The following is a 226,774-nucleotide window of genomic DNA, read 5'->3' as shown; positions in this document are numbered from 1 at the left end:
CCCCGGCAGCGTGCTGCGCCCGGTCAGCACCAGGGTGTTGCCGGGACGCGCCAGTTCGCGCAGGACTTCGGCGGTGATGCCGCGGGCGCCGCCGGTGGCAAGCACCACCAGTTCCGACAACGCGGCCTCGCGCGCGGGATCCGCGACGACGTCCTCGGCAACGGTATGGAACACGGTGCGCTGGCCGTCGGGATAGCCGACTTCGATGCGACCGCCATCGAGCTCGATCTCGTCCAGCAGTTCGCTGGCCAGCTGCGCCGCAGTGCGCCCTGGCTCCAGGTCCACCGCCTTGACCCGCAGGCTGCTGCGCTCGGCGCGCAGCGATTTCACCGCGCCGACCGCGCCGGCGACCAGGCGCAGCTCGTCGCCAGCGGAGCCGTCGCGCCCGAACAGGCCGCCCAGGTCGCTGGCGGCGACCACGTGCGCGTCCTCGGCCAGGCGTGGCCACAGCTCCCGCAACAGCAGGAACAGCGACTTCTCGTGGTCCTGGAGCGCCTGCCGCCATTGCGCGGGGCCGGCCTCCTGCGACAGCGGCGGGGTCCCCAGCGCGGCCAGGTGGACGATGCCGGCGATCGCCTGGGCGTCGAACCCGGCACACCACTGCAGCAGGGTTGCTTCGTCGGCGAGCAGCGCCGGTTCGATGAGGGTGACCTCGATGCCACGCGCGCGCAGCGTGGTCGCAAGCGCCGCGGCAACGCCGAGACGGTCGCCGGTGAGCACGAAGTGCCCGGGCGTCAGCCGCCGGGCCGCCTGCGGCGGCAGGGGTTCGCGCCGGGGGCGCATCACCGCGCGCGGCGGCGCGACCTCGACGGCGCTCGCCACGGCCGCTGCCGGTGCTTCCGCGGCCGCCGTGTCGGCTGCCGTCCGCGCCACGGCGGCGGTCGCGGCCTGCTCGACCACCGCGAGCATGCCCTGCAGGCTTGCCTGCGTGTTCAGCCGGCTGCGATCTCCCGCCAGGGCTTCACGGTGGTGCGACGGCAGCCGCTGCAGCAGGCTGCCGACGATCTCGATGCGCTTGATCGAGTCGATGCCCAGGTCGGCTTCCAGGTTCTGCTCCAGCCCGACCATGTCGCGCGGATAACCGGTCTTCTCCTCGACCAGGCCGAGCAGCAGGTCGACGAGCGCGGCCCGCGACGGTCCCTCCGCATGGCCTGCAACCGCGGCAGCGGCCTCGGCCGGAGCCGCGGCGGCGACCGGTGCCGCGACCGCGGGCGTCGTGATCGGCACCGATGCCGCGACCGGCACGGGCACGGGCACGAGCGCCTGGGGCGCCGCGGGCGCGAGTGCGGCGGCCTGGAACGCAGCCGCCAGCGAAACCATCGGAGCCTCCGTTTCCACGGCGGCCGGTGCCTGGCCGAGGAACGCGGACATGACCCGCGACTGCGTCGCCAGGAACTGGCGCATGGTCGCGAAATACGCCGAAAGGATCTCCGGATCGGTCTTGCCGCTCATGCCTGTCCGCCCTGGCCCTGCGTGCCCGTCACGGGATCCATGACCAGACCTGCACCTTCACGAAGCGGATGATCGCCTGCGAGAACGCCTTCCACACCGGCATGGTCTCTCCGCGGATCTTCGCCACGCCCGTCATCCCGGTATTCAACCTGCCATCGTGGTTGTCGATCGTGGCGATGACCTTGACCGTGCTGCCGAACGACTCGGTGGTGACGTTGCGGTCGAGCGTCGCCACGGTGCCTTCGAACTGGCGATTGAAGAAGGCCACCGGCCGCACGCGCACGGTCGCGCCGGGCTCGACGTACTGCACGTCCGATTCCGGCACCGCGATCTCGGCGGTGACCGTGCCGGTGGATTCGATCGTCGCCAGCGGCTGTCCCTTGTCGAGGTAGCTGTTGGTGCGGTCCTTGAGGTGCAGGGTCAGGATGTTGCCGTCGAACGGCATGCGGATCACTGTCCGCTCGAGCTTGTCGACGTAGACGTTGCGCTCCTGCTGCAGGCTCGCCAGCTTGGCCTGCTCGGCCGCGATCTGCTCGTCGGTGGGGCCGGTCTTGACCAGGTTCAGGTCCGCCAGCCGCTCGCCCACCTCCATCGCATCGGTGTCGCGCTGCTTGCGCGCGGCATCGAGCTCCTCGAACGACATCGCGCCGGCGGCATAGAGCTTCTCGATCCGCGGCACCTTCTCGCGGCTGAAGCGCGCGCTGGTCCTGGCGGCGCCAAGCGCCTGTTGCGCGACCTGCACTTCCTCGAGCTTGGGCCGGGCCTGCAGGTCGGCGACCACCGCCGCCTGCTGCTGGATGCGCGCGTCCAGCACCTTGATCTGACCCGAGTACTCGTCGCCGGCCAGCCGCGCGATCACGGTGCCCTTCTTGACGCTTTCGCCGCCGTCGAAATAAACCGTCTCGACCAGGCCGGGCGTGTCGGTCGACAACACCTGCCTGCGCACCGGATAGATGGAGAACGAACCACTGACGTCATACGGATAGGGAACGAACAGCAGCAGCAGCGGGCACACCAGCAGCGCGCGCCGCCAGTAGCCCGGCCGCGGCTTGGCGACCTCGCCCTCCGACAGGTCCTCGGCGACCAGGGTGCGCTTGCGCCAACGGTCGAACTGCTGCATGCGCTCGTAGGTGTCGCCGAACTTCTTCAGGCCGACGTAGTTGCGCCACAGGAGGTAGCCGACGAAACCGCCGGCAATCAGCAACGCCGAGCCACCCAGGTCGAGGTGGCCGTTGAGCCATTCCAGCAGGCCGATGCCCAGGAACAGGATCAGGCCGACGAGGTAGGTGATCGTCGCCAGCGAGTACAGCGCCAGCGCGTTGCTGTCCGCGGACTGGTAGACGCCGCCGCGCAGCTTGTTCATCAGCGCCTTGTACGACTTGCCGCGCAGGTGCCGTTCGTTGAGGTAGGCCGAGAGCAGGAAATAGGCGCTGCCCTTTGCCAGCGGGTTGCCTGCTTCCAGCACCAGGCTGGCGCCCACCGTCAGCACGAACATCAGCCCGAGCTCGGGCAGCGTGCCCTGGTGGTCGCGGGTGTTGTACCAGAGCAGCACCCCGAAGCTGAAGAGGAACAGGCGCAGCACCAGGTTGGAGCCGTGCAGCCACATCGTCTCGCGCCGGTTGAGCTGCGCGACCCCGGTCATGTGGGTGGTGAAGCGCGGGATGAACCCGAGCAGCAGGGTCAGGCCGATGCGATCGACGGTGACGCGGAACGCATGCGCCACGAACGCCAGGTTGATCGTGGCCAGCACGTTGACCGTGAACAGCACGAACACGATGCGGCCGAACAGGCTCAGCCGCGAATGCAGCTCGCCGAGGTCGCTGGTCAGCAGGTGCCAGTTCCTGGCGACGAGGATGACCGCCACCAGCAGCACCACCGGCAACGCGTAGGCCGCGTAGCGCAGCGGCCGGACCAGCGGCGACAACAGCCGCAGCAGGGGCCGCGGGTCGAACAGGTCGAGCATCCGGGTCGCGGCGCGCGAATCCAGGCCGACCGCTTCCTCGACGCCCGGCGGCAGCCGCGCATCGACGTCGGCGGACGACGCTTCATCGTGGCTGGGCGCCTCTGGCGCGGCCGCGGGTGCACCGCCGCCCTGGCCGACCATCGCGCTGAAGGACTTGTGCACGGCCTTGCCTTCGACGACCTCGAAGGTGCGCCTGGCGTAAGGCTCCAGCAGCGGATGCTGCAGGGCCGCTTCGTCGAACAGCTTCTGGTCGGCGATCGACGCGAACAGCCCCTCGAGCTCCTGCGCGGTGATGTTGCGGTCGAAGCGGTCGCGGAACACCGCCTGCAGCTTCTCCAGCGATTCGCAGCCCGGCAGCACTTCGAGGATGAAGAACTGCCATGGATCGAAGTCGTAGGTCTTGCCGTACAGCTTGTCGCGCACGACGTAGCTGTGTTCGCTGCCCTTGCTGATGCGGAAGGCTTCCAGGCGCCGGATCAGGTAGGCGGGAAGGACGATCTTCTTGCTCGGCTCGTTCATTGGCTGGAATCCGGTCGTGTCTCTGTCGTTGCCTGCGCGCCGGCCGCCGGGGCCAGCGCTACTGCGGTTTCTGCGGTGCCGGCGGCGCGGATGCGGTCCTGTTCCACCATCCAGCCGCCGCCCATGGCCTTGTAGATCGAGACCAGCGCCAGGTAGGTGTCGCGCTGGCGACCGACCTGCTTGTCCTGCGCCTCGTACAGGTCCTGCTGCGCGTCCAGCACGTCCAGGTAGCTCGACTGGCCGCCTTCATGGCGCGCGCTCGACAGCTGCAGCGCATCGCGCAGCGCATCGACCTGCTGCTCGCCCGCGGTCGCGATCTCCCCGGCCTTGGCACGGAACACCAGCGCATCCTCGACTTCGCGCAGCGCGACCTGGATAGCCTGCTGGTACTTCACCAGCATCTGCTTCTGGACCGCCTCGGTCCGGCGGATGTCGCCCTTGATGCGGCCGCCGCTGAAGATCGTGCCCAGCAGGCCGGCGCCGATCGCGCCGGTGGTGGCCGAATGCTGCAACAGGTTGCCGAGTTCGTTGCTGCCCAGGCCGAGCAGGCCGGTCAAAGAGATCGTCGGGAAATACTGTGCCTTGGCCACGCCGATGCGGGCGTTGGCCGAGACCAGGTTCTGCTCGGCCTCCATCACGTCCGGGCGGCGCGCCAGCACGTCCGACGGGATGCCCTGCGGTACCGGTGGCAGGACCAGCCCCTCCAGCTTGCCGCGCGCGATCGCGCCGGGGTTGCGCCCCAGCAGCAAGGAGATCGCGTTTTCCAGCGCCGCGACCTGGCGCTCGAGGTCCGGGATCGCCACCGACACGTCGTACATCGCGGCCCTGGCCTTGGCGACGTCCAGGCGCGTCGCCGCACCGCCTTCGTATTTCTTCTGCACCAGCGCCAGCGCGTCGCCGCGGTTGCTGCGGGTCTGTCGCGCCAGTTCCAGTTCGTGGTCCAGCGCGAGCAACTGGATGTAGCTCGTGGCCACGCTGGTGACCACGGTGAGCATCACCGCGCGCCGGGCATCCTCGGTGGCCATCAGGTCGGCGCGCGCGGCTTCGTTGGCGCGGCGGACGCGGCCCCACAGGTCGAGCTCCCAGCTCAGGTTGGTACCCACCTCGAATGCGTCCTGGATCGGATCGATCCGCGGCGGCAGCAGCACCGGCCGCTGCTCGCTGTAGCGCTGGTGCTGCGCCGACGCCGAGTAGCCGGCCTGCGGCCGGCCATCGGCGCGGCTGATCTGCAGCTTCGCGTCGAACTCCTCGACCCGCAGCGTCGCCAGCATCAGGTCCTTGTTGGCGTCGATCGCGGACGCGACCAGGTGGTCCAGCGAGGGATCGCCGAACGCCTGCCACCAGGCCGTGTCGACGACATCGCGGGTTTGCGCCTGCGGGCTGCGCCAGGCTTGCGGCAGCGGCACGTCCGGGCGCTGGTAGTCCGGGCCGAGCGTGGTGCAGCCGGCGAGCGCCAGCACCACCGCGCACGCCAGGGCCAGGCTGCCGCGCCGCCGCAACGCGGCAGGCAGGGCGCGGGCGTTGCCGGCGCGGGTTGTCGATCCTTGGGGCATGCGGTCCTCAGTCATCTTGGTGGCCGGCGCGCGACAGCATTTCCAGGGCGTAGTCCTCGACTTCCCTGATCTTGATCAGCCGGTGGCGCAGTTCGCTGAGGACACCCTCGACCCACATCAGGTGGTATTCGACCATCCGTCGCTCGTCGATGATGTCCTCCAGCGGCACGTTGGCCGGCGGGCGGCCGTGCTCGTCGAACAGGAACTTGATGCCTTCGGCCAGCTCGCGGTTGGTGCTGATGTGGTGGACCTGCTTCTGCAGGAACGAGCGCGCCTTCTTGGCGTTGAACGTATCCACGACCGCCTGCCGCAGCGCGGCCTGGTGCGGCTTGAGCAACGACGGATCCGAGCGCCCGGTCAGGGGGTCGAGCGGCGCCGGCGACAGGCGCTCGCGCTTGGACTTGGCGCCCGCGGCGATGTTGCCGGGATGCACGTTGGCGGTCGTTTTCGCGTTTTCAGACATATCCGAACTCGTTTGCCATTTCCACCACTTGCGGATACAGGCGCCGGCCGTCCTTGCGCCACGGCAGCTCCGCGTCCAGCGGCAGGATCTTGGGCTTGTGCGGGCGGAAGGTCGGTCCGCCGAGGAAGTTGGGGTCGTTCCCGAACAACGCCGTCACCGGGCCGAAGCACGCGAACGGCGAGCGCTCCGGATGCATCATTTCCTCGATCGCCTCGTCGTCGTCGCGCAGCCCCGCCCAGCGCGCGATCGCGCCAAGGTGGGTGCGCGGATCGGCCATGATGTCTTCGCCGCGCATGCGCATCTGCTGCGCCGGCGGCACTTCGTCGAGGAAGTCGAGGATGTTCTGGTTGACGTCGTGCCATGCGATCTGTGGCTCGAGGACGGCGAAATCCTCGCCGATCTCGAACGCGTTCATCCGCATCGTGAACGCGCCTTCATTGATCGCCATCACCGACTTGCCCTGCGCGATCGGATGCCGGATCAGGTGCAGGAAGCGGGCATCGGGGAACGCCTTCAGCAACCCGCGCATGCGTGGCACGGCGACCGCGTAGGACGGGCTCTTCTCGACCGCCACCAGCGGATGGATGCGGGCGACGATCTCCTGGAACACGCGCCCGGTATCCCAGTCCTCGCGCACCGAAGCCCATGCCCGCGCCATGTTCACGGTCGCGGCGGTCTGTTCGCCGCCGTAGATCTCGGCCACCGCGCGCATCAGGCCGTGTCGCGCCATCGCCCCGCGCTCGGCGTTCTCGCCCTCCACCCCCACCCACAGCTCGACCAGCCGCTCGACGTTGAACAGGCACAGCTCCGGCAGGCCGAAGGCCTGCGGGTGCTGGCCCAGCATTGCGTTGACCAGCGAGGTGTAGGACCTGGGCGGGGCCAGGAGGAAAAGAGGGGCTGTCATTGGCGGTCGGGTACGGCACTCAAGTGCGTCTTCTCGGCGTGGACATCCGCCCGCCTCAGGCGCGGCGGCGTTCGTCGGCGTGCAATGCGCGCACGCTGGTGGCGGGGGCCGGATTGGCGCCCGGCGCGGCTTCCACCAGGATGTCGAGCATCCCGTCGAGCGTCGCCTGGGTGTTGAGCTTGCTGCGGCTGGCAGTGAGCGCTTCGCGCATCTGCTCGGGCAACGCCTGCAGCATCGCACCGACCACTTCGATGCGCTTGATCGAATCGATGCCCAGGTCCGCTTCCAGGCCTTGATCCAGGCCGACCATGTCGCGCGGGTATCCGGTCTTCTCCTCGATGATCCCGAGCAGCAGGTCGGCCAGCGTTTCGCGGCCGAGCTCTGCGCCCGCCACAGCCGCTGCGGCGGCAGGCAGCGGCTTGTCGACGCCATTGACGTGCGGCACCGCCACCTCGATCAACGGCGCTGGCGCGGCGGCCGGCATGGCAGCGACCGCGACTTCGATCGGAGCCGCAGGTGCCGGTGCCGCGACCGGCGCGGGTGCCAGGGTCCGCAGCGGCGGCTGCGCCGGCATGGTCGTGGCGGTCGGCGCGGCGATGCGCGCCGGACGCGCCGCGGCCACATGCGCGGCCGCGGCCTCGCCCATGTACGCGGCCATCACCTGTCCCTGGGTTTCCAGGAACTGGCGCATCGTGTCGAAGTAATTCGCCATGACGGCGGCATCGGCCGTCATTGCTGGTTTGCGCTCGTACATGTGGCGTTCCTCTATTGCGCGGCCTTGCCTGTTGCTGGAAAGCCCAGCGGCGGCTGGGCGGGTCATGGATTGCGGCGCAACCGCACGCGGGGCGGCGACCGCGACTGGTTGCTGCGGCGCCGGCTCCGGCCTGGCCGCGCTGGACGCAGCGGCGGGGACCGGTGCCGGCACCGCGGCAGGCTGGCTCGCCTGTTCCAGGGTCACGCCAATCTGCGGCATCGGCTCGCTTGCGCGCCGCGCCTTGCTGCCGTTGAGCAGCCATGCGGTCCTGGGCAGGGTGGTGTCGGGCTTGAGCGATTGCAGTTGCGATGCGTCGCCGACGCGGCAGTCGCGACCGGCGAACAGGCGCCGCGGATCCAGCGCGATGCCGGCGGCGAGCAATTGCCCAAAGGCGGTCAACAGTCCCGGCAGGCCGGTGCCGTTGTCCAGCGCGATCGCCACGTGTGGCTTGCCGGCGAGGATCTTCGCGGCCAGGCCGCTCAGCACCGATTTCGGCCCGACTTCCAGGAACACCCGCGCGCCGTCGGCGTGCATCGCCTCGATCTCGGCGACGAATTCGACCGGCTGCACCAGGTGCTCGGCCATGGCGCGCCGGGTGGCGGCGACATCGGACGAATGCGGCCTTGCGCTCGCGTTCGAGTACACCGGCATCGCGGTCTCGCGCCAGGGCGTGGCCTCGATCCTGGCCGCCAGCGCGTTGCGCGCCGGCTTCACCAGGCTGGAATGGAATGCCGCCGCGACCGGCAGCATCGTCGCCTCGATCCCGGCCTTGGCCAGCGCCTGCAGCGCCGCTTCCATGCCCGCGTGGGAGCCGGACACGACGGTCTGCGCCGGCGCGTTGTGGTTGGCGACGACCACGCCGTCGATCCCGGCGATCGCCTGTTCGACTTGTTCGCGGCTGCCGCGGACCGCGGCCATGGTGCCGAGCTCGCTGCCCTGGGCGCGCGCGGCGTCGACGATATAGCGACCGCGCGCGGCGGACAGCGCCATCAGCGCGTCGAAGTCGATCGCGCCGGCGGCGTGCAGCGCCACGAACTCGCCGTAGCTGTGGCCGGCGGCCATGTCGCCGTCGACGCCGAACTCGCGCAGCAGTCGCAGCATCGCCACTTCGACCGCGCCGAGCGCGGGCTGGGCCACGTCGGTGCTGGTCAGCGCCTGGCGCGCTTGCGCCTTGCGTTCGTCGTCGTAGGCGCCGCGCGGCAGGATGAAGCGGCTGAGCGTGGCGTCGTCGCCGAAGCGCTGCGCGAATTCGCCTGCGAGCACGCGGTCGGCGTCGGACAGCGCCTGCGCGCAGACCGGGAAATGCAGCGCGAGTTCGCGCAGCATCCCGGTGTACTGCGACCCCTGGCCGGGGAACAGCAGCGCCAGCTTGCCGGGCGCCTGCCCGGCGGGTGCATGGCGCACCGTCGGCGGCAGCGCCTGGGACTCGCCGCGCAGGTACTTCGCCGCGCTGTCCAGTTGCGCACCGAGGTCGCGGAGGTCCTTCGCGACGATGGCCAGGGTTTCGCGGCCCGGCTGCCAGCGCTCGGCCAGGCTCGCGCCGAGATCACGCAGGGCGACGTCTTGGGCATCGGCAAGCTGCGCCTGCAGCGTGGTGACGCGCGCCAGCAGCGACTCGCGGTCCGGCGCGCTCCACAGCAGCAGCTCCGCCGGCCATTGCCGGCTGGCGCCGGCCGGACGCAGCCACTGCCGGTACTCGCCGGCGTATTCCTGCAGCGCGATGTGGAAGTTGGTGCCGCCGAAACCGAACGCGCTGACCGCGGCGCGGCGCGGCGCGCCATCGGGCGCGGCCAGCCACGGTTGCGGCTCGTCGAGCAGGTACAGCGGGCTGTCGTCCCGGCGCAGTATCGCGTTCGGGTTGGCCGTGTTGCCGTGCGGCGGCAGCACGCGGTGGTGCAGGGCCATGGTGGCCTTGAGCAGCCCGCTGACGCCCGCCGCGGCCTTGGTGTGGCCGATCAGGGTCTTGACCGAGCCGATCGCGGCCTGGCGCGGCTTGCCGCCGGCCTCGGCGATCAGGCAAGTCGTGCTTTCCAGCTCCGCGGTATCGCCGGCGACGGTACCGGTGCCATGCGCCTCGAACAGCTGCACGTCCGCCGGGCCGAAACCGGCCTGCGCGTAGGCGCGCCGCATCGCCCGCAACTGCCCGGCGGGCAGCGGCGCGGTCAGGCCCTTGGCGTAGCCGTCGCTGCTGCCGCCGACCCCCTTGATCACCGCGTAGATGCGGTCGCCATCGCGCTCGGCATCGGCCAGGCGCTTCATCGCGATCATCGCGATGCCTTCGGAAATCACGATGCCGTCGCCATCGGCGGAGAAGGTCGAGCAGCGGCCGCGGGGGGACAGCGCCTGGGTCTTGCTGAAGCACAGGTAGCCGAATGGCCCCTGCACGGTATCCACGCCGCCGGCGAGCACGAAATCGCTGCGCCCGGCGACCAGTTCGCTCACGCCCTGGTACACCGCCGCCAGCGACGAGGCGCAGGCCGCGTCGGTGGTGAAGTTCACGCCGCCGAAATTGAGTCGGCTGGCGATGCGCCCGGGCACCACGTTCAACAGCAAGCCGGCGAAGGTGTCTTCGGTCCACTCGGGCAGGCGCTTGGCGACTTCTTCCGGCAACGTGCCGTTGAAGCGCGGCCATTCCGAACGGATGCCGTACTGCGTGCCGACGTCGCCGGCGCCGCCGCTGGCCCCGATGATCACCGAGGCGCGCTCGCGGTCGAACGCCTTCTCGTGGTAGCCGGCATCGACCAGCGTGCGCTGCGCGACTTCCAGCGACATCAGCTGCATCGGGTCGACCGACTCCAGCGACTTCGGCGGCATGCCGTACTTCGTCGGGTCGAACACGAGGTCGTCGAGGAAGCCGCCCCACTTCGAGTAGATCTTGTCGCGGGCGTTGCGGTCGGCGTCGAAGTACAGGCGCCAGTCCCATCGATGCGAGGGAATCTCGGTGATCGCATCGACCTTGGACAGGATGTTTTCCCAGTACTGGCGGCTGTCGGCGGCCTTGGGCAACACGCTGGCGATGCCCACGATGGCGATGTCCGCCGGGTTGCCGGCCACGTCCTGCGCAGCCGCGGCCTCGTCCGCGCGCTGCCGCAAGCGTTCCGACAACAGCGCGGCGGCATCGTCGGTGACCTCGCGATGCAAGGCCTCGATGTCGGTCACGTCCGCGCGCAGCGTCGCGACCTGGCCGAGCATGTACATGCCTTCGCTGCGCTGTTCGTCGACCGACAGCTGCTGCAGCGCCCCTTCGGCGTCGCGCACGCGCCCCTTGGAGGCGATGCGCAGGCGGCCGAGGATCAGCTGGTCCAGCACCTGGCGCGCCTCGTCGCCCGGCACCTTCCGTTCGCGCAGCTCCATGCGCTTTTTCATGTATTCGCCTGCGAACGGCGTGTACGCGCAGCGGCTGGCATGGCCGGGGCCGGACTCGAGATTGACCGTGCGCTCGCAGTCGAGCACTTCGCGCTGGAACTGCGGGACGATGGAACCGCTGGCGACGATCTCGCGGGTGAACAGGTAGGCGCTGCCCATCAGCACGCCGACCTTGACCCCGCGCGCGGCCAGCGGCGCCGCCAGCACCTGCACCATCGCCGAGGAGACCGCGTCGTGCACGCCGCCGGCGAACAGCACCTGGACCTCGCCGGCATCGATCTTGCCGGGAGCCAGTTCCGCCAGCAGCTGGTCGACCATCGAGCTCCACAGCACGAAGCTGCTGAGCGGGCCGATGTGGCCCCCGCATTCGCGGCCCTCGAAGATGAAGCGGCGGGCGCCTTCGCGCAGGAACATCGGCACCAGCTTGGCCGCCGGCACGTGCAGGAACGTCGGCACGCCGGCCTGCTCCAGGTGCACGGCCTGGTCGGGACGGCCACCGGCGATGATCGCGTAGTCGGGCTTGTACCGGATCGCGATGGCGAGTTGCTCGTCCAGCAAGGACTGCGGCGCGAAGCCGAGCAGGCCGATGCCCCAGGGGCGGTCGCCGAGCAGTTGCTTCGTCCGCGCCAGCAGCTTGTCGAGCGGCTCGCCCTTGAGCAGCGCGAACGCGACCATCGGCAGGGCGCCGCCCTGGGCGACGGACTTCGCGAACTCGGCGGTATCCGACACCCGCGTCATCGGCCCCTGCACCAGCGGATAACGCAGCCCGAGGGCCTTGGCCAGCGGCGCGTCCTCGGCCACGGGAGCATGTTCGACCGCCATGCGCAGGTGGCTGTCGATCGCCGCCGAAATGGCCTTGAGGATCGCGCCCAGGTGCCGGTATTGCGTCCGCCACGGCGCGGCGAAGGCGACGTCCTGGCCGATCGGCAGCAACGCCTGTTGCGGCAGGCTCCAGTCGGCCCGCCCGGCCGCCAGCTCGCGCAGGGCCGCAAACCCCAGGCCCTCGCCCGCGGCCACGAATCCACGGGCTGCGTCGTACCCCGGGCGCAGCAGCAGGCGGAAGTATTCGCCCTGTTCGCCGTCGCCGACCGCAACCGTCTCGCTGCCGGAGAGATTGCCCAGCACCGCCTGCAGCGACGCCGGCACGCGCGCTTCGTCGAGCATCAGCAGCTGCGAATCGAGCACCCCGCCGGCGACGCCGACCGCACTGCAGGCCGCCGCCGCGTGCGGAGTCAGCCCGCCGCGGATGTAGAGCGGCAATGGCGTGCGGCCACGCCATTTTTGCAGCAGGATGAAGCTGGCGTCCTCGCCGACGAAACCGCCGGCCTCGTTGCCCTTGAGCAGCAGGCCATCGACCAGCGCTTCCAGCGGCGTGCCCGGCCAGTGCGGCGTCACCACTTCCGCCAGCACCCTGACCCCCGCCTGGCGCAATTCCTGCAGCAAGGCCTGCTCGCCGGGCACCATCCCGGCATCGACGACCAGCCAGCGCAGCCCGCGCCGGACATGGTCGCGCAACGCCGCCGCCATCTCCGCATCGATGCGGTCGAGCCTGGCACCGTAGTCGCTGCCGACGGCTGCGGCCAGCGCGTCCAGCGCGCGCCGGACCGGCTCGCTGTCGACCTGCAGTTCGCCGTTGACGATGCCCACGCCCCCGGCGCGGCAGGCGGCGATGGCGAGGTCCGCGTGGCAAAGGCCCGCGGGCGTGAAGACGAGGCTGGTGAATTCAGGCATTGCTGCAGCGACTCCTGTCGCGGTTGCCGTGGCGGGGGCGCCCACGTGCGGTTGAACGTCGGCCGGCGGCCAGTCCGGCAACTGTCACGCCTGCACGCGACGCATTCATGGCAGCGGCACGTTGAAAAGCAGCAGCCGCTGGACGTCGCTGTCGACGTACTGCTGCAGCAGCAGCATCGGTCCGTTCGTGGTAGCCGTCGTCTCGATTCGCGGATACTGGTAGCTGACCTCGGGGGAAGGCGGGTCCGGATGCACGAGGGCGTGCGACACCTCGAAACTGCCACCGCCATCCACACTGCGGAACACGAGCACGTCGCTGTTGTAGTTGGCCGCCACGACGACACTGCCATCGATTACCGTCGTCTGGATGTAGCCGGCATTGATGTCGTTGCTGAGCCACTTGACGCTCCAGACGCGGCTGGGCGCATCGAAGCGGAAGTATCCGACGCGCCCGCCATCGGAGATCGCCATATGGATGTTGCGGGCCGCATCGGCGGCAACGCTGAAGTGGCTTGCGTACGGATCGTTGTCCGATGCGGTGCTGGAGAACAGTTGCTGCCGCTTCCAGGCAGTGCTGGGCTTCCAGGAGTTCTCCCGCGAAGCCCAGTAGATCTTCTCGTGCACGGTGTAGACCATGCCGATTCCGGTGGCCGTCGCCACCGGGCGCGCGCTGCGCTCGATGGACGCGTTGTCGACCGCGCCGAATACGAAGCCGGTATCCGCCCAGACGCGCGGAACAGTCGTACTGCGCAGCATCTTGATGTAATTGTTGCCGGTGGCGGTGTCGGTGGCGACGAAGGCGATCCAGATCGTGCCCAGGGCGTCCACAGCCATGGCTGGATTGATGGCCACGGCGCGATCGCCGCCGAAGTACGCCAACTCCGAGGAGAGCTGTGACCATGTCCCCGAGCCGGGCACGTACTGGAGACGCGTGAACCGTATCGCGCCTGCGGGCGTGGCATGCGTCAGGTAGAGGATGTCGCCGGCCAGATAACCATCTGAAGTCGAGTACCGGTCACTGTATGACAGGCGTGGTCCGGCAACCCAGGTCAACCCATGGTCGAAGGTGGAATACAGCTGCAAGCTGTCGCCGGCCGTGAGTTCGCCGCGATTGACGATCACGTGGGTCGCCCCGTCGGACGTTTCCCACATGTGTTCCTGGTGGCGCAACGAAATCATCCGCTCCGTGTTGCTTTGCATCGTCGTGGGCGTGCCATCGAGCATGGTCACCGCGGCAAACGCGCTACCCGCGCAGCCACAAGCGATACAGGCGACCAGCGCCATTCGCTGGACGGCATGGGTCCATTTGCCCGGTTTCCGTTTCATGAGCCCCTCCGCCAATCGCAAACCCACAACATGTGCGACCGCCACCCGGCCGGCCACTGTCGCCGCAACCGCCTTGCCCTTCACCTGCGGGACCCCGAGGCGCACCGCGTGCACGGCCAAGGGCGCCCCGCAACGGAAATTCCCGGCGAAAGCCCCATCACGGTTCACGGTCGCACTGGAGACCGGGCCCGGCGACGCGTTCCACACCACCCCCCGGGCACGCTGTCCAGGACCACGAAGGCAACGAGTTTTCTTTCCATGGTGGAACCCCCGTCCAGCGCCGGGCGCGCTTGCGTCCCGGCTTGATGTCAATGTCCTTAGCGAGAAACGTGCCGGGCGGTTCGTCCACCCGGGCTGGAAGTCCCCACCCAGGGAAATAGACGCGTTTTCGAGGCGCTACCGGCCATTGCGCCCAGCAGCGTCACTTCCTGCCCCAAGGCAGCCCAATGGTGCGCCGGGCGCTGAGCGGTCGCCGTTCGGCGGCAAGGACTACTGGTCGCATCGTTTCGTGACGCCGTATCCGCCACGTCCCGGACGGCGAAGGGGCGGGCATGCAAAACGGGCCCGGATCGCCCGGGCCCTTTCCGCTGGTACCGCAGTCGGTGGCGAGCCTCAGCCGCAGGCGCCGGTGGTGCAGACCTGCCCGGTTGCACTGCCGCGGTCCTCGCCCCGACGCCGGCCATGGCCCAGGGCCGGAAACGCCTGCTGCGAGGCGGCCCGGTTGCCATACCCGATGGCGTATTCGGTGCCGGCGATCTTGCCGTCGGCGCCTTCGAGCGATTCGAACGGAAGCCGATAGCCGTGCAGCGACAGCAGGCCCTTGAAGATCTCGTTCATGGTGTGCTCCGGTGGCAGGCCGCGCCTGCCTTCTTGAACGAGGCACAAGTTAGAGGCATCGTGACCGGCGGAAAAGCGACATTTCTGCAAGCCAGACTTGAACTGAACTCAAGGCAGATCCGCGATGCAACGCCTGCCCCTGCATGCCCTCCTCGGCTTCGCGACCGCCGCGCGCAGCGGCAACCTGACCCGCGCGGCTGAGTCGCTGCACCTCACCGTCAGCGCCCTGAGCCACCAGATCCGCGCGCTCGAGGAACGCCTGGGACAACGCCTGTTCGTGCGCGGCCCGCGCGGCGTGCGCCTGACTGCCGACGGCGAGCGCCTGCTGGCGCGAACCGGCCCGCACCTGGATGCGCTGGCGCAGGAATTGCGCCCCTTCGCAGCGCGCCGCGACGACGTGCTGACCGTCAGCGTGATGCCGTCGATGGCTTCGGCCTGGCTGGTGCCCCGGCTGGGGGGATTCCTCGCCGCGCACCCGCAACTGGAGCTCAACTTGCTGTCCTCGGAGCGGCTGGTCGATTTCGAGCGCGACTCCGGGATCGACGCGGCATTGCGCATGGGCGCGGGGCGCTGGCCGGGCGTCACCGCCGAACACCTGCTCGACGAAACCCTGGTGCCGGTGGCGAGCCCGGCGCTGATCCGCACGCATGGCATGCCGACCGACGCCACCCTGCACCGCTGGCCGCTGCTCGGCGAAGGCGCGCAGCCGCACTGGGCGCGGTGGTTCGCGCAACATGGCGGGCAGCCGCCGGAGCGTTATGTCGCCCACTTCGACGACCTGGACTCGCTGCACCGCGCCGCGGTCGAAGGCATGGGCGTGGCGCTGGCGCGGATGGTGCGCTCGCGGCTGCTGGTCGAAAGCGGGCAACTGGTGGTGCTGAGCGAACACAGCCTGCCCAGCGACTACGCACACTATCTGGTGTATCCGCCGCGTTCCGCCGGCCATGCCGGGCTGCAGGCGTTCCGCGCCTGGCTGCACGCGCAGGCGCGCACGGTGGTCGCCGGGGCGGCGGGCACCGCGCCGCTTGCCACCGGCCAGCGCCCGCGCCCGCCTCGCCGCGGATCGTGACTTTGCCATCGTCCGCCGGCGCGACCGCGAGAAGGCAGCGCGGCCTGGTTCCCGCGCATCCCTGCGCCGGTGGCCCGCGCCCGCGCGCGCCGGGCTACGCTGGTGTCCCGTTGCCCGCCGAACGCTCCGCCTGGTGCTGATCGCCTTCAACAAGCCCTTCAAGGTGCTGTGCCAGTTCACCGACGGGCCGGGGCAAGGCCCTGCGCGCCGGACGCTGGCGGACTTCGGCCTGCCCGCGGGCGTGTATCCGGCTGGCCGGCTCGATTTCGATTCCGAGGGCCTGCTGCTGCTCACCGACGATGGCGCGCTGGCACACCGGCTCACCGACCCCCGGCACAAGCAGCGCAAGACCTATTGGGTGCAGGTCGAAGGCGCGCCGCAGGCGGGGCAGTTGGCGGCGCTGCGCAAAGGCGTGGTGCTGGCCGACGGGCCGACGCGCCCCGCGGCCGCGCGCCTGATCCCGGAACCGGTGTTGTGGCCGCGGCACCCGCCCGTGCGCTTCCGCAAGGCCGTGCCCGACGCCTGGCTGGAGATCACGCTGCGCGAAGGCCGCAACCGGCAGGTCCGGCGCATGACCGCCGCGGTCGGGTTGCCGACCCTGCGGCTGGTGCGGGTGGCGATCGGTGCATGGCATCTGGCGGGCTTGCAGCCGGGCCAATGGCGAGCCGCGTGATCGACGTCGCGGGTGAACCTGAATGGTTCACGCGAAACCCTTCCACATGAACAGCCTGCGGGGCGATTCTGCTAACGTTCCCGGCGCCGCTGCGTCCGCCATGGACGGCGCACCGCTCTCCAGGGGACAACGAGAACCGCATGCCCACTCCGGCAATGACACCCGGCAGGATCCTGGTCGTCGACGACCAGCCGGCCAACCTGCGCGCGGTCAGCGCGTTGCTCACGCGCCACGGCTATGAGGTCGTCACCGCGGGCAACGGCGACGAGGCGTTGGCCCTGGCCGCCGCGCAGGTCCCGGACCTGCTGCTGCTGGACATGATGATGCCGGGCATGGACGGCTTCGAACTGCTGGCGCAGATCAAGCAGCACCCGGAACTGCGCAAGCTGCCGGCGATCTTCCTCACCGCCGCGCAGGACCGCGACATGCTGCTGCGCGCGTTCGACGCCGGCGCGGTCGACTACGTCACCAAGCCCTTCATCCCCGAGGAACTGCTGGCGCGGGTGACCGCGCACATCGGCCTAAAACTCACCCGCGACCGGCTGGAGCGGGTCGCGCGCCAGCGCCAGGAGCTGGTGAACCTGGTGGCGCACGACCTCAAGAACCCGCTCAGCAGCGTGTTGTTCGCCAGCGACGTGCTGCGCAACAACGGCTGCAAGCCCGAACGCGTGCCGCGCTACATCCAGATGATCCACGAGAGCGCCGGCGACGCCCTGGGCTACATCCGTCGTTACCTGGAGACACAGGCCCAGAGCGCGGCGCCCCGGCGCGCCGATGCCGCCTGCACCTGCCTGCACGAAGTCCTCGACTGGCTGGTGCAGCGCTATGAACTGCAACTGGAAAGCCGCGGCCTGCGCATGCAGCTGAGCACGCCGGCGGCCAGGAGCCGGGTCGCGATCGACGGCCTGGTGTTGCGCCAGGTCGCCGAGAACCTGGTCAGCAACGCGATGAAGTACGCACCCGGCAGCCCGATCGAGCTGTCGATCCGCAGCAGCGCCCCGGGTTTCTGGCAGCTGCTGGTCGAGGACCGCGGCCCCGGGGTGCCGCCGTCGCGCCAGCACCAGCTGTTCAAGCCCTTCATGCGCCTGACCGAGGCCGACCCCGCAGATGGCCTGTCCAGCGGCCTGGGGCTGTCGCTGGCCAAGCACATCCTCGCCGAGTACGAGGGCAACCTGTGGTACGAGGACCGCGAGGGCGGCGGCGCGCGCTTCGTGATCGAGTTGCCGGCAATGGCGGACGACGACGCCGGCTGAGCCGGCCCGGCATGCACGCCGGCCGCGCTGCGCGCGGGGTCAGGCGTTGTCGGCGGCCTTGCTGCGGCGTGGCGCGCGCGGGGTTCGCGTGGTCTTGCGCGCACTGCCATTGGCGCGCCTGGCCTCGACCCGGGTCGCCTTGCCTTCGATCGCGCCGTTGCCCGCCTGCTCGGCCTGCCTTGCGCGGCGACGGGCCGCATACCAGAGCAGGCCGGCACCGGCCGCGGCCGCCACCGCGATCGCCGGGTTGCGACGCACGAGCTTGGTCGCCACGCGGCTGCCCGTCTTCAGCGCCCCGAGCGCCGCGCCGGTTTCCACCCACTTGATCGCCTTGTCGGGTACCGCATCCTTGATGCCGGAGCCGACCTGGGCGGCCAGTTGCAGGGCGCGCTCGGGCAGCGTCGAAAGCGTGTTGTTCATCGTCATGTTCCTGGCGTTGCGGACAGGCGGGCAGTGTCGGCAGCGCGGCGTTCACTGCGCGTGAGTGCAGCGCGCGCAACACGACCGGGGCTGAATGCATCAAGCGCCGCGTGGCTTGGCGCGATGGGTGGCAGTGGCGTTCCAGGGATCCTCCGGCCAAGGGTGCTTGGGATACCGCCCCTTCATTTCCCGACGCACCTCCGGCCAGGTCCGGTCCCAGAAGCCGCGCAGGTCCTGGGTGACCTGCAACGGCCGTCCGGCCGGCGACAGCAGGTGCAGGGTCAGCGGCACGCGACCGTCGGCGATACGCGGGGTTTCCGCCAGCCCGAACAGTTCCTGCAACTTCACCGCCAGCACCGGCGGTGACGCCCCGCCCTCGTCGCCCAGCGCATAGGCGATGCGTCGCTCCATGCCCGAAGGCACCGCGATCCGGGTCGGCGCGAGTTGTTCGACGCGCTGGCGCAGGTTCCAGTCGACGCGCGACTTCAGGGCCTCGGCCAGTTCCGGTTCTGCCAGCGCGTCCAGCCGGGTCTTGCCGGCGAAGGCGGGCTTCAGCCAGCGATCCAGGGATGCGAGCAACGCCTCGTCGCCCAGGTCCGGCAGCCCGAGTTCAGGCATCCATGCGCGCAGGCACTGCACCCGCAGCCGCCACTGCGACAGCGATTCGCTCCAGGGCAAGGCAGCCAGCCCGAGCTCGGCGACCGCGGCGACCAGGGCCTGCGCCGCCAGCGCCGAATCGACGCGACCGGCGGGCCTGGACGACAACACGATGCCGTCGAAACGTTCGACGCGTTGGCTGGCGAGCGCGCGCCGCGCCGGGTCCCAGTGCACTTCGTCACCCTCGCGGAAGTGCGCGGCGAAGGCGGCGCGCAGGTGGGCTTCGTCGACCGGCGCGGCGCGCTGCAGCAACGCGTCCTTCGCCTCGTGGCGCAGTTCGCTGGCCACCAGCCACGGCTCGCCGTACAGCGAACTGTCGTCGAACAGCCGCGCCATGCGCCCATTGGCCAGCTGGTAGCGCTTCGGGTCCTGCGGATGCTGCCTGGCGATGCGGTCCGGGAATGCATGCGCGAGCAGGTCGCCGAGGTCATGCGCGTGCGCGCTGGCGGGCGGCGCCGCGTCGCAGCGCAGGCGCCGCCGCCATTGCTTCGCGGCGGCGTCGATCGCGGCCAGCGCCGAACGGTTGGTTGCGGCAGGCGCACGCCCGGCACGGAATGCGGCCAGCGCCTGCCAACGTTCGGCGACGGCATCGCTGCGCGGATACAGCGGATCGCGCGCTTCGAGCAGGGCGGCGAGATCGCAGGCCAGGGCGATCCTGCCGCGGTCGTCGGGCGCCAGCAGCATCGCGGCCAGGCGCGGGTGCGTGCCCAGCGCCAGCATCCGCCGGCCGCGCGCGGTGATCGCGTGGTCCGCATCGAGCGCGTCGAGCCGCCGCAGCAGGTCGCGGGCGGCGGCCAGCGCGCCGGCGGGCGGGGGATCGAGGAAACGCAGCGCATCGCTGCCCCACCCCGCCAGTTCCAGCGCCAGCCCGGACAGGTCGACCTGCGCGATCTCCGGCCGCCGCTGCGGCTCCAGCCGTTGCGACTGCGGCCACAGCCGGTATGCCCAGCCCGCGGCGACGCGCCCGGCGCGGCCGGCGCGCTGGTCGGCCGACGCCTGCGCGATCGCGACCACGTCCAGGCGCGAAAACCCGGAGTTGGGATCCAGTCGCGGCTCGCGCGCCTGACCGCTGTCGATCACCACGCGCACGCCCGGCAAGGTCACCGAGGATTCGGCGACGTTGGTCGCCAGCACCACGCGCCGGCGGCCGTCGGCCGCGGGTTGCAGGACCCGCGACTGCTGCTCGACCGTGAGATCGCCGTGCAGCACCAGCAGCTCGTGGTCGCCAGGCGGCGGGTGCGCGGCCAGCAGTGCCTGCGTGCGCGCGATCTCGCGTTGCCCCGGCAGGAACACCAGCAGGTCGCCGGGATGGGCGGCCAGCGCATGTTCGATCGCGCGCCGCGCCTGCGGTTCGGGCGCCTCGTCGCGGCGCGCGGGAAAATGCGCGACCTCGACCGGAAACGCGCGGCCGGCGCTGGACAACCTCGGCGCGTCGAGGAAGCCGGCGAGCCGCTCCCCGTCAAGCGTCGCCGACATCGCCACGATGCGCAGGTCCGGGCGCAGCGATGCCTGCACGTCCAGCGCCAGCGCCAGGCCGAGATCGGCGGCGAGGTGGCGTTCGTGGAATTCGTCGAACAGCAGCGCGCCGATACCCGTCAACTCGGGGTCGTCCTGCAGCATCCGCGTGAGGATGCCTTCGGTGACGACCTCGATCCGGGTCGCCGCGGAGACCTTGCTGTCGAAGCGGATGCGATAGCCGACGCTGGCGCCGACCGGCTCGCCGCGCTGCCGCGCCATGTACCCCGCGGCCGCGCGCGCCGCCACCCGTCGCGGTTCCAGCATGACGATCCGGCGGCCGCCGAGCCATGGCGCATCGAGCAGCGCCGGCGGCACCTGCGTGGTCTTGCCCGCGCCCGGCGGCGCCTCCAGCACCAGCCGCGGATGCGCGGCCAGGCTGTCGCGGATCCGCGGCAGCAACGGGGCGATGGGGAAGGCGGGTGCGTGCACGCGCGCAAGGATACGCGGCGATCCCCGTCGCCATCGCGGGAGCGGCATCGGCCGCAAGCGCTGCTGCATCGCAAGCGGCGGCGAGATGGTTGGCGGCTGGATCCGCTGCCGCGGGAGATCGCGGCAATCGCGTTGCTAGACTGTCCGCATGCACCTGGTCGACATCGGCGCCAACCTCACCCACGACAGCTTCGACCACGACCGCGACGACGTGCTGCGACGCGCGCGCGACGCCGGCGTGGCGCGCATGATCGTCACCGGCGCCAGCCGCGAACACTCGCCCAAGGCGCTGGAACTCGCGCGTGCGCACCCGGGCGTGCTGTACGCCACTGCCGGCGTGCATCCGCACCACGCGGTCGAATACACCGACGAATGCGACGCCGAGCTGCGCGCCCTGCACGCGCATCCCGAGGTCGTGGCCGTCGGCGAGTGCGGGCTCGACTACTTCCGCGACTTCTCGCCGCGGCCGGCGCAGCGCAAGGCGTTCGAACGCCAGTTGCAGCTGGCGGCGGAGACCGGCAAGCCGCTGTTCCTCCACCAGCGCGACGCCCATGGCGACTTCATCGCGATGATGAAGGACTTCGACGGCAGGCTTGGGCCGGCGGTGGTGCACTGCTTCACCGGCACCCGCGACGAACTGTTCGACTACCTGGATCGCGACTGGCATGTCGGCATCACCGGCTGGTTGTGCGACGAACGCCGCGGCCTGCACCTGCGCGAACTGGTCAGGTCGATCCCGGACAACCGCCTGATGATCGAGACCGACGCGCCTTACCTGCTGCCGCGCACGGTGCGCCCGCAACCCTCGCATCGCCGCAACGAGCCGATGTACCTGGCCCACATCGTGGAAGAACTGGCGCGCGATCGCGACGAAGACGTCGCGACCACCGCGGCGCGGACCACGGCGACGGCGCGCGCATTCTTCGGTCTTCCGGATTGACCCACGGGTCAGGGCAGCGCGAGCTCGCCGCAGCCGCGCAATGGCACCATGCCATCGACCGCCACCATCACCGCGTACCGGAACACGCGTCCGGCGTCGCGGCAGTCGCCGCGGCGCAGGTCGATGCGCAGGCCGCGGTCCCCGCCCACGCCATAGAGCGTGCCTTCGAGCCGGTGCGTGCCGGGCGCCGACGCGCGATAGCGCACGGTGCCGCCGGCCACGTGCGCGCCGCCGCCCCAGCGCAGCCGGACGTCGTGGCGCAGGCCGGTGGTGGCGTGGATCGCGATGTCCCAGTCCGCGCCGCCGCCTTCGAACGCGGCAACCGGGCTGAGCTTGCCGACCTGGTCCGCGGCGATCTTGCCGCGCGCGCCGGGCGGCGGCGGCGTTCGCGGCGCCTGCGCCGCAGCGTGCACCGGCGCTGCGGCGCCGCGGCCATCGTTGCCCGGGGCGCAGCCCGCACCAGCAACCAGCATGATCAGCAGTGCGAGGCTGGGGCAGAGCATCGGCGCGCTCCTGCGAAGACATGGGCGACTGCCCGGTTATACGCCCCGGCGGCGGCGCACCCGTGACCGGCCGCACCACGCGATGCGCCCCTTGTCAGCTGCGCAGCCCGACGCCGCGTTGCAGCAGCCACAGCGCCAGCGCGGCGAGTACGGCCACGAACCCGATCATCAGCGCGTAGGCCACCCACAACGGCACGTCGCTGATCCCCAGAAGGCCATAGCGGAACGCGTTGACCATGTAGAAGATCGGGTTGGCGTGGGTCAGCGCCTCGGCCCAGCCCGGCAGCAGCTTGACCGAATAGAACACGCCGCCCAGGTAGGTCAGCGGGGTGAGGATGAACACCGGCACGATCGCGACGTCGTCGAACTTCTTGGCGTACACCGCGTTGACGAATCCGGCCAGCGAGAAGATCGTGGCGCCCAGCAGCACCGTCGACAGCGTCACCAGCGGATGCGGGATGCGCACCTTGGTGAACAGCATCGCGATGCCCAGCACGATCACCCCGACCATCAACCCGCGCAGCACCGCGCCGGCGACATAACCGCCCAGGATGACCCAGTTCGGCATCGGGCTGACCAGCAGCTCCTCGACGTGGCGCCCGAACTTGGCGCCGAAGAAGCTCGAGGAGATGTTGCCGTAGCTGTTCTGGATCACGCTCATCATCACCAGCCCGGGGACGATGAAGTCCATGTAGGTGATGCCGTCCATCTTGCCCACGCGCGAGCCGATCAGGCCGCCGAAGATCAGGAAGTACAGGGTCATCGTGATCGCCGGAGGCACCAGGGTCTGGCCCCAGATGCGCAGGATGCGCGCGACCTCGCGGCGCATGATCGTGAGCAGCGCGATCCAGTTGCGGCGGGCCACGGTGGGTTCGCGGCCGTGCATCGAAGTTGCGTTCATGCCGCCTGCTCCCGTTTCGCCGCGGCTTCCTCGCCGGTCAGGCGCACGAACAGCTCCTCCAGCCGGTTGGACTTGGTGCGCATCGAACGCACGCGGATGCCGGCGGCGTCGAGGCTTGCGAACACGCGGTTGAGGTCCATGGCACGCGGCATCTCGACATCCAGCGTGTGGTCGTCGCTGGCGACCAGCGAGGTGCCTTCGATCTGCGGCAATGCCGGCGGCAGGCGGCCGTCGATGTCGAGCAGGAAGCCCTCGACGTCCAGCGTCGCCAGCAGGCTGCGCATCGGCCCCTGCTGCACGATCGTGCCGCGGTCGATGATCGCCAGGTTGCGGCACAGGCTCTCGGCTTCCTCCAGGTAGTGCGTGGTGAGGATGATGGTGGTGCCGGCGGCGTTGATCTCGCGAAGCGACTTCCACATGCCGCGGCGGATCTCGATGTCGACGCCCGCGGTCGGCTCGTCCAGGATCAGCAGGCGCGGCCGGGTCATCATCGCCCGCGCGATCATCAGCCTGCGCTTCATCCCGCCCGACAGCGTGCGCGCCATGCTGTCGGCCTTGTCCCACAGTTGCGCGCGCCTGAGTTCCTGCTCCGCGCGCAGCAGCGCCTCGGCCCGCGCAATGCCGTAGAAGCCCGCGTAGTTGACCAGGATGTCGCGCGGCTTCTCGAACATGTTGAAGTTCAGTTCCTGCGGCACCAGCCCGAGCAGGCGCATCGCCGCGTCGCGATCCGCATGCAGGTCGACGCCGAACACGCGGACTTCGCCCGAGGTCTTGTTGACCAGCGAGCTGACGATCCCGATCAGGGTCGACTTGCCGGCGCCGTTGGGGCCCAGCAACGCGTAGAAGTCGCCGGGCGCAACCTCCAGCGACACGCCCTTGAGCGCCTGCACGCCGGTGTCGTAGGTCTTGCGCAGGTCGCGGATCGACAGCGCCGGCGGCGATGCCGCGGGCGCCGGCACGCCGCTGGAAGCGTGGTCGGAAGCCATGTCGGGGATGCTCGGGGCCGCGGCGGGCGCGGCGAAGCCGGTAGTATAGGCGGCCGCGTGGCCGCGCTCCGGCCGTCGTCCGTGCTGCGATTCCTTGGCCATCGTCCATTTCCCCCTCAAGCTCGTCGCGCGCCGGATGCTGGCACCGACCATCGCCCACCTGTCGTTCGTTCGTGACGACGGACAACCGCTGGCGTTCATCCCCGGCCAGTTCCTGCAGGTGCATTTCCACTACGCCGACGGCACCGCGACCAAGCGCTCGTATTCGCTGGCCACCCTCCACGACCATGCGCGGGGGCCCGGCGACGCGGTCGAGATCGCGGTCAGCTACGTCGCCGGCGGCGCCGCGACCGCGCTGTTCGAAGGGCTCGAGCCCGGCGGGCGGATCGACGCCAGTGGCCCCTACGGTCGCTTCTGCCTGGCCCCGGCCGACGCCAACCGCCGATACCTCCTGATCGCCACCGGCACCGGCGTCACCCCGTACCGGGCGATGCTGCCGCAGCTGGAGGCGTTGTTCGCGCAACGCGACGTCTCGGTGGTGCTGCTGTTCGGCGCGCGCTCGCCCGACGAGCTGCTGTACGGCGACGAGTTCCGCGCCTTCGCCGACCGCCATCCGGACCGCTTCCGCTTCGTGCCGTGCTTCTCGCGGATCGTGCCGGACGCGCCGCACCCGGACGTGCGCCACGGGTATGTGCAGCAGTTCCTGGCGGAGTTCGCGCCGGACCCGGAAACCGACATCGCCTACCTGTGCGGCAACCCGAACATGGTCGATGCCTGTTTCGAGGCGCTGAAGGAAGCAGGCCTGGCCGTGCCGCAGATCCGCCGCGAGAAGTACGTCAGCAGCAAGTAGGCGCGGGCGGCGGATCCCCGGCCACGCGCTCGCGCGCGCGGCGTTCCGGCTCGCGCGACAGCCCCCGGGACGGTCGCAAAGCGCGAGTCCCCCACCCAGCGGAGAAGTCCCTCAGCAGCAAGTGGCCCGGCCGTGTTGTCAAGCTCGCTTGACAGACAAGGGACGGAGGCTCCAGACTACTGTCAAGCTTCCTTGACAGGCCATGCGCCATGCTGCTGAAACCCGTCGCCCTGCTCACCGCCGCCGTGCTGCTGCTGGTGGGCGCCGTGCTGCTGCCACACCTGGTGGCGGTGCCGCCCATGGCCCGGGGCATCCTGCTGGGCCTGGGCGGCGGGCTGCTGTTCGCCGCCTTCCTGCGCTGGCGCCTGCCCGACGGCTGCGATTCGTCGACCCTGGCGGTGCGGCGCCGCTACCTGCGGGACTTCGTGCCGGCGATGGGCGGCTACATCGTGCTGCTGTTCGCATCGATGTGGCTGCTCAAGCGGGTCGACGAGCCGGCATTGCGGGCGCTGGTCGCCTTGCTGCCGGTGCCGCCGATCGCGCTGATGCTGCGCGCCATCGTCCGCTTCATCCGCGATGCCGACGAGCTGCAACGGCAGATCGAGCTGGAAGCGGTGAGCCTGGCCACCGCGCTGGTGTCGCTGCTGTACATGGCCGGCGGCTTCCTGCAGCTGGCACGTGTGATCGACGTGCCGGCCGGAGTGGCGATGATCTGGATGTTCCCGCTGGTCTGCCTGGTCTACGGGCTGGCCAAGATCGCGGTCGTGCGCCGGTTCCGGTAAGCCCCATGGACAGCCGCATCCGCGAGTTGCGCGAGCGCTTCGGCTGGTCGCAGGGCGAGCTGGCCGAACGCCTGGACGTCTCGCGCCAGACCGTCAACGCGCTGGAAACCGGCAAGTACGACCCGAGCCTGCCGCTGGCCTTCCGCGTCGCGCGGCTGTTCGGTGAAACGATCGAAGCGATTTTCCTGCCCGACGGCAACCCGCCGCACGCCGGCGACTGAAACCTGGATTTCAAAGGGGAGTACCACCACGATGCCACGCAAGATCAGGATCCTGTTGGCGCTGTTGCTCGTCGCCGGCATGTTCGGCTACCGCTACTGGCGCGACCAACGCGCCGGGCCGGCGGACCGGCCGGCCGCCAGCGTCGCGGCCGAGGCCACCAAGGCGCCAGCCATCGCAACGCCACCTCCGCCCCGCATGTTCGGCCGCATCGCGTTCAGGCCCTGCACGCTGGCCGCGCAGTTCGGGCCGGCCAGCGTCGAGGCCCAGTGCGGAACGTTTTCGGTGCCGGAGGACCCGGCGCGACCGGACGGGCGCAAGCTCGCCCTCAACCTCGCCTGGGTCCCGGCCGCGGCCGACGCCGAGGTCGCGGCGGACGCGGTGTTCATGCTCGCCGGCGGTCCCGGCCAGTCCGCGGTCGACACCTACCCGCAGGTCGCGCCCGCGTTCCGCGACGTGCTCAAGCACCGCAACGTGTTCCTGCTCGACCAGCGTGGCACCGGCAAGTCCAATCCGCTGAAGTGCAAGCCCGAAGACGATGCGTTCGACGGCAGCGACCTGGCCGCCGTGCGCGCGGCCACCGAACGTTGCCGCGACACGCTGTCCAGGCATGCCGACCTGCGCTTCTACACCACCACCGACGCCGTGCGCGACCTTGAAGCGGTGCGGATCGCGTTGGGCGTGCCGCAGCTCGACCTGGTCGGCATCTCCTACGGCACCCGGGTGGCGCAGCAGTACGCGATGCGCCATCCCGCCAGCACCCGCGCGATCGTGCTCGACTCGGTGGCGCCGAACAGCCTGATCCTCGGCAACGATTTCGCCGGGAACCTGGAACGCGCGCTCGACCTGCAGTTCGCCAGGTGCGAGGAATCGGTCGCCTGCACGTCCGCCGTCGGCCACCCGCGCGCGCAACTCGACGCGCTGATGGCGACACTGCGCGCCGACCCGCCGCTGGTGCGCTATCGCGACGCCGCCACCGGTGCGTCGAGGGAAGAGCGCCTGCAACCCGACGCTGTGGCCGGCCTGATGCGCATGTATGCCTACATGCCGCTGGTGTCGTCGCTGCTGCCGCTGCAGCTGGGCGAGGCCGCGCACGGCCGCTACGACGGCTTGATGGCGCTGTCCAGGATGCTGGGCAGCAGCCTCGGCGACCAGATGGCGATGGGCATGCAGCTTTCGGTGATCTGCAGCGAGGACGCTTCCGGATTCCAGGCCGATCCCGACGCCGAGGGCACGCTGCTGGGCAACCAGTTCTCCGAATTCCTGGGTGCGCAGTGCGCGCTGTGGCCCAAGGGCGCGATGCCGGCCGATTTCCACCAGCCGCTGGCGTCCACGGTGCCGGCGCTGGTGCTGGAAGGCGAATTCGACCCGGTCACGCCACCGCGCTACGGCGAGGACGTGGTGAAGACCCTGCCCAACGCCCGCCTGCTCGTGCTGCGCGGCCAGGGCCACAACGTGATCGGCGCCGGCTGCATGCCCAAGCTGTTCGCGCAGTTCCTGCAGACCGCCGATGCGAAGGCACTCGACGGCAAGTGCCTGGACACGCTCGGCTACGTGCCGCCCTTCGTTTCGTTCAACGGCTGGGAGCCGTGAGCGCCGCCGGCGCCCATCACAGAGGACACCACCCATGATCGTCGCAGAACACCTGCGCAAGACCTTTCCCGGCAAGGGCAAGGACAAGACCCGCGTGGTCGCCGTCGACGACGTCGGCTTCGAGGCCCGCGACGGCGAGATCACCGGCCTGCTCGGCCCCAACGGCGCCGGCAAGACCACCACGTTGCGGATGCTGTACACGCTGATGCAGCCCGAAAGCGGGCGGGTGCTGGTCGACGGCCGCGACGTCGCCGCCGATGCGGAAGCCGCGCGCCGCGCGCTCGGCGTGCTGCCCGATGCCCGCGGCGTGTACAAGCGCCTGACCGCGCGCGAGAACATCCGCTACTTCGGCGAACTGCACGGCATGGCGCCGGCGCTGATCGACGAACGCACCCGGCAACTGGCCACCGCGCTGCAGATGGAGGACTTCCTCGATCGCCAGACCGAGGGGTTCAGCCAGGGCCAGCGCACCAAGACCGCGATCGCGCGCGCGCTGGTGCACGACCCGCGCAACGTGATCCTCGACGAACCGACCAACGGCCTGGACGTGATGACCACCCGCGGCCTGCGCGACTTCCTGCGACGGCTGCGCGGCGAAGGCCGCTGCGTGATCTTCTCCAGCCACATCATGCAGGAGGTCGCGGCCCTCTGCGACCGCATCGTGGTGGTGGCGCACGGCCGCGTGGTCGCGCAGGGCAGCGCCGACGCGCTGCGCGCGCAGACCGGCGAAGACAACCTTGAGGACGCATTCGTCCAGCTGATCGGATCTGAAGAAGGATTGCACGCATGAAGGCGCTGTGGATCGTCTGGAAGAAGGAGTTGCGGGAACTGGTTCGCGACCGCCGCACGCTGCTGCTGACGCTGCTGCTGGGGCCGTTGCTGGGGCCGCTGCTGTTCCTGGGCATGGCCACCATCGGCGAGAGCAAGGCCAAGGAGCAGATGGAAAAGCCGCTGGCGATCGCGATCGTCGGCGCCGAGCACGCGCCCAACCTGGTGGCCTGGCTCGGCGGCCAGGGCATCGCGCGCAAGCAGGTGGCCGACCCGGACGCGGCGATCCGCGCGCAGGACGAGGACGTCTACCTGCGGATCGGCGACGACTACGCCAGCCACTGGCGCGAAGGCACGCCGGCGCTGGTGGAGATCGTGCACGACTCCACCCGCCAGGACGCGGACATCCCGGTCAAGCGGCTGGAGACGGTGCTCGGCCTGTACAGCCAGCAGGTGGGGGCGCTGCGCCTGCTCGCGCGCGGGATCAATCCCGGCGTCGCCGCACCGTTGACGGTTTCGCACAAGGACCTGTCCACGCCCGAGGCCCGCGGCGCGACGCTCGCGGCGATGCTGCTGCCGTACCTGCTGATCCTCGGCGCCTTCATCGGCAGCCTGCAACTGGTGCTCGACACCACCGCCGGCGAACGCGAACGGCAATCGCTGGAACCGCTGCTGGCCACGCCGGCGCGGCGCGGCGCCATCGTCAGCGGCAAGATCGCCGCTGCGTGCAGCGTCGGCGTGGTCGCGCTGGTGCTGACGCTGCTGGCATTCCGCGTCGGCGCGGCGTTCGCGCCGGGGATCGCCAAGCAGCTGGCGATGGGCGGCCGGGAAATGGCGGTGATGCTGCTGGTGCTGCTGCCGATGGTGTTCCTGGGCGGAAGCCTGCTGACTTTCATCGCCGCCGGCGCCAAGTCGGTGAAGGAGGCGCAGAGCTACACCGGCCTGCTGATCCTGCTGCCGATCATCCCGACCGTGGTGCTGATGGTCAGCCCGGTGAAAAACCAGCTGTGGATGTTCGCGGTGCCGTTCCTGGCGCAGAACCAGATGCTGTTGAAAGTGATCCGCAGCGAGCCGATCGCCGCGCAACAGTGGCTGGTCTACCTGGCCGCCGGCCTCGGCCTGGCCGCGCTGCTGTGGTACGCCGCCATCCGCCGCTACCACCAGGAAAGCCTGGCGGTCTCCGCCTGATCGGGGCTGCGGCACGCAAGACGAAGCCCGGCACAAGGCCGGGCTTCGTGGGTATCGGGCCGCATCGGCCCGGCCTGGCGGGACTCAGTCGGCCGGCTTGAACTGGATCGTGCGGCGCGTGGTCACCGGCGAACCGACCGGCTGGAAGCGCCAGCGGTTGACCGCCGACAGCGCTTCGCGGTCGAACACCCGCGGCGGCGATGCCTGCACCACCCGCGCCGAGGTCACGCTGCCGTCGGTGCCGACGGTGAACTCGACTTCGACCGAGCCGGAACGGCGACGGCGCTCGGCTTCGCGCGGATAGCTCGGGGCCGGCAGGCTGATCGGGCGCAGTTCGTTCGATACCCTCGGCGCGGCCGGTGTCGGGGCCGGCGGCGGGGTCGCGGCCGGCTGCTCCTGCGCCGGTGCCGGCGCCTGCTGCGCCGGGCGCTGCGGCTGCGTCACCGGCGCCGCGGCGGTGGCGGCCGCGCGTTGCGCCTCGGCCTGCTGCGCGGCGATCTTCTGCGCCGCGTCTTCCTGCGCCTTCTTCTGGTCGGCCGCGCGCTGCTTCTCCAGTTCCGCCTGGCGCTTGGCTTCTTCCTCGGTCTGCAGCGCCGCCTGCGCCGTGCGCTGCGCCAGCGAGGCCTGGCCATCGGCGATGGCCTGCTTCAGGCGCGGCAGCGCCGGCGCCTTGGCGTCGGCCTTCTCCATCAGTGCGTACAGGCGCTGGCCTTCGCTGAAGTCGTCGCGGCCGATGCTCTGCTCGGTGGCGATCAGCGCGTACGGCATCAGGTCGGTCAGTGCGCTGGACACGGCCGGGTCGTTGGGCTGCTTGTCGCGCAGCGCCAGGTAGTACTCCATCGCGTTGTCGCCGGCCGGCGCGTACAGGCGCTGCTCGCGCAGCGCGGTGCTCGCCGCGTCGCGCAGCTGGTCGGCGCTCATCGCGTTGACCTTGTCCGACACCGCCGGCGGCGGCGGGGCCTGGGTGGTGGGCGCGGTGCCGGCATCCGGCGCGGCGGCGGTCTGGTCCTTCTTGCACCCGGCGAAGGCGCAGATCACCACGAATACGGCGGCCAGCCGGAACCACGCCGGCCGCGCCTGCAAGGCATTTGCAACGAACATCGGAAACGCTCCCCTGTACTGTGCGTGGGCGCACGTATGCGTAGGACGCGACAGCGCGGGCCATTTGTCAACTCCCGGCGCCGCTGAACGGGCGTGCTGGCGCTACTTGCCGATGCAGAAGGTCGAGAAAATGTGACCCAGTAGCGCATCCGGCACGATCCGCCCGGTGATCTCGCCGAGGGCGTCATGACCCCGGCGCAGGGCTTCGGCGGCGAGGTCGAGCGCCTCGTCGTCGAGGGCAAGCGCGGCGGAGGCCAGCTCGACTGCGGCACGGCGCAGTGCCTCGACCTGGCGCGCGCGGGCACTGAAGCTGCCCTCGCCGGCATCCGCGCCGACGCCCAGCGCCAGGCTCCTGAGGCGCGCATGCAAGTCCTCCAGGCCCGCGCCGGTGCGCGCCGAAACCCGCAGTTCTTCGCTGCCGTGCGGGATGGCGGCGGATGCCGGCAGCAGGTCGGCCTTGTTGTGCAGCCACAGGCGTTGCGGGACCGCGGCGACCGCCGCGGCGACGGCATCGCGGCCGGACCGCGGATCGCGTGCGTCGAGCACCACCACCGCAAGGTCGGCGCGCGCGAGTTCGGCGCGTGCGCGGCGCATGCCTTCGCGCTCGATCGCATCGCCACCCTCGCGCAAACCGGCCGTGTCGACCAGGGTCAGCTCGACGCCGTCGCTGCGGATGGTTTCCTGCAGCAGGTCGCGGGTGGTGCCGGCGATCTCGGTGACGATCGCGCGGTCGGCGCCGGCCAGGGCGTTGAGCAACGAGCTCTTGCCGGCATTGGGCGGGCCGACGATCACCGCGTGCAGCCCGTCGCGCAACCTGCGCCCGCGTTCGGCGGCGGCGACCAGCTCGGCCAGCGCACGTTCGCCCGCCGCGAGCCGCGCGCGCATCGCCGCGCCGCCGAGCGTATCCAGCGGCTCGTCGGCGAAGTCGATCGCCGCCTCGACCTGCACCCGCAATGCCAGCAGGTCCGCGGCCAGGGCCTCGACCCGGCGCGAGAATTCGCCGTCCAGCGAACGCCGGGCCGCGCGCGCGGCGCGTTCGTCGCCGGCGGCGATCAGGTCGGCGACGGCTTCGGCCTGCGCCAGGTCGAGCTTGCCGTTGCGGAACGCGCGTTCGCTGAATTCGCCGGCGCGCGCGATCCGCGCGCCCAGCGCGCAGCAGCGCGCCAGCAGTTGCTGCAGGAGCACCGGGCTGCCATGCGCCTGCAGTTCGACCACGTCCTCGCCGGTATAGCTGGCGGGGGCGGCGAAATACAGGGCGATGCCGTCGTCGATGGTGGCGCCGTCGGCGGCGCTGAAAACCACGTGGTGCGCGTGACGTGGGGCCAATGCGCGGCCGCACACCGCCTGCGCGATCCCGCGGCTGCGCGCGCCCGAAATCCGCACGATCCCGACCCCGGCGCTGCCGGCGGCGGTGGCGATCGCGGCGATGGTGTCGTGGTCGGGCATGCGGGCAACCGTATTCCTGCCGGCAGTGTGCCGCATCGGCACGGGATATCGCGCGCACGATGCGCAAACGCGAAGCCCGCCGAGCGGCGGGCTTCGAAGGCTCCGGCGCGGGGATCAGGCCTTGGCCGGCGCCGGCTGGCCGTGGACCTTGGTCATCCACCACTGCTGCAGCAGGCCGAGGCTGCCGTTGGTGACCCAGTACAGCACCAGGCCCGCGGGGAAGAACGCGAACATCACGCCCATTGCCACCGGCATGTACTGCATCATCCTGCGTTGCATCGGATCGGCGATCGGGGTCGGCGTCAGCTTCTGCGTGGCCCACATCACCGCGATGTTGATCGCCGGCAGGATGAAGTAGGGATCGGGTGCGGTCAGGTTGTGGATCCAGCCGATCCACGGCGCCTGCCGCAGCTCCACCGACTCCAGCAACGTCCAGTACAGCGCGAGGAATACCGGCATCTGCACCAGCACCGGCAGGCAGCCGCCGGCCGGGTTGATCTTCTCCTTCTTGTACAGCTCCATCATCGCCATCTGGAACTTCTGCTTGTCGTCGCCGTAGCGCTCCTTGAGCTGCTCGATGCGCGGCTGGAAGCGGCGCATCTTCGCCGCCGACTTGTACTGCGCGGCGGACAACGGATACATCAGCGCCTTGATGATCACCACCAGGCCGATGATCGCCCAGCCCCAGTTGCCGAACACGCCGTGCAGGAACGCCAGCACCGAGAACAACAGGCCGGCGATCCAGGCCATGATCGCGTAGCTGCTGAAATCGACCGCGCGCTCCAGCCCGACCACGTGCTGGGCCTCGATCTGCTTGACCAGCTTGGGCCCGACCCACAACCGCGCACTGGTACTGGCGCTGGCGCCTGGCGCGACCGCCACGCCGGGCCCGAGCTCGCGCACCAGCGCCTGCTGCTGTCCGCCGGGGCCGCTGGGCGACGCCAGCGAGAAGGTGCTCGCGTCCTTGTCGCCCGGGATCCACGCGGCGAAGAAGTGGTGCTGCAGCATCGCGATCCAGCCGCCGGTGACGCGCTTGTCCAGCGCGCCGCCGTCGTCGTACTTGGCGAACTTGCGCTTCTCGAACTTGTCCTGCGCGCTGAACCAGGCCGCGCCGTGGAAGCTGTAGGACTCCGGATGGGTGAAGCCGCTCTTGACCGCCGGCGGGACCCGCAGCAATTGCCGGTAGACGTAGCCCTGCCAGGGGGACGCGCCGGCATTGGCGACTTCGTCGCGCACCTGTACCGCGTAGTCGCCGCGGGTGAACACGTAGGTCCGGCGGATGCTGACGCCGTCCGGCCCGGTCCACAGGAACGGAACCGCGACCTGGTCGGCGCCAGCGGCAAGCGTGTAGTCGCGCCTGGGTTCGACCGGCACGAAGCCGGCTTCGTGGCTCGGCGCCGCCCCGGTGCTGCTGACCCAACCGCTCTGCGCCTGGAAGAAATGCGCGGCGTCGGATGCGAACAGGCGCATCGGCGGGCTGCCTGGCGCGGTGGTCTGCGGGTAGCGCAGCAGGTCCGCCTGACGGATGGCGCCGCCGTCGAGTTGCACCCGCAACACGTCGGTGGTGACGCTGATCACCGGCGCCTGCGGGGCCGCGGCCGTGGCTTCGTCCTCTGCGGGCGGCGCGGACATCTGCGCGCTCGGCGTTTTCGGCACGTTGGCGCCGGTCACCACCGGGATCGTGCTGTCGCCAGCGCCGGTGGCGATCGCGGGGGCCGCCGCTGCAGGGGCCGCGGACGACGCTGGTCCCTGCTCGCGGCTCCAGGCCATGAACAACAAGGTGGCCACCGCCAGCCAGGCGAAGATCAGGAAAGTACGGGTCTGGTTCATGGCGACAGGTTCATGGCGACGCGCTCGGGCAGGATCAACCGGCGCGGGCGCGCGGCAGCGGAAGGGGGGAAGGCCGATCGCAATCGGAAGCGGGCATTGTGCCGGGCGCATCCGGTGGCGGCAACGCGCCCGCGCGTTGCAGCAACGCCAGCAGCGCCGCGCGCAACGCGGGATTGCCGGCCTGCGCCGCGGCGGGGCGCGCGACCAGCACGTAGGCACCATCCTGCAGCGTGCCGCGGATCCTGCGGAACTGGTCGCGCAGGCAGCGCTTGATGCGGTTGCGGCCGACGGCATCCGGGTCGACCTTGCGCGACACCGCCAGGCCCAGGCGCGGCGGTTGTCCGTCGCGCAGCCAGTGCAGGGTCAGTTGCGGGGCGGCGATGCGGCGCCCGGCTTCGAACACGCGCGTGTAATCGGCGCGCGCGCGTACCCGGGCAGTGCGCGGGAAGCGGGCGTCCGGGGCTCCGGGCGAAGGTGTCGGGCTCATGGGCGGCGGCCATCACGGCCGGCCGCGGCAACCATGGCCGTCAGGCGCAGAGGCGCTTGCGGCCCTTGGCGCGGCGACGCGCGAGGATCTTGCGGCCGTCGGCGGTCGCCATGCGGGCACGGAAGCCGTGGTCGCGCTTGCGCTTGAGGTTGCTGGGCTGGTAGGTGCGCTTGGTGGCCATGACGGGCTCGTGCGGTTAAGCGACGGAAAAGACTCGAAATGATAGCTGGCGCCCAGAGGCGGGTCAACCACGGGCGCATCGGCATGGCATGCGCGCGCCTGCGCTTTCGGCCGTGCCGGCCGCGTCCGGCGCCGGGTGCGCCCCCCGGGGTGCGGTGGTAGGCTGCTGCATCCCGTTGTTTCCGCATCGCGACGCCACGCGCGTCGCGCGGCCAGCCTTTCGGTAGCAGTCGACCCCATGGATGCCTGGCCCCGTTGCCTCGAACGCCTCGAAGCCGAATTCCCGGCCGAGGACGTCCACACCTGGCTCAAACCACTGCAGGCCAGCCTGCGCGACGACGCCTACGTGCTGTACGCGCCCAATGCCTTCGTCATGGAAGAGGTGCGCGCGCGATACCTGGCGCGGATCCGCGAGCTGCTCGCGCACTTCGCCGGCAAGCCCGATGTCAGCCTGGAGATCGGTTCGTTCCGGCGCGTGCTCGACACCGGGGGCAAGGCCGCGACACCGGCCCCGGCGCGCGCGGCGACGCCGGAACCCTTCCAGGGCCACCTCGACAACCACTACACCTTCGACAATTTCGTCGAAGGCCGCAGCAACCAGCTGGGCCGCGCCGCCGCGTGGCAGGCCGCGCAGCAACCCGGCGACCGCGCCCACAACCCGCTGCTGCTGTACGGCGGCACCGGCCTGGGCAAGACCCACCTGATGTTCGCCGCCGGCAACGCGATGCGCGCCAACCGCCCGGGCATGAAGGTGATGTACCTGCGCTCGGAACAGTTCATGAGCGCCTTCACCAAGGCGCTGTACGACAAGACCAGCGGCGGCATGGAGGCGTTCAAGCGCCAGTTCCAGGGCATCGACGCGTTGCTGATCGACGACATCCAGTTCTTCGCCGGAAAGGACCGCACCCAGGAGGAGTTCTTCCACACCTTCAACGCGCTGTTCGACGGCAAGCAGCAGATCATCCTCACCTGCGACCGCTATCCGCGCGAGGTCGACGGCCTGGAGCCGCGGCTGAAGTCGCGGCTGGGCTGGGGGCTGTCTGTGGCGATCGACCCGCCGGATTTCGAGACCCGTGCCCAGATCGTGCTGTCCAAGGCACGCGAGCGCGGCGTCATGATCCCCGAGGACGTCGCCTTCCTGATCGCCAAGAAGATGCGTTCGAACGTGCGCGACCTGGAAGGCGCGCTCAACACGCTGGCGGCGCGCGCCAACTTCACCGGCCGCGCGATCACCGCGGAGTTCGCCCAGGAGACCCTGCGCGACCTGTTGCGCGCGCAGCAGCAGGCGATCAGCATCGCCAACATCCAGAAGGTCGTGGCAGACTACTACGGCCTGCAGATCAAGGATTTGTTGTCGAAACGGCGGACGCGTTCGCTGGCCCGGCCGCGGCAGATGGCGATGGCGCTGGCCAAGGAACTGACCGAACACAGCCTGCCGGAAATCGGCGACGCCTTCGCCGGCCGCGACCACACCACCGTGCTGCACGCCTGCCGCCAGATCAAGCACCTGCTGGAGACCGACGGCAAACTGCGCGAGGACTGGGACAAGCTGATCCGCAAGCTCAGCGAATAGGCCGGGGCAACGGTGCCAGGCGTGGCGCGGGACGGCAAAACGGGAGCGGGTGGATGGGCCGGGGACAAGCTGTGTATAACAAGCAGGCGCGGCCGGCGCGGCCAACTTGTCCACAGCTTGTCCGGTAACGCCGGAGCCGTTTGCACACAGGCTGGCCTTTCATGTTTTCTGTTTTAAATCAATGTCTTGCAGTTGTTATCACCGGCTTTACAGCACACCAGCACCACCACTGTTCTTGATTTATCCATCCTTTCAAAGCCTGGATGCCCGGGCCGAGAAACCACGACAGGGCAAGGGGTCCGCATGCGCTTCAGCCTGCAACGCGAAGTCTTCCTGAAACCGCTGGCGCAGGTCGTCAACGTCGTCGAGCGGCGCCAGACCCTGCCGGTGCTGGCCAACCTGCTGGTGCAGGTCAAGGACGGCCAGTTGTCCCTGACCGGCACCGACCTGGAAGTGGAGATGGTCGCCCGGCAGGCGGTGGACGATGCCCAGGACGGCGAAACGACGATCCCGGCGCGCAAGCTGTTCGAAATCGTGCGGGCGCTGCCCGACGGCAGCAAGATCACCGTCTCCCAGGCCGGCGACAAGGTCACGGTCCAGGCGGGGCGCAGCCGCTTCACCCTGGCCAGCTTGCCGGCCAACGACTTCCCGTCGGTGGACGAGGTCGAAGCCACCGAGCGCGTGCAGGTGCCGGAAGCGGCGTTGAAGGAACTGATCGAGCGCACCGCCTTCGCGATGGCGCAGCAGGACGTGCGCTATTACCTCAACGGGCTGCTGTTCGACCTGCGCGACCAGGTGCTGCGGTGCGTGGCCACCGACGGCCATCGCCTGGCGCTATGCGAGGCACCGCTGGACGCCGGCGCCAATGCCAAGCGCCAGATCATCGTGCCGCGCAAGGGCGTGACCGAACTGCAGCGGCTGCTCGAAGGCGGCGATCGCGCGCTGGAGCTGGAAGTCGGTCGCAGCCACATCCGGGTCAAGCGCGACGATGTCACCTTCACCAGCAAGCTGATCGACGGCCGTTTCCCCGATTACGAGGCGGTCATCCCGATCGGCGCCGACCGCGAGGTCCGGATCGACCGGGAAGTGCTGCGCGCGGCCCTGCAACGTGCGGCGATCCTGTCCAACGAGAAGTATCGTGGCGTCCGCGTCGAGGTTTCCCCGGGGCAGCTGAAGATCAGCGCGCACAACCCGGAGCAGGAGGAGGCGCAGGAGGAAGTCGAGGCCGAGACCAAGGTCGACGCCCTGGCGATCGGCTTCAACGTCAATTACCTGCTCGACGCCCTCTCGGCGCTGCGCGACGAGCATGTCGTGCTGCAGTTGCGGGATGCCAACTCCTCGGCACTGGTGCGTGAGGCGGGCAGCGAGAAATGCCGGCACGTGGTGATGCCGCTGCGTCTCTGACGATGCCCGGTCTGTTCCACGTGGAACGCAAACGCCCGGCGCCCACCGGGCGTTTTGCTTGGGGCCGTCCGCAGCGCCGCGGGTCCCGACCATGCGGGTGACGCGACTGCAGGTGGGCGGGTTGCGTTGTTTCGACCAGGTCGGGTTTGCCCCGGGCCCAGGCCTGAACCTGATCCTCGGCGGCAACGGCGACGGCAAGTCCAGCCTGTTGGAGGCGCTGCACCTGATGGCCTACGGCCGCAGTTTCCGCGGCCGCGTGCGCGACGGCCTGGTCCGCACGGGCGCACCGTCCCTGGCGGTGTTCGTCGAGTGGTCGGAGCAGGTTTCCGGTCGCAGCCGCCGCGCCGGCCTGCGCCACAACGGACAGACCTGGGAGGGGCGCCTGGATGGCGCGCCACTCGCGCAACTCGGCGACCTGTGTGCGGCGCTGGCCGTGGTGACCTTCGAGCCGGGCAGCCACGCGCTGGTGATGGGCCCGGCCGAGCCTCGCCGCCGGTTCATGGATTGGGGTTTGTTCCACGTGGAACCTGAATTCCTGCGGCTCTGGCGCCGTTACGGCCGCGCCCTGAAGCAGCGCAACAGCCTGCTAAAGGGACGAATCCGCGACGCCCAGCTGGACGCCTGGGAGCATGAACTCGACGCCGTAGGGACCCTGCTGACCCGCTATCGCCAGCACTATCTGGAGCAGTTGCAACCCTACCTGCAGGCCACGGCTGCCATGCTGTTGCCGGTGGCGGAGGGCTCGACCCTGCAATTCCTGCCGGGCTGGCGCCAGGAGGAGCTGTCGTTGGCGGATGCGCTGCTGCTGTCCAGGGAACGTGACCTGGCCACCGGTTTCACCTCGGTCGGCCCGCATCGTGCCGATTGGCGGATCGATCACGCGCGCATTCCGGGCCGAGAGGCGCTGTCCCGGGGCCAGGCCAAGCTCACGGCCCTGTCAGCGCTGCTGGCCCAGGCCGAACACCAGGCCGCACGGCGTGGCGAATGGCCGGTCGTGGCGCTGGACGACCTTGCCTCGGAGCTGGATCGCCGCCACCAGGACCAGGTGCTGCGGCGCCTGCAGGACTACGGGGCGCAGGTGTTGATCACCGGCACCGAGGCGCCTGCCGGCAGCGCGCACATGCTGCCGCCGCCCGCCGTGTTCCACGTGGAACACGGCATCCTCGTTGCTGAAGGCACGGCATCTCCGCCGGCGTGACTGCCCCGGGCGAGGCGGCAGGATTGCTATACTTCACGCATCCATAGCTAATGTGTCTTTGATGCGCCGGCCCAGCGTCCGGCGGCATCGCGGGAGCCTGTCACTGCATGTCGCAACAACACGACCACGCCGCACCCGAAGCCGCCCCCCCGGCCCTGCAAACCTACGATTCCAGCAAGATCACCGTCCTGCGCGGGCTCGAAGCCGTGCGCAAGCGCCCGGGCATGTACATCGGCGACGTGCACGACGGCACCGGCCTGCACCACATGGTGTTCGAGGTGGTCGACAACTCGATCGACGAGGCGCTGGCCGGCCACGCCGACGAGGTCACGGTGACGCTGCACGACGACGGATCCTGCTCGGTGGCCGACAACGGCCGCGGCATCCCGGTCGACATCCACAAGGAAGAACACGTCTCGGCGGCCGAGGTCATCATGACCGTGCTGCACGCCGGCGGTAAGTTCGACGACAACAGCTACAAGGTCTCCGGCGGGCTGCACGGCGTCGGCGTGTCCGTGGTCAACGCCCTGAGCGAGCACCTCTGGCTCGACATCTGGCGCGACGGCCATCATTACCGCCAGGAATATTCGCTTGGCGAGCCGTTGTATCCGCTCAAGCAACTCGAAGCGTCCGACAAGCGCGGCACGCTGCTGCGCTTCAAGCCGGCGGTCGAGATCTTCAGCGACGTCGAATTCCATTACGACATCCTCGCCAAGCGCTTGCGCGAGCTGTCGTTCCTCAATTCCGGCGTGCGCATCGCCCTGGTCGACGAACGCGGCGAGGGCAAGCGCGACGTGTTCCAGTACGAGGGCGGCATCCGCTCGTTCGTCGAGCACCTGGCGCAGCTCAAGACGCCCCTGCACCCGAACGTAATCTCGGTGTCGGGCGAACAGAACGGCATCACCGTCGACGTCGCCCTGCAGTGGACCGACAGCTACCAGGAAACGATGTTCTGCTTCACCAACAACATCCCGCAGAAGGATGGCGGCACCCACCTGATCGGCTTCCGCGCCGCATTGACGCGCACGCTCAGCAACTACATCGAGCAGAACGGGATCGCCAGGCAGGCCAAGGTCAACCTGTCCGGCGACGACATGCGCGAAGGCATGATCGCGGTGCTGTCGGTCAAGGTGCCGGATCCGAGCTTCTCGTCGCAGACCAAGGAAAAGCTGGTCAGCTCCGACGTCAGGCCGGTCGTTGAAAGCACGTTCGGTGCACGTTTGGAGGAGTTCCTGCAGGAACACCCCAACGAAGCCCGCGCCATCGCCGGCAAGATCGTCGACGCCGCGCGCGCCCGCGAAGCGGCGCGCAAGGCCCGCGACCTGACCCGGCGCAAGGGCGCGCTGGACATCGCTGGCCTGCCGGGCAAGCTCGCCGACTGCCAGGAAAAGGATCCGGCGCTGTCGGAACTGTTCATCGTCGAGGGCGATTCGGCCGGCGGCTCGGCCAAGCAGGGCCGCAACCGCAAGAACCAGGCGGTGCTGCCGCTGCGCGGCAAGATCCTCAACGTCGAGCGCGCGCGCTTCGACCGCATGCTGTCGTCGGCGGAGGTCGGCACGCTGATCACCGCGCTCGGCACCGGCATCGGCAAGGACGAGTACAACGCGGACAAGCTGCGCTACCACAAGATCATCATCATGACCGACGCGGACGTGGACGGCTCCCACATCCGCACCCTGCTGCTGACCTTCTTCTTCCGGCAGATGCCGGAGTTGATCGAGCGCGGCCACGTCTACATCGGCCTGCCGCCGCTGTACAAGATCAAGCAGGGCAAGACCGAGCTGTACCTGAAGGACGACGCGGCGCTGGACGCGTACCTGGCCGGCAACGCGGTCGAGGGCGCCGCGCTGGTGCCGGCGGCCGGCGAGCCGCCGATCACCGGCGTGGCGCTGGAACGGCTGCTGCTGGCGTACGCCGGCGCGCGCGAGGCGATCGCGCGCAACGCGCACCGTTTCGATCCGCGCGTGCTCGAGGCCCTGATCGACTTCACCCCGCTCGACGCCGAACACCTGGCGCAGAACATCGACGAGCGCCACGAGCTCGACGCACTGGAAGCACGCCTCAACCGCACCGGCCTGGGCAAGCCGCGCTATCGGCTGGAACTTCACCCAGCGAGCGAATCGCGCCAGGCGGCGCTGCTGGTGACGCGCCAGCACATGGGCGTGGAGGCGACCCAGGTGTTGCCGCTGGCCGCGTTCGAAGGCGGCGACCTGCGCGCGCTGCGCGAAGCGGCGCTGCAACTGCACGGCCTGATCCGCGACGGCGCGCAGATCGTGCGCGGCAACCGCACGCAGCCGGTGGCGAGCTTCGCCGAAGCCCAGGCCTGGCTGCTCGACGAGGCCAGGAAAGGCCGCCAGATCCAGCGCTTCAAGGGCCTGGGCGAAATGAACCCGGAGCAACTGTGGGAAACCACGGTCAATCCAGACACCCGTCGCCTGCTGCAGGTGCGGATCGAGGATGCGGTCGCTGCCGACCAGATCTTCTCGACCCTGATGGGCGACGTGGTCGAACCGCGGCGGGAATTCATCGAGGACAATGCGTTGAAGGTCGCCAACCTGGACGTGTAGACGGCGCGCGCGCACCGGCGTGCGTACGCGGAAACCGCGGACAGCCGCCGAGGCGACGCGCAGCCCGTAGCGGCGTGCCGCTGCATGCATTGTCTGCGCCTCGTGAAGTCATCGCGCGTGCTGCCCTGCCATCGCGCCAGTTGACGCCGCCTTCAGGCCGCAACGCTTACAACGCACACTCCAGAATGGAGCGCGCCCCGATGAAACCCCTGCTGCTGAGCCTCGCCATTGCCGCTGCCGTGTCCGGCTGCGCGACCACCACCTCGCCGACCGGCCGCACGCAGTACGTCGGCGCGGTCTCGCAGCAGCAACTCAACCAGCTCGGGGCACAGGCGTTCGCCGAGCAGAAGCAGAAGCTTCCGCAGAGCAACGACGCCCGCCAGACCGCCTATGTGCGCTGCGTGGTCAGCGACCTGGTGGCGGCGTTGCCGGCGCAATGGCGCCAGACCGGTTGGGAAACCGCACTGTTCGTCGACAACGACCCCAACGCGTTCGCGTTGCCGGGCGGCAAGGTCGGCGTCTACACCGGCATCTTCAAGGTCGCGCGCAACCAGGACCAGCTGGCGGCGGTGGTCGCGCACGAGATCGGCCACGTGGTGTCCCGCCACCACGACGAACGCATCACCCGCCAGTCGGGGGCGTCGGGCGCGCTGCAGATCGTCGGCGCGTTGCTTGGCTCGCGCTATGGCAGCGGCGCCGCCAACGCGGCGGTCCAGGGTGGCAGCATCCTCGCCCAGACCGGCTTCCTGCTGCCGGGCTCGCGCGCGCAGGAGTCCGAAGCCGACGTGGTCGGCCAGCAGTTGATGGCCAAGGCCGGGTTCGACCCGCGTGCCGCGGTCAACCTGTGGCAGAACATGATCGCTGCCGGCGGCAGCCGGCCACCGCAGTGGTTGTCCACGCACCCGGATCCGCAGAGCCGCATCGGCGAACTGCGCGCGCGCGCGGATGGCCTGGTACCGGCCTACGAGCAGGCGCGCGCAGCCGGCCGACAGCCGCATTGCGGCTGAACCAGCCGCGTCCCGGCCATCGCGCGGGCTGCGCCGACGCGCCGATTTCTGCTAATTTCACCGGCTCCGCACCCGCGGCGCAGGCGCGGCGGGTGACACGACACGAGGCCACCCCCATGAAAACGCATTCCGTCCGCACCAGCCTGATTGCCGTGGCGCTGGTCGCCGTCTTCGCGGCGACGCCCGCGATCGCCCAGGAAGACTACGGCAACGTCGGCTCGCAAAGCCTGCGCGCCAAGCGCGACGCCGAGCGCGCGAAGAAGGCGGCCGCGCAAAAGGCCTCCGAACCGGTTGCCGCCCAGTATCCGCAGGCCACGCGCCAGGAACCGGAAACCATCGCGACCAAGGAAGGCCTCAAGAAGCTGACCGAAGTGCAGAAGCTGTACGAGGCGCAGGACTACGCCAACGCGATCGCCCAGGCGGGCGTCATCGCCGCCGATGCATCCTCGAACGCCTACGAGAAGGCATTCGCCCACCAGTTGGCGGCCAGCGCCGCGGCGGCCAGCGGCGATGATGCCGCCGCGGCGAAGAACTTCGAACAGGCGTTGGCCGCCAACGGCCTGGACAACAACAACCACTACACCGTGATGTTCAACCTGGCGGTGACGCAGTACGGCCTGGGGCAGAACGAGCAGGCGTTGCAGACCGTCGATCGCTTCCTCTCGGAAACCAAGTCCGACAAGCCCGAGGCACAGACCCTGCGCGGCGGCATCCTCATGGCGCTGGAGCGCTACGACGAGGCCGGCAAGTTCTACGACACGCTGCTGGCCCAGCATCCGGACGACAAGAGCATCCGCATGAACGCGGTCGCCGCCTACCAGCAGTCCAACCAGCCCGACAAGGCAGTCGCCCTGCTCGCCGCCGCCCAGGCCAAGGGCCAGCTGACGGAAGCCAGCGAATACCGCGCGCTCTATGTCAGCTACATCAATGCCGACCAGGACAAGCAGGCGCTGGCGGTCATCGACGACGGCATCGCCAAGGGCGTGATCCAGCCGGGACCGGACCTGGCCAGGGACTACATGGTGCTGGGCCAGAAGGCCTATTACGCCAGCGACCTGGCGACCGCGATCCAGATGTACGGCCGGGCCGCGCCGATGGCCGCCGATGGCGAAGCGGCGTTGAACCTGGCCAAGGTCTATGCCGAGGCGGGCAAGCCGGCCGAGGCCAAGGCCGCCGCGCAGCAGGCGCTGGACAAGGGCGTCAAGGACACCGCCGCGGCAAACAAGCTGCTCGGAGGCGGGTAACCGTTCTCACTTCCGCCCTTGGTGCTTGGTATCTAAGGGGGGGATTGGTATAAGCTTGGAAGTTCCCGCGGCCGGAAACGGCCGCGGCTCGACATCTCCCGTGGCGCAGCCGCGCCCGGCCACACCCGAGTTCCCCCCGCATGACGCAACCCTCGCCGACCAGCGACAAGCACGACGATCGCGATGCTGGCCTGAACTGGCCGCGCATCGCCGGCCTCTCTTTCGTGATCGCGGTCCACGCCGCGGCGCTGCTGCTGCTGCTGGCGCCGGTTGCCCCCCCGGGGCAGGAGCAGCAGGACGAAGACGTCACCCGGGTCGTGATCATCGAGCCACCGCCGCCGCCGCCGCCGCCGCCGCCGCCCCCGCCGGAGCCGCCCAAGCCGCAGGAAATCAAGCAGCTGGCTCCGCCGCAGCCGTCGCCGATCCCGCCGCCGCCGCAGGAGCCGCCGGTGGTGTTCGACGAACCGTCGCCGATGGACATCCAGGCGCCGCCGCCGGCGCCGCCGGCTCCGCCGGCCCCGGTGCAGGACATCGGCGCCAGCGTCGACATCTCCTCCAAGAACATGAACCCGCCGGTGTATCCGCCGGAAGAGCGCCGCCGTGGCGTGCAGGGACAGGTGATGCTGGTGATCACCGTTGACGCCAACGGCAACCCGACCGATGTCCAGGTCGAGCATTCCAGCGGCAACCGCAACCTCGATCGCGAAGCGGTCAAGGCCGCCAAGCGCTGGCGCTTCACCCCGGCCATGCGCAATGGCCAGAAATCCGGTGGCCGCGTGCGTGTCCCGGTCGACTTCGTCCTACGGTAACCGCCAGGGCCGAACCGCCACGTCCCACCCAGCTTTCCGTTTCACCGCTGCAAACACCCCAAACCACAACATCCAAAGGTAAGCGTCATGCTGCAGGAAACCACTCAAGCCGCCGCTGCGACCGGGGGCAACGCCGCCTCCGCCCTGACGCAGATGGGCGTGGACCACTTGCTCACGGAAATGATGAGCGATCCGGGCGCCTATGCGGTGTCCTGGGTCGTCCTGATCACCCTGACCATCATGTCGGCGATGTCGGTCTACTGGATCGTCATCAACACCTTCAAGAACATGAGCCTGCGCCGCGGCGCCGACCGCGTCATCAGCACGTTCTGGGAGACCACCAACGCGCAGGACGCGATCCGCTACATGGAAGAGCAGCCGCGCAGCGAGCCGTTCTCCAAGATCGCGCTCGACGCCGCCCAGGCCGCCGCGCACCACCAGCGCCACGAAGGCTCGCGCCTGGTCGAGTCGCTGAACCGCTCCGAGTTCGTCGACCGCGCCCTGCGCCAGGCCGTCACCCGCGAGTCGATGCGCCTCGAGTCGGGCCTGACCATCCTCGCCACCGTGGGCTCGACCGCTCCCTTCGTCGGCCTGCTGGGTACGGTGTGGGGCATCTACGGCGCCCTGATCCGCATCGGTGCCACCGGCCAGGCGTCGATCGACGCGGTCGCCGGCCCGGTCGGCGAAGCGCTGATCATGACCGCGCTCGGCTTGTTCACGGCGATCCCGGCGGTGCTGGCGTACAACTTCTTCGTCCGCCTGAACCGCGTCACCTACAACAAGTTCGACACCTTCGCGCACGACCTGCACGACTTCTTCGCCACTGGCGCACGCGTCGGCGAAATGCCGTCCAAGCGCTAAGAGCAAACCGACGGAGTCCGGCCCATGGCCTTCAGTACTGGTAGCGAAAGCGGCGCCCCGATGTCGGAGATCAACGTCACGCCCCTGGTGGACGTGATGCTGGTCCTGCTCATCATCTTCATGATCACGGCGCCGCTGATGTCGCACAAGATCAAGGTCGAGCTGCCGCAGGCGAACCTCGACAAGCGCGAGGAGAAGATCCCGCCGGCGCCGCCGATCACGGTCACCGTGACCGAGGACGGCAAGCTGTACTGGAACGACCAGCCGGTGACCGCGAACATGCTGGAGAGCCAGTTGTCGGTCGAGGCCCAGAAGACCCCGCAGCCCGCGGTCAACATCCGCGGCGACGAGACGACCAAGTACCGGACGATCTCGGAAGTGGTCAACAAGGCACAGGCCCAGGGCATCCGCAAGGTCGGCTTCGTCGCCACCAAAGTCCGGCCGCGCTGAGGAGCACGCAAGATGGCATTCAGTTCCAACTCCGGCGGCGGCCCGATGGCCGACATCAACGTCACGCCGCTGGTCGACGTGATGCTGGTGCTGCTGATCATCTTCATGGTGACGGCGCCGATCCTGTCCTATCCGATCGACATCGACCTGCCGCAGCGTTCGCTGACCCCTCCGCCGGAAAACAGGAATCCGCCGGAACCGATCAGCCTGCGCATCGACGCCTCGGGCCAGGTGTTCTGGAACGACAGCCCGACCCCGCTCTCCGCATTGCAGAACATGATGGAGACCGAGGTCGAGCGCGACCCGAACAACCAGCCCACGCTGCAGATCGACACCAACGACGAGGCCGATTACGGCATCCTGGCCAAGGTCCTGGCCGCCGCGCGCAATGCGCAGATGCAGAAGATCGGTTTCGTCAAGAAGTAACGCACCATGCTCCACCGGCGCGCACGCGCGCCGCGACGCTTACCTACCTTTATTGCGCCGCCCCTCGCCGGGCGGCGCTTTTTTTTGTGCTTTGCCCGACCCGGGGAAGGCTTGCTGCCCGAGCACTTGATCACTGGATCGCACCTCGCGGCGACCTGGCGCGTCCCGGCGCGACCGCCAGCCCTTCGGGGCACCTGTCCCCCGGCCTGCGGCCTGCTCCTGTATTTCGCCCCGAAGGACTGGCGGCCACGCCGGGACGTCGCGTAGCAGGCATGCCGAAAAGCTGAAGCACTTCCGTCTTGCTTGTACCCCCGCTGCGAAAGCCGCAACGCGGGGTGCGGATGTCCTTGGGTGGGAAATAAAGGGGGAGGTGCCGGCCAAAGGCCGGCGCCGGAGGACATTCGCACCCAAGGGCGTCCGTACCCGGCGCCCCGCAAGCATCTTGCACGCGGCGTCCCGACCAAGGCGCCGACACAACGCTTTCCCCTCGATCAGGCGAAGAGCCTTTTGCGTGCGCCAAATGCAGGTAGCGATTGCATGCGCATGGCCGGCCCGCGCATTCACGCCGGCACCACGATCGGCCGCGCATAAGCCAGTTGCGGGATCGCCCGCGGGCAAGGGGGGACAGCCATGGCCTACGCGAATGCCACGATGCAGCGCGACAGCGTCGCGCAGATCAACATCACCCCGCTGGTCGACGTGATGCTGGTGTTGCTGGTGATCTTCATGATCGCGGCGCCCGTGCTGACCACGCGCATCCCGCTGGCACTGCCAGGCAGCGCCCCGCCCGCGCCGGTCGCCGTCGCAGCGGCGACCATCGACCTGCGCATCGATGCCGCCGGGCAACTCACGTGGAACGGATCCGCCGCGCCGTTGTCGGCGCTGCATTCGATGTTCGAGGCGGAAGCGCAACGCGACTCCGCACATGCGCCGTTGCTGCGGATCGACGCCAATGGCGACGCCGACTACGGCGTGGTGGCGAAAGTGCTGGCGGCGGCAAACAACGCCGGGATGAACCGGATCGCCTTCGTCATCGAGTGATTCAGGCGGCGGCGAGCAGGCGCAGGTAGCCGCGGACGGTCGCGTCCAGTCCCGCGTACAGCGCCTCATCCACCAGGGCGTGCCCGATCGAAACCTCGAGCACGCCGGGCACCGCCGCAAGGAAGGCCGCCAGGTTGTCCTGGCTGAGATCGTGCCCGGCATTGACGCCGAGCCCGGCCGCCGCGGCGCGCACGGCGCCCTGGCGGCAGGCGTCCAGCGCGGCCGTGGCGTCGCCCGCGGCGAATGCTGCGGCAAAGGGCCCGGTATACAACTCCACGCGGTCGGCGCCGATCGCGGCCGCCGCGGCAAGGTCCGGATCGCCGGCATCGGCGAACAGGCTGACCCGGCACTCCAGCGCCTTCAGCGCGGCGACATGCGGGCGCAGGCGGCCGCCGTCGCGGGCGAAGTCGAAGCCGTGGTCGGAGGTCAGCTGGGCATCGGCGTCCGGCACCAGCGTCGCCTGCGCCGGCCGTGCCTGCGCGCACAGCGCGTGGAAGCCGGGATAACCCTCGCGCGCAGGCGCGAACGGGTTGCCTTCGAGGTTGAACTCGACGCCGCGCGCATGGCACAACGCGGCCAGCGCCAGCACGTCCTCGGCACGGATGTGGCGCGCATCGGGGCGCGGATGCACGGTGATGCCATGCGCGCCCGCGTCCAGGCACGTGGTGGCGGCGCGCACCACGTCCGGCGCGGCGCCGCCGCGCGAATTGCGCAGCACCGCGATCTTGTTGACGTTGACGCTCAGGGCCGTCATCGGCGTGCCGCGCAGGATCAGCCGCGGTCGCCCATCGGCGGCTCGATCGTGGACTCGGCGCTGCGCCTGGCTTCGGCCTGCTCGCGCAGGCGCCGCAACTCGTGCGGATCCAGCAACAACGCCTCGTCACGGCTGCGACTGCCGACGCGACGGGCCAGCAGGCCCAGGGCACCGGCCAGCAACAACGCCAGGGCGGCAAGCAGGCACAGCACCGCCAGCAGCATGGAGGTGGTCCGGAAGGCAGCCGCGAGCGCGACCACTGCCAGCAACAGGAAGACCCAGGGCATCGCGACGTCTCCTCGTGAGGGCCGCAGTCTAGCGCGAACGGTGTCGCCGAAAACCGGGGCGCCGCCAGTCCTGGAACCGCGCGGCGTGCCTGCCAGGTCCACCGTGGCCAGCGGCCGCCCGCCGGCTGCCACCGCCGGCGCGCGCCCGCCCGCCCGCGCCCTCACAGCAGCGGCGACAGCAATCGCGCCAGCGCCTCCGGCAGGCGCACCGTCCACAGCGGTCGCGCGCGCTCGGCGCGCACCCGTGGTGCGCTGGCGAACTCGCCTTCGACCAGGTGCGCCAGCGCCGCGGCGATCCCGGCATCGCGGAACAACACGGACACCTCGAAGTTCAGCCGGAAGCTGCGCGGATCGAAATTGGCGCTGCCGACGATCGCCAGCGCGTCGTCGACCAGCAGCGCCTTGGTATGCAGCATGCGCGGCCCGTACTCGTACACGCGCGCGCCGGCCGCGATCAGGTCGTCGAAGTAGGAGCGCGCGGCCCAGGTCACCAGCAGCGAGTCGCTGCGCCTGGGCACCAGGATGCGCACGTCCAGGCCACCCAGTGCGGCCGACGTCAGCGCCATCATCGCCGCTTCGCCGGGCACGAAGTAGGGCGTCACCAGCCACACCCGGCGGCTGGCGGCGTGGATCGCGCCCACGTGCAGGCGATGGATGGCCTCCCACGGCGAATCGGGCCCGGAACCCAGCACCTGCGCCGCGATCGGGCCGGGTTGCGGCGGCGGCATCGCCTGCGCGACGGAGGAAATGAAATCGCGCTGGCCGCTGGCATACGCCCAGTCCTCGACGAACAGCAGCTGCAGCGCCCGCACCGCGTCGCCCTCGATCCGCAGGTGCAGGTCGCGGTACGCGTCCGGGCGCAGGCGCTCGTTCTCCTCGTCGGTGATGTTGATGCCGCCGGTGAACGCGACGTGGCCGTCGACGACGACGATCTTGCGGTGCGAACGCAGGTTGAGCCAGGTCCGCTTCCAGATCCGCCCGAAGCGCATCGGGTGGAACCACGCCACCTCGCCGCCGGCATCCTGCAACGGCGCGAAGAAGCGCCGGGGGGTGGCGCCCGAACCGACGGCGTCCAGCAGCAGCCGCACCGCGATGCCCGCGCGCGCGCGTTCCACCAGCGCGTCGCGCAACGCGGTGCCGCTGCGGTCGGCGGCGAAGATGTAGTACTCCAGGTGCACGTGCTGGCGGGCCTGGCGGACGGCGTCGAGGATCGCGTCGTAGGTCGTCGCGCCGTCGACCAGCAAGCGCACGTCGCGCGCCGTGGTGAGCGGCAGGCCGGTGGTTGCCTGCGCCAGCACCATGAGTTCCGCCGGCTCGCCGCCGGCCGCCGTGGCGCCCGCCGGCGGCAGCGCCACGTGCGCGCGTGCGCGCCGCAGCCGGTGCCGCTTGATTCGCTGCGGGCCCAGGACCAGGTAAACGAGGAAGCCGGCATAGGGCAGCGCGGCCAGCCCCAGCAGCCAGCCCAGGGTCGCGACGGGCGCGCGCTTCTGCAGCACGATCCACCCGCCCAGCAGGACCAGGTAGGCGAACCAGCCGGCGGCCAGGTACAGCCCCAGGTGCGGCACCGACAGCAGCCATCGCCAGAGGTCGTGGACCGGATCGAGCATGAAGGCTTCAGCGGCGTGTCGCGGGCATTGCGACGCGCCAAGCGTAGGCTGTGTCGATGGAAGATGCATCCGCCGACGCGCGCAAGGCGCGGGCGCCAGGACTTGTCCAGCGCATCAAGGGTCGCGGCGCGACGTCGTACGTCGCCGGCCGATACGAAAAGACCAGCGTCCTCGGCGAGGACGACGGATGGGGCTCGGCGTACGCCGACGCCTTCGACGAACAGGGCGAGCCGCTGGCGCCGCAACCGCGCACCCAGGTCACCCAGGAGCGCGCGCGCAGCATCGTCAGCCACAACCAGTCGCCCGACATCGGCTTCAGCCAGTCGATCAATCCGTATCGCGGCTGCGAGCATGGCTGCGTGTACTGTTTCGCACGGCCATCGCACGCCTACCTGGACCTGTCGCCGGGGCTGGACTTCGAAACCCGGCTCTACGCCAAGACCAACGCCGCCGAACGCCTGCGCCATGAACTGGCGAAACCAGGCCATGTGCCGACCCCGATCGCGCTGGGCATCAACACCGACGGCTACCAGCCGATCGAACGCCGCTACCGCATCACCAGGCAATTGCTGGAAGTGCTGTGGGAGTGCCGGCATCCGGTGCACCTGATCACCAAGAGCGCGCTGGTCACCCGCGACATCGACCTGCTGGCGCCGATGGCGCGCGAGCGCCTGGTCAGCGTGCATTTCTCGATCACCACGCTCGACAACCGGCTGGCCGCGAAGATGGAGCCGCGCGCGACGGCGCCGCACGGCAAGCTGCGCGCGATGCAGGCGCTGGCCGACGCGGGGGTACCGGTCGGAGTGATGGTGGCGCCGGTGGTGCCGATGCTCACCGACCGCGAACTGGAACACATCCTCGAAGCGGCGCACGCGCACGGCGCGCGATCGGCCGGCTACGTGCTGCTGCGCCTGCCGCACGAGCTCAAGCAGGTCTGGCGCGAATGGCTGCAGCTGCATTACCCCGAACGCGCGGCGCACGTGATGAGCCTGCTGCGGCAGATGCGCGGCGGCAGGGATTACGACAGCGCGTTCGGCAAGCGCATGCGCGGCGAAGGCCCGTTCGCGCAGCTGATCGCGCAACGTTTCGCCAGGGCGCACGCGCGCCTGGGTTTCAAGCCTTCGCCGCCGCTGGATGGCAGCCGGTTCGTGGCGCCACGCAAGCCGTCGCCGCAGGGCGACCTGTTCTGACCTTGTCCTGCGCGCGCTTTGGCGATGGTCGCGGCCCGCGGATGCACAGGCTCAGGCCGGCAATGCAGGCAACAGCGGACCACCCAGCCACAGCCACTGCGCCATCCACGCGCTGACCAGCGCGATCAGGACCGTCAGCGGCAGGCCGATGCGCAGGAAATCGCCAAAACGGTACTGCCCCGGCCCCAGGATCAGCAGGTTGCCGTGGTGCCCGATCGGCGTCAGGAAGGCGACCACCGCGCCCAGCGCGGTGCAGACCACGAACGGCGTCGGCGGCAGCCCGAGCGAGCTGGCCAGCGACACCGCGATCGGCCCCAGCAGCACCGTGGTCGCCGAGTCCGACAGGATCTGGGTCAGCAGCGCCGCCGCCGAGAACAGCACCAGCAACACCCCCAGCGTCGGCCAATGGGCGACGACCTGCAGCAGGCCTCGCGCCAGCAGGTCCGCGGTGCCGGTCTGTTCCATCGCGATGCCGAGCGGGATCACCCCGGCGATCATCACGAAGATGCGCACGTCGATCTCGCGATAGGCGCGATTGACCTTGACGCAACCGCTGACCACCATCGCCACCGCCCCGAGCAGGAACGCCAGCGGCGCCGGCAGCCATTCGGTGGCCGCGGCGAGGATCGTCACCCCGAGGATCACCAGGGCCAGCGGCGCCCGCAGCCGTCGCTTGGCTTCCCCGGCGAACGGCACCAGCATCAGGAAGCCGTGGTGCGCGGCGAGGTCGCCGAAATGCGCCGGCTTGCCCCACAGCACCAGGATGTCGCCCTCGCGCAGGCGCGCGTCGGAGAGGCGTTGCGCCATGTCGCCGCCGCGCCGCCACAGGCCGACGATCACCGCGTTGAACTGGCGCGAGAAGTCCAGCTCGCGGATCGAGCGGCCGATGAACTCCGAACCCGGCGCCACCACCGCCTGCACCAGTTGCGTATCACCGTCGCCGCCGAGCTTGCTGCCGTAGCGCGAGATCGCGTTGAGGTCCAGGCCCGGGTCGTCGTGCAGCGACATCAGCTCGTCGGCCGCCGCTTCCACCAGCAGCAGGTCGCCGGCCAGCAGCGGACTGGCGGGGCCGAGGTCGGCGCGCGGCTTGCCGTTGCGCAGCCAGCCCCGCAGGCGGAACTTGTCGCCCAGCGCCTTCTGCAGTTCGGCCAGCGGACGCGTGCTCCAGCGCGAGCCCTCGACCACCAGCAACTCCGTGCGGTAGCGGTCCAGCCGCAGGTAGTCCTCCTCGCCGTGGGCGCCGCTGCGCTTGGGCAGCAGCCAGCGCGCGAACTGCATGTAGACGATGCCGACCGCGACCAGGGTGATGCCGATGGGGGTGATCGAGAAGATCCCCAGGCCCGGGCTGCCGGTGCGCTCCAGCAGGTCGTTGGCGAGCAGGAACGCCGGTGCGCTGACCAGGGTCAGGGTGGTTCCCAGCGAGGCCGCCAGCGACATCGGCATCAGCAGTCGCGAGGCCGGCAACTGCCGCTCGCGCGCGTAGCGCAGCAGGATCGGCAGCATCATCGCCGTCACCATCACGTGGTGGGTGAACGCGGCCAGCGCCGCCACCGCCGGCATCACCACCGCGATCGCGCGCGCTTCGCTATGGCCGGCCGCGCGCCCGATCCACTGGCCGATGCGCTCGGTGATGCCGGTCGCGGCCAGCGCCCCGGAAATCACGAACACCGCCGCCACGATGATCGCCGGCTCGCTGGCGAATCCGGACAGCGCCTGGTCGGCATCGAGCACGCCGGTCAGCACCAGGGCCAGCAGCAGCAGCATCGCGGTGACGTCCACGCGCAGTCGCTCGCTGACGAACAGGTACAGCCCGCCGGCAAGGATCAGCAGGAACAGGATCTGTTGGTAGGCCATCGGGGTGCTGGCAATCGCATTGGGCGGCATTGTGCGGCATCACGCTTTCACCTGCCCTGCACCCGCTTTACACGACCTTCACGGGCATACTTCCCCCGTGCCTGCCGTCGTACCGCCCATGTTCGCGCCCGAACGCGCCGCCGCCGAAGACCCGCTCTACCGCCTGGCACTGCAATCGCTCGCCGGCGGCGTCGCAATCGTGGACCTGGAAGGCCGCTGGCTCGACGTCAACCCGGCGTTCGCGCGCCGGCTTGGACGCGAGCCGCAGGCGCTGCGCGGGCAACCGGTAGCGCTCAGTGTCGCTCCCGCGGACGCCGCGGCCGTGCAGGCCTACCTGCTGGCGCTGGCCGCCGGTCGCGACCCGGCGGAGCCGTGGCCGGCGCGCGAAGGCGGCGAAGGGGAGGGCCTGCTGCCCGCCGCCGTCTCGCCCTCGCTGCTGCGCGACGCCGGGGGCAGGCCCCGCGGCCTGCTGCTGCAGCTGCCGCCGGCGTCGCCGCGGTCGGAGCAGGCGCTGCGGCAGGCGCTGGTCGAGCGCGACGCCACCGTGCAGGCGCAGGCGCGGCAACAGGAGGTCTTCGCCTACGGCATCTCCCACGACCTGCGCGCGCCATTGCGCGCGATCGAGAATTTCGCCGCGCTGCTGGCCCGCCAGTCCGCGGCCCTCGACGCCACCGGCCGCGACCACCTGCAGCGCATCCGCGCCGCCGCGACGCGCATGGCCGGCCTGATCGACGCGCTGCTGGACCTCTCGCGCGTGGACCGCGCGCAACTGGCACCCGCGCCGGTCGACCTCGGCCTGCTGGCCGGGCTCGCACTGGCCGAGCTCCAGGAGCTCGAACCCGCGCGCGCGGTCGAGTGCGACATCGCTCCCGGGTTGGTGGTGCATGGCGACGAACGCCAGCTGCGCATGCTGGTGACCCAACTGCTGCGCAACGCCTGGAATTTCTCCGCAGAGCGCGAGCGGGTTCGCATTGCCGTGGCCGGGGAACGCGTCGACGACGTGCTCCGGGTCGCGATCCGCGACCATGGCAGCGGTTTCGACATGCGCTATGCTGAAAAACTGTTCGAACCATTCCAGCGCCTGCACGGGCCGGAACAGGGCAGCGGCAACGGAATCGGGCTGGCGATCGCCAGGCGCATCGTCGAGCGCCACGGCGGCCGCCTGTGGGCGCAGTCCGAGCCCGGGGTCGGCAGCAGCTTCCAGTTCGAATTGCCCGCCGCCCAGGCGGCCCCGGACCCCGACGAGCGCAGCGCATGATGCACAAGGAAATCCTGCTGGTCGAAGACAATCCCGACGACGTCGAACTGACCCGGATCGCCTTCAACGAGGCCAAGGTGGCCAACCACCTGGTGGTGGTGCGCGATGGCGCCGAGGCGCTGGACTACCTGTTCGCGCGCGGTGCGCATGCCGGTCGCGACCCGGCGGTGTTGCCGTCGATCGTGCTGCTGGACCTCAACCTGCCCAAGGTCGACGGCCGCGAAGTGCTGCAGGCGATCCGCGAGAACGAGCGCACCAGGAGCCTGCCGGTCGTGGTGCTGACCACCAGCGCCGAGCCGTTCGACGTCGAAGCCAGCTACGCGCTGGGCGTCAACAGCTACATCCAGAAGCCGGTGGACTTCGAGCGCTTCGTGTGGGCGGTCAAGCAGGTGGGCCTGTACTGGCTGGTGCTCAACCACCCGCGCGACGGCGCGTAACAAGGCCTGTTCGATCCCGGGCTGCGGAGCGCCGCGGCGGCCGCGCAGGCGCGATGCCGCAGGCGGCCCAACGGCCCGCGGGCTCGCCGGTCACCTCAGTTGTTGCGCGCGGGGCCCGCGGTCTGCGCGGCATCGTGCTCGCGATGGCAAGCGGTCGCGACCGCGACTTCGGCCTTGGACCCCAGGAACACCGGTACCCGCTGGTGCAGTTGCGCCGGCGCGATCTCGAGGATGCGCCCGCGGCCGTCGGTCGCCGCGCCGCCCGCCTGCTCGATCAGCATCGACATCGGGTTGGCCTCGTACATCAGCCGCAACTTGCCTGCCTTGGTCGGATCCTTGCGGTCCCACGGATAGATGAAGATGCCGCCGCGGGTCAGGATGCGGTGCACGTCGGCGACCATCGAGGCGATCCAGCGCATGTTGAAATCCTTGCCGCGCGGGCCTTCGCGGCCCGCCAGCAGGTCGCGCACGTAGTCCTGCATCGGCGCTTCCCAGTGGCGCTGGTTGGACATGTTGATCGCGAATTCCTTCGTCTCCTCCGGTACCCGCATGTCCTTCTGCGTGAGCACGAACGAACCCTGCTCGCGGTCCAGGGTGAAGGCGTGGGTGCCGTGGCCGATGGTCAGCACCAGCATCGTCGACGGCCCGTAGATGCAGTAGCCGGCCGCGACCTGGGAGGTGCCGGGCTGCAGGAAATCCGCGTCGGCCACCGTCGCCACGCCTTCGGGGCAGCGCAGCACCGAGAAGATGGTGCCGACGCCGACATTGACGTCGATGTTGCTGCTGCCGTCGAGCGGGTCGAACAGCAGCAGGTAGTTGCCGCGCGGATACGCGTCCGGGATCGGCTGGCAGTGGTCCATTTCCTCCGACGCGCAGGCCGCCAGGTGGCCGCCCCAGGCATTGGCTTCCAGCAGCACGTCGTTGGCGATCACGTCGAGCTTCTTCTGCGCTTCGCCTTGGACATTGCCGGTGCCGGCGTCGCCGAGCACGCCGCCGAGCGCGCCCTTGCCGACCGCGACCGAGATCCGCTTGCAGGCGCGGGCCACCACCTCGACCAGCAGCCGCAGGTCGGGATTGATCCGGCCGGCGCGCTTTTCCTCGATCAGGAAGCGGGTGAGGGAAATCGGTTCGGCGACGGCGTCGGTCATGGAGGCGATCGGTGGCGGCGGGGCCGCCATTGTCGCCCGCGCGACGACGAAATGCAGTCGGCCGCGGCCGCGCCGTTGTGTCCGCGGGCGACGCGTCGCAACCCGCTTGCCCGGGTGTTGCGGCCCCGGCGTTGACCTGCGATCCCGCGCGGCTAGACGTCGCCGTCGCTGGCCCAGCCCTCGCCGCTGCCGCGGTGGAACACGCGGTCGCTGTCGAGCACGGTGCCGGCGGGGTAGGAGTCCTGCGTCGCCAGCCGCGCGTAGATCGGGGTGAAGTCCGGGCCGGTGGCGTCCATCAGCTGCTCGAAGCTGTCGATCACGAAGTAGGTCTTCTGGTAGCTGTCGATGCGGTAGCGGGTACGCATGACCCGCTCCAGGTCGAAGCCGATGCGGTTGGGCGCGTCGGACTCCAGGCAGTGGATGCTCTCGCCCTTCGACGAAACGATGCCGCTGCCGTAGATGCGCAGGCCGTCGTGTTGCCGGATCAGCCCGAACTCGACCGTGTACCAGTACAGCCGGGTGAGGTTGACCAGCGCGTCGGCGCCGATGCCGTGGGCCTTGACCCCGCCGCGGCCGTAGGCCTGCATGTAGTCGGCGAACATCGGGTTCATCAGCAGCGGCACGTGCCCGAACAGGTCGTGGAACAGGTCCGGTTCCTCGATGTAGTCGATCTGGTCTGGGCGCCGGATCCACCACGTCACCGGGAAACGGCGGTTGGCGAGATGGTCGAAGAAGTCCAGCTCGGGCAGCAGGCCCTCGACGCCGACCAGCGTCCAGCCGGTAGCCTCGTGCAGCGCCGCGTCCATGTCGGAAAACTTGGGGATGCGGTCGGGCGTCATCCCCATCGCGTCCTGCGCGGCGAGGAACTCGTCCGCGGCGCGGCCGACGAGCAGCTCGCGCTGGCGCTGGTACAGCCGTCGCCACACGTCATGGTCGACCGCGCTGTAGTCGTCCCAGGGCTGCGGCACGATGCCGGTGGCGTAGACCGGGACCTTGCCCTTGTCGGTCTGCAGGTTCTCGACGCGGCGCGGGGTGTTCATGGCGGGCTCCAGGGCTGGACCACCCACTGTAGCGCCGGTTGCGCGCAACCGTGTTGCATTTCTTGCGGCCCTGGCCGTGAATGGCGCAAGATCATTGCGTCATTACACGAAGCGACGCACGAAATGGCCGACATCGACCTCGCGGGCGGCGCCCTCGACCGTACCGACCTCGCCATCCTCGCCGAACTGCAGCGCAACGGCCGGCTGAGCAACGCCGACCTCGCCGCGCACGTGCACCTCTCGCCTTCGGCCTGCCTGCGCCGCACCCAGCGCCTGGAACGCGACGGCGTGCTCGCCGGCTACCACGCCCGGGTCGATCCCGATCGCATCGGCCTGGGCCTGCAGGCCTTCGTCCGCGTCCAGTTGGCCAGCCATCAGGCCGACGCCGTCGCCGCGTTCAGCGCCAAGGTGGCGCAATGGGACGAGGTGGTTGCCTGCCACGCGCTCACCGGCGACATGGACTACCTGCTGCAGGTCGCGGTGCGCGACCTCGAGCACTTCTCCCGCTTCCTGCTCGACCGCCTGCTCAACCAGGCCGGCGTCGCCGACGTCAATTCCAGCTTCGTCCTGCGCACGGTCAAGGCGTTCCGCGGGTTGCCGGTGGGGGGGTGATGGATCTCGACGGGGAATGATCGGCTGTTACGCAAAACGCAGGCTCCGCGATTTGCGAACAAGCCATTTGCCTCGGCCTGCCGCAAGCGGCGTCACGGCGCTACGGTGCCGCCGTAGCGTTGGCCGAAGGGGTCCCCGCGCAGCCACTGCGGCGCTGATGCTTCGGCGTCGAGTTGCCGGCCGAACCCGGCGGCCAGCTGCGCCAGGCGCGCGGCGTCGTCGTAGCGGATCGGTTGCGTGGCGTCGTCGCAGGGGCGGTGGTAGCAGTTGCGCAGGTAGTAGCGCAGCGCGATGACCGGGTCGCGCGCCTTGTCGCTGGCCTGGCTGCCGCCGGTGAGGTACAGCGTGGGCACGCCGGCGCGGACGAAGGCGTAGTGGTCGCCGCGGACGAACGCGTGCTCTTCGGGATACGGGTCGGGTGAAACCGGGACGGCGAGCGCCTTGGCGGCGGCCTGCAGGCTGGCCTGCAACGACGAGTGTTCGCCGCCGATGGCGACCACGTCGCGGGTCGGCGCGGTCAGCACCGGCATGTCGAGGTTGAGCGCGGCCACCGGCGCCGCCGCGCCGGGATGCGCAGCGAACCAGCGCGCGCCGAGCAGGCCCTGTTCCTCGCCGGTGGTGGCCACGAACACCTGCGTGCGTGCCGGGGCCGGGCCGGAGGCCAGGGTGCGCGCGGTTTCCAGCAGGATCGCCACGCCCAGCGCGTTGTCGATGGCGCCGTTGTGGATGCGGTCGCCGCTGCCGGCGACTTCGCTGCCGAGATGGTCGAGGTGGGCGCTGTACACGAGCGCCTGCGCGCGGCGCGCGGGATCGGCGCCGGGCAGGCGCGCGACCACGTTGCGCGAATCCACTCGACTGATGCGGCTGCGCGCCGACAGCGTCAGCGTGCCGGGCAGGGCGAAACCGTGGCCTGTGCCACGCTGCGCGGCGAGGAACAGTTCCGCGGCCGAGCGCGGCTGCTCGGCGAACAGCAGGTCCGCGGCGGCGGCAGCGACGCTGGCGACCACGCGCAGGCGCGACGCACCGGCGCCGGGACTGCCTTCGGCATCGCGCAGGCGCATCGCCGGCCGTTGCCAGGCCGCGGCAACACTGGCCCAGGGCGCACTTGCTTCGTCCGGCGCGGTGCCGACGAACACGGCGCCGACCGCGCCGCGCTGCGCCAGCGCCGCCAGCTTGTCGGCATCGTCGCCATGCAATGCACGCTGGTCCTGGGTGAAGGTGTCGGGGGCGCCGCGATACAGCAGCGCAATGCGACCGTGCAGGTCGAGCCCGGCGAGGTCGTCGTGATCCAGTGCGGGGGCGACGATGCCGTAGCCGACGAACACGGCCGGCGCGGTCACGGTCTCTTGTCCGGCATCGAAGCCGGGCGCCGGCAGGAATTGCTCGCCGAAGCGCAGGGCGATGTCGCGGCCGTGCCGATCCACCACCAGCGCCGCGCCCTCGCGCAGCCGCTGCGACTGCAGCAGCGGCACCTGCTGGAACCAGCCTCCGTGATCGCCGCCCGGCCGCAGGCCAAGCGCGCGCATGCGCCCGGCGACATACTCCGCGGCGCGATCGAAACCGGGCGTGCCGGTACGACGGCCCTGCATGTGGTCGTCGGCGAGCGCGGCGACGTCGGCGCGGATGCGGCCGGCGGCCGCGGATTCCGATGGCGCAGCTGGCGCGGCCGCCGGTGGCGGCGCCGGCGCGCGTTCGCAGCCCGCGATTCCGGTGGCGAGCAACAGCGGAGCGAGTACAAGGCGGCAACGGAACAGGGCGGAGGGCATACGCTGCATTCCGGGTCGAGGCGGCGACGCTAGCACGGCGTCGCACCGGCGGCCGCAAGCGGCGCCCCGCCGCCGCCCGAACAGGCCTGGAGCGGCCGCGGAAGCTCCGCCACCCCCGCATTGCCGCGCCGGTCACAGTGTTGCAACATCGCCGGCGGTGGCGCGCCGCGCCCACGTCCGGGGAACACCATGACCAAGCTTCGTCGCCCGTCGCCGCGGTTGCTGGCGCTTGCCATCGCCGCGTTGCTGCCCTGCACCGCGCTTGCCCAGTCCGAGGCCGCGCAGTCCGAAACCGCGTCCGCCGAAGCCACGCCGCCCGAAGCGCCCCCGGCCGCAGGCCAGCCGGCCCAGGAAACGCCGCCGGTGGAGCCGCAGCGGACCACGGCAGAGCCGGTCACCCTCGGGGCCGTGCAGGTCACCGCAGAGCGCCGCGCCGAGGACATCCAGGACGTGCCGATGGCGATCACCACCGTCGACGGCGAGAAGCTGCAGGTGCTGACCGCCGGCGGCGACGACATCCGCCTGCTGTCCGGGCGCCTGCCCAGCCTCAACATCGAATCGTCCTACGGGCGCTCGTTCCCGCGCTTCTACGTGCGCGGCCTGGGCAACTCCGACTTCGATCTCAACGCCTCCCAGCCGGTGTCGCTGGTGTACGACGACGTGGTGCAGGAGAACCCGATCCTGAAGGGGTTCCCGATGTTCGACATGGACAGCGTCGAGATGTACCGCGGCCCGCAGGGCACGCTGTTCGGGCGCAACTCGCCGGCCGGCGTGATCCGCTTCTCCTCGGCGCGGCCGCAGCAGGAATTCGGCGGCTACGGCCGCATCTCCTACGGCAGCTACGGCACCGCAAACGTCGAGGGCGCGCTGACCGGTGCGCTGTCGCAGACGGTCTCGGCGCGCTTTTCGCTGCTGCACCAGCGCCGCGAAAACTGGGTCGACAACACCAACAACGGCCCCGGCGACGACCTCGAGGGCTACCGCGACACCGCCGCGCGGCTGCAGTTCCTGTTCAACCCGTCGGAGACGTTCGAGGCGCTGGCCAACGTGCACATGCGCAAGCTCGACGGCACCGCGCGCGTGTTCCGCGCCGGCGCCATCGCCCCGGGCTCCAACGACATCGCCGACGGCATCGAGCGCGACAAGGTCAGCGTCGATGCCGCCAACGAGCAGAACCTCAGCCAGGTCGGCGCCAGCCTGCGCATGCGCTGGGACCTGGGCCGGACCACGCTGCACTCGATCACCGGCTACGAGAGCGTCACCGACTACTACAGCCGCGGCGACATTGACGGCGGATCGATCTACACCTTCCCGCCGGACCAGCCCAACGAGGCGCTGTTCCCGGCCGAGTCGGCCGACGGCCTGCCGTCGCACCGCCAGCTGAGCCAGGAATTCCGGCTGGAATCCAACGAGTGGGGCCGCTTCGACTGGCAGGCGGGCCTGTTCTGGTTCGACGAGAAGATCGACATCGACAGCTTCTCCTACGACGGCTTCGGTGGCCCGCAGAACGGCTACGCCAGGCAGCACCAGGACAACACCGCGTGGGCCGTGTTCGCCTCCGGCGACTACGATGTCAGCGAGAGCTTCAGCCTGCGCGGCGGCCTGCGCTACACCAAGGACGAGAAGGACTTCGTCGCCGAGCGCGTGCAGGGGCCGTTCGGCTCCGGCCCGATCGCGCCGATCTCCGTCAGCCCCAGCGACGACGACGTCAGCTGGGACCTGAGCGCGATCTACAAGGTCAGCGACGCCACCAATGTCTACGCGCGCGTCGCCCGTGGCTTCCGCGCGCCGAGCGTGCAGGGCCGGCTGATGTTCGCCGACGCCTCGCTGCCGGCCGACGAGCTGGTCACCGTCGGCAAGACCGAGACGGTGCTGTCGTGGGAGGCGGGCATCAAGTCGCAGCTGTGGGACAACCGCGTGCGCCTGGGCTTCGCGCTGTTCCGCTACACGGTCGATGACCAGCAGCTGACCGCGGTCGGCGGCGAAGCCAACATTGCGCGCCTGGTCAACGCCGACAAGGTCGACGGCCAGGGCGCGGAGCTGGACCTGGAGGCCTACCTCACCCCGAACCTGCTGGTGACGCTGGGCGCCAGCTACAACGACACGAAGATCGACGACCCGAACCTGGCCGTGATCGGCTGCGCGCTCGACCTGTGCCAGGTGCGCAACCCGCCGGCCACCGGCACCGTGCGTACGGACGACTTCCTGATCGACGGCAACCCGCTGCCGCAGGCGCCCAAGCACGTCTACAACTTCACCGCGCGCTACGGCATCCCGCTGGGCGAGGGCGAGCTGTTCGCGTACACCGACTGGGCCCATCGCAGCGAAGCCAGCTTCTTCCTCTACGACTCGGTGTCGTTCCGCAGCCAGCCCACGACCGAGGGCGGCCTGCGCGTGGGCTACAACTGGTCCGATGGCGATTACGAGCTCGCGCTGTTCGGCCGCAACATCACCGACGAGGTGACGGCGGTGTCGGGCATCGACTTCAACAACCTTACCGGCATGCTCAACGAGCCACGCACCTGGGGCCTGGAGTTCAGCGCGAAGTTCTGACGGCCGTGCGATCGCGGGCCGGCGCCCGGCGATGCCCGGGCGTCGTGTCCTTCAGGGCTCGTCGCGGCGCCGCTCCGGGAAAGGCAGCACCGCGGCCCGTTCGGGCTCGCCCCGCTGCCACAGCACCGGCACGTCCCGCGGCGAGCCGGGTTCGAACTGCCCGCGGTCGGCATCGGCCAATGCGGCGGCTCGCGCGGCCTGTTCTTCCTCGAGCTCCCAGCTGTAGCGCTTGCGCGGCGGCAGCGGGTCGCTGCGCCGGAACAGCCACGCGGCGACCAGCCCGGCGAACGCGCCCCCCAGGTGCGCCTGCCACGACACCCCCGGTTCGCGCGGCAGTACCGTCAACAGCATCCCGCCGTACAGCATGAAGGCGATCATCGCCGCGGCGATCGCCGCGCGGTCGCGGCGCAGCAGGCCGAGCGCGAACACCAGGAACATCAGGCCGTGGCCGAGGCCGCTGGCGCCGAGGTGGTGGCTGCCGGCGTCGCCGAGCAGCCACGCGCCCAGGCCCGAGCCCAGCCACAGCAGCGGCAGCGCGCGCAGCGTCGCCCGCGGATAGACCGTGCCGGCCAGGGTGCCGAGCAGCAGCAGCGACACCGCGTTGGCGCCGACGTGCCCGGGCGAGCCGTGCAGCAGCGGCGCGGTGAGCACGCCCGGCAGTCCCGCCAGCGTTTGCGGCGCGATCGCCAGGGCGCGCCAGTCGAACGCCTGCTGCGCACTGAACACCACCAGCAACAGCAGCACGAAGGCCAGGCTGGCGTTGAACGCGCGCCACAGGCGGCGGCGATCGTGCTCGCGCTGGCGTTGGGGGTCGAGCGCTGAATCATGGACGGGCAGGTGCATGCCACGAGGATGGCGGCGGAATGCGGCAAGGCAAGCCCACCGGGCGGCGCAAGCGCCGGCCTGCCGCGCTCGCCTCCGGGGACGGAGGCGGCGAGGCGCGTAAAATGCGGCGATGAACACCGAATCGACCGCGGTCCGGCTCAGGAATGCCTGGCGCTCCAGCCACCCCTGGATCTTCCAGAAGCTGGTGGACAAGCCCGTCGCCAAGCCCAAACCCGGCAGCATCGTCGACATCGTCGGGGTCGACGGCGAATGGGTTGGCCGCGGCTTCTACAACGGCCATTCCCGGATCGCGTTGCGGATCCTGGAAACCGACCGCGACGTGCCGGTCGATGCCGGCTGGTTCGCGCGCAAGATCGCGGCGGCGGTGTCGTTGCGCCGCGACGTGCTCAAGCTCGACGCCATCGGCGATGCCTGGCGCGTGGTGCACTCCGAGGGCGATGGCCTCAGCGGGCTGGTGGTCGACCGCTACGCCGACCTGCTGGTGGTCGAGTTCTTCAGCGCCGGCATGTTCCGCCATCGCGAGTGGATCTACGAGGCGCTGCGTGAGCAGTTCCCGGGTTGCCGCTTCCATGCCTTCGCCGACGAGCACGTGCAGAAGCAGGAGTCGTTCGACTTCCGCGGCTCGGAACCGGCGGCGCCGGCGATCATCACCGAACACGGCATCCGCTTCCGCGCCGACCCGGCCGGCGCGCACAAGACCGGCTTCTTCGCCGACCAGCGCGACAACCGGCAGTGGCTGTCGCAGCTGTGCGCGGGCCAGCGCGTGCTCGACCTGTGCTGCAACACCGGCGGCTTCGGCGTGTACGCGGCGGTGCGCGGCGCCAGCGAAGTGGTCGGCATCGACATCGACGAGGACGTGCTCGCGATCGCCCGCGGAAACGCGAAGTTGAACGACGTCCGCGTCAAGTACGTGCAGGCCGACATCTTCCCGTGGCTGCGCGACGCCGGCAACCGCGGCGACCTGTTCGACGTGGTGGTGCTGGATCCGGCGAAGATGACGCGCGACCGCGAGCAGGTGATCCCGGCGCTGAAGAAGTACCTGGACATGAACAAGCTGGCGCTGGGCGTGGTCAAGCCCGGCGGATTGCTGGCGACGTTCTCCTGCACCGGCCTGGTCAGCGAGGAGGAATTCCTCGGCATGTTGCGCCGCGCCGCGTTCTATTCGGGCCGCACCGTGCAGGTGCTGAAGGTCGCCGGCGCCGGGCCCGACCATCCGTTCCTGGCGCAGGTGCCGGAATCGCGCTACCTCAAGGCGGTGTTCTGCCGGGTCGTGTGAAGCCGGCCCGGCAGCAGGGCCGCCGCCTCGGCATCCAGGCGCGCTCGGTAGCGCCGGCCGATGCGCTGGCTGATGTAGGTCGCCAACCCGCGCCCGGCCTGCGCCAACGCCTTCATCCGCGCCACGTGCGCAGCGCCGGGACAGTCGCGGTCGTAGAGATAGGTCGCGCCATCGGCGAAGCGCACCACGATGCCGGTGCCGGCAAGCGCGTAGGACACGACCCCGGAATGCCCGTCACGGTTGCCGTAGCGGCGGAACAGGGGCTGCGCCCGCGGGTTTGCGGTCTTCATGGGTCGATGCTGCGACACAGGGGGTATGCGCCCGATGATGACCTGCCGGTCTCATCACGTGGGACCGACGCGACTAAACTGGCGCCATGGCCGAATCCGCCCTGCTCCTGCCGCTGCTTGTTTTTGTCGGCATTGCCGTCGTCGTCGCGATCGTGCTGCTGGCGTTGCTGCTGCAGCGCCGGCCCGGGCGCATGCTGGAAACGGCACTGCGCGAAGAGCAACGTGAAGGCCGCGGTGAACTGCGGCAGCAGCTCGACAGCCTGTCGGCGCAGCAGGAGCAGCGGATCGAGGGCTTCGGCCTGCGCCTCAACGACTTCACCGCCCGCACCGACCAGCGCCTCGACGTGCTGCGCGAGGCGCTGGGGGAGGACGCGCGCAAGGCGCGCGCGGAAGGCGCGGAACTGCAGCAGCGTTTCGCCGACGCGCTCGGCCAGCGCCTGGCCGAACTGACGCAGCGCAACGAGCTGCGCATCGGCGAGATGCGGGCGACGCTGGAACAGAAATTGCGCGAGCTGCAGCAGGGCAACGAAGCCAAGCTCGAGCAGATGCGGGCGACGGTCGATGAAAAATTGCAGAGCACGCTGGAAACCCGATTGGGCGAATCGTTCCGCCTGGTGTCCGAACGCCTGGAACACGTGCAGCGCGGCCTCGGCGAGATGCAGCAGCTGGCGACCGGGGTCGGCGACCTCAAGCGGGTGCTGACCAACGTCAAGTCGCGCGGCGTCTTCGGCGAGGTGCAACTGGCCGGACTGCTGGAGCAGGTGTTCGCGCCGGACCAGTACGCGGCCAATGTCGCGACGATTCCGGGCAGCAGCGAGCGGGTCGAATTCGCGGTGCGCTTCCCCGGGTCCAGGGGCGATGCGCCGGTCTGGCTGCCGATCGACGCCAAGTTCCCGCGGGAGGATTACGAGCGCCTGCTCGACGCGCAGGAACGCGCCGACCTCGATGCCGCGCGCACCGCCGGGGATGCGCTGGAGCGGCAGGTCCGGCTGGAGGCGCAGCGCATCTGCGACAAGTACGTGGCCGCGCCGCACACCACCGAATTCGCGATCCTGTTCCTGCCCACCGAAGGCCTGTACGCGGAAGTGCTGCGACGACCGGGGCTGGTGGAAACGCTGCAGCGCGACTGCCGCATCGCCGTCGCAGGCCCGACCACGCTGCTCGCGTTGATGACCAGCTTCCAGATGGGCTTCCGCACGCTGGCGATCGAGAAGCGCTCGAGCGAGGTCTGGCGCACGCTGGGCGCGGTCAAGACCGAGTTCGGCAAGTTCGGCGACGTGCTCGACGGCGTGCAGAAGAAGCTGGTCGAGGCCAGCAACAAGATCGAGCAGACCGGGGTGCGCACGCGCGCGATCCAGCGCTCGCTGCGCGATGTCGAATCGTTGCCGGGCGCCGATGGCGCGGGGCTGCTGGGCCTGCCCCCCGACGTGGCCGACGAATGATTCGAATGCGGAGGTAGGAGCGCCTTACAGGCGCGAGCCTTGGCAACCGCCTCGCCCCGGGAAGAGATCGCGCCTGCAAGGCGCTCCTGCAAAACGGGTATGGCGCGCCGCGCCTAGTTGCCGCCGGCCGGCATGATCGGCATCGCATCGGCCGGGACGCTGGGATTGCCGGTGTCCTCGCGCAGGTATTCGGGCAGCTCCTCGTCCTGCTGCTTGCGGTCGCCGAAGATCTGGTAGCGGCGCCGCTGCAGCCAGGCATCGCGCACCAGCGCATAGTCGTCGGCCGCGCCTTCGCGCATGCTGTCGATCGCGAACAGCTGCGTGCGCACGTCGACCAGCTGCAGGCCCTGCAGGAATACGCGGGTGGGATCGTCCTCGACCTGGCGGATCATCGACAGCTGGCCGTCGCCGACCAGGCCGAACACGTCGCGCAGGGTGCGCGGGCCGAACAGCGGCAGTTCGACGTAGCGCGAATGCTCCCAGCCCCACTTGCCCAGGGTCTGGCCGAAATCCTCGTCGCGGTACGGCAGGCTGGCGTCGGAGGCCGGGTCGAAGATGCCGCCGATGCCCAGCGTCGCGTTGAGCGCGAAGCGGCCCAACGCCTGCGCCGCCTGCTTCGGCTTGCCCTGCAGCAGCGCATTGAGCGCCGCCACCGGTTGGCCGAGGTTGGCGAAGAAGTTGCCCACGCCCAGGCGTATCGGACGCGGCACCGCCGCCACGTAGGCATGGGCCAGCGGCGTGGCGATGCGCCGGTCCACCGCGTTGTTGAAGCGATGCACCTTGCGGTTCATGCCTTCCCACGGGTCGTAGCTTTTCGGCAGTTCGGCCGGGGCCGGCAGGTTCGGATCGGCGACCGGATCGTAGTCCTGAGTGCCGTACAGCGCGGCGTAGTCGAGCTCGGCCTGGGTGGGCGGTTGCTGCGCGACCGTGGCGTCGACAGGCACGGCTGGCGCGGCGTCGGCGGCAAGCGGCGCTGCAGCGTCGAGCGCTTCAGCCTCCGCGGCCGGAGCGTTCGCTTGCGGCGCAGCCTGCGCGGGCTCCGCCGTCGCCGAAGCGGGTTGCGGCGTGCCGGCAGCGTCCATCGCGGGGACGCAGGCGGTAGCGGCGCGGCCGTCGCCGCCGCGGACCACGACGCAGTCGGGTGCCGCGATGGCTTGCCGCGCCAGCGGCGGCGCGGGGACGACCTGCGCCATCGCCGGCAACGAGGCCAGCGACAGGGTCAGGACAACGAGGGGGAATGCACGCATGAGGGGCGCAGTTTAATCCCTGCGCGACGCCGCCGGCATCGCCGGATGGTGCCGCTCAGTCGAACGCGAGCGCGGGCGCCAGGCGGTAGGCAGCGCGCAGTTCGGCCAGGCCCGGCGGCGTGCCATCGACGGCGACGTCCGTGCCGCTGCGCGCGGCGAGCTCTGCCAGCAGCGCCACGCCGGCGCTGTCGACGCGTGCCACCGCGGCCAGGTCGAAGCAGCGCGTGCCGGCGGCCAGCGGCAGCGCGCGTCGCCACAGCCCGGCGACGTCGTCGCGCAGCAGCGCGCCGGCGAAGCGCAAGGTCGCGCCGGTACGCTCGACCGCGGCGGCCTCAGCGGCCGGCATCGGCCTGCATCTGGCCGCTGCGCAGCTCGGCGGCGACCTGCCGGATCGACTTGCGGGTCAGTTCGTTGTCGAACTGCTGGCGGAATGTCTGCACGAACGAGACGCCCTCGACCATCACGTCGAACACCTTCCAGCTGCCGCCGGACTTGCGCATCAGGTAATCGACCGGGATCGGCTCGCCGCCGCTGCGCAGCATCTCGCTGGCGACCTTGACCCCGAGCCCGCGCGGCAGCGTGGTCTCGGACTTGATCCGGACCCGCAGCTTGGTGTTGAAGTCCAGCAGCGAGGAGCCGTAGCGGCGCATGAGGCTGTCGGCGAGCGCGTCGGCGAACAGCTTGACGTCGGCATCGGAAGCGCCGCGGGCGTGGCGACCCAGCACCTGGCGCGCGGCGTAGTCGCGGTCGAACATGCTGTCGAATTCGCCGGACACGAACTGCTCGAGCTTGCCGCGGTTGGCGGTGAACTCGGCGCGGCGCTGCTCCAGCGTCGACAGGATGCGGGTGCTGTTGTCGAGCACCAGCTTGCTGGGCGAACCCTGGGTGGCGGCGGCGGCGGGCGCGGCGGCCTGCGCCAGCACCGTGGCGGGGGCGGCGGCGACCAGGGCCGAGGCGAGCACGAGCTTGAACAGTTTCATGGGCATCATTCCGTGGGGGGCGGATTGTCGTTGTTGTCGGGAGTGGCACCGTCGGCGGCTTCGCCGCCGGCGTCGGCCGCAGGCTTGCCACCGCCGAACATGTACTTGCCGACCATCTGGATCAGGTCGACCGCCGGCGTGGTGAATGCGATCTCGTCGCCGGCTTTCAAGGTCTCGACATCGCCACCGGGCTGCAGGCCGATGTAACTCTCGCCGAGCAGGCCGCCGGTGAGGATGCCGGCCGAGGTGTCCGCCGAGAGGTCGCGGTAGCGATCGTCGATGGCCAGGGTCACGACGGCGTCCAATTTGACCGGGTCCAGCTGAATGTCGGCCACATTGCCGATCGTCACGCCGCCGATCTTGACCGGCGCGTTGGGTCGCAGCTGGCCGAGGTTGGTGAAGCGCGCGGTGAGCGGATAGGTGGCATGGCCGAAGCCGAACTTGCCGTTGGTGGACGCCAGCGCCAGCACCAGCAACGACGCCAGCGCCAGCAGCAGGAAGGCGCCGACCGCGAATTCTAGACGGGGACCGCGAACGCTCATGGAATCACCTTCATCCTTGCCTCTTGGCTTCCCAGGCGCAGCGACGATCCGCTGTTGGCCGCACGGGACGGTTTCGAAAACAGGTCCTTCGCCATGCTCGGGACGATTTGCAGATCAGGGCCGGCGCCGCTCACCGGAACAGGAACGCCGACAGCACGAAGTTGAACATCAGCACCAGCAGCGAGGCGTTGACCACCGCGCGCGTGGTCGCCACCGAGGTGCCCTCGATGGTCGGTTCGGCGTGGTAGCCGACGTAGGCCGCGACCAGCGCCGCGGTGCCGCCGAACACCGCCGCCTTGATGAAGGCGACGCAGAAATCGTCGCGGAAATCGACCGCGTCCTTCAGCACCTGCCAGAACGAGCCGGCCTCGATCCCGATCACGTGCACGGCCTCGAGGTAACTGGCGCTGATCGCCAGCGAGCAGAAGAACGCGGTCAGCAGCGGCACGCTCACCAGCGCCGCCCAGAACCGCGGCGCGACCGCCTTGGCCACCGGGTCGATCGCCATCAGCCCGAGCGCGGTGATCTGGTCGGTGGCGCGCATCAGCCCGAGCTCGGCGGCGATCGAACTGCCGGCGCGGCCGATGAACAGCAGCGCGGTCAACACCGGCGCCAGTTCGCGGTACAGGCCCAGGCCCACCAGCGCGCTGATCTGGTTGGCGGCGCCGTAGGTTTCCAGCGCGCGGTAGCCCAGCAGCGTCACCGACAGGCCGACGAAGGCCCCGCCGACCGCGATGATCGGCAGCGAGCGCGCGCCGATCTTGTAGATCTCGCGCACCAGCTCGGCGAAGAAGTCGCGGGTCGGCTTCGACGCGCGCAGCACCGACAGCGAGAACAGCCCGGCACGCCCGAGCGAACGGGTGGCGGCGACCAGCGGCATCAGGCGGCTTCCATCGCGCGCGCGGCGGTGTCGAACGGGATCGGGCCATCGGGTTCGCCGTCGAGGAACTGGCGTATCAGCGGATCGTCGCTCGCCTGCAGCTGCTGCGGCGTGCCGCTGAAGGCGATGCGGCCGTTGGCGATCACCAGCGCGCGGTCGGCGACCGGCAGGGTTTCGTGCACGTGGTGGCTGACGATGATGCTGGTCAGGCCGAGGCTGGCGTTGAGCCGCGCGATCAGGCTCATGATCACGCCCGAGGCGATCGGGTCCAGGCCGGTCAGCGGCTCGTCGTAGAGCATCAACGGCGGATCCAGTGCCAGCGCGCGCGCCAGTGCGACGCGCCGGGCCATGCCGCCGGACAGTTCGCGCGGATACAGGTCGGCGGCGGCGCGCAGGCCCACCGCATGCAGCTTCATTTCGACCAGGCGGCGGATCACCGGATCGGGCAGCCGGGTGTGCGCGCGCAGCGGCAACGCGACGTTCTCGGCCGCGGTCAGGTCGGTGAGCAGGCCATTGCCCTGCAACAGCACGCCGATCGACTTGCGGCGCTCGAGCAGCGCGCGCTTGCCTCGCGGCAGCGGCGCGCCCAGCACTTCGACGCTGCCGGCGGCGGGCTCGAGTTCACCCGTCAGCGCCGACAGCAGCGTCGACTTGCCGCAGCCAGACGGCCCCAGCACCGCCACGACGCTGCCGCGCGGGACCTCCAGGTCGATGCCGTCGAGGATCGTGCGGCTGCCGCGGTCCAGGCGCAGGCCGGAGAGACGGACGATGGGGGTGGCGTCGATCATGGGGCGGCATTGTCGCATCACCGGCCAGGCCGGAGTCCCAACGCTTGCGACGCGGCTGCGGCATCATTCAGGCGATGCCGAGCGCGCCCGACTTCCGCCTCTACCACTCGAACTCGCTGGAGGTGCTGGCCGGGCTGCTGGCGGACGCGCTGCGCAGGCCCGCGCCCGGGCAACCGCTGCTGGCGCCGGACACCATCCTGATCCCGCAGGTGGCGATGCGGCGCTGGCTGCAGGCGACGATGGCCGAGCGGCATGGCATCGCCGCCAACCTGGAGTTCCTGACGCCCGGCGAATTCGTGGGGCGCGCGCTGGCCGCCAATCCGGAGCCGGGCGCGAACGAGGCCGGCGAGGTGCTCGACGCCGCGGGCCTGCACTGGCAGCTGTACGCCGCGCTGCTGGACACCGGCCTGCGCGCGCGACCGGCGATGGCGCAGCTGGCGGGCTACCTCGACGGCGACGGCGGCACCGGGCCGGCGGACGGCGGGCTGAAGGCCTGGACGCTGGCCGGCGAACTGGCCGGCGTGTTCGAGAAATACCAGGCCTGGCGCCGCGACTGGCTGCTGCGCTGGGAAGGCGGCGCCGACCCCGACGATCCGCAGGCGATCCTGTGGCGCGCGGTCGCCGCGGGCCGCGATCATCGCGCGCGGCGGATCCAGGACTATCTCGCACGGTTCGGCGGCGAAGCGGGCACCGACGCGTCGCGTGCGTTGCCTGCCGGGCTGCCGCCGCGGCTGTTCGCGTTCGCCACGCTCAACGTCTCGCCCGACGTGCTGCGGGTGATGGCGACGCAGGCGCGGGTGGGCACGCTGCACTTCTACCTGCCGACGCCGACCAAGGAATACTGGGGCGACCTGCAGTCGCTCGGCGCGCGGTTGCGCGCGGGCGCCGATCCGTTCGACGGCGCTCCGTCCGGTACCGGCGACGCCGAAAACCCGCTGCTGCGCGACTGGGGCGCGGCCGGGCGCGATTTCATGGCGCTGCTCGGCAGCTACGAAGTCGTGCATCCGTCCGGCGAGATCGCCGCGTACGCCGATCCCGAGGCCGCGCCGGGCACATCGCTGGCCGACGGCGGCCTGCGCGACAGCCTGCTGCGGCGGATGCAGGGCGACCTGTTCCATCGCCGCGCGACGCCTTCGGGCGCGTTGCGCGCCGACGTCGACGTGCGCGATCCCAGCCTGCAGTTCCACGCCTGCCACACGCGCCTGCGCGAACTGCAGGTGCTGCACGACCGGTTGCGTGCGCTGCTGGAGGACAAGCGCTTCGACCCGCCGCTGCAGCCGCGCGAGATCGCGGTGCTGGCGCCGGACATCGATCCGTACGTGCCGTATCTCGACGCGGTGTTCGGCGGCGGCGGCCGCGGGGACGCCGGTGTTCGACAGGCGATCCCGTGGGCGATCGCCGACGCCAGTCCGCTGGTCGGCGAGCCGCTGGCGGCCGTGTTCCTGCGGCTGCTGGCGCTGCCGGTGTCGCGCTTCGGACTGGAGGAGGTGCTGGACCTGCTCGCCAGCCCGCCGCTGGCCGAGGCCGCGGGCCTCGACGGCGCCGCGTTCGAACGCCTGCACGCCTGGCTGCACGCCGCCGGCGCGCGCTGGGGCATCGACGCCGCGCACCGCGCGCGCCTGGGTGCGCCGGAGGACGATGCCTACACTTGGCAGTTCGCGCTCGACCGGCTGCTGCTCGGCCACGCGACGGACGCCGATGCGCTGGTCGAAGGCGACGCCACGCGCGTGGCGCCGTGGACCGAACTCGAAGGCAGCGCGCTCGACGCGCTGGACGTGCTGCTGCGGCTGCTGCGCGTGCTCGCCCGCCACCAGCGCCTGCTCGGGGAAGCGATGCCGCCGTCGGCCTGGCGCGAACGCCTGCTCGGCCTGCTCCGCTCGGTGCTGCCGCGCCCGCGCATGGGCGGCAGCGGCGAACGCGCGTACGAGCGCCTGTGCAAGCTGATCGATGCGTTCGCCGAGGACGCGGCGCGCGCCGGCTACACCGCGCCGGTGCCGGGCGAAGTCGTGCGCGCGCATTTCGCCGCGGTGCTGGGCGAGGCAGACACGCGCGCGCCGCTGCTCACCGGCGGCGTCAGCTTCGCGCGCATGGTGCCGATGCGGCTGCTGCCGTTCCGCGTCATCTGCCTGCTAGGCATGAACGACGGCGACTTCCCGCGCCGCGATCCCGCGGCCGGGCTCAACCGGCTCACCGCGGAACTGGGCACCGAGCGTCGCCGGCATGGCGACCGATCGACGCGCGACGACGACCGTTACCTGTTCCTGCAGTTGTTCTCCTCGGCGCAGGACGTGTTCCACGTCAGCTGGATCGGCGCCGACCCGCGCGACGGCAGCGCGCGCGAGCCGTCGGCGGTGGTGTCCGAACTGCTGGCCGCGGCGGCCGCGTACCACGCGCCCGCGGACGCCGATGCGCTGGTGCTGCGGCACGCGCTGCAGCCGTTCTCGCCGGCCGCGTTCGGCAGCGGCGATCCGCGCCACTTCAGCTACGACGCGCGCTGGCACCCGGCGGCGGGACAGCTGTCGGGCGCGCGCACCACGCTGGCGCCGTGGATGCGTGCGGGCACGTCGCTGCCACCGCCGGTCGATATCGAAACCGAACTGTCGCTGGACGAGCTGCGGCGCTTCCTGCTGGCGCCGGCCGAGCAGTTCCTGCGCCAGCGCCTCGGCCTGCGGCTGCCCGAAGTCGAAGCGGCGGGCGAGGACATCGAGCCGCTGCGCGCGCCTGGCGGCGGTCTCGAACGCCACCGGCTGCAGCACGCGGTATTCGAGGCGCTGTTGTCCGGCGAACGCCGCGACGCGCTGCTCGAACGGCTGCGTGCGCAGGCGCTGCTGCCGTCCGGCGCGCTGGGCGCGCGCGCGCTGGCCGATGTGCTTGATGAAGTGGCGCCGTACGCGGAGCACTTCGCGCGCTGGCGCGGCGACGCGACGCTTTCGGACGCATTGCCGCTTGAGACGACGATTGACGGCGTGCGCGTGCACGGCCGGCTCGGTGGCGCGTGGTCGGCGGGTTTCGCGCGCGTGCGCTTCGGCGAGCCGAACGGCCCGTCGGTGCTCCGCAACGGGCTGGACTGGCTGCTGGCCTGCGCCGCCGGCGAATCGCGGCCGATGTTCGAGTTCCACGCGGAGAAGGGCGGCAACCTCGGCCCGCACGAACGCAACCGCATCGATCCGGCGCAGGCCAGGGACGCGCTGCGCACGCTGCTGGCGCTGCGCGCGTCCGGCCTGCGCGAGCCGCTGGCGTTCGCGCCGCGCAGCGGCTGGAAGTACTACAGCGCCGCGAGCGCCGAACGCGGGATCGAAGAGGCCCGCAAGCAGTGGCAGGGCAGCGCCCGCACGTGGGGCGAGGGCACCGGCTCGGCCTGCGAACTCGCGCTGCGCGCGCGCGACCCGTTCGCCGACCGCGACGCGCTGCGCGCCTTCGTTGCCAACACGATCACCGTGTTCTCCGCGGTGGCCAGCGGCATCGCGATCGCGCCGGAGCTCGACGAGGACGCGATCGCCAACGCCACGCTTGCGCGCGACGAGGACGAAGGCGAATGAGCGCCGCGCCCGTTCGCGATCCCTACCTGGAGCTGCCGCTCGACGGCGTGCGCCTGATCGAGGCGTCGGCCGGCACCGGCAAGACCTTCACTCTCGCCACGCTGGTCACGCGCCTGGTGGTCGAACGCGAGCTGCGCGTCGGCCAAGTGCTCGCCGTGACGTTCACCGAAGCGGCCACGCAGGAACTGCGCAAGCGGATCCGCGAGCGTCTGCTGCTTGCGCTGGCGCTGGTCGATGCGCCCGCCGCGGACGGCGAGGACGCCGAGGCGGCACTGACCCGCGACATCCTGCACGCGCACCTGGCGCGCAGCGGCGAACGGCCCGACGCGCTGCGCCGCCGCCTGCGCGCGGCCGCGCTGGAGATCGACCTCGCCGCGATCTTCACCATCCACGGCTTTTGCGCGCGCGTGCTGCGCGAGCACGCGCTGGAGAGCGGGCAGGGCTTCGATCCGCCGGAACTGCTCGCCAACGACCGCGGCCTGCGCGAGGAACTCGCCGCCGACCTATGGCGCGCGCACGGCTGCGACGCAGCGGGCGCGGACGATCTCGCCGCGCTGTGGAAGGGCGGCCCCGAGGCGCTCGCGGCCGACCTGCGCGCGCTGATGCGCGAACCGGTGTTGTTGCCACCGGATGCACCGCTTCCAGGCGACTCGATGCCTGCCGTACTCGACGCCGGGCGTGCATTGGCCGACGGATTCCGTGCGCATGGCCCGGAGTTCCTCGCGGTCCTGCTCGACGCGCTGGAACGCAAGGTGCTGCATGGCGGCAGCTACAAGGCCGCGTGGATCGAACAGCTGTGGACTGAACTGGCCGGCTGGTGCGAAGGCGGCGACTACACCAAACCGCTGCACGAAAAACTTCCGTGGCTCACGCCGCGGACCATGCAGGAAAAGACCAACAAGGCGCACGTTGGCAACACGCCGCAGTCTCCACTGTGCGAGCTGATCGATGTGTACCTGCGCGCGGTGGCCGAGTGCGACGCGTACGGGGTGCGTCGCCGCATCGCCCTGCTGCATCGCATCCGCGCCGATGCGAACGCGCGGCTCGCGCTGCTCAAGCAGCAGCGCCGCGTGCAGACCTACGACGACATGATCGACGGCGTCGCCGATGCGCTCGACGGCCCGCATGGCGACGCCCTGGCGCGCAGCCTGCGCGCGCAGTACGCGGTCGCGCTGGTGGACGAGTTCCAGGACACCGACGCGCGGCAGTGGAGGATCTTCGACCGCGTGTTCGGCAGCGGCGCCGCGGCGGACGGCGGCGCGCCCGCGCTGTTCCTGGTCGGCGATCCGAAGCAGGCGATCTACGGCTTCCGCGGCGGCGACGTGCACACCTACCTCGCCGCGCGCGCCACCGCGGACGAGGCGCCGGCGCTCGCGCACAACTTCCGTTCGCGGCCGTCGGTGCTCGCGGCGATCGCGGCGCTGTATGACCAGGCGGGCGACGACGCCTTCGTCGACCCGCGCATCCGTTTCCTCGCGGTCGAGGCCGGCGGCAAGCGCACGGACGCCGATTTCCAGCGCGGCGGAGTGCCCGCCCCGGCGCTGACGCTGTGGCGCGCGCCCGACCCGAAGCCCAACGACAAGGGCGAAACGAAGCCGTGGAAGGCGGAGGACTCGCGCGCGCAGTGCACCGCCGCCTGCGTCGCCGCGATCCACGCGGTGCTGTCGGAAGGCCGCGCCGGCACCGCCACCATCGACGGCCAGCCGGTGCAGCCGGGCGACATCGCGGTGCTGGTGCGCACGCATGGCGAGGCCACGCGGATCCAGCAGGCGCTCGCCGCGGTCGGCATCCCGGCCGTCGCCGCCGGCAAGCTGAGCCTGTTCGCCACGCCCGAAGCACGCGAACTGCACGCCCTGCTGCTCGCCCTGCTGCAGAGCGGCGACGACGGCCGCCTGCGCGCCGCGCTGTCGACGGTGCTGGTCGGCGTCGATGCGGCCGCGATCGCGGCGCTCGACGGCAGCAACCACGACTGGCAGCACCAGGCGCTGGCGTGGCGCGAACGCCTGCTGCGCGGCGGCCCGCTCGCACTCGTCGGCGACCTGTGCGCGGAACACGCGCCGCGCCTGCTCGGCCTCACCGACGGCGAGCGTCGGGTCGGCAACTACCTGCAACTGGCCGAAGCGCTGCAGGAAGCGCAGGCCGACACGCTGGGCCTGCACGGCCTGGTCGACTGGCTCGGCGCGCGCATCGCCAACGCCGATCCCGACGACGAGACGCAGCTGCTGCGGCTGGAGTCGGACGCGCGCCGCGTGCAGATCGTCACCCTGCACAAGAGCAAGGGCCTGGAATACCCGCTGGTGTTCCTGCCGTTCATCGGGATCGGCGGGAAAGAGCCGACGCCCGGCCGCTTCTGCATCGCGCAGGGCGGCGACGCCAACGCGCGCCGCCTGCACTGGAAGATCGAGGTGCCGGAAGCCGAATGGGACGACGCGAAGCAGGGCTGGACCACCGAGCAGCACGCCGAACAGGCGCGCCTGCTCTACGTCGGCCTGACCCGCGCGCGGCATGCGCTGTGGCTGGCGAACGGCGCGTTCTACAACGCCGGCAAGGCCGCGCTCGCGCCGATGCTCGCCGACCTCTCCGCGCTGCAGGCCGAGCCGAGCATCCGCGTCGACAACGCCGGCCCGCCGGCGTCGCTGTCGCGGCTGCCGCCGGAATCCGACGCCGCCGTGCCGCCGGCCCGGGTCGCGACGCGCGCGCTGTCGACCGACTGGTGGGTGCACAGCTTCAGCAGCCTGACGCGCAAGACCGGCCCGGCGGAGGACGCATCGACGTCGGCCACGCTGCCCGCGCCGGGCGGCACCGACGAAACCCCCGCCGCCGAGGACGATCGGGCGCCCGTGCCCGTGCCCGCGCACGACACGCGCTTCGCCGGCCCGCAGTTCGGCGTCGCCATGCACACCGCGCTCGAGCGCGCCGACTTCGCCGCGTGGCGCGCCTGGCTGCCCGGCGATCCAGCGCCCGGCAACGAGGCGGCCGTCATCGCCGACGCGCTGCGCGAACAGGGTTACGCCGAAGACGTGCTCGACGACGGCGTCGTCTTCGTGACCAGCCTCGTCGGCCGCACCCTGCGCGTCGTGCTGCCCGAAGGCGTGCAGCTGTGCCACGTCCCCGCCGAAGCGCGCCGCCCCGAGCTCGAGTTCCAGTTCCCGCTGCGGCCCACCCGCGTCGACGCGCTGCTGCAGCTGCTGCACGCGCACGGCGTCGTGCCCGAGCGCCACGCCTTCGGTTTCCGCCAGCGCCTGGAAGGCCTGATGACCGGCCTCGTCGACCTGACCTACCAGCACGACGGCCGCTGGTACGTGCTCGACTACAAGTCCAACCGCCTGCCGCGCTACGACGCCGACGCGCTGGACGAGGCGATGCACCACAGCGAGTACGACCTGCAGGCGCTGGTGTACACGCTGGCGCTGCACCGCTGGCTTCGGTTCCGGCTGGGCGATGCGGCCGACGGCGGCGGCTACGACTACGCGCGCGATTTCGGCGGGCACCGCTACGTGTTCAGTCGTGGCATCGACCTGGACGTGCCTGCGAACAGCGGGCCTGCGAACCGCGGACCCGCGGACGGCGGACCCGCGGACGGCGCGCCGGCCGGCGTATTCGCGCGGAAGTTTGATCCCACGCTCATCCATGCGCTCGACGCGCTGTTCGCCGGGGCATTGCTCCCTCTCCCGCTTGCGGGAGAGGGCCGGGGTGAGGGCAGGTCCGGTCGCGAGGTGTCCCCATGAGCACCTCGCCCCTGTTCGACGCCCTCTGGCGCAGCGGCGCCCTGCGCACGCTCGACCACGCGCTGGCGCAGAGCCTGAAGCGCCTCGACCCCGCCACGCCCGACGGCGTGCTCGCCGCTGCCGCGCTCGCGTCGCTCGCCGTCGCCAACGGCCACGCCGGCTTCGACCTCGCGTCGCCACGCACGCTGGTCGACGCGCAAGACATCCCGTGGCCCGACGCCGACGCCTGGCGCCGCGAGCTGGCGGCGTCGCCCTGGGTCGCCGTGCCCGCCAACGGCGCCGACATCTCCGACGCCACCCGCCCGCTCGTGCTCGAAGGCGCACCCGGCGCGCCCGGCCTGCTCTACCTGCGCCGCTACCGCGAGTACGAGCGCCGCGTCGCCGCCGGCCTGCAGCGCCTCGCGGCGCAGCGCGGTGCCGGCAGCCACATTGGCGACAGCGATATCGGCGGCGTCGACCTGGTCACCGGCGGCCCCGGCACCGGCAAGACCACCACGATCGCGCGCCTGCTGGTGCAGCTGGTCGAACAGGCGCGCGCCGCCGGCCGCGACGATCCGCGCATCGCCCTCGCCGCGCCCACCGGCCGCGCCGCCGAGCGCATGGCCGAGAGCGTGCGCAACGCGCTGCAGGCGCTCGCCACCGCGGGCACCGACGCCGGCGTCATCGCCGCGCTGCCGACCAGCGGCACCACCCTGCACCGCCTGCTCGGCACGATCCCCGACAGCCCGCGCTTCCGCCACGACGCCGGCAACCCGCTGCCGTTCGACGTGGTCGTCGTCGACGAAGCCTCGATGATCGACCTGCCGCTGATGGCCAAGCTGGTGGAAGCCGTGCCCGACGGCGCGCGACTGGTGCTGATCGGCGACCCGGACCAGCTGCCGTCGGTCGAGGCCGGCGACGTGCTCAGCGGCATCCTGCACGGCGCCGAGGCCGGCGGCGACGCGTTCACCGCGCGCCGCACGCACCTCACCCGTACGTGGCGCCAGCACGAGGCCCTCCAGCTCGCGCCGCTCGCCGCCGCTGTGCGCGAAGGCGACAGCGCCGCCGCGCTCGCGCTGCTGCGCGGCGGGGAACTGTCCGGCGTCCACTTCCACGAAGGCTTGGCCGATCCTCTGCAGGCCCCGCACCGCGAGCGCCTGCTGGAGCACTGGCGCGCGCTCGCCAACGTCAGCAACCCCGCCGAAGCGCTACGCCTCGCCTCGCGCCTGCGCCTGCTCACCGCCGTGCGCGACGGCCCGCAGGGCGCGCGCACGCTCAACGCGCGCATCGAAACGATGCTCGGCGCCGGCGGCGACGGCGCGTCGGGCGGCGGCGCCCACTTCCACGGCCGCCTGATCCTGATCACCGAGAACAGCTACCGCCACCGCCTGTTCAATGGCGACATCGGCATCTGCTTCCGTGACGCCGACGGCGCCGTCATGGCCTGGTTTCCCGGTGAGTCGACTGACAAGCCTCGCGTCTTCCACCCCGCTGGCCTTCCGCAGCACGACAGCGCGTTTGCCATGACGGTGCACAAGTCCCAGGGCTCCGAGTTCGACGAAGTGTGGCTGCTGCTGCCGCAACACGACAGCCGCGTGCTGTCGCGCGAGCTGGTCTACACCGGCATCACCCGCGCCCGCCGCGAGCTGCACGTCGCCGCGAGCGCTGACGCAATCGCGACGGCGCTGGGGCGGCACGCCAGCCGGTGCTCAGGATTGGGGTGGCGGCTGGATCGGGATAAGCACGCCTCGACGCGAACAACATGAAGCAAATAACGCAATATCCAAAAAATGGGGAGAGCGATGAGTAGGACCAGAAACTACACCGCGTTTTATGTCGCCGAGCCGTTTAACTCGAGCACGCTCGGCGCTCATGCCACAAGAGATTTTTGCTATTACAACCTTTTGCGTTCTTGGAAGGGGGCGGACTCGACCTTTCCATTTCTCGATGCTCACGACACAACCTACAACGTGAGAGACAGCAGTGATTGGGAGCTGACTCTAAGGCCTCGACTAAGGGAGCGCATCAGAAATTCCAAAAACTTAATTCTGTTCTTAAGTTCGAGTACGACCAATTCCCGGGCGTTACGAGAAGAAGTCGACTACGCGATCAATGACCAAGGGTTGCCAGTCATCGTCATCTACCCGGATTACGAGACAAAAGAGTCACTGTTAACCAACAACAATCTCAGCGACGAAGTTAAAAATCTTTGGGGCAAGCTTCCAGTTTTAAGGGATTCCATGTCCAAGGTGCCGACGATTCACGTGCCGATGAACAAGGCACTTATTGAGAAAACGCTAAAAGACCCCGACTTTATGCTGGCCACAAAAATCCAGCCGGGAGTTTTTCGGTACTCGCCATGAATTAATCGAAGGGGACTTGAATGGCGAAGGTAAAATTATTTGACAGCCGCGTAATTAAGAAATTTTTGGAAATTACGTCGGCGATCAGTGCCGGGCTTTCTTTGGTGGTCTTATTCGTCGATATACCGAGCAATTTAAAGATTTTCTTCGGCTGGACTTTTTTGGCCGCACTGATCATTTCTTACCTGTTGTTGTGGCTGTGGTCGAGCAATTTAAATCGAATCAATATCAACGTTGAAGGGAGCGAAGTTACCATTAAGACCGGCGATATTTTTGATCAGCCAGGTTTTAAAGCGATCGCCTTCAATGAGTACTTCGACACCGCAGTTGACAATCAAATGATCAGTGATGCGTCGCTCAATGGCGTGTTTATCAACAACTATCTGGATATCCCGGTTGCGGGGCTGGACAGCTACATAGACCGTTATGACTTCTCCCGAGATGAAATATTGGGAGAAGAAGTCGGTCGAGTTAGCGGGAAAAGACGCAGATACAAGATCGGGACGATCTGCGTATACAAGGACTTCTTATTGACCGCATTCTCAAGGTTTGATGCAAATAACCGTGCATCACTCACAATGCCGGAGTACTTGGATTTCTTAATTACATTCTGGGATAAGGTAAATAACGTTTACGCGCAAAAGAGCGTTTCCGCCCCGATTTTTGGCTCCGGTATTACGCGTATTAAAGGTCACAAAAACATAAGTGACGAAGACTTGCTGAAAATTATGTTGTGGACTTTCCGTATCAGCGAGATGAGGTTTAAGTATCCGGCGAAACTGACCATCGTAATCCACGAGGACAAGATCGATAAGATCAACCTGTTGGACATCAAGTCAGCTAAGAATGGGGTTTAGTTTGGCTTGAGACAGTTGGGGCGCGGCAGCTAGATGCGATTTCCTCGCGATGTGGAGAAAACGCTTTATGTCGATAGGCTTGCGTCGCCCTCCAGCAGAAGTTGGCGCATTTGGGGGCGCTCGCCGGCGCTCCACAGCGATACATCGTGTCGCACGCGATAGCGCAGCGGCCCGCCGTCCGGCGTCGCGGCCCGCTCGATCGGGCGCGGGATGCACACGAAGTCGGTGACCATCCGGTTCGCGTCGACGCTCACGACGCCGTAGCCATGCCCGCCCAGGTCCACGAAGTCCAGGTGCGGCGCCAGCTCGGGGTTGCTTACGGCATGCGCGGCGGTCAGGTCGCCGCTCTCGGCGTACTCCAGCGCGGAGCGCACGCCGTGGTTGAGCAGCAGGTTCATCGTGGGCTCCATCGAGCCGTCCTCACGATCTGCGATGAACAGCTTGCGCAGCGGGTTCTTCTTGTTGCCGTGCTCCTGCGCTTCCTGCCCGCCGGGGGAGGTGATCGAGCCGCCGACGAATGACACGCCGACGGGCTCGAACTTGCCATGCGGCGGCAGCGACTTCGCGGCGTAGCCGGCCCAGAAGCTGTGGAGGTCGCCGGCGAGGATGGCGAAGCCGGTGATGCCGTGGTCGCGAACGGTGTCGAAGATCTCGCCGCGCTCGTGGTAGCAGCCGCCCCAGTCGCCGTTGCTCTGCACGGCGTAGCCGTCGGTCCACTTCGGCCAGTCCTTCGGCACGAACCCTTCCGGCAGGTTCTGCGGGTCGACGCGCTGGTCGTGCGTGCCCAGCGAGGTGCCCCAGATCTTCCAGGTCGCGGTGGCGTTGCGCAGGCGCTCGAGGAACCAGGCCTTCTGCTTGGCGCCGAGCATCGATTGCGGCGGGCCGTCGATGCGGTAATTGGGAATGGACTTCGCGCCGAACACGATCTCCGCCGGCGGATGGCCACCGGCGTACTCGCGGCCGCTGTCCACCTGCATCGACAGCGCCTCGGGGAAGAAGGGATACGGCACGCCTTCGAACAGCGCGCCGAGCTTCTCGTCGTTCGAGTAGTCCTTGCCGCGGAAGGCGCGCTGGTCGGTGAGGATCAGGTCGATGTGCCGGCCCCAGCGCAGCGCGCGGTACACGATCAGGCTTTCGATCGCGGCGAGGTTGTTCGGTTCGAGGCCGAGGCCGGCGTCGTCGAACTCGGTCACCGCGACGTCGGCCACGACCGGCGCATCGAAGCGGTCCAGCGGCTTGCCCGGCGCGGTCACCCGCATCGGCTGGTATTCGAACCACGCCTGGTTCGCCGCCACCTTGAGCTTCTGCCCGGGCATCTCGCCTTCGCCGGGGAACGACATGATCGACTGCCACGCCAGCCACGAGAACTCGTGGTTGTCCCAGATGCAGACGAACGGCCAGCGCGCGCGCGCGTCCTGCAGGTCGGGATCGACGAGGTAGCCCTTGTACAGCGCGCGGTAGTCGTCGAGCGAGCCGGGCACGGTGAAGCGGTCGTTGGCGACCTTGCGGCCGTGCTTGTACGAGACCGGGAACGTGATCTTGCGGTCGTAGCGATGCCCGTCCTTGACCTGGTCCGGCGTCTGGATTACCTCGTACACGAAGTCGCCCAGGTGCAGCACGAAGCCGAGGCGTTCGTCGGGCGCGGCGCGCTCGTCCTCCCAGATCATGCGGCGGTACGCGTTCATCGCGCCCTCGGGCGCGCTCTGGCAACTGACGAAGGCGAACTTCGCCGGCCGCGGATCATCCGGCGCGGGCGCGGTCAGCGTGCGGCCGATGCGGCTGCCGTTGCCTGCCTCGTCGACGAAGCGGTACCAGAACTCGCCGGCCGCCGGCAGGTCGGCGACGAGCACGCGGCAGGTCCAGTCGGACGCCGCGAGCACCGGTGCGGCCGTCGTCGCGATGACGCGCATGAACCCGGGATCCTCGGCGACCTCGACCAGAAGCGTGGCCTTCTCGCGGCCGTCGTCGTAGGGGCGCCGCGTCCACAGCAGCACGCTGTTCGCGTCCGGATCGCCGGAAGCGACGCCGTGCGGGTACAACTCGCGGCGTTCGCGCCAGCCGCTCGCGGAGGGCCGTAGCGTGGAGCAACTCCACGCGAGCGTCGCGCCCATGGCGGCCGCCAGTTTCAGGAACTGGCGGCGGTCGAGTGTCGGCATGGCGGCCCCCCCCGGACGCATTGGCGATCCGTCGCACGCTAGACCTGCCCGCGGGCTGCGGTACGTGCCGGAAGTCCCGCGGCCGATGCGCAGGGGCGGCGGCAGGCCAGCGATGGATGCAGGCGCCCGGGCGCCTGGGCGATACTCCTTCCATGCCGAAGCAAGCCACGCCGATCCGGTTCGAAGCCAAGCTCCATCGACCCGCGGAGCCCAGGAACGCGACCTGGACCTTCCTGGTCCTGCCGCAGGCCGCGAGCACGAAGTTGCCGACGCGGGCGATGACCTCCGTCGAGGGCACGCTCGGCGACGCGCCGTTCGCGGCCACGCTCGAGCCCGACGGCCAGGGCAGCCACTGGCTCAAGGTGCCGGACAAGCTGCGCGAAGCCGCGGGCGTCGAAGCCGGCGACATGGTGACGCTCGAAATCCGCCCGTCCGAACAGCAGCTCGAGTCGCCCGTTCCGAAGGAACTGCGCGACGCCCTCAAGGCGCACCCCGCCGCGAAGGCGACATGGGATGCGAGCACCACGGTGGCGCGGCGTGACTGGATCGCGTGGATGACGCAGGGCAAGAAGGCCGAGACGCGCGGCAAGCGCCTGGCCGCGATGATGGACATGCTGGAGCATGGCAAGAAGCGCGTGTGCTGCTTCGACCGCTCCGGCATCGCCGGCAAGAACTTCAGCGCGCCGGAAGCGGCGGAGTAGCGCTCCCGGAGCCGACCGTGGGTCGGCGCTACGGGATCACAGCGTGCGCGTCTGCCCGCCGTCGACGTCGACGATCGCGCCCTGCATGTAGCTGGCGGCGTCGGACACCAGGAAGGCGACCACCTGCGCGACCTCCTCCGGCGTGCCGAAGCGCGCGACGCGCAGCTGGCGCGCCAGTTCGCCGGCGGCCTCGTCGGCGGTGATCCCGCGTTCCGCCGCCAGCGCCTCGATGCGCACGCGCGTGCGCTCGGTCGCGATCGAACTCGGATTGACCGCGTTGACGCGCACGCCGTCGCGGATGCCGCGGTCGGCCAGGGCCTTGGTCAGGTTGAGCAGCGCGGCGTTGACGCTGCCGCCGATGGTGAACTCGGCGCTGCCGGTTCGGCCGCCGATGCCAGCGATGTTGACGATCCGGCCGCCGGATTCCACCAGCGCCGGCCAGGCAGCGCGGCACAGCCGGGTCGCGCCGAAGAACTTGAGCGCGAAGCCGCGCTGCCAGTCGTCGTCGCCGAACGCCAGGAACTCGCCGCGCGGCGTGGCCCCGGCGTTGTTGACGAGCACGTCGATGCGGCCGAAGCGCTGGCGCGCGGCTTCGACGACCTGGCGCGCGGCATCGGGACCGGCGAGGTCCAAGGGCAGCGCGAGCGAAGGCATCGGCAGCGACGCGACGAGTGCCTGCAGCGCCGCCTCCGAGCGCGCCACCGCGACGACGCTGTAGCCGTCGCCCGCCAGCCGCGTCGCGATGGCCTTGCCGATGCCGCGGCTCGCGCCGGTGACGATCGCAACGGCAGTGACGGGCTCGGTCATGGCGCGCTCCCTGGCCCGGGGCGACAGGGGCCGGGTCCGCGTTCGCATTGTCCGCCAGGAACGCCGCCGAGTTCAGCACGATCGGCGCCCGTGCTGCCGCACGGGACTACCGCGGGGTTTGCCCCCGCGATTCGCTCTCGGTGTGGGCGGCGCACTTCCAGCCGCCGTCCACCCGCACCCAGGTGGACGAGTCCACCACGTCCTGCTCCAGCGACTGGCCGTCCATCTCCATCTTCTGGTGCGCGCGGTAGGTGGCGATGGCGATGTCGTCGCTCGGAAACATCACGTCCATGTCCGACAGCGTGTACTCGAGCAGGCCGTGCTTCGGATCCAGCAGCATCTTCTCGTACTGCGCGGGATCGAACCGCAGGGTCCCGTGGCTGCTCACCATCAGCGCCTGGGGCGCGAGCAGGCCCTTGGCGGTGCCGGCGTCGCGATCCACCAGCGATTGCCAGAAGGCGCGCTCGAGGCGCTCGATTTCGGTGCGCTGCGCGGACTGTGCCATGGCCGGTTTCCTCGAGGCGTGGGGGCGGCCATTGTCGCTGCGCAACGGTCATGCGCCGATGAACGATGGCCGGCGTCGTGCCTGCACGCCGCATTGCCCTCGGTGAATGCATGCATGGCGGCATGCGGATTGTTTGTTGCGCGTGAGAGCTGAACGCGCGCGCGCTTCACCGCCCGCATATCCGGCATTGGCGACGATGGGGCTGCCGACGCACGTGCGGCACCCCCACGACAGGAGAGGACACGATGAGCACCAAGAAGGACCACAGCATTGGCGAAGGCACCGGCGCGGTTGCCGGCGCGGTGACCGGCGCGGCGGTCGGATCGGCCGCGGGCCCGGTCGGTACGGTGGTCGGCGCGGTTGCCGGCGGCGCGCTTGGCGCCAAGGCCGGCGGCTCGGTCGCCGAAGCGGTCAATCCGACCGAATACAACGACTATTTCCACTCCAATTACAAGAACGCGTCGTACTACTCCAGCGGCCGCGACTGGAGTGACTACGAGCCGGCGTACAAGTACGGCTACGACACCTACGGCCAGTACCAAGGCCAGCGCTTCGAGGACGTGGAGACGCAGCTGGAACGCGACTGGGACAACAGCCGCGCGCGCTCGCGCCTGGCCTGGGCCGAAGCCCGCGATGCGGTGCGCGACGGCTGGCACCACATCGAACGCGCCATGCCCGGCGACGCCGACCGCGATGGGCGATGAGGGCCGCTTGCGGACCACTGGTCCGCGGCCCGAAGAGCGCCGCCGCGTCTAGCGGCGGCCGGACCGATGAGGGCCGCTTGCGGACCACTGGTCCGCGGCCCGAAGAGCCTCGCCGCGCCTAGCGGCAACCCGGAGGCGGGCTGCACAAGGCAGCCCGCCTCGTCTTGTCCGCAACCAGCGCAGTGGTCGGCAGCTGCCCGCTCTTGCGTGTTCACCCGCACTGAACGCCAGCGCCCGTAGCGTCGAAGCCGCACCGAGCCAGGCGGGAGTTTCGCGATGAGCACGCTGAAGAAGAACCATGTCCTGGGCGCCGGCAGCGCCGCGCTCGCCGGGGGCGCCGCTGGCGCGGCGATCGGTGCGGTGGTGGCGGGCCCGGCCGGCGTCGCGGTGGGTGCGGCGGCCGGCGGCGCGCTCGGCGCGGTCTACGGCAACCGCGCGTCCGAGGCCGCCGATCCGCGCCAGGACCTCGGCCATTTCCAGCAGATCTTCAAGACCATGCCGTACTACATCGACGGCCACGACTGGCACGACTACGCCCCCGCCTACCGTTACGGCCTGGACACCTGGTCCACGCACCGCGGCACGGCGCTGGAGGCGGTCGAGTCGCAGCTGCAGGGCGGCTGGGAAGCCGCGGCCCGCTTCGGCTCGCGGCTGCAGTGGCAGCAGGCGCGGCCGGCGGTCGCGCACGCCTGGCAGTCGCTGCAGGATGCCGCCGACCGGGAACCGCGCACTCCCGCCGCGGCGCGCTGACGCAGCCCGCGGCCGGCCTTTGCACATGCCGGGCCGTGCCCATGCAGGCGCTGCAGTAGGATGCGCGCCTGTCCCCGCGCCGGATCCCCACCGATGAGCGACCCCCAGCCGCCCGCCTCCCCCGCCAACGACGTCAGCCGCGACCAGGCCGAGGACGCGGTCCGCGTGCTGCTGCGCTGGGCTGGCGAGGACCCGGCCCGCGAGGGCCTGCTCGACACCCCCAAGCGCGTGGCCAAGGCCTACCGCGACTGGTTCAGCGGCTACCAGCTCGATCCCGACGAATACCTGGCGCGCACCTTCAAGGAGGTCTGCGGCTACGACGAGATGATCGTGCTGCGCGACATCGAGTTCGAAAGCCACTGCGAGCACCACATGGCGCCGATCATCGGCAAGGCGCACGTCGGCTACCTGCCCAACGGCAAGGTCGTGGGCATCAGCAAGCTGGCGCGCGTGGTCGATGCCTACGCCAAGCGCTTCCAGGTGCAGGAGAAAATGACCGCGCAGATCGCCAACTGCATCGAACGCGCGCTGCAGCCGCTGGGCGTGGGCGTGGTGATCGAGGGCGCGCACGAATGCATGACCACCCGCGGCGTGCACAAGCGCGGCGTCAGCATGATCACCTCGAAGATGCTCGGCAGCTTCCGCGAGGACGCGCGCACGCGCGCGGAGTTCCTGCAGTTCATCGATGTCGGTCCCGGCCGCTGACGCAACCGCGGCCGCGGCCGATGGCCGGCTGGACTGCCTGGTCGTCGGCGCCGGCCCGGCCGGGCTGACCGCGGCGACCTATTTCGCGCGCTTCCACCGCGACGTCGTGGTGGTCGACGCCGGCCGCAGCCGCGCCCGCTGGATCCCGACCAGCCACAACTGCCCGGGCTTCCCGTTCGGCGTCGCGGGACCTGCGCTGCTGCGGAAGCTTCACGAACAGGCGACCAACTACGGCGCGCGCATCGTCGAGGACACGATCACGTCGCTGCGGCGCGACGGCGCGGATTTCATCGCCGGTTCCGCCTCGGGCGCGCGCTGGCGCGCACGCCATGTGCTGCTGGCCACCGGCATCGTCGACCGCCTGCCGCCGATCGCCGACATCGAACAGGCCATTGCCGCCGGCGTGGTGCGCCTGTGCGCGGTCTGCGACGGCTACGAGGCCAGCGACGAGCGCATCGCCGTCTACGGGCCCATCGCCGAAGCGATCAGCCACGCGGTGTTCCTGCGCACGTTCTCGCGCCGCGTGACCGCGATCGCCAGCGATGACGCCACGGCCGACCCGGCGGCGCTGGCGCTGGCCGCGCGTGCGCGGGTCGAGGTGCTGCCGCGGCCCGCGCACCTGCGGCACGATGCGGCGCGCTGCCTGGTGGCGTGGCCGGAGGGCAGCGGCGGCATCGAAACGCGCGAATTCGACACTGTGTACCCGGTGCTGGGCGGCGACGCGCAAGCCACGCTCGCCACCGCGCTCGGCGCGCGGGTGGACGACAACGGCGAGCTGCTGGTCGACGAGAAGCAGCAGACCAGCGTCGACGGCCTGTACGCGATCGGCGACGTCGTCAGCGCCCTCAACCAGATCAGCGTCGCCGTCGGGCACGCGGCGATCGCCGCGACCGCGATCCACAACCGCCTGCCGCACAACTTCCGCGAAATGTCCTGAGGCGCGGGCCGGGTCGGATCCCATCCGCAACCCGGCCTCGCGCTAGACTGCGCGCCCGCTCCGCCACCCGCCCCCGCCGTGACCGAACCCGCCCCGCGCGCGCGCCGCGCCGCGCTCGCCTTCATCTTCGTCACCGTGCTGATCGACGTGCTGTCGTTCGGCCTGATCATCCCGGTGCTGCCGCACCTGATCGAAGGCTTCGTCGGCGGCGACACCGCCCACGCGGCGTACTGGATCGGCGTGTTCGGCACCGTGTTCGCGGCGATCCAGTTCTTCTCCTCGCCGGTGCAGGGGGCCTTGTCCGACCGCTTCGGGCGGCGCCCGGTGATCCTGCTGTCGTGCCTGGGGCTGGGGCTGGACTTCGTGTTCATGGCGCTGGCAAGCACGCTGCCGTGGCTGCTGGTGGGCCGCGTCATCTCCGGCATCACCTCGGCCAGCTTCACCACCGCCAACGCCTACGTCGCCGACGTCACGCCGCCGGAAAAGCGCGCCGGCAGCTACGGCATGCTCGGCGCCGCGTTCGGGCTGGGTTTCATCGTCGGCCCGCTGCTGGGCGGCTGGCTCGGCGACGTGCACCTGCGGCTGCCGTTCTGGTTCGCCGCCGGGCTGGCGCTGCTCAACTTCTGCTACGGGCTGTTGGTGCTGCCCGAATCGCTGCCGCCGGAAAAGCGCGCCGCGAAGTTCGACTGGTCGCATGCCAACCCGCTGGGGTCGATCGGGCTGCTCAAGCGCTACCCGCAGGTGTTCGGGCTGGCGGCGGTGGTATTCATCGCCAACCTCGCGCACTACGTGTACCCGAGCATCTTCGTGCTGTTCGCCGACTACCGGTACGGCTGGGGCCCGCGCGAGGTCGGCTGGGTGCTGGCCGCGGTCGGGGTGTGCAGCGTGATCGTGCAGGCCGGCGTGGTCGGCAGGGTGGTGGCTGCGCTGGGCGAGCGCCGCGCGCTGTTGCTGGGACTGTCGTGCGGGCTGCTGGGCTTCGGCATCTACGGCTTCGCCGACGTCGGCTGGATGTTCCTGGTCGGGATCCCGATCAGCGCGATCTGGGGGCTGGCGGCGCCATCGACGCAGGCGCTGATCACGCGCCAGGTCGGCAGCGACGTGCAGGGCCGGATCCAGGGCGCGCTGATGAGCCTGGTGTCGATGGCCGGGATCATCGGCCCGGGGATCTTCGCCGGCAGCTTCGGCTTTTTCATCGACCCGCGCTCGCCACTGCACCTGCCGGGCGCGCCGTTCCTGATCGCCGCGCTGTTGCTGGGCGTGGCGATCACGATCGCCTGGCGCTACGCGCGCGCGCCGGTGGTGGCTGCCGTGCGCGCGCACGCGGATACCGCCTGAGCGCGCTGCGCGGCCGCACCACGCGCCGCGCGTCGGGCAAACCCCGCGCCCGGCGCGCTCACAGCCAGCGCCGCCAGCGCGCGAGCAACAGGATCGCCGCGGTGAGCGCGACCATGCCGCCGACCGCGATCCAGAAACCGCGCGCGCCGCTGTCGAAGAACGGCGCCGGGAAGTTCATCCCCAGCATCCCGGCGACCACGGCCAGCGTGCCCAGCAGCACCGTGACCACGGTCAGCACGCGCATGGTGTCGTTGGTGTGCTGCGCGGTGCGGGTGGTGAACAGTTCGAAGCTGCCGACCACCAGGTCGCGCGCGTTCTCGACCGCGTCCATCGCCCGCGCAAAGCGGTCGTCCAGGGCGATGAAATGCGCATTCGCGTCCCCCTCGGCGTCGGGCCGGAAATCCGGTCGCGCCAGCGCACTGAACAGGTTGCGGTGCGGCGCCAGCATCCGCCGCAGGCGCGAGGCGCCGCGACGCAGTGCCGCCAGGTCGGGCAGGCATTCCGGGTTGCGGCGGCTGGCGAGGATCCCGACCTCCAGCCGGTCGACCGCGGCCTCGAAATCCGACACCGCGTCGAAATAGCTCACCAGCTGCCAGTCCAGCAGCGCTGCGGTGAAGCTTTCCGCGCTGAGCATGCCCAGCCGGGTGTCGGCGTGCTCGCGGTTGCGCAGCTGGTCCATGAATTCCAGCGGCCCCCGATGCACGGTCAGCACGAAGTTGTGGCCGGCGACGATCGCCAGCCCGCGGCCGTTGAACTTGAGCTGGCCTTCGTGCTCGACCACGATCGCCTGGGCCACGAACCAGTCGCCGAAGTTCTGCACCCGGGCGTGGCCGTCGAAGGCGTGCAGCGCCGCCAGCGCGGCGTCGCCCAGGCCCAGCCGTTGCGCCAGCCTCGCCACCAGCGCGGTGGCCGGCTGCTCGCCGGCCTGCTCGACGTCCAGCCACAGCAGCTGGCGATCGCCGAGCGCGCCGGGATCCACTTCCGCTTCCTGCAGCGTGCGGTCGTCGTGGTCGGCGTCGAACAGCACCGCGCGCAGGCGCGCGGCGCCGTCCGCGTGCTCGCTGGTGTCGGGGACTTGCGTTGCCGTGTCTGCTGCAGGCATGTCCGTGGCGTCCGCCGCGCCGGCCAGGTGGGGAGTGCATCATCGACGCGGGCCGCGAACGCCGGGTGAATCGTTGCGCCGCGTTGACGGCTGCGCCGGGATGCTCGGATCCATGCCGCCGCACCCTCCCGAGCAGGCCCAGCGCGCCGCTGCCGACGCCGGCCTGCGCTATGTCAGCGACCGCGACCCGGGCCTGCGGCGCCGCCGCGCCGGCAAGGGCTTCCGTTACCTCGATGCGAAGGGGGCGACCGTGCGCGACGCGGCCACCCTGGAGCGCATTCGCCGGCTCGCGGTGCCGCCGGCCTATCGCGACGTCTGGATCTGCGCGAACGCGCGCGGGCACCTGCAGGCGACCGGCCGCGACGCGCGCGGGCGCAAGCAGTACCGCTACCACCCGGAGTGGCAGCGACTGCGCGGCGACGGCAAGTTCGATCGCGTGGTCGCGTTCGGCAAGGCCTTGCCGCACCTGCGCCGGGTGCTGCGCCGCGACCTGGCGCTGCCGAGCTACCCGCGGCAGAAGGTGCTGGCGATCGTGGTGGCGGTGATGGCCGAAACCCTGGTGCGGATCGGCAACGCGGCGTATGCGGCCAGCAACCGTTCCTACGGATTGACCACGCTGCGCAACCGCCATGTCGCCTTCGTCAGCGGCGGGCGCGCGCGATTCCGCTTCCGTGGCAAGGGCGGGCAGGAGCACGACGTGGTGCTGGACGATGCGCGGCTCACGCGCCTGCTCCGGCGCGTGCAGCAGCTGCCGGGGCAGGCGCTGTTCCAGTACCGCGACGACGACGGCGCGATCGCGCCGGTCGACTCGGGCCAGGTCAACGACTACCTGCGCGAGGCGATGGGCAGCGACTTCACCGCCAAGGATTTCCGCACCTGGGGTGGCACCCTCGCCGCGTTCCAGCGGCTGGCGCGGACCACCCTGCCGTACAAGGCCGATGGCACCGTGGCCGGCGAGCGCGCGCTGGCGTCGCTGGAGAACGCGATCGTCAAGGAAGTCGCGCACGCGCTCGGCAACACGCCGGCGGTGTGCCGCAAGGCCTACATCGACCCGGCGGTGTTCGCCGGCTGGCGCGACGGGCGCGTGGCGCGCGTGGCCACGCACTGCCGCGGCGAGCGCCAGTGGGAAGCGGCGGCGCTGCGGTTCCTGCGCGCCGCGCACCGCGGGCAGGCGCGCGGCCGCTGAATCCGCGGCGGCGGCCTACACGCGGCGCCGACCCGGGCATGGCGACACTCGAACGCCCGCATCGAGGATCCGGCCATGCCCAAGTGCGACGTCTGCGGCAACGATTACGACAAGGCGTTCACGGTCACCACGTACGACGATTCGGGCACCTTCGATTCGTTCGAGTGCGCGATCCACGCGCTGGCGCCGACCTGCGCGCACTGTGGTTGCCGGATCATCGGCCACGGCAGCGAGCACGCGGGCGTCTTCTATTGCTGCGCGCATTGCGCCAAGGAAGCCGGCGTGATCGGCATCGACGATCGCGCCTGAGCGTGGGCTCGGCCCATCGGCCTCCGGGAGCGGCTTCAGCCGCGAACAGCGCCCGGCCCATCGGCCGGTGGGAGCGGCTTCAGCCGCGAGTTCTTTGCCTTGGAGCCGGCGATCGGGGACAAGCTCGCGGCTGAAGCCGCTCCCACGGCGGAAGTGGTCCTAATCCGCCATCGTCGCCAGGGCGGCGGCCGGCAAGGGCATCAGCACCCAGAACGGCTTGCGCAACCGCGCCCAGCCGGCGGCGGCGTCGTTGGCGATGTCCATCAGCGTGTCGAAATCCGCGGGTGCGGCGGCGCGCCAGTCGTCGACGTGTTCCAGCAGCAGCAGGTAGCCGTCGGCCGGCCACCACGACAGGTCCGACAGGCAGTCCGCCAGCGCGTCCCAGTTCCCGCCGAACCAGTCCGGGAACGCCAGCGCCGCGGCCAGGCGCGCCAACGCGTCGTCGCGGTCGCGGCAGCCGTCGAAGTCGATCGTCGCCTGCGCGAAATCCAGCGACCTGGCCGCCGTCGCCAACGCATCGCGGTCGCGCGCGTCCACGAAGTACATCCCGCACTGGCTGGCATCGGCCAGCAGCGCGCGCATCTCGACCGGGAAATCGGTCATGGCGGCCCCCCCGCCGGCAGGAAGCGACGGAAGCTGCGGTAGTGGTCGGCGCTGTAGTAGTACTCGACCGGCGGGCTGGTGCCCGGCATGCCGCCGCCGCCGACGATGCGGCGCGCGCCGCGGTCGCGGGCGCCGGGCGCCGCGACGGTGTACTCGCGGTAGTAGCCGCGCGGTTGTCGCGGCAACAGGCGCTCGCGGTTCTGGAACACTGCGCCGTCCTGGCGGTAGGGGAAGGGCCCGCCACGCTCGATCAGCTGCACCGTCGCGATCGCGTCGGCCGGCAACCACGGCGGCCAGCGCTCCGCCTGGCCGGCCGCGTCGCCGTGCGCGGCACGAGGCGGCGATACCGACGGTTGCGCGGCGGGTTGCCGCGTGGCCGACGGCGACGGCGCCACCGCCGGCGTGCGTTGCTGCCATGCCCACAGTGCCAGCGCCGCCAGCACCACCACCATCCAAGCGTATCGGCGCATGCGGCCCCTTCCCCTGCAGGTCGCCGGAGTCTAGCCGGAACACGCCCGCGCGCGGGCGTGCGGACGGGAGCGATCAGCCGCAGGTGATGCCGATGATCGTGTCGCGCTCGTTGACGTTGACGTTCACGCGCTCGGCGCTGTACTCCATCGTCACCACCTGGCCCGGACGCAGCACGCGTGCCGTGCGGCTGTGGGTGTCGACGCGGATGCGCTCGACCACCTCGGCGGTTGCCGCCTGGCCGATCGCCCAGGCCGCCGGCTCGGCCACGCACTGGAACGAAGCCGGCGGCAGCGGTCCGCCGGTCCGGGGCGGCATCGGCGCGCAGGCCGCCAACGGCAGCGCGAACAGCAACAGGGAAACGACGGGCAATCGCTGGGTCATGGCAGGCTCTCCGGTGGCGGGAATGTCGGGCGCGGCGCATGCGCGCACGCGGAGGCGACAGCATGCCGCCGCCACGGGCAAGTCCGGGTGAACCCGCTGTGGCACCATCGGGGCCACATGGGACCCGTCGCCGCCACCGCGGACGCAACGCCGCGCCAGCGCATCCTCCGCGGCCTCGTGGTGGCGGTCGCATCGCTGCTGGTCCTGGCCGGCAGCGGCCTGCTGTTCAACGACTACCTCGCGCCCCGGGCCAGCGGTGCGCCGGGCCACGCGTTGCCGCTGCAGCCGGCGCAGACCGCGATCGATCGCGAACTGGCCCCGATCCTTGCCGCGCACCCGGGCCAGAGCGGGGCCCTGCTGCTCGCCGACGGCCTGGACGCCTTCGCCGCCCGTGCCATGAGTGCGCGCAAGGCCGGCCGCAGCCTGGACCTGCAGTACTACATCTGGCACGACGACTTCACCGGGCGGCTGCTGGCGCGCGAGGTCCATGCCGCGGCCGAGCGCGGCGTGCGGGTGCGGATCCTGCTCGACGACATGAACGCCGCCGGGCTCGATCCGCAGCTGATGGCGCTGGACGCGCATCGCAACATCGAGCTGCGCCTGTACAACCCGTTCCGCAACCGCGACGGCTTCAGCCGCGGGATCGAACTGGTGCATCGGGTCTTCAGCGTCAACCACCGCATGCACAACAAGGCCTGGATCGCCGACGGGCGGGTGGCGATCATCGGCGGGCGCAACATCGGCCAGGAATATTTCGCCGCGGCCGACGACTTCAACTTCCGCGACCTGGACCTGCTGCTGATGGGGCCGGAAGTGGCGTCGGCCAGCGCCATCTTCGACCGGTTCTGGAACAGCGCGGCGGCGGTGCCGATCGCCGCGCTCAACAGCATCGAGCCGGAGCAGCTGGATGCGTTCGTGTCCGCGACCGACGCGGCCGCGATGCAGGCACGCGCCGCGCCCTACCTGGCGCGCGTGGCCGCCTCGCGCAACGTCCGCCACTACCTGCAGGGTGCGCTGAAGCCGCACTGGAGCAGCCGCCTGCAGGTGGTGTCGGATCCGCCGCTGAAACGGGACCACGACGACCGCGGCGACTGGCTGGTGACGCGGCTGTCGCGGGAGCTGGGCGCGGTGCGGCACAAGGCGCTGCTGATCTCGCCCTATTTCGTGCCCGGCGGCACCGGCGAGCAGGGCCTGGCCGGGGTCGTGCGCCGCGGCGCCAGCGTCGGCGTGGTCACCAACTCGCTGGCGGCCAACGACGTGCCGGCGGTGCACAGCGGTTATGCCGGCTATCGCGTGCCGCTGCTGCGCGACGGGGTGTCGCTGTACGAGATCCGGTTGCGCGGCGCGCCGGAGCTGGCCGGCGCGCTGGGCCGCAGCGGCGCCAGCCTGCACACCAAGGCGCTGGTGCTGGACGACGCCCGCGGTTTCATCGGCTCGTTCAACCTGGATCCGCGCTCGGCCTACCTCAACACCGAGATGGGCGTGTGGTTCGAGGATCCGGCGCTGGCGGCCGAAGTGCGCGCCGAATACCTGCGCCTGGCGTCGCCCGCGCACAGCTACTGGGTGTTCCTGGACAGCGACGGCCGGGTGCGCTGGCTCGACCGCGCGGCCTCGCCGCCGCGGATGCTGGCCAGCGAACCCGACGCCAGCCTCGCGCGCCGCGCGCTGGCGCGGGTGCTGGGATGGTTGCCGATCGAGTCGCAGCTGTAGCGCCGCATGGCTTTTGGCAGGGGCGGTCGCGGCACGCGCCGCTAGGATGGAAGGGTTGTCCCGGTCCGTTCCCTGGAGTTGCCATGTCGCGCCGCCTCGTCCTTGCCGCCCTTTCGCTCGCCGTCGCCGGCAGCCTCCACGCCGAAGTCCCGCCGCCGCAGGACACGCCCTACGCGCCGGGCACGATCAAGGTCGAGGTCGATGCCACCAACCTGGCGCAGCGCATCTTCCGGGTGAAGGAAACCATTCCGGTGCAGGCCGGCGAGCTGACCCTGCTGTATCCGGAGTGGATCCCGGGCGGGCATTCGCCGCGCGGCGCGATCGACAAGGTCGCCGGCATCACCTTCATCGCCAATGGCCAGGAGCTGGCGTGGAAGCGCGACACGCTCGACGTGCATGCCTTCCACCTGACCGTGCCCGAGGGCGTGCAGTCGATCACCGCGCAGTTCGACTTCCTGACCGCGACCGACCGCTCGCAGGGCCGCATCGTGATGACGCCGGAGATGCTCAACCTGCAGTGGATCTCGACCCTGCTGTATCCGGCCGGGCACTACGGCCACCAGATCCGCTTCGACCCCCGCGTCACCTACCCGGCCGGGTGGACCGCCTATACCGCGCTCGATGTCGAAGGCACCACCGGCAATACCGTCGATTACCAGGACGTGCCGCTGGACATCCTCGCCGACTCGCCGGTGTACGCGGGGCGCCACGCGAGACAGATCGACCTGACCCCGCCGGGCGGCAAGGTGCCGGTGCGCCTGAGCATCATTGCCGATGCGCCGAAGTACCTGGAGACCAAGCCCGAACAGGTGCAGCAGCACAAGGCGATGGTGGCGCAGGCGCTCAAGCTCTTCGGCGCGCAACACTACGACCACTACGACCTGCTGTTCTCGCTGTCCGGCAAGATGGGCGGCAACGGCCTGGAGCACCAGCGTTCCAGCGAGAACGGCGTCGATACCGGCTACTTCACCGACTGGAAGGAGAAGGTCGGCTTCACCGACCTGCTGGCGCACGAGTACACCCACTCCTGGAACGGCAAGTACCGGCGCCCGGCCGACCTGTGGACGCCGAACTTCAACGTGCCGATGCAGGACTCGTTGCTGTGGGTCTACGAGGGCCAGACCCAGTACTGGGGCAACGTGCTGGCCGCGCGCAGTGGCATGCGCCCGCAGGAGGCCGCGCGCGACGCGCTGGCGCTGGTCGCGGCGACCTATGCCGACAACCGCCCTGGCCTGGCCTGGCGCAGCGTGCAGGACACCACCAACGACCCGATCATCGCTTCGCGCGCGCCACGCGCCTACCGCAACTACCAGATGAGCGAGGACTACTACTCGGCCGGGCAGATGATGTGGCTGGAAGCCGACGCGCTGATCCGCAACCAGACCGGTGTCAGGAAGTCTCTGGACGATTTCGCCAAGGCGTTCTTCGGGGTCAACGATGGTGAGTGGAAGGTGCAGGACACCTACACCTTCGACGACGTGGTCGCCACGCTCGATGGCGTGATGCCGTACGACTGGGCGACGTTCCTGCGCGAGCGCATGGACGGCAAGGTCGGCCTCACCGGCGGCCTCGAGGCCAGCGGCTGGAAGCTGGTCTACAAGGACGAGCCCAACGCCTACGCCAAGGGCGCGCGCGGCGACCGCGGCGGCGCCGACTTCGTGTACTCGCTGGGCCTGTCGCTGGACAAGGACGGCAAGATCGGCGACGTGCGCTGGGACAGCCCGGCATTCAACGCGGGCCTGGGCAGCGGCACCACGGTCGTGGCGGTCAACGGCCAGGAGTACAGCGGCGATCTGCTCGAGGACGCGGTCAAGGCGGCGAAGGACGGCAAGGCGCCGATCCAGTTGATGGTCAAGGAGTTCGACCGCTACCGCACCGTCGCCATCGACTACCGCGGCGGCCTGCGCTATCCACACCTGGAGCGGATCAAGGGCAGGCCCGATCGCCTGGCGGAGATCCTCGCGCCGCGCAGGTAGGCGGCGCGCGGCGACCTCAGCCGGCCGTTGGCGGGTCGCCGAGCGGGGCCGGGCGGCCCAGCAGGTAACCCTGTCCGAACCGGCAGCCCATCGCCAGCAGCCGGTCGCGTTGCGCCTCGGTCTCGATCCCCTCGGCCACCGGCTCCACCCCCAGTGCGCTGGCCAGCGCCAGGATCGAGCCGACCACCGCGTCGCTGTTGCCGCTGCCCGGCTCGCCCAGGCGGGCGACGAAACTGCGGTCGATCTTGACCACCCGCAACGGAAACGTGTGCAGGTAGCTGAGCGAGGAATAGCCGGTGCCGAAATCGTCCAGCGCCGCGCCGATGCCGTCCCGGCGCAGGGTGGCCAGGATGTCGCGTACGCCTTCGGGATCGTCCAGCAACGAACCTTCCGTGACCTCGATCACCAACCGCGAGGGCGGCAGCCCGGTGCGGCGCAGCGTGTCGAGCAGGCGCCCGCAGAAATCCTCGCGGCGGAAATGCAGCGCCGAGACATTGAGCGCGAGATAGCGATCGTCGCTGAAATGCCGCGCGGCCAATGCGCTGCTGTGCTCGAACATCCACCAGTCGATCGCCTCGATGTTGCTGCTTTCCTCGGCGACCTGCAGGAATTCGCCGGGCCCGATCAGCCCGCGTTCCGGGTGGTTCCAGCGGATCAACGCCTCGTAGCCCTGCACCTGGTTGGTGTCCAGCCGCACGATTGGCTGGAAATGCGGCACGAACTGGTTCTCGTGCAGCGCGATGCGCAGCTCGCGCTCCATCGTCAGCACGTCCACGGCACGCTTCTGCAGCGACGCATCGAACAGTTCGAAACGCTTGCGGCCCAGCGCCTTGGCGCGGTACAGCGCGACGTCGGCGTCGTGCAGCAGCGCGTCAGCGAGCTCGTAGCCGCTGTCGGCGATGGCGATGCCGATGCTGGCCGAGGGCTCCAGCTCCCTGCCGGCGATCAGCAGCGGCCGGGCGAGGGCTTCCAGGACGCGCTGGGCGACGCGCACGGCGGTGCCGGGCAGCGGCACCTGCTCGAGCAGGATCGCGAATTCGTCGCCCGACAGGCGCGCGACCAGGTCCGGCTCGCGCACGCAGGTCAGCAGGCGTTGCGCGATCTCCCTGAGGTAGTCGTCGCCGGCCAGGTGGCCGAGGCTGTCGTTGATCACCTTGAAGCGATCGATGTCCAGGTACAGCAACGCGCATTGTCGCCGCGCATCGCGCTTGAGCAGGTTCAGCACGCGCTCCAGCCGTTCCCGGAGGTAGCCGCGGTTGGGCAGGCCGGTCAGCGCGTCGTGCATCACCTGGTGCTTGAGCTGCTCCTGGACGCGCTCGCGCTCCTGGATCTCGCGCCGCAGCTCGCCGGTGCGCTCCTGCACCCGCAACTCGAGCTGGGCGAGCGCCTGCTGCTGGATCAGCGCGGCGCGGCGGCGGCTGAGGCTGTTGGCGATCTGCGAGGCGACGAACGTCAGCAGTTCCTCGTCCGCGGGCGTGTAGCGGTCTTCCTCGGAGTAGCTCTGCACGACCACCAGCCCGATGACCTCGTCGCCGGCCTGCAGCGGCACGCCCAGCCAGCAGCGGGCGAGCTCGCCGACCATGTCCAGGTCGATGTGGCCCTGGTCGGCCAGCACCAGGATGTCGTCGGTCTGGAAAATCCCCTTGCCGTGCGCGAGCACGTACTCGCTCAAGCCGCGGCCTACCGGCCGGCTGCCGCGGACCTCGTTGCTCTCGTCGACCGCGTACGGAAACGCGAGCGTCTGGTGATCCTCGCTGAGCAGCGCGATGAAGAAGTTGCGCGCATCCAGCAAGGTCCCCACCACCGCATGGACCTGGCGGTAGAACTCGTCCTGGCTGATGTCGGCGGTGGCGAGCTGGGCGATCCGGAACAGCGCGGCCTGGAGCCGCTCGGCGCGCTGCCTTTCGACGATCTCCAGTTGCAGGCCGCGGTTGGCTTCGGCCAGCTCCTGCGTCCGCAGGCGCACCGACTCCTCGAGCGCGGCTTGCCCCTGCTTGCGCTCCAGCGCCGTCAGGATGTGGCTGCCGACGAACTCGAGCAGGGCCATGTCCTTGTCGCTGTAGCGGACTTCGTCGATGTAGCTCTGCACCACCAGCGCGCCGAACACCTTGCCGTCGCGCAACATTGGGACCCCGAGCCAGTCGTGGCTGTCCGGCCCGATCACCGCCAGCGGGCCGGAGACCTGGCGGCGCAGTTCCTCGGTGCGGCCCATGAGCGCCACGCCGTCGCGGATCAGGTACCAGGTCAGGGTGTGCTCGCGCGAGGCCAGCGGAATCTCGCGCGCCGGGTCGCGCGGCGTGGTGTCCTCGACGTCGGCGAAGTACAGGAAGCGGATGCTGGCGCGTTCGGCGTCGTGCAGCACGATGTAGAAGTTTTCCGCATACATCAGCGAAGCGATGATGCGGTGGACCCCGCGGAGCATCTCCGGCATGTCGCGGTCGGACCCTGCGAGGTCGGCGATCGCGAACAGCGCGCGCTGCAACCTCTCGGCGTGCTCCAGCCCGGCGACCGTATCCAGCAGGCCGGCCAGCGCCAGTTGCCGCCACATGTGGCGATCGGCGATCCGCAGCATGTCGATGAACGACAGCGGAAGCCCGGCTCCTGGCTGCGGCTGCGCGAACGCCAGCAGCAGGACGGGCGCACCAGCGCGGTCGGCGAAGGCGAACGCGGCGCGGCGGCGGTCGTCACGCCATGCGCTGCCTTCGGCGGCGGCGGCCTGCAGCATCTCAAGGTCGGGGGCATCGATCGGCTGCGCGGGCTCGCAGTCCGGCGCTGTTTTCGCGTCCAGCCGCCAGGCCACCTGGGCATGCGTGCAGTCCGGCAGCGTCGAGGCGATCTGCACCACCTGCCTGGCGACTTCGCGGGCGCTGTCCGCCTCCGACAGTGCCCACAGCCAGGCCAGCGGATTTCCGGTGTCCGTCCCTGGGGCGCGGTCCGTCAAAGACTGCATGCGTGGCCTTGGGCCTCCAAGTCGATGCAGGCCGGGTATAGCACATGCGTCGTCGCCGCCGCGCCCTCACCGGACCATCCCGCAATGGTGGCGGCACCGGCATCGGATAATGCGACCGTGCGCACATTTTCTCCTTGCGCGCGCGTCGTCGTGAAACCGCCGTGGCGTGGAGGCGATGGAAGGCGCGCGTAGCCGACGACGCGGGCGCGCACGCAGGTGCCGCCGTCGAGCCTGCGAGCCGCGCTTGTGGCTCTTGCTTGCCCGCACGCGTTGCCGGGGCCCGCGCGGCGCACGCCGCCCTGCGCGGCGGCTACCGGCGCACGCTGTCCGTTGCATCCGTGGCTGCGGTTGACCCGGGTCATGGCCGCAGCGCCGTGTCCGGCGCAGACTGCAGCCATGACGACTGCGAGCCTTGCCGCGCTGGTCCAGCGGGTCCGCGGCGCCGCGTGCCTGCTGCTGCTCGCCGCGACGCTGCCGGCGGCGGCCGCCGAACCGGTGCTGGCGCCGGGCCAATACCTGTGGACGCCGGAACTGGCACCGAGCGGACCGGTGGTGGTGGTGGTCAGCCTGCCCGAACAACTGGCGCACGTGTACCGCAACGGCGTGCGCATCGGCGTGTCGACGGTGAGCACCGGGATGCCGGGGCACGAGACCCCGACCGGCGTGTTCACCATCCTGGAAAAGCGCCGCGAGCACTACTCCAACCTCTACGACGCTGCGCCGATGCCGTTCATGCAGCGGCTGACCTGGGACGGCATCGCGCTGCATGCCGGCAAGCTGCCCGGTTATCCGGCCTCGCACGGGTGCGTGCGCCTGCCATACCGCTTCTCCGAACTGCTGTTCGCCACCACCGCGCGCGGGATGACCGTGGTGATCGCCGATGCCACGTCGCACATGCCGGCAGTGACCTATCCGGGCTGGTTCGCACCGGTGGCCCCGGGCACCGGGCAGCCGCGCCCGGTGGCGGCGGCGATGGCGACGGGGGCCTACCGCTGGCAGCCGGAGCTGGCGCCGGCCGGGCCGCTGACCGTGGTGCTGAGCCTGGGCGACGGCGAACTGGCGGTGCTGCGCCAGGGCGTGGAAATCGGGCGCGCGCCGGTGCAGTGGCAGGGCCCCGCCTACAGCGGCACCCGCGCCTGGGTGCTGCTGGAGGGCGATGGCACCGGCGCCAGCAGCGTCGCCCCGGACCGCCCGGCGCGACGCTGGATGGAGGCGACCGCCTCGGGTGCACCGGCCGATGCCGTGGTGGCCGCGGTGCGCGCGGGCAAGCTGCAGCTCCCGCCGGCCTTCGCCGCCGCGCTGTACGACGCGCTCGCGCCCGGCGCCACGCTGGTGGTCACCGGCGATTCCCTGGGCCTGAACCCGTCCGCGCAGGCCGCCGCTGGCGATGACATCACGGTGCTGGAAGCCGAACCTGCGACATCGGTTCAGCCAGCCGGGGACTGATGCCGCTATCCTGCGGCAATGTCGCGTTTTCACCTCGCCTTGACCTTGCTGGCTGCGGGCGCAATCGCCGGCTGCGCCGCGCCCGAGCCCCGTCCTCAGCCCGCGCCCGCCGCCGCGCCGGCGGCCGCTGCCATCGCGCCGCCCACGGCCACGCCGGTGCCGCCCGCGGCCGATCGCAAAGCCGTCGTGCTCGAACAGCTGTCGCGGCTGGCGCCCGACGCCGACCGCGGGGTGCTGGCGCTGGCGCTGGAGGCACGCAGCTGCGCAATGGCCGCCGGTGACGTCGCCGACGGCTCGCGGCTGGCGGTGATCGACTACACCCGGCCTTCGACCCAGCCGCGGCTGTGGGTCTTCGACCTCGAGCGCGGGCGGTTGCTGTACGACGAGCATGTCGCCCACGGCAGTGGCAGTGGCGAGAATTTCGCCACCGCCTTCTCCAACCGCGACGGCAGCCACCAGACCAGCCTGGGCCTGTTCGCCACCGCCGACACCTACGTCGGCGGCAACGGTTACTCGCTGCGCATGGACGGGCTGGATCCGGGTTTCAACGACAACGCCCGCCAGCGCCTGATCGTGATGCACGGCGCGTCGTACGTGGATCCGGTGCAGGCCCGGCGCCAGGGCCGGCTCGGCCGCAGCTGGGGGTGCCCGGCGCTGCGGCCGCAGGTGGCGCACGCGGTGATCGACACGCTCAAGGGCGGCCAGTTGCTGTTCGCCTACGCCGACGAAGCCGACTGGCTGTCGGGCTCGCGCTGGTTCGGCTGCAGCGGACGCAACGCGCGCGAGATCCTGGCCAGTGCGCGCCGTGGCGGCGGCGGCCTGCAGGTGGCAGCGCGCTAGCGAACGAGGCTTGGCCGACGCGCATGCGGCAGGTGCCCTGCAGCCGCGGCGCGCCCTGGCAATTCCGCGCCGGCGCCATCCACCCGTCGCGCTTTCGCGGCGCACCCCGGCTGGAGTAGGCTCGGCGTTCGCGACGCGCATCCATCAGGGGAGATGCGGTGACCTTGTCTGCACTGAAGATCCTGGTGGTCGAGGACCACGGCTTCCAGCGCCGCATGGCCCTGCGCCTGCTGGCCGAGCTCGGCATCGAAACCGTGCAGGAAGCCGCCGACGGCATCGCCGCGCTGGAACTCCTGCAGCGCCTGTCGGAGCCGCCGGACGTGGTGCTGGTGGACCTGGACATGCCCGGCATGGACGGGATCGAATTCATCGGCCACGTCGCCCAGCTGCGGCTGGCGCGCGGCGTCGCGCTGGTCAGCGCGCTCGACCCGGCGCTGCTCAACACCGTGCAGACCATGGCCCGTGCCTACGGGCTGCACGTGCTGGGCAGCGTCGAGAAGCCGTTGACGGTCGACAAGCTGCAGGGCGTGCTCGCTTCCTACAAGGTGCGGCTGCAGGACGAAGACGACGACGAACCGGCCGAAGCCAGCCTCGAGGACATGCGCGCCGCGTTGCTCAACGGCCAGCTGCTGCCATGGTTCCAGCCGCAGGTCGAGTTCGGCAACGGCAAGGTGGTGTCGGTCGAGGCGCTGGCGCGCTGGCGCCGCAGCGACGGCCACATCGTGCGGCCGCTGCAGTTCGTGCCGCTGCTCGAGCGCGAAGGGCTGGCGCCGCGCTTGACCGACCTGATGCTGGAGCAGGCCTGCCAGTGGAAGCGGCGCTGGGACGACCAGGGCCTGCGCCTGCACGTGTCGGTCAACGTGTCGGCGTCGACACTGGCCGACCCGGCCGCCGCCGACCACTACCAGCAGATCGTGCAGGACCACGGCGTGGACCCGCGCGAGGTGGTGCTGGAGGTGACCGAGAGCTCGCTGATGGCCGATGCCGCGCGCGGGCTCGGGGTGCTGGCGCGGTTGCGGCTGAAGGGCTTCGGCCTGTCGATCGACGACTTCGGCACCGGCTATTCGTCGTTGTCGCAGTTGTCGCAGATCCCGTTCACCGAACTCAAGATCGACCAGGGCTTCGTCTCCGGCGCGCACACCGATCCGCGCAAGCGCGCGGTGATCGAAGCCAGCCTCGAGCTGGCGCGCAAGCTGCAGCTGGAAGTGGTCGCCGAGGGCGTGGAGACCGTCGAGGACTGGCAGATGCTGGCAGAGCTGGGCTGCGGCATGGCCCAGGGCTACCTGATCGCCAAGCCGGCGCCGGGCGAGGAACTGGCCGCGGTGGTCGCGCGCTGGCGGCGCCCGGAATACTGAGCCGCGGCCGTGCGCCTGCGGCAGGGGAACCCGAGCATCCGCCGCCAGTTGCTGGCGCTGTTCGGCCTGCTGCTGCTGACCGGCGCCACCGTGCTGGTGATCGACGAGATCGCGCAGTACCGCGCGCGGCAATCGCTGCATTCGCTGCGCGACCAATCGCTGGGGCGGCTGCGCGCGCTCAAGGCGGTGGCCGACGGCTACAGCCTCGGCGTAGTCGACACCACCTTCAAGGTCCGCAACTACCTGATCGACTGGCCGCAGGGGCTGGCGACCCTGGACCGTGCCCATGCCGACATCGATCGCAGCTGGCGCGAGCTGGAACGGATGCCGAGGGCGCCGGCGCAGCAGCGCTTGTTCACCGAGACCGCGCAGGCGCGGCTGCGCGCGGACCGCGCCCTGCTCGACCTGCGCGCGATCCTGGTGCGGCGCGACATCCATGGCCTGGGCCAGTTCGCCGACAACGACCTGTACCCGGCGATCGACCCGGTCAGCACCCGGCTGCAGCGGCTCAGCGACCTGGCGATGGTCGCGGCGCAGGGCACGGTCCGCGCCGACGTGGTGCGCGGCTATCGCACCAGCGCGCTGCGCATCGGCCTGTCGCTGCTGGCGTTGCTGGTGGCGGCGCTGGCCGGGCGCCGGATCCTGCGCAACGCCTATCGCGGGGTCGAAAGCCTGACCTGGCTGGCGCAACGCATGCGCGAGCACGACTACGTGGCCGAGCCGGACGAACGTCCGCGCGGCGAACTGGGCGAGGTGATGGACGCGTTCCTGGACATGCGCGGGGACGTGCTGCGCTTCGAGAACGAGCTCACCGACCAGCTGGTGCGCAACGAGCAGGTGCGCGAAGCGCTGGGCCAGCGCGAGGCGTTCCAGCGCTCGCTGCTGGACGCGGCGCAGACCGCGATCGTCGCGGTCGATGCCGACGGCGTGTTCACCCTGGTCAATCCCTTCGCCGAGCAGCTGCTGGGCTGGTCGGCGGCCGAGCTGCTGGGCAAGCGGCGGCTGGACGTGCTGTTCGAGCCGGAGTCCCTGCAGGCGCTGGCGCAGTCGCTGGGCAGGCAGCAGGGGCGTGAACTGCCGGCCGACTGGAGCGCGCTGCGGCAGCTGGCCGCGCGCAAGCAGGCGCCGCGCGAGATGTCGCTGCAGCACCGGCGCGGCCGCGCCCTGCCGGTGCTGCTGGCGCTGTCGGCGATGCGCGACGAGGCCGGCGGCCTCGAAGGCATGCTGCTGGTGGCCGCGGACCTGTCGGCGCTCAAGCGACTGGAACGCGCGCTGCGCGACAGCGAGGCGCGCGCCAAGGAGGCCAACCACGCCAAGAGCGCGTTCCTGGCGGCGATGAGCCACGAGATCCGCACGCCGATGATCGGCGTCACCGGCATGGTCGAGGTGCTGGCGCACACCGCGCTCGACGCCGACCAGCGGCGCGCGCTCAACGTGATCCAGTCCTCGGCGCAATCGTTGCTGCAGATCATCGGCGACATCCTCGACTTCTCCAAGATCGAAGCCGGCCGGCTGGAGCTGCAGCCGGCCGCGACCAGCCTGTCGCGGGTGATCCACGGCGCGGTAGCCAACTTCAGCGGCTCGGCGTCGAGCAAGGGCCTGACCCTGACCTGCAGCGTGGACGAGCGCGTGCCGCCGGCGCATTACGCCGATGCGCTGCGCCTGCGGCAGATCCTCGGCAACTTCCTGTCCAACGCGATCAAGTTCACCGAGGCCGGCGTGGTCCAGGCGGTGCTGGAGTGGCGCGGCGGCGATCCGCGCGGCGATCCCGACGCCGGCCGCGACCTGCTCTGCTTCCGCGTCACCGACACCGGCATCGGCGTCAGCGCCGAAGCGCAGGCGCGCCTGTTCCAGCCGTTCGCGCAGGCCGAGGGCGACACCACCCGGCGCTATGGCGGTACCGGCCTGGGGCTGGCGATCTGCCGCCGGCTGGCCGAGCTGATGGGCGGCGAGGTCAGCATGGAAAGCGTGCCGGGCCTGGGCACGACGATGCGGCTGCTGGTGGCGTTGCCGCGCGCGCCGCTGTCCGAGGTCGCGCCGGAGCCGGTCTCGGCGGCGGCCGCCGCCGGCTTCACCGCGCGCAGCCTGCCCGCGGTCGAGGAGGCCGAACGCGAACGCAGCCTGGTGCTGCTGGTCGATGACCATCCCACCAACCGCCTGGTGATCGCGCGCCAGCTGGCGCTGGCCGGCTACGCCAGCGAAGCCGCCGAGGACGGCGCGGCGGGCCTGGAGAAATGGCGCAGCGGCCGCTACGCGCTGCTGCTATCGGACGTGCACATGCCGCGGCTCGATGGCTACGGCCTGGCGCACGCGATCCGCGCCGAGGAAGCGCTGCGCGGGCTGCCGCGCACCCCGATCGTGGCGTTGACGGCGTCGGCGCTGAAGGGCGAGGCCGAGCGATGCCTGGCCGCGGGCATGGACGACTACCTGGCCAAGCCGGTCGGCATCCCGGCGCTGACGGCGGCGTTGCAGCGGTGGCTGCCGCATACGATCCCGGCCGCCGCCGGCGACGTCGCGCCGATCGCCATGCCGTTGCCGCAACTGGCGCACCCGCCCGCGCTGGACCCGGTCACGCTCGACGCGCTGACCGGGGGCGACCCCGCGATTGCGCGCGAACTGCTCGACGACTTCCTCGCCAGCACCGTGCAGGACCTGGCCGAACTCGATGCCGCGCGCGCCGCCGGCGACCTGCCCGCGCTGACCCGCCAGGCGCACAAGATCAAGGGCGCGGCGCGCATGGTCGGCGCGGTCGAACTGGCCGAAACCGCCGGCCAGCTGGAAGCCAGCGGCCGCGGCGAGGAATGGCCGGCGATCCTGCCGCTGGCCGCCGACCTGGCGACCGCCGCCGAACGCCTGCGGCGCCACGTGGACGAGCGCTACCCGCACTGAGCATGCACGCAGCATGCACGGCCGGCTGACGAGGATTGCGGCCCACCTGCCACGGATGCGCCATGGGCACGATTGCAGTGATCGCCAACGCGGGCTCGGGCGCAGGCCGCGAACGCCCGGATCCTTCCAGCCTCCCGGGCGTGTTCCGCCAGCATGGCCTGCACGCGACCGTGCACGAGTTGGCGCCGGGCGGCGACATGGACGCCCTGCTCGACCGCGCACTCGCGGCGGGCGCCGGCTGCCTGGTCGCCGCCGGTGGCGATGGCACCGTCAACGCCGTTGCCGCGCGCGCGCTCGAGCGCGACCTGGAGCTGGGCGTGCTGCCGCTGGGCACGCTCAACCATTTCGCCCGCGACCTCGGCATCCCCGACGAGCTCGACGCCGCCGTGCGGGTGATCGCCGAAGGCCGCAGCCGCCTGGTCGACGTCGGCACGGTCAACGACAAGCTGTTCCTCAACAACGCCAGCATCGGCCTGTACGCCACCATCGTGCTGGACCGCGAGTCGCAGCAGCGCCGACTCGGGCGCGGCAAGTGGCAGGCGCTGTGCCGCGCGACCCTCGCCGCGCTGCGCGACCCCGACCCCTTCGAGGTCGCGGTCGAGGTCGACGGCAGGCAGCTGCGGCGGACCACGCCGTTCCTGTTCGTCGGCAACAACGACTACATCGTGCAGGGTCCCGCGGCCGGGCAGCGGGCGCGCCTGGACGACGGCACGCTGTCGCTGTACGTGTTGCACCCGCGCACCGCCCTCGGGCTGCTGTGGCTGGCGTTGCGCACGCTGCTGCGCGGCCGCTCCGGCGCCCGCGACCTCGACGCCTTCAGCGCGGGCGCGCTGACCGTCGCGGCGCGCGCGCCGCAGCTGGACGTGGCCCGCGACGGCGAGGTCGAGGCGATGGCGACGCCGGTGCGGTTCGCGGTACGGCCGCGCGCGCTGCGGGTGCTGGCACCCGACCCGGGGGCCGGCTGATGCGCACCATCGTCCACCTCTCCGACCTGCATTTCGGCCGCGTCGACCCGGTGCTGCTGGCGCCGCTGGCGCAGGCGGTCGCCGCCTGCGCGCCGGACCTCGTGGTGGTGTCCGGCGACCTCACCCAGCGCGCGCGCGCGCGGCAGTTCCGCGCCGCGGCCGCGTACCTGCGCACGCTGCCGATGCCGCAACTGGTGGTGCCCGGCAACCACGATGTCCCGTTGTACGACGTGCTGCGGCGGTTCCTGGCGCCGCTGGCGCGGTTCCGCCGCTACATCGGCAGCGAGGACTTCCCGTACCACCAGGACGCGGAGATCGCGGTGATCGGCATCAACACCGCGCGCTCGCTGACGTTCAAGGGTGGGCGCATCAACCGCGAGCAGGTCGCCGAAGTCGAGCGCCGCTTCCGCGGCCTGCCGGAGGCGGTGACCCGGATCGTGGTCAGCCACCATCCCTTCGACATCCCCGCCCATGGCGACGAAGGCGATCTCGTCGGCCGCGCAGGGATGGCGATGCAGGCGTTTTCCGGCTGCGGCGTCGACCTGTTCCTGTCCGGGCACCTGCACCATTCGCATGCGGCCAACACCGCGGCGCGCTACGACATCGACGGCTACGCCGCATTGGTGGTCCAGGCCGGCACCGCGACCTCGACCCGTGGCCGCGGCGAAGCCAACGCCTTCAACGTGCTGCGCATCGGCGCGGCCGACATGGCGCTGGAGACGCAGGCCTGGGCGGCGGATCGGGGCGCCTTCCTGCCTTTGGCGCAGCAGCATTTCCATTACGCCCACGGCAGCGGCTGGGCCGCGCGCCCGGCCTGAGCCATGGTCCGCCGGGGCGGTGTTAGGCTGCGGGCTTCGTGTTCACGGCGGAGTCGCGGATGAAAACGATCCTGGTGGCCAGTTCCAAGGGCGGTGCCGGCAAGACCACCATCGCCACCCACCTCGCGGCCCAGGCCGCGCTGTCCGGGAAACGCACGGTGCTGGTCGATGCCGACCCGCAGCGCTCCTCCACCCGCTGGGCCGAACGCCGCGCCGGGCTCGACAGCGCGGTGCTGCCGGTGGACGGCAGCAAGGCCGAGCGCGGCTGGCAGCGCGCACTGCCGGAGAACACCCAGGTCGTGGTGATCGACGGCGCGGCCGGCGCGATGGCGCACGAGCTGATGCCGTTCCTGGAGCGCGCCGACGCGGTGCTGGTGCCGGTGCTGCCGTCGACCCTCGACATCGAAGCCACCGTGCCGTTCCTGGACAGCCTTGCCAAGCTGGCGCGGGTGCGTCGCGGCCAGCTGCCGGTCGGGCTGGTGGGCAACAAGCTGCGGCCCTGGACCAACGCCTCGCAGCAGGCGCTGGAGTTGTGGCGGCAATGGCCCTATCCGGTGGTGGCGCAGTTGCGCGACAGCCAGGCGTATTCGGTGCTGGTCGGCCTGGGCAAGAGCCTGTTCGACTACCACTCCGCCCAGGTGCGCGAACACCAGGACGACTGGCAACCGCTGCTGCGCTGGCTGAAGAAGTGAGCTGATCGCGGTCGTCGCCGCCGTCTTCGGCGCTCACGCCAACTCCCGCGCGCTCGGCTACGCTGGCGGCATCCGCGCGCACGCGCACGCACACCCATCGAGAGCACCGGCATGAGAGAGCTGATCCTGCTGCGCCACGCCCATGCCGAACCGGCCAGCACCGGCCAGGCCGACCTGGACCGGCCGTTGTCGCCCGAAGGCCTGGCCGAGGCCGAAGCCGCCGGGCGCTGGCTTGCCGAGCGTGGACTGGTCCCGGACTGCGTGCTGTGTTCGCCGGCGCGGCGCACGCGCGAAACGCTGGAAGCGGTGCTGGGCGCGATCGGCTACGTCGAGCAACGGCTGGACGACGCCATCTACGAAGCGACCTCGGGCACGCTCGCGGCGCTGGCCGACAGCCATCGCGACGCCGAGCGGCTGCTGCTGGTCGGCCACAACCCCGGGCTCGAGCACCTGGCCGCGCTGATGCACAGCGGCCAGTCCGGCGATTATCGCGGCATGCCGCCGGGCGGCATCGCGGTGTTGACCCTGCCCGCGGACGCGGCGATCGAGCCCGGCGTCGCGACCCTCTCCGCCTTCTGGTGGCCGTGAGCCAACCGGGTCGCCTCCGGAGCCGGGGCGCCTGGCTGCTGGGCGCGGCGTTGCTGGCCGTCGCCACGCTGGCGCAGGCGACGCAGATCGACGGTGTCGCCTCGCGGGTGGGCTTCAGCCTGACCACGCGCTGGGGGCAGGTGCTGGAGGGGCGCTTCCCGACCGTCCACGGCGAAGTCGAGGAATTGCCCGACGGCCGCCACCAGGTGCGGCTGCTGCTGTCGACCCGCGACGTCGAGATCGTGGGCCATCCGGGCTATACCCGCTTCACCCGCGGCGGCGGCTTCTTCGATGCCGACCACTGGCCGCAGGTCGAATTCCTGTCCGATGCCTACGCGCCCGCGCTGTTGCAGCATGGCGGCGCACTGGCCGGCACGCTGCGCATCCGCGGCGTGCACCGGCGCGAGGTGTTCGAGATCGCGCCGGCGGGTTGCGCGCTGCCGGGCCGGGATTGCGACGTGGTCGCCACCGGCACCATCCACCGCGGCGACTACGGCATGGACCGCTGGAAGTTCGCCGTGTCGGCGGACGTCGGCTTCTCGTTGCGGATGCGCGTGCGCGGGGGCGCGGGCGCATGAACCGCATGCTGCGCGCGCTGGCGCTGTTGCTGGCGTTGTCCGCCGTCGCCTGCACCACGCTGTCGCCGGCGCAACGCACGCGCAGCCAGGCGATCGCGTTGTCGGCGCGCGCGCCGCAGGCCGGGTGCGAGCGTGCCGATGCCTGCGCGCGGCCGTCGCCGCTGCACCAGCTCGGTGCGCGCGCCTTCGCCAGCAGCACGCCGGCTGCGCCACGCCACTACGCCCTGATCCTGGACCACGGCCAGGACGCGCTGCTGGCGCGGATCGACCTGATCCGCAGCGCCACCAGTTCGATCGACCTGCAGACCTACATCTTCGACGAGGACGACGCCGGCCACCTGTTCCTCGACGAACTGCTGGCCGCGGCGCGGCGCGGGGTCAGGGTACGGGTGCTGGTCGACCAGCTGTCGGCGCTCAAGCGGGTGGATACGCTGGCGGCGCTCGCCGGCGCGCAGGCCGGTTTCGACCTGCGCATCTACAACCCGGTGCTGGGGCGCGCGCGGCTGAGCTATCCGCAATACCTGCTGGCCGCCGCCTGCTGCTGGCGCAGGCTCAACCAGCGCATGCACAGCAAGCTGCTGCTGGTGGATGGCGCGGTCGGCATCAGCGGCGGGCGCAACTACCAGGACGACTATTACGACTGGGACGACCAATACAATTTCCGCGATCGCGACGTGCTGGTCGCGGGGCCGGTGGCGCGCGAGATGGCGGCCAACTTCCAGGCGTTCTGGGACGACCGCCGCAGCGTGCCGCCGTCGCAGCTGCGCGACGTCGGCGGCCGCCTGCTGGCCAGTGGCGTGCCGGCGCTGGCCGACGCGCCGTTCGAGCATCCGCGACGCGTGGCGCAGGTCTCGCGCGATGTCGACGCCGGCACGCGGATCGCCGCGCTCGCCGCCGCCGCCCTGCCCGTGGCCGCCGTCGCCTACATCGCCGACCTGCCGCAGAAGCACCGGGCCGACAACGAACGGCCGGCGCCGGCGTCGACCGAACTGCGCGCGCTGATCGAGTCGGCGCACGACGAGGTGTTGCTGCAGACGCCCTACCTGGTGCTGTCGCGGCCGGCGCAGGACATGTTCCGCGCCCTGCGCCAGCGCCCGCAGCCGCCGCGGGTGATCGTCTCCACCAATTCGCTGGCCTCGACCGACTCGTTCATCACCTACGCGCTGTCGTACAAGTACAAGCGCCGCTACCTGCGCGACTTCGGTTTCGAGATCCACGAGTTCAAGCCGTTCCCGGCCGACGCGCCGATCGACCTGGCCGCCACCGGGGCAACGTTGCCGCCGGTGCCCAGCGACGAGGAACTGGCGCAGGCGCGCGAACGGCTGCTGGCCGCGCGCAACGGTTCCGGCGCGCATGCGCAGCGCTACCGGCGGCCGTTGCAGGCCGAATACGCGGCGCTGCGCTACGCCCGCCGCAGCGCCAACGAGCGCGTGCCGCTGGCGCGCGCCGGGGTACGCATCGGCCTGCACGCCAAGTCGCTGGTGGTCGACGAACGCGTCGGCGTGGTCGGCACCCACAACTTCGATCCCCGTGGCGATCGCTACAACACCGAGGGCGCGGTGGTGGTGGACGATCCCGCGTTCGCGCGCGCGCTGGCGGAGAGCATCCGCCGCGACATCGCGCCGGACAACGCCTGGACCATCGCCCGGCGCCCGGACCCGCCGCTGTTCTCCGGGCTGGAATACACGCTGGCCAAGGTTTCCGAGCGCATGCCGATCTTCGACCTGTGGCCGGTGCGCTACGCCACCAGCTACGAGTTCGTGCCCGGGCCCCAGTGCCCGCGGACGCTGTCGCCGTTCGATCCGCGCTTCCGCGACTGCTACCGGCCGGTCGGCGACTTCCCCGAAGTGGACCTGGGCCTGAAGTCGCTGCTGACGCGGATCTTCACGGCTTTCGGCGCGGGACTGGCCCCGATCCTCTGAACCGGGCTTGCGGCGGCGGCAAAGGGTTTCGCCGGGCCTGCCAGGTCGCGGCAGGGAGTGGGTTCGGAACGCCACGCGCCGGGCGCGCAACCTAGTCCCGGGATGCCTTCAGTGGGGTGACCAATGGCCCATGGCAGGGTGTGAATGGTGTTGTAGATTACCAGCACACCAATTCACCAAGGCTTCCAAGGAGGCCGCCATGACCACCCCCCTGCGCAGCGTCACCTATTCCCGGCACCCGGCGGCCCCCCGGCCGCAGCCGGCCAGCCCGGCCCGCCGTGCCGTCTATCGCCAGCGCGACCTCGGCGTGGGCTACGGCAATAGCAGCGGCTACGCCAGCGAGCGCCGCTACGCCCGCGACTGGAACGGCCAGCCACATTTCCGCTGCGCCTGAAACGCGCCGGCACCTCGATCCGCGCGCCGGGGCGGGACGATCGCAAGGGTTTCGGGCGCCTCCCCACGCCCGCGGTTGTCGGCGGCGGTTGCGGCATTGGGTCGTGACCGCCGTCGGCCACCGGATCCCATCCGGCCGGCGACGCGCGTTATCGTGGCGGCATGACCGCCTCCCCGCCGCGTGCCCCGTTTCGTCGTGAAGCCACCGTGGCCGGGCTCAACGCGCTCTCGCAGGGCACCGCGATGCAGCCGCTGGGCATCGAGTTCACCGAAATTGGCCCCGATTTCCTGCGTGCGACCATGCCGGTCGACGAGCGCACCCGCCAGCCCTACGGCCTGCTGCATGGCGGCGCCTCGGTGCTGCTGGCCGAAACCCTCGGCAGCACGGCCGGCGGACTCTGCGTGAACGAGGACCAGGGCGTGGTCGGCATCGAAATCAACGCCAACCACTTGGCCGGCGTGCGCAGCGGGCAGGTCACCGGCACCGCGCGGCCGCTGCATGTCGGCCGCAGCACGCAGGTCTGGGAGATCCGCATCGAGGACGCCCAGGGCCGCCTGGCCTGCATCTCGCGCCTGACCCTGGCGGTGGTTCCGCTGCGCGCGCGCTGATGGCGCCGCACGCGGGGGCCGCCAATGCCGGCGCCGCCGCGCAGGCGGACTTCCCGCCGCAAGCCGAATCATGCAGCGCACGGAGGCAACCGCATGCCGGCGTCGTGCCGGGCCGGCCGCAACCGCGGGCCTTCCACGTTCGTCCTTGATTGACGCGCTGGCGACTGTCGCCCTAGTCTGCGCGTCTTCCCTTCCCCCCTCGAACCGGACCCGACATGTCGATTTCGCTGAACTTCGAACTCAACGACCGTGACCTGGAGCATTTCCACGCGGCGATGACCTCGGCGAAAAAGGCGGCCGGCAACAAGTCCGCGCAGGAAATCATCGAGTGCGCCGCCAAGTTGCTGGAGGACGCGCAGAAGGTGCAGATCCCCGATTTCATCCTGCAGCGCCTGCTGCGCCTGGACGACATGATCGCGATGGTGCGCGACGAGGCCTGGGCGTTGCCGGAGGCGGATCGCGAGCGGGTGCTGTCGGCGCTGGTGTACTTCTGCGATCCCAACGACGTGATCCCCGACAACGTCGCGGTGCTGGGCTTCCTCGACGACGCGATCATGATCGAACTGTCGGTGCGCGAGCTCAAGCACGAGATCGACGCCTACGACGACTTCTGCGATTTCCGCCAGCAGCAGGCGCAGCGCCGCGGGCTGGAGGCGGACAAGGTCGGCCGCGCCGAGTGGCTGGAAGGGCGCCGCGAGGAGCTGGTCGAACGCATGCACCAGCGCCGCGACCGCGACATGGGCGTGGGCTACGGCAGCAGCAGCGGCTACGGCTCCAGGCAGGGCAGCTACGTGCGTACCTGGCGCCCGGGCATGTTCAAGTTCACCTGAGTCGCCCCAGGCCGGCGCCGCCTCGACGGTGCCGGCCCGCAAGTGCCCGCCTGCGCGGGCTTCGGCTATCGTGCCCGGATGCATCCTGCTCCCATCAGTCGCCACCAGCCGCGCAGTGACCGCATGACCGCGCCGCGCCCGCGCGCCAATGGCCGTGCCCCGATGCGGAAGGCTTGAGCGTGCGCTGGCTGCGTTACGGCTACCGGTTGCCGCTGCTGCTGTGGCACGTGCTGGTCGACCTGCCACTGGTGCTGGTGCTGCTGAACCCCCTGACCGGCGGGATCCGGATGGGCGGCGAGCGGCTGGACCACCGCCTGATCCAGGCCTGGTCGGCGGGGCTGGTGCGGGTGTTCGGCTTCCGCCTGCGCCGCAGCGGCACGCCGCTGGCGGGCGCGACCGTGTTCGTCGCCAACCACGTCAGCTGGGTCGACATCGTGGTCCTGCACAGCCAGCGGATGATGGGTTTCGTCGCCAAGCGCGAGATCGCCGGCTGGCCGCTGGTCGGGTGGATGGCGTCGCGCGCCGAGACCATCTTCCACGAGCGTGGCAACACCGAATCGCTGGGTGGCGTGCTGCACGCCATGCTCGCGCGGTTGCGCGGCGGCCACTCGGTCGGGGTGTTCCCCGAGGGCCGCACCCGCGATGGCCGCGAGATCGGGCCGTTCCACGCCCGCATCTTCCTGGCCGCGGTCGAGGCCGGCGCGCCGGTGCAGCCGGTGGCGCTGCGCTACGGCGAGCACGGCCAGGCGCAGACCCGGGTGGCGTTCCAGCCCGGCGAAGGTTTCCTCGGCAATTTCCTGCGCCTGCTCGGTGAACCGGCGCGGATCGCGGACGTGCGGTTCCTGGCGCCGATCGCGCCGGGCGACGCGCAGGGCCGGCGCCGCATCGCCGAGCTGGCGCGCGAACGCATCGTCGCGGCGATGGCGCAATGACGCCGGCCTCGCTGTCGACACGCCCGCGATGCTGAGCGCCGCCGATTACCACCCGCCCTGGTGGCTGCGCAACGGCCACCTGCAAACGATGCTGGGCTCCAACCCGTGGCGGCGGCGGCGCGGCGTCGAAGCACTGGCTGAGGCCGGTGCGGCCACCAGCGAACACCTGGTCGACGGCGGCGACGGGGTGCGCCTGCACGGCCTGTACAGCGCGGTGCCCGGGGTCGAGCCGCGCGGGCTGGCGTTGCTGCTGCATGGCTGGGAAGGCAGCGCCGAATCCAGCTACATGCGCCTGACCGCGGCCCAGTTCCTGCGGCGCGGCTTCGCCACCTTCCGGCTCAACTTCCGCGACCACGGCAACACCCACCACCTCAACGAGGCGCTGTTCCATTCCAATCGCATCGACGAGGTGGTGCACGGCGCCGGCGACATCGCGCGGCGCTTCTGGCCCGACGCCGGGCCACGGCGGCCGCTGGTGGCGGCGGGCTATTCGCTGGGCGGCAACTTCGCGCTGCGGCTTGCGCTGCGGGCGCCGGCCGCGGGCCTGCCGCTGGCGCGGGTGGCCGCGGTCTGCCCGGTGCTGGACCCGGCCAGGACCATGGCCAACATGGAACGCGGCTGGCACGTCTATGAGCGCTACTTCGAACGCAAGTGGCGGCAGTCGCTGCTGCGCAAGCGCGCGCTGTTCCCCGGCACGCACGACTTCGACGACCGCACCCTGCACCTGGGCATGCGCGAACTGACCCGCTGGCTGGTGCAGCGGCATACCGATTTCGGCACGCTGGACAACTACTTCGACGGCTACGCGATCGCCGGCGACCGGCTGGCGCCGCTGCAGGTGCCCGCCGACATCCTGATGGCGGCCGACGACCCGGTGATCCCGCTGCAGGAATTCCATGCGCTGTCGCTGCCGGCCGTCGCGCGCCTGGAAATCGCCGCGCAGGGCGGCCACTGCGGCTTCCTGCTCGGTGCGCGCATGGACGGCTTCGCCGAGGCCTGGGTCGCGGACCGGCTGGCGCCGCCCGGCGACTGAAACGCCACCGGCGCACGCCTACAATGGCGCCGCCTGGCAAGGAGGTCCCGATGCGCATCCGCAGCGACAGTTTCGAACACCGCGGCGCCATCCCGGCGCGATTCGCGCTCGGCGCGGCCGACGGCTTCGGAGGCAACTGCAACCCGCACCTGGCGTGGGAGGAAGTGCCGCCCGGAACGCGCTCGTTCGCGCTGCTGTGCATCGACACCGACGCGCCCACCGACGGCGCGCTGGTGGCGGATGCCTCCACCCCGATCCCGGTCGAGCACCCGCGCGGCGAGTTCGTGCACTGGGCGGTGGCGGGCATCCCCGCGCAGGTGCGCGAGATCGCCGCCGGCAGCTGCAGCGACGGCGTCAGCAAGCGCGGAAAGCCGGCGGGCCACGATGCCGGCGGCATCCGCGGATTCAACGACTACACCGGCTGGTTCGCCGGCGATGCCGACATGGGCGGGGATTATTTCGGCTACGACGGCCCGTACCCGCCGGCGCACGACCTGCGCACGCACCGTTACTTCTTCCGCCTGTTCGCGCTGGACGTGGCCGGGCTGGACCTGCCGGCGAAGTTCAGCGCCGGCGACGTGTTCCGGGCCATGCACGGGCACGTGCTCGCAGAGGCCGCCGTCCACGGCACCTACACGCTGCACCCGCGCGCCGCGGCGTAGGCGCCGGCGCGCGCTGCGGCCGGGGGCCGAACCTAGCCGGCCGGCACCAGCAGCAGCAACGCCGCGCCCAGCACGAAGCGGTAGAGCGCGAACACCGTGAAGCGGTGGCTCTGGATGTAATGCAGGAGCCACTTCACCGCGGCGAAGGCGGTCACGGCCGAAGCAGTGAATGCGACCGCCAGCATGCCCCAGTCCTCGCCGGCGATGCCGCCGTCGCGGTACAGCTCGAGCAGCTCGTAGGCGGTGGCCGCGAACATCGTCGGGATCCCCACCAGGAACGCGAACTCGGTCGCCGCGGCGCGGTTGGTCACCCCCAGCAGCAGCGCCGCGAAGATCGTCGCGGCCGAGCGCGAGGTGCCGGGGAACACCCCCGCCAGTACCTGGGCCACGCCGACCAGGACCGCCACCGTCCAGGTGATCGTGCTGCGTTCGCCCAGCCGCGCCGCATGCCGGGCGGCGAAGTGCTCGGCGAGCAGCATCCAGGCGCCGCCCAGGATCAGCGCCCAGGCGATCGGCGCCACCGCATCGTCCAGCTCCCAGCCGAGCTTCTTGACCCCCAGGCCGAGCACCGCGGTGACGCCGAAGGCGGTCGCCAGCTTGTACGCGTAATCGCGGGGCGCCTGCCCGAACACGGTCGCTGCGCCGGCCGGACGCAGGAAGGACTGCAGCAGCTGCCACAGCCGGTCGCGGTAGATCAGCACCACTGCCAGGATCGCCCCGGCCTGGATCGCGATGTTGAACAGGTCGCTGCGATGCCCCAGCCAGCGTTCGGCGACCAGCAGGTGGCCGGTGCTGGAGATCGGCAGGAACTCGGTGATGCCTTCGATGATGCCGAGCAGCAGGGCAGCGAGGAAATCGGTCATGGCGGCCGCTGGGAAAGGACGGGCGGGGAACGCGGCAGGCACGGGCCGCAGCGAGGCGCAGCATAACGGAAGCGGAGAATGCACCAGGGTGGTGCTTTACACTGGCGTCCGCACCCACGTGGTGCGAAGCCGACTCGGCGGCGAGGGCTGCAACCCGTTGATTCAATGACTTGCGTGCCGTCGCCCCTTGGCACGTGCCTTGCGTACAAGGCAGCGTTGCCCGTCCCCTTGCCCTTCCGCCTGCGTCCCGAGGAAACCCGCCATGTCGCTGGAAAACGTCGAAAAGCTGATCCGTGACCACAAGGTCGAGTTCGTCGACCTGCGCTTCGCCGACATGCGCGGCGTGCAGCACCACGTCACCTTCCCCAAGTCGATCATCGACGCCTCGCTGTTCGAGGACGGCAAGATGTTCGACGGCTCCAGCATCTCCGGCTGGCGCGGCATCCACCAATCGGACATGGTGCTGCTGCCGGATCCGGCGACCGCGTTCCTGGACCCGTTCACCGCCGACCCGACCCTGGTGTTGACCTGCGACATCCTCGACCCGACCACGATGCAGGCTTACTCGCGCGACCCGCGCGGCATCGCCAAGCGCGCCGAGGCGTTCCTGAAGTCCAGCGGCATCGCCGAGCAGGCGTTCTTCGGCCCGGAACCGGAGTTCTTCATCTTCGATTCGGTGCGCTATGGCAACGACATGGGCCACACCTTCTTCCACATCGATTCGGAAGAGGCGCACTGGAACTCGGCCAAGGAATATGCCGGCGGCAACAGCGGTTATCGGCCGGGCATCAAGGGCGGCTATTTCCCGGTCGCGCCGCTGGATTCGCTGCACGACCTGCGCGCGGAGATGTGCAAGACCCTGGAACAGGTCGGCATCGAGGTCGAGGTGCACCACCATGAAGTCGCGAACGCGGGCCAGTGCGAGATCGGCACCCGCTTCAACACGCTGGTGCAGAAGGCCGACGAACTGCTGACGATGAAGTACATCATCAAGAACGTCGCCTTCCGCAACGGCAAGACCGCGACTTTCATGCCCAAGCCCATCGTCGGCGACAACGGCAGCGGCATGCACGTGCACCAGTCGCTGGCCAAGGGCGGCACCAACCTGTTCACCGGCGACGGCTACGGCGGCCTGTCGCAGATGGCGCTGTGGTACATCGGCGGCATCTTCAAGCACGCGCGCGCGATCAACGCCTTCACCAATTCGACGACCAACTCGTACAAGCGCCTGGTGCCGGGCTTCGAGGCGCCGGTGATGCTGGCGTACTCGGCATCCAACCGCTCGGCGTCGTGCCGCATCCCGTACGTGGCCAACCCCAAGGCGCGCCGCATCGAGATCCGCTTCCCCGACCCGATGAACTCGGGCTACCTGATCTTCGCCGCGCTGATGATGGCCGGGCTGGACGGCATCCGGAACCAGATCGACCCGGGTGCGCCTTCGGACAAGGACCTGTACGACCTGCCGCCGGAGGAAGAGAAGAACATCCCGACCGTGTGCGCGTCGCTCGACCAGGCGCTGGAAGCACTGGACAAGGACCGCGACTTCCTCAAGGCCGGCGGCGTTTTCACCGACGACTTCATCGACGCCTACATCGGCCTGAAGATGAAGGAAGTCACCGCGTTCCGCGCGGCGACCCACCCGCTCGAGTACCAGATGTACTACGCGATCTGAGGCGGACGCATTGCCGGCGGCCGTGCGGCCGGCAACCAGGGCGCATGCACGCGGCCCGGAACTCCCGGGCCGCGTGCGTTTCCGGCAGCGGCTTGCAATCGCGCGCCTTCGCGGTTGCAATGCCGGCATGCGTTGCCGCTCCGCCATCATCCTGCTGATGCTGTCCGCGCTCGCCGCGTGCGCACACGCGCCGCCACACAACCCGATGGCGCGCTGGGTGCCGTCGCCGAACTTCGAGCCGCGGCGGCCGAACCTGATCGTGATCCACGCCACCGAGCAGGATTCGGTCGCCGAGAGCCTGGACACGCTGCGCACCGGCAACAGCGGCGGCCCGGTGAGCGCGCATTACCTGGTCGGCCGCGACGGCGACCTCTACCAGCTGGTCGCAGACGACCAGCGCGCCTGGCACGCGGGGCCCGGGCGCTGGGGCACGATCACCGACGTCAACGACGCGTCGATCGGGATCGAGCTCGACAACGACGGCGAATCGGATTTCGCACCGGCGCAGATCGACGCCCTGGTCCGCCTGCTCGACGACCTGTGCACGCGGCTCCGCATCCCGCGCACGCAGGTGATCGGCCACGCCGACTTCGCGCCGACGCGCAAGCGCGATCCGGGTTTCCGCTTCCCCTGGAAACAGCTGGCCGACGCGGGCTTCGGCGCGTGGCCAAGGGGCCCGCTGTCCGAGCCGCCTCCCGGTTTCGATCCATGGCTGGCACTGCGCCTGCTCGGCTACCCGCTGGACCAGGACGACAGCCCCGGCCACGCCGCCAGCGTGCGCGCCTTCCATCGCCATTTCCGCGGCGACGAGGGCGAAGTGCTCGATGCGCAGGATGCGCGAATCCTGTACGCGCTGACGCGCTGACGCGCTGACGCGCCAGGCACCGGCCCATGGCGCGAGCGGCCGCTTCCGGCGCAGGGGAAACGCCGGCCTTCCCGCATGCCCCCGGACTCGCTGGCCTGGCGCGCCGGCACGCGGATCGGCGCGACTGCGCCGGGCCTGCCGCTGCACTAAGATGGTGCAATGCCCGCCGCAGCCTTGCCCACGCCCGCCCTGGACGACCTCGCCACCCCGCTGGCATGGGCGGGGGCGGACGGCATGGTGGTCGGCTGCAACCCGGCGTTCGCGCGCTGGCTGGGGGTGGCGGCGCGGCGGCTGCAGGCCGTGCCGCTGGTGGCGCTGGAGGTCGAGGGCGATGGCCTGGCGCGCGTGCTGGACGGCGCGGCGCCGCAGGAGCCGGTGCGGCTGCGGCGCTTGCCGCTGGCCTTCCCCGGCGGCGCGCCGCGCTTTGCCGATGTCTGGCTGGGGGCACTGGAGGCGGGGGGCTGGCTGCTGGAGGCGAATCCGGTGGACGAATTCCCCGGCGAGGATCCGGTCGCGGCGCTGCCGTCGGCGCTGTCGGCGGCGCTCCGCGGCCTGGCGCACGAGCTGCGCAATCCGCTGGCGGGACTCAAGGGCGCGGCGCAACTGCTGTCGCGGCGCGTGGACGATGCGCAATTGCGCGAGCTCACCGGGCTGATCGGCTCGGAGGTCGAACGCCTGACCCAGCTGCTCGACCGCCTGCTGACGCCGGTGCCGCCGCAGCCGCATGCGCCGCTCAACATCCACGCCGTGCTCGAGCGCGTGCTGCGGCTGGCCGAATCCGATGCCGGCTGGGCGGTGAAGCTGGTGCGCGACTACGACCCCAGCCTGCCCGAGTTGACCGGCGACCCCGACCGCCTGGTGCAGGCGACCTGGAACCTGGTGCGCAACGCGATCGAAGCCGGCGCGACCATCGTCACCCTGCGCACGCGCGCCGAACACGGCGCGCGCATCGCCGACCACGTGCATCCGCTGGCGTTGCGGCTGGAAATCGCCGACGACGGCCGCGGCGTGCCCGAGGCGCTGGCCGAACAGGTGTTCCTGCCGCTGGTCAGCGGCCGCGCCGAAGGCACCGGCCTGGGGCTGGCGCTGGCGCAGCAGGTCGCGCGCGAGCACCGGGGTTCGCTGGCGTACCGGTCGCGGCCCGGCCACACGGTGTTCACCCTGCTGCTGCCGTTGCCGATCCCCGAAGAAGGTGCAACGTGATGCACGGGGCCAGGCCATGAGCGCGCGGATCTGGGTGGTCGACGACGACCGCGCGGTGCGATTCGTGCTGGCGACCGCGTTGCGCGAGGCCGGGCACGTGGTCGAGGAGTTCGAGTCGGCGCCGGCGGTGCTCGACGCCTTGCGCCTGCGCGCGCCGCCGGCGCTGCTGTTCACCGACGTGCGCATGCCCGGCGACGACGGCCTGGTGCTGCTGCAGCGGCTCAAGGCCGCGCATCCGCAGCTGCCGGTGATCGTGATGTCGGCGTATACCGACATCGCCAGTACCGCCGGCGCGTTCCGTGGCGGCGCCCGGGAATTCCTGTCCAAGCCGTTCGACCTCGACGACGCGGTCGCGCTGGCGCAGCGTGCGCTGCCGGCCGCGCAGCCGGGCATCGACCCGGCAGATGCCGGCGCCGCGGCCGACGCCTCATCGCCAGCCGCCGCCAGCGCCGACGCGCTGGTCGGCGATACCCCGGCGATGCGCACCCTGTTCCGCAGCATCGGGCGGCTGGCGCAGGCGCCGCTGTCGGTGCTCGTCACCGGTGAAACCGGCACCGGCAAGGAGCTGGTCGCGCGCGCGTTGCATCGCGAATCGCCGCGCGCGCAAAAGCCGTTCATCGCGCTCAACACCGCGGCGATCCCGGCCGAACTGCTGGAATCGGAGCTGTTCGGGCATGAGGCCGGTGCCTTCACCGGCGCCGCCCGCCGCCATGTCGGCCGCTTCGAGCAGGCAGACGGCGGCACCCTGTTCCTCGACGAGATCGGCGACATGCCATTGCCGCTGCAGACGCGGCTGCTGCGGGTGCTGGCGGAAGGCGAGTTCTTCCGCGTCGGCGGCCGCGAACTGATCCGGGTCGACGTGCGCGTGATCGCCGCCACCCACCAGCGCCTGGAAACGCTGGTCGCCGAAGGCCGCTTCCGCGCCGACCTGCTGCATCGCCTCGACGTGGTGCGGCTGCAACTGCCGCCGTTGCGCGAGCGCCGCGACGACGTACCGCGGCTGGCCGAACGCTTCCTCGCCGTGGCCGCGCGCAGGTTCCGCGCGCCGCCCAAGCGCTTCGCCAAGCCCGCGCTCGAGCGGCTGCGGGCCCACGACTGGCCCGGCAACGTGCGCGAGCTGGAAAACCTGTGCTGGCGGCTGGCGGCGCTGGCGCCGGACGACATCATCGTCGCCGCGGACCTCGACGGCATGCTGGGCACGGCCGCCGCGCCGCGCGCCGCCGGCGACTGGGAAAGCGCGCTTGCCGACTGGGCGCGCGCGCGCCTGGCCGGCGGCGCCGCCGACCTCCACGCCGACGCCCGCGCGCGCCTGGAACAGGTGCTGTTCGATGCCGCGCTGGCGCACACCGGCGGCCATCGCGGCGAGGCCGCGGCCCGGCTCGGGCTGGGCCGCAACACCCTGACCCGGCGCCTGGGCAGGCAGCGCAAGCGGCGTTGACCCGTTCACTTTTCGCGAACCCTTGCGCCGCTACCGTGCCGGATTCATCGACCCAAGGAGAGCCGTGATGCGCATCGCCATGATTGCCGCCTGCACCGCCATCGGCATGGTCACCGCATGTGGCACCACGCCACCGCCAGCGCCCCCTGCGCCACCGGCCCCGGGCACCGCGCACAACGCGGTCGCCAACCTCGCCGCCGCGTCCGGCAGCCTGGTCAGCGGCAAGCTGCAGTTGATGGCGATGGGCAGCGGCGTGCATGTCGCCGGCGAGATCGGCGGCCTGGCCCCGGGCAGCACCCACGGCTTCCACATCCACGAAAAGGGCGACTGCAGCGCCGCGGACGCGTCCAGCGCCGGCGGCCACTTCAACCCGACCGCCAGCGCGCACGGCCGCGCCGATATCCCGCCGCACCACGCCGGCGACATCGACAACATCGTCGCCGACGCCAGCGGCGTCGCCCACGTCAACACCCACGTCGTCGGGATCGCGCTGGGCGGTGGCGGCAGCAACGACGTCGCCGGGCGCGCGATCGTGGTCCATGCCGCGCCCGACGACTACACCTCGCAACCGGCCGGCAACGCCGGCGCGCGCATCGCCTGCGGCGTGATCACGATCGTCGACTGAGCCGCCGCTGCCGGCCGGCGGATTGGCGGGTACGATGCCGCGATGTCACAGCCCCCGCGCATCCGCGACGCCGTCGCCGCCGACCTCGAACTGCTCGCGCAGTGGGCGCAGGCGATGGCGTGGGAAACCGAGCACAAGCGCCTGGACGCGCACACGGTGCGCGCCGGCGTCGGCGCCGGCCTCGCCGACCCCGGCCGGGCGCGGTACTTCGTCGCCATGCACGATGCAGCGCTGGCCGGGCACGAGACCGTGGGCATCGCCACCGGCACGCTGATGCTGACGCGCGAATGGAGCGACTGGCGCAACGGCGACTGGTGGTGGATCCAGAGCGTGTACGTGGCGCCCGCGCATCGCCGCCAGGGCGTGTTCGCCGCGCTGTACCGGCACGTCGAGGCGCAGGCGCGGGCGACGCCGGGCGTGGTCGGGCTGCGGCTGTACGTCGAAAAGGCCAACGCCGCGGCGCAGCGCACCTATGCCGCGCTCGGCATGCAGGACGCCGGCTACGCGATGTACGAGCAGGAATTCCGCTAGCCGGCTAGACGTCCGGCGCCGCCTCGCTGCCGCAGTGCACGAACGTCACCGGCACGCCGTGCGCGCCGAGCACCGCTGCGAACTGGCGCTCGCGGGCCTGGAACCGGGCGTAGCGGCGTTCCAGCCGCTCGCCGTCGTTGTCGCCTTCGCCGTAGCGCTCGCGCCATGCGGCCGGCGAGAACATCGCGATCCGCGCCTCGCCGTCGGCGTAATGCAGCAGCGGTTCCGGCGGTGCGTCCAGCCATTGCTCCGCGCCCGGCGCCAGCAGCGCGGTTTCGATCAGCGGCCACAGCGCAGCCAGCCCGGCGTGTTCGTACTGCAGCGCGACCATCGCGGCGAGGTCGTGCACGGTGAGGTAGTGCGCATGTTCGACCCGCAACCCGAACAGTTCCTGCACCAGCAGCGAGGTGCCGGCGCCGGCCATGCCGCGTTCCATCAGCTCGCGCTCGAACGCTTCTGCCACCGCGCCGGCGACAGCCTGATCGCCGACCAGCACGAACGGCAGCACCCGCAACGGTCCGCCGGCGAACTCTTCGGCAGGGGCCAGCGTGCCGGGCAGCTGGCCATCGTGCGCGCCGAAGGCGATGACGCGGCCGCCGCCGCCCGCCCCCGCGCCCGGTGCGCGCGCGGCGAGCTGCGCAAGTTCTCGCTGCAGCGGCCAGCCCGGGCGCAGCAGCTCGACCGCGTCGTAATGCGCGCCGACCAGCACCAGGTCCAGCTGCGCGGCCTGCGGCGCGAGGCCGGCGAGGTCGCGCGCGATGCCTTCGGCCAGCGTGCCGGCCTGCGCCTGCGCAAGCCGGTCGCGCGCTGCGGTGCTGCCGGGCACCAGTTCCAGCGCCAGTGCGCCGAGCACCCGGGTGGCGGCGGCGGCGTGGTTGCCCCGGGAATCGATCGCGCTCATTCGTGATTGGCCGTCCACGCGTGCGGGTTTACACTGCTTCGCATTATGCCCGCGCCGCAAAGCGGGCCGCGCGAGGTAGCGATGCTGCAAGGCCGACCCGTCGCCGTCCTCGGTGGCGTCCGCATCCCGTTCTGCCGCCAGAACACGGCTTACGCCGACGTCGGCAACCTCGGCATGTCGGTGCGCACGCTCGGTGCGCTGGTCGAGAAGTTCGGCCTGCATGGGCAGCAGCTCGGCGAAGTGGCGATGGGCGCGGTGATCAAGCACCCCTCGGACTGGAACCTCGGGCGCGAGGCGACGCTGTCGTCGGGGCTGTCGCCGCTGACCCCGGGCATCACCCTGCAACGCGCTTGCGGCACCTCGCTGGATTCGATCATCACCATCGGCAACAAGATCGCCACCGGCCAGATCGAGGCCGGGATCGGCGGCGGCAGCGACACCACCTCGGACGTGCCGATCGTGTATGGCCAGCAGTTGCGGCGACGCTTGCTGCAGGCCGCGCGCGGCAAGGCGTTCAAGGACAAGCTCGCGGCGTTCAAGGGTTTCCATTTGCGCGAACTCAGGCCGGAATTCCCGGGCGTGGCGGAACCGCGAACCGGCAAGTCGATGGGTGACCACTGCGAAGACATGGCGCGGCAATGGTCGATCTCGCGCGATTCGCAGGACGAGTGGGCGGTCGGATCGCACCACAAGCTGGCCGCCGCCTACGAGCGCGGCTTCTTCGACGACCTGGTGGTCAGCTTCCGCGGCGTGGCGCGCGACAACAACCTGCGCCCCGACACGTCGCTGGAAAAACTGGCGACGCTCAAGCCGGCGTTCGACAAGACTTCGGGCCACGGCACGCTGACCGCCGGCAATTCCACGCCGCTGACCGACGGCGCCGCGGCATGCCTGATCGCCTCCGACGACTGGGCGGCCGCGCACGGGCACGAAGTGCTGTGCCACATCCGCGACGCGCAGGTGGCCGCGGTCGACTTCGTCCATGGCGAGGGCCTGCTGATGGCGCCTACCGTCGCGGTGCCGGAGATGCTGGCGCGCAACGGACTGGCGCTGCAGGACTTCGACCTGTACGAGATCCACGAGGCCTTCGCCGCGCAGGTGCTGTGCACGTTGCGGGCCTGGGAGAGCGAGGAATACTGCCGCACCCGGCTGGGCCTGGATGCGCCGCTGGGCCGGATCGACCCGGCCCGCATCAACCTCAATGGGTCCTCGCTGGCGACCGGGCATCCGTTCGCCGCCACCGGCGCACGCATCGTCGCCACCGCCGCCAAGCAGCTGCAGCAGCGTGGCGGCGGCCGCTGCCTGGTGTCGATCTGCACCGCCGGCGGGATGGGCGTGGTCGCGATCCTGGAACGCTGAGGGCGCGGCGCGCGCCGCGTCAGCCGCGCAGGCGCGGCACGCCGTGCTGGTCGCGCTCCTCGATCGCGGCCTGGTCCTGGATCTGCTGGCGCAGGTCGCGCATCGGCAAGGCCACCGGCGCTTCGCCGCGCGCGGCGCGCAGGGCGTTGGCGTAACCCTGCCGCGCCAACGCGTCCTCGCCGTGCTCGGCGAAACCATCGCCGAGCTCTTCCCAGGCATCGCTGCCGGCACCTTGCGCGATCGCGCGGTGCAGGTAGTTCTCCGCCTGCGGCCATTGGCCCTGCGCGCGCGCCAGCCGTGCCAGCGTCAGCAGCAGCGCCGGACTGGCGGGGTGAGCCTGCAGCCAGCGCTCGGCGTTGGCGCGGCGCGCCTCGAGGCGGCCGACCGGCAGGCTGCCGTAGCGGTCGGCGAGGGTTTCGTCCCAGCGCGCATCCAGCGCCTGTTCCAGCGACTTCGTCGCCGCCTCGTCCCAGCGCAACGCGGCGGCGCGTTGTGCATAGGCATCGACCACGCCCGGTTCGCTGCGCAATGGCTTGGGCAGCGCTTCCCAGCGCTCGGCGAGGACGTTCGCGTCGCCGGCCTGGCGCAATGCGGCTTCGGCCCACTGCTCCTGCAGGTCGTCCAGGCGCGCGGCCGGCAATGCCTGCTGCTGGCGCAATGCCCCGAGCAGGCCGTACGCCTGGGCCGCCTGGCCGGTCGCGGCCAACGCCTGCGCGCGCAGCGCCAGGCCGCGTGGCGGAAGCGGTTGCGCCGCGGGGGCATCGAGCGCGACCAGTGCATCGGTCGGGCGCTGCTCGTCGAGCGCGAGTTCGGCGCTGGCGATCGCGCGCGCGCCGGCATGGCGTTCGCCCAGCGCCTCCAGTTGCGCACGCGCGGCGACGACGTCGCCGCGCGCGGCGGCGGCACGCGCAGCGGCCAGGCGGGCGCTGGCGCCGATGTCGCCGTCGCCGCCGGCCTGTGCCAGCAGCTTCTCGGCGCGCGCGTAATGGCCCAGGTGCAGCGCGGCCAGGCCATCGCCCAGGCGCGCGCGGTCGCGGCGGTCGCGATGCATGCGCCAGCTGCGGAACGGCAGCGACAACAGCTTCCACAACAGCCAGGCGCCGACCAGGATCGCCAGCAGGATCAGCAATCCGGCCGCGACCGTGGTGGTGTAGTCGCTGCCGCGGAATCGCACCAGCACGTAGCCGGGATCGGCCAGCAGCAGTTGCGCCAACAGCGCGCCAACCAACGCCAGCACGATCCAGAACAGCAGGTTGCGGAACAGGCTCATCGCGCGATCCTCGTAATGACGGCCCGGCATCCACCCCGGACCTCGATCCATGTGCCGGCAGCCTAGCCGCGCGCGTGTCGGCGGCACGTCTGCACGCTGACGAACCGCTGAACGCCGCTCAGCGCGCGGCGCGCATCGCTTGCAGTTGTTGCAGGGTGCTGCCGAGCGTGGGCAGCGCCAGTTGCAGCGGCAGCGCCCGCAAGGCCGCCAGTTGCGCGCGCTGGCGCCGCAATCCCGGCGACAGTGGCCACAGCCGTGGCAGCCAGCCGTCGGCGCGTGCCAGCGCGCTGCGCCAGGCAGCGTCGTCGCGGCGCTCGCCGGCGCCGCGCGCCAGCGTCAATTCCAGTTGCAGCGCCGCGTAACCGGCGGCGCGATCGGCGGGCGCGACCGCGACGTCGCGCTGCGACGGCCGCACCTCGACGATCCGGGCGAAGGCGCGCCGCCACCAGGGCAGCGCGGGATCCTGGCTGTCGCGCGGCAACGCCGACGGTGGCGCCAGGGTCGCCGTGAAGGCTTCCAGCCGTGCCAGCGCGATCGCCTTCGGATCGGCGCCGAGCGCATCCAGCGCGGCGCGCTCCTGCACCAGCGCCTGGCGCAGGTCGAGCCAGGCCGGATCATCGATGCCGTCGAGCACGCCGGCGGCCAGGGCATAGGCGCGGCGTGCACCATCCAGGTCGCCGGCCAGTTGCAGGCGCTGGCTTCCGATTGCGAGCAGCATTTCCACTTCATCCAGGCGCAGCGCCTGCACGCCGCGTCGCGCCGGGTCGGCGAGCTTGTCGACGCTGTCCTGCAGCAGTGCCGCGCGCTGGCCAAGCCCGAGTACCTCGTCGCGCAGCACACGGTTGTTGGCGTCGGCCCGGGCGATGCGTTGCGCCTGCGCGCGCTGATCGCGGCGCAGCGCGTCGATGCGCGCGTCGAGCGCGCGCCACTGCTCGGCCGCGTCGTGGGCCTCGGCCGCGGACCGCGCCTGTCGCGCCTGCCAGGCATGCCAGCCGCGCCAGCCGAGCACGGCCAGCAACGCCAGCGCGAACAGCCAGGGCACGGCGCGGCCGCGGCGGCGTGGGGCGGGTGGGGCGGCGGCGACGGCGTCGGTCACGGCGGTGGGAGGAGCGGGAAGGCGGCCATGCTAACGGATGCGGGCCGCGGCCACGGCCGCGGCCACCAGGTCGCGCTGACGCGCGCTGGCGGCGACGACGGCCGCGGTGAAGCCGCGTTCGCGTGCCAGTTGCGCCAGGCGTGCGCTGGCGGCCACGACCCGGGCGCGATGCAGCGCCGCGACGGCGTCGGCCGGCAACGCCGCCAGCAACGCCTCCAGTGCGGCGCCGCTGCTCAGGGCCAGCCACGCCGGCGCGGCGAGCGTGCGCAGGGTGGCCAGCGCGCGCGGCGAAGGGGTGATTGCCACGCGTTCGTAGACATCGGCGCGCAACACCTGGGCGCCACGTCGTTGCAGTTCGGGGCCGATCTCGCCGCGGCCGCCAGGCGCGGTGACCAGGCCCACCGCGCTGCCCGCCAGCGCCTGCAGCCCTGGCAAGGCCAGCAGGCCTTCGCTGTCCATGCGCGCCGGCGCCGTCACCTCCGCGATCCCGGCGCGCCGCGCCGCGGCCGCGGTGCCGGCGCCGACCGCGAAGGCCTGGCGCATCCGCGCATCCGCCAACGGCTGCAGCCGCGCCGCGATCCGCACCGCCGCCGGGCTGGTGAACAGCACCCGCGGCGCGTCCAGGGCAGCGCGCAGCGCGGCGCGGGTCGCGGCGTCGTCGCGCGCCTGCAACCGCCATGGCGACAGCGCCAGCAGCCGTGCGCCCTGCGCCGCGGCGGCACGGCGCAACGCCGCGTGCGCGCCGACCGGGCGCAGCGAGATCACGTAGCATCCGGCGAGCGGCGATTCGGCCATGGCGCCAGCTTGGCATAGCGCCAGCGCCGCGGCATGCGGGATCGCCGCTGCCTCGCCTCCCACTGCCAGCGGCCCGCATGCCATCCGATCCCGCCCTGCAAGCACTCCATGCCCATTACCAGGCGATGCCGCCGGTGGCCGCGCTGCAGCTGCGCATCGCCAGCTTCGATGACGACTGCCTGCGCCTGCAGGCGCCACTGGCGGCGCACCTCAATGACAAGGGCTGTGCCTTCGGCGGCAGCCTGGGTTCGTTGATGACGCTGGCCGGCTGGGGCCTGGTCACCCTGCGCCTGCAACGCGCCGGCTTGGCGGCGGAGGTGTACGTCGCCGACAGCAGCGTGCGCTACCGCGCGCCGCTGTACGCCGACCTGGTCGCCGAAGCCCGGCTCGACGAGGGCCAGTCCTGGGACGCGGCCGCCGCCGCGCTGCGCGAACACGGCCGCGCCAGCCTCCAGCTGCAGGCCTGCGTGCGCCTGCCCGACGGCGGCATCGCCGCGGAAGGCCGCGCCCGCTTCGTGGCGATCGCCGGCGTTGAATGAGCCCGGTAGATGAGCCCGGCAGATGAGCCCGCCAGGAACGCGCGTGACGCCGATGGCATGGCTGCGCCCGGGTTAGGATGCCCGCTGGCTTCGCGGCGGGAGTGCAGGTGATGCGGATGCTGAAGGTGCAGATGCGGAACGTGGGAATGCTGCTGTCGCTGCTGCTGGGGCTGGCGGCCTGCGGCACCGCCAAGGTCGACCAGACCAGCGCGCTGCAGCAGGCGCAGTACGCATATTCCGCCGCGATCCGCTGGGGCGACTTCGAGGGCGCCTGGAACATGGTCGACCCGGAATACCGCAAGGCGCACCCGATGACCGACCTGGAATTCGAGCGCTACAAGCAGGTGCAGATCTCCGGCTACCACGACCTGGGCGCCCAGGTGACGCAGACCAACGCCATCCGCGAAATCGGCATCGGCGTGATCAACCGCAATACCCTGGTCGAGCGCCAGGCCCGCTACACCGAGCGCTGGCGTTACGACGCCGAGGGCAAGGTGTGGTGGCTGACGGTCGGCTTGCCGGACCTGTGGGAAGGGCAATGAGCACGCAGTGAGGCCGCGCTCGCGCAGCCGTTTTTGCCTCCCGCAGGCTGGCGGGCGACAATCGCCGCCCCGCGCCATCCGAGCATCCCGTTGACCCTCCCCGAACTGATCGCCTTCGCCGGCCGCCATCCCTACCTGTCGCTGGGCCTGGCCGGGCTGACCGTTGCCCTGGTCTTCAACGAACTCTCGGGCCTGTTCCGTGGCTACAAGGGCCTGCAGCCGGCCGGGCTGACCGCCCTGGTCAATCGCGACAACGCCCTGGTGGTGGACCTGCGCCCGGCCGCCGATTTCGGCAAGGGCCACATCCCCGGCGCCAAGAACGTGCAGTTGAGCCAGTTCGATCCCGAGAACAAGCAGCTCGCCGTGGCGCGGGCGCTGCCGGTGGTGCTGGTGTGCAAGACCGGGCAGACCGCGGGTGGCGCCGCCAGGCGGCTGCGCAAGGCCGGTTTCGAGCAGGTCTACGTGCTCGATGGCGGCATCGGCGCCTGGCAGCAGGCAGGCCTGCCGCTCGCCAAGGGCCGCTGAGGTCGGATGGCTCGGTGGCGCGCCGCGGCGCGTTGCGATGGCACGGCGGCCGGCTGTCGCGTGGCGCGGCAGCAGGCGGGCCTGCCGCTGGCCAAGGGGCGCTGAAGCCACGGGTTGCAGGACCCGCCGCGGCGCGTGCTGGCGCTGACGGCGGGCGAACATCGCGGGGCGCCGTGCGATAATCGACTTCTTTTCCGCCTTCGCGCTGGAGTTCCACGATGTCCGAGCAAGACACCCTCAACGGCGCCGCCGCTGCCGACACCGGCCCGATGTTCACGGTCGAGAAGATCTACCTCAAGGACGTGTCCTTCGAAGCCCCGGGCGCGCCCCAGGTGTTCAACGAGCAGGGCCAGCCGCAGCTGCAGATGAACCTCAGCCAGAAGGTGCAGCGGCTGTCGGACAACGCCTTCGAAGTGGTGCTCGGCGTCACCCTGACCTGCACCATCGGCGAGAAGACCGCGTACCTGGCCGAAGTGCAGCAGGCCGGCGTGTTCGGCCTGGCCGGCTTCGACGAGCAGACCCTGGACGCGATGCTCGGCACCCACTGCCCGAACGCGCTGTATCCCTATGCGCGCCAGAGCATCGGCGACCTGATCAGCGCCGGTGGCTTCCCGCCGTTCCTGCTGCAGCCGATCAATTTCGAATCGCTGTATGCCGAAAGCCTGCGCCAGCGCGCGCAGCAGGCGCAGTCCGGCGACGGGCTCGCCGACGCGGAAACCGCCGGCAACGCCTGAGTCGCCGCGCAGATGTCGGCGCAAGCGTCCGTCGCGCTGGCGGCTTTGAAGGTCGCCGTCCTCGGCGCGGGCTCCTGGGGCACCGCGCTGGCTGCGCTGATCGCCCGGCACGGCCATGCCGCCGTGCTGTGGGGCCGCGATGCCGACGTCGTCGCCGCGATCGACCGGGGCCACGAGAATCCGCACTACCTGCCGGGCATCGTCCTGCCGGACACGTTGCGCGCGACCACCGCCCTGGCCGATGCCCTGCGCGACGCCGACCTGGTGCTGGTGGTGGTGCCGTCGCATGCCTTTACGCAGACGCTGCACGCGCTGGCGCCGTTGCGCCCCTCGCACGCGGGCGTGGCCTGGGCGACCAAGGGTTTCGAACCCGGTTCCGGGCGATTCCTGCATGAAGTGGCCGCCGACACGCTGGGCCCCGGCGTGCCGCTGGCGGTGGTCACCGGGCCGTCGTTCGCCAGGGAAGTCGCGCAGGGCCTGCCGACGGCGTTGACCGTGCATGGCGACGACGACGGCTTCGTGCAGCAGGTAGCCGGTGTCCTCCACGGCCCGAATTTCCGCGCCTATACCGGCGACGACATGCGCGGCGCTGAACTCGGCGGGGCGATGAAGAACGTGCTCGCAGTCGCCACCGGCGCGGCCGATGGCATGGGCCTGGGCCTCAACGCGCGCACGGGCCTGATCACCCGCGGCCTCAACGAAATGCTGCGGCTCAACGCGGCGATCGGTGGCCGCCCGGAAACGCTGATGGGGCTGGCCGGGCTCGGCGACCTGGTGCTGACCTGTACCGGCGACCTGTCGCGCAACCGTCGCCTGGGCCTGGCGCTCGGGCGTGGACAGTCGCTGGACGACGCGGTGCGCGAGATCGGCCAGGTGGTCGAATCGGTGCAGACCGCCGACGAGGTGATGCGCCTGGCCGAGCGCCACGGCCTGGAGTTGCCGATCGCGCACAACGTCCGTGACGTCCTGCACGGAGACATCACGCCCGCCGAAGCGCTGCAGCGCCTGCTGGCGCGCGAGCAGAAGGCGGAATACCCGGCAGACCTGTTCCGGTAATTGCGCGCGCATGGGCGCTTGCTTTCGAACCGCGCTTTGACTGCCACGGTCGTGATGTCCCCGAAAACGGTTCTTCCTCCAATCGAGGAGCCGTCGGCTGGTCGCGACGCCGGGCACGCAGGCGCCTGGATGCGAATATCCCCCGGCGCCGGCCGCTGGCCGTCGCCTCCTCCTTGATTTCGGATCCATGCCCCTGCGCACCCGACGTCGCGACCGCGCTCGCCGCAAGGGCGCGGAGCCGTGCTCAGCTTTTGTCGAGCCCGGCCGGCGATGTCCGGTGCGGCCGCCAGCGCTTCGCGGCGAAATCAAGGAGGAGGCCGCCGCCGCAGGCGGAGGCCGGGGGACATTCGCCGCGAAGCGCTGGTGGTCGCGCCGGACCCATCAGGTCGCGACCAGGTGTGCGACCCGGCCCATCCCTCCTGCTGCCGGGAGCAGGACCACAAAAAAACCCGGCCGTTGCCGGCCGGGTCCGATCGCGAAAGCCAAGGGGAGGGAGCGTTCGCGATCTTGCCCTTCGTCGGGGCTTGCGCTGGATTCCTTGCGCCGGAGTCCTTACCAGGTCAGGCGCGGTCCGACGAACCACTGGGTGTCGCCGTCGGAGACCTTGACGTCGCCGGCCACGCCCCAGTTCGGAGTGAACTTCACCTGCGCGCCGAGGCGGCCGTAGAAGTCGCCATCGAAATCATTGCCGTCCTCGTAACCGGCCAGCGCGTAGCCTTCCAGCATCGGCGTCATCGCGCCGCGCACACCGGCCTCGACGCTGTAGCCGTCGGCGCTGACGCCATCGCCGGCGTCGAACTTCTCGTACGCCACGCGCGTCAGCAGGTCCATGTTCGGCGAGATCTCGTGGTTGTAGCCCACGCCCAAGCGCCACTGGTCGAAGTCTGCGTCGAAATCCTTCACGTCCTGGTTGGAGTAACCGCCGAACAGGTGGAAGTTGGGGGTGAGCGCGGCCGAGCCGTCCAGGCCCCAGCCATCGGCGTCGCCGGAATCGGTGTTGGTGGCGACGTAGCCGCCCTGCACATAGTTGTAGGAGATGCCGTCGGCCGCGGACGCGGCAAAGGGCAGGGCAGCAAACAGGGCGAAGGCAAGCAGGGAACGCTTCATCGGGGGAGCCTCTTCAATTTTGTTTTTGGGCCGGCAGGCGGCGGATGGACAACGCCTGGTGAACCGGTGGCGTGATTTTCCGTTCGCCCCTGCAACGCAACCTGAAGCCGCGCGCGCGCCGCGGTGGAACTTTTACGGCGCGGTTCAGTCAGGCGCTCGCACCGGCGAAGCCGCATTGCCGCCAGGCCTCGTACACCACCACCGCCACCGCGTTCGACAGGTTGAGGCTGCGGTTGTGCGGCTGCATCGGCAGGCGCAGGCGCTGCGACGGCGGCAATGCGTCGAGCACCGCATCGGGCAGGCCGCTGGTTTCGCTTCCGAACACGAAGGCGTCCCCGGCGCGGAACGCCGGCGCGTCGAAACGGGTGCCGCCGCGCGTGCTGAGCGCGTACAGCCGTGGCGGCGCGTGCTCGCGGCGAGCCAGCGCCGCCAGCGCGAGGTCGAGCGAGGCGTGCACCTGCAGCGTCGCGTACTCGTGGTAGTCCAGCCCGGCACGGCGCAGCTGTGCGTCGTCCAGCGAGAAGCCCAGCGGTTGCACCAGGTGCAGCCGCGCGCCGGTGTTGGCGCACAGGCGGATGACATTGCCGGTGTTGGGCGGGATCTGTGGCTGGTGCAGGATGACGTCGAACATCGCGGCATTATCGGCCGCGAACCCGGCGCCGCCGCAGCGGGCCGCCGCTGGCGGCGCGATTGCGGCCGCGATGCACAGCAGCGCCAGCACCGGCAGTGCAATCGCGCCACGGATCAGGTGGGTATGCAGCGACATGGGAAGGTTCCTCGGGCAGCGACTCGGAGGAGTCGTACACGAGGGTTGTAAGCAGGCCGCGTGCCAGTCGCAAATGATTGATCCTGCTGGCATTTCGTATCGGCATGCAGCGTCCGCGCGGGGCCCGGACGTCCGTCATCCGGTCATCGTCACCAAGGCAGCGGCTCTCCGCGCCAGTCCTGGAAGCTGCCGCTGTCGCCAGTGCCTGCCGCGTCGATCACCCGCAACAACCCGGCGACGGCATCGGCCACCGCCACGGTGGCGTTGTCGCCGCCCATGTCGGTCCGCGCCCAGCCCGGGTGCAGCGCCAGCACCACGATCCCGCGCGGCTGCAGCGCCCGCGCCAGCAAGGCGGTCGCCATGTTCTGCGCGGCCTTGCTGAGGTTGTAGCTGGGCGTGCCGAAGCGGCCGACCGAAGCGATCGAGCCGAGCACCGAACTGAGGTTCGCCACCCGGGCGTTGTCCGCCAGCCGTGGCGCCAGCGCCTGGGTCAGCAGTAGCGGGCCCATCGCGTTGGTGCGGAAACTGTCGTCCAGCGTCGCCGCCGCCACGCTGCCGAAACGCTCACCGGAGTGCAGCACGCCGGCGCAGTTGACCAGCAAGTCCAGGGTCGCATCGCCGCCGTCGTCCAGCAGCGGCAGCTCGGACACCAGCGCCGCGATCGATTTCGGGTCGGAGACGTCCAGCGGCAGCACGTGCAGGCGGCCGGGATGTTCGCCGGCCAGCGCATTGAGCGCCGTGGCCTTGCCGGGATGGCGGCAGGTGGCGATCACGCGATCGCCGCGTGCCAGCAGTTGCCGGGTGAACTCGAGGCCCAGGCCGCGGTTGGCGCCGGTGACCAGGCTGTGGCGTGCGTCCATGCGCCGAGTATGCCGCGCTGCAAGCGGTTACAGCGTCGTTGCCGCCCGCCGGGCAGGACTAATGGCCTACAGCGCGCAAAGAGACGGCGGTTACGATGGCAGCCGGGGTTCCCCGCCCATTCACGCACGCTGCGACGCCTCGCCCGTGCATCCAGCCCGCACAGGAGTGCCGCATGTCCGTCGTCGCCAGCCGTTCGTTCCGTCCCCGCGCGCTATTGCGCCAGGGGGTCCTCGCCTTCGCCCTGGCCGCCGCGCTCGGTGGCGGCTTCTACGCACCGGCCGTGCAGGCCGAAGCCGTCGCGCCCACCACCACCGGCGTCGACATCGCCTTCCAGCAGTTCACCCTGCCCAACGGCCTGCGCGTGATCGTGCACGAGGACCACAAGGCGCCGATCGTCGCGGTCAACCTCTGGTACCACGTCGGCAGCCTCGCCGAGCCGGCCGGGCGCAGCGGCTTCGCGCACCTGTTCGAGCACCTCATGTTCAACGGCTCGGAAAACAATCCGGGTGAATACTTCGAGCCGTTCGAACAGGCCGGTGCCACCGACATGAACGGCACCACCAACACCGATCGCACCAACTATTTCGAGAACGTGCCGACCACCGCGCTGGACATGGCGCTGTGGATGGAGTCCGACCGCATGGGCCACCTGCTCGGCGCGATCGACCAGGCCACCCTGGACGAGCAGCGCGGCGTGGTCCAGAACGAGAAGCGCCAGGGCATGAACCAGCCCTATGGCCAGCTGCGGGAGGTGGTGGCGCACACGATGTACCCGGAAGGGCATCCGTACCACCACACCACGATCGGCTCGATGAACGACTTGAACGCCGCCTCGCTGGAGGACGTCAAGACCTGGTTCCGCACCTGGTACGGCCCCAACAACGCGGTGCTGGTGCTGGCCGGCGACATCGACCTGGCCACCGCCAAGGCCAAGGCGGCGAAGTATTTCGGCGACATCCCGGCGACGCCGACCATGCAGCAGCCGGCGGTCGACATCGCGCCGCTGGCGCAGTCGGGTCGTACCGTGCTCGAGGACAAGGTGCCGCAGGTGATGGTGCGGCGGATGTGGAACGTGCCGCAGGTCGGCAGCCGCGATTCGGACCTGCTGGACCTGTTCTCCGCGGTGCTGGGCGGCAGCGCCAGCTCGCGCCTGGATACCCGCCTGGTGCACCAGGACAAGATCGCCGACAGCGTCAGCACCGCCAACTATGGCGCGCAGCTGTCGGGCAGTTTCATCATGAACGCGATGGTCAAGCAGGGCGTCGAGCAGGCCAGGGTCGAGGCGGCGCTGGACGAGGAATTGCAGCGGTTGCTGCGCGACGGCCCCAGCGCCGCCGAACTGGCGCGCGCCAAGACCGTATACCGGGCCGGTTTCATCCGCGGCATCGAGCGCATCGGCGGCTTCGGTGGCAAGGCCGACGTGCTCGCTTCCTGCGCGATCTACACCGCCGACCCGGGCTGCTTCCGCGACAACCTGCGCAACATCGACAGCGCCACCCCCGAACAGGTGCGCGACGTGGCGCGGCAGTGGCTGGGCAAGCCCAGCCACACCTTCGTGGTGGTGCCGGGCGAGCGCAAGCCGCTGGCAGAAGCGCCGGCGGTGAAGCCGGCGCCGTTCGCGCTGCCGGCGGTCGACGCCAGGTTCACCACCGCCGCCAGCGACGTCGACCGCAGCCAGGGCGTCCCGGACGTGGCCAGCTTCCCGACGCTCAAGTTCCCGGCGCTGCAGCACGCCACCCTCAGGAACGGCAGCAAGCTGATCCTGGCCGAGCGCCACGACATCCCGGTGGTCAACCTGGGCTACAGCTTCGACGGCGGGTACGCCGCCGACCGCGGCGGCAAGCTGGGCACCGCCGCGTTCACCATGGGCATGCTCGACGAAGGCGCCGCCGGGCTGGGCGCGCTCGACTTCGCTTCGCGCGAGGAGGACCTGGGCGCCGAAATCAGCGCCAGCGCCAACCTCGACGGCGGCAACGCATCCTTGTCGGCGCTGAAGCGCAACCTCGACCCTTCGCTCGCGCTGTTCGCCGACATGCTGCGGCAGCCGCGCTTCGACCAGGCCGAGATCGACCGGGTCAAGGCGCAGTGGATCGCCGGCATCGCCCAGGAGAAGGCGCGCCCGAATTCGGCCGCCCTGCGCGTGCTGCCGCCGCTGCTGTACGGCAGCGACCACCCCTACGGCATCCCGTTCACCGGCAGCGGCACCGAGGCGGCGATCGCCAGCCTCAGCCGCGACGACCTGCTCGCCTACCAGCGCGCCTGGCTGCGCCCCGAGCAGGCCACCGTGATCGTGGTCGGCGACACCACGCTCGCCGAAATCGTGCCGCTGCTGGACAAGCATTTCGGCGACTGGAAGGGCGACGGCGAGGCCGCCAAGGCGGACGCAGTCGCCAAGGTCGCGCGGCCGCTGCAGCCGCGCGTGTTCCTGATCGACCAGCCCGGCGCGGTCCAGGCCAACATCTTCACCGGCGAGCTGATGCCGTCCAACACCGACCCGGCTTCAGTGCGGCTGGGGATGGCCAACCAGGTGCTGGGCGGCGACTTCACCGCGCGCCTGAACATGAACCTGCGCGAAGACAAGCACTGGTCCTACGGCGCGCATTCGATGCTGGCGTCCGCGCTCGGGCAACGGCCGTGGCTGGCCTATGCGCCGGTGCAGATCGACAAGACCGCCGAATCGCTGCAGGAAATGCAGCGCGAGATCGCCCAGTTCGGCAGCGGCCAGGCCCCGGCCACCGAGGCCGAGGTCGCCAAGGTGGTCGCCAACGAGCTGCGCAGCCAGCCCGGCGCCTACGAGACCGCTGAAGCGGTGATGGGCACGATCAGCGACATGGTCGAGTTCGGCCGGCCCGACGACTGGGTGCAGCAGCGCAACGCGCAGATCGCGGCGATGACCCCGGCGCAGGTCAACGAAGCGGCCAAGGCGATCGACGCCAAGGCGCTGACCTGGGTGGTGGTCGGCGACCTGTCGAAGATCGAGCAGCCGGTGCGCGCGCTGAAGCTGGGCGAGGTCAGCGTGGTCGACGCCGACGGCAAGCCGGTGGCGGGCAAGTAACGCCGCCGGCGCGTGCCCCCGGCAACGGGCGGCACGCGCCTTCCCGCTTGTGCCGGATTCAGACGCACGGGGCCACAATCCCGTGCGTTTCCGTTTCTTCGCCTGCGTCGTCCGTCGTTTTTTTTTCGCCCCGCAAGGAGCCGCCATGCCGTTGCCGTCCCCTTCGATGTTCTCGCTGCCGCTGCTGGCCGCTGTCGGCTTGCTAGCCGTGTCCGGCTGTACCTGGGTGCACATGGCGCCGGGAGCCAGCGCGGTGCAGGTGGTGACCGGCGCCCCCGCCGGCTGCGAGGCGCGCGGCGAGGTCGAGGTCTCGGTCAAGGACAGCATCGCCTTCTACGATCGCAACCGGCTGCGGGTGCGCGAGGAGCTGGAAACCCTGGCCCGCAACGAGGCCCCGGGCCTGGGCGCGGACACGGTGCAGGCGCTCGACGACCCGGGCGACGGCACCCAGCGCTACGCCGCCTGGCGCTGCGGGCGCTGAACCGCAGGCGCCTGCGGGTCGCCCCGAGGGCCGGCGGGGCCTTGGCAATGCCCGGATCCGTGACCATTTCCGACCTGCAGGGCCGGTGAAAGGCGGTATCCTGTCCCGTTTTCATCCGCTTCCGGTCACTGCCCATGTTGTTCCAGCACGTCGCCATCGCCGGCCTCGCCCACATCGACGCCCCGCGGCGCCTGAGTTCGGATGAGATCAATGCCCGCCTCAAGCCGACCCTCGACCGCCTCGGGATCAAGACCGACGTGCTCCAGGAAGTGGCCGGCATCCATGCCCGGCGGCTGTGGGACGAAGGCATGCAGGCTTCCGACGCCGCGACCCTCGCCGGCGTCAAGGCGCTGGCCGATGCCGGCATCGACCCGGACAAGGTCGGCCTGCTGGTCAACACCTCGGTCAGCCGCGACTACCTGGAGCCGTCGACCGCTTCGATCGTCAGCGGCAACCTCGGCCTGGGCGACGAGTGCCAGAACTTCGACGTCGCCAACGCCTGCCTGGCGTTCCTCAACGGCATGGACATCGCCAGCCGCATGATCGAGCGCGGCGAGATCGACTACGCCCTGGTGGTCGACGGCGAAACCGCCGACCTGGCCTACGAGAAGACGCTCGAGCGCATGCTGCGCGCCGATTCCACCGAGGCCGATTTCCGCAACGAGCTGGCGACCCTGACGCTGGGCTCCGGCGCCGCGGCGATGGTGCTGGCGCGCGCCGAGCTGGCTCCGGGCGCGCCGCGCTACCGCGGCGGCGTCACCCGCGCCGCGACCCAGTGGAACAAGCTCTGCCGCGGCAACCTCGACGGCATGATCACCGACACGCGCACCCTGCTGATCGAGGGCGTCAAGCTGGCGCAGAAGACCTTCCTGGTGGCGCGGCAGAAGCTCGGCTGGGTGGTCGAGGAAATGGACGAGTTCGTGGTCCACCAGGTCAGCAAGGTGCACACCGCCGCCTTCACCAAGGCCATGGGCATCGACCCGAAGAAGGTGCTGACGATCTTCGGCGAGCACGGCAACATCGGCCCCGCCTCGGTGCCGATCGTGCTCAGCAAGTTGCGCGAGATGGGCCGGCTGAAGAAGGGCAACCGGATCGCGCTGCTGGGCATCGGCTCCGGGCTGAACTGCTCGATGGCCGAAGTGGTGTGGTGAGCCGCGCCACCTGAGCCGTGCAGGGCCGGCCCGTCCGGCCCTTTTCATTGATACCGCTCCCCTTCGTGCAAAGTTCCGTGCAGACGACGATGCGCTACCCCGATTATCCGTTCCAGCCGCGGCGCATCGAAGTCCGCCCGGGCATTGCGATGAGCTACCTGGACGAAGGCCCGCGCGACGGCGAGGTCGTGGTGATGCTGCACGGCAACCCGTCCTGGAGCTACCACTGGCGCCACCTGGTGCTGGGCTTGTGCGACCCGGCCCTGGACAGGCACTACCGCTGCATCGTCCCCGACCATGTCGGCATGGGGCTGTCGGACAAGCCGGACGATGGCGGCGGCGTGCGTCCGCCGACGGATCCGGCGGCCGCGCGCTACGACTACACCCTGCAGTCACGGGTCGACGATCTCGCCGCCCTGCTCGGGCAGCTCGGGATCACCGGCCCGGTGACGCTGGCGGTGCACGACTGGGGCGGGATGGTCGGCTTCGGCTGGGCGCTGTCGCACCTGCCGCAGGTGCAGCGGCTGGTGGTGCTCAACACTGCCGCGTTCCCGCTGCCGGCGGGCAAGCCGATGCCGTGGCAGCTGTCGCTGGGGCGCGATTCGCGCCTTGGCGGCTGGGCGATCCGCCGCTTCAACCTGTTCGCGCGCGGCGCGGCGTGGCTGGGCACCAGGCGCAGCCTGCCCGCGGCCGTGCGGCGCGCCTACTGCGCGCCGTACCAGGGCTGGGACGAAGCGATCTCGACGTTGCGCTTCATGCAGGACATCCCGCTGCGCGCGGGCGATCGGGCATGGCCGCTGGTCGCGGAAACCGGGCGCCGGCTTGCCGAACTCGCGGACCGTCCCGCGTTCATCGGCTGGGGCCTGCGCGACTTCGTGTTCGACCGGCATTTCCTCGACGGCTTCCGCCGCGCGCTGCCGGGCGCCGAAGTGCACGCCTTCGAGGACGCGGGCCACTACGTGCTCGAGGACAAGCACGAGGTGCTGGTGCCCGCGATCCGCCGCTTCCTCGACGCACATCCCCTGCCCACGTAACGGCGCCCGCGCCGCGTGCCCGCGGCAACCGGGCGCATACAATCCCCCCATGCCAGAACCCTGCAACATCGCCGCCGCGCTGCCGCGGCTGGCGCGCGAACGCGGCGACCAGGTCGCGATGCATTGCCCCGGCCGCGACGGCGCTTATCGCAGCACCCTGAGCTACGCGCAACTGGACGTGCGCAGCGACGCCATCGCCGCCGGGCTCGCGCACCGCGGCATCGTCCGCGGCACCCGCACGGTGGTGATGCTGCGGCCGACGCCGGAGTTCTTCCTCACCCTGTTCGCGCTGTTCAAGGCAGGCGCGGTGCCGGTACTGGTCGACCCGGGGATCGCGAAGCGCGCGCTCAGGCAATGCCTGGACGAGGCGCAACCCGCCGCCTTCATCGGCATCCCGCTGGCGATGCTGGCGAAAGCGCTGCTGCGCTGGGCACCTGGCGCGCGGACGCGGATCACCACCGGCGCGCGCGCGTTGTTCGCCGATGCGACGCTCGCCGCGGTCGAGCGCGATGGCGCCGGCGCCGGCCCGCAGCTGGCGGACACGCAGCCCGACGACATCGCCGCGATCCTGTTCACGTCCGGCTCCACCGGCGTGCCCAAGGGCGTGGTGTACCGGCATCGGCACTTCGTCGCCCAGGCGCAGATGCTGCGATCGGCGTTCGGGATCGAGCCCGGCGGCGTCGACCTGCCGACGTTTCCGCCGTTCGCGCTGTTCGACCCCGCGCTCGGGCTGACCTCGGTGATCCCGGACATGGACCCCAGGCGCCCGGCGCGCGCGGATCCGCGCAAGCTGCTGCGCGCGATCGAACGTTTCGGCGTCAGCCAGCTGTTCGGTTCGCCGGCGCTGGTCCGGGTGCTGGCCGAGCATGGCCAACCATTGCCGACGTTGCGGCGGGTGACTTCGGCCGGCGCACCGGTACCCGCGGACGTGGTCGCCAGGATGCGCGCGCTGCTGCCGGACGACGCCCGCTTCTGGACGCCGTACGGCGCCACCGAATGCCTGCCGGTGGCCGTGATCGAGGGCAGGGAACTGGTCACGCTGCGCGCGCGCACCGAACAGGGCGCCGGGACCTGCGTCGGCCTGCCGGTGGCGCCCAACCAGGTGCGCATCATCGCCATCGACGACGGCGCGATCGCGCAATGGTCCGATGCATTGCCGGTGAAGCCGGGGCAGGTCGGCGAGATCACCGTCGCCGGACCGACCGCCACCGACGCCTATTTCAACCGCGATGCCGCGACCGCGCTGGCGAAGATCCGCGAACCGCTCCCCGCAGGCGGCGAACGCATCGTGCACCGCATGGGCGACCTGGGCTGGATCGATGCCGAAGGCCGGCTGTGGTTCTGCGGCCGAAAATCGCAGCGCGTGGTCACCGCCGATGCCACGCTGTGCACCGAACAGGTCGAGCCGGTGTTCGACACCCATCCCGACGTGCGCCGCAGCGCGCTGGTCGGGGTCGGCGCACCCGGCGCGCAGCGTCCGGTGCTGTGCGTGGAACTGCGCAAGGGCGTGGCGCGCGGCGCGCGCGCGCGCATTGCCGATGAGCTGCGCCTCATCGGCGAGGGTTTCGTGCATGCCGCCAAGGTCGAAGCCTTCCTGTTCCACCCCGGTTTCCCGGTCGACATCCGCCACAACGCCAAGATCGGGCGCGAACAGCTGGCGGCGTGGGCGTCCGCGCAATTGCGGCGGTCCGCGCGATGAAGCTGCTGGTCACCGGCGGCGGCGGTTTCCTCGGCCAGGCGTTGTGCCGCGGGCTGGTCGCGCGCGGGCACGCCGTCACCAGCTTCAACCGCGGCCTGTATCCGGCGCTGGACGCGCTCGGGGTGCGCCAGATCCAGGGCGACCTCGCCGACCGCGAGGCGGTGCTGGCCGCGTTCGCCGGCGCAGGTGCGGCCGGTTTCGACGGCGTGTTCCATAACGCCGCCAAGGCCGGCGCCTGGGGCAGCCGCGACAGCTACCACCGCGCCAACGTCGTTGGCACCGACAACGTGCTCGCCGCCTGCCGCGCGCACGGCATCGGCAAGCTGGTGTACACGTCCACGCCCAGCGTCACCCATCGCGCGACCCGCCCGGTCGCCGGCGGCACCGCCGACACCGTACCCTACGGCGAACACGTCAAGGCACCCTACGCCAGCACCAAGATCGTCGCCGAAAAAGCCGTGCTCGCCGCCAACAATGCCGCGCTGGCCACCATCGCCCTGCGCCCGCGCCTGATCTGGGGGCCGGGCGACGCGCAACTGCTGCCGCGGCTGGCGCAGCGCGCGCGTGCCGGGCGGCTGCGCCTGGTCGGCGGCGGCGACAACCTCGTCGACACGACCTATATCGACAACGCGGCGCAGGCGCATTTCGACGCGTTCGAGCACCTCGCGCCCGGCGCGGCGTGCGCGGGCCGCGCGTACTTCATCAGCAACGGCGAGCCGAAGCCGATGCGCGAGATCGTCAATGCGCTGCTCGCCGCCGTGGACGCGCCACCCGTGACCAAGTCGCTGCCGTTCGGCGCGGCCTATGCGATCGGCGCGGCCTGCGAGGCGGCGTGGACGCTGCTGCCGCTGCGCGGGGAGCCGCCGCTGACGCGTTTCCTTGCCGAGCAGCTGGCGACGACGCATTGGTACGACATGGGTCCCGCCCTGCGTGACTTCGGCTACAGGCCACGGGTCTCGATCGCGGAAGGGTTGAAGCGGCTTGCAGCAACCCGCGGTGGGGGCTGAGCCCGACCGCTCGCGTCCGGCCCTGACCCGCGGCCCTACAATGCCCCGATGACCGCAGCCACCTTCGACTGGAAGCCCTTGGCAGGGCGCACGCTGGAAGCCGCGCTCAACCGCGCGCTGGCGCTGGACCCGCAGACCCGCGACGGCCTGCAGGCGCTCGACGGCCAATGCGTGGCGCTGACGCTGGAACCGGTCGCCGGCGGCCGGCCGCTGGCGCTGCAGGTGTGCGTGGCCGGCGCGCGGCTCCAGGTCGGCCCCGTGGATGCGCAACGCGAGCCCGAGCTCAGCGTCCGCAGCACCCTGGCCGGGCTGCTGGCGCAGTTGCCGGTGTTCCGGCGCGACGACGCACCGCCGGTGGGGCGCATGAAGCTGTCCGGCGACGCCGAACTGGCGCGGCGCCTGCAGCAGCTGGCCACGCGCTTCGATCCGGACTGGCAGCAGCCGTTCGCCGCGGTGTTCGGCGACGTGCTCGGGGTGCAGCTGGCCAATGCGTTCGCCGCGGCCCTGGCGCACGCGCGCGATGCCGGCCGCGATCTCGCCGGGGCCGCGGCCGAATACGTCACCGAGGAATCGCGCGACGTGGTCCCGCGCGCCGAGCTCGACACCTTTTACGACGAGGTCGACACCCTGCGCGATGATGCCGCGCGGCTGGCGGCACGTGTCGAGCGCCTGCGCGCGGCCGCGGCCGGTGCGGCCGCGCGCAACGGAAGCGGGCGATGAAGTCCGGGCTGCGCGCGCTGCGCATCGGCCGGGTGCTGCTGCGGTACCGGCTCGACGACCTGCTCGACGACACCGCCGCGGAGCGCTGGCTGCGGCTGATGAGGCCGTTCGTGCCGCGTGCCTCGCGCGAGATCGCGGCGCAATCGCGCGGCGCGCGCCTGCGCCTGGCCTTGCAGGAACTCGGGCCGATCTTCGTCAAGTTCGGGCAGATCCTGTCCACTCGCCGCGACCTGGTGCCGGCGGACGTCGCCGACGAGCTGACGCTGCTGCAGGACCGGGTCGCGCCGTTCGACGGCGACATCGCGCGCGCGATCGTCGAGCGCGCGCTGCAACGGCCGGTCGGCGTGGCCTTCGCCGGCTTCGACACCACCCCGCTGGCCTCGGCCTCGATCGCGCAGGTGCACGCCGCGACGCTGCCGGCGGCCGGCGGCGCGGCGCCGCGCGACGTGGTGGTCAAGGTGCTGCGGCCCGGGGTCGAGGCGCAGGTGGCGCAGGACATCGCGCTGCTGAAGGGCATCGCGGCGCTGGTCGACCGCACCCATCCCAACGCCGACAAGATCCGCCCGCGCGAGATCGTGGCCGAGATCGAATCCACGCTGGCCGCCGAACTCGACCTGCAGCGCGAGGGCGCCAACGCGTCGGTGCTGCGCCGCAACTGGCTGGGTTCGCCCGACCTGTACGTGCCCGAGCCGATCTGGAGCCATACCGCCGAGCGCGTGCTCACGCTCGAACGCGTGCGCGGCATCCCCAGCGACGACATCGCCGCGCTCGACGCCGCCGGCATCGACCGCAAGGCGCTCGCGGCCAAGGGCGTGCGCGTGTTCTACACCCAGGTGTTCCGCGACAACTTCTTCCACGCCGACGCCCATGCCGGCAACATCTGGGTCGACATCGACCCGGCGCGCAAGGCCGACCCGCGCTTCATCGCGCTCGACTTCGGGATCATGGGCCAGCTCTCCAGCGAGGACCAGTACTACCTCGCCGAAAACTTCATGGCGATCTTCAACAAGGATTACCGGCGCGTCGCCGAGCTGCACGTGCAGGCCGGCTGGATGCCGGCGCACATCCGCATCGACGAGCTCGAGGCCGCGGCGCGTTCGGTCTGCGAGCCGTACTTCACCCGGCCCCTTTCCGAGATCTCCCTGGGCGAGGTATTGCTCAAGCTGTTCCGCACCGCGCAGCGCTACGAGCTGACCATCCAGCCGCAATTGATCCTGCTGCAGAAGACGCTGCTCAGCATCGAGGGCGTCGGCCGCCAGCTGGACCCCAGGATCGACATCTGGGCGGTGGCGCGTCCGGTGCTGGAGCAGATCCTGGCCGAGCGCTACAGCCCGCAGCGGCTGCTCGGCGAGTTCCGCAAGCGCCTGCCGGAGATGATCACGCACGCACCGGAAATGCCGCGGCTGTTGCACGCATGGCTGCGGCAGCAGGTCGAGGGCCGGCACGAACTCGCGTTGCGTTCGCACGACCTGGCCGAGCTGGTGCGCACGATCAAGGGCGTGCAACGGCGCACGGTGGCGGCGATCCTGGGCACCGGGCTGCTGCTGGTGGCCGCGGTGCTCTACGGGCTCGAAGCCGGCGGCCCGAATATCGCGGGCGTCCCGGCGGCGGCATGGATCGCCGGCCTCGGCGGGCTGTGGGCGCTGCTGGCGGCGTGGCCGCGCCGGCGCTGACGCCTCGCGCGGCGGTGCCATGGACCTGACGGTGCTCCACCGCGACGACCACCTGGCCGTGGTCGACAAGCCCGCCGGGCTGATGGTCCACGACAGCGCGCTGGCGCGTGGCGAGACGGACTTCGCCGCCGACCGCCTGCGCGCGCAGTTCGGTCGCCCGATCTTCCTCGTGCACCGGCTCGACCGCGCCACCAGCGGCTGCCTGCTGCTGGCCTTCGACCGCGAGACGGCGTCGGCGCTGGGGCGGATGGTGATGGCGCGCGCGGAGGGGCCGGAGGCGTTCGAAAAGGACTACCTCGCCATCTGCCGCGGCTGGCCGGCGGAAGCGCGCTTCGACATCGACCACCCGCTCGACGGCGGCCCCGGCAAGCCGGCGAAAAAGCCGGCGCTGACCCGGTTCGAGGTGCTGGCGACCTGCGAACTGCCGATTCCCTCGGCCGGTTTCGCCACCTCGCGCTACGCGCTGCTGCGCGCCAGCCCGCACAGCGGCCGCTTCCGCCAGATCCGCCGCCACCTCAAGCACGCCTCGCACCACCTGGTCGGCGACAGCAGCCACGGCGACGGCCGCCACAACCGCACGTTCCGCATGCTCGGGATCGCGCGCATGCTGCTGCACGCGCAGCGGCTGGCGTTCCTGCATCCGCGCGGGGGCAGCCGGATCGAGGCGGTCGCGCCAGCGGACGCGCAGTTCGCCAGGGCGCTGGCGCTGTTCGATCCGCCTGCACGAAACGGCGCGCCAGTGGACTAGCCGGACGTCCTGCCCTGCTGTGGGCCGGCCCGCGCGTCACTACAATCCACGGATGCTGCAGGTCGGATCCATCGCCATCGACGACGCCGAACTGGTCGAACGCTTCGTGCGTGCGTCCGGTCCGGGCGGGCAGAACGTCAACAAGGTCGCGACCGCGGTGGAATTGCGCTTCGACGTCGCGAATTCGCCGTCGCTGCCCGAGCCGGTGCGCGCGCGCCTGTTGGCGCGCCGCGACCGCCGCCTCACCGTCGAAGGCGTGCTGGTGCTCGGCGCGCAGCGCTTCCGCACCCAGGAGCGCAATCGCGAGGACGCGCGCGCGCGGCTGGCGGCCTTCATCGAAGCCGGCCTGCACGCGCCGAAGCCGCGGGTCGCCACCAAGCCCACCCGCGCCTCGCAGCAGCGGCGGCTGGACGCCAAGCGCGGACGCAGTACGATCAAGCGCGGACGCGGGCAACGCGATTGGGACTGAACGGGGACGCATGCACGAGGCCGACGATGACATCGTGTTGCCGCTGCCGCCGAGCGCACCGCAGGTGCCGCGCAACGCCTTCACCCGCTGGCTCGGGCGCAGCCTGCTGCGGCTGGGCGGATGGCGGATGGTCGGCGCCTTCCCGGACATCCCCAGGCTGGTATTGATCGGGGCGCCCCACTCGTCGAACTGGGACGGGGTCTGGGGATTCGCCGCCAAGCTCGCGCTTGGCCTGGACATCCGCATCCTCGGCAAGCACCAGCTCTTCTGGTGGCCGCTGGGACCGCTGTTGCGCCGGCTCGGGGTGATCGCGGTCGACCGCAGTGCCGCCGCGGGCGTGGTCGAACAGGCGGCGGCGCTGATTGCCGGAAGTGACAAATTCTGGTTCGGATTGGCCCCGGAGGGCACCCGCAAGCCGGGCGTGCCCTGGAAACCGGGCTTCTGGAAGATCGCCAAGGCCGCCGGCGTGCCGGTGCTGCCCGCCTACTTCCACTACCCGGACAAGGTCATCGGCATCGGCCCGCCGTTCCAGCTGGGCGACGACATGGCCGCGGACATCGCCCGCATCCGCGCCTGGTACAGGCCGTGGCAGGGCCGCCACCACGGCACGCCCTGACCGCATCGGCGTGCCCGTGCGTGGCCGGCGTGGCACGTGCCTTGCGTCCTGTATTGGGCACGGGTTTCACGGATTCTCGCGTGGCAAGGCCCGGCCGCGACCGAAGCAGGGCAGGGGCACCATGCATATCCTCATCACCGGCGGGGCCGGTTTCATCGGCTCGCATCTCGTCGACCTCCACCTCGCCTGCGGGGACCAGGTCCACGTGGTCGACGACCTGTCGACCGGCGTGCGCGCCAATCTCGCCGCGCACGAGGACGACCCGAGCTTCCGCTTCGACCAGGCCGACGTACTCACCTGGGACCGGCTCGAGCGCGTGGTCGGGTGGGCCGACCGCATCTACCACCTCGCCGCGGTGGTCGGCGTCTACCGGGTCATCGCCGAACCCACCAAGGTGCTGGCGACCAACATCGCCGGCTGCGAGCGCCTGCTGCGCGCGGCCAACGCCGGCGGCTGGAAGCCGCAAGTGGTGCTGGCATCGAGCTCCGAGGTCTACGGCCACAACGACGAGGACATCCTGCGCGAGGACCAGGACCTGGTGGTCAGCACCAAGGCCGGAACCCGCTGGGGCTATTCGGTCAGCAAGATCGCCGACGAGGCGCTGGGCCTGTCGTTCGCGCAGCGCTTCGGCATCCCGGCGGTGATCGCCCGCTTCTTCAACACCATCGGCCCGCGCCAGGTCGGGCGCTACGGCATGGTGGTGCCGCGCTTCGTCGCCCAAGCGGTCCGCGACGAGCCGATCACCGTGTTCGGTGGCGGTGCGCAGACGCGTTCGTTCTGCGACGTGCGCGACACCGTGGTCGCGCTCGACGCGCTCGCCACCCACGCCGGCCGCGATACCGTCACCGCCAACGTCGGCAACGACCGCGAGATCAGCATCGCCGAACTGGCGCAACTGGTGATCGAACGCGCCGGCAGCCGCTCGCAGCTCAAGCACGTGCCGCTGCGCGAGGCCTATGGCGAGGATTTCGAGGACATCCGCCGCCGCCGCCCCAGCCTGGACCGCCTGCGCCAGATGACCGGTTTCAACCATTGCTACACGTTGGAACAGACAATCGACGATCTGGTCGCCACCGAGCGCCAGCGCCTGCAAGGGGAAAAAGATGGCCACTGCACCCTGGTTCGTACTCAGTCCGAACGCGCTGCTTAGCGCGATCGGGCTGCTGCACGGGCCCGACAAGACCGTTCCCACCCCTGCCGAGGACTGGCGCACCGCGGTGGTGGACGTCGTCATCCCCGCCTACAAGGAAGAAGACAACATCATCCACTGCCTCGCGTCGCTGGCGCGGCAGACGGTGCGCCCGCGCAACGTGATCCTGGTCGAGGATGGCGCCAGGGACCTGACCGTGCCGCGCGCGCGCGAATACGCCGCCGCCGCCGGCATGCACCTGACCGTGATCGAGCGTGCGTCGTCGATCGGCAAGACGCCGACGATCAAGCGCCAGTCGCGCGAGTTCGATTCCGACGTCGAGTTCATCCTCGATGGCGACACCTTCCTGGAATCGGCCGACTACATCGAGCGCTGCGTGCAGGAACTGTACGAGGGAGTCGGCATCGCCAGCGCCTGCGGCACGATCCTGCCGATGCGGCCGAAGGATCGCCACGCGCTGGCGCAGACCGAGGAATTCCGCCGCTGGCACGGCGCGCCGACCTACGACGACCCGCACCGCAAACGCGGCGCGCTGCATTCGCTGTGGTGGTGGATCACCAACACCTATCGCGAGTGCCTGTACCTGTTCCTGCAGCGATTCGTCTACAAGGGCCAGATGGTGTTCTTCGGCGGCATCACCAACCCGGTGGGCTGCGCGGTCGCCTACCGCCGCAAGTACATCAAGGACCTGTTCGACCGCTACGAGCCGATCTTCGGCGACGACCTGACCAACTCCGAGGACATCTTCATCGGCTTCGCCCTCAACAACGAGGGCTACCGCAACGTCCAGCTGCAGGACGTGCTGGCGCGTTCGGAGGAGCCCGAGGTGCAACGGCTGCCGCGGCAGGTCTACCTGTGGTCGTCGTCGTTCCTGCAGAGCTGCTACTACTTCGACGCGCTGTTGCGCACGCCGTTCAAGACGCTCAAGCGCTGGCGCAAGCGGCGCGAGGAGAAGCAGAGCGGGGTCGAGGAGCTGCGCCTGGTCAAGGAGCAGTACCGGCAGCCGTTCGGCGAGAAGCACACGCTGGAATACGGCCGCCCGATCGGCTGGGCGATGTTCCTCTCGGCGGTGGAGAAGATCGGCTTCCCGACCGCGCTCATCATCATGCTGGTGCTGCGCATGTGGGAACCGCTGGCGGTGACCATCATCGCCGAGTTGCTGGTATCGCTGGCGGCACTGGTCGTGGTCGCGCGCGGCGCGCGCATCGCCACGTTCTTCAAGGGCATTGCAATCACGCCGTTGCGCTACGCGTTGATGGTGGCCGACACCTACACCATCGGACGCTTCGCCTTCGACCTGTGGATCACGGGGAACCGCAAATGGCGCAAATGACCTCCCGTCGCCGCCGTTTCGCCGGCGGGCGCGCGCGGATCAGCGTCGGCCTGCTCGCAGGCGCGCTGGCGTGCGCGCTGCCGCTGGCGCCGGCCCTGGCCCAGGATGCCGTGGCCTACCAGCCGGCGCTCGACGCCGCCTGGGCGGGGCGCACCGCCGAGGCCCTGCAACTGATCAACGCCTACCTCGTCGAGCACCCGGACGACCATGCCGCGCAGCTGGATCGTGCGCGCTTCCTCGCCTGGCTGGGCGACTACGCCGGGGCCGACGATGCCCTGGCCGGCTTCGGCTCCGAGGACGTGGAAGCCACGGCGCTGCGCGCACGCGTGCTGGCCTGGGCCGGCCGCCGCGATGCCGCGCTGGCGCTCAATGCGCCGTTGTACGCGGCCGACCCGGAGGATTACGAAAACGCCTGGACCCAGGCGCTGATCCTGCGCCAGGGCGAGTGGCCGCACCAGGCGCTGCCGGCGCTGGCCACCGTGCAGGCGGTCAAGCCGGACGAGAAGGACAGCGTCGACCTGGCCAAGTCGGTGCGGCTGCCGCTGTTCTCCTCGGTCGGGTTGGCGCCGTCGCTGTACACCGATTCGGACGACATCGAGATCCGCAGCCTGGCCATCGATACCAACCTGTGGCTGTCGGACCGCTGGCGGCTGCTCGCCGGGGCCACTCGCCGGCAGCACTCTGCCGCCTTCGGCAGCGCGTTCGCGCCGCTGCTGGGCGACAACCATGTCGATGAAGGCCGCGTCGGCCTGGGGCTGCGCTTCGCGCCGACAGCGGACACCGCGCTGGAGTTGTGGCTGGGCAATTCGCGGATCGACAACGGCATCGGCAGCGATGGCGAAACCATCGGCCACCTGCAGTTCTCGCAACGCGCCACTGACGCCTTCAGCTATGCGCTGACCTACGACCGCGATCGCGTCGACGCCTCGCCGCGCGCACTGGCGGTGATGCGCGATGGCCTGGCGCTGGACCTGGCCTGGACACCGACCCTGCGCGACCGCTTCGACGCCCGCATCGCCGCCGACGACTTCGACGACGACAACAGCCGCACCTCGGTCCTGGCCAGCTACATGCGCGCGATCCATCGCGGCGAACACGTCATGTTCGACCTCGGCCTGCAGGCCGAAGGCCAGCACAACAGCCGCAACACCGACAACGGCTACTACAGCCCGGACGATTACCGGCGGTACGCGGTTGCGGCATCGAGCTACGTCACGTTGGGCGAGGAGGCGGGACTTTACCTGTCGGCCGCGCTTGGCCAGCAGAAGGACGAGACCTTCGACAGCTGGAAGCGCGCCACCGACCTGCGCGCCGAACTCACCATCGGCATCTTCAGCCATTGGCAGCTGGTCGGTAGCGCCGGCTACAGCCAGCGCCTGAACCAGTTCGGCCGCTACGAGGGCACCAGCGTCGGCCTGGAACTGCGATACCGCTTCTGCGAGTTCCGCGCCGACCGCTGCCCGGTGGTGCGTTGATCGCGTCGCAACCAACAGCGCAGGGACGCGCCGTCCAGTCAACCAACCCTGGCTTGTGCGAAGGCGCCTCGTGGACGCCTGGTGGGGTAGCCGTGGCCGCTGCGGCCATGCCCGCGCCCGCGTCGCGCGGGGGACGTACGAAGGGCGCGACGGGACTTGCCTGGGCCGCGCTCGCGTGCCTGTTGCTGGCCGCAACCCTGGCGCGCGCGGCGACGCCAACGGCCGCCACGACCGCGACCGCGACGCCCCCGGACCGGCGCATCGCGATCACCTTCGACGACCTGCCCTGGTCGAGCCTGGAGCCACGCACGCCGCTGCCCGCGCAGGGCACGGTGCCGCCGCGGATCGCGGCCGCATCCGCGCGCCTGCTGCAGGCGCTCACCGACACGGGCACGCCAGCGATCGGTTTCGTCAATTCGGCGCGCCTGCTGGTGGATGGCAAGATCCAGTCCGACCGCGTCGCGATGCTCGACGCGTGGCTCGACGCCGGGCTGGCGCTGGGTAACCACACGGCCACCCACGTCGACCTGCACTTGGTCGGCGTACCCGCCTACCAGCACGACATCCTTGCCTGCGACGGCGTCCTGCGGCCGCTGCTTGCCGCGCGCGGACTGCAGCCGCGCTGGTTCCGGCATCCCTACCTGCGCACGGGTCGTACCCTGGCGGACAAGGCGGCGATGGACGCCTTCCTCGCCGAGCACGATTACCGCATCGCCCCGGTCACGATCACGGACTCGGACTGGATCTGGGCGGCCGCCTACGCCAAGGCGCTGGACAGCGGCGATACCGCCGCCCAGGCGAAGCTGCGCGCGCAGTACGTGCCGTACCTGCTGCGGATGGTCAACTACTTCGAGCATCGTTCGATCAAGCTGCTCGGCTACGCATTGCCGCAGGTGATGCTGCTGCACGCCAACGCGCTCAATGCCGATACCTACCCGGAGTTCGTCGCCGGGTTGCGCGGGCGCGGTTACCGCTTCGTCGACATCGACGAAGCGATGGGCGATCCCGCCTACCGGCGCGCGGATGCATTCACCAGCGCACTGGGTGTCAGCTGGATCCACCGCTGGGCGCTTGCCGCGGGCTGGTCATGGAACTTCTACGGCGGCGAGCCGACTTCGCCGCACTGGGTCAAGGACCTCGCTGGCGTGCCCGCGGACGCGGAGTGACGCACCGGCATCGTCGCCGCGCACGCGCACGCCGCCGCGCCTGCGCGCGCCGACGAATGCGCCCCGCAAGTCCCCGCGGTCGCCCGTAGTGCTCGGACCGCCCGCGGGTGCGTACGCTCAGCGTGCCGAATGCCCGCTCTGGTCGTAGTCGCGCTGCGCGAACAGGTCGGGCCGGATCAGGCCGACGAAGGCGCGCGCCTGCGGCGACAGGTACTTGCCCTTGCGCACCACCACGCCGTAGCTGCGCGACGGGAACCACGCCGACAGCGAGCGCACCGCCAGCCGCGCGCGGTCGGCCTCGGTCAGGCAGATCGCGGTGACGATCGAGATCCCCAGGCCCATCGCCACGTACTGCTTGATGACCTCCCAGCCGCCGACCTCCAGCGCCACCGTGTACGGCACCTGGTTGCGCTGGAACACCAGGTCCACCAGCCGGTACGTGGTCAGCCGTTGCGGCGGCAGGATCAGGCCGTAGGGCGAGAGGTCCTGCAGCCGCAATTCGGGCTTGTCGGCCAGCGGGTGCCCGGGCGGGGCGATCAGCATCGGCTCGAAGTTGTAGACCGGGGCGTAGTCCAGGTCCGCCGGCACCTCCAGCATCGAGCCGACCGCGAAGTCGACCGCGTCCGAGCGCAGCAGGTCCAGGCCGCTGGCGCCGGTGACGTTGTGCAGGCGCAGGCGCACGTCCGCATGGCGCTCGCGGAAGGCTTCGACCAGGCCTGGCAGCAGGTAAAGGATGGTCGAGCTGCCGGCGGCGATGTCCAGCTCGCCGGCGTCGAGCCCGCGCAGCTGCTCGTGAAAGCTCGCTGCCAGGCCGTCGATGCCCTCGACCAGGGGCCGCGCCAGCGCATACAGGGCCTCGCCCTCGCGGGTCGGCAGCAGGCGGCGGCCGCTTCGCTCCAGCAGCCGCACCCCGAGTTCGCGCTCCAGCGCCTGCACTTGCAGGGTCACGGCCGGCTGGCTCAGGTACAGCGCCTCGGCCGCGCGCGAGACCGAGCCCAGCCGCGCCACCTGGCAGAACGCCCGCAGCGGCTTCAGCCGGGAGGCCTTGTAGGCGAATCGCGGGGCGGGCGGGGCGCGCTCGGCCATGGGCGGGAACAAGATATAAGGTTTGCTAATGGTATGTATTGATAACTATTGTTTGTCAAATACCGTACCGCAGCGGATGGTGTGGCTCCCCGAGTGGCCGTGGAGCTGGACGTGCAGGCAGTGCTGGATGCAGTGGAAACGGGCCCGGAGGCCGCGCCCGGCGCGATCGCGCCGGGCGGCCAGCGGCCGGACCAGGACGACCTGCTGACACCGGCGGCGCTGGCCTTCCTCGCCGCCCTGCATCGTCGCTTCGAGCCTGCCCGCCAGCAGCGGCTGGCCGCGCGCCGCCGACGCCAGGCCGAATTCGATGCCGGCGCCCTGCCCGACTTCCGCGCCGACACCGCCCACATCCGTGCCGCCGACTGGCGGGTGGCGCCGCTGCCGCCGGCGCTGCTCGACCGCCGGGTCGAGATCACCGGGCCGGTCGACCCGAAGATGGTGATCAACGCGCTCAACTCCGGCGCCAGCTGCTACATGGCCGACTTCGAGGATTCGACCGCGCCCACCTGGGCCAACCTCGTCGCCGGCCAGCGCGCGCTGCGGCAGGCGGTGGCCGGCACGCTGGCGTTCACCGCCCCCGGTTCCGCGGGCGCGGCCGGCAAGGACTACGCGCTCAAGCCATTCGAGCAACAGGCCGTGCTGCTGGTGCGGCCGCGCGGCTGGCACCTGGACGAGAAACACCTGGTGGTCGACGGCACCGCGATCAGCGCCGGCCTGTTCGACCTCGGACTGTTCGCGTTCCACAACGCCCGAGCGCTGGCGGCACGGGATCGCGGCCCGTACTTCTACCTGCCCAAGCTGCAGTCGATGGAAGAAGCCGCGCTGTGGGACGAGGCGCTGGTGCAGGTCGAATCCGCGCTGGGCCTGCCGCGCGGGCAGATGAAGGCGACGGTGCTGGTCGAGACCCTGCCGGCGGCGTTCGAGATGGACGAGATCCTGTTCGCGCTGAAGGACCGCGTCGCCGGGCTCAACTGCGGCCGCTGGGACTACATCTTTTCCTGCATCAAGACCCTGCGCGCGCACCCGGGCAAGGTGCTGCCCGAGCGCGGCCAGGTGACGATGCTGCAGCCGTTCCTGAAGGCCTATTCGGACCTGCTCGTGCGCACCTGCCACCGGCGCGGCGCGCACGCGATGGGCGGGATGGCCGCGCAGGTGCCGATCGCCGGCGACGCCGAGGCCAACGCCGCCGCGCTGCAGCGCGTGCGCGACGACAAGCTGCGCGAGGCCGGCGCCGGCTTCGATGGCACCTGGGTCGCGCACCCGGCGCTGATTGCCGTGGCGCGCGCGGCTTTCGACGCGCACATGCCCACGCCACACCAGCAGCACGTGCGGCGCGAGGATGCACAGCCCACCCGCGAGGACCTGTTGCGCACGCCGCGCGGCAGCATTTCCCGCGCCGGCTTCGACAACAACGTCGAGGTCTGCGTGCGCTACCTCGCCGCGTGGCTCGACGGCAACGGCTGCGTGCCGATCCATGGCCTGATGGAGGACGCCGCCACCGCCGAGATCGCGCGCGCGCAGCTGTGGCAATGGCTGCACTTCGGCGACACCGCAACCGCGGCGGGACCGCGCGGGCCCGCGCGCGCGCCGCTGCTGCTCGACGACGGCACGCCGATCGATTTCGTGCTGTTCGAGCGCGCGCTGATCGGCCTGCCTGGAAAGCTCGGCGGCCAGGACGGCATTCCCGGCGCCGCCAAGCTCGATGCCGCGATCGCGCTGCTGGAGCGACTCACCCGCAACGACGCTCTCGAGGAGTTCCTGACCATCCCCGCGTACGCCCTGATCGATTGATCAGCCCATGACTGTGGGAGCGGCTTCAGCCGCGAGCTTTTCCCGCATCGCCCACCACCAGCAAAAAGCTCGCGGCTGAAGCCGCTCCCACAAACAACCAATACCCCCGCCCGTCATCGCCAGCCCCACCCACCGAGAATCCTTGATGAAAACTCAACTGCCCACCGCCGAACAGATCGCACACGACTGGAGCCACAACCCGCGCTGGGCCGGGATCGCCCGCCCGTACTCGCCGGCCGACGTGGTGCGCCTGCGCGGCACCGTCGCGGTCGAGCATTCCCTGGCGAAACTGGGCGCCGGCAAGTTGTGGACCTCGCTGCACCGCGAGCCCTTCGTCAACGCGCTTGGCGCGCTGACCGGCAACCAGGCGATGCAGCAGGTCAAGGCCGGATTGAAAGCCATTTATCTCTCCGGCTGGCAGGTCGCCGCCGACGCCAACGGCGCCGGCGAGATGTACCCGGACCAGTCGCTGTACCCGGCCAACTCGGTGCCGCAGGTGGTCAAGCGCATCAACAACACCCTGCTGCGCGCCGACCAGCTGCACCATGCCGAGCGCGGCGAGGACGAGCGCTGCGACCGCATCGACTTCCTGCAGCCGATCGTCGCCGATGCCGAGGCCGGGTTCGGTGGCGTGCTCAACGCCTTCGAGCTGATGAAGGCGATGATCGAGGCCGGCGCGGCCGGCGTGCATTTCGAGGACCAGCTGGCCAGCGCCAAGAAATGCGGGCACATGGGCGGCAAGGTGCTCGTGCCCACCCGCGAGGCGGTGGAGAAACTGGTCGCCGCGCGCCTTGCCGCCGACGTGATGGGCGTACCGACGCTGATCGTCGCCCGCACCGACGCCGAGGCCGCCGACCTGCTGACCAGCGACATCGACGCCAACGACCAGCCGTTCTGCACCGGCGAGCGCACCGTCGAGGGCTTCCACAAGACCCGCAAGGGCCTGGGGCAGGCGATCAGCCGCGGCCTGGCGTACGCGCCGTACGCGGACCTGGTCTGGTGCGAGACCGGCAAGCCGGACCTGGCCTTCGCGCGCCAGTTCGCCGCCGCGATCCATGCCAGGTACCCCGGCAAGCTGCTGGCCTACAACTGTTCGCCCAGCTTCAACTGGAAGCAGCACCTGGACGACGCCACCATCGCCGGCTTCCAGCAGGAACTCGCGGCGATGGGCTACAAGTTCCAGTTCATCACCCTGGCCGGCTTCCACGCGCTCAATCACTCGATGTTCCAGCTCGCGCACGGTTATGCGCGCCGGCAGATGAGCGCGTTCGTGGAGCTGCAGCAGGCGGAATTCGCCGCGGCGTCGCAGGGTTTCACCGCGGTCAAGCACCAGCGCGAGGTCGGCACCGGTTATTTCGACGCGGTGACGCAGACCATCCAGGGCGCGCAGTCGTCGACGGTGGCGCTGAAAGGGTCCACGGAAGAAGAGCAGTTCCAGCACCAGGTCGAGGCCGTCGCTGCCTGAGGCCATGCAGTCGCGCCACTGAGTTGCCCTCGCCCCGCGAGCGGGGAGAGGGACAGCCGCGCGCAGCGCGGCAGGGTGAGGGGCGCGGCTGTCGACGCGGCTCTGCACTGCCTATCGCAGCCAGACCGCCCCTCATCCGCCTCCGGCACCTTCTCCCCGCCAGCGGGGAGAAGGAACGGCACGAGGCTTGCCGCAGTGCCCTGCCCCGATTGCGAGGAGAAGGACCGGTTCGCGCAGCGAAGCAGGGGGAAGGGTGCGGCTCCTCGCCCGGGTCCGCGGCCGGCCCGGTGCTATTCTCGCGTTCACTACACGACAGGGGGTCGTGGAATGAGTGCAGACGTCGCGGGGCTGGCACCAGCCCGCCCGCCGGAGACCGGGATGGAGCAGTCCGCCGCCGCGCTGACCGCGGAGGAGTACGCGCTGTTCGAGAAAGTCGGGCGCCCGCGACTGGTGGCGGCCGGCGAAGCCCTGTTCCGCCGCGGCGACCTCGGCACCACCATGTACGTGATCGTGCAGGGCGACATCGACCTGGACTTCGGCGACGACCTCGTCCCCAAGCGCTTGGGCCGGCACCAGTTCTTCGGCGAACTCGGCCTGCTGATCGGCGACCACGCGCGCAGCGCCGACGCCGTCGCCGCCAGCAGCGCGGTGCTGCTGGAACTGCGGCAGGAGGAATTCGAGCCGCTGGCCGCGCGCGACCCGGCCCTGCTCGCGCATTTCCTGCGCCGCGCCATCGCCCGCGTGGTGCTCAACGAACAGAGCCTGATCGCGCGCCTGCGCCGCCGCAACGCCGACCTGCAGTCCGCGCTGGACACCCTGCGCGCCACCACCCACCGCCTCAACCAGACCGAGGCGCTGACCCGCACCGACGAGCTCACCGGGCTCAACAACCGCCGCGGCTTCCAGCTGCAACTCGAGCAGCGCCGCCGCAACGACGCCCTCGGCGGCTGCGGCCTGCTGCTGCTGGACTGCGACAGTTTCAAGGGCATCAACGACGAGCACGGCCACCAGGTCGGCGACCGCGTGCTGCAGGGCGTGGCCAACATCCTGCGCTCGGCCGCCGGCCCGGGCGACATCGCCTGCCGCCTCGGCGGCGACGAGTTCTGCCTGCTGGTCGGCGCTGAGCATCGCGCCGGGATCCTGCGCATCGCCCAGTTCGTGATCGACACCGCGCAGGCGCTGCACAAACTGCAGTCCTCGCCGCCGCAGATCGCCACCCTCAGCATCGGCGCCTGCCCGGTGGCGCTGGACCAGCGCTGGGAGGACTGGTACGCCAACGCCGACGCCGCGCTGTACCGGGCCAAGCGGTTGGGCGGCAACCGCGTCGAATGGCAGGACGACGCGCTCGCGCCGGTCTAGGCGAGCAGGTCCCGCCACCGCCATGCACGCCGCCAACGACAGCATCGACCGAGCCGATCCAGCCAGCGCAACCGCGCCAGCACCGTTGGCCACGCCGCAGGTGCGCACCCTGCTGCTGACCGACCTGTGCGACTCGACCAGCCTGGTCGAGAAACTCGGCGACAACGCCGCTGCGGAACTATTCCGCGCCCACGACCGCCTGGTGCTGGAGCTGCAGCAGCGCTGGCACGGCCGCCTGATCGACCGATCCGACGGCCTGCTGCTGCTGTTCGAGCGTGCCATTGACGGCCTCGGCTTCGCCCTGGATTACGCCCGCGGCCTGCGCGATCTCGGCGATCGCACGGAACTCAAGCGCCACGGCGTGGTGATGCAGGCGCGCGCCGGCCTGCACGTCGGCGAAGTGCTGACCTGGCGCAACAGCGACGAAGCGGTCAACGTCGGCGCCAAGCCGCTGGAAGTCGAAGGCCTGGCCAAGCCGATGGCTGGCAGGCTGATGACGCTGGCGCGGCCCGGGCAGATCCTGCTCTCGGCCACGGCTGAGCCGCTGGCACACCGCGCGGCGCGCGAACTCGGCGAGCGCGGCGAACAGCTGTTGTGGAAACACTGGGGACGCTGGCGCTTCAAGGGCGTGCCGCAGGCGCAGGAAATCTACGAGGTCGGCGAGCCCGGCATCGCCCCGCTGCACGCCCCGCAGCAGAACCGCGCCAAGGCCTGGCGCGACATCCCGCTGTGGCGACAGCCCGCGGCGCTGGCCGCGGAGTTGCTGCTGGTGGCGGGGCTGGTGGGCGGTGGCTGGTTCCTGACCCGGCCACAGCCGGCGATCGCCTTCGGCGAACGCGACTGGGTGGTGGTCGGCGACCTGCGCAACCTCACCGGCGACAAGCTGCTGGACGACACCCTGGACCAGGCCTTCCGCCTGAGCCTGGCGCAGTCGCGCTACGTCAACGTGCTCAGCGACCTCAAGGTGCGCGAGACCCTGGGCAACATGCAGCGCAAGCCGGGCGTGCCGGTGGACCGCGCCATCGGCTCGGAGATCGCGTTGCGCGACGGCGCCCGCGCGCTGCTGCTGCCCACGGTGGCCGAGGTCGGCGGTCGGCTGCGGGTCAGCGCGGAAGTGATCGACCCGCGTACCCAGACCACGGTGTATGCGGTCTCGGCGGATGGCCGCGGCATTGGTTCGGCGCTGGCCTCGATCGACGACGTCACCGACCAGCTGCGCGAGAAGCTGGGCGAAGCGCTGGAGAGCGTGCAGAAGACGTCCGTGGCGCTGCCCAACGTAGCCACGCCCAGCCTGGACGCGCTGAAGGCGTTCGCGGTGGCGCGCAACGTGTTCAACACCACGCGCGACCGCGAGCAGGCACTGGGCCTGTACCGGCGCGCGCTGCAACTGGACCCTGAATTCGCGCTGGCGCATGCGGACATGGCCGACCTGTACTCGGGGCTCGGCGAACTCGGACCGGCCGCCGAAGAGCGGCGCAAGGCGCTGGCCATCCCGCAGCGCCTGTCGCCGCAGGAGCGCGCGCGCCTGGAGCTGTTGCAGATGCAGAACGACGGGCCGGGAATCTATTTCCGCAAGGCGCAGGAATACCTGGCGCTGTATCCCGACGATTATCGCCTGCTTGCGCGCCTGGGCACCAACCAGTGGCACCAGCTCAACGATTTCCGCCTGGCCGAGGCGACGTTCCGGCGCAGCATCAAGCCGCAATACGAGCGCGGCGATTCGGCCCGCTATAGCCTCGGCATGATGCTGCTGGGCCAGGAGCGCTACGACCAGGCGATGGCCGAATTCGAGCGCTCGCGCAAGGCGGGATTCACGGGGTCGAGCGAAATGTACGCGCGGCTCTTCGATGCGCGCGGCCAGCATGCGCAGGCGGACAAGGCCTACCTGACCGGGACCAACGGGCGTGGCGGCTGGCAGGGCGAGGCCGCGGTGGTCACCGGGATCGATCGCGGGCAATGGCCGCGTGCGGCCACTGCCGCACAGGACTGGTTGCGGCAGGCCGACGCAGCCGGCGACGCCCCCGAAAGCTTGCGCGCCCGCGTCGCGGTCGCCAGCGTGGCGGTCTTCGCAGGGCAAGCCGAGGCCGGGCGTCGCTTGCAGGAATTGCTGGCCGCCGTGCAGGCGAAGGGAGCGGCTGCCGATGCCCTCTACCCCGCAGCGGCGACCGAAGTGCGGCTCTACGCCGGCGTGCTTGCGGCGCGGATGGATGATGCGGCGGGCGTGGCCGACGCGTTGCGCCAAACCCGGGACAGCCGCGTCATCCGCGACTACCCGACCGTGGCGCAACTGCAGCAGGTGTTGCTGGCCGAGCAGGAACGGCTCGCCGGCAAGCCGCAGGCGGCCGTGGCCAGGTTGCGTCCGCTGGTGGCGCGCGAAACGGCCCTGGTCGCGGCGCACTGGTCGCTGATGCGTGCAGAGCTGGCCGCCGGCAACGCCACGGGCGCGCGCGCGCAGCGAGATTGGCTGGCGACGCATCGCGGCCGCGTGTTCGTCGAAAGCACCACGACCGATGTGCTGCGCTTCCTCAATGCCGCGGCATCCGCGGAAGCCTTGCAGCAGGACGCGAAGTCGCAGGCGCCGGCGCAGCCGCAAGAGACGGCAAAGGTCGGGAAGGCGTAATCGCCTTCCCGCGGTGCTGCAGGGATCGACGCCGGCAGATCAGCCGCGCGAACGGGATCCAGTCGGAAAGCGGCGCCTCACAGCCCCTCTTGTGCCTCCAGCGGGCACAGGTAGCCCTGGATGCCCACCATCGTGTCTTCCAGCTTGTTGCGTTGCGCCCGGATCTGCGCCGGCGACGCCAGCTTCGCGCCCGAGCGCAGCGACATGCAGCCCCACGGATCGGTGTAGCCGATCGAACGCAACGCCTTCTCCGGCGATTCCTGGAACATCGCGCGGAACTCCTCGTTGCTTTCGAGGTTGTCCAGCAACTTGCGGACCAGACGCGGATGCAAGCCGGCCGGCGGGATCGTGTCTTCCTGTGCCATCTGGTATTCCCCCTTGGTGGATGGAAGCCGGACAATAGCACCGCATCGGAACAGGGGAGCGGGCATGCGGATCAGGCGCTGCGCGGTGGCGTGGCTGGAGCCACGCGAGGTGGCGGATTTCGAGCTCGACGACCTGTTGTCGGGCGGCACCGGGGTGGTTGGCCGGTTGTGCTGGTTCGCGCATGCCCCGCATCTGCCGGCTCCTGTGCAGGTGGACGCGGCGCATGCCCCGCTGCTGGGCGCGCTGGGTGCGGTGGACTGGATCGCGCGCGACGCGCTCGATGCGCGCTTCGGCAGCGAGGCGGTCGATGCCCTGCTCGCTGCCGGCCTGCTGCTGGCACGGCCGGACGACGGCGATGAATCCGCGCTGGCCGATGCGCGGTTCCGCTCCCAGGGCTGGCACCCGCCGGCGGCAGTGGCGCACATGGCCGCGCGCTGGGAAGGCATCGACGGGCCCAGGGGCATGGCCGAGCAGGATCTCGACACGAACGAAGGCCTGCTGCGCCAGCACGGCGCGCCGCCGCCACACGCGTTGCCAGCGGCGAATCCGGCTGCCGACCTCGCCTTGCCGCGGATCGAGCGCGACGACTTCGACGCGCTGCTCGATACCCGCGCCACCTGCCGCAACTACGACACCACCGCCAGCGTGCCGCTGGCGACGTTCTCGCAGCTGCTGGCGCGGGTGTTCGGCGCCCGCGGGATCGGCCATCCGGCACCCGGCTTCGACGTATACAAGCGCACCAGCCCGTCCGGCGGCGCGCTGCATCCCACCGAATGCTGGCTGATCCTGCAGCGCGTGGATGGCATCGCGCCCGGCTTGTACCGCTATCGCATCGACACGCATGCGCTGGAGCCGGTCACGCCAGGCATCGCGGCGCCGCAACCCGGTGACGCCGGCACGCAGGTCCCGGGCGATGCGGGATCGCGCGCATGGACCCCGGCTGAACTGCGCGCCTTCGCCCGGATCGCGGTGGCCGGGCAGGACTTCTTCGCCGACGCACCGGTGCTGTGCATCCTCGCGCCGCGCTTCCATCGCAATTTCTGGAAGTACCGCAACCACGCCAAGGCCTACCGGGTGGCGGTGCTGGATGTCGGCCACCTGTCGCAGACCCTGCAGCTGTGCGCCACCCAGGCCGGGTTGGGGCCATTCGTGACCGGCGCCATCAACGAGGTCGACATCGAGCGCGCGTTCGGCGTGGTCGGCTACGCGCAGAGTCCGATCGTGGTGTGCGGCTTCGGCCAGCGCGCCGCGACCATGACGACCTCCGAGTTCGACCCCAACCGCAAGGTCTGGCCGCGGGAGTGAGGCGATCCATTTGTGGGAGCGGCTTCTTGTGGGAGCGGCTTCAGCCGCGAGCTCCTGGATACTTCATGCAAGAAGGCATCTGCAGCACAGGTTTCGGGAAAAAAGCTCGCGCCTGAAGGCGCTCCCACAGAAGGTGCGGGGCGCGACGCTCAGCCGCTGATCAGGCGCTCGCCGACGCCGGTGAACTTGAGGCCGATGCGGGTGACACGGTCGTCACGCACTTCGCGTGCCACCAGCACCGCGCGGGCGATCACCAGCCGGTCGCCGACCTGGGGCTGCGCGTCGAAACGCTCGTCGAACAGTTGCGCCGCGGTCGCCCGGGCGATGCGTGCGGGCATCGGCAGGCCGTAGAACTTCGCCAGTTCGCCCAGCGGCACGTCGCCGGGCAGGATGAAGCTGCCGAAGGTGTCCTGCTCGGCCTCGCGGGCGTCGCTGCCGTCGGCGAACAGCCAGTCCAGCCGGGGTGCCTGGCCACCGGGGGCGACGAAGTAGGCGTAGTCGTGCGCTGCGAAGGCATCGCATTCGTCGGGCAGCAGCACCTTGCCGGCGCGCACCACCATCGCCAGCCGCACGCGCCCGGGCAACTGCACGCCGCGCAGGGCCGCGCTGCCTGGGGCGATGCGGTAGCCGATCATGTCGTATTCCAGTTGCCCCGGAAGATCGAGCTGGATGCGGCGCGTGTCGGGATCGGCGCGCGGCACCGCCACGCCCAGCCAGTGCGCGGCGCGCGCCAGGGTCCAGCCCTGCACCAGCAGCGACACCAGTACCACCACGAAGGCAACGTTGAAGTACAGCCAGGCATTCGGCAGCCCCGCCAGCAGCGGGATCGAAGCCAGGAAGATGCCGACCGCGCCGCGCAGGCCGGTCCAGGAGATGAAGGTGATCTCCGCCGCGCGGTAGCGGAACGGCAGCAGGCACAGCAGCACCGCCGCCGGCCGCGCCACCAGCATCAGGAACGCGGCCACCCCCAGCGCCGGCCACAGGATCGGCCACAACGCATGCGGTGCCGCCAGCAGGCCCAGCAGCAGGAACATCACCAGCTGCGCGAACCAGGTCACCGCGTCCTGCAGCGACATCACCTGGTTGCGTGCGCGCAACGGCCGGTTGGCGACGACGATGCCGGCCAGGTACACGGCGAGGTAGCCGCTGCCCTCGATCAGGTTGGTGATCGCGAACAGCGTCAAGGCGCCGGCCAGCGCCAGCCACGGGTGCAGGCCCGAGGGCAGGTCGTACTTGTTGAGTGCGGCCACGATCAGGCGTCCGCCGAGGTAGCCCAGCGCCAGCCCGGCGGTGCCGGCCCAGAGCATGTGCAGCGCGATCGCGGGGATGCCGCCTTCCTGCTCGCCGTTGATCCAGGTGGTCAGGGCGACGGTCAGGAACACCGCGACCGGGTCGTTGCTGCCGGATTCGATTTCAAGCGTCGCGCCGGTGCGCCGCTCCAGGTGCAGGCCGCCGGCGCGCAGCAGGAAGAACACCGCCGCCGCATCGGTGGAGGCGACGATCGTGCCCAGCAGCAGCCCCTGCAGCGGCGGCAGGTCTAGCAGCTTCGTGGCCGCGAACGCGGTCAGGCCGGCGGTGACCAGCACCCCGACGCTGGCCAGCAGCACCGCCGGCGCGACGCTGCCACGGACATGTACCGCGCGCGTGCGCAGGCCGCCGTCGAACAGGATGATCGCCAGCGACAGCGAGCCGACCAGGTAGGTGAAGCGGGTATCGGCATAGCGGATGCCACCGGGGCCATCGACGCCCAGCATCAGGCCGAGCAGCAGGAACACCAGCAGCAACGGCGCGCCGAAGCGCCGTGCAAGCAGCGACGAGGCGATCCCGGCCAGGATCAGCAGCGCGAACCCCAGCAGGCTCAGGTCGATGGCGTGCAGGCTCTCCAGGCGCGGGCTCCGGCGGGGCGGTTTTCCAGTCTAGCGCGCGTCCGGACGTGGGCCGATGACGGTGGTGCGCACGCATCCTGTAGGAGCGGCTTCAGCCTCGCGCTTCTTGCGGGGGCGCGGCGAGCCGGGAAGAGCTCGCGGCTGAAGCCGCTCCTACAAAAAGCAGCTCCTGCAAACCCCGTGCCTGCAAACACCGCTCCGGCAAAGGCCGCTCCTGCATGAGGACGCTCCGTGCGAGTGGGCCGACGGGCGTTACGGCACGCTACGCCGGGCACCGCCCGAACGGAATCTCAAGCGACCTGCTGCGCCAGCCCGCGGTCAATGCGCCGGTAACCCAGCGCTTCAGTGAGGTGCGCGGTGGCGATGTCGGCGCTGCCGGCAAGGTCGGCGATGGTGCGGGCCACCCGCAGGATCCGGTGCATCGATCGTGCCGACAGTTGCAGGCTGTCGATCGCGCGTTCCAGCAGTGCCTGGTCGGCGTCGGACAGGCGACACGCGACCATGGTTTCGGCCTGGGTGAGTTGCGCGTTGGCCTTGCCGGCGCGCGCGTGCTGCACGGCACGCGCGGCCTCCACGCGTGCGCGCACCGCGGCGCTGGATTCGCCGGCGGGCGCGTCCGGACGCAATTCCGACGGCGGCAGCCGCGGCACGTCCACGTGCAGGTCGATGCGGTCCAGCAGCGGCCCGGAAATCCGCGCGCGATAGCGGGCGATCGCGTCGGCATGGCAGCGGCAGCGCCCCGACGGATCGCCGGCCCAGCCGCAGGGGCAGGGATTCATCGCCGCCACCAGCTGGAAGCGCGCCGGGAATTCGCTCTGCCGCGCCGCGCGCGAGATCGTGACCACGCCCGACTCCAGCGGCTCGCGCAGGACCTCCAGCGCGCGCCGGTCCCATTCCGGCAATTCGTCGAGGAACAGCACGCCGTTGTGGGCCAGCGAGATTTCGCCGGGGCGCGGCTCGGCGCCGCCGCCGACCAGCGCCACCGCGCTGGCGGTGTGGTGCGGGCTGCGATAGGGGCGCTCGCGCCAGCGCGCAGGATCCAGGCCGCTGCCGCCCGCTCCCACTCCGCTCACGGAGGCAATCGCCGCGCTCTGCAGCGCTTCGGCTTCGCTGGCCTGCGGCAACAGGCCGGTCAGGCGCGAGGCGAGCAACGTCTTGCCGCAGCCCGGTGGGCCGACCAGCAGCAGGTGGTGGTTGCCGGCCGCGGCGACTTCCAGCGCGCGCCGCGCCTGCGCCTGGCCGCGAACATCGGCCAGGTCAGGGCCATGCAGGCGGATCGCCGCCGGCGCCGTCGCCGGCGGCAGGGTCTTGCGGCCCTCGAGCGCGGCGCAGACTTCCAGCAGGGTGCGAGCGGTGCTGGCATCGATGTCGCGCACCAGCGCGGCTTCGGCGCCGTTGTCGGTGGGGACGACCAGGCGGCGGCCGGCCGCCACCGCGGCCAGCGCCGCCGGCAGCACGCCGTCGATCGCACGCAATTCGCCGGTGAGGCCGAGTTCACCGAGGAATTCGACCTCGCGCAAGGCGTCCAGCGGTACCTGTCCGCTGGCGGCGAGGATGCCCAGCGCGATGGCCAGGTCGAAGCGGCCGCCGTCCTTGCGCAGGTCGGCGGGCGCGAGGTTGACGGTGATGCGGCGCGCCGGGAATTCGAACTGCGCGCACTGGATCGCCGCGCGCACCCGGTCCTTGGCCTCGCGTACCGCCGCTTCGGGCAGGCCGACGATCGACATCGACGGCAGTCCGCCGGCCAGGTGCACCTCGACCCGCACCGCGGGCGCATGCACGCCGGCGCGTGCACGGCTGTGCACGAGCGCAAGCCCCATGGCGGCGGCTCAGCGGGACTCGGGGGTGAGGGGCAGCTGCGCTTCCAGCTGCGCGACCGTGCGCTGCAGGGCTTCGAGTTGCTCGCGGGTGCGCAACAGCACCGCGCGCTGCACGTCGAATTCCTCCCGCGTGACCAGGTCGAGCTTGCCCAGGCCGGTCTGCAACACCGACTTGAAGTTCTGCTGCAGCTCCTCGCGGCCTTCGCGCATGGACGGCGGCACCAGGCTGCCGAGGCGGCGGGCGAGTTCGTCGATCTGGCTGAGGTCGATCATGGGCGTGGCGGCCGTGGCAATGGTATTCATGCGGGTGGTCCTCCGTGGGCACGGCCAGCTTGGCCATCCCCGCGGAAGGGTGCCGTCGGCGCGCCCCGCGGCGGCCTGTCGGAAAACTCCGCGCCCGCCGCGGCGAAGGTGCGCGCCGTGGCGGCGGCGACGGCCGGCACTACAGCATGCGCGGCGCGACGGGTGCAACCGGCGCTATGCTGCCGCCCGCAGACATGGAGACCACGTGAATGAGGCGCATCCGATGAAGATGGTCATGGCGATCATCAAGCCGTTCAAGCTCGACGACGTGCGCGAGGCCTTGTCCGACGCCGGCATCGCCGGCATCACCGCCACCGAGGTCAAGGGCTTCGGCCGCCAGAAGGGCCATACCGAGCTCTACCGCGGCGCCGAATACGTGGTCGACTTCCTGCCAAAGATCAAGCTCGAGGTCGCGGTCACCGACGAGCAGGCCGATGCCGTGGTCGAGGCGGTCATGCGTTCCGCCGGTACCGGCAAGATCGGCGACGGCAAGATCTTCGTCTGGGACCTGGACAAGGTGGTGCGGATCCGCACCGGTGAACTGGACGGCGACGCGCTGTAGTCAGGCGTCGCCGACCTCGATCCGGTTGCGCCCGTTGCCCTTGGCCTGGTAGAGCGCGGCATCGGCGCGGGCTACCAGGTCGTGCAGGCTCGCGTCCGCGGAGCGCAGTTCGGCCATGCCGATGCTGACCGTGATCCGCAGGCCGTGGGCAAGGTCGTCGAAATCGATCGCGGCCACCGTCGCGCACAGGCGCCGCGCGATCGGCCAGGCCTGGTCCATGCGGGTGTCGGGCAGCAGCACCAGGAACTCCTCGCCGCCGGTGCGTCCGAGCAGGTCGAAATGGCGCAGCGCGTCTCGGCAGGCATGCGCCATCCGCGCCAGCACCTTGTCGCCGCAGGGATGGCCATGGGTGTCGTTGACCGACTTGAAATGGTCCAGGTCCAGGATCAGCGCGCATAGCGGCTGCCCGGCGGCGCGCGCGCCGGCGATGGCCTTGGCGCCGAGGTGCTCGATGCTGCGGCGGTTGGCCACGCCGGTCAGCGGATCGGTGGTCGCGATTTCGTGCAGGCGGCGCATGCGCACCAGCTGGCGCACCACCAGCGCGCCAAGCAGCAGCAGCAGCACGCACGCCAGCGCGATCGCGGTCCATTGCCAGCGCCTGGCCTGCAGCAGCGCCTGCAACTGGCGATCGCGCAACCCCTGCTCGCGGGCGACGCGCTCGTTTTCCAGCAGCTCGCGGTCGTTGTCGAACTGGTAGCGCAGCATTTGTGCCTGCTGGCTGCGTTCGGCGCTGGTGATCGACTCGCGGATGTCGATATAGCGCTCAAGGTCGGCGAATGCCTGGGCGTCCCGACCCAGGGCCTGCTCGCTGCGCGCGCGCGCGCGATGCAGCAACGCCAGGTAGCGGCGATTGTCGCTGCGCTCCAGCGCGGTCGCCGCCAACGCGTATTCGGACAGTGACAGCACATGGCGCCCGAGACCGGCATGGGCCTGGCCGCGGCGCAGCGCGAGCATGTCGTCGTTGGTGCGGTCGCCGAGCGCGTCGAAGCCGGCGCGGGCGGCATCGACCAGCGCCAATGCGCGCGCGTAGTCCTTGCGCAGGATCCATGGCCAGGCCATCGCCAGCTGCACGCTGGCGATGTCGTAGTCATTGCCGCGCTCGCGGGCCAGCACCATCGTGCGCCGGTACAGGGCCAGCGCATCGTCGATCCGGTCTTCGTCCTCGGCCAGGTAGCCTTGTTGCAGCAGGTTCGCGACCAGCTGGTCGTAGTCTCCCAGCGCGCTGGCGTAGATCTCGTTCTGCTGCAGGTAGTCGCGTGCCTTGGCGTTGTCGCCCATGCGGCGGTAACTGATCGCGATGTCCAGCAGTAGCGCTTCGGCATCGGCCTTGAAGCCGCCGCGGCGGTACAGGTGCTGGGCCGCGACCAGGTCGGGGATCGCGCGCGCCTGGTCGCCGAGCAGCGAATGCAGCCCGCCGCGCAGGCTCAAGCCGTCGGCCAGCAGGCGATCGTCGCCGATGCGGCGCGCCGCGGCGATGCCGGCTTCGTACTCGGGCAGTATCTGGTCTTGCGCGCCGGTCGTTTCCAGCGCGGCGGCGCGGCAGTAGTGGAAGTTGGCCTCGCCTTCGCCATCGTGCGCGGCGCGCGAGCGCGCCAATCCGTCGTCGGCCCACGCCAGCTGCGCGCCAGGGTTCTCGTCGAAGGCCCAGTCGCAGTAGATCGCGCGGTAGCGCAGGTCGCGCACGCTGTCGCCCGCCGGCCGCAACCGCGCAAGCTCGTCCAGGCGCGCCATCACCTGCGCCGGCGATGGCTGGGTCGACAGGCCGGTGCCGCGAAGCTCCATGTACTTCGCGTCGAATGCGGCCCCGGGCGAGGATGCAGCGGCAGGTGCCTGCGCGGGTATCGCGGCGAACGCGCAGGCGAAGCCGAGCTGCAGGCAAGGCAGCACGGCGAGCAGCCATGGCAGTCGGGCTCGCGACGGATGCACCGGATTCCCCCGTGCCGGCGGCCCCTGCCAGCCGGCTCGGTGGTGATTGTTCGTTATCGCGGCGCCCGTGTCCGCGAACCGACGATCAGTCTGTGACGGTGGTCACGCTTCGCCGAGCGCGGCGGCGACGAACGGCGGCCTCGCCATCGCGTAGCGGTCGCTGTTGCGCTTGGTCATCGGACAGCGCCGCGCCCGGTTTCCTTCCACGCGCCGCAGGCCGCATGCAGCAACACGATCGTCGCCCAGCTGATCCAGAGCGTCCACAGCGTGTGCGACAGGAAGTGGGCACCGCGCATCTGCTGCCCCCAGCCAAGGCCAAAGGTGAACGCGAGCGTGATGACCCCGATCGCGAAACTGCGCAATCTGCGCTCGGGATACCAGAGCAGCGCGAGCGACAGCAGCCATGAGCCGGAGGAAACGAACGCGGCGGGAAAGCAGTGGCCTGCGCGCATGCCGGCGGGTGCCGCGGAAAGCAGGTCGAAATACGGGGCCTGCCCGCCGAATTCGATGACTTCCCAGGGGCAATGCATGGCGCTGGTGCGGTGCAGGATGCCGACCAGCACCGGAACGGCCACGAACGACCACGCGACCAGCCACCAGCGCCGATGTCGCCCGTCGAGCACGCGTGGCCAGCGCCCGGTCAGCCTGCCGCGCAACGCAACCAGCCAGACGCCGAGCCCGGCGACGAGCAACGCGTACTTCAGGTAACGGTGGACCAAGTACTTGGTCACCCAGGCGTAACGCCATGGGAAAGTGTGGTTGACGGCGTCGTAGTAGCGCGCTTCCAGCCGCAGGTCCAGGCGGGTGGCATGGAACAGCCACAGCAGCAAGGCGCCGGTGATGGCCAGCAGCAGCGACTGCGCGAGATAGAAGCGCCGGGGTGGCCGCACCGGGACGGCCATCGCCTACTCGTCGAGTGCGGCCGCCACGAACGGCGGCGTCGCCAGCGCACCGCGATGGACGTCGGCGCTGTAGTAGCGGCTGTCGAAGGCCTTGGCACGGGCATCGGTTTCGCGGAATTCGAAGCCGCGGGCCTGCTTGCGCGCCAAGGTACAGCTCCACCAGCCGGTCGGATAACACGGCTGCGGGAACGGCAGGGTCTTGAACTCCGTGAAGCCGGCCTTGCCCATCTCCACGCGCATTTCGCGGATCAGTTCCAGCAGCACCAGCGGTGATTCGGACTGCTGCACGAGGATGCCGTCGTCGCGCAGCGCGCGGAAGCAGCTGCCGTAGAAGGCCTTGTTGAACAGGCCTTCGGCGGGACCGACCGGGTCGGTGGAATCGACGATCACGATGTCGACGCTGCCCGGCTCGCAGTTGGCCATCCACGCGATGCCGTCGTCGAACAGCAGCTGCGCGCGCGGGTCGCCGTTGCGCTCGCACAGTTCCGGGAACCATTTCTCGGCCATGCGCGTGACCTGCTCGTCGATGTCGCACTGCACCGCGCTTTCCACGCCCGGGTGCTTGAGCACTTCGCGCAAGGTGCCGCAGTCGCCGCCGCCGATGATGACCACGCGCTTCGGGTCGGCGTGGGTGAACAGGGCCGGGTGCGACATCATCTCGTGGTAGAGGAAGTTGTCGCGGGTGGTGAGCATCACCGCGCCGTCGATCAGCATCAGGTTGCCCCAGTCGGTCGTCTCGTAGATCTCGATCTTCTGGAACGGCGACTGCACTTCGTCGAGCTTGCGGCGGATGCGGTAGCCGATGGCCGAGCCGGCGGGTTCGAAGTTCTCGTACTTCCAGGTGGTGTCGGTCATCGGGGCGGGCTTGGGCGGGGGGCGGGAATTGTAGCGGACCATTCCGGAAGGCCTCGTTGCACCCTCGGGGCTGCCCCAGCCGCGACCGCCGGGATCACCGCCGTGCCCGCAGCGAGCCGCTAAACTGCGCGCCTGTTTTCCAGGGATCCGCCGATGGCCGCGTGGTCGACCGAGCAAGCCCGCAAGACCTATTCGATCCCGCACTGGTCGGAAGGCTATTTCGATGTCGACGCGGCCGGCCGCGTGGTGGTGCTGCCGCGCGGGGCGGGCGGGCCGCGGGTGGCGTTGCCGGAAGTCGTCGACGCGGCCCGGGCCAATGGCGCCAAGCTGCCGCTGCTGGTGCGCTTCCCGGACATCCTCGGCGATCGGCTGGGCAAGCTGCAGGCCGCGTTCGCGCAGGCCCAGGCCGACTACGACTACCGCGGCGGCTACACCGCGGTGTATCCGATCAAGGTCAACCAGCACGCCGGCGTCGCCGGCACCCTGGCCGCGCACCGCGGCGACGGCTTCGGCCTGGAGGCCGGCAGCAAGCCCGAGTTGATGGCGGTACTGGCGCTGTCGCGCCCGGGCGGCATGATCGTGTGCAACGGTTACAAGGATCGCGAGTACATCCGCCTGGCGCTGATCGGGCGCAAGCTCGGGCTGGAGACCTTCATCGTGGTCGAGAAGCCCTCCGAGCTGAAGCTGGTGATGGAGGAGGCGGCCGCGCTGGGCGTGCGCCCGGGACTGGGCGTGCGCATGCGCCTGGCGTCGCTGGGTGCCGGCAAGTGGCAGAACAGCGGCGGCGACAAGGCCAAGTTCGGGCTGTCGCCGCGGCAGCTGCTGGACCTGTGGAAGTCGTTGCGCGACAGCGGCATGGCCGACTGCCTGCAGCTGCTGCACTTCCACATGGGGTCGCAGATCTCCAACGTGCGCGACATCGCCAACGGCATGCGCGAAGCCACGCGCTATTTCGTCGAACTGTCCAAGCTGGGCGCGAAGGTGCGCTACATGGACGTGGGCGGCGGCCTGGGCGTCGACTACGAGGGCACTCGTTCGCGCAGCTTCTGCTCGATCAACTACGGCATCGACCAGTACGCGGCCAACATCGTGCAGCCGCTGGCCGAGGCCTGCGCCGGCAACGACCTGCCGCAGCCGCGCATCATCACCGAGTGCGGGCGCGCGATGACCGCGCACCACGCGGTGCTGGTGGCCAACGTGGTCGAGGTCGAGGAGGCGCCGGAAGGCCGCGATCCGCCCGCGCACGACGACGAGCCGGGGGTGATCCGGCGCCTGCGCGAAGTGCACGACGAGATGGCCTCGCGGCCGCCGGTGGAAGCCTTCCACGACGCCCAGCACCACCATGGCGAGGGCTTGTCGCTGTACGCGCTCGGCCAGCTTGAACTGGTGCATCGTGCGCGCCTGGACGACCTGTTCTACGCCATCGCGCACGCGGTCAAGGCACGCCTGGACTACCGCGAGAAGAGCCACCGCGACCTGCTCGACGAACTCAACGAGCGCCTGGTCGACAAGTACTTCGTCAATTTCAGCGTGTTCGAGTCGATGCCCGACGTGTGGGCGATCGACCAGGTGTTCCCGATCATGCCGATCGAACGCCTCGGCGAGGAGCCCGTGCGCCGCGGCGTGATCGCCGACATGACCTGCGACTCCGACGGCAAGATCTCCACCTACGTCGAGAACGAGGACCTGGACACCTCGCTGCCGCTGCATCCGTTGCGCGCGGGCGAGAGCTACCGGCTGGGCTTCTTCCTGGTCGGCGCCTACCAGGAGATCCTGGGCGACATCCACAACCTGTTCGGCGACACCGACGCGGTCGAGGTGCACGTCGAGGGCGACGGTTACGCCATGCGCCAGCAGCGCCGTGGCGACACCAACGACGTGATGCTCGACTACGTGGGCTACAAGCTCGACGACCTGCGCGCCGAGTACCGGGCCAAGGCCGCCGCCGCGGGGCTGCCTGCAGCGGAAGCCGAGCGCATGAATGCCGCGCTCGAGGCCGGCCTGGCCGCCTACACTTACCTCAGCGACGAACCGCTGGAGTAGCGCCGGCCGATGGCGTGCTTCACCCGTGCGTCGGCCAGCGCCGGTCCTACGCGCGCGCTACCTGGAAGCCGGCGAACGACTGCGACACCGGCATCATCTCCAGCCGGTTGACGTTGAGGTGCGGCGGCAGGCTGGCGATCCAGAAGATCGTTTCCGCGATGTCGGCCGCGGTCATCGGCTGCGCGCCGGCATACAACGCGTCCGACGCAGCCTGGTCGCCGTGCGTGCGCACCACGGTGAACTCGGTTTCCGCCATGCCCGGTTCCAGCGTCGTCACCCGCACGCCGGTGCCGTGCAGGTCGGCGCGCAGGTTGAGCGAGAACTGGGAGACGAAAGCCTTGCTGCCGCCGTAGACGTTGCCCCCCGTGTACGGATAGTTCGCGGCGGTCGAACTGACGTTGACGATGGCGCCGCGGCGCTCCACCAGCGTCGGCAGCAGCGCACGCGTCAGCGTCACCAGCGCGGTGATGTTGGTGTCGATCATCGTGCGCCAGTCGTCCAGCGAGGCTTCCTGCGCCGGGCGCGTGCCCTGGGCGAGGCCGGCGTTGTTGAGCAGCAGGTCGATGCCACGGAAGCCGGCGGGCAGGGCATCGAGCGCGGACGCCATCGCCGCGGCATCGCGGACGTCGAACGCCGCCGCATGCACCCGCTCGGCACCGAGCGCGTCGACCAGGGCCTGCAGGCGTTCCGCGCGGCGACCGCAGGCGACGACTCGCCATCCGGCCGCGGCGAAACGTTCGGCGGCGGCGCGGCCGAAGCCGGAAGTCGCGCCGGTGATGAAGGCGGTCTTGTCCATGCGCCGATTGTAGTGGCTGGGCGCCCTGCGGCGCCCGAACGCATTACTTCTTCCTCGGCGCCGGCTTCTTCCTGGGAGCCGCCTTCGCGGGCGCCGTGGTCGCCGGCTTGCGCGTCTTGTGCGCAGTGCCCTTGCCACGGGTGCTGGCTTTGGTCGCGCGATGCTTCTGCAGCATGTCCTCGGCCAGCACCACGTCCTCGGACAGGATCCCGGCGGCCTTGGCGATGGCGATGCGCGCGGCGGCCTTGTTCTCGTCCGGATTGGCCAGCAGCAGTTCGCGGATCGCCTCGCGCAAGGCGGCCTCGGCGTTGCGCTTGAGTTGCAGGTGTTCGCCCTGGCGGAACAGGCCCATCAGGGCGTCGACCACGGGTTTGATCAGGGCGGCTTCGATGGGCATGGCGGTCTTCCTCGGGAAGACAGGATGGCGCGGGGGCGTCGCAGCGGCAGCGACGCGCCGGAACCCTACTTTGCCTTGATCGCCAGCGCCGGCAGGCCGCCGTTGGCGAGCTTGCGCTTGGCGTCGGCAAGCTCGGACGCGGTGCCGTACGGGCCCATGCGCACGCGGTACACGGTCTTGTCGTCGATGCTGGCCGATTCGACCCGCGCGCTAAGCCCCAGCAGGGCGATCCGCGCCTTGACCGCCTCGGCGTCGCCGGACGCGCCGAAAGCGCCGGCCTGCAGAATGTAGGGCGTGTCGTTGCCGGTGGCCGCCGGGGCGGTGGCCGCGGACGCGGGCGTCGCTGCGGTGATTGTCGTCGCAGTAGCCGCCGTGGCCTGGTCCGCGTCGACGCTGGCGTCGCTCGCAGCACGGCGCGCGGCTTCGGCGCGCGCGGTGGCGGCGAGTTCGGCGTCGCTCATCGCCACTTCATCGGCCGGCAGCAGGGTGTAGAAATCGTATTGCGTGCCCTTGGGCTTGTCGGCGTCCGCGGCGGCGGGCCTGGCCGCGGTTTCGCCGCTGCCTTCCGGCACGATCGCCTCTTCGCCGCCGTCGCTGGCCGCCGCAGGCTGCGCATCGGGGTTGGGCTTGGGCCGGAAGAAACCGTCGCCGCCATCGGACTTGAGGTATTTCGGCGCCGCCAGCACCACCACGATCGTCAGCACGATGCCGAGCACCATCCAGGCCCAGCCCGGAAGGCCGCCACTGTTGCCGTTGTTGCGTCGCGCCTGCGACTTGCCGCGTCGTGCTGCCATTGCCTTACATCGCCTCCGGCGCCGAGACGCCAATCAATTCGAGCCCGTTGGCCAGTACCTGCCGGGTCGCGTGCGCCAGCGCCAGGCGCGCATCGCGCAGGTCGGCATCGTCGACCAGGAACTGGTGGTCGTTGTAGTACGACTGGAACGCCTGCGCCAGTTCGTGCAGGTAGGCCGTGACCAGGTGCGGTTCCAGGTGTTCGCCTGCGGCGGCCACGACTTCGGGCCAGCGCGACAGCTCGGTCAGCAGGTCGCGGGTGGCGCGGGCGGCCGGGGAATCGCCCTCCAGGTCCAGGGGTTGCGCCAGGCCGTTGCCAGCGTCGAAGGACAGGCCGCGCTCCTGCAGTTGCCGCCACAGTCCGCAGATGCGCGCGTGCGACAGCTGCACGTAGTACACCGGGTTGTCGAGCGACTGGCTGCGCGCCAGGTCGATGTCGAAGGTGAGCTGCGAATCGGGCTTGCGCGCCAGCAGGAACCAGCGCGTCGCGTCGCGTCCGGCTTCGTCGACGAGGTCGCGCAGGGTCAGGTAGCTGCCGGCGCGCTTGGAGATCTTCACTTCCTCGCCGCCGCGCATGACCGTGACCATCTGGTGCAACACGTATTCCGGCCAGCCCTGCGGGATGCCGGCGTCCAGCGCCTGCAGGCCGGCGCGCACGCGCGCCAGCGAGCCGTGGTGGTCCGCGCCGAGCTCGGTGATCGCGCGCTCGTAGCCGCGCTGCCACTTCGACAGGTGGTAGGCGACGTCCGGCACGAAATAGGTATAGCTGCCGTCGGACTTGCGCATCACGCGGTCCTTGTCGTCGCCGAAGTCGGTGGTGCGCAGCCACAGCGCGCCGCCTTCCTCGTAGGTGTGGCCGTGCGCGACCAGCTCGCGCACGGTCTCCTCGACCTTGTCGTCGGCGTACAGCGACGATTCCAGGAAGTACACGTCGAACGACACCCCGTACGCTTCCAGGTCCGCGTTCTGCTCGCGCCGCAGCCAGGCCACGGCGAAGCGGCGGATCGCGTCGAGGTCGCGCGGATCCTTCGCGCCGGTGACCGCGTGCTGCCCTGAGTCGGTATCGTCGAACTCGACCGTGTCGCCGCGCAGGTAGGCGTCGGCGACGTCGACGATGTAGTCGCCGCGGTAACCGTCCTCGGGCCAGCCGGCGTCGTCCGGGGCCTTGCCGAGCGCGCGCGCCTGCACCGACCGGGCCAGGTTGTCGATCTGCGCGCCGGCGTCGTTGTAGTAGAACTCGCGGGTCACGCTCCAGCCATTGGCGTCGAGCACGCGTGCGATGCAATCGCCGATCACCGCTGCGCGACCGTGGCCGACGTGCAGCGGGCCGGTCGGGTTGGCGCTGACGTACTCGACGCCGGCGCGGTGGCCGTTGCCCGAAGTGTTGCGGCCGTAAGCCGTGCCCTCGGCGTGGATCGTGCGCAGCTGCCGTTGCCATGCCCCGGGCGCCAGCCGGAAGTTGAGGAAACCCGGGCCGGCGATCTCGATCGCGGCGATGTCCGCGCTGGCCGGCAACGCGTCGATCAGCGCCTGTGCCAGCGCGCGCGGGTTGGATCTGGCCGGCTTGGCCAGCAGCATCGCCGCGTTGCTGGAGAAATCGCCGTGGCTGCGATCCTTCGGGCGCTCGACCACGAACTCCGGGGTGGCGGCGTCGATCGGCAGGGCGCCATTGGCGCGCAGGGCGGCGATGCCCTGTTCGAGCAGGGCGCGGAGCTGGGCTTTCACGGAGGATTCGGCGACGGCTTCAACGACTTGCATTGTACGGCGCAAGGCGAAATACCGGCCACCGTACGTCCACGACGCGTCGCCGCGCGCGCGGGAAGGAACCAGGACGCGCTGCTGGGCGCACCTCAAGCCCCGCGACGGCCCCTCAGACCCAGCCGCGTGCCGCCAGGGACACCGGCGCACCATCCCCGACCACGAAGTGGTCGAGCAGGCGCACGTCGACCAGCGCCAGCGCCTGCTTCAGTCGCGCGGTCACGGCGCGATCGGCGGCGCTGGGCTCGGCGCTGCCGCTGGGGTGGTTGTGGCCCACGATCAGCGCGGCGGCGTTGTGGGCCAGCGCACGCCGCACCACCTCGCGCGGGTGCACTTCGGCACCATCGACGGTGCCGCGGAACAGCTCCTCGAAGGCCAGCGCGCGATGGCGGGTGTCCAGGAACAGCACCGCGAACACTTCGCATGGGTAGCCGCGCAGGCGCTGGGCGAAGTAGCGGCCGGCGGCGCCCGGGTCGGTCAGCGCTTCGCCGCGTTCCAGCCCGGCGGCGAGGTAGCGGTCGCACAGTTCCAGCGCCGCGTTCAGCTGGCAGGCGCGGGCCAGCCCCAGCCCCGGCAACCCGGCCAGCTCCGCCGGGCTGCGTTCCAGCAGGCGGCGCAGCGGGCCGTGCGCGTTGAGCAGACCGCGCGCGGTGGTGACAGCGTCCTGGCCGCGCAGGCCCGAGCCGAGGAACAGCGCCAGCAGTTCCGCGTCCGACAGCACCGCGGCGCCGCGGGCGACGAGCTTTTCACGGGGGCGTTCGGCGGCGGGCCAGTCGCGGATCTGCATGGGCCCAGCGTGGGCCACGGCGCCGTGCCGGGGCATCGGGGAGGCCGGGTGCTTCGGGGTAAGCTAGGTCCCCGATTTCACGTGGGAAATTTCCTACCGATGGCAGCGGTGAAGGCGAAGGCCCTGTCGGGGCGGCGGGTCCTGCTCTGCGTCAGTGGCGGCATTGCCGCGTATAAGGCGGTCGAACTGGTGCGGCGGCTGCGCGATGCCGGTGCCCAGGTGCAGGTGGCGATGACCGACAACGCCCAGCGTTTCGTCGGCGCGCAGAGTTTCCAGGCCGTGTCCGGGCTGCCGGTGCGCACCTCGCTGTGGGATGCCGCTGCCGAGGCGGCGATGGGGCACCTGGAACTGGCGCGCTGGGCGCAGCAGGTGGTGGTTGCGCCGGCCACCGCCAACACCCTGGCCAGGCTGGCCCACGGCATCGCCGACGACCTGGTCAGTACCCTGTGCCTGGCGACCACGGCGCCGCTGGCGGTGGCGCCGGCCATGAACCACCGCATGTGGCTGCATCCCGCGACCCAGGCCAACGTCGCCTTGCTGCGCGAACGCGGCGTGCAGGTGATCGGCCCCGACGACGGCCCGCTGGCCGAGGGCGAGTCCGGCCCCGGCCGGATGACCGAGCCGCTGGCGATCGTCGCGGCGCTGGCGGCGGCCCCCGCGACATGATGGCGGGCACGGTCTTGTCCGGCCGGCGGTTCGTGGTCAGCGCCGGGCCGACGTACGAGGACATCGATCCGGTGCGTTTCATCGGCAACCGCAGCAGCGGCAAGATGGGCTTTGCGCTCGCCGCCGCCGCCGCGCGCCGCGGTGCCGACGTGGTGCTGGTCGCCGGGCCCGTGCACCTGGACAGCCCGGCCGACGTCCGCCGCATCGACGTGCGCTCGGCCGCGCAACTGCACGCCGCGGTGCTGGCCGCGTTGCCGGCCGACTGCTACATCGGCGCCGCCGCGGTCGCCGACTGGACACCGCGCGCAGTCGCCGCCCACAAGCTCAAGAAGACCGACGGCACCGACGCACTGGCGCTGGAACTGGTGCGCACCGCCGACGTGCTGGCCGACGTCGCCAGCCACCGGCCGCGGCCGCGGCTGGTGGTCGGCTTTGCCGCCGAGACCGACGACGTCGAGCGCCACGCGCGCGCCAAGCTCGAACGCAAGGGCGTGGACCTGATCGCCGCCAATCGCGTCGGTATCGCCGGCAGCGGCTTCGAGAGCGACGACAATACGCTGGTCGTCCACGCCGCGGACGGGTTTGCCCGCACCCTTGGCCCGGCGCCGAAGACGCAACTGGCCGACGCCCTGCTCGACCTCATCCAGGAACGCCTGCCCTGATGCCAGACATGACCACCCGCCCCGCGCCCGCCGAGCACCGGCTTGAAGTGAAGCTGCTCGACCCGCGTTACGGCCGCGACTGGCCGCTGCCCGACTACGCCACCGCCGCCAGCGCCGCGCTCGACCTGCGCGCGGCGCTGGACGCACCGTTGGCGCTGGCGCCAGGCGATGCCGCGCTGGTGCCATCCGGGCTGGCGATCCACCTCGCCGACCCCGGGTTGTGCGCGCTGGTGCTGCCGCGCTCCGGGCTCGGCCACAAGCACGGCATCGTGCTGGGCAACGGCACCGGCCTGATCGACGCCGACTACCAGGGACCCTTGCTGATCAGCGTGTGGAACCGTGGCGGCGAAACGTTCACCATCGATCCCGGGGACCGCATCGCGCAGCTCCTGTTGTTGCCGATCGTGCGCGCGACGCTGCAGGTAGTGGATACTTTCGAACACAGCGCGCGCGGCGATGGCGGATTCGGCCATACCGGCGTGCGCTGACAGGGGACGACAGATGAGCGATTCCAAACCGCGCCTGCGGCTGCCCGCCGCACAACTGCGACCGGTGCTGCCGCTGGTCGCCGCGCTCTGCGCGCTGCTGGCGCTGTGGCTGGCCTGGAACGGGTGGCAACAGCTGCGCGACGACCGCCGCGCGCAGGGCCTGGAGCAGGCGCGCGACGCAGCCGTGCAAGGCACCGCGCACGCGTTGCGGCAGCAACTCGACCGGCTCGGCGATCGCCTCGGTTCCTCCACGCTGCAGGCGACCCTGGGCATCGGCGATATCGCCGGCGCCGCGGCGCAGCTGAAGGCCGGCTGGCCGCAGGTGGAGCAGGTCGAGATCCTGCCGCCGGACCTGGATGGCGCCTACGCCGGGCTGCCGCGGACGGGTTTCGGCCGCCTCGCGGCGGCCGAGGCGGCGCTGGCGACGAACGCGCCCGTGGCGCGCATCGTCAAGGACGACGGCGTCCGCCTGGTGCTCGCCGCGCCTGCGCGCAGTGGCGACCGCCTCGCCGGGGTTGCCTACGTGCGCTTGCCGTTGGCGCAGGCGACGCAGGCGCTGCAGGGTGCGCAGCTCGCCGACGACAGCTACCTGGCCCTGCGCCAAGGCAACTACACCGTGCTGGAGCGCGGCGACAAGGCGCTGGCAAACAGCGCCGAGGCACTGTCGGCCAAGGTGCCCGGCACCGAGCTGCGGATCGCCGCGGCGCTGCCGGACGAAACCGCCGGCGCGTTCGGGCTCGACGCGACCGCGTCGTTCGTGGCCGCGCTGGTGCTCGCCGGGCTGGCGCTGGCGGCCTGGCTGGCGCTGCGCCGCAACGCCGGCGCAGCGCACGACGTCGCCGCCGATGAACCGCATGCCGAGCCGACCCTGGCGCAGGCGATCCAGCAGGCCCCGCTGCCCGAGCGCGCCGCACCCGCGGTTGCGGTCGCCGAGGCCGCCAAGCCCGGCCCGGTGCGGATCGACCGCGGCATCTTCCGCGCCTACGACATCCGCGGCATCGTCGGCGAGACGCTCGACATCGGCGTCGCCGAACTGATCGGGCATGCGGTGGGCACGCTGATGTTCGAGCAGGGCCTGGGCGACATCGTGGTCGGCCGCGACGGCCGCCTGTCCGGGCCCGACCTGGTCGCCGGCCTCACGGAGGGCCTGCGCAAGGCTGGCCGCAACGTCATCGACATAGGCCTGGCGCCGACGCCGGTGGTGTACTTCGGCGGCTTCCACCTGCGCACCGGTTGCGGCATCGCCGTCACCGGCAGCCACAACCCGCCGGACTACAACGGGTTCAAGATCGTGGTCGGCGGCACCACGCTGTCCGGCGACGCGATCGTCGATCTTTACGCGCGCATCGCCGAGGACCGCCTGCACACCGCCGACACGCCCGGCACCGTGGTCGAACGCGACCTCGGCGAGGATTACGTCGCCCGGATCGCTGCGGACGTGCAGATCGATCGCCGGCTCAAGGTCGTGGTAGACGCCGGCAACGGCGTCGCCGGCGTGCTCGGCCCGCGCGTGCTGGAGGCGATCGGCGCCGACGTCACGCCGTTGTACTGCGAGATCGACGGCAACTTCCCCAACCACCATCCCGACCCGAGCGAACCGCACAACCTCGCCGACCTGATCAAGATGGTCGAGCGCCTGGACGCGGACCTGGGCATTGCCTTCGACGGCGACGGCGACCGGCTGGGCGTGGTGACGCGCGACGGCGAGAGCATCTATCCCGACCGCCTGCTGATGCTGTTCGCCGCCGACGTGCTCGATCGCAACCCGGGCGCGGTGATCGTGTATGACGTGAAGTGCACGGGGCGCCTGCCGGGCCACATCCTGCGCCATGGCGGCAGCCCGCTGATGTGGAAGACCGGGCATTCGCTGATCAAGGCCAAGATGCGCGAGGTCGAGGCGGAGCTGGCCGGCGAGATGAGCGGCCACTTCTTCTTCGCCGAGCGCTGGTACGGTTTCGACGACGGCATCTACGCCGCCGCGCGGCTGCTGGAGATCCTCGCGGCCAAGCCGGAAACGCCGAGCGAGCAGCTCAATGCGCTGCCCAACGGCGTGTCGACCCCGGAGCTGAAGGTCGATGCGCCCGATGGCGATCCGCACGCGTTCGTCGAACGCTTCCGCAACGCCGCCCGGTTCGAGGGTGGGCGCAGTTCCACCATCGACGGGCTGCGCGTGGACTGGCCCGACGGCTGGGGCCTGGTGCGCGCGTCCAACACCACCCCGGTGCTGGTGCTGCGGTTCGATGCCGATTCGCAGCCGGCGCTGGCGCGGATCCAGGCCGCGTTCCGCGAGCAGCTGCTGGCACTCAAGCCGGATCTGGCGTTGCCGTTCTAGCCAGCTCGATCCGTGCCGCCAGCCGGGCGAAAGCAGGGGCCAGGCATCTCCAGGCCGCGCGCCGCAGCGACCGCGGTGCGGCGCGCGCATCAGCCGCCGGTTTGCGCCTCGATCTCGGCGCGCTGCTGGCTGGCGGCGTCGAGCACCTGCGGTTCGACCGCCCTGGCGCGTTCGATCGGGCGTTGGATCGCATCGCGCAGTTCGGTCGCCTGAGCTGTGGGCGCGGCCTGCGCCCGCGGTTCCGGCGGCTCGTCGGTCGGCGGCGGCTCCGGTTTGCCGCATGCCGCGCACAGCAGCAGGGCGGACAGGACGGTCAGGCGCGGGAAGGCGGTCATGGCGGCGTTTCCGTGGTGCTGCGCTGGGCGCGTGGGCAGGGCTGGACTGGCCCGGGGCTATGCTACGCCCACGCGGCGTTGCCGAGGCCGACGAGGCGAGACCGATGGATTCCAACCGCTGGCGCCTGGACGGACAACTGGCCCTGGTCACCGGCGGCAGCGCCGGCATCGGCCATGCGATCGCGCGCGAACTGCTCGGCTTCGGCGCGCAGGTGCTGATCGTGGCACGCGACGCCGCGGCGCTGGAACGCGCGCGCGACGACCTCGCCGACGAGGCCGGGGACGACCAGGTGCATGCACTGGTCGCCGATGTCGCCGACGAGGAACAGCGGCGCGAGATCCTGGACTGGGTCGAGGATCGCGGCGAAGGCCTCAACATCCTGGTCAACAACGCCGGCGGCAATCTCACCCGGGCCAGCGGCGACTACACCGAGGACGAGTGGCGGCAGATCTTCGAGGTCAACCTGTTCAGCGCCTTCGAACTGTCGCGTTATGCCCATCCCCTGCTGACCCGGCATGCCGCGTCCAGCATCGTCAACGTCGGCAGCGTCTCCGGGCTCACCCACGTGCGCAGCGGCGCGCCCTACGGCATGAGCAAGGCCGCGCTGCACCAGATGACCAGGAACCTGGCGGTCGAATGGGCCGAAGACGGCGTGCGCGTCAACACGGTGGCGCCGTGGTACATCCGCACCCGGCGCACGTCCGCCAAGCTGTCCGATCCCGACTACCTGGACGAGGTGCTGCTGCGCACGCCGATGGGGCGCGTCGGCGAGCCGGAGGAAGTGGCTGCCGCGGTGGCCTTCCTGTGCCTGCCGGCGTCGAGCTACGTCACCGGCGAATGCATCGCGGTCGACGGCGGCTTCCTGCGCTACGGGTTCTGATGCCGCCAGGCGTACAGCGCGCGTCGATGCGCTAATCGGCGCAGGTGCTGTTGGCAAGGGTCGCGGCGAGCTGTTCGTACTCGAGGTGGCGGGCCTCGTCGTCCGCGGCGCCGGCGAACTTCCAGCGGAATTCGGCTTCGCCGACACGGCGCTGCCAGGCCTGGCAGAGGGCGTCGTCGGCGACCGCCTGGCACTGGTCGGCCACGCCCTGGCAGGCGCGGGCGGCGGCCTGCGGCGCGCCGTCGAGGCCGACCACCTGCAGCGGCGCGCAGCGTTCCTGCGGCGTCTCGTCCTCGGTGAGGTAGTTTTCCTGCTCCCAGGTGGTGCACTGGAACAGCGGCGGCGGCGGCTTGCGCTCTTCGGCGGCGACCGGCGGCGGCAGCGCGCTTTCGATGTCCGCCTGCTCGCGCGCCTTCTCCGCGGCGACGATCGCCGGCATGCGCTCCTCCCGTGGCTGGTAGGTCGGCATCGGCGGCGGCACGTCGACCACCTGCTTCTGCTCCCGCGTGCCGCGGGGGCAGGCAGCATCGTTCTGCAGGGTGACGTGGCCGCCGGCATCGGTGCAGCGGTAGATCACCACCTGCCGGTGCTGGGCCTGGACGCCGGCCGGCGGCAGTACGCCGCACGCCAGCACCGCGAAGCACCATGCGTACCGCATCAATCGCCCCCGCAGTCGCTGTCGAGGCGGGCATTGATGCCGCGCTCCTCGTTCCCCAACACCTCGCGCTCGGAGGGTTGCGCGTTGAAGAAGCGGCGGCGGATCTCGTCGCGGCGATCCAGCAGGCGGGCGCAGACTTCCTGCTGCGGCAGGCTGTGACAGGTGTCGCGGATCCAGGTGCCGGCCTGCGGCGGGTACACCGGGTATACCGGCGGCGGCACCAGCACGGTGCTGCCGGCATGGATGCTGACGTTGCCTCCGGTGATGGCCAGGTCCGCGCCCGCGCGCTGGTATGGCCCCACCGGCAGCGGATAACCCAGCGTCCACAGCGGGACCCAGCGCGGGCGTCCCTCCGGCGTGTCGCTGGTGTAGCGGTCGCCGTCGGGGGTCACGCATTCGTACAGCGGTTGCGGTGTCCGCAGCACCATCACCCGCGGCGTCGCGGGGCCTTCGTTCGTACCCGCCGATACCGGCGCCGACACCGGCGCCGCGGCCGGCGTGCCGTCCCGGGGACGCAGCATTTCGCGCGTTTCCTGGCGTTCGCCTTTCGCACAGGGCGTGTCGCGCAGGGTCAGGTGGCCGCGTGCATCGGTGCAGCGGTAGATGGTGACGTCGACCGAAGTCGCCGGCCACGCTGCCGCGATCAACAGTCCACATACCAGGCGGGGGAAAGCAACGTGCATGCGCGCATCTTGCGCTGCGGGGGCGAACAGGCCAAGCCGCGATCCGTCGCCGGTTTGCGCGGATTCAGGGCTCAGGCGCGCAGGCGCGCGCCACTGCGCGCGTCGCGGATGTCGCTCGGGCGATCGCGGCCGCCGGTGTCGCCGGCGAGAATGCCGTCGACCGCGGCCCGCAGCGCCGGGTCGATTCCGGCCAGGGTCGTCGGCGCCGCCGCGCCCGCGGGGTTGGCGCTGGTAGAGACCAGCGGCGCGGCGAACGCGGTGCACAGCGCCACCACGCCCGGATGTGCGCTGACCCGGGCCGCGACCCCGGCGTGGGCACCGGTGATCCAGCGCGGCACCCGCGACGTCGCCGGGACGATCCAGGTATGCGGGCCGGGCCAGCTGGCGACGACCTCCGCGCGCCGCTCCGGGGGCAAGGCCCCCCAGTCGAGCAGGCCATCGAATTGCGCCAGATTGGCGGCAATCAGGATCAGCCCCTTGTCGAGTTCGCGTTGCTTGAGCGCGAGCAGGCGCAGCACCGCGGCCTCGTCGAAGGGATCGCAACCCAGGCCCCACACGGCTTCGGTCGGATAGGCGAGGACGCCGCCGCGGCGCAACAGGTCGGCCGCGGCGGGAACGGTGAGCAGTGCGGACATGGCGCCAGCTTAGCGCTGCGGCACGCTGCCCGGCCAGGCGCGCCGGCGCGACAGGCTCAGAACGGCGCGTCGTCGTCGGCCGCCTTCTTCACCACGCGCTTCTTGCCCAGTTCGCCCTTGCCGGGCGTCAACAGCGATCCGGCGGCTTCGGCCGACGCAGTCACCGGCTTGCCGGCAGCGGCGCGCGAGGGTTTCGCCGCGGCCTTCGCGGCCGGCGTGCGGGTGGCCTTCTTCGCCGCCTTCTTCGTCGTCTTCTTGGTGGCCTTCTTCGCGACCTTGCTGGCGGGCGCCTTCTTCGCCGCGGCTTTTTTCGCCGCCTTCGCCGGTGCCTTCTTCGCCGCCGCCTTCTTGCCGAAGCGGCCGCGCATCGGCTTGCCGGTTTCCTCCAGCAATTGCGTGACTTCGGCCAGCGTCAGCGACGCCGGCTCGCGGTCCTTGGGAATGCGGCCGTTGAGCTTGCCGTCGCTGATGTAGGGGCCGTAGCGGCCATTGAGCACCTGGATGTCGCTGCCGTCGAACTGCTTGATGATGCGGTTGCGCGCGATCTCTTCCTTCTCCTCGATCAGGAACACCGCGCGCGCCAGGTCGATCGTGTGCGGGTCGTCCTCCTTCTTCAACGAGGCATAGACGCCGCCGCGCTTGGCGAACGGACCGAAGCGGCCGATGCCGACGCTGACCTGCTCGCCGCCGGATTCGCCGAGCATGCGCGGCAGCTTGAACAGTTCGATCGCGTCTTCCAGCGAGATGGTGTGCATCGACTGGCCCGGGCGCAGCGACGCGAACGTGCGCTGCTCGTCGTCCTGCGCGCCGATTGCGACGTACGGCCCGTAGCGGCCCAGGCGCACGCTGACCGGCTTGCCCGACTTCGGATCGGTGCCGAGCTCGCGCGCGCCGGTCGCCTCGTTGCGGTCGACCGACTCGGTCTTGTCGTCGACCAGTTCCTTGAACGGTCCCCAGAACTTCTCCATCAGCGGCACCCACTCCTCCTCGCCGCGCGATACCGCGTCCAGCTCGTCCTCGAGCTTTGCCGTGAAGTCGTAGTCCACGTAGCGGGTGAAGTGGGCGCTGAGGAAGTTGGACACCGCGCGGCCGACGTCGGTCGGGCGGAAGCTGCGGCTTTCCATTTCCACGTACTTGCGGAACAACAGCGTCTGGATGATCGAGGCGTAGGTCGACGGGCGGCCGATGCCGTATTCCTCCAGCGCCTTGACCAGCGCGGCTTCGGTGAAGCGCGGCGGCGGCTGGGTGAAGTGCTGGTCGGCGTGGATCCGGTCCAGCGGCACGCGTTCGCCCGGCTTCATCGGCGGAAGCTTGCGGCCCTCGTCCTCGTCTTCCTTGCCCTTGCTGTCCTTGCCTTCCTCGTACACGGCCAGGAAACCGGGGTCGACCACGGTGGTGCCGCTGGCGCGGAAGCCGTGCTCGCTGCCCGCGGCGAGGTCGACGCTGACGGTGTTGAGGGTGGCCGGCACCATCTGCGAGGCGACCGCGCGCTTCCACACCAGCTCGTACAGGCGGCGCTCGTCGTCGGACAGATATCGCGCCACCTGCGCCGGCGTGCGCAGCGCCGAGGTCGGGCGCACCGCCTCGTGCGCTTCCTGCGCGTTCTTGGACTTGGTGGTGTAGGCGTTGGGCTTGTCCGGCAAGGCGCCGGTGCCGTAGTCGCGCGCGATCACGTCGCGGATCTCCGCCAGCGCCTCGGCCGAAAGGTTGACCGAGTCGGTACGCATGTAGCTGATCAGGCCGACCGTGCCCTCGTCGCCGATCGCCACGCCTTCGTACAGCTTCTGCGCGACCTGCATGGTGCGCTTGGTGGTGAAGCCGAGCTTGCGCGCGGCCTCCTGCTGCAGCGTGGAGGTGGTGAACGGCGGCGACGGCCGGCGCTTGCGCTCCTTGCTGGCGACGTCGGTGACGTGCAGCGCGCCGGCCGCGGCGGCGGCGATGCGGGCGCGCGCGGCTTCGGCGGAGTCGCCCTCGGTGATCGTGAACTGCTCGAACTTCCTGCCGTCCAGCTTGACCAGCTTGGCGGTGAAGGGTTGCGCGGCGTGCGCCAGTTCGGCCTCGACCGACCAGTACTCGCGGGCGACGAAGGCCTCGATCTCCTCCTCGCGCTCGACGATCATGCGCAGCGCCGGCGACTGCACGCGCCCGGCCGACAGGCCGCGCTGCACCTTGCGCCACAGCACCGGCGACAGGTTGAAGCCGACCAGGTAGTCGAGCGCGCGCCGCGCCTGCTGCGCGTCGACCAGGTCGCTGGCGATGTCGCGCGGATGCGCCATCGCCTCGGTGATCGCGCGCGGGGTGATCTCGGTGAACACGACCCGCTGCAGGCTGCGGTCCTGCAGCAGGCCGCGTTCCCGGAGGATCTCGGCGATATGCCAGCTGATCGCTTCGCCCTCGCGGTCCGGGTCGGTCGCCAGGAACACGTGCTCGGCCTGCCGGGCCGCCTTGGCGATGGCTTCGACGTGCTTCTCGTTCTTGTCGATCAGGTCGTAGCGCATGGCGAAGCCGTGCGCCGGGTCGACCGCGCCCTCCTTGGGCACCAGGTCGCGGACATGGCCGTAGGAGGCCAGGACCATGAAATCCTTGCCGAGGTATTTGTTGATCGTCTTGGCCTTGGCGGGCGACTCGACGATGAGCAGGTTCTTGGCCATGGCGGCAGAGGGTCTCGTCCGGAGCGGGGCCGCGCCGTGAAGGCGTCGCGGGGGCGCGCTAGAAGGCGACGCCCGGGGCCGGGGGCCTCGGGCGTCGGTTCATCCTTATTACAGTGGAATCACGCCACGGCCACGACTGTCAAGCCGGGCCGCGCCGGGGACGGGGGCTAATGCACCGGTTCCGGCTCGTCCAGGAACATCTGGGTTTCCATCCAGGCGTAGGCAGCCTCGGCCCCTGGCTGGTTGAACAGGACCATCAGCACCACCCACTTCAGGTCGTCCAGGTCCAGCTCGTCCTGGTCCAGCGCCATCGCCCGGTCCAGCACCAGTTCGCGCTGGCCGGCATCGAGCACGCCATGCTGCTCCAGGAACAGGAGGAAGCCGCGGCATTCGACGTCGAGCTTGTCGAGCTCGGGGCCGAAATACACCCGGGTCGGGCCGTCGGCACGCGCGTTGGCGGTGCCCGGGCGCTGTTCTGCCAGCGCGTCGAGCCAGTCGAAGGCCTTGTGGATTTCGGCCGGGCTGAAGCCGGCCTGTGTCAGTTCATCGAGCAATGGGCCGTTGGCCAGGTGCTCCTTGCCCAGCAGCGTGCGGTCGCCGGGCGGGGGCGCGGAATCTTCGGTGAAATAGTGTTCGAACAGGTACAGCAGCACATCCAGGATGCTCTCTTTCATTTCCCTCGGCCTGCACCGCGAGCGGTGCGTCGATGAGGAACCGGCGCGAGCCGGGGCTCGTTCCGGTGTGTCGCCGTCGGGCTCCCTGCCCGCCGGCGTCGTGGCGCCCTGCCGAAGCGGGGTGCCGCCGCCATCGGTCCCGCGATGGCGGTTGCGACGCGTCCTGCGTCGCAGCGCAGAGGCCGTGGAAGCGGCTGCTCAGCGCTTGCGGGAATATCGACCGTGTTCCACCACGACCCGGCCTTCCAGCTCCATGACCAGCAGCATGGAGGACAGTTTCGCGGCCGTCAATCCGGTGCGTGAGACGAGCAGATCCATACCTGTGGGGTCATGCCCGAGTGCCTGCCACAAGCACTTGTAGTCGGGGTCGACAGCCCTGGGCTCTGCCGGAGCACTGCTCGCCGGCGTGTCGTGGAACATCGGGGCGGCCAGCCGGCCACGCAAGGCCTCGGCCAGCCCGGCCGCCAGCGGGCCGAGCGCGGCGATGACGTCCTGCGCCGATTCGACCAGGCCGGCGCCGTCGCGGATCAGTCGGTGGCAGCCGCGCGCCAGCGGGTTGTGGATCGAGCCGGGGATCGCGAACACCTCGCGCCCGGCCTCGGCGGCCAGCCGCGCGGTGATCAACGCCCCGGAGCGCTGCGCGGCCTCGACCACCACCGTGGCCAGCGACAGGCCGGCGAGGATCCGGTTGCGGCTGGGGAAATGCGTGCGTTGCGCGGCGGTGCCGGGCGGGTGTTCGCTGACCACGGCGCCGGAGCCGGCGATGCGCGCATGCAGGCCGCTGTTTGCGCGCGGGTAGGGGACATCCGGGCCGGTGCCGAGCACGGCCAGGGTCAGGCCGCCGGCTGCCAGGGCGCCTTCGTGCGCGGCGGTGTCGATGCCCGCAGCCATTCCGCTGGCCACGGCGAGCCCGGAGGCCGCCAGTGCGCGGGCGAAGTCGCCGGCGTTGTCGCGCCCGCCGGCGGTCGGCCCGCGGCTGCCGACGACCGCGACCGCCGGATGCCACAGCAGCGCCGGATCGCCGGCCACGAACAGCGCCAGCGGCGGGCTTGGGATGCGCCGCAACAGCACCGGGTAATCGGGGTCGTGCCAGCCCAGCAGCTGGTGCCCGGGTGCCTGCAGCCACGCCAGGCTGTTGCCGAGCTGGGCGGCATCGGGCCGCCGCAAGGCCTGCACCTGGGCGGCGTCCAGGCCATGCTGGCGCCATGCGCGTGCGCCTGCCGCCAACGCCGCCGCCGGTCCCCCGCAGGCTTGGAGCAGCGCGCGGCGTGGAGCCACGGCGCCACCGGCGGCGTGCAGGATCAGCAGGGCGGCAATGTCGTCAGGCATCGCACGACGTTAGGGCGGAAACGACGACGGCGCCCTCGGGCGCCGTCGTGGTCGACTGTCGGATTCTTCCGAATCGTCAGTACGGCGCGTCCGGATGCTTGAGCTCGTAGCCCACGCGCGTCGGCTTGACGCTGTCCATCACCAGCCCGTAGCTCATCTTGTCGAAGGTGCGGAACACCATCACGTGGCCGGCGAATTCGTCGGGCAGCCGCACCTTGCCCTCGAACGGCACGGTGTCCTCGCTGCGCTCGATCCCGTATTCGACCTTGTCGACGGCATTGCTGCCGACCCGCCAGACCGAGAACACGGTGCCATTGTCGACTCCGTCGCGGGCGCCGATCGACAGTGCCACCACGTCCCGCGGCCCGCCGGTGGTCAGCATGTCCGCCACCGCCAGCACGCGTGCGCGGCCGTACTCCTGCTGGGTCTTGGGCGGATGGGGGAAGAACTGCAGGTCGTAGGGTTGCGGGTTGACGGCGACGATGCGGTCGCCGATGCGGACTTCGTGGCCGGCTTCGTCCAGCAGCAGGGTGCTGGCCTCGATGCCGCCGACCTCGCCCCGGGTGATGGTGCCGACGTTGACCTGCATCAGCTCGTAGCCGAGCACTTCCTTGCCCTTGTCCGGGGTGACGACGTCGGTCCAGTAGTTCTGGGTGTCGAGGGTGGGGCGGCCGCGGAAGTCGAGGTCGTCCTTGTGGAACAGGTCGCAGCACATCCCGCTGCGGTCCAGCCAGCTGTAGCGCTGGGTCGGGCGCACTACCGCGTAGCGCTGGCCCGGCTGCGCGTCGGGCAGGCCGCGGACGTAGGCGAGCTGGCCCTGGCTGCTGCGCAGGCGGTCGTCTTCCAGGCCGACCACGTACGGCAGCTGCTCGAAGCCGTCGACGACGCTCAGGTCCTTCAGGAACGGTTCGACGTCGGACAGCGGAATCGCGTTGATCGGCGCGCCTTCGCGCGGACCGGGCTGCACCGCGACGCGGTCCAGGTAGGCCAGCGAAATCACGTCGCCCGGGTAGATCAGGTGCGGGTTCTGGATCTGCGGGTTGGCCTGCCAGATTTCCGGCCACAGCCACGGCCGCTGCAGGAAGCGCCCGGCGATGTCCCACAGGGTGTCGCCGCGCTTGACCACGTACGTGTCCGGGTGGTCGCCACGCAGTTCGGCGGCGGCGGCATACGTCGCAACCGTCAACAATGCGACGACGAAAACCGTGCGCAGCCCTTGAGAAAGGCGCTTAAGCTTGGCGGCCATCTACCCGCTCCCCTTGAGAATTTCCCCGTGCAGCCGGGCCAATATAGCCCAGAAAGCGCGCGCCTTTGCAAGCTGTCGGCGCTACAATCGCCGTGCCGCCCGCCCCGGCGCTTGCGGATGTGACCGCCGCCCCCATTTTTACTGCCATGGCCCTGCTCCCGATCCTCGAGTTCCCCGACCCTCGGCTGCGCACCAAGGCGGCGCCGGTGGATCCTGCGTGGCTCGCCGATCCCGCCACCCAGCGCCTGTTCGACGACATGTTCGAGACCATGTACGCCGCGCCCGGCATTGGCTTGGCCGCCAGCCAGGTCGATGTCCACAAGCGCTTCATGGTCATGGACGTGTCGGAAGAGAAGAACCGGCCGTTGGTCTTCGTCAACCCGGTGATCACCGCGCGCAGTGGCGAACAGGTCTACCAGGAGGGCTGCCTCTCGGTGCCGGGCATCTTCGCCGACGTCACTCGCTCGGACGAGATCGCGGTCAGCGCGCTCGACCGCCATGGCGTGCCGTTCGAGCTCGAGGTCGACGGCCTGCTCGCGGTCTGCATCCAGCACGAGATGGACCACCTGGAAGGCAAGCTGTTCGTCGACTACCTGTCGCCGCTCAAGCGCGAGCTGGTGCGCAAGAAACTGGCGAAGTCGCGGCGTTCGGCCGCCTAGGCGGGCGGTGGAGCCGGGCGCGGTGCGTCCCGCGGAGGACATGTTCCTCCTGTCTTCCCACAATCCCTTACGGTTGGTTGCATGAGAATCGTCTTTGCCGGCACGCCGGAGTTCGCGGTGCCGTCGTTGCGCGCCGCGGCGCAACGCAACGAAGTGGTCGCGGTCTACACCCAGCCCGACCGCCCCGCGGGCCGCGGTCGCGGCCTGCAGCCGTCACCGGTCAAGCGCGAGGCGCTGGCGCGCGGCATCCCGGTGCTGCAGCCCGAGACGCTGAAAGCGGAACTCGCGCGCGATGCACTGCGCGCGCTCCGGCCCGACCTGATGGTGGTGGTCGCCTACGGCCTGCTGTTGCCGCAGGCGATCCTCGACATTCCCACCCACGGCTGCTGGAACGTGCACGCCTCGCTGCTGCCGCGCTGGCGCGGCGCGGCGCCGATCCAGCGCGCGATCGAAGCCGGCGACCCCGAGACCGGCGTCTGCCTGATGCAGATGGAGAAGGGCCTGGACACCGGCCCGGTGCTGCTGTCGCAGCGCCTGGCCATCGGTGGTTCGGAAACCGGCGGGCAATTGCACGACCGTCTTGCCGCGCTCGGCGCGCAGACCCTGGCCGACGGCCTGGGCCTGCTGCGCGCCGGCATGCGCCCGGTGGCGAAACCGCAGGCCGAATCCGGCGTGACCTACGCCCGCAAGCTCGACAAGGCCGAGGCGAAGCTGGACTGGTCGCAGCCGGCCGAAGTGCTGGCGCGCAAGGTCCGCGCCTTCAACCCCTGGCCGATGGCCGAGGCGATGCTCGCCGGCGAGCGCGTGCGCATCCACGGCGCGATCGCCGTGCCGGCGGCGCGTGGCGCCGTGCCGGGCAGCGTGCTGCAGGCCGGGCGCGAGGGCATCGACATCGCCTGCGGCGACGGTGCGCTGCGCATCCGCGTGCTGCAGCGCGACGGCGGCAAGGCGATCACCGCCGCCGACTACCTCAACGCGCGGCCGCTGCCGGGGATGGCATGAGCGCCGCCACCGGCGTCGCCCCGCGGGTCGCCGCGGCGCGCACGCTGGATGCGGTGCTGCATCGCGGACGCTCGCTGAAGGCGGAACTGGCGGCGACCCTGCCCACGCTCGGCGATCCGCGCGATCGCGCGCTGGTCGAGGCGATCGTGTTCGCGGCGTTGCGCCAGCGCGCACGCTACGACGCGGCATTGGCGGCGTGGATGCCGAAGCCGCCGGGTCGGCGCGATGCGCCGTTGCGGGCGTTGTTGCATGTCGGCTTCGCGCAACTCGACGCGCTAGGGCTGCCAGCGCATGCGGCGGTCGCCGCGACCGTGGACGCCGCGCGCGTGCTCGGCCGCGCGCACCAGTCCGGCCTGGTCAATGCCCTGCTGCGGCGCGCGCTGCGCGATGGCCTGCCGCCGGCCGATGCCGCCGCCGCATGGCCGGCATGGCTGCAGCAGGAGTTGCGCCGGGACTGGCCTGGACAGGCCGATGCGATCGTCCAGGCCAGTGCGCTGCCCGGCCCGTTGTGGCTGCGCATCAACCGCCAGCGCGCGAGCCTGGCCGACTGCGGCGCCCGGCTGCGCCAGAGCCGGATCGAAGCCGTGCCCGACGTGCGCTGCGCCGATGCGCTGCGGATCGACGCCCCGGTGCCGGTGTCGGCCCTGCCCGGATTCGCCGATGGCGAGTTCTCGGTGCAGGACGGCAGCGCGCAGCTGGTGGCGGACGCGCTGGCGCCGACGGCCGGCGCGCGCGTGCTCGACGCCTGCGCCGCGCCCGGCGGCAAGGCCGCGCACCTGCTGGAGCGCGATCCGTCATTGCGGCTGGTCGCGCTCGACGTCGACCGCAGGCGGCTGGACAAGGTGCGGGCAACCTTCGCGCGGCTTGCGCTCGGCGCCGGCGCGCAGCTGCAGGTGGCCGACGCGGCCGACACCGGCGCGTGGTGGGACGGGCGGCCGTTCGACGCCATCCTGCTCGACGCGCCATGCAGCGCCACCGGCATCGTCCGCCGCCAGCCCGACATCCTGCTGCACCGGCGCGAGTCGGACATCGCCGCCCTGGCCGCGACCCAGGCGCGCCTGCTCGACGCGCTGTGGCCCGCGCTCGCGCCCGGCGGCGCGTTGCTGTACGCGACCTGTTCGATCCTGCGCCGCGAGAACGACGCCCAGATCGCGGCCTTTCTCGCGCGCACGCCGGGCGCCATGCTCGAACCGCTGGATGCGCGCTTCGGCCACGACACCGGCGCCGGCCACCAGCGGCTGCCAGGCGAGAACGCCATGGACGGCTTCTTCTACGCGCGCCTGCGCAAGCCGGCGGCAGCGTAACCGGAGCGCGGCAGCGCGCCGGTATCATCCGCCGATGCCGACCTCCCGCGCTTCCCGCGACACCTGGCTGTTCTGGATCCTTGCGCTGCTGGTGCTCGGCGCCGGAATCGGCCTGCGCGATCCGTGGCCGGCCGACGAACCGCGTTTCGCGCTGGTCGCCAGGCACATGGTCGAAAGCGGCGACTGGCTGTTCCCGCATCGCGGCAACGAGCTGTATCCGGACAAGCCGCCGCTGTTCATGTGGTTGCAGGCGGTGGCCTACCTTGCGGTCGGCAACTGGCGCGTGGCCTTCCTGCTGCCGTCGCTGCTGGCGGCGCTGGGCACGCTGTGGTGCGTGGTCGACCTCGGCCGGCGCCTGTGGACGCGTCGCATCGGCCTGTATGCCGGCTATGCGCTGCTGTTCGCGCTGCAGTTCACCTACCAGGCCAAGAAGGCACAGATCGATCCGTTGGTGGTGTTCTGGATCGCGCTGGCGAACTACGGCTTCCTGCGCTTCCTGCTGCGCACGCGCGGCGACCCGCAGCCGGACTGGAAGTTCTGGCTGCTGGGCTGGTTCGCCGCCGGGCTGGGCACGATCACCAAGGGCGTGGGCGTGCTGGCGCTGGCGATGCTGCTGCCGGCGGCCTGGGCGACGCTGCGGGGCTGGCGCGGGATCCGGCTGCCGGCGCGCCGGATATCCGGTGGCGGCTGGCGCTTCTGGCTGGGGCCGCTGGCCTTCGTGGTCGCGGCCGCGATCTGGGTGCTGCCGATGGTGCTCGCGGCAACGTCGAATCCCGATCCCGCCTACCGCGCCTACCTCGACGACATCCTGTTCCGGCAGACCGCCAAGCGCTACGCCGATTCCTGGGCGCACGGGCAGCCGCCGTGGTATTTCATGGAAGTGATGGCAACGCTGTGGCTGCCGGCCATGCTGGCATTGCCATGGGCCGTGCCGGCCTGGCGCCGGCGCCTGCGACGTCGCGACCCGCGTTACCTGCTGCCGCTGGCATGGTGGTTGCTGGTGCTGCTGTTCTTCTCGATCCCCTCCGGCAAGCGCGACATGTACGTGCTGCCGGCGTTGCCGATGGTCTGCCTCGCGCTGGCGCCGCTGTTGCCCGGCATCCTGCGCCGGCCTGCGGCGCAATGGCTGGCGCTGGCGTTCGGCGCGGCATTGGCGCTGGCGGCGCTGGTGCTGGGCATCGCGATGCTGGCCGGAACGCCGTCGTTCGAGCACAAGCTCCTCGTCGAACGCGGGCTGTCGCTGGCGCAGGCACATGCGGGCGCGTGGATGCTGGTCGGCGTGGCTGCCTGGGGCTTCGGCAGCCTGCTGTGGTTCGGGCGCGCGCGCGCCGCCGCCGGACTGCTGTCGTTGCTGGCGGGACTGTGGGTGCTGTACGGGCTGGTCGCCTATCCGCTGCTCAACGATTCCAGCTCCGCGCGCGGGCTGATGCGCGACGTCGGCGCCCGGATCGGCCCGCGGGCCGAGCTCGGCCTGGTGGCCTGGAAGGAGCAGAACCTGCTCATGGCCGACCGCCCGGCCGCGACCTTCGGCTTCCGCCGCGCGCCGGACGCGCAATTGCGCGCCGGCCTCGCCTGGCAGGCGCAGGCGCCAGCGCGGCGCTGGCTGCTGGTGCAGGACACCGCGTTGGCCGCGTGCATCGATCGTGCGCACGCGCAGCCGCTCGGCAGCGCCAACCGCCGCGAATGGTGGCTGCTGCCGGCCGCGGCGACCCGCGCCTGCGCGCCGGGACTGCGCGAGTGACCGCCGACGCCGGGTGCGGTCGGGCGCGGCGTGCGAAGGCATTCCCGGCGTGCGATGACAGGCCAGCGGCCGGTGCGCGAAAATCCCGCCACGTCGACACCCGGGAGTCGTGGTCGCGGTGATGCATCCAGGACTTGATCGCGACGGCATCGCCCGGTTGCTTGCCGCCGCTGCGCTCTGGTGCCTGCCGGCGCTGGCATTGGCGTTGCCGCATGGATTGATGCCGTTTGCGCTGTTGCTGCTGCTGTCCTCGGCGCTGGCGCTGCCGGTGCTGCTGCACGAAGCCAGGCACATCGTCGCTCCGTTGCGGGCGATGGCACTGCTGGCGACGGCCGTGCTGGCGCTGGCGGTGGTGTCGCGCCAGGTGTTCGACCTGGAATGGGATTCGATCGACAGCCGGGCACGCCTGCTGCTGCTGCCCTGGTGCCTGGCCTGGGCCTATGCCCTGCGTCCGCCCATGGCCGCGTTGTGGTCGGGCGCGGCTTTCGGCCTGGTGGCCGCCTTCGTCGTCGCCGTCGCCCAGGTGGCGGCCGGGAGCCCGCGCGCGCACGGCTGGTCCAATCCGATCGTCTTTGCCGAAGTCGTGCTGGTACTCATGGTGCTGGTTGCGTTCTGCAGGGCGCAGCCGCGCCAACCGACACCGGGCCTGGCGCTGTTGCTGGCGTTGGGGCTGGCGAGCATCGTGTTGAGTGGAAGTCGCGGCGCCTGGCCGGGCGTGCTGTTGCTGCTGGTGGCCATGGCATGGGGTGGCGCGCGACGCGCCATCGTGCGACGGCTGCTGGTGATCGGGGCCGTCGTTGCCGCCATCGCGGTGCTGGTGCTTGCGGTGCCCGCATTGAGCAACCACGCCCGGATCGCCGAGTTCAACCAGGACATCAGCCAGTACGAGCAGGGCAACAACAACACATCGACCGGCGCGCGGTTGCGGCTGGTGCGACTGGCGGCGGACGCCTTCGTGCAACACCCGTTGACCGGGATCGGGGTGGACAACTTCGCGCAGGCCGTGCGTTCCCTGCCGTCCTGCGTGCGCGCGCCGCGGCGGATGCTGTGCACGCTCGACCACGCGCACAACGACCTGGCCGAATGGGCGGCGACGCTGGGCATTCCCGGCATCCTCGCGATCTTCGCGATCTACGCACTGCCGTTGCTGTGGTTCGTGCGCACGCTGCGGGCGTCGGGATTGCGCAATCTGCCGGTCGGAAGCGCCTGGGCGGGCGCGATGCTGGTGATGGCCTACGTGCTCTGCGGCTTGACGCAGTCGCTGTTCAAGCACCAGTTGACCGCAAGCCTGTATGCGATCCTGGGGGGCATCCTGCTGGGCCTGTGCCTGCGGGAGGCGGAATCAGGGCGCGGCGGCAACCCGACATCGGCCCGCGTTGCGGGAACCCGGCGCCCTCCGCGTGTCCGCGGCGCGGGCCTCGCGGACGATGGCGCGGCGGCGTCGAGGCCCGACATCCGTGTCATCAGCCGCGACAACGGCGTCGGCTTGAGCCGGGACCTGCAGTTGGTGGCCGCGACCTTGCGCGGCGCCGGCAGGAACGTGGACATCCTCGCCTACGGGGGCAGCGGCCTGCGCAACCGCCTGCGCGAGCTGGAACTGCGCGTGCACGGCTTCCTGCATGGGCCGGTGCCGATCCAGGTCTTCATCGAACGGATCTATCCGCGCTGCCTGCCCGCAGGCCGGCGCAACCTGCTGATCCCCAACCCCGAGTGGTTCCGGCCCGAATGGCGGCCGTTGCTCCCGGATTTCGAGCGGGTCCTGTGCAAGACCCGGCACGCCGTGGACATCTTCGACAAGCTGGGATGCGCGACGCGCTACATCGGCTTCACCAGCCTGGACCGGCTGGACGAGCGGGTACCGCGCGAACGCAGCTTCTTCCACCTGGCGGGCGGCAGCCAGGCCAAGGGCACGCAGCTCCTGCTGGAGGCGTGGCAGCGCCACCCGGAGTGGCCGCGCCTGACCGTGGTGCATTTCGCCAGGGATGCGTCGATCAGGCCCCCGCTCGCCGGCAACATCGACTACCGGCCCGGGCGCATGGACGACGCCGCGCTGCGGCGCCTGCAGAACATGCATGCCTTCCATGTCTGCACGTCCGAAGTCGAGGGTTTCGGCCATGCGCTGATGGAGGCGATGTCGACCGGGGCGGTGGTGATCACCACCGATGGCCCGCCGATGAACGAGCTGGTGCGCCCCGATCGTGGCCTGCTGGTGCCGCCGGTGCGCACGGGAACGATCAATCTCGCGTTGAAGTTCCTGGTCGACGTGGCTGGGATCGAAAACGCGGTCGCCCGCGCCCTGGCACTGGACCCGCAGCAGCTGTCGGCCATGTCCGCGGCCGCGCGCCGGCACTACCTGGAGGCCGATGCGCAATTCCGCGCCAACCTGCTGGCGGCGCTGGAGTCGTGAGCGCCGTGGTGGGGGGCGACATCAACCCGCATGCACCAGCGCGCGTGCCCGCGCGAACGCCCGCAGCTTGAGCGCATCGATCCGCATCCCCGGTGGCCCGGCCATCCGGATCGCATGCAGCCTGTCGGCCGCGCGGTGCATCGAGTTGCGGTACAGCTGCTTCAGCAGCCGCCGCGCCGGCACGGCCTGCAGCAACGGCGCGTCGCAAAGCGTGAAATACGCGAGCAGTTCGTCTTCCGTCAGCACGCGATGGAAGTTGAAGAAGGCGTGGAAGCCGAACGCCGGCTGCGGCGGCTCCAGCGCTTCCCACGAGAACGCGGTGGCGACGTCCAGCGGAGCGAAGCGCACGCCGTGATCGCGTTCCAGCCGGGGGCGATAGCGGCCGCAGATGCAGTGGTCCTCCGGGTGCGTGACCGGCGTATCCATGGCCTGCAGCGCATCGACCAGGCGGCGCGAGCGCAGCGAGAAGCCGCCATTGCCCACGGCCGGCACCTGCCCGGGCCACGGCGCGCCGATGTAGTCGTATTCCAGGAAGCGCGGATCCCAGCGGCCGGCGTCGGTGATGAAACCGTCCCACTGCACGACCAGCGCGTGGCTGCCGGAGAAGTACTGCCCGAGTTCGCGGACCATGAACCGCGAATAGTCGGCGACGCTGGCGAGCGCGCGGATCGGGACGAACTCGACATCGGCGTCGCGCAGTGCGTCCGCGGCCGCGGCGGGCGCCGCCACCGGTTGCCCGGAACCCAGCAGCCGCACCTCCCTGAAGCGCGCCTGGCGCAGGCAGCGCGCGAGCGCGTACAGCGCCAGCTGCGGGCGCCGCGTCTCCACGCAGACCAGGCTCACGTCGCGCAGGTCGACGCTGTCGCGCTGCATGCCGGCTTTTCCCGTGATCGGTGCCATGGCAGCCGGCGCGTCAGCGGGCCGGCGCGTCCTTGACCGCTTCCAGCTCCCACAGCAGGTACACGCTGCCGTCGCGCTCCTGCGCACCCTTGCCGCGCAGCCGGCGCGAGGCCGCGCGCAAGCGGCTGGCCAACAGCCTGAGCCCGGTGCGTCGCGCGCGGTTCTCGGGCGCGCCCGGGTCGGCGCCATACGCGTCGCCGGGATGGGTCCATTGCACGCGCAGCGCGTCGAAGCGGCCGCCGAACCCGTACATCCGCGCCAGCGGCGCGGCGCCGCAGAAATATTCGTGCGTCTGCTCGGTGATGATATTGACGTGGGTGGGGTCGGCGAACGCCGCGGCGTAAGGATAGGCCGGGGTCAGGGCGTAGAAGCGGCCGCCGGGTGCCAGCACCCGCCACACCTCCTGCATCAGTTCGACGAACGGGAAACGGGTGCCGGTTCCATCGGCCGTCGCCAGGATGCGTGGCACGTGCTCGATGAAATCGTAGGCCGAGATCGACCCGAAGCTGGAATCCGCGTGCGGGATCGGCTCGAGGCTGAGGTTGGCGGTGCGATAGTCGAAGTCCGGCGCCGCCGGCAGCGGTCGGATGTCGACGCCCGCCAGCTGGCCACGGCCGTAGGGATTGCGCGGGAACTTGCCGCAGCCCAGGTCAAGGTGGCGGTCGGGAAGGCGCATGCGGGCGGGAGCGTCGGGTGGCATGGCGGCCTCTGCGTCAATCCCGCTGCTGCAACAGGCGCAGCCGCCGGTACTTGTCGTGCACGTAACGCGCGTGCAGGGCATGGTAGCGACGCGCCATTTCGCCGTCGAGGAAACCGCCGCGCAGGAGGTAGTTCCTGAGCCAGTGGGCGCCGGCGTGCAAGGGCGCCGCGTACGCGCCGGCACGCTTGCCGGCGGCGTGGCGCTGGCCGGCCCACAGTTGCGCATAGCGCTGCAGCTTGGCGGCGTATTCATCGAAACTGCGCGCGGTGTCGTGCTCGATCCGCGCAGCCACCCCGGCGACGCGGCGGCCGGACAGGTCGAGTTTCTCGTGCACCTGCGCCGGCAGGTAGCGCAGGTCGGCGCGGAACAGGCGCTCGACGCGTTCCTTGCCCCAGCCGCCGTGGTTGAGCGGCGTGCCCAGGAAATGCGTGCGCCGCTGCAACCGCCAGACGTCGGCGCGCTCGACCCGGCCGCTGGCGAACAACGCGCGCAGCCGCGACGCCGCGTCTTCGTCGAGCCATTCGTCGGCATCCAGCAGCAGCACCCAGGGCTGGCTGGCGCGTGCGATCGCGGCGTTCTTCTGCGCGGCGAAGCCAAGCCAGGCTTGCTGTTCCACGCGCGCACCCGCGGCGATCGCGTTGGCCGCGGTGTCGTCGCCGGAGCCCGAGTCCAGCACCAGCACCTCGCGGCACAACGCGGCCAGGCTGGCGACGCAGCGGCCGATGCGGTCGCCCTCGTCCTTGGCGATCACCACGCCGCTGAGCGGCGGCTTGTCGGGGGCGGCGTTCACCAGCGCAGTTTCCGGCGGGCGACTTCGTGGCCCAGTTGCGCATGCAGCGCGCGCGCCCGGGCCACGGGCAGGTAGCGCAGGCGCAGCGGCGGCGACAGCGCCCCGGCGCCGGCGCTGTCGAGCCACAGCGTGGCCATGCCGAGGCTGCGGTCCAGCGGCGATTGCGTGAGCTGCAGCGCCTGCAGCTTGTCGAGCTCGGCGAAGCGCCAGTGCCGCGACCACCAGCCTTCGCGCAGGGCCACCAGCCCTCCGTCGCAGGCGTACCCGGCGCGGTGCGCATGCTGGCGCGCGACGAATGCCGCCCACGGCAGCCACAGCAGCGCCGTCAGTCCCCACGCGCCGAACCGCCACGCCAGCGCCGCGCCCGCCAGCAGCGCCAGCAGCGCCCCCGGCAGGCACAGCCGCAGCCACGCGCGCGGGTGCAGCGGTTGCCACTCGCGCGGCGGCCAGCTGGCGCGCGGCAGCAGGTGCCGGACCAGCGCATCACAGGCATCGGGCGTGGCGATCGGCGCCAGTTCGCGCAGCGCGCGTTGTTGCCCATGGTCCTCGGAGGCCGCGCTGTCGATCTGCAGGCTGCGGCGCCCGAGCCAGCGATGCAGCAGGCCTTCGCGCAGGGTCCACGCCTGGATCCTGCGCCGCGAGGTGCTGGTGCGCAGCCGCGTCAGCAGCCCGCGTTCGACCGTGAGCCGGCGGCCGTGTTCGTCGAGGCGGAAGCCGAAGTACTGCAGCAGCGCCAGCACGATCGAGAACAACCGCAGCAGCAGGACGAAGGCCAGCAGCAGGCTCACGCCGACGAGCGCGTACTGTGGAACGCCGAAGTGGTGCTGCCCGGCAAAGCCGAACAGGGCCTGGCCCCAGCCCTCGAACAGGTTCGACAGCAATCGCGAGTTGAACTGCGAGAGCGCGGCGAAGCCGCCGCCGACCACGATCAGGCCACGATTGGAGACCAGCCCCAGCCGCAGCACCTCGGCGGGCGGAAGTCGTAGCAGCGTGGTCGCGGCCTCGGGATCGGCCGCCACCGCGCCGTGCGCCGGGGCCGCGACGGCGGCACCGCGACGCCGCACCAGCCTTTCCAGCGCCAGCGCGTCGGACAGCCGCAGCACCCGCATCTGGGCTTCGGGCTTCTTGCCGCCGGCCGATTCCAGCCGCACCTCGGCCACGCCGAACAGCCGATGCAGCAGCGACTGGTGCAGGGCGACGTTGTGGATCCGCGCGAACGGGATCTGCCGCAGGCTGCGGTGCAGCACCCCGCTGCGCACCACCAGGCTGTCGGCCTCGATCCGGTAGCGATAGGTCAGGTACTGCCAGACCGACGCCAGCGCCAGCACGCCAACGCCAATGAGCGGCCACCACTGGCGGTCGTCGCCCGGGCCGGCGCCGCGCCCGAACAGCAGCAGTGCCAGCAGCGGCACGACGAACTGCTTGAGCTGCTGGATCAGCACGAACAGCCAGGACAGCGGGTGCAGCCGGCGCTCGGCGGCGTGGACGTCGTCGCTCATTCGCCGCACCCGCTGCCGACGCGCCGACGGTCAGGCGTCATCGTCTTCATCGTCGAGCTGGTGCGCGAGGCGGTCGCGCAGGCGCTCGGCATCGCCTTCGTCGAGGCCGCCGACGGCGACCGCGCTGTGGCGCGTGCCGGCGGTATGGATCACCAGCGTCGCCAGTGCGTAGCGGCGCTGCAACGGGCCGCGCTTGAGGTCCAGGTGCTGCACGCGCGAGGCCGGCAGCCGGGTTTCCGAGCGCCACAGCCGACCGCGGCGCAGGCTGAAGCCGTCGTCGTCGAGCCGCCAGCGGGTGTGCTTCCAGTGCTTGTTGCCGAGCCAGGCGCCGAAGGCGGCACCCAGCAGTGCGCCGGCGAGCGCGTATCGCCACGGCGTTGCCAGTTCGAAGCCACCGGCCAGCAGCGCCGGCACCAGGGCGAAGGGAATCGCGTAGGCCAGCCCGTTGACGATGAACCAGCGCCGCGCGCGTGGTGGCAGCGGCTGCCAGTCGCCGTGGTCATCGTCCGCCGGCGTTGCCGGAGGCAGCGCTTCGTTCATCGCAGTGCCCCCATCAGTGCCGCTCCAGGTCGCGGTAGGGATTGTCTTCGCCGCTGCCCGGCGGCCGCAGCGTGTAGCGCTTGTAGGTCCACTGGTATTGCGCCGGGTCGCGCCGGGCGATGCGCTCGACCGCGGCATTGAGCGCGGCGGCGCCGACGCCCGGATCGGACGCGGCGATCTCCACCGGGGCTGCCTCGATGCGCAGGGCGAACGCCGGTGCTCCGGGCTGCGGCGCCAGGCGCTCGCAATACGCCAGCAGCACCACCGCGCCGGTGCGGGCGGCCAGCCGCGGCAGCAGGGTCATGGTCAGCGCCGGCTTGCCGAAGAACGGCGCGAAGGCGCCGTCGCCGGCCTTGGGCTGCTGGTCCGGCAGGATCCCGACCACGCCGCCGCCCTGCAGCAGCTTGAACAATCGCCGCACGGCGCTGCCCTCGGCGCGTACCTGGGTGACGCGACCGCCGTCGTCGGCGCGCACCCGTTGCAGGAAGGCCTCGCCGATCTTCGACTCCGGCGGCCGGTACAGGATCGCCAGCTCGGTGCGCGTCGCCAGCCATTGGTTCAGCAGTTCCCAGTTGCCGTAGTGCGGTGCGGCGACGATCACGCCACGCCCGCAGGCGAGCGCGGTGTCGAACAATTCGACGCCGTGCATTTCCCGCAGCAGCGCGAGGTTTTCGGCATGCGGCCGGGTCCAGAAACACAGCGTCTCCAGCGCCTGGCGCGCGGTGCTGCGCAGGATCGCCAGGTGCAGCCGGTCGCGCGCGGCGGGTTCCAGTTCGGGATACGCCAGCGCCAGGTTGCGCCGCGCCACCCGGGATTCGCGCGCATCCAGCGCCCGCCACAGCACGGCAACGGCATCGCCCAGGCGGTTGCGCCAGGCCCAGGGCAGGCGGCCGACCGCCGCGGCGAGGGCATGCAGGAACCTGGCGGCGAACTGCGTCATCGGACCCATTGTCGGTGGCAGCGGCCGCAGCCGCGAACGTCCGCAGTATCGCGCAGGGCAAGCGGGCGACGCAGCGCTCGACGCCGTGGCGGCTCTCACCCCGGCCGCGCAATCCCCTTGCCTCCTACAATGGCCGCATGCTTTCGCTGATCCAGCGCGTCACTTCCGCCGCGGTCGTCGTCGATGGCGCGACCGTGGGCGCGATCGGCCCCGGCCTGCTGGCGCTGGTCGGGGTCGAACCGGGAGATGGCGCCGCGCAGGTCGCGCGGATGACCCAGCGCCTGCTCGGCTATCGCGTCTTCGCCGACGAACAGGGCCGCATGAACCAATCGCTGGCGCAAACCGGCGGCGGCCTGCTGCTGGTCAGCCAGTTCACCCTCGCCGCCGATACCGCCTCGGGGATGCGCCCGGGCTTCAGCACCGCCGCGCCGCCGGCCGAGGCTGAACGGATCTTCGCCCAATTGCTGGCCTCCTGCCGGCAAATCCATGCCCCGGGGGTGGAAAGCGGCCGTTTCGGTGCCCATATGACGGTCAGCCTGGTCAACGACGGCCCGGTCACCTTCCTGCTGCGGAGTTGACCTGCCGCAACCGGCGCAAGCGGCCTTCAAGCGCGCGCGCAGGCGCTGTTGATCCGCCCGGCAAGCCAGTCCAGCCCCTGCGCGGTATAATGCACGGTTCTTTTCACCCCTTTTCCGGTGGCACGCCCCCTATGGCCAACGAACGTCAGGCCCCGCAATCCGACATCAAGCTTCTGATCAGCAAGGGCCTGGAACAGGGTTACCTGACCTACGCCGAAGTCAACGACCACCTGCCCGACGACATGGTCGACCCGGAGCAGATCGAAGACATCATCGGCATGATCAACGGCATGGGCATCGAGGTGCATGAAATCGCGCCCGACGCCGAGACCCTGCTGCTCGCGGGCCAGTCCGGCAGCGGCCGCGAGGTCGATGACACCGCCGCCGAGGAAGCCGCCGCCACGCTGTCGGCGCTGGACGCCGAGGGCGGCCGCACCACCGACCCGGTGCGCATGTACATGCGCGAGATGGGCACGGTCGAGCTGCTGACCCGCGAGGGCGAGATCGCGATCGCCAAGCGCATCGAGGAAGGCCTCAACCAGATGCTGTCCTCGCTGGCCAGCTTCCCGTGGTCGATCAACCTGCTGCTCGAGGACTGGGAACTGCACAAGGCCGGCAAGAAGCGCCTGGCCGAGCTGGTGGTCGGCTTCAACGACGGCCTCGACGACGAACCTGTGCCCGCGCCCGCGCCCGCCGCCAATGCCGCCAGCAACGGCAAGGACGACGACGAGGCCGATGAAGACGACGACGACAGCAGTGACGACTCCGAGGAAGAAGCCGGCCCCACCGGTCCGGATCCTGCCGAGGTCGCGCGCCGGATGGAAGAGCTTGGTGCGCTGTACGCCAAGTTCCAGAAGACCTATGCCAAGAACGGCCCCAGCGCCAAGCCGGCGCTGAAGCTGCGCGAGGACATGGCGGCGCTGTTCATGACCCTGAAGTTGCCGTTGCCGCTGGTCGACACCCTGGTGCGCAAGCTGCGCGAGGTGCTGGGCGAGATCAAGGACCACGAGCGCCGCATCCTCGAGTTGTCCACGCGCGTGGCCAAGATGCCGCGCAAGGACTTCATCCGCGCGTGGGAAGGCAACCAGACCAACCTGCACTGGGTCGACGACGTCCTCAAGCGCAAGCAGAAGTGGTCCAGCGGCCTGCGCGACGTCAAGGACCAGATCATCGCCGAGCAGGAAGCCACCATCGCGCTGGAGAAGTCGATGATGGTGACGCTGGCCGAGACCAAGGACATCAGCCGCGCGATGGCCTACGGCGAAGCCAAGGCGCGCAAGGCCAAGAAGGAAATGGTCGAGGCCAACCTGCGCCTGGTGATCTCGATCGCCAAGAAGTACACCAACCGCGGGCTGCAGTTCCTCGACCTGATCCAGGAAGGCAACATCGGCCTGATGAAGGCGGTGGACAAGTTCGAATACCGCCGCGGCTACAAGTTCTCGACCTACGCGACCTGGTGGATCCGCCAGGCGATCACCCGCTCGATCGCCGACCAGGCGCGCACCATCCGCATCCCGGTGCACATGATCGAGACGATCAACAAGCTCAACCGCATTTCCCGGCAGATGCTCCAGCAGTTCGGCCGCGAGGCCACGCCCGAGGAGCTGGCCAAGGAAATGGACATGCCCGAGGACAAGATCCGCAAGGTCATGAAGATCGCCAAGGAGCCGATCTCCATGGAGACCCCGATCGGCGACGACGAGGACTCGCACCTGGGCGACTTCATCGAGGACACCAACGTGATGTCCCCGATCGACGCCACCACCGACACCAACCTGATGGAAACGGTGCGCGACGTGCTGGCCGGGCTGACCCCGCGCGAGGCCAAGGTGCTGCGCATGCGCTTCGGCATCGACATGAACACCGACCACACCCTCGAGGAGGTCGGCAAGCAGTTCGACGTCACCCGCGAGCGGATCCGGCAGATAGAGGCCAAGGCCCTGCGCAAGCTGCGCCATCCCAGCCGCTCCGAGCAGCTGCGCAGCTTCCTCGACATCGAGTAACGTCGCAGGCCTCACGCCGTCCTAATGTTCCAGGCTGAATGCTTGGAGCACGCAGAGGCGGAGGAGGGGGACATGGGCATCGTCGCGAACCGGGCCGGGCCCGGTGGATTGGAGCTGTTCCACGCGGCCGTGCTGGCGGGGGCGTTGCCGCTGTTCCTGGCGGCGCACCTGTGCGACCACGCCTATTCCCGTTTCCACGAGATCCAGTGGAGCAACTTCGCCTCCTGGCTGCTGATCGGGGCCATGGTGCTGGCGACCATCGCCCTGGCCTGCGCGCTGCTGGGCGGCTATCGCGGCCGCCAGCGGGCGTTGTACCTGCTGCTGCTGGTCGCCACCTGGGTGGTGGGCTTCTTCGCGGCGCTGCAGCATGGTCGCGACGCCTGGGCGATCATGCCGGCGGCGATGTACCTGACCGCCGCCGCGTTCCTGCCTGCACTGCTCGCGACCTGGCTCGCATTCGCCGGCCTGCGCCCGGGAGGCGTGCGATGAACCGCGCGCGCCTCGCCCGCACGCCGTCCACCGCGCTCGCCGCGGCGCTGCTCGCCGCCTGCAACGCGTCGGCACCGGACATGCACCAGTACGGTGCCAGCCCCGAGCTGCCGGCGCCCGAACGCGGCCTGATGCCGAACATGACCATCGCCAAGCCGGCGAACTGGGGCGACCGCACGCCGACCGTGCCCAAGGGCTACACGGTCCGCGCGATCGCCACCGGCCTCGGCATCCCGCGGCAGACCCTGGTGCTGCCCAACGGCGACATCCTCGTCGCCGAGGGCCGCGGCGGCCACGCGCCCAAGCTCAAGCCCAAGGACGTGGTCGCTGGCTACATCAAGGCCAAGGGCAACACCGCGGTGAAGAGCGGCAACCGCCTGACCCTGCTGCGCGATGCCGACGGCGACGGCAACTACGAACTGAAGACGGTGTTCGCCGGCGACCTCGACGCCCCCTACGGCCTGGCGCTGGTCGGCAACACGCTGTACGTCGCCAACCAGGGCGAGCTGGTGAAGTTCGACTACGCCAGCGGCCAGACCCAGGCGAGCGGGCCGCCGACCCACGTCGCGACGCTGCCTTCGCGGATCAACCACCACTGGACGAAATCGCTCGCGGCCAGCGAGGACGGCAGCCGCCTGTACGTCGGCATCGGCTCCAACAGCAACATCACCGAGCGCGGCATGGACGTGGAAGTCGATCGCGCGGTGGTCTGGGAGATCGACCCGGCGACCGGCATGCACCGGACCTACGCCACCGGCCTGCGCAATCCAACCGCGCTTGCGGTGCAGCCCGGCACGGGCGTGCTGTGGGCGGTGGTGAACGAGCGCGACGAAATCGGGCCGAACCTGGTGCCCGACTACCTGACCTCGGTGAAGCCGGGCGCCTTCTACGGCTGGCCCTACGCGTACTGGGGCCAGCATGCCGACACCCGGGTGATGCCGCAGGATCCCGACAAGGTGGCCGCCGCGATCGCGCCGGACTATGCGCTGGGCTCGCACGTGGCGGCGCTGGGCCTGTCGTTCTCGTCGGCCGCGATGGGCGCGCCGTTCGCCGATGGCGTCTTCATCGGCGAACACGGCAGCTGGAACCGCGATCCCCCGGTCGGTTACAAGGTGGTGTTCGTGCCGTTCCGCGACGGCCGTCCCGCCGGCGATCCGGTCGACTTCGTCTCCGGCTTCCACGGCGCCGACGGCCTCACCCGCGGACGCCCGGTCGGCGTCACCGTGGATCCGCGCGGCGCGCTGATCGTCGCCGACGACCTGGCGAACACGATCTGGCGGGTGACGCCGACCACACCGGTTGTGATCCCGCCGGATGCCGGGATCGGGCTCGAGGCGACCGGGGATGCCAACGCGACACCCGTGCCCGAGGCAGCGCCCGAGGAGCCGGGACGGTAACCGTCGCTCGCGTTCCATTGCGCCAACGACAAGCCCCGCGCACGGCGGGGCTTGTCGTTTCACCGCATAATTCCGCGCGTGCGGGCCTATAGCTCAATGGTTAGAGCAGAGGACTCATAATCCTTTGGTTCCAGGTTCGAGTCCTGGTGGGCCCAGAAAACTCCGCAGGGAACCATCGCCCGGGCGCGCCATTGCGATGCTACCGGCCCGGCAACCGCGGCAGCCAGACGTCGCTTTCCCCCAGCACCTCCGCATCCGGCCCGAAGCGCCGTTCGACGAAACGGATGCCGTGTTCCTGCACCAGCACCACGGTGCTGCAACGCGTGCCGTAGCGGGCGTCGCGCACGAACGGCGGCGACAGGCGGCGTTCCAGGGCCACGCCGATCCCGGTGTCCGGCAGTTCCGCGTCCGGCGCCGGGGTCTGGTCGGTCAGTGCGTGCAGCAAGGGGGCAACATCCGCAGCCTGGGCCTCTGCCGGCACGCCGTTGCGCAGCCAGTCCGCCAGTGCACGGCTGGCGCGGTTGCTCTTGGGCCAAGGCGCATCGAAGGCGCCGTTGGACACGGCGTGCAGGCCCGGCGCCACCGCGTGGCGCGCGAACCGCGGATGGTTGCTGGCGAACGCAAGATCGCGGCCGTCCCACAGCAGCAGGTTGAACGGGCCGAAGTCGGCCGCCATCGGCGCGACGCCATCGAGCCAGGCGTCACCACTCGTCGCGGCTGCCGCGAAGCCGCGCACCAGCGCCCCGCGCGAGCGCGGGTGGGTGGCGTCCAGCGGCCGCACGCGCACGTTGGTGACCGCCGCCAGGCGTCCGCGCCGCGACACCATCAGCCAGCTGCCGCCCTGTTCCAGGTCGCGGCCGCCGTACACCTCCGGGTCCCGCGGATCCGGCCCGGCAGGCGCGGCGGCGCGCGCGTGCAACTCGTCGCGGTTGGCCACCAGAAGCAGCCGGTAGCGCGGGTGCTGGTCGAGGGCGAAGGCGATCAGGCACATGCGGCGAGGATAGCCGCGATGGGTGGCTCAGGTTTCCTGCAGCGTCGTGGCCAGGTGCACCGGCGCCTTCAGCGAGTTGGAGACCAGGCAGCGTTCCTCCGCGCGCTGCAACGCGGCCTGCGCCTGCGCGGCATCGGTGCCGGGGGCGACCGTCAGCGTCGCATGCAGGTCGAAGGCGGTGAACGCCGTGATCCTCTCCTGCCGGTCCAGGGTGCCGTCGACCGACACCGCCAGCGCGCTCCAGTCGATCCCGGCCGCGCGTGCCACTGCGCGGAAGGTGAGGATGAAGCAGTCGGCGACCGCAGCCACCAGCAGGCCTTCGGGCGACCAGCGATCGCCGGGGCCGTCGAACTCGGCGGGCGCGGAGGATTCCAGCGGGGCGACGCCCTCGGTTTCCAGGACCAGGCGGCCCTGGCTGCCGCCGCGCGCTTGGACGCGGTACACGTGGGGGAACGGATGCATGGCAAATTCCTTCTGCGGTGGATCGAGTCTGCGCCGCGGCGGCGCCCGTGGGATTGATCCTGGTCAGGGGAACGGCAGCGCGTTGCCCCGCGCCTGTCGATTTCCGCTGCGCCCGATCGTCGCCAGGGCACCCGACCATGAAAGGATCCGCGCATGACCCGCATGCTCTTCGTCAACCTCCCCGTCGCCGACCTCGATGCTGCGATGGCCTTCTATGCGGCCCTGGGCTTCACCAACAACGCGCAGTTCACCGACGACACCGCCGCGTGCATGGCCTGGAGCGAGGCGATCAGCGTCATGCTGCTCACGCACGACAAGTGGCGCGGCTTCACCAGCCGCCCGATCCCGCCGCCGACGGCGAGCGAGGTGCTGCTGGCGCTCTCGCTGGAAGACCGCGCGGCGGTGGATGCCATGGTCGAGGCGGCTGGCCGCCATGGCGGCCGCGCCGACGTCAACCCCAGGCAGGACCTGGGCTTCATGTACAGCCGCAGCCTGGCCGATGCCGACGGTCACGTCTGGGAGGCGTTCTGGATGGACATGGCGGCACTGCCGGCCGCGGGCGGTTGATGCGTCGAACGGACGTTCTGGTGGCGGGACTCCTCCACAGGGTGGCCTTTACACATACGTCACTGGCAGATATCGTGGAGCGGCGCAGGATGGCCGGGTCGCACCCCGCGACGTGCCCATGGAGCCTTCGATGTCGATCTCACTCAAACCCCTCGGCCTGGCCGTGGCGCTGGCGCTGGCCGGCTGCCACCAGGCGGCCCCGCCGGCCGATACCGCCGCACCCGATGCGGCCGAATCCGCGCCGGTAGCGACCCAGGCCGCCCCCGCCGCCGCTGCCGCCGAGGCCGCCGCGGAAGTCGCCGCGCCGAAGCTGCAGGACGCGATGCGCGAACTCTGGCACGGCCACATCGTCCATGCCCGCGACTACGCGATCGCCGTCCATGCCGGCAACGATGCCGACGCCAAGGCCGCGGCCGGCGCGGTGGTCGACAACGCCAAGCAGATCGCCAGCGCGGTCGGCGGCTTCTACGGCAATGCCGCCGGCGACCAGATGCTGACGTTGCTCGGCGGCCACTGGGGTGCGGTGAAGGCACTCACCGACACGCGCGCCGCCAAGGATGAAGCCGGCGCCGAAAAAGCCATGGCCGACCTCACCGCCAATGCCGGCGAGATCGCCAGGTTCCTCGCCGGCGCCAACCCCAACCTGCCCGAAGACACCGTGCGCGGCCTGCTGCTGGCCCACGGCGCGCATCATTCCTCGCAGGTCACCCTGATCATGAAGGGCGACACCGCCGGCGAAGCGACCGAGTGGACCGCGATGCAGGCGCACATGGACATGATCGCCGACGCGCTCGCCGGCGCCATCGCCAAGCAGTTCCCCGACAAGGCGAGCTGAGCGCGCGCATGGCCATGGGACTGGCGCGCTTTGGCGATACCCAGCAGCGGCTGTTGCGGCAGCTGCTGTTCAATGCCGGTGGCTGCGCGGTCGAGGAACTGTGCGAGCGCCTGCACGTCAGCCACAACGCGGTCCGCCAGCACCTGACCGCGCTCACCGGCCGCGGCTACGTCGAGCGGGTGCAGTCGCGCCCGACCGGCGGCCGCCCGCAGGCACGGTTCGGGCTGACTCCCGAGGGACGCGAACTGTTCCCGCGCAACTACGGCGCGATTGCCGCCGCGCTGTTGTCACAGCTGCATGCGCGCATGGGCGAGGAAGATGTCGGCGCGCTGCTGCAGGAACTCGGCGCCACCGTCGCCGCGACCCAGCCGCTGCTGGACGCCGACGCGGGCAGCGAGGCGCTGGCGCGCGGCCTGGCGCAACGGCTCGACGCGCTGGGCTACGAGGCGGTGCCCGCACGCCACGGCGAGGACTGGCAGGTGGAGGCCTTCAATTGCGTGTTCCACGCATTGGCGCGGCAGCATCCGGAGGTGTGCAAGTTCGACCTGGCCTACATGGAGGCGGCCAGTGGCCGTCGCATCCATCACATGGAATGCATCGTCCGCGGCGGCCACGTGTGCCGCTTCAAGCTCGGCCCGGAACCGGCGCGGGGCGCCACCCCGACTGGCTAGCCCCGCCCTGGTCCACGCCGGCGGCGATGCCCGGTCATTGCGCCGGCGGCAGCCCGGTGTACGTGCGGTACCAGCCCTCGTTGCATGGCAGGCAGTACTGGTCGCCATCGCCGACGATCACCGCCCGGTTGTAATAGATGTAGGGGCCGTCGTTGGCCACGAACACTTCCGGGTCGGTGCGGATCCGCAGGGGAACGTCCGGCGTCAGCTGCAACGGCACCGGCGCAGCCTCGTCGATTCCGGCCAGGAAGATCGTCGAGGGATAGGTTGCCGGCGGCTTGCTCGCGGTGAACAGCAGGTACGACTTGCCGTTGTGCACGAAAGGTTCCGGCGAGTTGATCACCCCGCGCTCGGGCGTGCGGATGCTGCCGGTCACCGCCCAGTCGCCAGGGCTGCCGCCCGGAGGCAGGACGTACAGCCGCAACTCGGTGTCGTCCACCACCGTCGCCAGCACGTACGCGCCGCCGAATTCCGGCGCCTGCCAGATCCAGGGCCGGGAGTGCAGGTCCTTCTGGCCGTCGTCGAAGGTGATCTGTTCGGCGTGGTCCTGGTCCAGCCAGTAGAGGAACACCTGCGAGACGCCGTCCACCGGCGCGGCGAACGCGGCCGCGCGGGTATTGGCCACGAAGCGCAACGAAAAATACAGCGACGGCGGGTACCCGGTGACCCGGGTCTCGCTGGAAGGGTCGAAAAGGTTGCGCCAGTAATGGTTGCCGGCCGCGTCGACATAGCTGATGCGCGGCATCGGGTCCTGCGCATCGTGGCTGGCATATGGCGTGTTGCGCGGACGCTTGGCGTCGACGTAGCCATTGCTCCAGGCCCCGGACGCCAACTGCCGCGCCAACGCCAGGCGCGCATAGCGCAACTGGTGCGGCTTGCCGGCCAGGAATTTCGTGTACACCACCTGCTCGCCGGACGCGGTGCTGATCCACTCCGGGCCGTTGCTGACGATGTCGAAATCGGAGGTCCTCATCGCGTCCGCGTCCAGCAGCACGCCCTTGCCGCCCCTGGGCAGCAGCATCCCGGTGTCGCGGTCGATGCCGGCCAGCCACAGCCCGCCGGCCTTGTCCACCCAGGTGATCATCGCGCGCGCCTGGCTGATTTCCGGGTCGATCAGCTCCGCTCGCGCGACCACGACCGACTCGTTGACCTGCGCCCGCGCCGCGGGTGCCGCCAGCCCCGTGGCCAGCGCCATGCCCAGGGCAAGGACGGGGCGCCAGAGCGCCCGGACTGTCGCAAGTGCGTGCATGCATGCCTCCTGCCGGTCGCGGCCTTGCCAGCGTGCCGCCCCGTTCGATCTCCCCGGTTCGTGTCCCCGTCGAGCCGCCCATCCCAGCTCGGCAGCGAGGTAAACCGCCGCCGTGGCCCTTGGCCCAACGAATGCCCATCGTGGAACCGGCCAGGCAACGCGAGGTCCGGGAAGGCGCTTCCGGTCGAGCGTCGCCGGGCGGCCGCTCGATGCGCGCCCGCATGCTGCCGACGCCGGGCCAGGCACGCCCGTGCCTACAATGCGGCGATGGAGACCCGCCTGCTGCCCGAAACCGTCGAACACGAGACCGCGTCCGATCCGCAATGGACGGTGCTGTGGCTGCATGGCCTCGGTGCCGATGGCCACGACTTCGCCCCGATCGTGCCGGAGCTGCTCGTGCGCGATGGACGCAGCCGCGACTGGCCGTCGCTGCGCTTCGTGTTCCCGCATGCGCCGCTGCGCGCCGTGACGATCAACAACGGCATGCGCATGCGCGCCTGGTACGACATCCGCAACTTCAGCGCCGACGAACTGGCCGGGGGCGAACGTGCCGACGGCGCCGGAGTGCTGGAATCGGTGGCCCAGGTGGAGGCGCTGATCGCGCGCGAGGGCGAGCGCGGGGTGCCGCCGCAGCGCCTGTTGCTGGCCGGGTTCTCGCAGGGCGGCGCGGTCGCGCTGGCCGCGGGCCTGCGCCGCGCGCAACCGCTGGCGGGACTCGTGGCGCTGTCGACCTACCTGCCGATGGCGCCCCAGGCACGCGCCGACCTGCAGCCCGGGGCGACCGGGCAACCGGTGTTCATGGCCCACGGCCTGCAGGACCCGGTGGTGCCGTACGCCGCCGGCGAACGCAGCGCGGGGCTGCTGCTCGATCTGGGCTTCGACCTGGACTGGCATCGCTATGCGATGGGCCACGCGGTCTGCGCGGAGGAAATCCGCGACCTCGGCGACTGGTTGTCGCGGCGCTTCGCCTCGGCCTGAGCCATGGGCGACGTGCATCCCGCTGAACCGTGGCTGCCCGACCTGTGCCGGCTGCCGCGGTTGGCGACCATGTTCGGGGTCGCCGAACTGGTGGTGCTGGTGCTGGCGTTGGCGCCCGACGGCGGCGTGCGCTGGAACGCGGAACGCTTCGTCTCCGCCAGCGGCTTCGCCTTGTGGCTCGCCTTGACCATCGCGGTGCTGCTGTGCGCGTCGCGCCGGCAGTTGTCGCGGCTGCCGATGGCGATCGGTTCGATCGCGGCGGTGGCGGCCGCGGCGCTGGTGGCAATGCTGGGCGCGGCCTTGCTGCACCAGCTCGACCGCAGCCTGGACTACCACCTGGTGCCGGCCACTGTGCAGCTGTCGCAGTTCGCGCTCGGCAGCGCCGCGATCGCGGCGCTGATCACTGCGGTGGTATTGCGCTACCTGTACGTGATCGACGGTTGGCAGGCGCAGGTACGCGCCAGCGCGCGTGCCCAGGCCGATGCCCTGCAGGCCCGGATCAAGCCGCATTTCCTGTTCAACAGCCTCAACGCCATCACCGGCCTGGTGCGGCGCGACCCGCCGCTGGCCGAGCATGCGCTGCTGGACCTGTCGGACCTGTTCCGCGCCGCGCTGGGCGCGGGCGAGTCCGACTCCAGCCTGCGCGAAGAGGTGGAACTGGCCGAGCGCTACCTGGCGATCGAGTCGCTGCGCCTGGGCGAGCGCCTGCAGGTGCGCTGGCGAAAGGAGGAACCGCTGCCCTGGTCGCTGCCGTTGCCGCGGTTGCTGCTGCAGCCGCTGGTGGAGAACGCGGTGCTGCACGGTATTTCGCGGCTGCCCGAGGGTGGCGAGGTCGAGATCGCGCTGCGCGCCGACGACCGCCGCCTGCTGGTGGAGGTGCGCAACCCGGCGCCGCAGCCGCGCGAACGCGAGGCCGGCAGCGTCGGCGCCCACCACGCGCAAAGCAGCATCGGCCATCGCCTGGCTTATGCCTTCGGCCCGCAGGCGGGCATGACGTCCGGCTGGCGGGAGGGCTACTATCGCTGCGAGCTGCGGATACCGCTCGCGGCGACAACGCCTGCGGCATGACCAGACCGCGGCTCGACACCGGCAGCCGGGCCTGCCGCGAGGACGGCGACATGAAGGCGATGCCATGAAGGTCGTGATCGTCGATGACGAACCGCTGGCGCGCGACCGCCTGCGCGAACTGCTGGCGGCGCAGCCGGGCGTGGAGGTCGTGGCCGAAGCGGGCGACGGCCACGCCGCCCTGCACGCCTGCGCCGAGCACGACCCGGACCTGGTGCTGCTGGACATCGCCATGCCCGGGATCGACGGGCTGGAGACCGCGCGCCACCTGGCCGCGTTCGAGCCGCGCCCGGCGGTGGTGTTCTGCACCGCGTTCGACGCGCACGCGCTGTCGGCGTTCGATGCGCAGGCGATCGACTACCTGGTCAAGCCGGTGCGCGCCGAACGACTGGCCGCGGCGCTGGAGCGGGTGCGCACCTTCGCCGCCGGCCGCGACCAGGTCGCGGCCACGACCCGTCCCGGGCAGCGCCGTACCCACCTGTGCGCGCGCCTGCGCGGCAGCCTGCGCCTGATTCCGATCGAGGACGTGCGCTACCTGCAGGCGGAGGAAAAATACGTCGTCGTGCACCATGTCCGCGGCGAAGACCTGATCGAGGAATCGCTGAAATCGCTGGAGGAGGAGTTCGGCGAACGCTTCGTGCGCATCCATCGCAACTGCCTGGTGGCGCGGCACGAGATCCTCGAACTCAAGCGCACGGCCGACGGCCACGTGCAGGCGCTGCTGCGGCACGGCGGGCAGCCGCTGGAAGTCAGCCGCCGCTGCGTGGCCAGCCTGCGCGAGACGGTCAAGCACCTGTAGCGGCCCGCAAACGGCTGCGTTCGGGCGTGTCGTCGCCAATGCCTGCACCGACCCGCATTGGCGGAAAGCGAAGCAGGGCCGCGCGAACCGGCGGGCAATCCCGGCCCGGGTCCCCCGATTGCCGGATAATGCCGGCATGACCACGCTCCGCATCGCCACCCGCAAGAGCCCGCTCGCCCTGTGGCAGAGCGAGCACGTCGCCGCCGCCCTGCGCACCGCGCATCCCGGGCTGCAGGTCGAACTGGTCCCGATGTCCACGCGCGGCGACGAGGTGCTGGATCGCTCGCTCGCCGCGATCGGCGGCAAGGGCCTGTTCCTCAAGGAACTGGAACTGGCGATGCAGCGCGGCGACGCCGACTGCGCCGTGCATTCGCTCAAGGACGTGCCGATGGACCTGGAGCCCGGCTTTGCGCTGGCGGCGATCCTGGAACGCGGCGACGCGGCGGACGCTTTCGTCAGCAACCGATTCGCCGACATCGATGCGTTGCCGCAGGGCGCGCGCGTCGGCACCTCGTCGCTGCGGCGCCAGGCGCAGCTGCGCGCGCGCCGGCCCGACCTGCGGCTGCTCGACCTGCGCGGCAACGTCAACACGCGCCTGGCCAAGCTCGACGCCGACGACTACGACGCCATCGTGCTGGCCTGCGCCGGCCTGCAACGGCTCGGCTTCGAGGCGCGCATCCGCGCGCGCCTGGACCCCCCGCGCTGGCTGCCGGCGCCGGCGCAGGGCGCGATCGCGATCGAATGCCGCGACGGCGACGCCGCCACGCTGGCGCTGTGCGCGGCGCTCGACCACGCCGCCACCGGCACCTGCGCCCGCGCCGAGCGGGCGATGAACCGCGCCCTGCATGGCAGCTGCCACGTGCCGGTCGCCGCGCATGCGCGGCTCGACGGCGGGCAGCTGCTGCTGGATGGCCTGGTCGGCAGTGCCGACGATGGAACCCTCGTGCGCGCGCACGCCGATGGCCGCAGCGGTGCGCCGGAGGCGCTCGGTGAACAGGTGGCGCAATCGCTGCTGCGGGCCGGGGCCGGCGCGCTGCTGCCGCACGACGCGGCCTAGCGCCGGGCGGGTTCGATCGGGCCGTCGTGGGGCCGGCGTCGCCGAGCCCTTCAGTAATAAAGCGTGACCAGGTGCCGCGCCTGCGCGAAGAACAGCCAGCGTTCGACGAAGGCGCCCGCCAGCGCCGCCAGCGCCGCGATCCACAGCCAGGCTCCCGGCGCGAAGGCGTGGCTGCGTCCAAGCGCGAACAGGCAGGCGATCGGGGCCACCGCGAACAGCAGCAGCGCCAGCCAGCGCAACCGTTGCGCGTGCGTTCGTGCCACCACGAAGGCCATTTCCCGGGTCAGGTAGTTGGACTGGGTATGCGGGCGTTCGAACACCGTGACCGTGCGCCGCGGCAGGCCGATGGCGTCGCCGCGCGTGGCCGGCAGCGGCGTGGCGTCGATCGCGCGCCAGTAGTGCAGCTTGAGCGCGCCAAGCAGCGCCGCCAGCCCGATTCCGCCCAGCGCCATGCCGCGCGTGGGCATCGTGCCGGCCGGGGTCGCGATCGCCGCCAGCAGCAGGCCGCCGCACAGCAGCGCGAAACCGAGATACCCCGGCAGCACCAGCCGGTGGCGCCACGCCGGGATCGGCTTGAGCGAGGCGTAGATCATCGCGGTGCACGCCACCGTCGCCAGCGCGCAGGCCATCAGCGCCGCTGCGGCCAGGGTACCGGCGGCATCGAGCGCGACCGGTCCGCCCTGCGCGCGCGATCCGATCATCGCCGGCAACAGCGCGGCGGCGAACGCCAGCGCCGGGACATAGGTCAGCACCGCCGCCACGCCTTCGCGCGACAGCCACGAGGTGCGCCACTGCGAGAACGCGCGCCACGCCCGCAGCGGCTTGCCCAAATGCGAGAACGACGCCAGCAGCCCCGCACTGGCAAGCACCAGCGCCAGCGCCGTGGCGACCAGCAGCGCGCGCGCCGGGGTGTCGCCGCCAAGCGCGGCCAGCGCGCTCCAGAACAGCAGGCCGTAGCCGGCGCCCGAGAGCGTGGTGAAGAAGATCACGGAGAGGGCGGGATGCATGGCGGCTACCTGCAACCCCGGATCGGCAGGCTTGTCCTGCCGGACGCGGCAGGGATCCCGGGTTGGCCGGGCAGGGAACACGGGTTCCCCGCTGCGCTTGCAACGACAGCGGACCGCGAGGGCTTCATTCCACCACCACCGCGGTGCCCGACGCGGACACCATCAGCATGCTGCCGCCATCCTGCACCTGGATGGTTTCGTAGTCGAGGTCGACGCCGACCACGGCGTTGGCGCCCAGTTCGCGCGCTTGTTCGAGCATGTCCTCGACCGCTTCCTGCTTGGCCTTGCGCAGCACCTTTTCATAGCTGCCCGAGCGACCGCCGACCAGGTCGCGGATGCCGGCGAAGAAGTCGCGGAACATGTTGGCGCCGAGGATCGCGTCGCCGCCGACCAGCCCCTTGTATTCGAGGATGCGGCGGCCTTCGAAGCCGTGGGTGGTCGACACCAGGGTGACGGGTTTGTTGCTGCTCATCTGGGTCCTCGCATGCGCGGGGGAAGGAAAGGGTCTTCGATGGTCATCGGCACGGGAGCGACATTCATCGCTTCAGGATCCGATCCAGCCGCGCAAGGTTGGCACCGGCGGGCCACGATCTCCAGCGCGCCGCCGCGCGCGGCGAATCTGCACGGGCGATGTTCACCGCTTCAGGATCCGGTGCAGCCATCGCATCGGCGACACCGGCGACGAAGCATCCTCCTCCACCACCGCCTCGCCGTCGCCCGCGCGCCGCGGCCGCGGCGGCAGGTACTGGTTGACGGGCCGGTAGCCGAGTTGCGGCATCAGGTCGACGCCGCCGCGCGCGGCCACCAGTTTCGAGATGTCGGATTCCGGATCGCCGAGGTCGCCGAAGTGGCGCGCGCGCGTCGGGCACGCCTGCACGCAGGCCGGCTGCCGTTCGGCCTCGTCCAGGTGCTGGTTGTAGATGCGGTCCACGCACAGCGTGCATTTCTTCATCACGCCTTCGACCGCGCTGTACTCGCGCGCCCCGTAAGGGCAGGCCCAGCTGCACAGCTTGCAGCCGATGCACTTGTCCTCGTCGACCAGCACGATGCCGTCCTCGGCGCGCTTGTAGCTGGCGCCGGTCGGGCACACGGTGACGCAGGCCGGTTGCTCGCAATGCAGGCAGGAACGCGGGAAGTGCAGGGTCTGCGCCGGTTGCGCGGGCTGCGCATCCGCACCGGAGCCGCAGCCCGCGGTGGCTTCGAGTTCGTAGCTGTGGACGCGGTTGAACCAGACGCCGGACGGATCCTTGCCGTAGGGATCGCTGTCGGTCAGTGGCCCGGCGATGCCGCCGGCGTTCCATTCCTTGCAGCTCACCGCGCAGGCATGACAGCCCACGCAGGTGTCCAGGTCGATCACCAACCCCAGCTTGACCTTCGACGGTGGCGGCAGCGCGGTCACGGGCGTTTCTTCCTGCGCGGCGATTCCGGCTTCGCCTGGCTGCGGTGTTGCGCGTTGCGGAAACGCGCGCCATAGCGCAGCGGGCGCTCGTCGGCTTCGGCGAAGGCCAGCCCCGGCAGTTGCGGCGCGCTCGGTCCCGCCTGCGCGTCGGACGCCTTGCGGATAGACACCCGCAGGTCGAACCACGCCGCCTGCCCGGTGACCGGATCGGCATTGGCGTAATCGCCCTTCGGCGTCACGTCCGAGATCAGGTGGTTGAGCAGGAAGCCCTGCTGCGATTCCGGCGCGTCCTGGGCCAGGCGCCAGGCGCGCTTGCGCTTTCCGATCGCGTTCCAGCTCCAGACCGTGTCCGGCTGCACGTTGGCGGCGAACTTCGCCTGCACGGTGATGCGGCCGTGGTGCGAGGCGACCTCGATCCAGTCCTCGTCCGCGACCCCGTGCCTGGCGCCGGTGTCCGGATGCAGGTACAGGAAGTTGCGGGTGGCGATCTGCCGCAGCCATGCGTTCTGCGACCCCCAGGCGTGGTACATGAACATCGGTCGCTGCGTGACCGCATTGAGCGGATAGGCGTCGCGGCTGGTCTGGTCGTGCTCGAACGGCTCGTGCCAGATCGGCAACGGGTCGAAATACGTGGCGACGCGCTGGCGATGCTGCGGCGGTGGCTGCACCGCGCCGTGGCCCTGCGCGGCAAGCCGGAACTTCTGCAATGGCTCCGAATACAGCTGCAGCACGATCGGCGCGGTCGAAGCGACGAAGCCGAACCCCCGTGCCCATTCGAGATAGCCGCGGTTGGCCATCTTGTAATAACGCGCGTGTTCGGGGATTTCCTGCCGCCAGTAACCGTTGTTGGCGATGTAGGCGTCCAGCTGCGCCGGATTCGGCGCGCCTTTCCCGTGCTGGCCGCCGTCGGCGCCGCGCCAGCCGGCGAGCAGCCCGAGGCCCGGCGCGCGTTCGTGGCGGACGATGTAGTCGGCGTAGTCGCGGTAGGCCGGCGATCCATCGGCATGCACCATGCCCGGCAACCCCAGCCGCGCGCCAAGCTCCAGCAGCACCGACTGGAAGCCGCGCACGTCGCGTCCCGGCGCCTGGGCCGCGGCCTCCAGCACCGGATGGCGGATCGCATCGGCGACGCCGTCGGCATCGGAGATCGGGCGGTCGAGCAGGCTGATGGCGTCGAAACGTTCCAGATAGGTGGTATCCGGCAGCACCAGGTCGGCGTAGGCGACCATCTCGCTGGCGTACGCATCGCTGTAGATGATCCGGGGGATGCGGTAGTCGCCGTTCGCGTCCCTGTCGGTGAGCCAGTGCAGGGTCTCGCGCGTGTTCATCGCCGAGTTCCAGCTCATGTTGGCCATGAACATCAGCAGCGTGTCGATTTTCGTCGGGTCGCCCGCCCACGCATTGCGCAGCACCGTGTGCATCATCCCGTGCGCGGCCAGCGGATAGGCCCAGGAGAAGGCGTGGTCGATGCGGCGCGGCTTGCCGTCGGCGTCGACCAGCAGGTCCTCGGGGCCGTGCACGTAGCCCAGCGGGCCGGCGTCGAGGCTGCCATCGGGCTTGCGCGCCTTGCCCGGGCGGTTGGGCAGCGGGATCGGCTTCGGATACGGCGGCTGGTAGCGGAACGACCCCGGCGCGTCAATCGCCCCCAGCAGCAGTTGCAGCACGTGCAGCGCGCGGCAGGTGTGGAAGCCGTTGCTGTGCGCGCTGATGCCGCGCATCGCGTGCATCGCCACCGGGCGGCCGATCATCTCCTTGTGTTCGCGTCCCCAGCTGTCGGTCCACGCGATCGGCAGCACGAGGTTGCTGTCGAACGCGGCCTGGGCCAGTTCGCGGGCGATCCGGCGGATGGTGTCGGCGGGAATGCCGCAACGTTCGCTGACCGCATCGGGCGAGTACCGCGGATCGAGGTAGCGCTCGGCCAGCAGCTGGAACACCGGAACGGCCCGACGGCCGTCGGCCAGCGTGGCTTCGCCGACCACGGCGGGCGCGACATCGATCGTGTTGGCGTCTACCGCGGCACCCGCATTGCGGTCGAAGCACAACGGGTTGCCGTCGGCATCGCGCGCGAACAGGCCGTCGTCGGCGCCGCCCGGGTTGCGAACGACCAGCCAGTGGGCGTTGGCGTAGCGCACCAGGTAGTCGAGGTCGATGCGGTCGCTGCGCAGCAGTTCGTGGATCAACGCGAACGCGAACAGCCCGTCGGTGCCGGGGCGGATCCCGATCCACTCGTCGGCGATCGCGCCGTAGCCCGTGCGCACCGGATTGACCGCGACGATCTTGGCGCCGCGCGCCTTCAGTTTTCCCAGGCCGAGCTTGATCGGGTTGGAGTCGTGGTCCTCGGCCACGCCCCACAGCATCAAGTACCGCGTGTGCTCCCAGTCCGGCTCACCGAACTCCCAGAAGCTTCCGCCCAGCGTGTACAGCCCGCCGGCGGCCATGTTGACCGAGCAGAAGCCACCGTGCGCGGCGTAGTTGATGGTGCCGAACTGCTGAGCCCACCAGCCGGTCAACGCCTGCGACTGGTCGCGACCGGTGAAGAACGCCAGCTCATCGGGGTTGCGCTCGCGGATCGGGGCCAGCCAGGAGGTGGCCAGTTGCAGCGCCTCGTCCCATTCGATTTCCCGGAACTCGCCGCTGCCGCGCTCGCCCACGCGCAGCAGCGGCTTGTCGAGCCGCGCCGGCGAGTAGTGCTGCATGATCCCGGCCGAGCCCTTGGCGCAGAGCACGCCCTGGTTGACCGGGTGCGCGGGGTTGCCCTGGATGTAGCGGATCCTGCCATCGCTGAGCCACACCTTGATGCCGCAGCGGCAGGCGCACATGTAGCACGTGGTGGTCTTGACCTCGTCGCCCGGCGAGGGCGAGGTGTTGAGCTTGGGCTCGCGCATCCGCGCATTGTGCCGCGCAAGGTGGTGATCCGCACGCCGATCCTGCCCAACGCGCCGCCATGCGCTGCGGGACCCGCCTGCTGGTGTTTCGACGCCAGCTCGGCCACGCGCCACCGCGCACCATGTCACCCGGTTGCCGTGCCTGCGAATCCGGGATCGGGCGCCGGTTGACCTGGTGCCGACCCGACGCCGCTCACGGCCGGCAATGCTCGCGCTCGAACGCCAGCTCCAGTTGCAGGCGTGGCGAGTCGCCGGCCGCGATCAGGCCGGCGATGTTGCGCCGGTTGCGCGGGCAGGGATCGGCTTCGTAGCCGCTCGGCGCCAGTACGTGGCTGCCCAGCCAGGCAAGCGCACGCGCCGGTGTCAGCGGATCGCGCATGCGGAAGCGGCCGCCATTGGCCGGCGGCAGGCGCGCCGCGCGATCGGCGAAGATGTCCGGCGCCGGCGCGGTGGCTGCCGCCTGCCGCCGCGCCAGCACGCGGGCCTGTTCGAGCAGGGTTCCCTTTTCCGCCGCCGCCGGTGGGGTGGCATCGGCGACGACCTGCAGCGAGCTTGCGGCCGGGGCCGGTGCTGCGGTCGCGATGGGCGTGGACTGTCGCCGCGCATCGCGCGGGCGCTGCGCATCGTGGCGGCGCCGCGATGGTCTTGCCGCGGGTACCGGCGGCAATGGCGTCGACAACGGCGGCAGGCTCACGTACACGACCTGCAGGGCCGGGTCGCCATCGCCGCGCGAGGAGACTCGCGGCAGCGCATGCAGCAGCCACCAGCCGACCAGTGCGTGCCAGCCCAGCACGAGCCCCCACGCGATGCCGCGTGCCCGCAACGTCCCTGTTCGCAATGCCGGCTCCGCGACGCCGGCTCCGCGACTTCTCCGGCGCGGAGTCTGGACAGGGGTGGGTTAAATCGAGGTTACGCGCCACCGCGACCGCTGGCGGCGCGCGGCGTCACTGCGGCGGATCGATCGCCAGCGACGGATCGTTGAAGCGCGAATAGCGGATCGTGGTGGTGGTCGCGTGCCCCTGCGCACTGCCGTTGACCCGGATCTGCAGCGGCAGGTCGTCGTCGCCGATCCACATGGTCACGTCCGAAGGTTGCGGCTTGCTGTTGCGCACCAGGTACTTGCGCGCCGGCGTGCCATCGACGCTGTCGCGGCCCTGGGCCTGGACGGTCATGGTCGCCGCGTTCTCGTCGAGCCGGGCCGGGTCGCGCCATTGCGTGAGCGTGCCGGCCGGCAGCGGCACTTTCATGCTGCGGCCATCCACCGACATGTACATGGCGTCGCCGATGATCGTCTGCGTGCCCAGGCCCGGCATGGTCATGCGGAAGCGGTCCGGGGCGACGAAATCGAGCTCGTTGGTCATCGCGCCGCGCGCGCCGCCGTCGAGCTGCATGGTCGCGTGGTAGCTGCGCAGGCCCATGAAGCGTTGCATCGAGTTGCCGATCACCTGCTTCGGCGTAGCCAGTGGGCCGGCCGCGGCCACGGCGTCGGCAACGGCAGTAGCGGCGGCTGCGGCGCTGCCGTCGTTGCCGGATGCCGGGCTGGCGGCTGGCGCATCGGCCGTTGCCATGGCGGCCCCTTCCGGCGGAGAAGGCTTGCAGGCGACCAGCACGGCGAGCAGCGGCAGGAGCAGGAAGGCGGGCAGGGGGCACGGCGTGCGGCGGACGGGCATGCGGAACTCCGGTGGCGGGTGGTCGGGTGGGGCGAGGCGCGAATCCGGCGTGGCCCAAGGGATAACGTCGCCGGCGTGCCGCAAGCGGCCAGCGCGCGCCATAATCGCGGCATGGACCGCTACGAACGCATCATCGCCCTGCATCGCATCCTCCAGGCCGCGCGCTATCCGGTGACGGTGCCGCGGCTGCAGGACGAACTGGGTTGTTCTCGCGCCACCGTCTACCGCGACCTCGCCTTCCTGCGCGACGCGTTGATGGCGCCGGTGGTCGGCGACGGCGAAGCCGGCTTCCGCTACGACCCGCAGCAGGGCGACCGCTTCGAGTTGCCCGGGCTGTGGCTCAACTCGGAGGAACTGCACGCGTTGCTGGCGGCGCAGCAACTGCTGTCGCGCAGTGGCGGTGGCGTGCTGTCCGGGGCGCTGGCGCCGCTGCAGCAGCGGATCGAAAAGCTGCTCGACGAGCATGCCACCGGCAAGCGCTGGCCGGTCGAGCGCGTCCGGGTGATCCCGCACCGCCTGCGCCGGATGGACGAAGCCTCGTTCCGGATCGTGTGCTCGGCGGTGCTGGAGCGCAGGCAACTGGCGTTCGAATACCGCGCCCGTTCCACCGGCGAGAAGACCCGGCGCACGGTCTCGCCGCAGCGCATCACCCACTACCGCGACAACTGGTACCTCGACGCCTGGGACCACGAGCGCGAGGCGCTGCGCAGTTTCTCGGTCGACCGCATCGGCAACGCGCGGATGCTCGACACGCCGGCGCGCGACATCGACGAGGCAACGCTCAACGAGCACCTCTCGGGGAGCTACGGCATCTTCTCCGGTGCGCCCAGGGGCTGGGCGACGATCGTGTTCAACGAGCGCGCCGCGCGCTGGGTGGCCGACGAGCACTGGCATTCGCAGCAGCAGGGCCGCCACCTGGGCGACGGCCGCTACGAGCTCAAGGTGCCTTACAGCAATGCCCGCGAACTGCTGATGGACGTGCTGCATTACGGCAGCGACGCCGAGATCGTCGAACCGCCGTCGCTGCGAGAGCAGGCGCGTTCGCTGCTGCAGCTGGCGCTGGCCAACTACGACCGCTAGCCGGGCGATGGCCGAAGACCTGCCGAAGATCCGCCAGGGCGAGAAGGTCGCGCTGGTGCTCGGCGCCGGCGGTGCCCGCGGTTTCGCCCAGATCGGCGTGATCGAGGCGCTGGAAGCGCGCGGGCTGGAGATCGTGGCGGTGTCGGGTTCTTCCAGCGGCGCGCTGGTCGGCGGCGTGTATGCCGCCGGCAAGCTCGCCGAGTTCCGCGAACACCTGCTGCGGATGGAGCGCGGCCATTTCCTGCGCCTGCTCGATCCGGCCATCGGCCAGCCCGGGCTGCTGCACGGCGGGCGCCTGGTGGCGGCGATGCGCGAAGTCGTCGGCGATCCCGCCATCGAGTCGCTGCCGATCCTGTTCACCGCGGTGGCGGTCGACCTGCAGCGCCAGCGCGTGGTGTGGTTGCGCAGCGGCCCGCTGTGGGATGCATTGCGCGCCTCGTTCGCGATTCCCGGGCTGTTCACGCCGCACGAAGTGCATGGCCGCGAGCTGGTCGACGGCGGCCTGCTGGCGCCGCTGCCAATCGCGGCGACGCGCTTGTCCGATGCGCACCGGCTGGTGGCGGTGGACATGCACGGTTGGCCGCGAAGGCCCCCCGGCGAACCGGCCGAAGGAGCCCTGGCCGATCACGATTCGATGGCCGCGCGCCTGGGCGACTGGGTGGAGCGCAAGCTCGGCGGCAACCCCGGCGGAAGCGCCAGCGGCATGGGCCTGGTGGAACTGATGTCGCGTTCGCTGGACACGATGCAGGCGCAGATCGCGCGCGTGGAACTGGCGCTGGACCCCCCGGAACTGGTGGTCCGCATCCCCCGCGACGCCTGCCAGTTCTACGAGTTCTGGCGTGCGAAGGAGCTGGTCGAGATCGGCCGCAGGGAGGCCGAAAAGGCACTCGACGCGGCGGGGTACTGACCGCCGGCCGGCGCCCGGCTTCAGGGGTCGTTGGGACGGTCGAAGCCCAGTTGCCCCACCTGTTCGCGCACCTGCGGCACGCGCCACAGCTTGTCGGCGTTGATGCCGTGCCCGCGCAGGCGTTGCAGCAGGTCCTGGTATTGCGCATCGTCCATCACCGGCGAGCGCGCGAACACCCAGGCCAGGTCGCGGCCGGGCGAATCGATCAGCGCCCAGGAATCGTCGGCGGCCACTTCGAGCACGCGGTAATTGGCCGGCACCACCTTGTAGAACCACACCTTCCAGTCGCGGTTGCCGCTGCCATCCTGCACCGTCGCGCTGGCTTCGAGCAGTTTTTCCGGTTGCGAGAAGCCGGTGCGGTAGAAGTAGCGGATCCCGACCCTCCCGTCGCTGCGCAGCGTGTATTCGTTGCGCGCGGCGACATGGCCGCGGTCGGTGAAATACGGGACGTGCGCGATCACGTACCAGCGGCCCATGTAGCGCGCCAGGTCGATCGGCGGGCCGGCTGCGCGGTCGGGCGCCGACGCGCACGCGGCCAGCAGCAGGGTGGCGGCGACGAGCGCGAGCCGGGCGATGGTGCGGAATCGACGCATGCGCAATCCTCGTGGGCGATCCAGGGCGGTGGCGGCAGGGTTCCGGGCGCGGGGCGAAGATCGCGTCAAGGCGGCATCCGGCGGGTCGCAGCCCCTGAGATGGGGGCAACGGACGCTGGCGGCCACCCCGTCGCCAGGAGACTCCCATGCCCAGATTGCAGTCCCGCAATGCATTTGCCAATCCCGGTCGGCAAGCACCCGATGCGCACCTGGAGCGCGCCCTGCGCCGGATCGTCCTCGCGGGCGCCCTGCTGGTGCTGGCGCTGCCCGCCGCGCGCGGCGCCAGCGCGTGGTTCGGCGCCCTGCCGCTATGGCTGCTGGCGATGCCGCTTTCGAGCTGGTGGGCACTGCACCACTTCCGCCTGCCGCGTCTGCAGCCACGGCCCGGAACCAACGCCGCAACGCGCAAGCGCCGTGGCCATGCAGCGCAGGCACGACGGCGCCGGGTGCCGGTGGCACGAGGCGGCGTCGCGAACGCTGCCTGAACATCGCGTTCTGGAAGGGGAGAGCGAAAAGCGAAAAGCGAAAAGCGAAAAGCGAAAAGCGAAAAGCGAAAAGCGAAAAGGCAAAAGCGGTATGCGGGCATTGCCGTGGAGGACGCAGGTGGCCCGCTGTTCGCGGGACACGCCGCAAGTACATCCATGTAGGCTCATCGGCGGCATCCATGCCGCCGAAGGTC

The 226,774-nt window shown here is 70.8% G+C and carries 200 protein-coding genes, 1 tRNA gene and 2 pseudogenes (1 of these 203 cut by a window edge); 117 read left to right on the top strand and 86 right to left on the bottom strand.

The genetic code is table 11. The annotated features are described in order from the left end of the window. The 8 genes from MQC88_RS10230 to MQC88_RS10195 form a co-directional block, all read right to left on the bottom strand. Positions 1-1,452, bottom strand: partial view of an SDR family NAD(P)-dependent oxidoreductase gene (locus tag MQC88_RS10230; RefSeq protein WP_243321670.1) — the start only. The gene continues 1,722 nt to the left of window position 1, outside the view; the window shows 1,452 of its 3,174 coding nt (coding positions 1-1,452); the start codon lies at positions 1,450-1,452; the stop codon falls past the left edge of the window. 28 nt (positions 1,453-1,480) lie between these two features. After that, complete coding sequence (locus MQC88_RS10225) at positions 1,481-3,934, bottom strand: HlyD family secretion protein (protein WP_243321669.1); 2,454 nt, start codon at positions 3,932-3,934, stop codon at positions 1,481-1,483. Beyond that, on the bottom strand, positions 3,931-5,487 hold the full coding sequence (locus MQC88_RS10220) for an efflux transporter outer membrane subunit (RefSeq protein WP_243321667.1): 1,557 nt from the start codon (positions 5,485-5,487) through the stop codon (positions 3,931-3,933). The genes MQC88_RS10225 and MQC88_RS10220 overlap by 4 nt, the downstream gene beginning before the upstream one ends. Before the next feature lie 7 nt (positions 5,488-5,494). Continuing rightward, positions 5,495-5,950: a hypothetical protein gene (locus MQC88_RS10215; protein WP_243321665.1), complete on the bottom strand. Its 456-nt coding sequence runs from the start codon at positions 5,948-5,950 to the stop codon at positions 5,495-5,497. Further along, positions 5,943-6,854: a sulfotransferase family protein gene (locus tag MQC88_RS10210; protein ID WP_243321663.1), complete on the bottom strand. Its 912-nt coding sequence runs from the start codon at positions 6,852-6,854 to the stop codon at positions 5,943-5,945. The genes MQC88_RS10215 and MQC88_RS10210 overlap by 8 nt, the downstream gene beginning before the upstream one ends. Positions 6,855-6,909: 55 nt before the next feature. Continuing rightward, positions 6,910-12,705: a type I polyketide synthase gene (locus MQC88_RS10205; protein WP_243321662.1), complete on the bottom strand. Its 5,796-nt coding sequence runs from the start codon at positions 12,703-12,705 to the stop codon at positions 6,910-6,912. Between the two features lie 105 nt (positions 12,706-12,810). Then, complete coding sequence (locus MQC88_RS10200; protein ID WP_243321659.1) at positions 12,811-14,151, bottom strand: hypothetical protein; 1,341 nt, start codon at positions 14,149-14,151, stop codon at positions 12,811-12,813. A gap of 492 nt (positions 14,152-14,643) precedes the next feature. Further along, positions 14,644-14,868 carry a hypothetical protein gene (locus MQC88_RS10195; protein ID WP_243321658.1) on the bottom strand — a complete coding sequence of 75 codons (225 nt, stop codon included), beginning with the start codon at positions 14,866-14,868 and terminating at the stop codon, positions 14,644-14,646. A 124-nt stretch (positions 14,869-14,992) separates the two neighbouring features. On the opposite strand from MQC88_RS10195, the gene MQC88_RS10190 reads away from it, so the two are divergent. From MQC88_RS10190 to MQC88_RS10180, 3 genes are all read left to right on the top strand, one after another. Beyond that, entirely contained in the window at positions 14,993-15,937 is a 945-nt protein-coding gene (locus MQC88_RS10190; protein ID WP_243321656.1) for a LysR substrate-binding domain-containing protein, read from the top strand. Positions 15,938-16,070: 133 nt separating this feature from the next. After that, positions 16,071-16,610, top strand: coding sequence for a pseudouridine synthase (locus MQC88_RS10185; protein WP_243321654.1), 540 nt, complete (start codon positions 16,071-16,073; stop codon positions 16,608-16,610). Positions 16,611-16,750: 140 nt separating this feature from the next. Further along, positions 16,751-17,863 (top strand): hybrid sensor histidine kinase/response regulator, encoded by a 1,113-nt coding sequence (locus tag MQC88_RS10180; RefSeq protein ID WP_243321653.1) that lies wholly within the window; start codon positions 16,751-16,753, stop codon positions 17,861-17,863. Between the two features lie 39 nt (positions 17,864-17,902). Here MQC88_RS10180 and MQC88_RS10175 read toward each other — a convergent pair whose 3' ends face one another. Both MQC88_RS10175 and hrpB read right to left on the bottom strand, forming a co-directional pair. Then, positions 17,903-18,283, bottom strand: a complete 381-nt coding sequence (locus MQC88_RS10175; protein WP_243321651.1) for a hypothetical protein — start codon at positions 18,281-18,283, stop codon at positions 17,903-17,905. A 99-nt stretch (positions 18,284-18,382) separates the two neighbouring features. Next, positions 18,383-20,887 carry an ATP-dependent helicase HrpB gene (gene hrpB, locus MQC88_RS10170; RefSeq protein ID WP_243321649.1) on the bottom strand — a complete coding sequence of 835 codons (2,505 nt, stop codon included), beginning with the start codon at positions 20,885-20,887 and terminating at the stop codon, positions 18,383-18,385. Positions 20,888-21,035: 148 nt separating this feature from the next. Here hrpB and MQC88_RS10165 point away from each other — a divergent pair, with 148 nt between their 5' ends. Continuing rightward, positions 21,036-21,827, top strand: a complete 792-nt coding sequence (locus MQC88_RS10165) for a TatD family hydrolase (RefSeq protein ID WP_243321647.1) — start codon at positions 21,036-21,038, stop codon at positions 21,825-21,827. An 8-nt stretch (positions 21,828-21,835) separates the two neighbouring features. Here MQC88_RS10165 and MQC88_RS10160 read toward each other — a convergent pair whose 3' ends face one another. The 3 genes from MQC88_RS10160 to MQC88_RS10150 form a co-directional block, all read right to left on the bottom strand. After that, positions 21,836-22,330 (bottom strand): hypothetical protein, encoded by a 495-nt coding sequence (locus tag MQC88_RS10160; protein ID WP_243321645.1) that lies wholly within the window; start codon positions 22,328-22,330, stop codon positions 21,836-21,838. Positions 22,331-22,424: 94 nt separating this feature from the next. After that, entirely contained in the window at positions 22,425-23,231 is an 807-nt protein-coding gene (locus MQC88_RS10155) for an ABC transporter permease (protein WP_243321642.1), read from the bottom strand. Beyond that, positions 23,228-24,217 carry an ABC transporter ATP-binding protein gene (locus MQC88_RS10150; protein ID WP_243321908.1) on the bottom strand — a complete coding sequence of 330 codons (990 nt, stop codon included), beginning with the start codon at positions 24,215-24,217 and terminating at the stop codon, positions 23,228-23,230. The genes MQC88_RS10155 and MQC88_RS10150 overlap by 4 nt, the downstream gene beginning before the upstream one ends. Positions 24,218-24,311: 94 nt before the next feature. On the opposite strand from MQC88_RS10150, the gene MQC88_RS10145 reads away from it, so the two are divergent. From MQC88_RS10145 to MQC88_RS10120, 6 genes are all read left to right on the top strand, one after another. Next, positions 24,312-25,067, top strand: a complete 756-nt coding sequence (locus tag MQC88_RS10145) for a ferredoxin--NADP reductase (protein WP_256451769.1) — start codon at positions 24,312-24,314, stop codon at positions 25,065-25,067. A gap of 209 nt (positions 25,068-25,276) precedes the next feature. After that, complete coding sequence (locus MQC88_RS10140) at positions 25,277-25,849, top strand: hypothetical protein (protein ID WP_243321640.1); 573 nt, start codon at positions 25,277-25,279, stop codon at positions 25,847-25,849. Between the two features lie 5 nt (positions 25,850-25,854). Continuing rightward, entirely contained in the window at positions 25,855-26,070 is a 216-nt protein-coding gene (locus tag MQC88_RS10135) for a helix-turn-helix transcriptional regulator (RefSeq protein ID WP_243321638.1), read from the top strand. A gap of 31 nt (positions 26,071-26,101) precedes the next feature. Then, on the top strand, positions 26,102-27,661 hold the full coding sequence (locus tag MQC88_RS10130) for an alpha/beta hydrolase (RefSeq protein ID WP_243321636.1): 1,560 nt from the start codon (positions 26,102-26,104) through the stop codon (positions 27,659-27,661). A 34-nt stretch (positions 27,662-27,695) separates the two neighbouring features. Further along, a complete protein-coding gene (locus MQC88_RS10125; RefSeq protein WP_243321635.1) occupies positions 27,696-28,451 on the top strand; it encodes an ABC transporter ATP-binding protein in 756 nt (251 codons plus the stop codon). Next, the gene (locus tag MQC88_RS10120; RefSeq protein WP_243321633.1) at positions 28,448-29,617 is read left to right on the top strand and encodes an ABC transporter permease; all 1,170 of its coding nucleotides are present in this window, start codon (positions 28,448-28,450) and stop codon (positions 29,615-29,617) included. The genes MQC88_RS10125 and MQC88_RS10120 overlap by 4 nt, the downstream gene beginning before the upstream one ends. Positions 29,618-29,701: 84 nt before the next feature. On the opposite strand, the gene MQC88_RS10115 is transcribed toward MQC88_RS10120, so the two are convergent. The 5 genes from MQC88_RS10115 to rpmH form a co-directional block, all read right to left on the bottom strand. Next, complete coding sequence (locus MQC88_RS10115) at positions 29,702-30,718, bottom strand: energy transducer TonB (protein WP_243321632.1); 1,017 nt, start codon at positions 30,716-30,718, stop codon at positions 29,702-29,704. Between the two features lie 102 nt (positions 30,719-30,820). After that, positions 30,821-32,164 carry a tRNA uridine-5-carboxymethylaminomethyl(34) synthesis GTPase MnmE gene (gene mnmE / locus MQC88_RS10110; RefSeq protein WP_243321630.1) on the bottom strand — a complete coding sequence of 448 codons (1,344 nt, stop codon included), beginning with the start codon at positions 32,162-32,164 and terminating at the stop codon, positions 30,821-30,823. 114 nt (positions 32,165-32,278) lie between these two features. Continuing rightward, complete coding sequence (gene yidC, locus MQC88_RS10105) at positions 32,279-33,994, bottom strand: membrane protein insertase YidC (protein ID WP_243321628.1); 1,716 nt, start codon at positions 33,992-33,994, stop codon at positions 32,279-32,281. 34 nt (positions 33,995-34,028) lie between these two features. Continuing rightward, positions 34,029-34,481, bottom strand: a complete 453-nt coding sequence (gene rnpA, locus MQC88_RS10100) for a ribonuclease P protein component (RefSeq protein ID WP_243321627.1) — start codon at positions 34,479-34,481, stop codon at positions 34,029-34,031. Between the two features lie 40 nt (positions 34,482-34,521). Further along, positions 34,522-34,662, bottom strand: a complete 141-nt coding sequence (gene rpmH / locus MQC88_RS10095; RefSeq protein ID WP_031374044.1) for a 50S ribosomal protein L34 — start codon at positions 34,660-34,662, stop codon at positions 34,522-34,524. A gap of 237 nt (positions 34,663-34,899) precedes the next feature. Here rpmH and dnaA point away from each other — a divergent pair, with 237 nt between their 5' ends. From dnaA to MQC88_RS10040, 11 genes are all read left to right on the top strand, one after another. Next, positions 34,900-36,234 carry a chromosomal replication initiator protein DnaA gene (dnaA, locus tag MQC88_RS10090; RefSeq protein ID WP_243321625.1) on the top strand — a complete coding sequence of 445 codons (1,335 nt, stop codon included), beginning with the start codon at positions 34,900-34,902 and terminating at the stop codon, positions 36,232-36,234. Positions 36,235-36,537: 303 nt separating this feature from the next. Beyond that, complete coding sequence (gene dnaN / locus MQC88_RS10085) at positions 36,538-37,638, top strand: DNA polymerase III subunit beta (protein WP_243321624.1); 1,101 nt, start codon at positions 36,538-36,540, stop codon at positions 37,636-37,638. A gap of 91 nt (positions 37,639-37,729) precedes the next feature. After that, on the top strand, positions 37,730-38,836 hold the full coding sequence (gene recF / locus MQC88_RS10080; RefSeq protein ID WP_243321622.1) for a DNA replication/repair protein RecF: 1,107 nt from the start codon (positions 37,730-37,732) through the stop codon (positions 38,834-38,836). 107 nt (positions 38,837-38,943) lie between these two features. Continuing rightward, positions 38,944-41,403 (top strand): DNA topoisomerase (ATP-hydrolyzing) subunit B, encoded by a 2,460-nt coding sequence (gene gyrB / locus MQC88_RS10075; RefSeq protein WP_243321620.1) that lies wholly within the window; start codon positions 38,944-38,946, stop codon positions 41,401-41,403. Positions 41,404-41,603: 200 nt separating this feature from the next. Further along, positions 41,604-42,410 carry a M48 family metallopeptidase gene (locus tag MQC88_RS10070; RefSeq protein WP_243321618.1) on the top strand — a complete coding sequence of 269 codons (807 nt, stop codon included), beginning with the start codon at positions 41,604-41,606 and terminating at the stop codon, positions 42,408-42,410. A gap of 116 nt (positions 42,411-42,526) precedes the next feature. Further along, the gene (locus MQC88_RS10065; RefSeq protein ID WP_243321616.1) at positions 42,527-43,654 is read left to right on the top strand and encodes a tetratricopeptide repeat protein; all 1,128 of its coding nucleotides are present in this window, start codon (positions 42,527-42,529) and stop codon (positions 43,652-43,654) included. A 140-nt stretch (positions 43,655-43,794) separates the two neighbouring features. Then, on the top strand, positions 43,795-44,463 hold the full coding sequence (locus MQC88_RS10060) for an energy transducer TonB (protein WP_243321614.1): 669 nt from the start codon (positions 43,795-43,797) through the stop codon (positions 44,461-44,463). 87 nt (positions 44,464-44,550) lie between these two features. Then, a complete protein-coding gene (locus tag MQC88_RS10055; protein ID WP_243321612.1) occupies positions 44,551-45,324 on the top strand; it encodes a MotA/TolQ/ExbB proton channel family protein in 774 nt (257 codons plus the stop codon). 24 nt (positions 45,325-45,348) lie between these two features. Continuing rightward, positions 45,349-45,774: an ExbD/TolR family protein gene (locus MQC88_RS10050; protein ID WP_243321611.1), complete on the top strand. Its 426-nt coding sequence runs from the start codon at positions 45,349-45,351 to the stop codon at positions 45,772-45,774. Positions 45,775-45,786: 12 nt separating this feature from the next. Continuing rightward, positions 45,787-46,200, top strand: a complete 414-nt coding sequence (locus tag MQC88_RS10045) for an ExbD/TolR family protein (RefSeq protein WP_243321609.1) — start codon at positions 45,787-45,789, stop codon at positions 46,198-46,200. A 630-nt stretch (positions 46,201-46,830) separates the two neighbouring features. Then, positions 46,831-47,241, top strand: coding sequence for an ExbD/TolR family protein (locus MQC88_RS10040; protein WP_243321607.1), 411 nt, complete (start codon positions 46,831-46,833; stop codon positions 47,239-47,241). 1 nt (position 47,242) lies between these two features. Here the strand turns inward: MQC88_RS10040 and MQC88_RS10035 are convergent, their stop codons facing one another. The 3 genes from MQC88_RS10035 to cls all read right to left on the bottom strand — a co-directional run bounded on the left by MQC88_RS10035 (position 47,243) and on the right by cls (position 49,889). Further along, entirely contained in the window at positions 47,243-47,995 is a 753-nt protein-coding gene (locus tag MQC88_RS10035; RefSeq protein WP_243321605.1) for a pyridoxine 5'-phosphate synthase, read from the bottom strand. 17 nt (positions 47,996-48,012) lie between these two features. Then, the gene (locus tag MQC88_RS10030) at positions 48,013-48,282 is read right to left on the bottom strand and encodes a hypothetical protein (protein ID WP_243321604.1); all 270 of its coding nucleotides are present in this window, start codon (positions 48,280-48,282) and stop codon (positions 48,013-48,015) included. A gap of 161 nt (positions 48,283-48,443) precedes the next feature. Next, positions 48,444-49,889, bottom strand: coding sequence for a cardiolipin synthase (gene cls, locus MQC88_RS10025; RefSeq protein WP_243321602.1), 1,446 nt, complete (start codon positions 49,887-49,889; stop codon positions 48,444-48,446). A 56-nt stretch (positions 49,890-49,945) separates the two neighbouring features. Here cls and MQC88_RS10020 point away from each other — a divergent pair, with 56 nt between their 5' ends. Further along, the gene (locus tag MQC88_RS10020; RefSeq protein WP_243321599.1) at positions 49,946-51,079 is read left to right on the top strand and encodes a PA0069 family radical SAM protein; all 1,134 of its coding nucleotides are present in this window, start codon (positions 49,946-49,948) and stop codon (positions 51,077-51,079) included. A gap of 51 nt (positions 51,080-51,130) precedes the next feature. Here MQC88_RS10020 and MQC88_RS10015 read toward each other — a convergent pair whose 3' ends face one another. Beyond that, entirely contained in the window at positions 51,131-52,933 is a 1,803-nt protein-coding gene (locus MQC88_RS10015; RefSeq protein WP_243321597.1) for an SLC13 family permease, read from the bottom strand. A 97-nt stretch (positions 52,934-53,030) separates the two neighbouring features. Here MQC88_RS10015 and MQC88_RS10010 point away from each other — a divergent pair, with 97 nt between their 5' ends. Further along, on the top strand, positions 53,031-54,191 hold the full coding sequence (locus MQC88_RS10010) for a sensor histidine kinase (RefSeq protein ID WP_243321596.1): 1,161 nt from the start codon (positions 53,031-53,033) through the stop codon (positions 54,189-54,191). After that, positions 54,191-54,628 (top strand): response regulator, encoded by a 438-nt coding sequence (locus tag MQC88_RS10005; protein ID WP_243321593.1) that lies wholly within the window; start codon positions 54,191-54,193, stop codon positions 54,626-54,628. The genes MQC88_RS10010 and MQC88_RS10005 overlap by 1 nt, the downstream gene beginning before the upstream one ends. Before the next feature lie 95 nt (positions 54,629-54,723). Here the strand turns inward: MQC88_RS10005 and MQC88_RS10000 are convergent, their stop codons facing one another. Next, positions 54,724-55,776, bottom strand: coding sequence for a class 1 fructose-bisphosphatase (locus MQC88_RS10000; protein ID WP_243321591.1), 1,053 nt, complete (start codon positions 55,774-55,776; stop codon positions 54,724-54,726). Positions 55,777-55,928: 152 nt separating this feature from the next. Then, positions 55,929-56,816, bottom strand: a complete 888-nt coding sequence (gene phhA / locus MQC88_RS09995) for a phenylalanine 4-monooxygenase (protein ID WP_243321589.1) — start codon at positions 56,814-56,816, stop codon at positions 55,929-55,931. A gap of 123 nt (positions 56,817-56,939) precedes the next feature. On the opposite strand from phhA, the gene MQC88_RS09990 reads away from it, so the two are divergent. Then, on the top strand, positions 56,940-57,428 hold the full coding sequence (locus MQC88_RS09990) for an Lrp/AsnC family transcriptional regulator (protein ID WP_243321587.1): 489 nt from the start codon (positions 56,940-56,942) through the stop codon (positions 57,426-57,428). Between the two features lie 92 nt (positions 57,429-57,520). Here the strand turns inward: MQC88_RS09990 and MQC88_RS09985 are convergent, their stop codons facing one another. Then, positions 57,521-59,194, bottom strand: a complete 1,674-nt coding sequence (locus MQC88_RS09985) for a M28 family peptidase (protein ID WP_243321585.1) — start codon at positions 59,192-59,194, stop codon at positions 57,521-57,523. A 189-nt stretch (positions 59,195-59,383) separates the two neighbouring features. On the opposite strand from MQC88_RS09985, the gene MQC88_RS09980 reads away from it, so the two are divergent. Beyond that, on the top strand, positions 59,384-61,747 hold the full coding sequence (locus MQC88_RS09980; RefSeq protein ID WP_243321583.1) for a TonB-dependent receptor: 2,364 nt from the start codon (positions 59,384-59,386) through the stop codon (positions 61,745-61,747). A gap of 51 nt (positions 61,748-61,798) precedes the next feature. On the opposite strand, the gene MQC88_RS09975 is transcribed toward MQC88_RS09980, so the two are convergent. Further along, a complete protein-coding gene (locus MQC88_RS09975) occupies positions 61,799-62,584 on the bottom strand; it encodes a rhomboid family intramembrane serine protease (protein ID WP_425491619.1) in 786 nt (261 codons plus the stop codon). A gap of 118 nt (positions 62,585-62,702) precedes the next feature. On the opposite strand from MQC88_RS09975, the gene MQC88_RS09970 reads away from it, so the two are divergent. After that, positions 62,703-63,869 (top strand): class I SAM-dependent rRNA methyltransferase, encoded by a 1,167-nt coding sequence (locus MQC88_RS09970; protein WP_243321579.1) that lies wholly within the window; start codon positions 62,703-62,705, stop codon positions 63,867-63,869. On the opposite strand, the gene MQC88_RS09965 is transcribed toward MQC88_RS09970, so the two are convergent. Then, positions 63,836-64,159 carry a hypothetical protein gene (locus MQC88_RS09965; RefSeq protein WP_425491616.1) on the bottom strand — a complete coding sequence of 108 codons (324 nt, stop codon included), beginning with the start codon at positions 64,157-64,159 and terminating at the stop codon, positions 63,836-63,838. The genes MQC88_RS09970 and MQC88_RS09965 overlap by 34 nt on opposite strands. An 86-nt stretch (positions 64,160-64,245) precedes the next feature. Between MQC88_RS09965 and MQC88_RS09960 the strand changes: the two genes are divergently transcribed. Continuing rightward, a complete protein-coding gene (locus MQC88_RS09960; protein ID WP_243321577.1) occupies positions 64,246-65,601 on the top strand; it encodes a DNA recombination protein RmuC in 1,356 nt (451 codons plus the stop codon). A gap of 113 nt (positions 65,602-65,714) precedes the next feature. Here the strand turns inward: MQC88_RS09960 and MQC88_RS09955 are convergent, their stop codons facing one another. From MQC88_RS09955 to MQC88_RS09930, 6 genes are all read right to left on the bottom strand, one after another. Then, entirely contained in the window at positions 65,715-66,848 is a 1,134-nt protein-coding gene (locus tag MQC88_RS09955; RefSeq protein ID WP_243321575.1) for an MlaA family lipoprotein, read from the bottom strand. A 55-nt stretch (positions 66,849-66,903) separates the two neighbouring features. After that, a complete protein-coding gene (locus tag MQC88_RS09950) occupies positions 66,904-67,194 on the bottom strand; it encodes an STAS domain-containing protein (RefSeq protein ID WP_243321574.1) in 291 nt (96 codons plus the stop codon). Further along, a complete protein-coding gene (locus MQC88_RS09945) occupies positions 67,181-67,834 on the bottom strand; it encodes an MlaC/ttg2D family ABC transporter substrate-binding protein (protein ID WP_243321573.1) in 654 nt (217 codons plus the stop codon). The genes MQC88_RS09950 and MQC88_RS09945 overlap by 14 nt, the downstream gene beginning before the upstream one ends. Next, complete coding sequence (gene mlaD, locus MQC88_RS09940) at positions 67,834-68,370, bottom strand: outer membrane lipid asymmetry maintenance protein MlaD (protein WP_243321571.1); 537 nt, start codon at positions 68,368-68,370, stop codon at positions 67,834-67,836. Before mlaD ends, MQC88_RS09945 begins: the two co-directional genes overlap by 1 nt. 130 nt (positions 68,371-68,500) lie before the next feature. Then, a complete protein-coding gene (locus MQC88_RS09935; RefSeq protein WP_243321569.1) occupies positions 68,501-69,250 on the bottom strand; it encodes an MlaE family lipid ABC transporter permease subunit in 750 nt (249 codons plus the stop codon). Beyond that, positions 69,250-70,038 (bottom strand): ABC transporter ATP-binding protein, encoded by a 789-nt coding sequence (locus MQC88_RS09930; RefSeq protein WP_243321568.1) that lies wholly within the window; start codon positions 70,036-70,038, stop codon positions 69,250-69,252. Before MQC88_RS09930 ends, MQC88_RS09935 begins: the two co-directional genes overlap by 1 nt. A gap of 74 nt (positions 70,039-70,112) precedes the next feature. Here MQC88_RS09930 and recC point away from each other — a divergent pair, with 74 nt between their 5' ends. Genes recC through MQC88_RS09905 form a run of 5 tightly spaced genes read left to right on the top strand, consistent with a single transcriptional unit; the run spans position 70,113 to position 80,504 of the window. Beyond that, positions 70,113-73,577, top strand: a complete 3,465-nt coding sequence (gene recC / locus MQC88_RS09925) for an exodeoxyribonuclease V subunit gamma (RefSeq protein WP_243321566.1) — start codon at positions 70,113-70,115, stop codon at positions 73,575-73,577. After that, on the top strand, positions 73,574-77,305 hold the full coding sequence (locus MQC88_RS09920) for a UvrD-helicase domain-containing protein (RefSeq protein ID WP_243321565.1): 3,732 nt from the start codon (positions 73,574-73,576) through the stop codon (positions 77,303-77,305). The genes recC and MQC88_RS09920 overlap by 4 nt, the downstream gene beginning before the upstream one ends. Continuing rightward, entirely contained in the window at positions 77,302-79,050 is a 1,749-nt protein-coding gene (gene recD, locus MQC88_RS09915; protein WP_243321564.1) for an exodeoxyribonuclease V subunit alpha, read from the top strand. Before MQC88_RS09920 ends, recD begins: the two co-directional genes overlap by 4 nt. A gap of 36 nt (positions 79,051-79,086) precedes the next feature. Further along, positions 79,087-79,647, top strand: a complete 561-nt coding sequence (locus MQC88_RS09910; RefSeq protein WP_243321561.1) for a TIR domain-containing protein — start codon at positions 79,087-79,089, stop codon at positions 79,645-79,647. A 20-nt stretch (positions 79,648-79,667) separates the two neighbouring features. Further along, positions 79,668-80,504, top strand: a complete 837-nt coding sequence (locus tag MQC88_RS09905) for a macro domain-containing protein (RefSeq protein ID WP_243321560.1) — start codon at positions 79,668-79,670, stop codon at positions 80,502-80,504. A 65-nt stretch (positions 80,505-80,569) separates the two neighbouring features. Here the strand turns inward: MQC88_RS09905 and MQC88_RS09900 are convergent, their stop codons facing one another. Further along, positions 80,570-82,660, bottom strand: a complete 2,091-nt coding sequence (locus tag MQC88_RS09900; RefSeq protein ID WP_243321558.1) for an alkaline phosphatase D family protein — start codon at positions 82,658-82,660, stop codon at positions 80,570-80,572. A gap of 152 nt (positions 82,661-82,812) precedes the next feature. Here MQC88_RS09900 and MQC88_RS09895 point away from each other — a divergent pair, with 152 nt between their 5' ends. Next, positions 82,813-83,361, top strand: coding sequence for a YdeI/OmpD-associated family protein (locus MQC88_RS09895; RefSeq protein ID WP_243321556.1), 549 nt, complete (start codon positions 82,813-82,815; stop codon positions 83,359-83,361). A gap of 36 nt (positions 83,362-83,397) precedes the next feature. Here the strand turns inward: MQC88_RS09895 and MQC88_RS09890 are convergent, their stop codons facing one another. Next, complete coding sequence (locus tag MQC88_RS09890) at positions 83,398-84,168, bottom strand: SDR family oxidoreductase (RefSeq protein WP_243321554.1); 771 nt, start codon at positions 84,166-84,168, stop codon at positions 83,398-83,400. Between the two features lie 106 nt (positions 84,169-84,274). Further along, positions 84,275-84,673: a nuclear transport factor 2 family protein gene (locus tag MQC88_RS09885; RefSeq protein WP_243321551.1), complete on the bottom strand. Its 399-nt coding sequence runs from the start codon at positions 84,671-84,673 to the stop codon at positions 84,275-84,277. 245 nt (positions 84,674-84,918) lie between these two features. On the opposite strand from MQC88_RS09885, the gene MQC88_RS09880 reads away from it, so the two are divergent. The 5 genes from MQC88_RS09880 (at position 84,919) to MQC88_RS09860 (ending at position 89,107) form a co-directional block, all read left to right on the top strand. Next, the gene (locus tag MQC88_RS09880) at positions 84,919-85,377 is read left to right on the top strand and encodes a hypothetical protein (protein ID WP_243321550.1); all 459 of its coding nucleotides are present in this window, start codon (positions 84,919-84,921) and stop codon (positions 85,375-85,377) included. Positions 85,378-85,653: 276 nt separating this feature from the next. After that, on the top strand, positions 85,654-86,127 hold the full coding sequence (locus tag MQC88_RS09875; protein ID WP_243321548.1) for a hypothetical protein: 474 nt from the start codon (positions 85,654-85,656) through the stop codon (positions 86,125-86,127). Between the two features lie 93 nt (positions 86,128-86,220). Continuing rightward, a complete protein-coding gene (folE, locus tag MQC88_RS09870) occupies positions 86,221-86,832 on the top strand; it encodes a GTP cyclohydrolase I FolE (RefSeq protein ID WP_243321546.1) in 612 nt (203 codons plus the stop codon). Further along, the gene (locus MQC88_RS09865; protein WP_243321544.1) at positions 86,813-87,769 is read left to right on the top strand and encodes an NAD(P)/FAD-dependent oxidoreductase; all 957 of its coding nucleotides are present in this window, start codon (positions 86,813-86,815) and stop codon (positions 87,767-87,769) included. Before folE ends, MQC88_RS09865 begins: the two co-directional genes overlap by 20 nt. Before the next feature lie 78 nt (positions 87,770-87,847). After that, entirely contained in the window at positions 87,848-89,107 is a 1,260-nt protein-coding gene (locus MQC88_RS09860; protein WP_243321542.1) for a TCR/Tet family MFS transporter, read from the top strand. A gap of 58 nt (positions 89,108-89,165) precedes the next feature. Here MQC88_RS09860 and MQC88_RS09855 read toward each other — a convergent pair whose 3' ends face one another. After that, positions 89,166-90,209, bottom strand: a complete 1,044-nt coding sequence (locus MQC88_RS09855) for a magnesium transporter CorA family protein (protein ID WP_243321541.1) — start codon at positions 90,207-90,209, stop codon at positions 89,166-89,168. Between the two features lie 112 nt (positions 90,210-90,321). Between MQC88_RS09855 and MQC88_RS09850 the strand changes: the two genes are divergently transcribed. Together MQC88_RS09850 and MQC88_RS09845 are read left to right on the top strand one after the other, a co-directional pair. Next, complete coding sequence (locus MQC88_RS09850) at positions 90,322-91,395, top strand: DNA topoisomerase IB (protein ID WP_243321539.1); 1,074 nt, start codon at positions 90,322-90,324, stop codon at positions 91,393-91,395. 75 nt (positions 91,396-91,470) lie between these two features. Next, positions 91,471-91,704 (top strand): hypothetical protein, encoded by a 234-nt coding sequence (locus MQC88_RS09845; protein WP_243321538.1) that lies wholly within the window; start codon positions 91,471-91,473, stop codon positions 91,702-91,704. Positions 91,705-91,863: 159 nt separating this feature from the next. Here MQC88_RS09845 and MQC88_RS09840 read toward each other — a convergent pair whose 3' ends face one another. The 3 genes from MQC88_RS09840 to MQC88_RS09830 all read right to left on the bottom strand — a co-directional run bounded on the left by MQC88_RS09840 (position 91,864) and on the right by MQC88_RS09830 (position 93,159). Beyond that, positions 91,864-92,307 carry a barstar family protein gene (locus MQC88_RS09840; protein ID WP_243321536.1) on the bottom strand — a complete coding sequence of 148 codons (444 nt, stop codon included), beginning with the start codon at positions 92,305-92,307 and terminating at the stop codon, positions 91,864-91,866. Then, positions 92,304-92,777, bottom strand: coding sequence for a guanyl-specific ribonuclease (locus MQC88_RS09835; RefSeq protein ID WP_243321535.1), 474 nt, complete (start codon positions 92,775-92,777; stop codon positions 92,304-92,306). Before MQC88_RS09835 ends, MQC88_RS09840 begins: the two co-directional genes overlap by 4 nt. Before the next feature lie 73 nt (positions 92,778-92,850). Beyond that, positions 92,851-93,159, bottom strand: a complete 309-nt coding sequence (locus tag MQC88_RS09830; RefSeq protein WP_243321533.1) for an I78 family peptidase inhibitor — start codon at positions 93,157-93,159, stop codon at positions 92,851-92,853. A gap of 117 nt (positions 93,160-93,276) precedes the next feature. Between MQC88_RS09830 and MQC88_RS09825 the strand changes: the two genes are divergently transcribed. Further along, positions 93,277-94,869 (top strand): phospholipase D family protein, encoded by a 1,593-nt coding sequence (locus MQC88_RS09825; RefSeq protein WP_243321530.1) that lies wholly within the window; start codon positions 93,277-93,279, stop codon positions 94,867-94,869. Between the two features lie 83 nt (positions 94,870-94,952). Then, entirely contained in the window at positions 94,953-96,845 is a 1,893-nt protein-coding gene (locus tag MQC88_RS09820; RefSeq protein ID WP_243321528.1) for a M61 family metallopeptidase, read from the top strand. A gap of 16 nt (positions 96,846-96,861) precedes the next feature. Here the strand turns inward: MQC88_RS09820 and MQC88_RS09815 are convergent, their stop codons facing one another. Continuing rightward, positions 96,862-99,795: a bifunctional diguanylate cyclase/phosphodiesterase gene (locus MQC88_RS09815; protein ID WP_243321526.1), complete on the bottom strand. Its 2,934-nt coding sequence runs from the start codon at positions 99,793-99,795 to the stop codon at positions 96,862-96,864. 396 nt (positions 99,796-100,191) lie between these two features. Here MQC88_RS09815 and MQC88_RS09810 point away from each other — a divergent pair, with 396 nt between their 5' ends. The 16 genes from MQC88_RS09810 to MQC88_RS09735 all read left to right on the top strand — a co-directional run bounded on the left by MQC88_RS09810 (position 100,192) and on the right by MQC88_RS09735 (position 116,347). Then, entirely contained in the window at positions 100,192-101,241 is a 1,050-nt protein-coding gene (locus MQC88_RS09810) for a L,D-transpeptidase family protein (protein ID WP_243321525.1), read from the top strand. Between the two features lie 63 nt (positions 101,242-101,304). Further along, entirely contained in the window at positions 101,305-102,081 is a 777-nt protein-coding gene (locus MQC88_RS09805) for a murein L,D-transpeptidase catalytic domain family protein (protein WP_425491618.1), read from the top strand. Positions 102,082-102,239: 158 nt separating this feature from the next. After that, a complete protein-coding gene (locus tag MQC88_RS09800) occupies positions 102,240-103,436 on the top strand; it encodes an EAL domain-containing response regulator (protein ID WP_243321520.1) in 1,197 nt (398 codons plus the stop codon). A gap of 9 nt (positions 103,437-103,445) precedes the next feature. Beyond that, on the top strand, positions 103,446-106,325 hold the full coding sequence (locus MQC88_RS09795) for an ATP-binding protein (protein ID WP_243321519.1): 2,880 nt from the start codon (positions 103,446-103,448) through the stop codon (positions 106,323-106,325). A 62-nt stretch (positions 106,326-106,387) separates the two neighbouring features. Next, positions 106,388-107,290 carry a diacylglycerol/lipid kinase family protein gene (locus MQC88_RS09790; protein WP_243321517.1) on the top strand — a complete coding sequence of 301 codons (903 nt, stop codon included), beginning with the start codon at positions 106,388-106,390 and terminating at the stop codon, positions 107,288-107,290. Then, positions 107,290-108,108: a metallophosphoesterase family protein gene (locus tag MQC88_RS09785; protein WP_243321516.1), complete on the top strand. Its 819-nt coding sequence runs from the start codon at positions 107,290-107,292 to the stop codon at positions 108,106-108,108. The genes MQC88_RS09790 and MQC88_RS09785 overlap by 1 nt, the downstream gene beginning before the upstream one ends. Positions 108,109-108,167: 59 nt before the next feature. After that, a complete protein-coding gene (locus MQC88_RS09780; RefSeq protein WP_243321513.1) occupies positions 108,168-108,800 on the top strand; it encodes a ParA family protein in 633 nt (210 codons plus the stop codon). Between the two features lie 111 nt (positions 108,801-108,911). Further along, entirely contained in the window at positions 108,912-109,388 is a 477-nt protein-coding gene (locus tag MQC88_RS09775) for a SixA phosphatase family protein (RefSeq protein ID WP_243321510.1), read from the top strand. After that, on the top strand, positions 109,385-109,966 hold the full coding sequence (locus MQC88_RS09770) for a YceI family protein (protein ID WP_243321509.1): 582 nt from the start codon (positions 109,385-109,387) through the stop codon (positions 109,964-109,966). Before MQC88_RS09775 ends, MQC88_RS09770 begins: the two co-directional genes overlap by 4 nt. Next, on the top strand, positions 109,963-111,888 hold the full coding sequence (locus tag MQC88_RS09765; RefSeq protein ID WP_243321507.1) for a phospholipase D-like domain-containing protein: 1,926 nt from the start codon (positions 109,963-109,965) through the stop codon (positions 111,886-111,888). Before MQC88_RS09770 ends, MQC88_RS09765 begins: the two co-directional genes overlap by 4 nt. 199 nt (positions 111,889-112,087) lie before the next feature. Beyond that, complete coding sequence (locus MQC88_RS09760; protein ID WP_243321505.1) at positions 112,088-112,282, top strand: hypothetical protein; 195 nt, start codon at positions 112,088-112,090, stop codon at positions 112,280-112,282. A 161-nt stretch (positions 112,283-112,443) separates the two neighbouring features. Then, positions 112,444-112,890 (top strand): hotdog fold thioesterase, encoded by a 447-nt coding sequence (locus MQC88_RS09755; protein ID WP_243321502.1) that lies wholly within the window; start codon positions 112,444-112,446, stop codon positions 112,888-112,890. A 215-nt stretch (positions 112,891-113,105) separates the two neighbouring features. Continuing rightward, positions 113,106-113,720 carry a YkvA family protein gene (locus MQC88_RS09750; protein WP_243321500.1) on the top strand — a complete coding sequence of 205 codons (615 nt, stop codon included), beginning with the start codon at positions 113,106-113,108 and terminating at the stop codon, positions 113,718-113,720. A 173-nt stretch (positions 113,721-113,893) separates the two neighbouring features. Further along, positions 113,894-114,652, top strand: a complete 759-nt coding sequence (locus tag MQC88_RS09745) for a lysophospholipid acyltransferase family protein (protein WP_243321498.1) — start codon at positions 113,894-113,896, stop codon at positions 114,650-114,652. A 31-nt stretch (positions 114,653-114,683) separates the two neighbouring features. Continuing rightward, a complete protein-coding gene (locus MQC88_RS09740; protein WP_243321904.1) occupies positions 114,684-115,685 on the top strand; it encodes a YheT family hydrolase in 1,002 nt (333 codons plus the stop codon). 50 nt (positions 115,686-115,735) lie between these two features. Next, a complete protein-coding gene (locus MQC88_RS09735; RefSeq protein ID WP_243321496.1) occupies positions 115,736-116,347 on the top strand; it encodes a YbhB/YbcL family Raf kinase inhibitor-like protein in 612 nt (203 codons plus the stop codon). 32 nt (positions 116,348-116,379) lie between these two features. Here the strand turns inward: MQC88_RS09735 and MQC88_RS09730 are convergent, their stop codons facing one another. Next, the gene (locus tag MQC88_RS09730) at positions 116,380-117,210 is read right to left on the bottom strand and encodes an undecaprenyl-diphosphate phosphatase (RefSeq protein WP_243321494.1); all 831 of its coding nucleotides are present in this window, start codon (positions 117,208-117,210) and stop codon (positions 116,380-116,382) included. A gap of 262 nt (positions 117,211-117,472) precedes the next feature. On the opposite strand from MQC88_RS09730, the gene glnA reads away from it, so the two are divergent. The 6 genes from glnA (at position 117,473) to MQC88_RS09700 (ending at position 123,544) form a co-directional block, all read left to right on the top strand. Then, a complete protein-coding gene (glnA, locus tag MQC88_RS09725) occupies positions 117,473-118,882 on the top strand; it encodes a type I glutamate--ammonia ligase (RefSeq protein WP_243321493.1) in 1,410 nt (469 codons plus the stop codon). A 127-nt stretch (positions 118,883-119,009) separates the two neighbouring features. Continuing rightward, a complete protein-coding gene (locus tag MQC88_RS09720) occupies positions 119,010-119,747 on the top strand; it encodes an N-acetylmuramoyl-L-alanine amidase (RefSeq protein WP_243321491.1) in 738 nt (245 codons plus the stop codon). A 159-nt stretch (positions 119,748-119,906) separates the two neighbouring features. Then, complete coding sequence (locus MQC88_RS09715) at positions 119,907-120,950, top strand: two-component system sensor histidine kinase NtrB (RefSeq protein ID WP_243321489.1); 1,044 nt, start codon at positions 119,907-119,909, stop codon at positions 120,948-120,950. 16 nt (positions 120,951-120,966) lie between these two features. Next, a complete protein-coding gene (gene ntrC / locus MQC88_RS09710) occupies positions 120,967-122,388 on the top strand; it encodes a nitrogen regulation protein NR(I) (RefSeq protein WP_243321488.1) in 1,422 nt (473 codons plus the stop codon). 67 nt (positions 122,389-122,455) lie between these two features. Then, positions 122,456-123,013 carry a superoxide dismutase family protein gene (locus MQC88_RS09705; RefSeq protein WP_243321486.1) on the top strand — a complete coding sequence of 186 codons (558 nt, stop codon included), beginning with the start codon at positions 122,456-122,458 and terminating at the stop codon, positions 123,011-123,013. Positions 123,014-123,055: 42 nt separating this feature from the next. Next, positions 123,056-123,544 (top strand): GNAT family N-acetyltransferase, encoded by a 489-nt coding sequence (locus MQC88_RS09700; protein ID WP_243321484.1) that lies wholly within the window; start codon positions 123,056-123,058, stop codon positions 123,542-123,544. 4 nt (positions 123,545-123,548) lie between these two features. On the opposite strand, the gene MQC88_RS09695 is transcribed toward MQC88_RS09700, so the two are convergent. Then, positions 123,549-124,445, bottom strand: a complete 897-nt coding sequence (locus MQC88_RS09695) for a hypothetical protein (RefSeq protein ID WP_243321481.1) — start codon at positions 124,443-124,445, stop codon at positions 123,549-123,551. Positions 124,446-124,526: 81 nt separating this feature from the next. On the opposite strand from MQC88_RS09695, the gene MQC88_RS09690 reads away from it, so the two are divergent. Further along, on the top strand, positions 124,527-125,804 hold the full coding sequence (locus tag MQC88_RS09690) for an acetyl-CoA C-acetyltransferase (protein ID WP_243321480.1): 1,278 nt from the start codon (positions 124,527-124,529) through the stop codon (positions 125,802-125,804). 19 nt (positions 125,805-125,823) lie between these two features. Here the strand turns inward: MQC88_RS09690 and MQC88_RS09685 are convergent, their stop codons facing one another. From MQC88_RS09685 to MQC88_RS09675, 3 genes are all read right to left on the bottom strand, one after another. Next, a complete protein-coding gene (locus MQC88_RS09685; RefSeq protein ID WP_243321478.1) occupies positions 125,824-127,074 on the bottom strand; it encodes a heme biosynthesis protein HemY in 1,251 nt (416 codons plus the stop codon). Between the two features lie 118 nt (positions 127,075-127,192). After that, positions 127,193-128,170, bottom strand: a complete 978-nt coding sequence (locus tag MQC88_RS09680; RefSeq protein ID WP_243321476.1) for a hypothetical protein — start codon at positions 128,168-128,170, stop codon at positions 127,193-127,195. 30 nt (positions 128,171-128,200) lie between these two features. Continuing rightward, positions 128,201-128,965 (bottom strand): uroporphyrinogen-III synthase, encoded by a 765-nt coding sequence (locus tag MQC88_RS09675; RefSeq protein WP_243321474.1) that lies wholly within the window; start codon positions 128,963-128,965, stop codon positions 128,201-128,203. Between the two features lie 77 nt (positions 128,966-129,042). On the opposite strand from MQC88_RS09675, the gene MQC88_RS09670 reads away from it, so the two are divergent. From MQC88_RS09670 to MQC88_RS09650, 5 genes are all read left to right on the top strand, one after another. Then, positions 129,043-129,504, top strand: a complete 462-nt coding sequence (locus MQC88_RS09670; RefSeq protein WP_243321472.1) for a YiiD C-terminal domain-containing protein — start codon at positions 129,043-129,045, stop codon at positions 129,502-129,504. A 110-nt stretch (positions 129,505-129,614) separates the two neighbouring features. Then, positions 129,615-130,046: a hypothetical protein gene (locus tag MQC88_RS09665; RefSeq protein ID WP_243321470.1), complete on the top strand. Its 432-nt coding sequence runs from the start codon at positions 129,615-129,617 to the stop codon at positions 130,044-130,046. Between the two features lie 90 nt (positions 130,047-130,136). Then, positions 130,137-130,571: a rhodanese-like domain-containing protein gene (locus MQC88_RS09660; protein WP_243321468.1), complete on the top strand. Its 435-nt coding sequence runs from the start codon at positions 130,137-130,139 to the stop codon at positions 130,569-130,571. Positions 130,572-130,789: 218 nt separating this feature from the next. Next, complete coding sequence (secB, locus tag MQC88_RS09655; protein ID WP_243321465.1) at positions 130,790-131,305, top strand: protein-export chaperone SecB; 516 nt, start codon at positions 130,790-130,792, stop codon at positions 131,303-131,305. A gap of 12 nt (positions 131,306-131,317) precedes the next feature. Then, positions 131,318-132,361, top strand: coding sequence for an NAD(P)H-dependent glycerol-3-phosphate dehydrogenase (locus MQC88_RS09650; RefSeq protein ID WP_243321464.1), 1,044 nt, complete (start codon positions 131,318-131,320; stop codon positions 132,359-132,361). A 552-nt stretch (positions 132,362-132,913) separates the two neighbouring features. On the opposite strand, the gene MQC88_RS09645 is transcribed toward MQC88_RS09650, so the two are convergent. From MQC88_RS09645 to MQC88_RS09635, 3 genes are all read right to left on the bottom strand, one after another. Further along, positions 132,914-133,468, bottom strand: a complete 555-nt coding sequence (locus tag MQC88_RS09645; RefSeq protein ID WP_243321462.1) for an OmpO family porin — start codon at positions 133,466-133,468, stop codon at positions 132,914-132,916. Between the two features lie 148 nt (positions 133,469-133,616). After that, the gene (locus tag MQC88_RS09640) at positions 133,617-134,099 is read right to left on the bottom strand and encodes a tRNA (cytidine(34)-2'-O)-methyltransferase (protein WP_243321890.1); all 483 of its coding nucleotides are present in this window, start codon (positions 134,097-134,099) and stop codon (positions 133,617-133,619) included. A gap of 284 nt (positions 134,100-134,383) precedes the next feature. Continuing rightward, positions 134,384-135,094 (bottom strand): SDR family oxidoreductase, encoded by a 711-nt coding sequence (locus tag MQC88_RS09635; protein WP_243321461.1) that lies wholly within the window; start codon positions 135,092-135,094, stop codon positions 134,384-134,386. 173 nt (positions 135,095-135,267) lie between these two features. Between MQC88_RS09635 and MQC88_RS09630 the strand changes: the two genes are divergently transcribed. The 15 genes from MQC88_RS09630 to MQC88_RS09560 all read left to right on the top strand — a co-directional run bounded on the left by MQC88_RS09630 (position 135,268) and on the right by MQC88_RS09560 (position 152,872). Continuing rightward, a complete protein-coding gene (locus MQC88_RS09630) occupies positions 135,268-138,150 on the top strand; it encodes a M16 family metallopeptidase (protein ID WP_243321459.1) in 2,883 nt (960 codons plus the stop codon). A 145-nt stretch (positions 138,151-138,295) separates the two neighbouring features. After that, positions 138,296-138,631 carry a DUF4156 domain-containing protein gene (locus MQC88_RS09625; RefSeq protein ID WP_425491615.1) on the top strand — a complete coding sequence of 112 codons (336 nt, stop codon included), beginning with the start codon at positions 138,296-138,298 and terminating at the stop codon, positions 138,629-138,631. Between the two features lie 134 nt (positions 138,632-138,765). Continuing rightward, on the top strand, positions 138,766-139,782 hold the full coding sequence (locus MQC88_RS09620) for a 3-oxoacyl-ACP synthase III (RefSeq protein WP_243321457.1): 1,017 nt from the start codon (positions 138,766-138,768) through the stop codon (positions 139,780-139,782). Positions 139,783-139,871: 89 nt separating this feature from the next. Continuing rightward, on the top strand, positions 139,872-140,816 hold the full coding sequence (locus tag MQC88_RS09615; RefSeq protein ID WP_243321455.1) for an alpha/beta fold hydrolase: 945 nt from the start codon (positions 139,872-139,874) through the stop codon (positions 140,814-140,816). Positions 140,817-140,865: 49 nt separating this feature from the next. Next, positions 140,866-142,515: an olefin beta-lactone synthetase gene (oleC, locus tag MQC88_RS09610; protein ID WP_243321453.1), complete on the top strand. Its 1,650-nt coding sequence runs from the start codon at positions 140,866-140,868 to the stop codon at positions 142,513-142,515. Next, on the top strand, positions 142,512-143,522 hold the full coding sequence (gene oleD / locus MQC88_RS09605) for a 2-alkyl-3-oxoalkanoate reductase (protein ID WP_243321451.1): 1,011 nt from the start codon (positions 142,512-142,514) through the stop codon (positions 143,520-143,522). The genes oleC and oleD overlap by 4 nt, the downstream gene beginning before the upstream one ends. 48 nt (positions 143,523-143,570) lie before the next feature. After that, positions 143,571-144,242: a ubiquinone biosynthesis accessory factor UbiJ gene (locus MQC88_RS09600; protein ID WP_243321449.1), complete on the top strand. Its 672-nt coding sequence runs from the start codon at positions 143,571-143,573 to the stop codon at positions 144,240-144,242. After that, on the top strand, positions 144,239-145,915 hold the full coding sequence (gene ubiB / locus MQC88_RS09595) for a ubiquinone biosynthesis regulatory protein kinase UbiB (RefSeq protein ID WP_243321448.1): 1,677 nt from the start codon (positions 144,239-144,241) through the stop codon (positions 145,913-145,915). The genes MQC88_RS09600 and ubiB overlap by 4 nt, the downstream gene beginning before the upstream one ends. A gap of 19 nt (positions 145,916-145,934) precedes the next feature. After that, on the top strand, positions 145,935-146,663 hold the full coding sequence (locus tag MQC88_RS09590) for a pseudouridine synthase (RefSeq protein WP_243321446.1): 729 nt from the start codon (positions 145,935-145,937) through the stop codon (positions 146,661-146,663). Between the two features lie 52 nt (positions 146,664-146,715). Continuing rightward, complete coding sequence (arfB, locus tag MQC88_RS09585) at positions 146,716-147,132, top strand: alternative ribosome rescue aminoacyl-tRNA hydrolase ArfB (RefSeq protein ID WP_243321444.1); 417 nt, start codon at positions 146,716-146,718, stop codon at positions 147,130-147,132. A 10-nt stretch (positions 147,133-147,142) separates the two neighbouring features. After that, entirely contained in the window at positions 147,143-147,748 is a 606-nt protein-coding gene (locus MQC88_RS09580) for a lysophospholipid acyltransferase family protein (RefSeq protein ID WP_243321443.1), read from the top strand. A 121-nt stretch (positions 147,749-147,869) separates the two neighbouring features. Next, positions 147,870-148,898, top strand: coding sequence for an NAD-dependent epimerase/dehydratase family protein (locus MQC88_RS09575; RefSeq protein WP_243321441.1), 1,029 nt, complete (start codon positions 147,870-147,872; stop codon positions 148,896-148,898). Next, positions 148,852-150,231, top strand: coding sequence for a glycosyltransferase (locus MQC88_RS09570; RefSeq protein ID WP_243321440.1), 1,380 nt, complete (start codon positions 148,852-148,854; stop codon positions 150,229-150,231). The genes MQC88_RS09575 and MQC88_RS09570 overlap by 47 nt, the downstream gene beginning before the upstream one ends. Further along, positions 150,228-151,706, top strand: coding sequence for a tetratricopeptide repeat protein (locus MQC88_RS09565; protein WP_243321438.1), 1,479 nt, complete (start codon positions 150,228-150,230; stop codon positions 151,704-151,706). Before MQC88_RS09570 ends, MQC88_RS09565 begins: the two co-directional genes overlap by 4 nt. A 182-nt stretch (positions 151,707-151,888) precedes the next feature. Further along, positions 151,889-152,872, top strand: coding sequence for a polysaccharide deacetylase family protein (locus MQC88_RS09560; RefSeq protein WP_243321435.1), 984 nt, complete (start codon positions 151,889-151,891; stop codon positions 152,870-152,872). 117 nt (positions 152,873-152,989) lie between these two features. Here MQC88_RS09560 and MQC88_RS09555 read toward each other — a convergent pair whose 3' ends face one another. After that, positions 152,990-153,958 (bottom strand): LysR family transcriptional regulator, encoded by a 969-nt coding sequence (locus tag MQC88_RS09555; protein ID WP_243321433.1) that lies wholly within the window; start codon positions 153,956-153,958, stop codon positions 152,990-152,992. A 111-nt stretch (positions 153,959-154,069) separates the two neighbouring features. Between MQC88_RS09555 and aceB the strand changes: the two genes are divergently transcribed. From aceB to MQC88_RS09535, 4 genes are all read left to right on the top strand, one after another. Continuing rightward, the gene (aceB, locus tag MQC88_RS09550; RefSeq protein ID WP_425491613.1) at positions 154,070-155,749 is read left to right on the top strand and encodes a malate synthase A; all 1,680 of its coding nucleotides are present in this window, start codon (positions 154,070-154,072) and stop codon (positions 155,747-155,749) included. A 145-nt stretch (positions 155,750-155,894) separates the two neighbouring features. Continuing rightward, the gene (aceA, locus tag MQC88_RS09545) at positions 155,895-157,214 is read left to right on the top strand and encodes an isocitrate lyase (protein ID WP_243321431.1); all 1,320 of its coding nucleotides are present in this window, start codon (positions 155,895-155,897) and stop codon (positions 157,212-157,214) included. Between the two features lie 327 nt (positions 157,215-157,541). Further along, complete coding sequence (locus MQC88_RS09540; protein ID WP_243321429.1) at positions 157,542-158,573, top strand: GGDEF domain-containing protein; 1,032 nt, start codon at positions 157,542-157,544, stop codon at positions 158,571-158,573. A 22-nt stretch (positions 158,574-158,595) separates the two neighbouring features. Next, on the top strand, positions 158,596-161,193 hold the full coding sequence (locus MQC88_RS09535; RefSeq protein ID WP_243321427.1) for a putative peptide modification system cyclase: 2,598 nt from the start codon (positions 158,596-158,598) through the stop codon (positions 161,191-161,193). A gap of 77 nt (positions 161,194-161,270) precedes the next feature. Here MQC88_RS09535 and MQC88_RS09530 read toward each other — a convergent pair whose 3' ends face one another. Next, entirely contained in the window at positions 161,271-161,558 is a 288-nt protein-coding gene (locus MQC88_RS09530; RefSeq protein ID WP_243321425.1) for an NHLP-related RiPP peptide, read from the bottom strand. 64 nt (positions 161,559-161,622) lie between these two features. Here MQC88_RS09530 and MQC88_RS09525 point away from each other — a divergent pair, with 64 nt between their 5' ends. Further along, on the top strand, positions 161,623-162,864 hold the full coding sequence (locus MQC88_RS09525) for a putative peptide maturation dehydrogenase (RefSeq protein WP_243321423.1): 1,242 nt from the start codon (positions 161,623-161,625) through the stop codon (positions 162,862-162,864). Between the two features lie 149 nt (positions 162,865-163,013). Here the strand turns inward: MQC88_RS09525 and MQC88_RS09520 are convergent, their stop codons facing one another. From MQC88_RS09520 to ubiK, 3 genes are all read right to left on the bottom strand, one after another. Further along, positions 163,014-164,726 (bottom strand): potassium/proton antiporter, encoded by a 1,713-nt coding sequence (locus MQC88_RS09520; protein WP_256451774.1) that lies wholly within the window; start codon positions 164,724-164,726, stop codon positions 163,014-163,016. Between the two features lie 314 nt (positions 164,727-165,040). Continuing rightward, positions 165,041-166,570, bottom strand: a complete 1,530-nt coding sequence (locus MQC88_RS09515) for a YifB family Mg chelatase-like AAA ATPase (protein ID WP_243321422.1) — start codon at positions 166,568-166,570, stop codon at positions 165,041-165,043. A 9-nt stretch (positions 166,571-166,579) separates the two neighbouring features. Continuing rightward, entirely contained in the window at positions 166,580-166,843 is a 264-nt protein-coding gene (gene ubiK / locus MQC88_RS09510; RefSeq protein ID WP_243321883.1) for a ubiquinone biosynthesis accessory factor UbiK, read from the bottom strand. Between the two features lie 253 nt (positions 166,844-167,096). Here ubiK and MQC88_RS09505 point away from each other — a divergent pair, with 253 nt between their 5' ends. Continuing rightward, on the top strand, positions 167,097-167,435 hold the full coding sequence (locus MQC88_RS09505) for a P-II family nitrogen regulator (protein ID WP_243321882.1): 339 nt from the start codon (positions 167,097-167,099) through the stop codon (positions 167,433-167,435). Here the strand turns inward: MQC88_RS09505 and MQC88_RS13070 are convergent, their stop codons facing one another. The 3 genes from MQC88_RS13070 to speE form a co-directional block, all read right to left on the bottom strand. Continuing rightward, on the bottom strand, positions 167,436-169,361 hold the full coding sequence (locus MQC88_RS13070; protein ID WP_243321420.1) for a GGDEF domain-containing protein: 1,926 nt from the start codon (positions 169,359-169,361) through the stop codon (positions 167,436-167,438). 173 nt (positions 169,362-169,534) lie between these two features. Next, positions 169,535-170,263, bottom strand: coding sequence for a phosphatase PAP2 family protein (locus MQC88_RS09495; RefSeq protein ID WP_243321419.1), 729 nt, complete (start codon positions 170,261-170,263; stop codon positions 169,535-169,537). Positions 170,264-170,266: 3 nt separating this feature from the next. Then, on the bottom strand, positions 170,267-171,118 hold the full coding sequence (speE, locus tag MQC88_RS09490) for a polyamine aminopropyltransferase (RefSeq protein WP_243321416.1): 852 nt from the start codon (positions 171,116-171,118) through the stop codon (positions 170,267-170,269). Positions 171,119-171,271: 153 nt separating this feature from the next. Here speE and speA point away from each other — a divergent pair, with 153 nt between their 5' ends. Then, positions 171,272-173,161 carry an arginine decarboxylase gene (gene speA, locus MQC88_RS09485; protein WP_243321414.1) on the top strand — a complete coding sequence of 630 codons (1,890 nt, stop codon included), beginning with the start codon at positions 171,272-171,274 and terminating at the stop codon, positions 173,159-173,161. Between the two features lie 46 nt (positions 173,162-173,207). On the opposite strand, the gene MQC88_RS09480 is transcribed toward speA, so the two are convergent. From MQC88_RS09480 to radC, 5 genes are all read right to left on the bottom strand, one after another. Then, positions 173,208-173,957 carry an SDR family NAD(P)-dependent oxidoreductase gene (locus MQC88_RS09480; protein WP_243321413.1) on the bottom strand — a complete coding sequence of 250 codons (750 nt, stop codon included), beginning with the start codon at positions 173,955-173,957 and terminating at the stop codon, positions 173,208-173,210. 43 nt (positions 173,958-174,000) lie between these two features. Beyond that, positions 174,001-174,354 (bottom strand): hypothetical protein, encoded by a 354-nt coding sequence (locus tag MQC88_RS09475; RefSeq protein ID WP_243321411.1) that lies wholly within the window; start codon positions 174,352-174,354, stop codon positions 174,001-174,003. Positions 174,355-174,419: 65 nt separating this feature from the next. Further along, on the bottom strand, positions 174,420-175,148 hold the full coding sequence (locus tag MQC88_RS09470) for an SPOR domain-containing protein (RefSeq protein WP_243321409.1): 729 nt from the start codon (positions 175,146-175,148) through the stop codon (positions 174,420-174,422). Between the two features lie 4 nt (positions 175,149-175,152). After that, on the bottom strand, positions 175,153-176,871 hold the full coding sequence (gene argS / locus MQC88_RS09465) for an arginine--tRNA ligase (protein WP_243321407.1): 1,719 nt from the start codon (positions 176,869-176,871) through the stop codon (positions 175,153-175,155). A gap of 145 nt (positions 176,872-177,016) precedes the next feature. Further along, the gene (gene radC, locus MQC88_RS09460) at positions 177,017-177,691 is read right to left on the bottom strand and encodes a RadC family protein (protein ID WP_243321406.1); all 675 of its coding nucleotides are present in this window, start codon (positions 177,689-177,691) and stop codon (positions 177,017-177,019) included. 99 nt (positions 177,692-177,790) lie between these two features. On the opposite strand from radC, the pseudogene coaBC reads away from it, so the two are divergent. The 3 genes and pseudogenes from coaBC to MQC88_RS09445 all read left to right on the top strand — a co-directional run bounded on the left by coaBC (position 177,791) and on the right by MQC88_RS09445 (position 181,839). Then, positions 177,791-179,019, top strand: a pseudogene (gene coaBC, locus MQC88_RS09455) (bifunctional phosphopantothenoylcysteine decarboxylase/phosphopantothenate--cysteine ligase CoaBC). A gap of 8 nt (positions 179,020-179,027) precedes the next feature. Continuing rightward, a complete protein-coding gene (gene dut, locus MQC88_RS09450; RefSeq protein WP_243321404.1) occupies positions 179,028-179,507 on the top strand; it encodes a dUTP diphosphatase in 480 nt (159 codons plus the stop codon). A 13-nt stretch (positions 179,508-179,520) separates the two neighbouring features. Next, positions 179,521-181,839, top strand: a complete 2,319-nt coding sequence (locus MQC88_RS09445) for a phosphomannomutase/phosphoglucomutase (RefSeq protein ID WP_243321401.1) — start codon at positions 179,521-179,523, stop codon at positions 181,837-181,839. A gap of 89 nt (positions 181,840-181,928) precedes the next feature. On the opposite strand, the gene MQC88_RS09440 is transcribed toward MQC88_RS09445, so the two are convergent. Continuing rightward, positions 181,929-182,174 (bottom strand): hypothetical protein, encoded by a 246-nt coding sequence (locus tag MQC88_RS09440; protein ID WP_243321399.1) that lies wholly within the window; start codon positions 182,172-182,174, stop codon positions 181,929-181,931. Positions 182,175-182,278: 104 nt separating this feature from the next. Between MQC88_RS09440 and MQC88_RS09435 the strand changes: the two genes are divergently transcribed. Further along, the gene (locus MQC88_RS09435; protein WP_243321397.1) at positions 182,279-183,055 is read left to right on the top strand and encodes an SDR family oxidoreductase; all 777 of its coding nucleotides are present in this window, start codon (positions 182,279-182,281) and stop codon (positions 183,053-183,055) included. A gap of 31 nt (positions 183,056-183,086) precedes the next feature. On the opposite strand, the gene MQC88_RS09430 is transcribed toward MQC88_RS09435, so the two are convergent. From MQC88_RS09430 to MQC88_RS09400, 7 genes and pseudogenes are all read right to left on the bottom strand, one after another. Continuing rightward, on the bottom strand, positions 183,087-183,713 hold the full coding sequence (locus MQC88_RS09430; protein ID WP_243321395.1) for a DUF4124 domain-containing protein: 627 nt from the start codon (positions 183,711-183,713) through the stop codon (positions 183,087-183,089). Beyond that, positions 183,713-184,396 (bottom strand): DUF4124 domain-containing protein, encoded by a 684-nt coding sequence (locus MQC88_RS09425; RefSeq protein WP_243321393.1) that lies wholly within the window; start codon positions 184,394-184,396, stop codon positions 183,713-183,715. The genes MQC88_RS09430 and MQC88_RS09425 overlap by 1 nt, the downstream gene beginning before the upstream one ends. Positions 184,397-184,467: 71 nt before the next feature. Further along, the gene (tsaC, locus tag MQC88_RS09420; RefSeq protein WP_243321391.1) at positions 184,468-185,031 is read right to left on the bottom strand and encodes an L-threonylcarbamoyladenylate synthase type 1 TsaC; all 564 of its coding nucleotides are present in this window, start codon (positions 185,029-185,031) and stop codon (positions 184,468-184,470) included. Positions 185,032-185,222: 191 nt separating this feature from the next. Beyond that, positions 185,223-187,682, bottom strand: a pseudogene (locus tag MQC88_RS09415) (DNA topoisomerase I); the annotation flags it as partial. A gap of 167 nt (positions 187,683-187,849) precedes the next feature. Next, on the bottom strand, positions 187,850-188,356 hold the full coding sequence (locus tag MQC88_RS09410) for a DUF494 family protein (RefSeq protein WP_243321390.1): 507 nt from the start codon (positions 188,354-188,356) through the stop codon (positions 187,850-187,852). 198 nt (positions 188,357-188,554) lie between these two features. Then, positions 188,555-189,685, bottom strand: coding sequence for a DNA-processing protein DprA (gene dprA / locus MQC88_RS09405; protein WP_243321387.1), 1,131 nt, complete (start codon positions 189,683-189,685; stop codon positions 188,555-188,557). 76 nt (positions 189,686-189,761) lie between these two features. Beyond that, complete coding sequence (locus tag MQC88_RS09400) at positions 189,762-190,931, bottom strand: LysM peptidoglycan-binding domain-containing protein (RefSeq protein ID WP_243321385.1); 1,170 nt, start codon at positions 190,929-190,931, stop codon at positions 189,762-189,764. A 146-nt stretch (positions 190,932-191,077) separates the two neighbouring features. Here MQC88_RS09400 and def point away from each other — a divergent pair, with 146 nt between their 5' ends. The 5 genes from def (at position 191,078) to MQC88_RS09375 (ending at position 198,044) form a co-directional block, all read left to right on the top strand. Then, the gene (def, locus tag MQC88_RS09395; protein WP_243321383.1) at positions 191,078-191,590 is read left to right on the top strand and encodes a peptide deformylase; all 513 of its coding nucleotides are present in this window, start codon (positions 191,078-191,080) and stop codon (positions 191,588-191,590) included. Between the two features lie 81 nt (positions 191,591-191,671). Continuing rightward, on the top strand, positions 191,672-192,592 hold the full coding sequence (gene fmt / locus MQC88_RS09390; protein ID WP_243321382.1) for a methionyl-tRNA formyltransferase: 921 nt from the start codon (positions 191,672-191,674) through the stop codon (positions 192,590-192,592). Next, entirely contained in the window at positions 192,589-193,896 is a 1,308-nt protein-coding gene (gene rsmB / locus MQC88_RS09385) for a 16S rRNA (cytosine(967)-C(5))-methyltransferase RsmB (RefSeq protein ID WP_243321381.1), read from the top strand. Before fmt ends, rsmB begins: the two co-directional genes overlap by 4 nt. Positions 193,897-193,930: 34 nt before the next feature. Continuing rightward, complete coding sequence (locus tag MQC88_RS09380) at positions 193,931-195,637, top strand: glycosyltransferase family 39 protein (protein ID WP_315857095.1); 1,707 nt, start codon at positions 193,931-193,933, stop codon at positions 195,635-195,637. Between the two features lie 121 nt (positions 195,638-195,758). Next, positions 195,759-198,044 carry an O-antigen ligase family protein gene (locus tag MQC88_RS09375; protein ID WP_243321380.1) on the top strand — a complete coding sequence of 762 codons (2,286 nt, stop codon included), beginning with the start codon at positions 195,759-195,761 and terminating at the stop codon, positions 198,042-198,044. Positions 198,045-198,065: 21 nt separating this feature from the next. Here MQC88_RS09375 and MQC88_RS09370 read toward each other — a convergent pair whose 3' ends face one another. The 6 genes from MQC88_RS09370 to MQC88_RS09345 are packed head-to-tail and all read right to left on the bottom strand — an operon-like array spanning position 198,066 to position 203,422. Further along, entirely contained in the window at positions 198,066-198,917 is an 852-nt protein-coding gene (locus tag MQC88_RS09370) for a DUF5672 family protein (protein ID WP_243321379.1), read from the bottom strand. Positions 198,918-198,957: 40 nt separating this feature from the next. Continuing rightward, a complete protein-coding gene (locus MQC88_RS09365) occupies positions 198,958-199,620 on the bottom strand; it encodes a class I SAM-dependent methyltransferase (protein WP_243321378.1) in 663 nt (220 codons plus the stop codon). Positions 199,621-199,657: 37 nt separating this feature from the next. Then, positions 199,658-200,434, bottom strand: coding sequence for a glycosyltransferase family 2 protein (locus tag MQC88_RS09360; RefSeq protein WP_243321377.1), 777 nt, complete (start codon positions 200,432-200,434; stop codon positions 199,658-199,660). Continuing rightward, a complete protein-coding gene (locus MQC88_RS09355) occupies positions 200,431-201,933 on the bottom strand; it encodes a PH domain-containing protein (protein WP_243321376.1) in 1,503 nt (500 codons plus the stop codon). The genes MQC88_RS09360 and MQC88_RS09355 overlap by 4 nt, the downstream gene beginning before the upstream one ends. A 30-nt stretch (positions 201,934-201,963) precedes the next feature. Continuing rightward, the gene (locus tag MQC88_RS09350; protein WP_243321375.1) at positions 201,964-202,473 is read right to left on the bottom strand and encodes a PH domain-containing protein; all 510 of its coding nucleotides are present in this window, start codon (positions 202,471-202,473) and stop codon (positions 201,964-201,966) included. Positions 202,474-202,486: 13 nt separating this feature from the next. Next, complete coding sequence (locus MQC88_RS09345) at positions 202,487-203,422, bottom strand: lauroyl acyltransferase (protein WP_425491612.1); 936 nt, start codon at positions 203,420-203,422, stop codon at positions 202,487-202,489. Between the two features lie 128 nt (positions 203,423-203,550). Between MQC88_RS09345 and dtd the strand changes: the two genes are divergently transcribed. The 5 genes from dtd (at position 203,551) to MQC88_RS09320 (ending at position 208,035) form a co-directional block, all read left to right on the top strand. Further along, positions 203,551-203,991, top strand: a complete 441-nt coding sequence (gene dtd, locus MQC88_RS09340) for a D-aminoacyl-tRNA deacylase (RefSeq protein ID WP_243321881.1) — start codon at positions 203,551-203,553, stop codon at positions 203,989-203,991. A gap of 131 nt (positions 203,992-204,122) precedes the next feature. Beyond that, positions 204,123-205,994: an RNA polymerase sigma factor RpoD gene (rpoD, locus tag MQC88_RS09335; RefSeq protein ID WP_243321373.1), complete on the top strand. Its 1,872-nt coding sequence runs from the start codon at positions 204,123-204,125 to the stop codon at positions 205,992-205,994. Between the two features lie 72 nt (positions 205,995-206,066). Next, the gene (locus MQC88_RS09330) at positions 206,067-206,483 is read left to right on the top strand and encodes a hypothetical protein (RefSeq protein ID WP_243321372.1); all 417 of its coding nucleotides are present in this window, start codon (positions 206,067-206,069) and stop codon (positions 206,481-206,483) included. After that, complete coding sequence (locus tag MQC88_RS09325; protein WP_243321371.1) at positions 206,480-207,880, top strand: PQQ-dependent sugar dehydrogenase; 1,401 nt, start codon at positions 206,480-206,482, stop codon at positions 207,878-207,880. The genes MQC88_RS09330 and MQC88_RS09325 overlap by 4 nt, the downstream gene beginning before the upstream one ends. Before the next feature lie 82 nt (positions 207,881-207,962). Further along, positions 207,963-208,035 (top strand) — tRNA-Ile (locus MQC88_RS09320). 44 nt (positions 208,036-208,079) lie between these two features. Here MQC88_RS09320 and MQC88_RS09315 read toward each other — a convergent pair. Next, entirely contained in the window at positions 208,080-208,871 is a 792-nt protein-coding gene (locus MQC88_RS09315) for an NRDE family protein (protein WP_243321370.1), read from the bottom strand. A 27-nt stretch (positions 208,872-208,898) separates the two neighbouring features. Beyond that, a complete protein-coding gene (locus MQC88_RS09310; RefSeq protein ID WP_243321369.1) occupies positions 208,899-209,333 on the bottom strand; it encodes an OsmC family protein in 435 nt (144 codons plus the stop codon). A 153-nt stretch (positions 209,334-209,486) separates the two neighbouring features. Between MQC88_RS09310 and MQC88_RS09305 the strand changes: the two genes are divergently transcribed. From MQC88_RS09305 to MQC88_RS09295, 3 genes are all read left to right on the top strand, one after another. After that, positions 209,487-209,900 carry a VOC family protein gene (locus MQC88_RS09305; RefSeq protein ID WP_243321367.1) on the top strand — a complete coding sequence of 138 codons (414 nt, stop codon included), beginning with the start codon at positions 209,487-209,489 and terminating at the stop codon, positions 209,898-209,900. 130 nt (positions 209,901-210,030) lie between these two features. Then, on the top strand, positions 210,031-210,735 hold the full coding sequence (locus tag MQC88_RS09300; RefSeq protein WP_243321366.1) for a hypothetical protein: 705 nt from the start codon (positions 210,031-210,033) through the stop codon (positions 210,733-210,735). Positions 210,736-210,743: 8 nt separating this feature from the next. Further along, complete coding sequence (locus MQC88_RS09295; protein WP_243321364.1) at positions 210,744-211,406, top strand: helix-turn-helix transcriptional regulator; 663 nt, start codon at positions 210,744-210,746, stop codon at positions 211,404-211,406. 34 nt (positions 211,407-211,440) lie between these two features. On the opposite strand, the gene MQC88_RS09290 is transcribed toward MQC88_RS09295, so the two are convergent. Next, positions 211,441-212,655, bottom strand: a complete 1,215-nt coding sequence (locus MQC88_RS09290) for a hypothetical protein (RefSeq protein ID WP_243321361.1) — start codon at positions 212,653-212,655, stop codon at positions 211,441-211,443. Between the two features lie 279 nt (positions 212,656-212,934). On the opposite strand from MQC88_RS09290, the gene MQC88_RS09285 reads away from it, so the two are divergent. The 4 genes from MQC88_RS09285 to hemC all read left to right on the top strand — a co-directional run bounded on the left by MQC88_RS09285 (position 212,935) and on the right by hemC (position 216,554). Further along, a complete protein-coding gene (locus MQC88_RS09285) occupies positions 212,935-213,633 on the top strand; it encodes an alpha/beta hydrolase (RefSeq protein ID WP_243321880.1) in 699 nt (232 codons plus the stop codon). Between the two features lie 3 nt (positions 213,634-213,636). Beyond that, a complete protein-coding gene (locus MQC88_RS09280; RefSeq protein WP_243321359.1) occupies positions 213,637-214,701 on the top strand; it encodes a sensor histidine kinase in 1,065 nt (354 codons plus the stop codon). 64 nt (positions 214,702-214,765) lie between these two features. Further along, positions 214,766-215,497 (top strand): LytR/AlgR family response regulator transcription factor, encoded by a 732-nt coding sequence (locus tag MQC88_RS09275; RefSeq protein WP_243321357.1) that lies wholly within the window; start codon positions 214,766-214,768, stop codon positions 215,495-215,497. Positions 215,498-215,633: 136 nt separating this feature from the next. Further along, positions 215,634-216,554, top strand: a complete 921-nt coding sequence (gene hemC / locus MQC88_RS09270; protein WP_243321355.1) for a hydroxymethylbilane synthase — start codon at positions 215,634-215,636, stop codon at positions 216,552-216,554. A 50-nt stretch (positions 216,555-216,604) separates the two neighbouring features. Here hemC and MQC88_RS09265 read toward each other — a convergent pair whose 3' ends face one another. The 6 genes from MQC88_RS09265 to MQC88_RS09240 all read right to left on the bottom strand — a co-directional run bounded on the left by MQC88_RS09265 (position 216,605) and on the right by MQC88_RS09240 (position 223,515). Beyond that, positions 216,605-217,561, bottom strand: a complete 957-nt coding sequence (locus MQC88_RS09265) for a dimethyl sulfoxide reductase anchor subunit family protein (RefSeq protein ID WP_243321353.1) — start codon at positions 217,559-217,561, stop codon at positions 216,605-216,607. A 124-nt stretch (positions 217,562-217,685) separates the two neighbouring features. Beyond that, a complete protein-coding gene (locus tag MQC88_RS09260; protein ID WP_243321350.1) occupies positions 217,686-218,033 on the bottom strand; it encodes a heavy metal-binding domain-containing protein in 348 nt (115 codons plus the stop codon). A gap of 162 nt (positions 218,034-218,195) precedes the next feature. Continuing rightward, complete coding sequence (locus MQC88_RS09255) at positions 218,196-218,960, bottom strand: 4Fe-4S dicluster domain-containing protein (protein ID WP_315857094.1); 765 nt, start codon at positions 218,958-218,960, stop codon at positions 218,196-218,198. Continuing rightward, positions 218,957-221,845, bottom strand: coding sequence for a molybdopterin oxidoreductase family protein (locus tag MQC88_RS09250; RefSeq protein WP_243321349.1), 2,889 nt, complete (start codon positions 221,843-221,845; stop codon positions 218,957-218,959). Before MQC88_RS09250 ends, MQC88_RS09255 begins: the two co-directional genes overlap by 4 nt. Positions 221,846-222,038: 193 nt before the next feature. Continuing rightward, the gene (locus tag MQC88_RS09245) at positions 222,039-222,683 is read right to left on the bottom strand and encodes a hypothetical protein (RefSeq protein WP_243321347.1); all 645 of its coding nucleotides are present in this window, start codon (positions 222,681-222,683) and stop codon (positions 222,039-222,041) included. Between the two features lie 106 nt (positions 222,684-222,789). Continuing rightward, the gene (locus tag MQC88_RS09240) at positions 222,790-223,515 is read right to left on the bottom strand and encodes a LolA family protein (protein WP_243321345.1); all 726 of its coding nucleotides are present in this window, start codon (positions 223,513-223,515) and stop codon (positions 222,790-222,792) included. Positions 223,516-223,626: 111 nt separating this feature from the next. Between MQC88_RS09240 and MQC88_RS09235 the strand changes: the two genes are divergently transcribed. Together MQC88_RS09235 and MQC88_RS09230 are read left to right on the top strand one after the other, a co-directional pair. Further along, positions 223,627-224,595, top strand: a complete 969-nt coding sequence (locus MQC88_RS09235; protein ID WP_243321343.1) for a helix-turn-helix transcriptional regulator — start codon at positions 223,627-223,629, stop codon at positions 224,593-224,595. A gap of 7 nt (positions 224,596-224,602) precedes the next feature. Then, positions 224,603-225,502 (top strand): patatin-like phospholipase family protein, encoded by a 900-nt coding sequence (locus MQC88_RS09230; protein WP_243321340.1) that lies wholly within the window; start codon positions 224,603-224,605, stop codon positions 225,500-225,502. A 20-nt stretch (positions 225,503-225,522) separates the two neighbouring features. Here the strand turns inward: MQC88_RS09230 and MQC88_RS09225 are convergent, their stop codons facing one another. After that, a complete protein-coding gene (locus MQC88_RS09225) occupies positions 225,523-226,095 on the bottom strand; it encodes a lipocalin family protein (RefSeq protein WP_256451768.1) in 573 nt (190 codons plus the stop codon). 146 nt (positions 226,096-226,241) lie between these two features. On the opposite strand from MQC88_RS09225, the gene MQC88_RS09220 reads away from it, so the two are divergent. Beyond that, positions 226,242-226,580, top strand: coding sequence for a hypothetical protein (locus tag MQC88_RS09220; RefSeq protein ID WP_243321338.1), 339 nt, complete (start codon positions 226,242-226,244; stop codon positions 226,578-226,580). Positions 226,581-226,774: the final 194 nt, after the last annotated feature.

This window comes from Cognatiluteimonas sedimenti (genome assembly GCF_022808325.1).
In the GTDB taxonomy this organism is placed as follows: Bacteria; Pseudomonadota; Gammaproteobacteria; order Xanthomonadales; family Xanthomonadaceae; genus Cognatiluteimonas; species Cognatiluteimonas sedimenti.
Note: the sequence above shows the minus strand (reverse complement) of the source record. Positions and strands in the feature narration are given on the sequence as shown.

Bases quoted from the DNA above. Each gene is read 5' to 3' on its own strand.
- MQC88_RS10225 (WP_243321669.1), bottom strand. From the start codon at position 3,934: ATGAACGAGCCGAGCAAGAAGATCGTCCTTCCCGCCTACCTGATCCGG.
- MQC88_RS10220 (WP_243321667.1), bottom strand. From the start codon at position 5,487: ATGCCCCAAGGATCGACAACCCGCGCCGGCAACGCCCGCGCCCTGCCT.
- MQC88_RS10215 (WP_243321665.1), bottom strand. From the start codon at position 5,950: ATGTCTGAAAACGCGAAAACGACCGCCAACGTGCATCCCGGCAACATC.
- MQC88_RS10210 (WP_243321663.1), bottom strand. From the start codon at position 6,854: ATGACAGCCCCTCTTTTCCTCCTGGCCCCGCCCAGGTCCTACACCTCG.
- MQC88_RS10205 (WP_243321662.1), bottom strand. From the start codon at position 12,705: ATGCCTGAATTCACCAGCCTCGTCTTCACGCCCGCGGGCCTTTGCCAC.
- MQC88_RS10195 (WP_243321658.1), bottom strand. From the start codon at position 14,868: ATGAACGAGATCTTCAAGGGCCTGCTGTCGCTGCACGGCTATCGGCTT.
- MQC88_RS10190 (WP_243321656.1), top strand. From the start codon at position 14,993: ATGCAACGCCTGCCCCTGCATGCCCTCCTCGGCTTCGCGACCGCCGCG.
- MQC88_RS10180 (WP_243321653.1), top strand. From the start codon at position 16,751: ATGCCCACTCCGGCAATGACACCCGGCAGGATCCTGGTCGTCGACGAC.
- MQC88_RS10175 (WP_243321651.1), bottom strand. From the start codon at position 18,283: ATGAACAACACGCTTTCGACGCTGCCCGAGCGCGCCCTGCAACTGGCC.
- MQC88_RS10165 (WP_243321647.1), top strand. From the start codon at position 21,036: ATGCACCTGGTCGACATCGGCGCCAACCTCACCCACGACAGCTTCGAC.
- MQC88_RS10160 (WP_243321645.1), bottom strand. From the start codon at position 22,330: ATGCTCTGCCCCAGCCTCGCACTGCTGATCATGCTGGTTGCTGGTGCG.
- MQC88_RS10155 (WP_243321642.1), bottom strand. From the start codon at position 23,231: ATGAACGCAACTTCGATGCACGGCCGCGAACCCACCGTGGCCCGCCGC.
- MQC88_RS10150 (WP_243321908.1), bottom strand. From the start codon at position 24,217: ATGGCTTCCGACCACGCTTCCAGCGGCGTGCCGGCGCCCGCGGCATCG.
- MQC88_RS10140 (WP_243321640.1), top strand. From the start codon at position 25,277: ATGCTGCTGAAACCCGTCGCCCTGCTCACCGCCGCCGTGCTGCTGCTG.
- MQC88_RS10135 (WP_243321638.1), top strand. From the start codon at position 25,855: ATGGACAGCCGCATCCGCGAGTTGCGCGAGCGCTTCGGCTGGTCGCAG.
- MQC88_RS10130 (WP_243321636.1), top strand. From the start codon at position 26,102: ATGCCACGCAAGATCAGGATCCTGTTGGCGCTGTTGCTCGTCGCCGGC.
- MQC88_RS10125 (WP_243321635.1), top strand. From the start codon at position 27,696: ATGATCGTCGCAGAACACCTGCGCAAGACCTTTCCCGGCAAGGGCAAG.
- MQC88_RS10120 (WP_243321633.1), top strand. From the start codon at position 28,448: ATGAAGGCGCTGTGGATCGTCTGGAAGAAGGAGTTGCGGGAACTGGTT.
- MQC88_RS10115 (WP_243321632.1), bottom strand. From the start codon at position 30,718: ATGTTCGTTGCAAATGCCTTGCAGGCGCGGCCGGCGTGGTTCCGGCTG.
- mnmE (WP_243321630.1), bottom strand. From the start codon at position 32,164: ATGCCCGACCACGACACCATCGCCGCGATCGCCACCGCCGCCGGCAGC.
- yidC (WP_243321628.1), bottom strand. From the start codon at position 33,994: ATGAACCAGACCCGTACTTTCCTGATCTTCGCCTGGCTGGCGGTGGCC.
- rnpA (WP_243321627.1), bottom strand. From the start codon at position 34,481: ATGAGCCCGACACCTTCGCCCGGAGCCCCGGACGCCCGCTTCCCGCGC.
- rpmH (WP_031374044.1), bottom strand. From the start codon at position 34,662: ATGGCCACCAAGCGCACCTACCAGCCCAGCAACCTCAAGCGCAAGCGC.
- dnaA (WP_243321625.1), top strand. From the start codon at position 34,900: ATGGATGCCTGGCCCCGTTGCCTCGAACGCCTCGAAGCCGAATTCCCG.
- dnaN (WP_243321624.1), top strand. From the start codon at position 36,538: ATGCGCTTCAGCCTGCAACGCGAAGTCTTCCTGAAACCGCTGGCGCAG.
- recF (WP_243321622.1), top strand. From the start codon at position 37,730: ATGCGGGTGACGCGACTGCAGGTGGGCGGGTTGCGTTGTTTCGACCAG.
- gyrB (WP_243321620.1), top strand. From the start codon at position 38,944: ATGTCGCAACAACACGACCACGCCGCACCCGAAGCCGCCCCCCCGGCC.
- MQC88_RS10070 (WP_243321618.1), top strand. From the start codon at position 41,604: ATGAAACCCCTGCTGCTGAGCCTCGCCATTGCCGCTGCCGTGTCCGGC.
- MQC88_RS10065 (WP_243321616.1), top strand. From the start codon at position 42,527: ATGAAAACGCATTCCGTCCGCACCAGCCTGATTGCCGTGGCGCTGGTC.
- MQC88_RS10060 (WP_243321614.1), top strand. From the start codon at position 43,795: ATGACGCAACCCTCGCCGACCAGCGACAAGCACGACGATCGCGATGCT.
- MQC88_RS10055 (WP_243321612.1), top strand. From the start codon at position 44,551: ATGCTGCAGGAAACCACTCAAGCCGCCGCTGCGACCGGGGGCAACGCC.
- MQC88_RS10050 (WP_243321611.1), top strand. From the start codon at position 45,349: ATGGCCTTCAGTACTGGTAGCGAAAGCGGCGCCCCGATGTCGGAGATC.
- MQC88_RS10045 (WP_243321609.1), top strand. From the start codon at position 45,787: ATGGCATTCAGTTCCAACTCCGGCGGCGGCCCGATGGCCGACATCAAC.
- MQC88_RS10040 (WP_243321607.1), top strand. From the start codon at position 46,831: ATGGCCTACGCGAATGCCACGATGCAGCGCGACAGCGTCGCGCAGATC.
- MQC88_RS10035 (WP_243321605.1), bottom strand. From the start codon at position 47,995: ATGACGGCCCTGAGCGTCAACGTCAACAAGATCGCGGTGCTGCGCAAT.
- MQC88_RS10030 (WP_243321604.1), bottom strand. From the start codon at position 48,282: ATGCCCTGGGTCTTCCTGTTGCTGGCAGTGGTCGCGCTCGCGGCTGCC.
- cls (WP_243321602.1), bottom strand. From the start codon at position 49,889: ATGCTCGATCCGGTCCACGACCTCTGGCGATGGCTGCTGTCGGTGCCG.
- MQC88_RS10020 (WP_243321599.1), top strand. From the start codon at position 49,946: ATGGAAGATGCATCCGCCGACGCGCGCAAGGCGCGGGCGCCAGGACTT.
- MQC88_RS10015 (WP_243321597.1), bottom strand. From the start codon at position 52,933: ATGGCCTACCAACAGATCCTGTTCCTGCTGATCCTTGCCGGCGGGCTG.
- MQC88_RS10005 (WP_243321593.1), top strand. From the start codon at position 54,191: ATGCACAAGGAAATCCTGCTGGTCGAAGACAATCCCGACGACGTCGAA.
- MQC88_RS10000 (WP_243321591.1), bottom strand. From the start codon at position 55,776: ATGACCGACGCCGTCGCCGAACCGATTTCCCTCACCCGCTTCCTGATC.
- phhA (WP_243321589.1), bottom strand. From the start codon at position 56,816: ATGAACACCCCGCGCCGCGTCGAGAACCTGCAGACCGACAAGGGCAAG.
- MQC88_RS09990 (WP_243321587.1), top strand. From the start codon at position 56,940: ATGGCCGACATCGACCTCGCGGGCGGCGCCCTCGACCGTACCGACCTC.
- MQC88_RS09985 (WP_243321585.1), bottom strand. From the start codon at position 59,194: ATGCCCTCCGCCCTGTTCCGTTGCCGCCTTGTACTCGCTCCGCTGTTG.
- MQC88_RS09980 (WP_243321583.1), top strand. From the start codon at position 59,384: ATGACCAAGCTTCGTCGCCCGTCGCCGCGGTTGCTGGCGCTTGCCATC.
- MQC88_RS09970 (WP_243321579.1), top strand. From the start codon at position 62,703: ATGAACACCGAATCGACCGCGGTCCGGCTCAGGAATGCCTGGCGCTCC.
- MQC88_RS09965 (WP_425491616.1), bottom strand. From the start codon at position 64,159: ATGAAGACCGCAAACCCGCGGGCGCAGCCCCTGTTCCGCCGCTACGGC.
- MQC88_RS09960 (WP_243321577.1), top strand. From the start codon at position 64,246: ATGGCCGAATCCGCCCTGCTCCTGCCGCTGCTTGTTTTTGTCGGCATT.
- MQC88_RS09955 (WP_243321575.1), bottom strand. From the start codon at position 66,848: ATGCGTGCATTCCCCCTCGTTGTCCTGACCCTGTCGCTGGCCTCGTTG.
- MQC88_RS09950 (WP_243321574.1), bottom strand. From the start codon at position 67,194: ATGCCGGCCGCTGAGGCCGCCGCGGTCGAGCGTACCGGCGCGACCTTG.
- MQC88_RS09945 (WP_243321573.1), bottom strand. From the start codon at position 67,834: ATGCCCATGAAACTGTTCAAGCTCGTGCTCGCCTCGGCCCTGGTCGCC.
- mlaD (WP_243321571.1), bottom strand. From the start codon at position 68,370: ATGAGCGTTCGCGGTCCCCGTCTAGAATTCGCGGTCGGCGCCTTCCTG.
- MQC88_RS09935 (WP_243321569.1), bottom strand. From the start codon at position 69,250: ATGCCGCTGGTCGCCGCCACCCGTTCGCTCGGGCGTGCCGGGCTGTTC.
- MQC88_RS09930 (WP_243321568.1), bottom strand. From the start codon at position 70,038: ATGATCGACGCCACCCCCATCGTCCGTCTCTCCGGCCTGCGCCTGGAC.
- recC (WP_243321566.1), top strand. From the start codon at position 70,113: ATGCCGAGCGCGCCCGACTTCCGCCTCTACCACTCGAACTCGCTGGAG.
- MQC88_RS09920 (WP_243321565.1), top strand. From the start codon at position 73,574: ATGAGCGCCGCGCCCGTTCGCGATCCCTACCTGGAGCTGCCGCTCGAC.
- recD (WP_243321564.1), top strand. From the start codon at position 77,302: ATGAGCACCTCGCCCCTGTTCGACGCCCTCTGGCGCAGCGGCGCCCTG.
- MQC88_RS09910 (WP_243321561.1), top strand. From the start codon at position 79,087: ATGAGTAGGACCAGAAACTACACCGCGTTTTATGTCGCCGAGCCGTTT.
- MQC88_RS09905 (WP_243321560.1), top strand. From the start codon at position 79,668: ATGGCGAAGGTAAAATTATTTGACAGCCGCGTAATTAAGAAATTTTTG.
- MQC88_RS09900 (WP_243321558.1), bottom strand. From the start codon at position 82,660: ATGCCGACACTCGACCGCCGCCAGTTCCTGAAACTGGCGGCCGCCATG.
- MQC88_RS09895 (WP_243321556.1), top strand. From the start codon at position 82,813: ATGCCGAAGCAAGCCACGCCGATCCGGTTCGAAGCCAAGCTCCATCGA.
- MQC88_RS09890 (WP_243321554.1), bottom strand. From the start codon at position 84,168: ATGACCGAGCCCGTCACTGCCGTTGCGATCGTCACCGGCGCGAGCCGC.
- MQC88_RS09885 (WP_243321551.1), bottom strand. From the start codon at position 84,673: ATGGCACAGTCCGCGCAGCGCACCGAAATCGAGCGCCTCGAGCGCGCC.
- MQC88_RS09880 (WP_243321550.1), top strand. From the start codon at position 84,919: ATGAGCACCAAGAAGGACCACAGCATTGGCGAAGGCACCGGCGCGGTT.
- MQC88_RS09875 (WP_243321548.1), top strand. From the start codon at position 85,654: ATGAGCACGCTGAAGAAGAACCATGTCCTGGGCGCCGGCAGCGCCGCG.
- folE (WP_243321546.1), top strand. From the start codon at position 86,221: ATGAGCGACCCCCAGCCGCCCGCCTCCCCCGCCAACGACGTCAGCCGC.
- MQC88_RS09865 (WP_243321544.1), top strand. From the start codon at position 86,813: ATGTCGGTCCCGGCCGCTGACGCAACCGCGGCCGCGGCCGATGGCCGG.
- MQC88_RS09855 (WP_243321541.1), bottom strand. From the start codon at position 90,209: ATGCCTGCAGCAGACACGGCAACGCAAGTCCCCGACACCAGCGAGCAC.
- MQC88_RS09850 (WP_243321539.1), top strand. From the start codon at position 90,322: ATGCCGCCGCACCCTCCCGAGCAGGCCCAGCGCGCCGCTGCCGACGCC.
- MQC88_RS09845 (WP_243321538.1), top strand. From the start codon at position 91,471: ATGCCCAAGTGCGACGTCTGCGGCAACGATTACGACAAGGCGTTCACG.
- MQC88_RS09840 (WP_243321536.1), bottom strand. From the start codon at position 92,307: ATGACCGATTTCCCGGTCGAGATGCGCGCGCTGCTGGCCGATGCCAGC.
- MQC88_RS09835 (WP_243321535.1), bottom strand. From the start codon at position 92,777: ATGCGCCGATACGCTTGGATGGTGGTGGTGCTGGCGGCGCTGGCACTG.
- MQC88_RS09830 (WP_243321533.1), bottom strand. From the start codon at position 93,159: ATGACCCAGCGATTGCCCGTCGTTTCCCTGTTGCTGTTCGCGCTGCCG.
- MQC88_RS09825 (WP_243321530.1), top strand. From the start codon at position 93,277: ATGGGACCCGTCGCCGCCACCGCGGACGCAACGCCGCGCCAGCGCATC.
- MQC88_RS09820 (WP_243321528.1), top strand. From the start codon at position 94,953: ATGTCGCGCCGCCTCGTCCTTGCCGCCCTTTCGCTCGCCGTCGCCGGC.
- MQC88_RS09815 (WP_243321526.1), bottom strand. From the start codon at position 99,795: ATGCAGTCTTTGACGGACCGCGCCCCAGGGACGGACACCGGAAATCCG.
- MQC88_RS09810 (WP_243321525.1), top strand. From the start codon at position 100,192: ATGACGACTGCGAGCCTTGCCGCGCTGGTCCAGCGGGTCCGCGGCGCC.
- MQC88_RS09790 (WP_243321517.1), top strand. From the start codon at position 106,388: ATGGGCACGATTGCAGTGATCGCCAACGCGGGCTCGGGCGCAGGCCGC.
- MQC88_RS09785 (WP_243321516.1), top strand. From the start codon at position 107,290: ATGCGCACCATCGTCCACCTCTCCGACCTGCATTTCGGCCGCGTCGAC.
- MQC88_RS09780 (WP_243321513.1), top strand. From the start codon at position 108,168: ATGAAAACGATCCTGGTGGCCAGTTCCAAGGGCGGTGCCGGCAAGACC.
- MQC88_RS09775 (WP_243321510.1), top strand. From the start codon at position 108,912: ATGAGAGAGCTGATCCTGCTGCGCCACGCCCATGCCGAACCGGCCAGC.
- MQC88_RS09765 (WP_243321507.1), top strand. From the start codon at position 109,963: ATGAACCGCATGCTGCGCGCGCTGGCGCTGTTGCTGGCGTTGTCCGCC.
- MQC88_RS09760 (WP_243321505.1), top strand. From the start codon at position 112,088: ATGACCACCCCCCTGCGCAGCGTCACCTATTCCCGGCACCCGGCGGCC.
- MQC88_RS09755 (WP_243321502.1), top strand. From the start codon at position 112,444: ATGACCGCCTCCCCGCCGCGTGCCCCGTTTCGTCGTGAAGCCACCGTG.
- MQC88_RS09750 (WP_243321500.1), top strand. From the start codon at position 113,106: ATGTCGATTTCGCTGAACTTCGAACTCAACGACCGTGACCTGGAGCAT.
- MQC88_RS09735 (WP_243321496.1), top strand. From the start codon at position 115,736: ATGCGCATCCGCAGCGACAGTTTCGAACACCGCGGCGCCATCCCGGCG.
- MQC88_RS09730 (WP_243321494.1), bottom strand. From the start codon at position 117,210: ATGACCGATTTCCTCGCTGCCCTGCTGCTCGGCATCATCGAAGGCATC.
- glnA (WP_243321493.1), top strand. From the start codon at position 117,473: ATGTCGCTGGAAAACGTCGAAAAGCTGATCCGTGACCACAAGGTCGAG.
- MQC88_RS09720 (WP_243321491.1), top strand. From the start codon at position 119,010: ATGCGTTGCCGCTCCGCCATCATCCTGCTGATGCTGTCCGCGCTCGCC.
- MQC88_RS09715 (WP_243321489.1), top strand. From the start codon at position 119,907: ATGCCCGCCGCAGCCTTGCCCACGCCCGCCCTGGACGACCTCGCCACC.
- ntrC (WP_243321488.1), top strand. From the start codon at position 120,967: ATGAGCGCGCGGATCTGGGTGGTCGACGACGACCGCGCGGTGCGATTC.
- MQC88_RS09705 (WP_243321486.1), top strand. From the start codon at position 122,456: ATGCGCATCGCCATGATTGCCGCCTGCACCGCCATCGGCATGGTCACC.
- MQC88_RS09700 (WP_243321484.1), top strand. From the start codon at position 123,056: ATGTCACAGCCCCCGCGCATCCGCGACGCCGTCGCCGCCGACCTCGAA.
- MQC88_RS09695 (WP_243321481.1), bottom strand. From the start codon at position 124,445: ATGAGCGCGATCGATTCCCGGGGCAACCACGCCGCCGCCGCCACCCGG.
- MQC88_RS09690 (WP_243321480.1), top strand. From the start codon at position 124,527: ATGCTGCAAGGCCGACCCGTCGCCGTCCTCGGTGGCGTCCGCATCCCG.
- MQC88_RS09685 (WP_243321478.1), bottom strand. From the start codon at position 127,074: ATGAGCCTGTTCCGCAACCTGCTGTTCTGGATCGTGCTGGCGTTGGTT.
- MQC88_RS09675 (WP_243321474.1), bottom strand. From the start codon at position 128,965: ATGGCCGAATCGCCGCTCGCCGGATGCTACGTGATCTCGCTGCGCCCG.
- MQC88_RS09670 (WP_243321472.1), top strand. From the start codon at position 129,043: ATGCCATCCGATCCCGCCCTGCAAGCACTCCATGCCCATTACCAGGCG.
- MQC88_RS09665 (WP_243321470.1), top strand. From the start codon at position 129,615: ATGCGGATGCTGAAGGTGCAGATGCGGAACGTGGGAATGCTGCTGTCG.
- secB (WP_243321465.1), top strand. From the start codon at position 130,790: ATGTCCGAGCAAGACACCCTCAACGGCGCCGCCGCTGCCGACACCGGC.
- MQC88_RS09650 (WP_243321464.1), top strand. From the start codon at position 131,318: ATGTCGGCGCAAGCGTCCGTCGCGCTGGCGGCTTTGAAGGTCGCCGTC.
- MQC88_RS09645 (WP_243321462.1), bottom strand. From the start codon at position 133,468: ATGAAGCGTTCCCTGCTTGCCTTCGCCCTGTTTGCTGCCCTGCCCTTT.
- MQC88_RS09640 (WP_243321890.1), bottom strand. From the start codon at position 134,099: ATGTTCGACGTCATCCTGCACCAGCCACAGATCCCGCCCAACACCGGC.
- MQC88_RS09635 (WP_243321461.1), bottom strand. From the start codon at position 135,094: ATGGACGCACGCCACAGCCTGGTCACCGGCGCCAACCGCGGCCTGGGC.
- MQC88_RS09630 (WP_243321459.1), top strand. From the start codon at position 135,268: ATGTCCGTCGTCGCCAGCCGTTCGTTCCGTCCCCGCGCGCTATTGCGC.
- MQC88_RS09625 (WP_425491615.1), top strand. From the start codon at position 138,296: ATGCCGTTGCCGTCCCCTTCGATGTTCTCGCTGCCGCTGCTGGCCGCT.
- MQC88_RS09620 (WP_243321457.1), top strand. From the start codon at position 138,766: ATGTTGTTCCAGCACGTCGCCATCGCCGGCCTCGCCCACATCGACGCC.
- MQC88_RS09615 (WP_243321455.1), top strand. From the start codon at position 139,872: ATGCGCTACCCCGATTATCCGTTCCAGCCGCGGCGCATCGAAGTCCGC.
- oleC (WP_243321453.1), top strand. From the start codon at position 140,866: ATGCCAGAACCCTGCAACATCGCCGCCGCGCTGCCGCGGCTGGCGCGC.
- oleD (WP_243321451.1), top strand. From the start codon at position 142,512: ATGAAGCTGCTGGTCACCGGCGGCGGCGGTTTCCTCGGCCAGGCGTTG.
- MQC88_RS09600 (WP_243321449.1), top strand. From the start codon at position 143,571: ATGACCGCAGCCACCTTCGACTGGAAGCCCTTGGCAGGGCGCACGCTG.
- ubiB (WP_243321448.1), top strand. From the start codon at position 144,239: ATGAAGTCCGGGCTGCGCGCGCTGCGCATCGGCCGGGTGCTGCTGCGG.
- MQC88_RS09590 (WP_243321446.1), top strand. From the start codon at position 145,935: ATGGACCTGACGGTGCTCCACCGCGACGACCACCTGGCCGTGGTCGAC.
- arfB (WP_243321444.1), top strand. From the start codon at position 146,716: ATGCTGCAGGTCGGATCCATCGCCATCGACGACGCCGAACTGGTCGAA.
- MQC88_RS09580 (WP_243321443.1), top strand. From the start codon at position 147,143: ATGCACGAGGCCGACGATGACATCGTGTTGCCGCTGCCGCCGAGCGCA.
- MQC88_RS09575 (WP_243321441.1), top strand. From the start codon at position 147,870: ATGCATATCCTCATCACCGGCGGGGCCGGTTTCATCGGCTCGCATCTC.
- MQC88_RS09570 (WP_243321440.1), top strand. From the start codon at position 148,852: ATGGCCACTGCACCCTGGTTCGTACTCAGTCCGAACGCGCTGCTTAGC.
- MQC88_RS09565 (WP_243321438.1), top strand. From the start codon at position 150,228: ATGACCTCCCGTCGCCGCCGTTTCGCCGGCGGGCGCGCGCGGATCAGC.
- MQC88_RS09555 (WP_243321433.1), bottom strand. From the start codon at position 153,958: ATGGCCGAGCGCGCCCCGCCCGCCCCGCGATTCGCCTACAAGGCCTCC.
- aceA (WP_243321431.1), top strand. From the start codon at position 155,895: ATGAAAACTCAACTGCCCACCGCCGAACAGATCGCACACGACTGGAGC.
- MQC88_RS09540 (WP_243321429.1), top strand. From the start codon at position 157,542: ATGAGTGCAGACGTCGCGGGGCTGGCACCAGCCCGCCCGCCGGAGACC.
- MQC88_RS09535 (WP_243321427.1), top strand. From the start codon at position 158,596: ATGCACGCCGCCAACGACAGCATCGACCGAGCCGATCCAGCCAGCGCA.
- MQC88_RS09530 (WP_243321425.1), bottom strand. From the start codon at position 161,558: ATGGCACAGGAAGACACGATCCCGCCGGCCGGCTTGCATCCGCGTCTG.
- MQC88_RS09525 (WP_243321423.1), top strand. From the start codon at position 161,623: ATGCGGATCAGGCGCTGCGCGGTGGCGTGGCTGGAGCCACGCGAGGTG.
- MQC88_RS09515 (WP_243321422.1), bottom strand. From the start codon at position 166,570: ATGGGGCTTGCGCTCGTGCACAGCCGTGCACGCGCCGGCGTGCATGCG.
- ubiK (WP_243321883.1), bottom strand. From the start codon at position 166,843: ATGATCGACCTCAGCCAGATCGACGAACTCGCCCGCCGCCTCGGCAGC.
- MQC88_RS09505 (WP_243321882.1), top strand. From the start codon at position 167,097: ATGAAGATGGTCATGGCGATCATCAAGCCGTTCAAGCTCGACGACGTG.
- MQC88_RS09495 (WP_243321419.1), bottom strand. From the start codon at position 170,263: ATGGCCGTCCCGGTGCGGCCACCCCGGCGCTTCTATCTCGCGCAGTCG.
- speE (WP_243321416.1), bottom strand. From the start codon at position 171,118: ATGACCGACACCACCTGGAAGTACGAGAACTTCGAACCCGCCGGCTCG.
- speA (WP_243321414.1), top strand. From the start codon at position 171,272: ATGGCCGCGTGGTCGACCGAGCAAGCCCGCAAGACCTATTCGATCCCG.
- MQC88_RS09480 (WP_243321413.1), bottom strand. From the start codon at position 173,957: ATGGACAAGACCGCCTTCATCACCGGCGCGACTTCCGGCTTCGGCCGC.
- MQC88_RS09475 (WP_243321411.1), bottom strand. From the start codon at position 174,354: ATGCCCATCGAAGCCGCCCTGATCAAACCCGTGGTCGACGCCCTGATG.
- MQC88_RS09470 (WP_243321409.1), bottom strand. From the start codon at position 175,148: ATGGCAGCACGACGCGGCAAGTCGCAGGCGCGACGCAACAACGGCAAC.
- radC (WP_243321406.1), bottom strand. From the start codon at position 177,691: ATGCAGATCCGCGACTGGCCCGCCGCCGAACGCCCCCGTGAAAAGCTC.
- dut (WP_243321404.1), top strand. From the start codon at position 179,028: ATGACCACCCGCCCCGCGCCCGCCGAGCACCGGCTTGAAGTGAAGCTG.
- MQC88_RS09445 (WP_243321401.1), top strand. From the start codon at position 179,521: ATGAGCGATTCCAAACCGCGCCTGCGGCTGCCCGCCGCACAACTGCGA.
- MQC88_RS09440 (WP_243321399.1), bottom strand. From the start codon at position 182,174: ATGACCGCCTTCCCGCGCCTGACCGTCCTGTCCGCCCTGCTGCTGTGC.
- MQC88_RS09435 (WP_243321397.1), top strand. From the start codon at position 182,279: ATGGATTCCAACCGCTGGCGCCTGGACGGACAACTGGCCCTGGTCACC.
- MQC88_RS09430 (WP_243321395.1), bottom strand. From the start codon at position 183,713: ATGCGGTACGCATGGTGCTTCGCGGTGCTGGCGTGCGGCGTACTGCCG.
- MQC88_RS09425 (WP_243321393.1), bottom strand. From the start codon at position 184,396: ATGCACGTTGCTTTCCCCCGCCTGGTATGTGGACTGTTGATCGCGGCA.
- tsaC (WP_243321391.1), bottom strand. From the start codon at position 185,031: ATGTCCGCACTGCTCACCGTTCCCGCCGCGGCCGACCTGTTGCGCCGC.
- MQC88_RS09410 (WP_243321390.1), bottom strand. From the start codon at position 188,356: ATGAAAGAGAGCATCCTGGATGTGCTGCTGTACCTGTTCGAACACTAT.
- dprA (WP_243321387.1), bottom strand. From the start codon at position 189,685: ATGCCTGACGACATTGCCGCCCTGCTGATCCTGCACGCCGCCGGTGGC.
- MQC88_RS09400 (WP_243321385.1), bottom strand. From the start codon at position 190,931: ATGGCCGCCAAGCTTAAGCGCCTTTCTCAAGGGCTGCGCACGGTTTTC.
- def (WP_243321383.1), top strand. From the start codon at position 191,078: ATGGCCCTGCTCCCGATCCTCGAGTTCCCCGACCCTCGGCTGCGCACC.
- fmt (WP_243321382.1), top strand. From the start codon at position 191,672: ATGAGAATCGTCTTTGCCGGCACGCCGGAGTTCGCGGTGCCGTCGTTG.
- rsmB (WP_243321381.1), top strand. From the start codon at position 192,589: ATGAGCGCCGCCACCGGCGTCGCCCCGCGGGTCGCCGCGGCGCGCACG.
- MQC88_RS09380 (WP_315857095.1), top strand. From the start codon at position 193,931: ATGCCGACCTCCCGCGCTTCCCGCGACACCTGGCTGTTCTGGATCCTT.
- MQC88_RS09375 (WP_243321380.1), top strand. From the start codon at position 195,759: ATGCATCCAGGACTTGATCGCGACGGCATCGCCCGGTTGCTTGCCGCC.
- MQC88_RS09370 (WP_243321379.1), bottom strand. From the start codon at position 198,917: ATGCAGCGCGACAGCGTCGACCTGCGCGACGTGAGCCTGGTCTGCGTG.
- MQC88_RS09365 (WP_243321378.1), bottom strand. From the start codon at position 199,620: ATGCGCCTTCCCGACCGCCACCTTGACCTGGGCTGCGGCAAGTTCCCG.
- MQC88_RS09355 (WP_243321376.1), bottom strand. From the start codon at position 201,933: ATGAGCGACGACGTCCACGCCGCCGAGCGCCGGCTGCACCCGCTGTCC.
- MQC88_RS09350 (WP_243321375.1), bottom strand. From the start codon at position 202,473: ATGAACGAAGCGCTGCCTCCGGCAACGCCGGCGGACGATGACCACGGC.
- MQC88_RS09345 (WP_425491612.1), bottom strand. From the start codon at position 203,422: ATGGGTCCGATGACGCAGTTCGCCGCCAGGTTCCTGCATGCCCTCGCC.
- dtd (WP_243321881.1), top strand. From the start codon at position 203,551: ATGCTTTCGCTGATCCAGCGCGTCACTTCCGCCGCGGTCGTCGTCGAT.
- rpoD (WP_243321373.1), top strand. From the start codon at position 204,123: ATGGCCAACGAACGTCAGGCCCCGCAATCCGACATCAAGCTTCTGATC.
- MQC88_RS09330 (WP_243321372.1), top strand. From the start codon at position 206,067: ATGGGCATCGTCGCGAACCGGGCCGGGCCCGGTGGATTGGAGCTGTTC.
- MQC88_RS09325 (WP_243321371.1), top strand. From the start codon at position 206,480: ATGAACCGCGCGCGCCTCGCCCGCACGCCGTCCACCGCGCTCGCCGCG.
- MQC88_RS09315 (WP_243321370.1), bottom strand. From the start codon at position 208,871: ATGTGCCTGATCGCCTTCGCCCTCGACCAGCACCCGCGCTACCGGCTG.
- MQC88_RS09310 (WP_243321369.1), bottom strand. From the start codon at position 209,333: ATGCATCCGTTCCCCCACGTGTACCGCGTCCAAGCGCGCGGCGGCAGC.
- MQC88_RS09305 (WP_243321367.1), top strand. From the start codon at position 209,487: ATGACCCGCATGCTCTTCGTCAACCTCCCCGTCGCCGACCTCGATGCT.
- MQC88_RS09300 (WP_243321366.1), top strand. From the start codon at position 210,031: ATGTCGATCTCACTCAAACCCCTCGGCCTGGCCGTGGCGCTGGCGCTG.
- MQC88_RS09295 (WP_243321364.1), top strand. From the start codon at position 210,744: ATGGCCATGGGACTGGCGCGCTTTGGCGATACCCAGCAGCGGCTGTTG.
- MQC88_RS09290 (WP_243321361.1), bottom strand. From the start codon at position 212,655: ATGCACGCACTTGCGACAGTCCGGGCGCTCTGGCGCCCCGTCCTTGCC.
- MQC88_RS09280 (WP_243321359.1), top strand. From the start codon at position 213,637: ATGGGCGACGTGCATCCCGCTGAACCGTGGCTGCCCGACCTGTGCCGG.
- MQC88_RS09275 (WP_243321357.1), top strand. From the start codon at position 214,766: ATGAAGGTCGTGATCGTCGATGACGAACCGCTGGCGCGCGACCGCCTG.
- hemC (WP_243321355.1), top strand. From the start codon at position 215,634: ATGACCACGCTCCGCATCGCCACCCGCAAGAGCCCGCTCGCCCTGTGG.
- MQC88_RS09265 (WP_243321353.1), bottom strand. From the start codon at position 217,561: ATGCATCCCGCCCTCTCCGTGATCTTCTTCACCACGCTCTCGGGCGCC.
- MQC88_RS09260 (WP_243321350.1), bottom strand. From the start codon at position 218,033: ATGAGCAGCAACAAACCCGTCACCCTGGTGTCGACCACCCACGGCTTC.
- MQC88_RS09250 (WP_243321349.1), bottom strand. From the start codon at position 221,845: ATGCGCGAGCCCAAGCTCAACACCTCGCCCTCGCCGGGCGACGAGGTC.
- MQC88_RS09240 (WP_243321345.1), bottom strand. From the start codon at position 223,515: ATGCCCGTCCGCCGCACGCCGTGCCCCCTGCCCGCCTTCCTGCTCCTG.
- MQC88_RS09235 (WP_243321343.1), top strand. From the start codon at position 223,627: ATGGACCGCTACGAACGCATCATCGCCCTGCATCGCATCCTCCAGGCC.
- MQC88_RS09230 (WP_243321340.1), top strand. From the start codon at position 224,603: ATGGCCGAAGACCTGCCGAAGATCCGCCAGGGCGAGAAGGTCGCGCTG.
- MQC88_RS09225 (WP_256451768.1), bottom strand. From the start codon at position 226,095: ATGCGTCGATTCCGCACCATCGCCCGGCTCGCGCTCGTCGCCGCCACC.
- MQC88_RS09220 (WP_243321338.1), top strand. From the start codon at position 226,242: ATGCCCAGATTGCAGTCCCGCAATGCATTTGCCAATCCCGGTCGGCAA.